This window comes from Klebsiella quasipneumoniae subsp. quasipneumoniae (assembly GCF_020525925.1).
In the GTDB taxonomy this organism is placed as follows: Bacteria; Pseudomonadota; Gammaproteobacteria; order Enterobacterales; family Enterobacteriaceae; genus Klebsiella; species Klebsiella quasipneumoniae.
Window position 1 is genome coordinate 2,884,547 of sequence record NZ_CP084876.1, and the last position, 227,648, is coordinate 3,112,194.

Annotated in this window: 210 protein-coding genes, 7 pseudogenes and 1 other annotated feature (2 of these 218 running past the window's edge); of the genes and pseudogenes, 98 read left to right on the forward strand and 119 right to left on the reverse strand. The window is 59.5% G+C overall.

What is annotated here, in order from left to right; genetic code table 11:
* On the forward strand, positions 1-1,898 hold the 3' portion of the coding sequence (tynA, locus tag LGM20_RS14065; RefSeq protein WP_044522621.1) for a primary-amine oxidase. 370 nt of this gene lie to the left of the window's left edge; only the last 1,898 of its 2,268 coding nucleotides appear in the window; its start codon lies beyond the left edge, outside the window; its stop codon occupies positions 1,896-1,898.
* 2 nt (positions 1,899-1,900) lie between these two features.
* Here the strand turns inward: tynA and LGM20_RS14070 are convergent, their stop codons facing one another.
* The 7 genes from LGM20_RS14070 to LGM20_RS14100 all read right to left on the reverse strand — a co-directional run bounded on the left by LGM20_RS14070 (position 1,901) and on the right by LGM20_RS14100 (position 8,385).
* A complete protein-coding gene (locus tag LGM20_RS14070) occupies positions 1,901-2,884 on the reverse strand; it encodes a zinc-dependent alcohol dehydrogenase family protein (protein WP_162543131.1) in 984 nt (327 codons plus the stop codon).
* A 22-nt stretch (positions 2,885-2,906) separates the two neighbouring features.
* Positions 2,907-3,725: a phytanoyl-CoA dioxygenase family protein gene (locus tag LGM20_RS14075; RefSeq protein ID WP_044522619.1), complete on the reverse strand. Its 819-nt coding sequence runs from the start codon at positions 3,723-3,725 to the stop codon at positions 2,907-2,909.
* Positions 3,726-3,749: 24 nt separating this feature from the next.
* The gene (gene argE / locus LGM20_RS14080) at positions 3,750-4,934 is read right to left on the reverse strand and encodes an acetylornithine deacetylase (protein ID WP_369818070.1); all 1,185 of its coding nucleotides are present in this window, start codon (positions 4,932-4,934) and stop codon (positions 3,750-3,752) included.
* On the reverse strand, positions 4,912-5,586 hold the full coding sequence (locus LGM20_RS14085) for a DUF1028 domain-containing protein (RefSeq protein WP_044522615.1): 675 nt from the start codon (positions 5,584-5,586) through the stop codon (positions 4,912-4,914). The genes argE and LGM20_RS14085 overlap by 23 nt, the downstream gene beginning before the upstream one ends.
* Complete coding sequence (locus LGM20_RS14090; RefSeq protein WP_044522612.1) at positions 5,583-6,017, reverse strand: RidA family protein; 435 nt, start codon at positions 6,015-6,017, stop codon at positions 5,583-5,585. Before LGM20_RS14090 ends, LGM20_RS14085 begins: the two co-directional genes overlap by 4 nt.
* Before the next feature lie 26 nt (positions 6,018-6,043).
* A complete protein-coding gene (locus LGM20_RS14095) occupies positions 6,044-7,300 on the reverse strand; it encodes a flavin-containing monooxygenase (protein WP_044522611.1) in 1,257 nt (418 codons plus the stop codon).
* A gap of 170 nt (positions 7,301-7,470) precedes the next feature.
* Entirely contained in the window at positions 7,471-8,385 is a 915-nt protein-coding gene (locus LGM20_RS14100) for a LysR substrate-binding domain-containing protein (RefSeq protein WP_044522602.1), read from the reverse strand.
* Between the two features lie 488 nt (positions 8,386-8,873).
* Here LGM20_RS14100 and LGM20_RS14105 point away from each other — a divergent pair, with 488 nt between their 5' ends.
* Genes LGM20_RS14105 through LGM20_RS14120 form a run of 4 tightly spaced genes read left to right on the forward strand, consistent with a single transcriptional unit; the run spans position 8,874 to position 12,884 of the window.
* Positions 8,874-10,394, forward strand: coding sequence for an amino acid ABC transporter permease/ATP-binding protein (locus LGM20_RS14105; protein WP_023289441.1), 1,521 nt, complete (start codon positions 8,874-8,876; stop codon positions 10,392-10,394).
* 26 nt (positions 10,395-10,420) lie between these two features.
* Entirely contained in the window at positions 10,421-11,293 is an 873-nt protein-coding gene (locus LGM20_RS14110) for a phytanoyl-CoA dioxygenase family protein (RefSeq protein ID WP_044522589.1), read from the forward strand.
* Positions 11,294-11,316: 23 nt separating this feature from the next.
* Entirely contained in the window at positions 11,317-12,147 is an 831-nt protein-coding gene (locus tag LGM20_RS14115) for an ABC transporter substrate-binding protein (protein WP_023289439.1), read from the forward strand.
* A gap of 5 nt (positions 12,148-12,152) precedes the next feature.
* Complete coding sequence (locus tag LGM20_RS14120) at positions 12,153-12,884, forward strand: class II aldolase and adducin N-terminal domain-containing protein (protein ID WP_032452631.1); 732 nt, start codon at positions 12,153-12,155, stop codon at positions 12,882-12,884.
* Between the two features lie 17 nt (positions 12,885-12,901).
* Here the strand turns inward: LGM20_RS14120 and LGM20_RS14125 are convergent, their stop codons facing one another.
* Positions 12,902-13,792, reverse strand: coding sequence for an oxidoreductase (locus LGM20_RS14125; RefSeq protein WP_044522583.1), 891 nt, complete (start codon positions 13,790-13,792; stop codon positions 12,902-12,904).
* A gap of 124 nt (positions 13,793-13,916) precedes the next feature.
* Complete coding sequence (locus LGM20_RS14130) at positions 13,917-15,416, reverse strand: aldehyde dehydrogenase family protein (protein ID WP_023289436.1); 1,500 nt, start codon at positions 15,414-15,416, stop codon at positions 13,917-13,919.
* Between the two features lie 235 nt (positions 15,417-15,651).
* Here LGM20_RS14130 and feaR point away from each other — a divergent pair, with 235 nt between their 5' ends.
* Positions 15,652-16,554 (forward strand): transcriptional regulator FeaR, encoded by a 903-nt coding sequence (gene feaR, locus LGM20_RS14135; RefSeq protein ID WP_044522582.1) that lies wholly within the window; start codon positions 15,652-15,654, stop codon positions 16,552-16,554.
* Here the strand turns inward: feaR and LGM20_RS14140 are convergent, their stop codons facing one another.
* The 3 genes from LGM20_RS14140 to LGM20_RS14150 are packed head-to-tail and all read right to left on the reverse strand — an operon-like array spanning position 16,555 to position 19,707.
* Positions 16,555-16,878, reverse strand: a complete 324-nt coding sequence (locus LGM20_RS14140) for a YdbL family probable chaperone protein (protein WP_023289434.1) — start codon at positions 16,876-16,878, stop codon at positions 16,555-16,557. It abuts the gene before it with no gap.
* 7 nt (positions 16,879-16,885) lie between these two features.
* Positions 16,886-17,071 (reverse strand): YnbE family lipoprotein, encoded by a 186-nt coding sequence (locus LGM20_RS14145; RefSeq protein ID WP_004204017.1) that lies wholly within the window; start codon positions 17,069-17,071, stop codon positions 16,886-16,888.
* Positions 17,068-19,707 carry a YdbH family protein gene (locus LGM20_RS14150; RefSeq protein WP_044522581.1) on the reverse strand — a complete coding sequence of 880 codons (2,640 nt, stop codon included), beginning with the start codon at positions 19,705-19,707 and terminating at the stop codon, positions 17,068-17,070. The genes LGM20_RS14145 and LGM20_RS14150 overlap by 4 nt, the downstream gene beginning before the upstream one ends.
* A gap of 206 nt (positions 19,708-19,913) precedes the next feature.
* On the opposite strand from LGM20_RS14150, the gene LGM20_RS14155 reads away from it, so the two are divergent.
* The 3 genes from LGM20_RS14155 to hslJ all read left to right on the forward strand — a co-directional run bounded on the left by LGM20_RS14155 (position 19,914) and on the right by hslJ (position 22,115).
* Positions 19,914-20,414 (forward strand): DedA family protein, encoded by a 501-nt coding sequence (locus LGM20_RS14155; RefSeq protein WP_023289432.1) that lies wholly within the window; start codon positions 19,914-19,916, stop codon positions 20,412-20,414.
* 147 nt (positions 20,415-20,561) lie between these two features.
* A complete protein-coding gene (locus tag LGM20_RS14160; RefSeq protein ID WP_044522578.1) occupies positions 20,562-21,551 on the forward strand; it encodes a 2-hydroxyacid dehydrogenase in 990 nt (329 codons plus the stop codon).
* A 123-nt stretch (positions 21,552-21,674) separates the two neighbouring features.
* The gene (gene hslJ / locus LGM20_RS14165) at positions 21,675-22,115 is read left to right on the forward strand and encodes a heat shock protein HslJ (protein ID WP_004204013.1); all 441 of its coding nucleotides are present in this window, start codon (positions 21,675-21,677) and stop codon (positions 22,113-22,115) included.
* A 31-nt stretch (positions 22,116-22,146) separates the two neighbouring features.
* Here the strand turns inward: hslJ and LGM20_RS14170 are convergent, their stop codons facing one another.
* Positions 22,147-22,410, reverse strand: a complete 264-nt coding sequence (locus tag LGM20_RS14170) for a putative hemolysin (RefSeq protein WP_008805145.1) — start codon at positions 22,408-22,410, stop codon at positions 22,147-22,149.
* A 361-nt stretch (positions 22,411-22,771) separates the two neighbouring features.
* On the opposite strand from LGM20_RS14170, the gene nifJ reads away from it, so the two are divergent.
* The 5 genes and pseudogenes from nifJ to LGM20_RS14195 all read left to right on the forward strand — a co-directional run.
* Positions 22,772-26,299, forward strand: coding sequence for a pyruvate:ferredoxin (flavodoxin) oxidoreductase (nifJ, locus tag LGM20_RS14175; protein ID WP_044522576.1), 3,528 nt, complete (start codon positions 22,772-22,774; stop codon positions 26,297-26,299).
* Positions 26,300-26,657: 358 nt separating this feature from the next.
* Positions 26,658-27,782 (forward strand): porin OmpK37, encoded by a 1,125-nt coding sequence (gene ompK37, locus LGM20_RS14180; protein WP_044522574.1) that lies wholly within the window; start codon positions 26,658-26,660, stop codon positions 27,780-27,782.
* A gap of 144 nt (positions 27,783-27,926) precedes the next feature.
* On the forward strand, positions 27,927-28,139 hold the full coding sequence (locus LGM20_RS14185; RefSeq protein WP_023289427.1) for a KTSC domain-containing protein: 213 nt from the start codon (positions 27,927-27,929) through the stop codon (positions 28,137-28,139).
* 81 nt (positions 28,140-28,220) lie between these two features.
* Positions 28,221-28,655, forward strand: a complete 435-nt coding sequence (gene uspF, locus LGM20_RS14190) for a universal stress protein UspF (protein WP_023289426.1) — start codon at positions 28,221-28,223, stop codon at positions 28,653-28,655.
* Positions 28,656-28,982: 327 nt separating this feature from the next.
* Positions 28,983-29,150: pseudogene (locus LGM20_RS14195) on the forward strand (SOS response-associated peptidase); the annotation flags it as partial.
* Positions 29,151-29,441: 291 nt separating this feature from the next.
* On the opposite strand, the gene LGM20_RS14200 reads toward LGM20_RS14195, so the two are convergent.
* From LGM20_RS14200 to LGM20_RS14205, 3 genes are all read right to left on the reverse strand, one after another.
* Positions 29,442-29,702: a bacteriocin immunity protein gene (locus LGM20_RS14200; protein WP_004203992.1), complete on the reverse strand. Its 261-nt coding sequence runs from the start codon at positions 29,700-29,702 to the stop codon at positions 29,442-29,444.
* Between the two features lie 205 nt (positions 29,703-29,907).
* Positions 29,908-30,000 (reverse strand): hypothetical protein, encoded by a 93-nt coding sequence (locus tag LGM20_RS26635; protein ID WP_349817320.1) that lies wholly within the window; start codon positions 29,998-30,000, stop codon positions 29,908-29,910.
* A 196-nt stretch (positions 30,001-30,196) separates the two neighbouring features.
* The gene (locus tag LGM20_RS14205) at positions 30,197-30,517 is read right to left on the reverse strand and encodes a TonB family protein (RefSeq protein WP_071996700.1); all 321 of its coding nucleotides are present in this window, start codon (positions 30,515-30,517) and stop codon (positions 30,197-30,199) included.
* 446 nt (positions 30,518-30,963) lie between these two features.
* Here LGM20_RS14205 and LGM20_RS14210 point away from each other — a divergent pair.
* Positions 30,964-31,398 (forward strand): annotated as a pseudogene (locus LGM20_RS14210) (tyrosine-type recombinase/integrase); the annotation flags it as partial.
* A gap of 48 nt (positions 31,399-31,446) precedes the next feature.
* On the forward strand, positions 31,447-32,382 hold the full coding sequence (gene ttcA, locus LGM20_RS14215) for a tRNA 2-thiocytidine(32) synthetase TtcA (RefSeq protein ID WP_023289425.1): 936 nt from the start codon (positions 31,447-31,449) through the stop codon (positions 32,380-32,382).
* Between the two features lie 45 nt (positions 32,383-32,427).
* Here ttcA and dbpA read toward each other — a convergent pair whose 3' ends face one another.
* The 3 genes from dbpA to zntB form a co-directional block, all read right to left on the reverse strand.
* Complete coding sequence (dbpA, locus tag LGM20_RS14220) at positions 32,428-33,801, reverse strand: ATP-dependent RNA helicase DbpA (RefSeq protein ID WP_044522571.1); 1,374 nt, start codon at positions 33,799-33,801, stop codon at positions 32,428-32,430.
* A gap of 14 nt (positions 33,802-33,815) precedes the next feature.
* Positions 33,816-34,010 carry a proline-rich small protein YnaL gene (ynaL, locus tag LGM20_RS26560; RefSeq protein ID WP_071592553.1) on the reverse strand — a complete coding sequence of 65 codons (195 nt, stop codon included), beginning with the start codon at positions 34,008-34,010 and terminating at the stop codon, positions 33,816-33,818.
* Between the two features lie 317 nt (positions 34,011-34,327).
* The gene (gene zntB, locus LGM20_RS14225; RefSeq protein ID WP_032436262.1) at positions 34,328-35,311 is read right to left on the reverse strand and encodes a zinc transporter ZntB; all 984 of its coding nucleotides are present in this window, start codon (positions 35,309-35,311) and stop codon (positions 34,328-34,330) included.
* A 277-nt stretch (positions 35,312-35,588) separates the two neighbouring features.
* Here zntB and LGM20_RS14230 point away from each other — a divergent pair, with 277 nt between their 5' ends.
* The 3 genes from LGM20_RS14230 to LGM20_RS14240 all read left to right on the forward strand — a co-directional run bounded on the left by LGM20_RS14230 (position 35,589) and on the right by LGM20_RS14240 (position 37,844).
* A complete protein-coding gene (locus LGM20_RS14230; protein WP_044522566.1) occupies positions 35,589-36,332 on the forward strand; it encodes a DeoR/GlpR family DNA-binding transcription regulator in 744 nt (247 codons plus the stop codon).
* A complete protein-coding gene (locus LGM20_RS14235) occupies positions 36,295-37,413 on the forward strand; it encodes an oxidoreductase (RefSeq protein WP_044522565.1) in 1,119 nt (372 codons plus the stop codon). The genes LGM20_RS14230 and LGM20_RS14235 overlap by 38 nt, the downstream gene beginning before the upstream one ends.
* A 236-nt stretch (positions 37,414-37,649) precedes the next feature.
* Positions 37,650-37,844, forward strand: a complete 195-nt coding sequence (locus LGM20_RS14240) for a hypothetical protein (protein WP_004203980.1) — start codon at positions 37,650-37,652, stop codon at positions 37,842-37,844.
* A gap of 273 nt (positions 37,845-38,117) precedes the next feature.
* Here LGM20_RS14240 and LGM20_RS14245 read toward each other — a convergent pair whose 3' ends face one another.
* On the reverse strand, positions 38,118-39,497 hold the full coding sequence (locus tag LGM20_RS14245; RefSeq protein WP_044522564.1) for an amino acid permease: 1,380 nt from the start codon (positions 39,495-39,497) through the stop codon (positions 38,118-38,120).
* Positions 39,498-39,831: 334 nt separating this feature from the next.
* Here LGM20_RS14245 and LGM20_RS14250 point away from each other — a divergent pair, with 334 nt between their 5' ends.
* The 3 genes from LGM20_RS14250 to LGM20_RS14260 all read left to right on the forward strand — a co-directional run bounded on the left by LGM20_RS14250 (position 39,832) and on the right by LGM20_RS14260 (position 42,415).
* Positions 39,832-40,311 carry an Lrp/AsnC family transcriptional regulator gene (locus LGM20_RS14250; protein ID WP_023289419.1) on the forward strand — a complete coding sequence of 160 codons (480 nt, stop codon included), beginning with the start codon at positions 39,832-39,834 and terminating at the stop codon, positions 40,309-40,311.
* A gap of 251 nt (positions 40,312-40,562) precedes the next feature.
* Positions 40,563-41,177, forward strand: coding sequence for a YitT family protein (locus LGM20_RS14255; RefSeq protein WP_004176405.1), 615 nt, complete (start codon positions 40,563-40,565; stop codon positions 41,175-41,177).
* Between the two features lie 38 nt (positions 41,178-41,215).
* Entirely contained in the window at positions 41,216-42,415 is a 1,200-nt protein-coding gene (locus tag LGM20_RS14260; RefSeq protein ID WP_023289418.1) for an amino acid aminotransferase, read from the forward strand.
* Positions 42,416-42,459: 44 nt separating this feature from the next.
* Here the strand turns inward: LGM20_RS14260 and LGM20_RS14265 are convergent, their stop codons facing one another.
* The 3 genes and pseudogenes from LGM20_RS14265 to LGM20_RS14275 form a co-directional block, all read right to left on the reverse strand.
* Positions 42,460-43,128 (reverse strand): methionine ABC transporter permease, encoded by a 669-nt coding sequence (locus tag LGM20_RS14265; RefSeq protein ID WP_044522560.1) that lies wholly within the window; start codon positions 43,126-43,128, stop codon positions 42,460-42,462.
* Positions 43,121-44,134, reverse strand: a complete 1,014-nt coding sequence (locus LGM20_RS14270) for a methionine ABC transporter ATP-binding protein (protein ID WP_044523169.1) — start codon at positions 44,132-44,134, stop codon at positions 43,121-43,123. The genes LGM20_RS14265 and LGM20_RS14270 overlap by 8 nt, the downstream gene beginning before the upstream one ends.
* Positions 44,135-44,142: 8 nt before the next feature.
* A pseudogene (locus tag LGM20_RS14275) lies at positions 44,143-44,945 on the reverse strand (MetQ/NlpA family ABC transporter substrate-binding protein).
* 220 nt (positions 44,946-45,165) lie between these two features.
* Between LGM20_RS14275 and LGM20_RS14280 the strand changes: the two are divergent.
* Positions 45,166-46,341 carry an aminotransferase class I/II-fold pyridoxal phosphate-dependent enzyme gene (locus LGM20_RS14280; protein WP_044522558.1) on the forward strand — a complete coding sequence of 392 codons (1,176 nt, stop codon included), beginning with the start codon at positions 45,166-45,168 and terminating at the stop codon, positions 46,339-46,341.
* Positions 46,342-46,360: 19 nt separating this feature from the next.
* Here LGM20_RS14280 and LGM20_RS14285 read toward each other — a convergent pair whose 3' ends face one another.
* The 3 genes from LGM20_RS14285 to LGM20_RS14295 form a co-directional block, all read right to left on the reverse strand.
* On the reverse strand, positions 46,361-46,720 hold the full coding sequence (locus LGM20_RS14285; protein WP_023289413.1) for a hypothetical protein: 360 nt from the start codon (positions 46,718-46,720) through the stop codon (positions 46,361-46,363).
* A 206-nt stretch (positions 46,721-46,926) separates the two neighbouring features.
* Positions 46,927-47,838, reverse strand: coding sequence for an NmrA/HSCARG family protein (locus LGM20_RS14290; RefSeq protein ID WP_044522556.1), 912 nt, complete (start codon positions 47,836-47,838; stop codon positions 46,927-46,929).
* Positions 47,838-48,701, reverse strand: coding sequence for an MBL fold metallo-hydrolase (locus LGM20_RS14295; protein WP_162823497.1), 864 nt, complete (start codon positions 48,699-48,701; stop codon positions 47,838-47,840). The genes LGM20_RS14290 and LGM20_RS14295 overlap by 1 nt, the downstream gene beginning before the upstream one ends.
* 87 nt (positions 48,702-48,788) lie before the next feature.
* Between LGM20_RS14295 and LGM20_RS14300 the strand changes: the two are divergent.
* Positions 48,789-49,711: pseudogene (locus LGM20_RS14300) on the forward strand (LysR family transcriptional regulator).
* Between the two features lie 21 nt (positions 49,712-49,732).
* Here the strand turns inward: LGM20_RS14300 and LGM20_RS14305 are convergent.
* Entirely contained in the window at positions 49,733-50,638 is a 906-nt protein-coding gene (locus tag LGM20_RS14305; RefSeq protein ID WP_044522554.1) for a LysR family transcriptional regulator, read from the reverse strand.
* A 138-nt stretch (positions 50,639-50,776) separates the two neighbouring features.
* Here LGM20_RS14305 and LGM20_RS14310 point away from each other — a divergent pair, with 138 nt between their 5' ends.
* On the forward strand, positions 50,777-51,706 hold the full coding sequence (locus tag LGM20_RS14310) for an aromatic alcohol reductase (RefSeq protein ID WP_044522553.1): 930 nt from the start codon (positions 50,777-50,779) through the stop codon (positions 51,704-51,706).
* A gap of 25 nt (positions 51,707-51,731) precedes the next feature.
* Positions 51,732-51,938 carry a YdgH/BhsA/McbA family protein gene (locus LGM20_RS14315; RefSeq protein ID WP_032452602.1) on the forward strand — a complete coding sequence of 69 codons (207 nt, stop codon included), beginning with the start codon at positions 51,732-51,734 and terminating at the stop codon, positions 51,936-51,938.
* 50 nt (positions 51,939-51,988) lie between these two features.
* Here the strand turns inward: LGM20_RS14315 and LGM20_RS14320 are convergent, their stop codons facing one another.
* Positions 51,989-52,867, reverse strand: coding sequence for an AraC family transcriptional regulator (locus LGM20_RS14320; protein WP_044522551.1), 879 nt, complete (start codon positions 52,865-52,867; stop codon positions 51,989-51,991).
* Positions 52,868-53,026: 159 nt separating this feature from the next.
* Here LGM20_RS14320 and LGM20_RS14325 point away from each other — a divergent pair, with 159 nt between their 5' ends.
* Positions 53,027-53,782 (forward strand): SDR family NAD(P)-dependent oxidoreductase, encoded by a 756-nt coding sequence (locus LGM20_RS14325; RefSeq protein WP_032452600.1) that lies wholly within the window; start codon positions 53,027-53,029, stop codon positions 53,780-53,782.
* A gap of 4 nt (positions 53,783-53,786) precedes the next feature.
* On the opposite strand, the gene LGM20_RS14330 is transcribed toward LGM20_RS14325, so the two are convergent.
* The 18 genes from LGM20_RS14330 to tssB form a co-directional block, all read right to left on the reverse strand.
* Positions 53,787-54,281 carry a hypothetical protein gene (locus tag LGM20_RS14330; RefSeq protein ID WP_044522550.1) on the reverse strand — a complete coding sequence of 165 codons (495 nt, stop codon included), beginning with the start codon at positions 54,279-54,281 and terminating at the stop codon, positions 53,787-53,789.
* 126 nt (positions 54,282-54,407) lie between these two features.
* Entirely contained in the window at positions 54,408-54,950 is a 543-nt protein-coding gene (gene tssJ, locus LGM20_RS14335) for a type VI secretion system lipoprotein TssJ (RefSeq protein ID WP_044522547.1), read from the reverse strand.
* Positions 54,928-56,013, reverse strand: coding sequence for a type VI secretion system baseplate subunit TssG (gene tssG, locus LGM20_RS14340; RefSeq protein ID WP_044522542.1), 1,086 nt, complete (start codon positions 56,011-56,013; stop codon positions 54,928-54,930). The genes tssJ and tssG overlap by 23 nt, the downstream gene beginning before the upstream one ends.
* The gene (gene tssF, locus LGM20_RS14345) at positions 55,977-57,731 is read right to left on the reverse strand and encodes a type VI secretion system baseplate subunit TssF (protein WP_044522537.1); all 1,755 of its coding nucleotides are present in this window, start codon (positions 57,729-57,731) and stop codon (positions 55,977-55,979) included. Before tssF ends, tssG begins: the two co-directional genes overlap by 37 nt.
* 79 nt (positions 57,732-57,810) lie before the next feature.
* Positions 57,811-59,403, reverse strand: a complete 1,593-nt coding sequence (tssA, locus tag LGM20_RS14350) for a type VI secretion system protein TssA (RefSeq protein WP_044522534.1) — start codon at positions 59,401-59,403, stop codon at positions 57,811-57,813.
* Positions 59,400-62,795 carry an ImcF-related family protein gene (locus LGM20_RS14355; RefSeq protein WP_044522533.1) on the reverse strand — a complete coding sequence of 1,132 codons (3,396 nt, stop codon included), beginning with the start codon at positions 62,793-62,795 and terminating at the stop codon, positions 59,400-59,402. The genes tssA and LGM20_RS14355 overlap by 4 nt, the downstream gene beginning before the upstream one ends.
* A complete protein-coding gene (locus LGM20_RS14360) occupies positions 62,792-64,231 on the reverse strand; it encodes a hypothetical protein (RefSeq protein ID WP_072013417.1) in 1,440 nt (479 codons plus the stop codon). The genes LGM20_RS14355 and LGM20_RS14360 overlap by 4 nt, the downstream gene beginning before the upstream one ends.
* Positions 64,231-64,494 carry a PAAR domain-containing protein gene (locus tag LGM20_RS14365; protein WP_044522532.1) on the reverse strand — a complete coding sequence of 88 codons (264 nt, stop codon included), beginning with the start codon at positions 64,492-64,494 and terminating at the stop codon, positions 64,231-64,233. The genes LGM20_RS14360 and LGM20_RS14365 overlap by 1 nt, the downstream gene beginning before the upstream one ends.
* 89 nt (positions 64,495-64,583) lie before the next feature.
* Entirely contained in the window at positions 64,584-66,518 is a 1,935-nt protein-coding gene (locus LGM20_RS14370) for a T6SS effector phospholipase Tle3 domain-containing protein (protein WP_044522529.1), read from the reverse strand.
* The gene (locus tag LGM20_RS14375; protein WP_044522526.1) at positions 66,508-67,557 is read right to left on the reverse strand and encodes a T6SS immunity protein Tli3 family protein; all 1,050 of its coding nucleotides are present in this window, start codon (positions 67,555-67,557) and stop codon (positions 66,508-66,510) included. Before LGM20_RS14375 ends, LGM20_RS14370 begins: the two co-directional genes overlap by 11 nt.
* A gap of 1 nt (position 67,558) precedes the next feature.
* Positions 67,559-70,045, reverse strand: a complete 2,487-nt coding sequence (locus LGM20_RS14380; RefSeq protein ID WP_162823502.1) for a type VI secretion system Vgr family protein — start codon at positions 70,043-70,045, stop codon at positions 67,559-67,561.
* Between the two features lies 1 nt (position 70,046).
* Entirely contained in the window at positions 70,047-72,701 is a 2,655-nt protein-coding gene (gene tssH, locus LGM20_RS14385) for a type VI secretion system ATPase TssH (protein WP_044522522.1), read from the reverse strand.
* Between the two features lie 265 nt (positions 72,702-72,966).
* Complete coding sequence (hcp, locus tag LGM20_RS14390; protein ID WP_023289393.1) at positions 72,967-73,458, reverse strand: type VI secretion system effector Hcp; 492 nt, start codon at positions 73,456-73,458, stop codon at positions 72,967-72,969.
* Between the two features lie 4 nt (positions 73,459-73,462).
* The gene (locus LGM20_RS14395; protein ID WP_044522520.1) at positions 73,463-75,169 is read right to left on the reverse strand and encodes an OmpA family protein; all 1,707 of its coding nucleotides are present in this window, start codon (positions 75,167-75,169) and stop codon (positions 73,463-73,465) included.
* Positions 75,166-75,855 carry a type VI secretion system protein TssL, short form gene (tssL, locus tag LGM20_RS14400; protein WP_044522517.1) on the reverse strand — a complete coding sequence of 230 codons (690 nt, stop codon included), beginning with the start codon at positions 75,853-75,855 and terminating at the stop codon, positions 75,166-75,168. The genes LGM20_RS14395 and tssL overlap by 4 nt, the downstream gene beginning before the upstream one ends.
* Positions 75,852-77,195, reverse strand: a complete 1,344-nt coding sequence (gene tssK / locus LGM20_RS14405; protein WP_072199075.1) for a type VI secretion system baseplate subunit TssK — start codon at positions 77,193-77,195, stop codon at positions 75,852-75,854. The genes tssL and tssK overlap by 4 nt, the downstream gene beginning before the upstream one ends.
* A gap of 9 nt (positions 77,196-77,204) precedes the next feature.
* Positions 77,205-78,749, reverse strand: coding sequence for a type VI secretion system contractile sheath large subunit (gene tssC, locus LGM20_RS14410; RefSeq protein ID WP_044522514.1), 1,545 nt, complete (start codon positions 78,747-78,749; stop codon positions 77,205-77,207).
* Positions 78,750-78,791: 42 nt separating this feature from the next.
* Positions 78,792-79,283 (reverse strand): type VI secretion system contractile sheath small subunit, encoded by a 492-nt coding sequence (tssB, locus tag LGM20_RS14415; protein WP_023289388.1) that lies wholly within the window; start codon positions 79,281-79,283, stop codon positions 78,792-78,794.
* Positions 79,284-79,881: 598 nt separating this feature from the next.
* Between tssB and LGM20_RS14420 the strand changes: the two genes are divergently transcribed.
* A complete protein-coding gene (locus tag LGM20_RS14420; RefSeq protein ID WP_023289387.1) occupies positions 79,882-80,448 on the forward strand; it encodes a DJ-1/PfpI family protein in 567 nt (188 codons plus the stop codon).
* A gap of 142 nt (positions 80,449-80,590) precedes the next feature.
* On the opposite strand, the gene LGM20_RS14425 is transcribed toward LGM20_RS14420, so the two are convergent.
* On the reverse strand, positions 80,591-81,352 hold the full coding sequence (locus LGM20_RS14425; RefSeq protein WP_032452582.1) for an SDR family NAD(P)-dependent oxidoreductase: 762 nt from the start codon (positions 81,350-81,352) through the stop codon (positions 80,591-80,593).
* Between the two features lie 108 nt (positions 81,353-81,460).
* Here LGM20_RS14425 and LGM20_RS14430 point away from each other — a divergent pair, with 108 nt between their 5' ends.
* Both LGM20_RS14430 and ymcF read left to right on the forward strand, forming a co-directional pair.
* Complete coding sequence (locus LGM20_RS14430) at positions 81,461-82,375, forward strand: LysR family transcriptional regulator (RefSeq protein ID WP_044522511.1); 915 nt, start codon at positions 81,461-81,463, stop codon at positions 82,373-82,375.
* A 302-nt stretch (positions 82,376-82,677) separates the two neighbouring features.
* Complete coding sequence (ymcF, locus tag LGM20_RS14435) at positions 82,678-82,866, forward strand: cold shock small protein YmcF (RefSeq protein ID WP_023289384.1); 189 nt, start codon at positions 82,678-82,680, stop codon at positions 82,864-82,866.
* A gap of 45 nt (positions 82,867-82,911) precedes the next feature.
* On the opposite strand, the gene LGM20_RS14440 is transcribed toward ymcF, so the two are convergent.
* The 5 genes from LGM20_RS14440 to opgC are packed head-to-tail and all read right to left on the reverse strand — an operon-like array spanning position 82,912 to position 87,077.
* A complete protein-coding gene (locus LGM20_RS14440; protein ID WP_072013416.1) occupies positions 82,912-83,379 on the reverse strand; it encodes an ATP-binding protein in 468 nt (155 codons plus the stop codon).
* Between the two features lie 19 nt (positions 83,380-83,398).
* Entirely contained in the window at positions 83,399-83,737 is a 339-nt protein-coding gene (locus LGM20_RS14445; protein WP_023289382.1) for an STAS domain-containing protein, read from the reverse strand.
* The gene (locus tag LGM20_RS14450; protein WP_044522508.1) at positions 83,727-84,941 is read right to left on the reverse strand and encodes a PP2C family protein-serine/threonine phosphatase; all 1,215 of its coding nucleotides are present in this window, start codon (positions 84,939-84,941) and stop codon (positions 83,727-83,729) included. Before LGM20_RS14450 ends, LGM20_RS14445 begins: the two co-directional genes overlap by 11 nt.
* A gap of 8 nt (positions 84,942-84,949) precedes the next feature.
* Positions 84,950-85,849 carry a hypothetical protein gene (locus LGM20_RS14455; RefSeq protein ID WP_044522506.1) on the reverse strand — a complete coding sequence of 300 codons (900 nt, stop codon included), beginning with the start codon at positions 85,847-85,849 and terminating at the stop codon, positions 84,950-84,952.
* Positions 85,850-85,859: 10 nt separating this feature from the next.
* The gene (opgC, locus tag LGM20_RS14460) at positions 85,860-87,077 is read right to left on the reverse strand and encodes an OpgC domain-containing protein (protein WP_044522503.1); all 1,218 of its coding nucleotides are present in this window, start codon (positions 87,075-87,077) and stop codon (positions 85,860-85,862) included.
* A gap of 276 nt (positions 87,078-87,353) precedes the next feature.
* Between opgC and LGM20_RS14465 the strand changes: the two genes are divergently transcribed.
* Genes LGM20_RS14465 through LGM20_RS14495 form a run of 7 tightly spaced genes read left to right on the forward strand, consistent with a single transcriptional unit; the run spans position 87,354 to position 98,734 of the window.
* Entirely contained in the window at positions 87,354-89,171 is a 1,818-nt protein-coding gene (locus LGM20_RS14465; protein ID WP_044522501.1) for a glycosyltransferase family 2 protein, read from the forward strand.
* Positions 89,168-90,499: a DUF3131 domain-containing protein gene (locus LGM20_RS14470; protein WP_044522499.1), complete on the forward strand. Its 1,332-nt coding sequence runs from the start codon at positions 89,168-89,170 to the stop codon at positions 90,497-90,499. The genes LGM20_RS14465 and LGM20_RS14470 overlap by 4 nt, the downstream gene beginning before the upstream one ends.
* The gene (locus LGM20_RS14475) at positions 90,496-92,043 is read left to right on the forward strand and encodes a DUF3131 domain-containing protein (protein WP_044522496.1); all 1,548 of its coding nucleotides are present in this window, start codon (positions 90,496-90,498) and stop codon (positions 92,041-92,043) included. Before LGM20_RS14470 ends, LGM20_RS14475 begins: the two co-directional genes overlap by 4 nt.
* Positions 92,028-93,422 (forward strand): DUF3131 domain-containing protein, encoded by a 1,395-nt coding sequence (locus tag LGM20_RS14480; protein WP_044522493.1) that lies wholly within the window; start codon positions 92,028-92,030, stop codon positions 93,420-93,422. Before LGM20_RS14475 ends, LGM20_RS14480 begins: the two co-directional genes overlap by 16 nt.
* A complete protein-coding gene (locus LGM20_RS14485) occupies positions 93,419-93,853 on the forward strand; it encodes a globin family protein (protein ID WP_023289374.1) in 435 nt (144 codons plus the stop codon). Before LGM20_RS14480 ends, LGM20_RS14485 begins: the two co-directional genes overlap by 4 nt.
* Before the next feature lie 2 nt (positions 93,854-93,855).
* Entirely contained in the window at positions 93,856-96,546 is a 2,691-nt protein-coding gene (locus LGM20_RS14490) for a hybrid sensor histidine kinase/response regulator (protein WP_044522490.1), read from the forward strand.
* Positions 96,536-98,734 (forward strand): glycoside hydrolase family 2 protein, encoded by a 2,199-nt coding sequence (locus LGM20_RS14495; protein WP_044522487.1) that lies wholly within the window; start codon positions 96,536-96,538, stop codon positions 98,732-98,734. Before LGM20_RS14490 ends, LGM20_RS14495 begins: the two co-directional genes overlap by 11 nt.
* Before the next feature lie 24 nt (positions 98,735-98,758).
* On the opposite strand, the gene LGM20_RS14500 is transcribed toward LGM20_RS14495, so the two are convergent.
* The 3 genes from LGM20_RS14500 to LGM20_RS14510 form a co-directional block, all read right to left on the reverse strand.
* On the reverse strand, positions 98,759-99,628 hold the full coding sequence (locus tag LGM20_RS14500) for an aldo/keto reductase (RefSeq protein WP_044522485.1): 870 nt from the start codon (positions 99,626-99,628) through the stop codon (positions 98,759-98,761).
* 77 nt (positions 99,629-99,705) lie between these two features.
* Positions 99,706-100,908 carry an MFS transporter gene (locus LGM20_RS14505; protein ID WP_044522483.1) on the reverse strand — a complete coding sequence of 401 codons (1,203 nt, stop codon included), beginning with the start codon at positions 100,906-100,908 and terminating at the stop codon, positions 99,706-99,708.
* A 72-nt stretch (positions 100,909-100,980) separates the two neighbouring features.
* Entirely contained in the window at positions 100,981-102,117 is a 1,137-nt protein-coding gene (locus LGM20_RS14510; protein ID WP_044522481.1) for an alpha/beta hydrolase, read from the reverse strand.
* A 172-nt stretch (positions 102,118-102,289) separates the two neighbouring features.
* On the opposite strand from LGM20_RS14510, the gene LGM20_RS14515 reads away from it, so the two are divergent.
* A complete protein-coding gene (locus LGM20_RS14515) occupies positions 102,290-103,174 on the forward strand; it encodes a LysR family transcriptional regulator (RefSeq protein ID WP_023289368.1) in 885 nt (294 codons plus the stop codon).
* A 323-nt stretch (positions 103,175-103,497) separates the two neighbouring features.
* On the forward strand, positions 103,498-103,884 hold the full coding sequence (locus tag LGM20_RS14520) for a VOC family protein (protein ID WP_032452571.1): 387 nt from the start codon (positions 103,498-103,500) through the stop codon (positions 103,882-103,884).
* Between the two features lie 167 nt (positions 103,885-104,051).
* Here the strand turns inward: LGM20_RS14520 and LGM20_RS14525 are convergent, their stop codons facing one another.
* Positions 104,052-105,668 carry a peptide ABC transporter substrate-binding protein gene (locus LGM20_RS14525; protein WP_023289366.1) on the reverse strand — a complete coding sequence of 539 codons (1,617 nt, stop codon included), beginning with the start codon at positions 105,666-105,668 and terminating at the stop codon, positions 104,052-104,054.
* Positions 105,665-105,783 (reverse strand): annotated as a pseudogene (locus tag LGM20_RS14530) (hypothetical protein). The gene LGM20_RS14525 and the pseudogene LGM20_RS14530 overlap by 4 nt, the downstream one beginning before the upstream one ends.
* 72 nt (positions 105,784-105,855) lie before the next feature.
* Here LGM20_RS14530 and mpaA point away from each other — a divergent pair.
* A complete protein-coding gene (gene mpaA / locus LGM20_RS14535) occupies positions 105,856-106,563 on the forward strand; it encodes a murein tripeptide amidase MpaA (RefSeq protein ID WP_032452569.1) in 708 nt (235 codons plus the stop codon).
* Here mpaA and ycjG read toward each other — a convergent pair.
* On the reverse strand, positions 106,560-107,525 hold the full coding sequence (ycjG, locus tag LGM20_RS14540) for an L-Ala-D/L-Glu epimerase (protein WP_044522478.1): 966 nt from the start codon (positions 107,523-107,525) through the stop codon (positions 106,560-106,562). The two genes, mpaA and ycjG, sit on opposite strands and share 4 nt — an antisense overlap.
* A gap of 102 nt (positions 107,526-107,627) precedes the next feature.
* On the opposite strand from ycjG, the gene tpx reads away from it, so the two are divergent.
* Positions 107,628-108,134: a thiol peroxidase gene (gene tpx, locus LGM20_RS14545; protein ID WP_008805229.1), complete on the forward strand. Its 507-nt coding sequence runs from the start codon at positions 107,628-107,630 to the stop codon at positions 108,132-108,134.
* A 70-nt stretch (positions 108,135-108,204) separates the two neighbouring features.
* Here the strand turns inward: tpx and LGM20_RS14550 are convergent, their stop codons facing one another.
* The 3 genes from LGM20_RS14550 to LGM20_RS14560 form a co-directional block, all read right to left on the reverse strand.
* The gene (locus LGM20_RS14550; RefSeq protein ID WP_023289363.1) at positions 108,205-109,257 is read right to left on the reverse strand and encodes an AbrB family transcriptional regulator; all 1,053 of its coding nucleotides are present in this window, start codon (positions 109,255-109,257) and stop codon (positions 108,205-108,207) included.
* A gap of 101 nt (positions 109,258-109,358) precedes the next feature.
* Positions 109,359-110,900: a transcriptional regulator TyrR gene (gene tyrR / locus LGM20_RS14555; RefSeq protein ID WP_023289362.1), complete on the reverse strand. Its 1,542-nt coding sequence runs from the start codon at positions 110,898-110,900 to the stop codon at positions 109,359-109,361.
* A 172-nt stretch (positions 110,901-111,072) separates the two neighbouring features.
* Positions 111,073-112,386, reverse strand: a complete 1,314-nt coding sequence (locus LGM20_RS14560) for a 6-phospho-beta-glucosidase (protein WP_044522475.1) — start codon at positions 112,384-112,386, stop codon at positions 111,073-111,075.
* A gap of 158 nt (positions 112,387-112,544) precedes the next feature.
* Between LGM20_RS14560 and LGM20_RS14565 the strand changes: the two genes are divergently transcribed.
* Positions 112,545-113,399 carry a LysR substrate-binding domain-containing protein gene (locus LGM20_RS14565; protein ID WP_044523164.1) on the forward strand — a complete coding sequence of 285 codons (855 nt, stop codon included), beginning with the start codon at positions 112,545-112,547 and terminating at the stop codon, positions 113,397-113,399.
* Positions 113,400-113,498: 99 nt separating this feature from the next.
* Here LGM20_RS14565 and LGM20_RS14570 read toward each other — a convergent pair whose 3' ends face one another.
* From LGM20_RS14570 to pspA, 6 genes are all read right to left on the reverse strand, one after another.
* The gene (locus LGM20_RS14570; RefSeq protein WP_023289359.1) at positions 113,499-114,560 is read right to left on the reverse strand and encodes a YcjF family protein; all 1,062 of its coding nucleotides are present in this window, start codon (positions 114,558-114,560) and stop codon (positions 113,499-113,501) included.
* The gene (locus tag LGM20_RS14575) at positions 114,557-115,954 is read right to left on the reverse strand and encodes a YcjX family GTP-binding protein (RefSeq protein ID WP_032452561.1); all 1,398 of its coding nucleotides are present in this window, start codon (positions 115,952-115,954) and stop codon (positions 114,557-114,559) included. Before LGM20_RS14575 ends, LGM20_RS14570 begins: the two co-directional genes overlap by 4 nt.
* Positions 115,955-116,056: 102 nt before the next feature.
* Positions 116,057-116,275, reverse strand: coding sequence for a phage shock protein PspD (gene pspD / locus LGM20_RS14580; RefSeq protein ID WP_002901915.1), 219 nt, complete (start codon positions 116,273-116,275; stop codon positions 116,057-116,059).
* 28 nt (positions 116,276-116,303) lie between these two features.
* Entirely contained in the window at positions 116,304-116,663 is a 360-nt protein-coding gene (gene pspC / locus LGM20_RS14585) for an envelope stress response membrane protein PspC (protein ID WP_004203911.1), read from the reverse strand.
* The gene (pspB, locus tag LGM20_RS14590) at positions 116,663-116,887 is read right to left on the reverse strand and encodes an envelope stress response membrane protein PspB (protein WP_023289357.1); all 225 of its coding nucleotides are present in this window, start codon (positions 116,885-116,887) and stop codon (positions 116,663-116,665) included. The genes pspC and pspB overlap by 1 nt, the downstream gene beginning before the upstream one ends.
* A gap of 55 nt (positions 116,888-116,942) precedes the next feature.
* On the reverse strand, positions 116,943-117,611 hold the full coding sequence (gene pspA / locus LGM20_RS14595; RefSeq protein ID WP_004203910.1) for a phage shock protein PspA: 669 nt from the start codon (positions 117,609-117,611) through the stop codon (positions 116,943-116,945).
* Between the two features lie 152 nt (positions 117,612-117,763).
* Between pspA and pspF the strand changes: the two genes are divergently transcribed.
* Complete coding sequence (pspF, locus tag LGM20_RS14600; RefSeq protein ID WP_162823499.1) at positions 117,764-118,753, forward strand: phage shock protein operon transcriptional activator; 990 nt, start codon at positions 117,764-117,766, stop codon at positions 118,751-118,753.
* On the opposite strand, the gene LGM20_RS14605 is transcribed toward pspF, so the two are convergent.
* A complete protein-coding gene (locus LGM20_RS14605; protein WP_044522471.1) occupies positions 118,744-120,084 on the reverse strand; it encodes an MFS transporter in 1,341 nt (446 codons plus the stop codon). The two genes, pspF and LGM20_RS14605, sit on opposite strands and share 10 nt — an antisense overlap.
* 25 nt (positions 120,085-120,109) lie before the next feature.
* Entirely contained in the window at positions 120,110-121,279 is a 1,170-nt protein-coding gene (locus tag LGM20_RS14610) for a M20 aminoacylase family protein (RefSeq protein WP_044522465.1), read from the reverse strand.
* Between the two features lie 171 nt (positions 121,280-121,450).
* Between LGM20_RS14610 and LGM20_RS14615 the strand changes: the two genes are divergently transcribed.
* Positions 121,451-123,772, forward strand: coding sequence for a helix-turn-helix domain-containing protein (locus LGM20_RS14615; protein ID WP_044522464.1), 2,322 nt, complete (start codon positions 121,451-121,453; stop codon positions 123,770-123,772).
* Here LGM20_RS14615 and LGM20_RS14620 read toward each other — a convergent pair.
* Positions 123,739-124,581, reverse strand: a complete 843-nt coding sequence (locus LGM20_RS14620) for a helix-turn-helix transcriptional regulator (protein ID WP_044522463.1) — start codon at positions 124,579-124,581, stop codon at positions 123,739-123,741. The two genes, LGM20_RS14615 and LGM20_RS14620, sit on opposite strands and share 34 nt — an antisense overlap.
* Before the next feature lie 107 nt (positions 124,582-124,688).
* Between LGM20_RS14620 and LGM20_RS14625 the strand changes: the two genes are divergently transcribed.
* From LGM20_RS14625 to sapF, 6 genes are all read left to right on the forward strand, one after another.
* On the forward strand, positions 124,689-125,597 hold the full coding sequence (locus LGM20_RS14625) for an SDR family oxidoreductase (RefSeq protein ID WP_072096645.1): 909 nt from the start codon (positions 124,689-124,691) through the stop codon (positions 125,595-125,597).
* 333 nt (positions 125,598-125,930) lie between these two features.
* Complete coding sequence (sapA, locus tag LGM20_RS14630) at positions 125,931-127,574, forward strand: ABC transporter substrate-binding protein SapA (RefSeq protein ID WP_044522460.1); 1,644 nt, start codon at positions 125,931-125,933, stop codon at positions 127,572-127,574.
* Positions 127,571-128,536, forward strand: a complete 966-nt coding sequence (gene sapB, locus LGM20_RS14635; protein ID WP_017900865.1) for a putrescine export ABC transporter permease SapB — start codon at positions 127,571-127,573, stop codon at positions 128,534-128,536. Before sapA ends, sapB begins: the two co-directional genes overlap by 4 nt.
* Complete coding sequence (sapC, locus tag LGM20_RS14640) at positions 128,523-129,413, forward strand: putrescine export ABC transporter permease SapC (protein WP_004151901.1); 891 nt, start codon at positions 128,523-128,525, stop codon at positions 129,411-129,413. Before sapB ends, sapC begins: the two co-directional genes overlap by 14 nt.
* Positions 129,413-130,405 carry a putrescine export ABC transporter ATP-binding protein SapD gene (gene sapD, locus LGM20_RS14645; protein ID WP_023289349.1) on the forward strand — a complete coding sequence of 331 codons (993 nt, stop codon included), beginning with the start codon at positions 129,413-129,415 and terminating at the stop codon, positions 130,403-130,405. Before sapC ends, sapD begins: the two co-directional genes overlap by 1 nt.
* A gap of 1 nt (position 130,406) precedes the next feature.
* Complete coding sequence (sapF, locus tag LGM20_RS14650; RefSeq protein WP_004203898.1) at positions 130,407-131,216, forward strand: putrescine export ABC transporter ATP-binding protein SapF; 810 nt, start codon at positions 130,407-130,409, stop codon at positions 131,214-131,216.
* Between the two features lie 29 nt (positions 131,217-131,245).
* On the opposite strand, the gene LGM20_RS14655 is transcribed toward sapF, so the two are convergent.
* Genes LGM20_RS14655 through LGM20_RS14675 form a run of 5 tightly spaced genes read right to left on the reverse strand, consistent with a single transcriptional unit; the run spans position 131,246 to position 135,855 of the window.
* On the reverse strand, positions 131,246-132,745 hold the full coding sequence (locus LGM20_RS14655; RefSeq protein WP_044522457.1) for an HAL/PAL/TAL family ammonia-lyase: 1,500 nt from the start codon (positions 132,743-132,745) through the stop codon (positions 131,246-131,248).
* Positions 132,742-133,536 (reverse strand): ABC transporter ATP-binding protein, encoded by a 795-nt coding sequence (locus tag LGM20_RS14660; protein ID WP_017900863.1) that lies wholly within the window; start codon positions 133,534-133,536, stop codon positions 132,742-132,744. The genes LGM20_RS14655 and LGM20_RS14660 overlap by 4 nt, the downstream gene beginning before the upstream one ends.
* Before the next feature lies 1 nt (position 133,537).
* On the reverse strand, positions 133,538-134,269 hold the full coding sequence (locus tag LGM20_RS14665) for an ABC transporter permease (protein WP_023289347.1): 732 nt from the start codon (positions 134,267-134,269) through the stop codon (positions 133,538-133,540).
* Between the two features lie 9 nt (positions 134,270-134,278).
* Positions 134,279-134,998 (reverse strand): ABC transporter permease, encoded by a 720-nt coding sequence (locus LGM20_RS14670; protein WP_023289346.1) that lies wholly within the window; start codon positions 134,996-134,998, stop codon positions 134,279-134,281.
* An 11-nt stretch (positions 134,999-135,009) separates the two neighbouring features.
* On the reverse strand, positions 135,010-135,855 hold the full coding sequence (locus tag LGM20_RS14675; protein ID WP_044522454.1) for a transporter substrate-binding domain-containing protein: 846 nt from the start codon (positions 135,853-135,855) through the stop codon (positions 135,010-135,012).
* A 209-nt stretch (positions 135,856-136,064) separates the two neighbouring features.
* Between LGM20_RS14675 and LGM20_RS14680 the strand changes: the two genes are divergently transcribed.
* From LGM20_RS14680 to LGM20_RS14695, 4 genes are all read left to right on the forward strand, one after another.
* Positions 136,065-136,607, forward strand: a complete 543-nt coding sequence (locus tag LGM20_RS14680) for a HutD/Ves family protein (protein WP_044522452.1) — start codon at positions 136,065-136,067, stop codon at positions 136,605-136,607.
* Positions 136,608-136,806: 199 nt separating this feature from the next.
* A complete protein-coding gene (fabI, locus tag LGM20_RS14685) occupies positions 136,807-137,595 on the forward strand; it encodes an enoyl-ACP reductase FabI (protein ID WP_023289343.1) in 789 nt (262 codons plus the stop codon).
* Between the two features lie 188 nt (positions 137,596-137,783).
* Positions 137,784-138,941: a CMD domain-containing protein gene (locus tag LGM20_RS14690; protein ID WP_044522447.1), complete on the forward strand. Its 1,158-nt coding sequence runs from the start codon at positions 137,784-137,786 to the stop codon at positions 138,939-138,941.
* 81 nt (positions 138,942-139,022) lie between these two features.
* A complete protein-coding gene (locus LGM20_RS14695; protein ID WP_044522445.1) occupies positions 139,023-140,957 on the forward strand; it encodes an exoribonuclease II in 1,935 nt (644 codons plus the stop codon).
* A 7-nt stretch (positions 140,958-140,964) separates the two neighbouring features.
* On the opposite strand, the gene LGM20_RS26485 is transcribed toward LGM20_RS14695, so the two are convergent.
* Positions 140,965-141,090 carry a hypothetical protein gene (locus tag LGM20_RS26485; RefSeq protein WP_254915175.1) on the reverse strand — a complete coding sequence of 42 codons (126 nt, stop codon included), beginning with the start codon at positions 141,088-141,090 and terminating at the stop codon, positions 140,965-140,967.
* Between the two features lie 25 nt (positions 141,091-141,115).
* Between LGM20_RS26485 and yciZ the strand changes: the two genes are divergently transcribed.
* The 3 genes from yciZ to osmB all read left to right on the forward strand — a co-directional run bounded on the left by yciZ (position 141,116) and on the right by osmB (position 142,608).
* Positions 141,116-141,295: a protein YciZ/DeoL gene (yciZ, locus tag LGM20_RS14700; RefSeq protein WP_004203883.1), complete on the forward strand. Its 180-nt coding sequence runs from the start codon at positions 141,116-141,118 to the stop codon at positions 141,293-141,295.
* A gap of 73 nt (positions 141,296-141,368) precedes the next feature.
* A complete protein-coding gene (yciT, locus tag LGM20_RS14705) occupies positions 141,369-142,118 on the forward strand; it encodes a DNA-binding transcriptional regulator YciT (protein WP_023289340.1) in 750 nt (249 codons plus the stop codon).
* Between the two features lie 271 nt (positions 142,119-142,389).
* Positions 142,390-142,608, forward strand: coding sequence for an osmotically-inducible lipoprotein OsmB (osmB, locus tag LGM20_RS14710; RefSeq protein ID WP_002901783.1), 219 nt, complete (start codon positions 142,390-142,392; stop codon positions 142,606-142,608).
* A 128-nt stretch (positions 142,609-142,736) separates the two neighbouring features.
* Here osmB and yciH read toward each other — a convergent pair whose 3' ends face one another.
* The 5 genes from yciH to pgpB form a co-directional block, all read right to left on the reverse strand.
* Positions 142,737-143,063, reverse strand: coding sequence for a stress response translation initiation inhibitor YciH (gene yciH / locus LGM20_RS14715; protein WP_044522440.1), 327 nt, complete (start codon positions 143,061-143,063; stop codon positions 142,737-142,739).
* Complete coding sequence (gene pyrF / locus LGM20_RS14720) at positions 143,063-143,800, reverse strand: orotidine-5'-phosphate decarboxylase (protein ID WP_023289339.1); 738 nt, start codon at positions 143,798-143,800, stop codon at positions 143,063-143,065. The genes yciH and pyrF overlap by 1 nt, the downstream gene beginning before the upstream one ends.
* 191 nt (positions 143,801-143,991) lie before the next feature.
* Complete coding sequence (gene lapB, locus LGM20_RS14725) at positions 143,992-145,161, reverse strand: lipopolysaccharide assembly protein LapB (RefSeq protein ID WP_004203879.1); 1,170 nt, start codon at positions 145,159-145,161, stop codon at positions 143,992-143,994.
* A 6-nt stretch (positions 145,162-145,167) separates the two neighbouring features.
* Entirely contained in the window at positions 145,168-145,476 is a 309-nt protein-coding gene (locus LGM20_RS14730) for a LapA family protein (protein ID WP_023289338.1), read from the reverse strand.
* Between the two features lie 135 nt (positions 145,477-145,611).
* Positions 145,612-146,379, reverse strand: coding sequence for a phosphatidylglycerophosphatase B (pgpB, locus tag LGM20_RS14735; protein WP_023289337.1), 768 nt, complete (start codon positions 146,377-146,379; stop codon positions 145,612-145,614).
* 163 nt (positions 146,380-146,542) lie between these two features.
* Here pgpB and ribA point away from each other — a divergent pair, with 163 nt between their 5' ends.
* Positions 146,543-147,145, forward strand: a complete 603-nt coding sequence (ribA, locus tag LGM20_RS14740) for a GTP cyclohydrolase II (RefSeq protein WP_023289336.1) — start codon at positions 146,543-146,545, stop codon at positions 147,143-147,145.
* Positions 147,146-147,192: 47 nt separating this feature from the next.
* Here ribA and acnA read toward each other — a convergent pair whose 3' ends face one another.
* From acnA to topA, 4 genes are all read right to left on the reverse strand, one after another.
* Positions 147,193-149,865, reverse strand: coding sequence for an aconitate hydratase AcnA (gene acnA, locus LGM20_RS14745; RefSeq protein ID WP_023289335.1), 2,673 nt, complete (start codon positions 149,863-149,865; stop codon positions 147,193-147,195).
* A gap of 389 nt (positions 149,866-150,254) precedes the next feature.
* Positions 150,255-150,422 (reverse strand): YmiA family putative membrane protein, encoded by a 168-nt coding sequence (locus tag LGM20_RS14750; protein ID WP_002901776.1) that lies wholly within the window; start codon positions 150,420-150,422, stop codon positions 150,255-150,257.
* 245 nt (positions 150,423-150,667) lie between these two features.
* Positions 150,668-151,642, reverse strand: a complete 975-nt coding sequence (gene cysB, locus LGM20_RS14755) for an HTH-type transcriptional regulator CysB (protein WP_004203875.1) — start codon at positions 151,640-151,642, stop codon at positions 150,668-150,670.
* Positions 151,643-151,985: 343 nt separating this feature from the next.
* On the reverse strand, positions 151,986-154,583 hold the full coding sequence (gene topA, locus LGM20_RS14760) for a type I DNA topoisomerase (protein ID WP_023289334.1): 2,598 nt from the start codon (positions 154,581-154,583) through the stop codon (positions 151,986-151,988).
* Positions 154,584-154,989: 406 nt separating this feature from the next.
* Between topA and LGM20_RS14765 the strand changes: the two genes are divergently transcribed.
* The gene (locus LGM20_RS14765; protein ID WP_002901761.1) at positions 154,990-155,241 is read left to right on the forward strand and encodes a YciN family protein; all 252 of its coding nucleotides are present in this window, start codon (positions 154,990-154,992) and stop codon (positions 155,239-155,241) included.
* A 62-nt stretch (positions 155,242-155,303) separates the two neighbouring features.
* Here LGM20_RS14765 and sohB read toward each other — a convergent pair whose 3' ends face one another.
* Complete coding sequence (gene sohB / locus LGM20_RS14770) at positions 155,304-156,350, reverse strand: protease SohB (protein WP_032429135.1); 1,047 nt, start codon at positions 156,348-156,350, stop codon at positions 155,304-155,306.
* A gap of 255 nt (positions 156,351-156,605) precedes the next feature.
* Here sohB and LGM20_RS14775 point away from each other — a divergent pair, with 255 nt between their 5' ends.
* Complete coding sequence (locus tag LGM20_RS14775) at positions 156,606-157,367, forward strand: YciK family oxidoreductase (protein WP_032452539.1); 762 nt, start codon at positions 156,606-156,608, stop codon at positions 157,365-157,367.
* Positions 157,364-157,954 carry a cob(I)yrinic acid a,c-diamide adenosyltransferase gene (gene cobO / locus LGM20_RS14780; protein WP_023289331.1) on the forward strand — a complete coding sequence of 197 codons (591 nt, stop codon included), beginning with the start codon at positions 157,364-157,366 and terminating at the stop codon, positions 157,952-157,954. The genes LGM20_RS14775 and cobO overlap by 4 nt, the downstream gene beginning before the upstream one ends.
* Before the next feature lie 60 nt (positions 157,955-158,014).
* Here the strand turns inward: cobO and rluB are convergent, their stop codons facing one another.
* The 4 genes from rluB to rnm form a co-directional block, all read right to left on the reverse strand.
* Entirely contained in the window at positions 158,015-158,917 is a 903-nt protein-coding gene (gene rluB / locus LGM20_RS14785; RefSeq protein ID WP_023289330.1) for a 23S rRNA pseudouridine(2605) synthase RluB, read from the reverse strand.
* A 380-nt stretch (positions 158,918-159,297) separates the two neighbouring features.
* Positions 159,298-159,960, reverse strand: a complete 663-nt coding sequence (locus tag LGM20_RS14790; protein ID WP_023289329.1) for a response regulator — start codon at positions 159,958-159,960, stop codon at positions 159,298-159,300.
* An 81-nt stretch (positions 159,961-160,041) separates the two neighbouring features.
* Positions 160,042-160,662 carry an L-threonylcarbamoyladenylate synthase gene (locus LGM20_RS14795; protein WP_023289328.1) on the reverse strand — a complete coding sequence of 207 codons (621 nt, stop codon included), beginning with the start codon at positions 160,660-160,662 and terminating at the stop codon, positions 160,042-160,044.
* Between the two features lie 16 nt (positions 160,663-160,678).
* Positions 160,679-161,542, reverse strand: a complete 864-nt coding sequence (gene rnm / locus LGM20_RS14800; protein WP_044522437.1) for an RNase RNM — start codon at positions 161,540-161,542, stop codon at positions 160,679-160,681.
* Positions 161,543-161,701: 159 nt separating this feature from the next.
* Positions 161,702-161,797, forward strand: a sequence feature (Trp leader region).
* A 33-nt stretch (positions 161,798-161,830) separates the two neighbouring features.
* On the opposite strand from rnm, the gene LGM20_RS14805 reads away from it, so the two are divergent.
* From LGM20_RS14805 to trpA, 5 genes are read left to right on the forward strand one after another with little or no spacing between them, the layout of a single operon-like run.
* Positions 161,831-163,393 carry an anthranilate synthase component 1 gene (locus LGM20_RS14805; RefSeq protein WP_023289326.1) on the forward strand — a complete coding sequence of 521 codons (1,563 nt, stop codon included), beginning with the start codon at positions 161,831-161,833 and terminating at the stop codon, positions 163,391-163,393.
* Positions 163,393-164,988: a bifunctional anthranilate synthase glutamate amidotransferase component TrpG/anthranilate phosphoribosyltransferase TrpD gene (gene trpD / locus LGM20_RS14810; RefSeq protein ID WP_023289325.1), complete on the forward strand. Its 1,596-nt coding sequence runs from the start codon at positions 163,393-163,395 to the stop codon at positions 164,986-164,988. Before LGM20_RS14805 ends, trpD begins: the two co-directional genes overlap by 1 nt.
* Before the next feature lie 3 nt (positions 164,989-164,991).
* Complete coding sequence (trpCF, locus tag LGM20_RS14815) at positions 164,992-166,350, forward strand: bifunctional indole-3-glycerol-phosphate synthase TrpC/phosphoribosylanthranilate isomerase TrpF (RefSeq protein WP_023289324.1); 1,359 nt, start codon at positions 164,992-164,994, stop codon at positions 166,348-166,350.
* Positions 166,351-166,359: 9 nt separating this feature from the next.
* Positions 166,360-167,553, forward strand: a complete 1,194-nt coding sequence (gene trpB / locus LGM20_RS14820; RefSeq protein WP_023289323.1) for a tryptophan synthase subunit beta — start codon at positions 166,360-166,362, stop codon at positions 167,551-167,553.
* A complete protein-coding gene (gene trpA / locus LGM20_RS14825; RefSeq protein WP_023289322.1) occupies positions 167,553-168,362 on the forward strand; it encodes a tryptophan synthase subunit alpha in 810 nt (269 codons plus the stop codon). The genes trpB and trpA overlap by 1 nt, the downstream gene beginning before the upstream one ends.
* 216 nt (positions 168,363-168,578) lie before the next feature.
* Here trpA and LGM20_RS14830 read toward each other — a convergent pair whose 3' ends face one another.
* The 3 genes from LGM20_RS14830 to LGM20_RS14840 are packed head-to-tail and all read right to left on the reverse strand — an operon-like array spanning position 168,579 to position 172,254.
* Positions 168,579-169,838, reverse strand: coding sequence for a glycerate kinase type-2 family protein (locus LGM20_RS14830; RefSeq protein ID WP_044522436.1), 1,260 nt, complete (start codon positions 169,836-169,838; stop codon positions 168,579-168,581).
* 2 nt (positions 169,839-169,840) lie between these two features.
* A complete protein-coding gene (locus LGM20_RS14835) occupies positions 169,841-170,929 on the reverse strand; it encodes a tartrate dehydrogenase (protein ID WP_004203857.1) in 1,089 nt (362 codons plus the stop codon).
* Between the two features lie 14 nt (positions 170,930-170,943).
* Positions 170,944-172,254: an MFS transporter gene (locus LGM20_RS14840; protein WP_004203856.1), complete on the reverse strand. Its 1,311-nt coding sequence runs from the start codon at positions 172,252-172,254 to the stop codon at positions 170,944-170,946.
* A 127-nt stretch (positions 172,255-172,381) separates the two neighbouring features.
* Between LGM20_RS14840 and LGM20_RS14845 the strand changes: the two genes are divergently transcribed.
* Positions 172,382-173,290 carry a LysR family transcriptional regulator gene (locus LGM20_RS14845; protein ID WP_044522435.1) on the forward strand — a complete coding sequence of 303 codons (909 nt, stop codon included), beginning with the start codon at positions 172,382-172,384 and terminating at the stop codon, positions 173,288-173,290.
* A 47-nt stretch (positions 173,291-173,337) separates the two neighbouring features.
* On the opposite strand, the pseudogene LGM20_RS14850 reads toward LGM20_RS14845, so the two are convergent.
* Positions 173,338-173,592: pseudogene (locus tag LGM20_RS14850) on the reverse strand (hypothetical protein); the annotation flags it as partial.
* A 171-nt stretch (positions 173,593-173,763) separates the two neighbouring features.
* On the opposite strand from LGM20_RS14850, the pseudogene LGM20_RS14855 reads away from it, so the two are divergent.
* The 3 genes and pseudogenes from LGM20_RS14855 to ybiX all read left to right on the forward strand — a co-directional run.
* A pseudogene (locus LGM20_RS14855) lies at positions 173,764-174,092 on the forward strand (Rossmann-fold NAD(P)-binding domain-containing protein); the annotation flags it as partial.
* A gap of 323 nt (positions 174,093-174,415) precedes the next feature.
* Positions 174,416-176,701, forward strand: a complete 2,286-nt coding sequence (locus LGM20_RS14860) for a catecholate siderophore receptor Fiu (protein ID WP_023289315.1) — start codon at positions 174,416-174,418, stop codon at positions 176,699-176,701.
* Between the two features lie 48 nt (positions 176,702-176,749).
* The gene (gene ybiX, locus LGM20_RS14865) at positions 176,750-177,427 is read left to right on the forward strand and encodes a PKHD-type hydroxylase YbiX (RefSeq protein WP_044522433.1); all 678 of its coding nucleotides are present in this window, start codon (positions 176,750-176,752) and stop codon (positions 177,425-177,427) included.
* 78 nt (positions 177,428-177,505) lie between these two features.
* Here the strand turns inward: ybiX and ompW are convergent, their stop codons facing one another.
* Complete coding sequence (gene ompW, locus LGM20_RS14870; RefSeq protein WP_023289313.1) at positions 177,506-178,144, reverse strand: outer membrane protein OmpW; 639 nt, start codon at positions 178,142-178,144, stop codon at positions 177,506-177,508.
* Positions 178,145-178,413: 269 nt separating this feature from the next.
* On the opposite strand from ompW, the gene LGM20_RS14875 reads away from it, so the two are divergent.
* The 4 genes from LGM20_RS14875 to yciA all read left to right on the forward strand — a co-directional run bounded on the left by LGM20_RS14875 (position 178,414) and on the right by yciA (position 180,696).
* A complete protein-coding gene (locus LGM20_RS14875) occupies positions 178,414-178,827 on the forward strand; it encodes a YkgJ family cysteine cluster protein (RefSeq protein WP_023289312.1) in 414 nt (137 codons plus the stop codon).
* A gap of 25 nt (positions 178,828-178,852) precedes the next feature.
* A complete protein-coding gene (locus LGM20_RS14880) occupies positions 178,853-179,596 on the forward strand; it encodes a YciC family protein (protein ID WP_023289311.1) in 744 nt (247 codons plus the stop codon).
* Positions 179,597-179,650: 54 nt separating this feature from the next.
* Positions 179,651-180,190 carry a septation protein A gene (locus tag LGM20_RS14885; RefSeq protein ID WP_004203842.1) on the forward strand — a complete coding sequence of 180 codons (540 nt, stop codon included), beginning with the start codon at positions 179,651-179,653 and terminating at the stop codon, positions 180,188-180,190.
* Positions 180,191-180,297: 107 nt separating this feature from the next.
* Positions 180,298-180,696, forward strand: a complete 399-nt coding sequence (yciA, locus tag LGM20_RS14890; RefSeq protein ID WP_002901629.1) for an acyl-CoA thioester hydrolase YciA — start codon at positions 180,298-180,300, stop codon at positions 180,694-180,696.
* A gap of 29 nt (positions 180,697-180,725) precedes the next feature.
* On the opposite strand, the gene LGM20_RS14895 is transcribed toward yciA, so the two are convergent.
* Positions 180,726-181,262: a YniB family protein gene (locus LGM20_RS14895; protein WP_023283571.1), complete on the reverse strand. Its 537-nt coding sequence runs from the start codon at positions 181,260-181,262 to the stop codon at positions 180,726-180,728.
* A 188-nt stretch (positions 181,263-181,450) separates the two neighbouring features.
* Here LGM20_RS14895 and hxpB point away from each other — a divergent pair, with 188 nt between their 5' ends.
* The 4 genes from hxpB to LGM20_RS14915 all read left to right on the forward strand — a co-directional run bounded on the left by hxpB (position 181,451) and on the right by LGM20_RS14915 (position 185,239).
* Positions 181,451-182,119 (forward strand): hexitol phosphatase HxpB, encoded by a 669-nt coding sequence (gene hxpB / locus LGM20_RS14900; RefSeq protein WP_044522429.1) that lies wholly within the window; start codon positions 181,451-181,453, stop codon positions 182,117-182,119.
* 149 nt (positions 182,120-182,268) lie between these two features.
* Positions 182,269-183,030 (forward strand): 2-dehydro-3-deoxy-D-gluconate 5-dehydrogenase KduD, encoded by a 762-nt coding sequence (gene kduD, locus LGM20_RS14905; protein WP_044522428.1) that lies wholly within the window; start codon positions 182,269-182,271, stop codon positions 183,028-183,030.
* Positions 183,031-183,121: 91 nt separating this feature from the next.
* Positions 183,122-183,712: a metal-dependent hydrolase gene (locus LGM20_RS14910; RefSeq protein ID WP_023289309.1), complete on the forward strand. Its 591-nt coding sequence runs from the start codon at positions 183,122-183,124 to the stop codon at positions 183,710-183,712.
* Positions 183,713-183,847: 135 nt separating this feature from the next.
* On the forward strand, positions 183,848-185,239 hold the full coding sequence (locus tag LGM20_RS14915; protein WP_044522426.1) for an L-cystine transporter: 1,392 nt from the start codon (positions 183,848-183,850) through the stop codon (positions 185,237-185,239).
* A gap of 57 nt (positions 185,240-185,296) precedes the next feature.
* On the opposite strand, the gene cedA is transcribed toward LGM20_RS14915, so the two are convergent.
* Positions 185,297-185,536 carry a cell division activator CedA gene (cedA, locus tag LGM20_RS14920; protein ID WP_004151919.1) on the reverse strand — a complete coding sequence of 80 codons (240 nt, stop codon included), beginning with the start codon at positions 185,534-185,536 and terminating at the stop codon, positions 185,297-185,299.
* 205 nt (positions 185,537-185,741) lie between these two features.
* Here cedA and katE point away from each other — a divergent pair, with 205 nt between their 5' ends.
* On the forward strand, positions 185,742-188,000 hold the full coding sequence (katE, locus tag LGM20_RS14925) for a catalase HPII (RefSeq protein ID WP_023289306.1): 2,259 nt from the start codon (positions 185,742-185,744) through the stop codon (positions 187,998-188,000).
* A 56-nt stretch (positions 188,001-188,056) separates the two neighbouring features.
* Here the strand turns inward: katE and chbG are convergent, their stop codons facing one another.
* The 8 genes from chbG to osmE form a co-directional block, all read right to left on the reverse strand.
* Complete coding sequence (gene chbG / locus LGM20_RS14930) at positions 188,057-188,815, reverse strand: chitin disaccharide deacetylase (RefSeq protein WP_032452530.1); 759 nt, start codon at positions 188,813-188,815, stop codon at positions 188,057-188,059.
* Between the two features lie 12 nt (positions 188,816-188,827).
* A complete protein-coding gene (locus LGM20_RS14935; RefSeq protein WP_044522424.1) occupies positions 188,828-190,174 on the reverse strand; it encodes a 6-phospho-beta-glucosidase in 1,347 nt (448 codons plus the stop codon).
* 110 nt (positions 190,175-190,284) lie between these two features.
* Positions 190,285-191,109 (reverse strand): transcriptional regulator ChbR, encoded by an 825-nt coding sequence (gene chbR, locus LGM20_RS14940; protein ID WP_004203825.1) that lies wholly within the window; start codon positions 191,107-191,109, stop codon positions 190,285-190,287.
* Between the two features lie 27 nt (positions 191,110-191,136).
* Complete coding sequence (chbA, locus tag LGM20_RS14945) at positions 191,137-191,484, reverse strand: PTS N,N'-diacetylchitobiose transporter subunit IIA (RefSeq protein WP_023289303.1); 348 nt, start codon at positions 191,482-191,484, stop codon at positions 191,137-191,139.
* A 53-nt stretch (positions 191,485-191,537) separates the two neighbouring features.
* Positions 191,538-192,896 carry a PTS N,N'-diacetylchitobiose transporter subunit IIC gene (gene chbC, locus LGM20_RS14950; RefSeq protein ID WP_004203823.1) on the reverse strand — a complete coding sequence of 453 codons (1,359 nt, stop codon included), beginning with the start codon at positions 192,894-192,896 and terminating at the stop codon, positions 191,538-191,540.
* Positions 192,897-192,907: 11 nt separating this feature from the next.
* Positions 192,908-193,024 carry a hypothetical protein gene (locus tag LGM20_RS14955; RefSeq protein WP_032429133.1) on the reverse strand — a complete coding sequence of 39 codons (117 nt, stop codon included), beginning with the start codon at positions 193,022-193,024 and terminating at the stop codon, positions 192,908-192,910.
* A 19-nt stretch (positions 193,025-193,043) separates the two neighbouring features.
* Positions 193,044-193,364 (reverse strand): PTS N,N'-diacetylchitobiose transporter subunit IIB, encoded by a 321-nt coding sequence (gene chbB, locus LGM20_RS14960; protein ID WP_002901547.1) that lies wholly within the window; start codon positions 193,362-193,364, stop codon positions 193,044-193,046.
* 278 nt (positions 193,365-193,642) lie between these two features.
* A complete protein-coding gene (gene osmE, locus LGM20_RS14965) occupies positions 193,643-193,981 on the reverse strand; it encodes an osmotically-inducible lipoprotein OsmE (protein WP_023289302.1) in 339 nt (112 codons plus the stop codon).
* 282 nt (positions 193,982-194,263) lie between these two features.
* Here osmE and nadE point away from each other — a divergent pair, with 282 nt between their 5' ends.
* A complete protein-coding gene (gene nadE / locus LGM20_RS14970; protein ID WP_023289301.1) occupies positions 194,264-195,091 on the forward strand; it encodes an ammonia-dependent NAD(+) synthetase in 828 nt (275 codons plus the stop codon).
* A gap of 99 nt (positions 195,092-195,190) precedes the next feature.
* Entirely contained in the window at positions 195,191-196,054 is an 864-nt protein-coding gene (gene cho, locus LGM20_RS14975; protein WP_044522421.1) for an excinuclease Cho, read from the forward strand.
* An 87-nt stretch (positions 196,055-196,141) separates the two neighbouring features.
* On the opposite strand, the gene spy is transcribed toward cho, so the two are convergent.
* The 6 genes from spy to astC all read right to left on the reverse strand — a co-directional run bounded on the left by spy (position 196,142) and on the right by astC (position 202,994).
* The gene (gene spy, locus LGM20_RS14980; RefSeq protein WP_072096650.1) at positions 196,142-196,627 is read right to left on the reverse strand and encodes an ATP-independent periplasmic protein-refolding chaperone Spy; all 486 of its coding nucleotides are present in this window, start codon (positions 196,625-196,627) and stop codon (positions 196,142-196,144) included.
* 343 nt (positions 196,628-196,970) lie between these two features.
* Positions 196,971-197,936 carry a succinylglutamate desuccinylase gene (gene astE, locus LGM20_RS14985; RefSeq protein ID WP_044522418.1) on the reverse strand — a complete coding sequence of 322 codons (966 nt, stop codon included), beginning with the start codon at positions 197,934-197,936 and terminating at the stop codon, positions 196,971-196,973.
* A 9-nt stretch (positions 197,937-197,945) separates the two neighbouring features.
* Positions 197,946-199,271, reverse strand: coding sequence for an N-succinylarginine dihydrolase (astB, locus tag LGM20_RS14990; RefSeq protein WP_044522417.1), 1,326 nt, complete (start codon positions 199,269-199,271; stop codon positions 197,946-197,948).
* Complete coding sequence (gene astD / locus LGM20_RS14995) at positions 199,268-200,746, reverse strand: succinylglutamate-semialdehyde dehydrogenase (protein WP_044522415.1); 1,479 nt, start codon at positions 200,744-200,746, stop codon at positions 199,268-199,270. The genes astB and astD overlap by 4 nt, the downstream gene beginning before the upstream one ends.
* Positions 200,743-201,777, reverse strand: coding sequence for an arginine N-succinyltransferase (astA, locus tag LGM20_RS15000; RefSeq protein ID WP_023289295.1), 1,035 nt, complete (start codon positions 201,775-201,777; stop codon positions 200,743-200,745). Before astA ends, astD begins: the two co-directional genes overlap by 4 nt.
* Positions 201,774-202,994, reverse strand: coding sequence for a succinylornithine/acetylornithine transaminase (gene astC, locus LGM20_RS15005; RefSeq protein ID WP_044522412.1), 1,221 nt, complete (start codon positions 202,992-202,994; stop codon positions 201,774-201,776). Before astC ends, astA begins: the two co-directional genes overlap by 4 nt.
* 438 nt (positions 202,995-203,432) lie before the next feature.
* Between astC and xthA the strand changes: the two genes are divergently transcribed.
* Positions 203,433-204,239, forward strand: a complete 807-nt coding sequence (gene xthA / locus LGM20_RS15010; RefSeq protein ID WP_023289293.1) for an exodeoxyribonuclease III — start codon at positions 203,433-203,435, stop codon at positions 204,237-204,239.
* 155 nt (positions 204,240-204,394) lie between these two features.
* On the opposite strand, the gene LGM20_RS15015 is transcribed toward xthA, so the two are convergent.
* Positions 204,395-204,538: a hypothetical protein gene (locus LGM20_RS15015; RefSeq protein WP_023289292.1), complete on the reverse strand. Its 144-nt coding sequence runs from the start codon at positions 204,536-204,538 to the stop codon at positions 204,395-204,397.
* On the opposite strand from LGM20_RS15015, the gene LGM20_RS15020 reads away from it, so the two are divergent.
* The 7 genes from LGM20_RS15020 to LGM20_RS15050 all read left to right on the forward strand — a co-directional run bounded on the left by LGM20_RS15020 (position 204,470) and on the right by LGM20_RS15050 (position 211,084).
* Positions 204,470-205,108, forward strand: coding sequence for a TVP38/TMEM64 family protein (locus LGM20_RS15020; protein WP_223822588.1), 639 nt, complete (start codon positions 204,470-204,472; stop codon positions 205,106-205,108). The two genes, LGM20_RS15015 and LGM20_RS15020, sit on opposite strands and share 69 nt — an antisense overlap.
* Positions 205,095-205,805, forward strand: a complete 711-nt coding sequence (locus LGM20_RS15025) for a TVP38/TMEM64 family protein (protein ID WP_044522410.1) — start codon at positions 205,095-205,097, stop codon at positions 205,803-205,805. The genes LGM20_RS15020 and LGM20_RS15025 overlap by 14 nt, the downstream gene beginning before the upstream one ends.
* On the forward strand, positions 205,802-206,362 hold the full coding sequence (locus tag LGM20_RS15030) for a carboxymuconolactone decarboxylase family protein (protein WP_032452523.1): 561 nt from the start codon (positions 205,802-205,804) through the stop codon (positions 206,360-206,362). The genes LGM20_RS15025 and LGM20_RS15030 overlap by 4 nt, the downstream gene beginning before the upstream one ends.
* 2 nt (positions 206,363-206,364) lie before the next feature.
* Positions 206,365-207,543 carry an ABC transporter substrate-binding protein gene (locus LGM20_RS15035; protein WP_044522407.1) on the forward strand — a complete coding sequence of 393 codons (1,179 nt, stop codon included), beginning with the start codon at positions 206,365-206,367 and terminating at the stop codon, positions 207,541-207,543.
* On the forward strand, positions 207,516-209,051 hold the full coding sequence (locus tag LGM20_RS15040) for an ABC transporter permease subunit (protein WP_044522405.1): 1,536 nt from the start codon (positions 207,516-207,518) through the stop codon (positions 209,049-209,051). The genes LGM20_RS15035 and LGM20_RS15040 overlap by 28 nt, the downstream gene beginning before the upstream one ends.
* Positions 209,051-209,683, forward strand: coding sequence for an ATP-binding cassette domain-containing protein (locus tag LGM20_RS15045; protein WP_044522403.1), 633 nt, complete (start codon positions 209,051-209,053; stop codon positions 209,681-209,683). Before LGM20_RS15040 ends, LGM20_RS15045 begins: the two co-directional genes overlap by 1 nt.
* Positions 209,684-209,776: 93 nt before the next feature.
* Positions 209,777-211,084, forward strand: coding sequence for a sulfurtransferase (locus LGM20_RS15050; RefSeq protein ID WP_044522400.1), 1,308 nt, complete (start codon positions 209,777-209,779; stop codon positions 211,082-211,084).
* 51 nt (positions 211,085-211,135) lie between these two features.
* Here the strand turns inward: LGM20_RS15050 and LGM20_RS15055 are convergent, their stop codons facing one another.
* Positions 211,136-211,750 (reverse strand): CDP-alcohol phosphatidyltransferase family protein, encoded by a 615-nt coding sequence (locus tag LGM20_RS15055; RefSeq protein WP_032452514.1) that lies wholly within the window; start codon positions 211,748-211,750, stop codon positions 211,136-211,138.
* A gap of 86 nt (positions 211,751-211,836) precedes the next feature.
* On the opposite strand from LGM20_RS15055, the gene LGM20_RS15060 reads away from it, so the two are divergent.
* On the forward strand, positions 211,837-212,247 hold the full coding sequence (locus tag LGM20_RS15060; RefSeq protein ID WP_044523153.1) for a pyrimidine (deoxy)nucleoside triphosphate diphosphatase: 411 nt from the start codon (positions 211,837-211,839) through the stop codon (positions 212,245-212,247).
* A gap of 182 nt (positions 212,248-212,429) precedes the next feature.
* On the forward strand, positions 212,430-213,773 hold the full coding sequence (gdhA, locus tag LGM20_RS15065; protein WP_004176526.1) for an NADP-specific glutamate dehydrogenase: 1,344 nt from the start codon (positions 212,430-212,432) through the stop codon (positions 213,771-213,773).
* Between the two features lie 43 nt (positions 213,774-213,816).
* Here gdhA and LGM20_RS15070 read toward each other — a convergent pair whose 3' ends face one another.
* The 3 genes from LGM20_RS15070 to selD form a co-directional block, all read right to left on the reverse strand.
* Positions 213,817-214,797, reverse strand: coding sequence for an NAD(P)H-quinone oxidoreductase (locus LGM20_RS15070; protein WP_044522397.1), 981 nt, complete (start codon positions 214,795-214,797; stop codon positions 213,817-213,819).
* Positions 214,798-214,971: 174 nt separating this feature from the next.
* Positions 214,972-216,918 (reverse strand): DNA topoisomerase III, encoded by a 1,947-nt coding sequence (locus tag LGM20_RS15075; protein WP_023289280.1) that lies wholly within the window; start codon positions 216,916-216,918, stop codon positions 214,972-214,974.
* Between the two features lie 4 nt (positions 216,919-216,922).
* Positions 216,923-217,966: a selenide, water dikinase SelD gene (gene selD, locus LGM20_RS15080; RefSeq protein WP_044522394.1), complete on the reverse strand. Its 1,044-nt coding sequence runs from the start codon at positions 217,964-217,966 to the stop codon at positions 216,923-216,925.
* A 225-nt stretch (positions 217,967-218,191) separates the two neighbouring features.
* Here selD and phoC point away from each other — a divergent pair, with 225 nt between their 5' ends.
* Positions 218,192-218,938 carry an acid phosphatase PhoC gene (gene phoC / locus LGM20_RS15085; protein ID WP_008807621.1) on the forward strand — a complete coding sequence of 249 codons (747 nt, stop codon included), beginning with the start codon at positions 218,192-218,194 and terminating at the stop codon, positions 218,936-218,938.
* A 508-nt stretch (positions 218,939-219,446) separates the two neighbouring features.
* Here the strand turns inward: phoC and LGM20_RS15090 are convergent.
* Entirely contained in the window at positions 219,447-219,998 is a 552-nt protein-coding gene (locus LGM20_RS15090; RefSeq protein ID WP_044522321.1) for an NAD(P)H nitroreductase, read from the reverse strand.
* 166 nt (positions 219,999-220,164) lie between these two features.
* Between LGM20_RS15090 and sppA the strand changes: the two genes are divergently transcribed.
* The 5 genes from sppA (at position 220,165) to yajD (ending at position 225,757) form a co-directional block, all read left to right on the forward strand.
* On the forward strand, positions 220,165-222,018 hold the full coding sequence (gene sppA / locus LGM20_RS15095; protein WP_004203792.1) for a signal peptide peptidase SppA: 1,854 nt from the start codon (positions 220,165-220,167) through the stop codon (positions 222,016-222,018).
* 138 nt (positions 222,019-222,156) lie between these two features.
* Entirely contained in the window at positions 222,157-223,176 is a 1,020-nt protein-coding gene (gene ansA / locus LGM20_RS15100; protein WP_032452508.1) for an asparaginase, read from the forward strand.
* Between the two features lie 9 nt (positions 223,177-223,185).
* Positions 223,186-223,827, forward strand: a complete 642-nt coding sequence (pncA, locus tag LGM20_RS15105; protein ID WP_044522315.1) for a bifunctional nicotinamidase/pyrazinamidase — start codon at positions 223,186-223,188, stop codon at positions 223,825-223,827.
* A 171-nt stretch (positions 223,828-223,998) separates the two neighbouring features.
* Positions 223,999-225,252 (forward strand): chitinase ChiD, encoded by a 1,254-nt coding sequence (locus LGM20_RS15110; RefSeq protein ID WP_044522312.1) that lies wholly within the window; start codon positions 223,999-224,001, stop codon positions 225,250-225,252.
* 160 nt (positions 225,253-225,412) lie between these two features.
* Positions 225,413-225,757, forward strand: a complete 345-nt coding sequence (gene yajD, locus LGM20_RS15115) for an HNH nuclease YajD (RefSeq protein WP_044522309.1) — start codon at positions 225,413-225,415, stop codon at positions 225,755-225,757.
* A gap of 94 nt (positions 225,758-225,851) precedes the next feature.
* Here the strand turns inward: yajD and LGM20_RS15120 are convergent, their stop codons facing one another.
* Both LGM20_RS15120 and msrB read right to left on the reverse strand, forming a co-directional pair.
* Positions 225,852-226,130: a YeaC family protein gene (locus tag LGM20_RS15120; RefSeq protein ID WP_004203787.1), complete on the reverse strand. Its 279-nt coding sequence runs from the start codon at positions 226,128-226,130 to the stop codon at positions 225,852-225,854.
* 43 nt (positions 226,131-226,173) lie between these two features.
* Positions 226,174-226,587 carry a peptide-methionine (R)-S-oxide reductase MsrB gene (gene msrB, locus LGM20_RS15125; protein WP_004203786.1) on the reverse strand — a complete coding sequence of 138 codons (414 nt, stop codon included), beginning with the start codon at positions 226,585-226,587 and terminating at the stop codon, positions 226,174-226,176.
* Positions 226,588-226,924: 337 nt separating this feature from the next.
* On the opposite strand from msrB, the gene gapA reads away from it, so the two are divergent.
* Positions 226,925-227,648: the 5' portion of a glyceraldehyde-3-phosphate dehydrogenase gene (gene gapA, locus LGM20_RS15130; protein WP_004203784.1), read on the forward strand. Its footprint extends 272 nt past the window's final position; the window shows 724 of its 996 coding nt (coding positions 1-724); its start codon is at positions 226,925-226,927; its stop codon lies beyond the right edge, outside the window.

The window sequence follows — 227,648 nt, forward strand, 5'->3', positions numbered from 1 at the left end:
ACCCATTAAACTCGCTCTCGGCGGCGGAAATCAGCGACGCGGTGACCATTGTCAAAGCCGCGCCGGAATTCCAGCCTAATACCCGGTTTAGCGAAATTTCCCTGCATGAGCCGGATAAAGCGGCGGTATGGGCCTTCGCCCTGCAGGGTACGCCAGTGGATGCGCCGCGCACTGCCGATGTGGTGATGCTGGATGGCAAACAGGTGATGGAGGCCGTGGTCGATCTGCAACACAAAAAAATCCTCTCATGGACGCCGATCAAAGGCGCCCACGGCATGGTGCTGCTCGATGATTTCGCCAGCGTGCAAAACATCATCAACGCCAGCAGTGAATTCGCGACGGTGCTGAAAAAGCACGGGATTACCGATCCTGGAAAAGTGGTCACCACCCCGCTCACCGTTGGCTACTTCGATGGCAAAGATGGTCTGCAGCAGGATGCGCGCCTGCTGAAGGTGGTCAGCTATCTCGATACCGGCGACGGCAACTACTGGGCGCACCCGATTGAAAACCTGGTGGCGGTGGTCGACCTGGAAGCGAAGAAAATCATCAAAATCGAGGAAGGCCCGGTGATCCCGGTGCCGATGGAACCGCGGCCGTATGATGGCCGGGACCGCAACGCCCCGGCGGTGAAACCGCTGGATATTACTGAACCGGAAGGCAAAAACTACACCATTACCGGGGATACCATTCACTGGCGGAACTGGGATTTCCACCTGCGTCTTAACTCGCGCGTCGGGCCCATCCTCTCGACGGTGACCTACAACGATAACGGCAAAAAACGCCAGGTGATGTATGAAGGTTCCCTCGGCGGGATGATCGTCCCCTACGGCGACCCGGACGTCGGCTGGTATTTCAAAGCCTATCTGGACTCCGGCGATTACGGCATGGGCACCCTGACCTCGCCGATTGTACGCGGCAAAGACGCGCCGTCGAATGCGGTGCTGCTGGATGAAACCATCGCCGACTACACCGGCGCGCCGACCACCATCCCGCACGCTGTCGCCATCTTCGAGCGCTACGCCGGGCCGGAATATAAGCACCTGGAGATGGGCAAGCCCAACGTCAGTACCGAGCGCCGGGAGCTGGTGGTGCGCTGGATCAGCACCGTCGGCAACTACGACTATATCTTTGACTGGGTATTCCACGACAACGGCACCATCGGTATCGACGCCGGCGCCACCGGGATTGAGGCGGTGAAAGGCGTGCTGGCGAAGACCATGCACGACCCCAGCGCCAAAGAGGATACCCGCTACGGAACGCTGATCGACCATAATATTGTCGGCACCACCCACCAGCATATCTATAACTTCCGCCTCGACCTCGACGTGGACGGCGAAAACAACACCCTGGTGGCGATGGACCCGGAAGTGAAGCCCAACACCGCCGGCGGCCCGCGCACCAGCACCATGCAGGTGAATCAGTACACGATCGACAGCGAACAGAAAGCGGCGCAGAAATTCGACCCGGGCACGATTCGCCTGCTGAGCAACACCAGCAAAGAGAACCGCATGGGCAACCCGGTCTCTTACCAGATCATCCCTTACGCCGGCGGCACCCATCCGGCGGCGACCGGCGCCAAATTCGCCCCGGACGAGTGGATCTACCATCGTCTGAGCTTTATGGATAAACAGCTGTGGGTGACGCGCTACCACCCGAGCGAACGCTATCCGGAAGGCAAATACCCCAACCGCTCCGCTCACGATACCGGGTTAGGCCAGTATGCGAAGGACGATGAGTCGCTGACGCACCAGGATGACGTGGTGTGGATCACCACCGGCACCACCCACGTGGCGCGGGCTGAAGAGTGGCCGATCATGCCAACCGAATGGGCGCACGCCCTGCTGAAGCCATGGAACTTCTTTGACGAAACGCCGACCCTCGGCGGGAAGAAACAGTAATCTTAACCCACGGTGAAATCGAGCAGGATTTTACCGCCTCTTCCCGGCTGGCCGGCGGCGGCAATCGCTTCCCGCCAGTCGTTCAACGCCACCCGCCGGGCCGGCGGTTGCGTGGTCGTCGGCAGCCGTTGCCAGATTTCGTCGAAAGCCGCCCGCCATGCCGCCACGCTGAGGCCAGGCAGCGCCTCCCGCAGATGAAACTTGCGCACCGCCGCGCTGGCGCGCGTCTGGATCAGCGGTCGTCCGGATAATAAGCCATAGGAGATCAGGGTCGACGACGCGGGCAGCACCGACAACAGCGTGTTCCCCAGCTCCCCGCCCACCGCGTCAAACACCAGATCGCTGTGCTGGCTGACCTTCTCCACCAGCGCCCGGTCGGCCTCGAGGATCGGATAGATCCCGGCCTGCTCCAGACGCGCCCGATGCTGCGGCGAGCGAATAATCCCGCTTACCGAACGGGCGCCCATGGCCAGCGCCCACTGCCCCAGCAGGCTGGCGCAAGAGGAGGCGGCGGCGGTCAGCACGATCTGTTTCCCGGCAACCGGCCAGCGTCTGAGCATCAGCATCGCGGTCAGCGGATTGATATACCCGCGGGCGGCCAGCAGATCGTCCACCGCCGCGGGAACCGGCACCAGCCAGGTCTCATCCAGATCGATAAACCGCTGCCAGGTGCCGCCCCCGCGCAGGGGCAGCACCCGCTGGCCCGCGGTCAGTCGGCTGCCGAACGGCGCGGCGACCACCTCGCCAAGGCCTTCGTAGCCGGGCACGGCCGGCAGTCGGGTACGGTGGCGATAGGCGCCGGTAATGGGGATCAGATCTGAGGGATTCACCGGGGCATAGCGCATCCTGACCCGCACCCGTCCGCCGGCCAGCGGCGCCAGCGGGGTGCGTTTCAGCGATAGCACCGCGGCCGGCGGCCCGTAGCGGTCATAAACAATGGCGTCATTGAACATCGACAGGCTCCAGACAACGAAAGGCGGGATCATAGCAGATCCCGTCCGCAGCCGCTTACGCCGGTGGCCAGACCTGGGGGAACAGTGGCGAATCCAGCGGGTCGCCGTCCCGCAGAGTCAGTTCGGGGAACGGCGGCGAGGTCACGCCGCCGCGGTCGGCAAACGCGGCGTCATCCCCCACCCAGCGGGCGGAGAAGACCCGTCGCGCCCGCGCCCCGGGGTTGCCGCGGGCGCCATGGACGGTGCGAAAATGGAAGGCCACCGCGTCCCCCGGCTCCAGCGCCCAGCTGACGATATCGTACTCATCCTCATGGGCGTCGATATCCGGCAGCGCGCTGAACCGGGTGTGTTCGTAGAGCTTTGTGCCATTGAAGCGGGTGGGACTGTACTCCGCCTCCCAGCGATGCGACCCGCGAATGCAGCGCAGCGAGGTGGCCTCCGCTACCGGGTCCAGCGGGATCCAGAAGCTGACGTTCTGCCGGCCGGAGACGCAATAGTACGGCTGATCATGATGCCAGGGGGTGACCGTGCTGCCTCCGGCGGGTTTGACCAGCGTATGCTCATGGAAAAATTTCGCCGTCTGCGACTGCATCAGCGCCGCGGCGATCTCCGCGGCCGCCGACTGGAAGACAAACTCGCTAAACGCCGGGATCCGCGACCAGTTACAGTAATCCTGAAAGAAAGGCGGCGAGCCATCTTTGGGGATCACCGTGCGCGCATGACCATATTCGCTGGGGCTGGCCATCAGCGCCGTGACCCCCTCGGCGAGGCGCTCAACCCAGGGGGTAAAAACGCCCTTCAGTAATACCACGCCATCCGCCTGCCAGCGGTCGACAGTCGCTTGATCGATATGGGGAGAGTGTTGATTGTGCATCGCTTGAGTTCCTGTGTGGGTGGATCAGGTAAGCGGTTCTGCGGGCTCGGCGCGCATCCAGGCGCACAGCTGGCCCAGCATCGTCATACAGCGTTCGGTCTGGTCGATGCTGACGTACTCATCGGCCTTATGGCCCTGGGCCATGCTGCCCGGCCCGCAGACCAGGGTCGCGACGCCCATCTCATCGAACAGCCCCCCTTCGGTGCCGAACGCCACGGTGGAAAACCGATCGCTGCCGCACCACTGCGCCAGCCAGCGGGCGAAGTCGGACTGCGGATCGCTGAGCAGCGGCGGGTAGTGGCTCAATAGCTGAAACTGGATGTCGCTCTCACCGCCGACCCGGCGCATCTCCGGCAGCAGCCGGCGGCGGGCGTAGGCCGCCAGCGCCTCGGTGACCGCTTCGGGACGCATCCCCGGCAGGTAGCGGATCTCAAAATCAAAGCGGCAGGACTGCGGGACGATGTTCAGCGCGGCGCCGCCCTGAATGGTGCCCACCTGCAGGGTGCTGAAGGGCGGCGAGAAGCGGCTGTCCTGCTGCCGGGCCAGACCCGCGCCCAGCCGATCCAGGCGGTTAATCAGCCTGGCCGCGTAGCGGATGGCGTTCACGCCCTGTGGGGCATAGGCCGAATGGCAGGCCTGGCCCTCGATGCAGCAGCGCATGGCCAGTTTGCCTTTATGACCGAACACCGGCTGCATCTCCGTCGGCTCGCCGATGAGGCACAGCGCCGGTTTCTCCGGCGAGGCCTGCAGAAACGCCGCCAGGCTACGCACGCCGAGACAGCCGACCTCTTCATCATAGGAGAAGGCCAGATGCAATGGCATCCGCAGCGGCGCCGCCAGAAAGTCATCCACTGCCGCCAGCACGCAGGCGAGAAAGCCCTTCATATCGGCGCTGCCGCGGCCGTAGTAGCGGCCATCGCGCTCGGTCAGGCTAAACGGCGGCACGCTCCAGTCCTGCCCGTCCACCGGGACCACGTCGGTGTGGCCCGAGAGCATCACCCCGCCGCCGCCGGACGGCCCCAGCCGGGCGTAGAGATTGGCCTTACCGCCCGACGGGTCATAAAAGCGGCGGGACGCCACGCCGCGGGCGGCGAGAAAATCGGCGATCCAGTCGATCATCGCCAGGTTCGAATGGCGGCTGGTGGTATCAAAGGCCAGCAGCGCGGCAAGGATCGCTCCCGGCGTGTTATTCATCGCCAGGCACGCCATAGGCCGGCGCCTCGCGCGGGTCGAGCGCCCGGGTAATATAGGCCTCCATTTGCGGCTCCCACGCCAGCCACAGCTGCTCAAGGGCCGCCAGCGGATCCGCCTCCGCCCAGTCAATGCGCAGGTCGACCACCGGCCACGGGTAATCATCCACCACCTTCACCGCCGCCGAGTGGACCGGGCCGGCCTCGCCCCCGGCGACGATCCCGGCGCGCAGCCCGGCCAGCAGCCGGCTGGCCAGCTCACCGGTGGCGGCCTCAAAGGCGCCCACCATCGCGGCGATCACGCCCTGACTGGCCAGCATATTGCCCGCCGCCACGCAGTTATCCCCCGCCAGGGCGCCGCCGATCCCGAGGGTGAACTCCCCGCTGAACACCGCTGTGTCGCCGTTGGCGTCAATCGCCGCGACCTGGCGATATTCGCGGAAGCGATCCTCCGCCAGAGCCTGTTTCATGGCCTGCTCAACGCTGGCCCCCGCCTCGATCGCGCTGAGGATCTGCGGCCCCAGCGACGGCAGGGTAATATTCTGGCTGGAAACCGCCCCCACGCCGGGCAGCAGCCATGGACAGCGCGACCCGACGGCCATGCTCGATGAACTAATGGCGATGCCCAACTGACCCGTTTCCGGGCAGCGGGCGGTAAGGGAGAGGGTCATTCTGTCGCCTCCCCCTGCCAGTCGTCGGGGATCACCGCCGTGACGTCAATCTCCATCAGCCACTGCGGCTGCGCCAGGGCCGACACCACCACCCCGGTGGAGATGGGGAAGACCCCTTTCAACCATTTGCCCACCTCCTGATAGACCGGCTCGCGATAGCGGGGATCGATCAGATAAGTGGTGGTCTTGACGATATGCGAGAGGTCGCTGCCGGCCTCTTTCAGCAGCTGTTCGACATTCTTCATCGCCTGCTCCGCCTGGGCCCGCGGGTCGCCGAGGCCGATCAGGTTGCCGGCGAAATCGGTGCCGACCTGGCCGCGAACGTAGACGGTATTCCCCGCCCGCACCGCCTGGCACAGATCGTTATTCAGCGCCTGGTTTGGGTAGGTCTCTTTGGTGTTAAACATGCGAATACGGGTATGGGTTGGCATCAAAGCACTCCTTCAGGAATCGGTTATCAGGACGGCTGGTAGCGCTGATACTGGCGCTGAATGGCGATCTGGTCGGCAATATATTTGGCATCGTGCCAGACGCCCCAGATAAAGGTGGACCCGCGCCGCGACAGCCACGGCAGGCCGAGGAAATAGACCCCCGGCTCCGTCGACACGCCGCGGTGATGCTGCGGCCGCTGCGCGTCATCGAAGGCGTTGACCTTCAGCCAGCGATAATCGGTGGTATACCCGGTCGCCCAGATGATGGCGCTGATCCCGGCCTCGGCCAGGTCGAGGCTAAGCAGCGGGTCGCTGACGCAGGCCGGGTCGGGCAGAAAGTCACGGGCGGAGGGCTCTTCGGGCAGATCCAAACCGTTGCGCGCGACCCAGTCGTCGGCGGCGTCGAGCAGCGCAAGATAGGAGGCATCGCCGCGGCGGATATTCTCCGCCAGGTCGGGGTGGAACAGCGCCCTGGCGCCGTCAAAGCCGCGAGTCTGCCCCACCAGGGTGACCCCCTGATGCGCCAGCTGGCGAAAATCGACGGTATGTCCGCCGCGCGCGCCGCTCACCGCGATAGTGACATGCTCTTTCCCCGGTGCATTGGCCGCGGCGTCCCACATCCCCAGCACGCCGAGCCACCAGCAAAAATCGCGCTGGCGATAGCGACGCGGCGGTCGGTCGTGCGCCCCCACCGACAGCCACACCGCGCGTCCGGCACGCTGTAGCTCATCGGCAATCTGCACGCCGGAGGATCCGGCCCCCACCACCAGCACGCCGCCCTCCGGCAGCTGCTGCGGATTAAAATAGTGCGCCGAGTGAAGCTGTTGAATAGCCTCACTCTGCGGGGCGATGGCCGGGATCGCCGGGCGCTGAAAGGGTCCGGTAGCCGCCACGATCCGCTGCGCCTCAATCACCCCCTCGGAGGTGTCGACACGAAAGCCCGGCCGCCCGGCGAGGCGTTCGGCGCTGTACACCTCCACCCCGGTACGGATCGGCGCATTGAAGCTGCGGGCATAGGCGGCAAAATAGTCCGCAACCTGCTCTTTGCCGACAAAGCTGTCCGGCGGGCAGTCAGGGAACACCATCCCCGGAAACCGATCGTGCCAGGCCGGGCCGTTGGCCACCAGCGAATCCCAGCGCCCGCTGCGCCAGGCCTGGGCAATACCCTGTTTCTCCAGCACCAGATGGGGGATATCCAGCCGGGTCAGATGCTCGCTCATGGCGACGCCCGCCTGCCCCGCGCCGACCACCAGGGTATCGATCTCGGTTATCTGTTCAGTCATTTCTCTATCCTTCAAGCACAGTTGCCGACGAGGTCGCCGGAATTGACGGCTTTCAGGTTATTTAACTGTGACGAATTGGTAAAATATTATAAAACGATCGACTGAATAGAATTTTACGAGGCTGAGTGATGACAGAAAAAATAACGCCTGCCGGATCGACAGGCATTATTTCAGCCGTGAGAGGGGGTTAATTCGATACTGCGACAATAATCCATAAACAGTTGCGTCGGCCGCGTCGGCTCATTATTAGCGAGGTGCGCCATAATTAAGGTTGAGGCGGGCATGTCGTCGGCAATATCCCGCTGCACCACCCTTTCGCCATCGTAGGTCATATCGCAGCAGGGCCGGGTGACCAGCACCGAAAAACCGAGCCCCTGGCCGACCATACAGCGCACCATTTCGATAGAGGGGGAGCTGTAAGCCACTTCCGGGTGATAGCCCTTTTCCTTAAAGATGGAGATGAAATAATTTTTACTCGGGACCGCATCGAGGAGGATCATCGGCTCGCGACTCAGCTCCTGCAGCGTCACCTGCGCCTTTTGCGCCAGCGGATGCGCGGCGGGCAGCAGCGCGTAGGGTTTATGCGGAGCATTAAGCCGCTCTTTAATGATCGAGTGGCCGAGCTCCAGATCGTAGACCAGCGCCAGGTCGAAGCGGCCACGGTGCAGGCCATGCATCAGCTCATGCTGTTCGCCGTCATACAGATGCAGCGTAATTTCCGGATAGCATTTCTTAAACCCGGCCACCAGCTTCGGCATATACAGCGGGGCCACCGACTCAAAGCAACCAATGGAGATCATGCCAGAAACCAGCTCCTTATCCGCTCGCGAATTCTGCTCAAATTCCCACGACAGGCGCAGCAGCTCCTTCGCTTTATCGTAGATCCGCCGACCGCTGGAGGTGAGCGAGACGCCCTGCGCGTGGTGGCGAATAAACAGCTGCTGGTCGAAGGTGCTCTCCAGATTCTTAATGGCAATGGAAATCGACGGCTGCGCAATGTGCAGCTGGCGGGAGGCCTCGGCGATACTCTCCGTCTCCACCACGGTGACGAAATATTTGAGCTGCTTCAGGGTAAATCGGTTCATAGCATCACCATTGATAAAATATGGTCCGGCGCACGCGGGGAATAGTTTTCCTCTAAGTCCCAAGCAATCCGCGTGCCACCCGCGAAGAATGGCGGCGCATTGCCCGCCAGGGGGCGATATTATTTTTTCTCCTCCCGCGCCGGCGCGGTTTATTTCTCCGTTTGCACCATCATGCATCACGCTGCACATTGAGCAGGCAGCGGTCGCCCCAGTTTCGCGCAAAATAACCTGTCTGCATAAAATGGCGTTATTAAATTACAGCTATTGTTTTTAAATTGTTTACGCAAAGTATCCTAATAATCACTTTAAATTCCATATCGTTAATAACGCTGTATAGTTTTTTTAAACTTAAAGACCAAAAATTTACTAATTGCCTCTGAAAGCATCCTGCCAGCATAGTGTATTCGCACGATGAACACCGGCGGCTCCCCATTAATGCACAGCCGAGCCGCTTTCATTTAGGTTAATTATGACGAGTGAAATAGCCCATGACGTTTAACTGGAACTACATGTTAAGCCTGCTCAGCGATGCCGATTTTTGGTGGGCCACCTGGACCGTCATTAAATTAAGTCTGCTGACCTGGGGCTGCAGTATTGTGCTCGGATTTATTCTGGCGCTGGCTAAACAGTCGCCGCGCGGCTGGTTATCCACCCCTGCCCGGCTGTATATCTGGTTATTTCGCAGTATGCCGCTGCTGGTCCTGCTGATTTTTGTCTACAACATGCCGCAGGCGCTGCCCTCCTTCGCGCCGGTGCTGAACGACCCCTTCTGGGCCGGCCTGCTGGCGATGGTCCTCAGCGAAGCGGCCTATATCGCCGAGATCCATCGCGGCGGGCTGCTTTCCATCCCCCGCGGGCAGAGTGAAGCCGCGCGGGCCCTGGGTTTGCGCTACGCCGGGATCCAGTGGCGGGTGATCATTCCCCAGGCGTTGCGCGTCGCCCTGCCGGCGCTGGCCAATGAGTATATCGCCATCGTGAAGCTCAGTTCGCTGGTGTCGGTGATCTCCCTGACCGAAATATTGATGGTCGGCCAGCAGCTCTACTCGCAGAACTTTCTGGTCATGGAGACCATGACCGCCGTGGCGTTTTATTACATCTTTATCGTCACGGTGTTCGATTTTCTGCTGAAACGGCTGGAGAACTACCTCGATGTCACCCGACGCGACACCGCCCGGCCGGTGGATGCCGAGATGCAGCAGTTGGCGACCGCCCGCCGCCCGGCGATGGCGCGCAGCGTCTCCCAGGGCCATGAGCCGGCGCTGCAGGCCTCTAAGCTGCATAAGGCCTACAACAACGTCGAAGTGCTGGGGGCGGTGAGCCTGCAGATCCAGCCAGGCGAAGTGGTGTCGGTCATCGGCCCGTCGGGCTCGGGAAAAACCACCCTCATTCGCCTGCTGAACGGTCTTGAGCAGATCGACAACGGCGAAATTCAGATTAACGGCCAGCCCTTTATTCATCTCGACCGCCAGGGGCAACAGAAGCCGCGCTTTATGGAGAATGCCGAACACCGTCTGAATATCGGCATGGTGTTCCAGAGCTTCAACCTGTTCCCGCATCTGACCGTGTTCGGCAATCTGCTGCTGGCCCCGCGCTATCACCATCTGGCAAGCGACGCGGAGCTGCGCCAGCACGCCTGCGAGCTGCTGCACAAGGTGGGCATGCTGGAACACGCCTGGAAGTATCCGCACCAGCTCTCCGGCGGTCAGCAGCAGCGGGTGGCAATCGCCCGCGCCCTGATGATGCGTCCGCAGATCATGCTGTTCGATGAGCCCACCTCGGCGCTGGATCCGGAAAAAGTGAATGAGGTGTTGCAGGTTATCGAATCCCTGGCCCATGAAGGCATCACGATGGTCATCGTCACCCACGAGATGAACTTCGCCTTCAAAGTGTCTGACCGGATCGTGTTTATGGAGAAAGGCCGGGTGGTGTGCGATGACACGCCGCAGGCGATGCGCAGCGGGCAACACCCGCGGGTCGAGGCCTTTCTGAAAGATGTTTCTCTGGCTTAACTATCGGGACGTGAAGAGGAAAAACTATGATTGCGCAGTGGCAAATTGAGCAGTTTCATCAGCAGGGTTATCTGGTGGTCGAAGGGGTGCTTTCCGCCGCCGACATCGCCACTCTGCAGAGCGATTTTGACGGCTGGGTCGAGGAGAGCCGCCGCCACGCGTCGGCGTGGGGGGAAACCCTCGACGGGCGGCCGCGCTTCGATATTGAGCGCGACCATGCTCCCGACCATCCGTCGCTGCGCCGGGTCGCCTCCCCGACGGAGATCTCCGAGGCGTATCGCCATACTGCACTCAACTCGCGGATGGCGACCATCGCCGCGCAGCTGATCGGCGGCAGCGGCACCCGCTTTCACCACAGCAAAATTAACTCCAAGCTGCCGCACACCGCCACCGAGGTGAAATGGCATCAGGATTTCCTCTTCACCCCGCACAGCAATGACGACATCATCACCGCCCTGCTGATGGTCAGCGAGGTGACGCCGGAGAATGGCCCGCTCAACGTGGTGCCGGGCAGCCATCAGGGGCCGCTGTGGTCCCACTGGCAGGAGGGGCGCTTCACCGGAGCGGTGGATGACGAGGTGGTGACGGCTCACTGCCAGCAGCCGCAGGCCTGTTTTGGCCCGGCGGGCTCAGTCTGCTTTATGCATACCCGCCTGCTGCACGCCTCCAGCCCCAACGAAACCGCCCTGCCGCGCACCCTGTTCATCAGCGTCTACGCCGCCGAAGATGCGCTGCCCTTCGGCGAAAACCCGCTGCCGAGCCGCCATGCCGGCCAGCTGGTGGCCGGGGAAGAGAGCGGTCTGGTGCGCAGCACCGATAACCAGCTTCGTCTGCCGCAGAAGCCGCGCGGCGCTTCGTTTTTTGTTCAGCAGGCCGGTGCCGATCGCGCCAGCATGTAATTCGCCCACACTCCGGAGGTTTTATGACACGCTTTTTCGCACCACGCCCGCTGGCTCTGCTGCTCTGCGCAGCGGGGGCTCTGACATCCCTGAACGCGCTGGCCTTCCAGCAAAGCGGCAAGATCACCGCCGGTTCGGACATGACCTTTTTCCCTTACGAGTATATGGAGAACAATAAGCCGGCGGGGTTTGATATTGAACTGCTCGACGGCCTTGCGAAGAGCATGGGCCGCGAGGCGGTGAATATCGATACCCGCTTCCCCAACCTGATCCCCGGACTGCAGGGCGGGCGCTTCGATATCACCAACTCGTCGATGTACATTACCGCCGAGCGCCTGAAGGTGATCGACATGGTGCCGTACCTGAAAAGCGGGGAAGCGATCCTCGCCCGTAAAGGGAGCGACTATCAGCCAAAGACCCCGGAAGACTTCTGCGGGCATAAAATCGGCTCGATGGGCGCCACCTCGTGGCTGGCGCAGTTGCAGAAGCTTTCCGCCGACTACTGCGTGAAGAAGGGGCTGAAGCCGATTGCGCTGAGCGTCTATACCACCGACCCGCAGACCACCCAGGCGCTGCTGTCGCGCGCAGTGGATGCGCAGATCACCGACGCCGCCGTGGCGCGCGGGGTGGTGGAAAAGCTGGGCGACCGGGTGGTGATCGCCTCTGACACCCTGATCTATCCGGTGCTGAACGGCTTTGGCGTTAAAAAAGGCAACACTGAGGTGAAAACCGCCCTTGAAGAGGCGCTGAAAAAATACAGCACGACGCCGGAATACGCCGCCCTGCTGAAGAAATATCACTTCCAGGCGCCGACGGCAGAGGATCTGCAGACCCTGATGCCAAAAGCGGAGTAATGCCCATGCGCGATACCGATGAAGAGCAGATCCGCATCGACCTGGCGGCCACCTTTCGCATCATTGCCCATCTTGGCATGCATGAGGCGGTGGCCAACCATTTCAGCGCCGCGCTCTCCGCCGACGGGAAGACGTTTTTACTGAACCCGAAGTGGAAACACTTTTCGCGCATCCGCGCCAGCGATCTGCTGGTGCTGAACGCCGATGATGAAAGCTGCGCCGCGCGCCCTGACGTCGATGCCACCGCGTGGGCTATTCACGGGCAGATCCATCAGCGGCTGCCGGACGTGCGGGTGGTGCTGCATCTGCACCCGGTGTACACCACCAGCCTCGCCTGTCTGGCGACGCCGCAGATCCTGCCCATCGACCAGAACACGGCCCGCTATTTTAACCGGGTCGCCGTCGATACGCTGTACGGCGGGATGGCGGACACCGCGGCAGAAGGGGCCCGGCTGGCGGGGCTGCTGGCGGATAAACGCCGTCTGCTGATGGGCAACCACGGGGTGCTGGTGACCGCCCCGACCATCGGCGAAGCGTTCGACGATATCTGGACCCTGGAGCGCGCCTGTCAGATCCTGATCACCGCCTGGTCAACCGGCCAGCCGCTGAAGGTGCTGTCAGACGCGGTGGCGGAAAAAACCGCCCAGGACTGGGAGAAGATTGCCGATTTCTCCCGGCAGCACTTTGCCGAGATGAAGCAGTTGATGATCGACCTCGATCCCTCCCTGGTGGACTAACCCCGCGCCAGCCCGGGTCAGCCCGGGCCATCGCTGGCCGCCGCCAGCAGCGGCACGATGATATCGCTGAGCGGCGTCGGTATGCCGTGCTGACGCCCGCGACGCTGCACCACCCCGTTACGAATATCCCACTCCAGCGGTCGGCCATGCAGGCGATCGATCAGAATAGAGGTGCTCAGGTCGGCAGGCGCCCGATGAAAACCGGCGATGATCTCCTCCGGCACGCTGTCGCTCAGGACGGCCCCTTCCGCCCGCGCCACCTGCAGGCATTCGCGCAAATAGGCCAGTCCGAGAGCGGTGATCTCCTCCCGGGCGAACATCCCGGCGCGTCGTCCGGTCAGCACCATCAGTCCGGCGACGGCGTTCTGCAGCAGTTTACGCCAGGCCACGGTGGTAAAATCGGCCGCCAGCTCCACCGCGCAGCGGGTTCCCGCCAGCGCCTGCTGCACCCGCTCCGCCCCCGGCAGGTCCGGCAGCGTCAGTCGCGGCGCGGCGCGCAGCCAGACGGAAGCATCGGCGTCGCGCTGCGCCGGAAACCAGACCACCGACGGCAGCACCGTCGCGCCGCCGGTCAAAGGGGCAAACTGCTGGCGCTGCTCGACGCCGTTTTGCAGCACGCATACCACGGTGTCCGGCGAACACAGGGCCGTCAGCCAGGGGGCGATGGCCTCCGTCTGGGTGGTCTTCACCGCGACAAACACCAGGTCGAAGGGGGCGGCTATCGCCGTCGGGTCGGTAAGCACCGGGCCGGGCACCACGATCTCACCCTCATCAGTGCGCAGCACCAGCGACGAATGGGCTGTGCGCCCGCAAACCATCGGCGCCCTCCCCACCGCAAACAGGGCGGCGGCGATAGTCGTGCCGATGGCGCCGGGACCAATTAGTGCAACCTCAGGAAATGCTGTCATGCCGAAGACCTCCTCATCATTCACCGCCCTGCGCGGGCAAAGATTGCCCTCCACAGTAGCGAGAAAGCGCGGAGGTCGGCAAGCGGGATGTCGGGAAAAGCGATGCGCCTTCCCCGACGGAGGGCTAGTAACGCACGCAGACCGATTTGGTTTCGCACCAGCCGTCGAGCCAGTCCGGGCCGAAATCGCGACCGGTACCGGACTGCTTCATGCCGCCGAACGGCAGGTTGGCGTCAATCAGGGTATGGCTGTTGACCCATACCGTCCCGGCCTGCAGGCGGTCGGTATAGTTGAGAGCCTGGGTCAGGTCGCGGGTCCAGACGCTGGCGGTCAGGCCGAAATCGCTGTCGTTGGCCAGGCGCAGCGCCTCCTCGCCGTCAGCCACCCGCACCAGGTTCACCACCGGGCCAAACACCTCCTCGCGGGTAAGGCGCAGCCCGGCGTCCGGGTTGACCACCAGCGTCGGCGGAATATAGTACCCCCCGGCATCCGGCCCGGCGCTGCCGCTGATAAGCTCCGCCTTCTGCTGGCGGGCCTCTTCGAGGTAGGCCGCCACCTTGTCGCAGTGGGCCCGGGAGACCACCGGGTTGATCTGCGCCGTCTCCTGCATCCCCGGTCCCACCTGCAGCGATTTCACCGCCTGCTCGAAACCGCTGACCAGGGTGTCAAACAGCGGCGCTTCAATGTAGATCCGCGAACTGGCGGCGCAGACCTGTCCCTGGTTGAGGAAGCTGCCGGTCATCAGCCCCTCAATGACCCACTGGGGATCGGCGTCTTTGAGCACAATCGCCGGGTTCTTGCCGCCCAGCTCCAGCGTCACGCGGGTCAGTCGGTCGGCGGCCACCCGCGCAATCTGTTTCCCGGTGGCCGTCGAGCCGGTAAAGCTCACCTTCGCCACCTGCGGATGCGAGGTCAGCGCCGCGCCGCAGCCGGCGCCGCTGCCGGTGACCACGTTGAACACCCCGTCAGGAATGCCCGCCTGGGTCGCCAGCTCCGCCACCCGCAGCAGGGTCAGCGGGGTGGTTTCCGAGGGTTTGATGACGATCGAGCAGCCCGCCGCCAGCGCCGGCATCACCTTCCACATGCCGATCATCAGCGGGAAATTCCACGGGACGATGCCCGCCACGACCCCCACCGGCTCTTTTTTGGTCCACGCCTGGTAACGGGCCCCTTGCGGGAACGGGATCGAGACGTCCAGCGTCCGGCCGCTGATTTTGGTGGTCAGCCCCGCCGTGTAGCGCATCCAGTTCAGGGTGCAGCCGACCTCGAAGGCGCGGGAGATGGCGATGGATTTACCCTGCTCAAGGGTCTCCAGCTGCGCCAGCTCCTCGCCGTGCGCCTCCACCAGATCGGCAAAGCGCAGCAGGATGCGCTCACGGTCGGCCGGGGTGCGACCGGCCCAGCGGCGATCGACGAAGGCGCGCCAGGCGGACATCACCGCCCGGTCGACATCCGCCGGGCTGGCGTCGGCGGTGGTGGCGATCGCCTGCCCGGTGGCCGGATCCCAGACGGTTAACCGGTTTTCGCTCTGCGCGGCGCAGGGAGCGCCGTCGATATACAGGCCATGCTGACGGTCTAAAAACTGCTGGACGCTGGCAAGCAGCGCTATCTGAGAGGTGGACATACCCTTTCCTTATTCTTCGCGGATAGTGCTTTCAGTCTATGTCCGGTTGGCGGCTGGCGCTTTTTTCTCTGTGACATTCGTTTGCGCCGCTGTGACAGTCGCCGCAATTCCGTCGCCTGCCCTGACAGAAATGTGCCGCAGGTAATAGTTCTTTCATATACCCGCCATCGCGCCCTTGCCTGAGGCGGCATAAATGCAACAATGCAGAAACATTATTATTACAGGAGAACGGCGAATGATGACCACGGCTGAGGGGGGGCTGGCCTACCAGCGCTGGCTGGCGACGATCAATCAGGTCTGCGGCCATTTCGCCGCCCGGCCGCTGGAGGGACGCTTTCACGGTGAGATTGACGCCCGCTACGCCGGCAGTCTCAAAGTCAGCACGGTCACCGCCGCCGGCGTCAATCTCTACCGCACGCGCAATGAGATCAAACGCGATAACGACGCCTGGTTCTATACTGTGTTTCAGCTCGCCGGCGAAGCAGTGATCGAACAGGACGATCGCCAGGTGACCCTGGCGGCGGGGGATATCACGCTGATCGACGCCGCCCGCCCGTGCTCTATCGTCTGGCAGCAGACCTCGCGTCAGGCTTCGCTGTTGCTGCCGCGCCAGCGGGTGGCGCCGACGGGCGAGATCGCCACCGCCTGCCGGCTGGACAAGTCTCTGCCGATGGTGCAGCTCAGTCAGCGACTGCTGCTGGAGAGTATGGGCGGCACGACGCTCTCCGCCAGCGAGAGTGAGGCGGCGCTGGACGCGATCGCCTGCCTGTTGCGTCCGATGCTGCGCCAGCGCGAGCCGACCCCGTCCCGGCGGGACCAGCAGTTTCAGAAGATCATTGCGTTAATCGATGCGTCCATTCAGTCGGAACACCTGCGGCCGGAGTGGCTGGCCAGCGAGACGGGAATGTCGGTGCGCAGCCTCTACCGGCTGTTTGCCGACAAAGGGCTGGTAGTGGCGCAGTATATTAAGAACCGGCGGCTGGATCTGTGCGCCCGGGCGTTACAGAACGTCCATGACGACGAAAAGCTGGCGGGGATCGGCTACCGCTGGGGCTTCAGCGACCACAGCCATTTCTCCACCGCCTTTAAGCAGCGCTTCGGCGTCTCGCCGGGCGAATACCGCAAGCGCTGCCGCTAACTATTTGCGCAGCCATTGGCCGTTCAGCCCCTGAACGTACTCGCCGGGCTGAGCGCGGGCCACCAGCTTCTGTCCGGCCATTTTCGCTACCTCATCCACCGGCAGATTGTTGTCATCCGCCAGCTGCTGGTAGCTTTCACTGCGCGCGGCGTTAATCTGCTTCACCAGCGCCAGCGTCTCTTTATCCTGACGCAGCGGCGCCAGATAGCCGTTCAGCGTCTCTCCCACCCGCCCCTGCTGGCGCGCTTCGTTCAGGGTCAACGCCAGCGCGGGCGCGCTGAGCAGAGTCAGCGCCAGCGCCGCGGTTAACAGTCGTTTTCTCATCGTCGCCTCAGAACAAATCGCTGCGGGATTTCAGCAGGTTTTCCACATCCTTATCGACCTTGATATGGATCTCATGCTCAATTTTGACATTCATATTGATGGTGATGGGCTCTTTCGACGCCGCAATTTCGATACGCGGCGTACAGCCGGCGAGCAGCATCGACGCCACTATGGCCAGTAACAGCTTCTTCATTTAGGTTCCTTACATGTCTTACCGTCCGTACAGCGCCGCACGGGCAGCGTGGCATTTTGCTCAAGCCACGCCTGTAAATTGTCGCCGAAGCGTAAACTGCGCCACAGATCGAAAATATTCTCCTCATGAGCGTAGTTTAAATGCACGGTACTGCTTTTCCCGTCCACCCGGCTGGTGCCGTTGATGGCGGCCTTAAGCGTCAGCACGCCCAGATTGTTGAGGTTAATCTGCGTCGATGAACGGGAGATCTCCATATAGCGCAGCCAGTTGATCGCCGCCCCGGCGGAGACGTTGTCCGCCACCAGCGCATCGGCGGTGTCTTTATCGAGCCGCAGCGTCATCGGTCCGTCATTGCGCAACCAGCCGTCGTGGATAATCCATTGATTGTTCTCCAGCCACAGCGGCAGCGCGCCGCTCACCGCCCCGGACATGGCGAACTGCTTCACCTTGACCGCGCTGGTCAGTTCGCTGCTGGAGATGTGCTGCAGACGGATCAGCGCCGGGTCGCGCTGCGGCATGCGCAGCTGCAGCAGGGTCAGCTTGCCGCCTAACAGGTCGACGCTGACGTCGCTAAGCTGCAGCGGATTGGCCTCGCTCCATGGCCAGGTGCCCTGCAGGTCCGCCGTCAGGTTGCGCGCGGTGACCTGGTTGACGATTTCGCCAATGCGCAGGGAGACCGGACGGCGGGTGCCCAGCTGCCAGTGGCCATCGCTGAAGCGGAACGGCAGAACGAAGTCGACGCCATTGATCTGGTTATCCGGCATCCAGGCGCTGCCGCCCTTCAGGACGCCATGACCGCCCGCCTCAAATCCCTGCCCGGCTGCCGCCGAGAAGGCCACCTGCGCATAGAGACTGCCTTCGCGCAGGTTCATCTTCCAGTCCGGCGGCACCAGCGGCTGGAATACCGTCAGCGACTGTTTAGGCCACCAGGCCTGGCCGCGCAGCCGTTCGCCATCCCAGCGCCCGGTCAACCGCACCGGGCCAATGGTATCGGCGTGCAGCGCGCCGGTGAACTGGAACCACGTCGGGTCCCGGCCGTCGAGAGCGAATTTCAGCGTCGACGCCGGGAGATAGCTGCCGCCGGAGAAGGTGGTTTTTGCCGCATCCAGCGACAGCGCGCCGGTCAGCCGCGGATGCTCAGCGTCGCGCAGCCAGCGAATCGGCTGCTCGAGGGTCAGACGCGGCGTGCTGACCCGCATCGTGCCGTACTCGAGCTTATCGAAGCCAGTGGAGAGGCTGCTCAGCGAAATGGCATTGTCCCGCCACTCACCGCTGCCCTTCACATCCCAGCGCGCCTGCATTGGCGTGAAATGCCCCTCGCCCCAGTAGCGCCACTGCCAGCGGCCGCTGTCGGGCAGAAAATCGTTCGCCAGGCCGTCCAGGTGCAACGTAAAGTCGCCCATCTGCTGCTCATGGGCGCGGAGGATCGCCTGCAGGCGGCCATCGACGCCCTGCTGGGTGACCTTCACCCCGGCCAGCGGCCAGCGGATTTCGTCAATGTTCAGCGCGTCGATCACCCGCCCGCGCGAACGCAGTAGCGCCCCGGGGTGAAACGCCAGCTGCGGGCTGACCAGCGACCCGCTGAGCTGGGCCGGCAGCGCGGCGTAAAAGATCATCTCTCCCAGCTTGGCCTCGCCGGTGAGCCGCAGCGGCAGGTCGCTGTTATCCATGCTTAACTTGCCCGGGCCGATATTCAGCACCGCGTTGCCTTTGCCGGCATGCCCCTCGGTGAGCACATTTAAGCGGCCGCTGACGATCATCTGTTCCGTGCCCTGCTGCCAGTTACCGACCGACAGCGCCACTCGGCCGCTCAGCGGATACGCCTGGTAGCGGGTGCGCCAGCGTCCGTCGCTGATGGTGATCCGTTCCGGGGTGATCTCCCACGGCAGGTCGAGAATGGGCTCCACCTCGCCGCGCGGGGTGACCAGCAGCTGGCCGCGATTATGCTGCCACGCCAGCTCGGCATCGATCCATTCTGCGGTCTGCGGAAATTCGAAGGTACCCTGCATCTGGCCATCGACCGGCAGGCCATCCGGCACCAGCGGCAGATGGAAGGTCCCCACCAGCTTCACCGGCGGCTGATCGTCAGTCAGCCGGGCGCTGAACTGGCTGACAGTGAGCGCCTGGCCGCGCAGGCGCGCCTGCAGGCTCAAATCGTTCCCGGCGAAGCCGATATCCTGCTGCGCAGGCGTCAAGGACATCACCAGCCGCCCCTGCCATTTTTCCCACGGCGACAGCCGCAGGTTCTCAATGGTTAACCAGCTGTAGGGCAGCATTGATTGCCATTCGGCGAGGGTGCGCGGCGACCCCGGCGCGGGATCGCTGGCCGGCAGTTTGCTCAGGCAGGCGCTGTTGATCTCCAGCTGGCCAATATGCAGCCGCCAGCGGCTGGGGCGCGAGAGACGGGCATCGGTCACCCGGGCGAGTTCACAGTCGCCCACCAGATAGCGCAGATCGGGGATCAGCAGGGCGGAGCGCGTAAGACGCGGGCTCTCCTGCAAAGCGATATGAGTCCCCACGGGCAGCCAGATGCCCGCCAGCGTCGGCACCCAGTGGGTCAGCGTCAACAGCAGGGTTAGCGGCAGTAACACCAGCGCTAACACCAGTGCGATGGCGGCTTTATATTTACCCTTCATGGGCAGTTAATATCCTGATTCAACATAAGTAAAAGCCGAAAGGCGCCCATTGTGACACGTTCGACCAGTGAGTGAAAGTTTGCGACCTGTTAAAGCATAGTTGCCAGCCGGTATCGCGGCGCGGCGATCGCTCGTCACTATTTAGCTTTTGTTTAAGCGCTACCTGCCACACTCCAGCCAGTTCGGTTTTGCTTGCGGGAGAGACAGTGTCGTTAATTATCTCGCTCATTGAGAGCGCACAGGGCCACTATCCATTGGTATTACTGATGGTTTTCCTGCTCACTTTCACTAAATCCTGCGCGCTGGTGTCGCTGGCGATCCCGGGCACCTCCGGCCTGCTGCTGCTGGGGACATTCGCGTCCGCCAGCCTCGGTCATTTCCTGTTAATGTGGTCCAGCGCCAGCCTCGGCGCCATCGGCGGATTCTGGCTCTCGTGGTGGTTAGGCGTTCGCTATCGTCACCGCCTCACGCAGTTGCGCTGGCTGACCGCCGAGCGGCTGGCCCGCAGCCGACTCTTTTTTCAGCGCCGCGGGCTGTGGGCGGTCTTTTTCAGTCGCTTCCTCTCACCCCTGCGCGCCACCCTGCCCCTGGTCAGCGGCGCCAGCGGCCTGCCGCTGTGGTCGTTTCAGCTGGCTAACGTTACCTCCGGTCTGCTGTGGCCGTTTCTGCTGCTCTCCCCCGGCGCTTTAAGCCTGAGTTTGTGGTGAAAAAACTTTGTCTTTCAAAGAGATTCCGCAAATCCGCGATATGCTCTAGAATTAGAATAAGCACCTGCTATTTAAACTATTTTTTAATAATTGTACGATTATTTTAAATATGCTACCGTGACGTTATAATCACTGGAGAAAAGTCTTATGAAAATCGCGGTTTACAGTACGAAGCAGTACGATAAAAAGTACCTGCAGCACGTTAATGATACCTACGGCTTTGAACTGGAATTCTTCGACTTCCTGCTGACAGAGAAAACCGCCAAAACCGCCCACGGTTGCGAAGCGGTATGCATCTTCGTCAATGACGACGGCAGCGGTCCGGTGCTGGAGGAGCTGAAGGCTCACGGTGTGAAGTATATCGCCCTGCGCTGCGCCGGGTTTAACAACGTCGACCTCGAGGCGGCGAAAGCGCTTGGCCTGCGCGTCGTGCGCGTCCCGGCCTACTCACCGGAAGCGGTCGCTGAACATGCGATCGGCATGATGATGTCGCTTAACCGCCGCATCCACCGCGCCTACCAGCGTACCCGTGATGCCAATTTCTCCCTCGAAGGCCTCACCGGTTTCACCATGTACGGCAAAACCGCCGGGGTGATCGGCACCGGGAAAATTGGCGTGGCGATGCTACGGATCCTTAAAGGCTTCGGCATGCGTCTGCTGGCTTTTGATCCGTACCCAAGCGCCGCCGCGCTGGAGCTGGGGGTGGAATATGTTGACCTGGCCACGCTGTACAAGGAGTCGGACGTGATCTCCCTGCACTGCCCGCTCACCGACGAAAACTACCATCTGCTCAATCGCGAGGCCTTCGATCAGATGAAGGACGGGGTGATGGTGATTAACACCAGCCGCGGCGCGCTGATCGATTCCCAGGCGGCCATCGATGCCCTGAAGCACCAGAAAATCGGCGCGCTGGGGCTGGACGTTTATGAGAACGAACGCGATCTGTTCTTCGAAGACAAATCCAACGACGTGATCCAGGACGACGTCTTCCGTCGCCTCTCCGCCTGCCACAACGTGCTGTTCACCGGCCATCAGGCGTTCCTCACCGCCGAGGCGCTGATCAGCATTTCGGAGACCACCCTGGGCAATCTGCAGCAGGTCGCCAACGGTGAAACCTGCCCGAACGCTATCGTCTGATTCCTTTCCCTTTTGTGCTCCTCTCCCCGGGGGGAGCACATTCAGATAATCCCCACAGATCCCCGCTGCGATACCGTTACACTGGCTTTGTTTTATTAGTAATGTGAATGTTTTGGAGTAAAAATGAACAAATTTGCGGCATTACTGGCGGCAGGGTTGCTGCTGTCCGGCTGTGTCTATAACAGTAAGGTGTCCACCGGCGCGGAACAGCTACAGCATCATCGTTTCGTGTTGACCAGCGTCAACGGCCAGGCGGTGAACGCGGGCGACCGGCCGCTGGAGCTGAGCTTCGGCGAGAAGATGGCTATTACGGGCAATATGTATGTTTCGGGCAATATGTGCAACGGCTTCAGCGGGGAAGGTAAGGTGTCGGACGGCGAGCTGAAGGTTAAATCGCTGGCGATGACCCGGATGCTGTGCCACGATGCCCAGCTCAATACCCTTGACGCGACCATTGGTAAGATGCTGCGCGAGGGCGCGCAGGTCGATCTGACGGAAAACCAGTTGACGCTGGCGACCGCCGACCAGACGCTGGTCTATAAACTCGCCGACCTGATGCACTAGCCGGCGTGGTGAACCCGCTGCGGGGCTGCCATTAATAGCCGCAGCTTCCGCCCGCCAGCGCCTGCTCGCTGCAGCGTTTACCGTTCGGCAACGCGCACATGCCGATCGCCGAACCATCGAGCTGACGAGCTACCGATAACGAGCCGCCTATCATGGCGCAGTTGGCCTGACCGGCGTCGCTCATCGCCGCCCGCATTCCTGGCGTGACGTGCGCCGCCGTGGCCTGCTGAACGGGTTCACTACTGCACGCCGACAGCAACAGCGCCGCACATCCCACTAATATCGCAGCTCGCATTTTCTCTCCCCTCGGAAACGTCTTAAAAAGCAAACCCAAGAATAATAGGCAGCGTGGCGCGCGGCGTCGAGAGGGGAAGTACGTATTTATGCGTCTCATTAACATTTTCTAGCAAATTTCTGCCTAAAGGTTGATCTCCCCCGGGTTCGCCACCGGACAATCGCTGGCCTTCACGCCCTGGAAAGCCACTTTCTCCGCGAACCGCGCAAAATATTGATCTGGTCACGGGTGGCCGCCGCATTGAGGACACAAATGCAAAAATGGCGGCATCAACGGTTTGCTAAACTACCTCTTATATAATTACAGGGCGCGTCGCGGTTTTACGCGTCCATTCTTTTGCGCAATGTAAGGGTGTCTTCCTATGATTACTATTGATGGTAATGGCGCGGTCGCTTCCGTCGCGTTTCGCACCAGTGAAGTTATCGCCATCTACCCGATCACGCCCAGTTCAACGATGGCGGAACAGGCCGACGCCTGGGCCGGCAATGGGCTGAAAAACGTCTGGGGCGATGTGCCACGCGTGGTCGAAATGCAGTCGGAGGCAGGCGCCATTGGCGCCGTACATGGCGCGCTGCAGACCGGCGCCCTCTCCACCTCCTTTACCTCATCGCAGGGCCTGCTGCTGATGATCCCCACGCTGTACAAACTGGCCGGCCAGCTGATGCCGTTTGTCCTGCACGTCGCCGCCCGCACCGTCGCCACCCACGCGCTGTCGATCTTCGGCGACCATTCCGATGTGATGGCGGTCCGCCAGACCGGGTGCGCCATGCTGTGCGCCAGCAGCGTTCAGGAAGCGCAGGATTTCGCGCTGATCTCGCATATCGCCACTCTGCAAAGCCGGGTGCCGTTTATTCATTTCTTTGATGGTTTCCGCACCTCGCACGAAATCAACAAAATCGCCCCGCTGGCGGATGACACGATTCGCGCCCTGCTGCCGCAGGAAAAAATCGCTGAGCATCGCCAGCGCGCGCTCAATCCGGAACACCCGGTGATCCGCGGGACCTCGGCCAACCCTGACACCTACTTCCAGTCGCGGGAGGCCACCAACCCGTGGTACGACGCGGTTTATGATCATGTCGAGAAAGCGATGGACGACTTCGCCGCCGCCACCGGCCGCCAGTACAAACCGTTTGAGTTTTACGGCCATCCGCAGGCGGAGCGCGTCATCGTCATTATGGGCTCGGCCATCGGCACCTGCGAAGAGGTGGTCGATGAGCTGCTGAGCCGCGGCGAGAAAGTCGGCGTACTGAAGGTCCGCCTCTATCGTCCGTTCTCCGCCGCCCACCTGCTGGCAGCGCTGCCGGAGAGCGCCCGGGCGGTGGCGGTGCTGGATCGCACCAAAGAACCTGGCGCGCACGCGGAGCCGCTGTATCTCGACGTGATGACCGCCCTGGCGGAAGCCTTTAACCGCGGCGAGCGCGAGACGCTGCCGCGGACCATCGGCGGCCGCTACGGTCTCTCTTCCAAGGAGTTCGGTCCGGAATGCGTGCTGGCGATATTCCATGAGCTGCAGGCCGCCCAGCCGAAGCCGCGCTTTACCGTCGGCATCTATGACGACGTGACCAACCTGTCGCTACCGCTGGGCGAAAATACCCTGCCGGCAGAGGCCAAGCTCGAAGCGCTGTTCTACGGCCTCGGCAGCGACGGCAGCGTGTCGGCCACCAAAAACAATATCAAAATCATCGGCAACTCCACCCCGTGGTTCTCCCAGGGGTACTTTGTCTATGACTCGAAGAAGGCGGGCGGCCTGACCGTCTCCCATCTGCGGGTCAGCGAAAAGCCGATTCGTTCTTCATATCTGATTTCGCAGGCCGATTTCGTTGGCTGCCACCAGCTGCAGTTTATCGATAAATACCAGATGGCCGAGCGGCTGAAGCCCGGCGGCATTTTCCTGCTCAACACGCCGTACAGCGCCGATGAAGTCTGGTCCCGCCTGCCGCAGGAAGTGCAGGCCACCCTGAATCAGAAAAAAGCGCGTTTTTACGTGGTCAACGCGGCGAAGATCGCCCGCGAATGTAGCCTCGGGGCGCGCATTAATACCGTGATGCAGATGGCCTTCTTCCATCTGACTCACATCCTGCCTGGCGACAGCGCGCTGGCGGAACTGCAGGCGGCCATCGCCAAAAGCTACAGCAGCAAAGGTCAGGAGCTGGTGGAACGTAACTGGCAGGCGCTGGCCCTGGCCCGCGAGTCCCTGGCGGAAGTGCCGCTGCAGCCGGTGAATGCCAGCAGTCCGAACCGCCCGCCGGTGGTCTCCGACGCCGCGCCGGATTTCGTCAAAACGGTCACCGCCGCCATGCTGGCCGGCCTCGGCGATGCGCTGCCGGTCTCCGCCCTGCCGCCGGACGGCACCTGGCCCATGGGCACCACCCGCTGGGAGAAACGCAACATCGCCGAAGAGATCCCGATCTGGAAGGAAGCGCTTTGCACCCAGTGTAACCACTGCGTTGCCGCCTGCCCGCACTCGGCAATCCGCGCCAAAGTGGTCGCGCCGGAGGACATGGAGAACGCCCCTGCCAGTCTGCACTCGCTGGACGTTAAATCCCGCGATATGCGCGGGCAGAAATACGTTCTGCAGGTCGCCCCGGAAGACTGCACCGGCTGCAACCTGTGCGTGGAAGTGTGCCCGGCAAAAGATCGCCAGAACCCGGAGATCAAGGCCATCAATATGATGTCGCGCCTGGAGCATGTGGAAGAGGAGAAAGTGAATTACGATTACTTCCTCAACCTGCCGGAAATCGACCGCAGCAAACTGGAGCGTATTGATATCCGCACTTCGCAGCTGATCAGCCCGCTGTTTGAATACTCCGGCGCCTGCTCCGGCTGTGGCGAAACGCCGTATATCAAACTGCTGACCCAGCTGTATGGCGACCGGATGCTGATTGCCAATGCCACCGGCTGCTCATCCATTTACGGCGGCAACCTGCCCTCGACCCCGTACACGACCGACGCCAACGGCCGCGGCCCGGCGTGGGCCAACTCGCTGTTTGAGGATAACGCTGAATTCGGGCTCGGCTTCCGCTTAACCGTCGACCAGCATCGCCAGCGCGTGATGCGCCTGCTGAGCGAATTCGCCGACCAGCTGCCGACAGAGCTGAACGCGGCGCTGCATGCCGAGGCGACGCCGGAAGCGCGCCGCGAACAGGTGGCGGCCCTGCGTCAGGTGCTGGCCGGCGTGCAAGGCGCTGAAGAGCTGCTGACCGATGCCGACGCGCTGGTGGAGAAATCCGTCTGGCTGATCGGCGGCGACGGCTGGGCCTACGATATCGGCTTCGGCGGTCTGGACCATGTGCTGAGCCTGACGGAAAATGTCAACATTCTGGTGCTGGATACCCAGTGTTACTCCAACACCGGCGGCCAGGCGTCAAAAGCCACCCCGCTGGGGGCGGTCACTAAGTTTGGCGAGCACGGTAAACGCAAGGCGCGCAAAGATCTTGGCGTCAGCATGATGATGTACGGTCATGTCTATGTGGCGCAGATATCGCTGGGCGCGCAGCTGAACCAGACGGTGAAAGCGATTCAGGAAGCGGAAGCCTATCCGGGGCCATCGCTGATCATCGCCTACAGTCCTTGCGAAGAGCATGGCTACGATCTGGCGCTCAGCCACGATCAGATGCGTCAGCTGACCGCTACCGGCTTCTGGCCGCTCTACCGCTTCGACCCGCGTCGGGCGGAAGAAGGCAAGATCCCACTGGCGCTGGACTCCCGCCCACCGTCAGATGCCCTGGCTGAGACGCTGCTCAATGAGCAACGCTTCCGTCGCCTGAATGCGCAGCAGCCGGAAGTGGCGGAGCAACTGTGGAAAGACGCGGCCGCCGACCTGCAGAAGCGCTACGACTTCCTCGCCCAGCTGGCGGGCAAAGCGGAGAAATCACCGAGCGAGAGCTAAGGTTATTTTCCCTCCCGCAGCCATAAAAAAAGCCCGAACATAAAGTTCGGGCTTGTCGTTTTACCGATAAACAAAATCATTCCGCAGAATGAGACGGCAAATAAAAATGCTTGGCATGACAATAAAGGCATATAACGCCCGAATAATACGCGATCAAACTGAATATGTATAATTTTTATTTTGTATATTATTTGTAGATATATTCACCATAATTATCACCATTACTTCAGAAGTATTTTATTTAGATTTTACTTATATCGTAACAATTGAGTCTTACCATATCTCAGACCGCTCCTTTAGCATGAGTTCACTTCCTTCCCGGAAGCTAGAACATAAAAACAGTTAAAGGAATTTCTTCATGAAAAGAAAAGTACTGGCCCTCGTTATTCCGGCTTTATTAGCCGCTGGCGCTGCGCACGCGGCGGAAATTTATAATAAAGACGGAAATAAATTAGATGTCTATGGCAAGGTAGACGGTCTGCACTATTTCTCCAGCGACTCGAAAAAAGACGGCGACCAAACTTACGTTCGCTTTGGCTTTAAAGGCGAAACCCAGATCAACGATATGCTCACCGGTTACGGCCAGTGGGAATACAACGTTCAGGCCAACAATACCGAAAGCGCCGGCGATCAGGCGTGGACCCGTCTGGCCTTCGCCGGTATCAAAGTGGGCGATTACGGTTCTTTCGACTACGGTCGTAACTACGGCGTGCTGTACGACGTCGAAGGCTGGACCGATATGCTGCCGGAGTTTGGCGGCGACTCTTACACCTATGCGGATAACTTTATGGCAGGCCGCGCCAACGGCGTCGCGACCTACCGCAACAGCGATTTCTTCGGTCTGGTGGATGGTCTGAACTTCGCCCTGCAGTATCAGGGTAAAAACGAAGGCCAGAACGCCCAGGATATCAACGTCGGCACCAACAACCGCAGCAGCGACAGCGATGTTCGCTTTGACAACGGCGACGGTTTCGGTCTCTCCACCTCCTATAACTTCGGCATGGGCATCAGCGCGGCTGCGGCCTATACCTCTTCTGACCGTACCAACGACCAGATGACCCAGACCAACGCCCGCGGCGATAAAGCCGAAGCCTGGACTGCCGGTCTGAAGTACGACGCCAACGATATCTACCTGGCGACCATGTACTCTGAAACCCGCAACATGACCCCGTACGGCAATGACGGCGTGGCCAACAAGACGCAAAACTTCGAAGTCACTGCTCAGTATCAGTTCGACTTCGGTCTGCGTCCGGCTATCTCCTACCTGCAGTCCAAAGGCAAAGATCTCTATAATACCGGCAGCTACGCCGATAAAGATCTGGTCAAATATATGGACGTCGGCGCCACCTATTACTTCAACCGTAATATGTCCACCTACGTTGATTACAAAATCAACCTGCTGGATGACAACGACAGCTTCTACAAAGACAACGGTATTTCTACCGACAACATCGTCGCGCTGGGCCTGGTTTACCAGTTCTGATGCGCCAGCCCGCCGGTTCCGGCGGGCTTTCTCTCTCTCTGCATCGCAGCAGCTAAAACAAAACAATATATCCCACAGCTTAAAATAGCCGTCCGCTTAGTGATATAGTCGTGCTCAGTCAGTGCCTGCCCGAGGACGTCCATCATGCATCATCACCCGGTAAAATCTTCCCGAATTATCTCTGTCGCCTATGATGACGCCTCCGCCACGCTGGAAATCTGTTTTTATCACCAGCCGCCGTTGCAATATACCGGGGTTCCACCGCGTATTTTTCGTGACTTTTTACAGGTGGTGTCAAAAGGCCGATTTTATGACGGCGTGATAAAGGGAAAATTCCCCGAACGCAAGCCACGTTAATGTCAAAGTGTGACTGCGGTCATGATACAAAACGTGCCATAATGCCGTACAATATGAGGGGATACTTAAACAGGAGGTTTTATGAGCAGAATGATTCTTGTCCCCATCGATATCTCTGATAAAGAATTTACTGAACGCATTATCAGTCACGTTGAATCGGAAGCGCGGATTGACGACGCTGAGGTCCATTTCCTCTCCGTTATCCCTTCCCTGCCTTATTATGCCTCACTGGGAATGGCCTATACCGCCGAACTGCCTGGTATGGATGAGCTGCGCGAAGGGACGGAAACGCAGCTTAAAGAGCTCGCGAAGCAGTTCTCTATCCCGGAAGATCGGAAACATTTTCACGTTGCCGAAGGGTCGCCAAAGGATAAGATCCTGGCCCTCGCCAGGTCGCTACCCGCCGACCTGGTGATCATCGCTTCGCACCGGCCGGATATTACCACCTATCTGCTGGGCTCCAACGCCGCCGCGGTGGTCCGCCACGCCGAGTGCTCGGTGCTGGTCGTTCGCTAACGCCTCAGCCCGCCGCCCGGCGGGCTTTTTATTTTTACTTCTGCCCCTGCCCGCAGCCCAAAGTGCCGGAAAGATGCTGACATTCCGCCCATGAATCCGTACCATACACGCCACGGTTGTCTGTCAGACCTCATTAATTGCTACGCGCCAGCGCGACGTTGTCCAGCGGCTGGCAGAACGCGTGCTCTTCTGATGCCACACTATGAATTGAGCCACTATTACATGCTGCAAAATCAAGAAATCAGTAAAAATGTACAACACCAATAAGTTGTGCCCCCTCCAACCAACTGAATTTATTTTATATTTACATACAGCCAGCCCCCACAGCGCCGGCCGCTAGTCCTGGCACCTGAATCCACCCGGGAATGGATGAGGCAGGCTATTCGAGGAAAAGAGGTGAATGAGATAATTGCAGATGGTGCGGTACCTGCTGATCATTTCACATGGCACCCCGTTTTCCGAGCGGTGGACAACGTTAGGAATCAGGGGGCGTAATTGATTGAGGCTATTAAAATCCAATAACCTGATAATACCCGCACTATGCTGAAAGCAGACCTTGGTGTTCTGATTGCCTTTTGCATCGGGAATGCCCTCAAAGCGCATAAGTTAAGGAAGTTGCTCAGGCTCCGACGGCATCTTTAGGGCTGGTTGATAAAAAATCAAAATTGTGAACTACTTTCACCGATAATAAATTCAACGTAATAAAAAACCGCCGGCGCGAGTTTCAATCAGAAGTCATCTATTATCACGTTAATATAGGTAAGATAACGCAACTGTACCGATCAGCTACTCTTTGAAACCAGGCTTGCCATTCCTGGCCCGCCATTCTTTCACTTCCTTAACAACCCTTTCCGGACTATCCTCTCGGCCCTTTGGAGGATAGAAAATTACATCAGAACCATCAGGGTGTTCAGTGATACGTTCAAACTCTAAAACATTTTGCACATCTTCATCTTCGGTTGTATTATCCGGATTAAATATCTTTTTCACAAAAGCTAAAAACTCAGATTCGGTGTAATCAGAAATGCTTTTTTTATTGTCCATCATTTACCACCATTGCTTAGTGAACTTCGACATGGCTTTTTGTGCATCATAACTCGCCAGTTCTCAATACCATACACATCACCGGTATTTTAATAGCTTTTGCGTGTTCTAATTCATGTTTAAGCCTTCCCCCGACATGCTCATTTTACGAATGAACGACCATGTTTCTAACTTGATACCCCCTAAGCTAGCTTGTCAAACCGCTCAGTTAGCTCAGTGGTATCAGAAACCGCCTTCCTGAAAGCTCTCCGAATGAATGAAAGTTCGAAAACTCACAGCCACGAAATTTTTCAGCAATCACACTGGGAACAGGAGAGCCTAACTCGTCTCCAGTTTTTTTTCAGCCAACCATGACTAACCTGCTCCCCTTAACCAGTGATTTTGCCAGGTAAATCTCTAGAGCTTGCCAACATAACATCACTTGGCTCGACTCCCATTGCAAGAGCATCAGGCTGCTAGATCTCTCAGTACAGAAAATCCAGGCAGGCTAGCAGTATTTACGGTTGAGATGGACGAAATCTTATTGTTCCACGCGCAATGCCTGGCTTTCCGGGCTCATACTTGCATTTTCTCATTGCTGATCTTGTTTCTCTAAAAAAGATCTCAGCACCAGTTGTCTCAACAGAAGTTACTTCCCCTTTTTCATTTACTGAGGCAGCGTAATTTACAGTGCCACTAATCCGATTAGCCATGGCAGAAACTGGATAATAAGGATTAGGGCAACTTATCCGCACAGGCACAACTTCTTCTTTATTTTCTGCAGCAAGTGCCAAGTTTGATATAAGAACAGCGCAAACCAGAAGTAATGTTTTTTTCATAATCGATACCAATTGTTGTTTTCCTTATGTCTATAGATCTCTAATACGCCTTTTTCATGCAACGCCTGAGAATGCGGCTCCACTTCTACATCCCCGCTGGTATGGAGGGGATTATATATCACAGCCGGGTTAGCTGCGCGCTTTGCGTTCTGCGGGGGATTGAGGCATCGCCATTCTTCCGCAGGGCTACTCCTTCCCTATAACGCTTCCATTCACCTATATTCCATTAAAAAATGAGGAGTTTCGACTTATCATTTAGGGTCAAGTAAAGTAAACACCTCTCTTACAGCCAGATTTCCAATCTTATGTGAGCCCCAAAACCCGGCACTGATTGCCGGGTATTTTATTGCTTCCCAGGTGCTTTTACGGTTTCTCACGCCCGGCACATCTCCGGCGAGTTACCTCTCACCAGCGCCTCAGCAAAAGGCCTCGGTATGGCATTAGCAGCAGGAAACCGGACGATACAATTGCTCGGCCCTGCCCTGGACGCGCTCAAAGCGCAGCATGAACTGACAGCTGGACATCCGGTTGCCACTATCACGTTTCACCACAGGGAATACGGCTCAAGCGAGGAACAGAATTTGCGACTTGTTTTCATGCCGCGGAGACGGAAAGGCGAGCAAAAACCCTGCTACTCGCACAGCAGCATAGGCAGCAGATGGGAAGCTGCAGTAAAACGCGCTGGCATTCGCCGCAGGAATCCGTACCATACGCGACATACTTTTGCCTGCTGGCTCCTGACGGCTGGCGCAAACCCGTCTTTTATAGCCAATCAGATGGGGCATGAAAACGCGCAAATGGTGTACGACGTTTATAGTACATGGATAGAAGAAATGAACGGCGACCAGGTTTCTATGTTGAATTCCCGGCTTGGGCTTTAACACGTTTTGCCCCCTATATGCCCCTTTAAGATTTTGAGAATGTTAATAATGCAAGAAAATCAAGAACTTACAAAGAAAGAGAAATACAACATCGATAAGCTGCAGAAACGTCTGCGCCGCAACGTCGGTGAGGCGATCGCCGACTTCAATATGATTGAAGAAGGCGACCGCATTATGGTTTGTCTGTCAGGCGGCAAGGACAGCTATACCATGCTGGAGATCCTGCGTAACCTGCAGAAAAGCGCGCCCATCTCCTTCTCGCTGGTGGCGGTGAACCTCGACCAGAAACAGCCCGGGTTCCCGGAGCATATTCTGCCGGCGTATCTTGAGCAGCTGGGCGTTGAATACAAGATTGTCGAAGAGAATACCTACGGCATCGTCAAAGAGAAGATCCCGGAAGGGAAAACCACCTGCTCGCTCTGCTCTCGCCTGCGTCGCGGCATTCTCTACCGTACCGCCAGCGAACTCGGCGCCACCAAGATTGCCCTCGGCCATCATCGCGACGACATCCTGCAGACGCTGTTCCTGAATATGTTCTACGGCGGCAAAATGAAAGGAATGCCGCCGAAGCTGATGAGCGATGACGGCAAACACATCGTCATCCGCCCGCTGGCCTACTGCCGTGAAAAAGACATCGAGCGTTTCTCCCAGGCCAAGGGCTTCCCGATCATTCCATGCAACCTGTGCGGGTCGCAGCCTAACCTGCAGCGCCAGGTGATCGCCGATATGCTTCGCGACTGGGATAAACGTTATCCGGGACGCATTGAAACCATGTTTAGCGCGATGCAGAACGTGGTGCCTTCGCACCTGAGCGACGTTAATCTGTTTGATTTTAAAGGCATCACCCACGGTTCTGAGGTGGTGGACGGCGGCGATCTGGCGTTTGATCGGGAAGAGATTCCCCTGCAGCCTGCCGGCTGGCAGCCGGAGGAAGAGGACGCCCGGTTAGATGAGCTGCGTCTGAACGTAGTGGAAGTGAAGTAACCCGAAAGCGTCTCAGGCCGCCGCCTGAGACGCGCTATTCTGCCCTTACTTCAGCAGTCGTACGCGGCAGGCTTTGCCTTTGATCTTGCCGTTTTGTAACTGCTTATACGCTTTCTGCGCCATATTCTGGCGGATCGCCACATAGACGTGGGCCGGGTGGACGGTAATTTTGCCGATATCGGCGCCATCAAACCCCATATCTCCGGTCAACGCTCCCAGCACATCCCCCGGGCGCATTTTCGCCTTTTTTCCGCCGTCGATACACAGCGTCGCCATCTCCGCCGTCAGCGGCGTAATAGCGTTGCCCGTCGGCGCCGGCAGCCAGTTAAGGGATAATTGCAGCATGTCGGCCAGAATGGTGGCGCGCTGCGCCTCTTCCGGCGCGCAGAAGCTGATAGCCAGGCCTTGTTCGCCGGCGCGGGCGGTACGGCCGATGCGGTGAACATGCACCTCCGGATCCCAGGCCAGCTCGAAGTTCACCACCAGCGCGAGAGATTTGATGTCCAGGCCGCGGGCGGCGACGTCGGTCGCCACCAGAACCCGGACGCTGCCGTTCGCGAAGCGCACCAGCGTTTGATCGCGGTCGCGCTGCTCGAGGTCACCGTGCAGCGATAATGCGCTCTGCCCGGCGGCGTTGAGCGCATCGCAGACCGCCTGGCAATCGCGCTTGGTATTGCAGAACACCACGCAGGACGCCGGCTGATGCTGGCTAAGCAGACGCTGGAGCAGCGCAATCTTGCCGTGACGGGAAACTTCAAAGAACTGCTGTTCGATAGCCGGTAGCGCATCGACGCTGTCAATCTCAATCGTTTCCGGATGACGCTGCACCCGACCGCTGATCGCCGCGATCGCCGCAGGCCAGGTGGCGGAAAACAGCAGCGTCTGCCGGTCAGCCGGCGCGAAGCGGATCACCTCGTCGATGGCGTCGCTGAAGCCCATATCGAGCATGCGGTCCGCTTCATCCATCACCAGGGTCTGCAGCGCGTCGAGAGAGACCGTCCCCTTCTGCAGATGATCGAGCAGACGGCCCGGGGTGGCGACGATAATATGCGGGGCGTGCTGCAGTGAATCGCGCTGAGCGCCAAACGGCTGCCCGCCGCAGAGCATCAAAATCTTGATGTTCGGCAGGCAGCGCGCCAGACGGCGCAGCTCGCCGGCAACCTGATCGGCCAGTTCGCGGGTCGGACACAGCACCAGCGACTGGGTCTCAAAGCGCGACGGATCGATATGCTGCAGCAGGCCCAGCCCGAAGGCGGCCGTTTTTCCGCTGCCGGTTTTTGCCTGCACGCGCACATCTTTCCCCGCGAGGATCGCCGGCAGGGCGGCGGCCTGAACCGGCGTCATCGAAAGATAACCCAGCTCGTTAAGGTTGGCTAATTGGGCGGCAGGTAAAACAGTCAGGGTAGAAAAAGCGGTCACAATGTATTCTCGTATTAAAGGACAGACGATCTGCAGGCGCGTATCCTCGCAGATCTCCGCGCCTGATGCGACAATTTAATCGGCTCTTCATCAGGCGGCGGATCGGGCTGCGGCTGCGGGCGCGGTCGCGGATCGGGTAAAGGAACCGGATCGTTCGGCTCGGGCGAGATGGGGATGGACTGGGCTGTCAGCCCTGAAGCGTAATGCATAGTGGCCTCCCGGAAAGTGATACGGGCGTACCCGCAGGCGTAAACGGCCTGAAGACCGTCGGGTGTCTTAGTAAGCGTAGAAGCTGGTCAGGAGAGCGCAAAAAAAAAGCCGACTCAACAAAGTCGGCGTCGTACGAATCAATTGTGCTATGCAGTAATTCAAAAAAGGAAGTAAGACAATATGGAGCGCAACGCCCATCGCTTGACGTTGCATTCACCTGCGAGAGAGATATTGCCCTGAATGGGTAGAGGGTTTATTGATTTCGCTCAAACATTGCCGGGTTTTCCCGGCATCGTCGCCGGCAAAAGGCGATTCTTTACAGCCATTTACTGCGATGTAACCACCACGCAACACCACCGATGACAACGACTAACATCAGGCAGAAGAGGCTAAAGCCCAGATGCCAGCTGTTACCTGGGATCCCCCCGAGGTTGACACCGAACAGGCCGGTTAAAAAGGTGCTGGGCAGAAACACCATCGCCATCAACGACATCGTATAGGTCCGCCGCGCCAGCGACTCCTGCATAATCTGGGCGATCTCATCGCTCATGATCGCCGTCCGGGCAATGCAGCTGTCGATCTCGTCCAGCCCGCGCCCCAGCCGCTCGGCGATATCCTGCATCCGCCGCCGCTGATCGTCGCTCATCCATGGCAGGCGTTCGCTGGCCAGCCGGGCGTAAACATCGCGCTGCGGCGCCATATACCGACGCATCACAATCAGCTGCTTACGCAGTAGCGCGAGAAAACCGCGCGGCGGCACCTGCTGATCGAGCAGGTCGTCTTCGAGGTCGATAATTCGGTCGTGCAGTTGTTCAATAAACTCACTGGCATGATCGGTCAGCGCGTCGCAGACTTCCACCAGCCAGCTGCCGCCATCCGTCGGCCCATTGCCCTCCTTCAGGTCGCCCAGCACATCGTCCAGCGCCAGCACTTTGCGCTGACGAGTGGAGACGATCAGCCGCTCATCCATATACAGACGCATCGCCACCAGCTGGTCTGGCCGTTCATCGGTGCTGCCGTTGATGCAGCGCAGGGTAATCAACGCCCCGTCGCCGATCCGCGTCACCCGCGGTCGGGTGCTCTCGCCCGCCAGGGCATCGCGCACGTTATTGGGCAGCAACGGGGTGGCCGCCAGCCAGTCGGCGCTGTCGCTATGGGTATAGTTGAGATGCAGCCAGCAGGGTTTCTCTTTGTCGATAATATCGTCATCGGCGAGCGGCTTCACACCCCCCTGCCCGTCGAGCACCCACGCGAAGATCGCGTCCGGTATCTGCAACTCCGAGCCTTTAATCGCGTCCACTCAACCTCCGTTAATCCATGCCTGTCGCATTGCGCGCGCTCTGTATAAGGTACGCGAAAGCGCGCTTTTTCGCTGTTTATTGCCCGGTGAAAGAGGCTAATCGCTTCATTAAAAAGCGCTTTCCCCGGGCCGCGCCCGCTTTCCTCATTTAACGTTAAAGTGTAGTGAAATCAAGTTCTTCAGGTTTTGCGCGGTTCACTGCGACCTTTTGCGGTTTATTTTGCGGTTTTTTGCTGTATTATGCCGTTTAATGCGTCAATTTGCGGAGTCTCTCGTCATGCATAAGCTCGCGCGACAAAAACACATCCTTGACCGGCTGAGTGAAACCGGTCAGCTGAGCATCAGCGAACTGGTTGATGCGCTGCAGGTGTCGGCCGATACCATACGCCGGGATCTCAGTGATCTGGAAAACCAGGGAGTACTGCAGAAAAGCCACGGCGGCGCCATCGCGCTTAACGTCCCGGCGATGACGCGCCAGGGAAGAAACGCCCTGCTCCCCGGAACGAAACAGCGTCTGGGCCAGCAGGTCGCCGCGCGCATCCCCTCCGGCTCGACGCTGTTTCTCGACGCCGGCAGCACACTGCTGGCCGTCGCTACCCAGCTGAAAGGCCCCATGACCGTGATCACCGCTTCGCTGGATAACGCCCAGCTGTTCAGCGACCGCGCCGATATCCAGCTTATCCTGCTTGGCGGCCAGTGGGACAGTGAACAGCGGCTGTTCGCCGGCAGCGCCACGCTGTCGCTGGTGGCGCGCTACCGCGCCGATATCGCGATTCTCGGCGCCTGCGCGTTGCATGCCGAACTGGGCCTGAGCGCCAGCCAGGAGGCCGATGCGGACGTAAAACGCGCCATGCTCGCCGCCAGCGCGGAACACTGGCTGGTGGCGGACCATACCAAAGTCAACCATTGCGAACCCTGGCTGGTGGCCGGTCTCAGCGACATTCACCATCTTTTCCTCGATCGTCCCTGGCCTGAGCTGGGGGATGACCCTGTCCTCTCTGTACATATTGCTGACGCTTAACAACGTGGAGAACCTGATGAGTAACAACACGATAAATATCGCCCTGATTGGCTATGGCTTCGTCGGTAAGACTTTCCACGCGCCGCTTATCCGTTCGGTGCCGGGCCTGAACCTGGCCTTCGTCGCCTCGCGCGATGAAGAGAAAGTCAAACGCGACCTGCCGGACGTCACGGTGATCGCTTCCCCGGAAGCGGCGGTCCAGCACCCGGATGTCGATCTGGTGGTTATCGCCTCCCCTAACGCCACGCACGCGCCGCTGGCCCGCCTGGCGCTGAACGCCGGCAAGCATGTGGTGGTGGACAAACCCTTTACCCTTGATATGCAGGAGGCCCGGGAGCTGATCGCCCTGGCGCAGGTGAAACAGCGGCTGCTTTCCGTCTTCCATAACCGCCGCTGGGACAGCGATTATCTCGGTATCCGTCAGGTTATTGAGCAGGGCGCCATCGGCACGGTGAAACATTTTGAGTCCCATTTCGACCGTTTCCGCCCGGAAGTCCGCGTCCGCTGGCGCGAGCAGAACGTCCCCGGCAGCGGCTTATGGTTCGATCTGGGGCCGCACCTGATCGATCAGGCGCTGCAGCTGTTTGGTCTGCCGCAGTCGGTACAGGGCAATATCGCCACCCTGCGCGACGGCGCGGAGATCAACGACTGGGCGCATGTGGTCTTAAACTACCCGGCGCATAAAGCGATCCTCCACTGCAGCATGCTGGTCGCGGGGGGCTCCTCGCGCTTCACGGTGCATGGCGATAAAGGCAGCGTTGTCAAAGCGCGGGCCGACCAGCAGGAGAGCCAACTGCTGGCGGGTGTGGTGCCGGGAAGCGCCGGCTGGGGCGAGGATGAGGATGGGCTGGTGGTCTATGACGCCTCGCTGCAGACCCAAACCCAGCCTACCCCGCCGGGCGATCAGCGCCAGTACTATATGCAGATCCGCGACGCGTTGAAGGGCCTGATCGCCAATCCGGTGCCGCCGGTGCAGGCGCTGGCGGTGATGGCCGTCCTGGAAGCGGCGGCGCGCTCTGCAGAAAGCGGCGTGGCGCAGACCCTCGACCTGACCGACGACGAGCGCAACGCGCTGCGCTAAGCCTGTCGTTACTCCGGTTATCTGCGCAGCCTGCAGGTAACCGGATCGCCACCCCGACTGCAGAAATAATCACTACCTGTCAGCAGATTATCCTTTCTTTATCCTGCGTTTTTGCCTAAAGCACCGCTGGAAATTTCAGCCAATTGGGAGGAGGATAGAGGACAGATCGATCGTGATGAGAACAAGGTTGCTGACGCTGTGGACGCGGTGACCGCAATACCGGACAGGAGAAGCTCATGTACTACACGTTAGGAGATACCACTCTCCATTTTTATCGCTATCAGTGCAAATTCTACGTCGCCCACTGGGAAGGAGGGAACGTGATGGACGAAAAATTTAAACCGTTTATCGAGCAGATCACTGAGAAGACCGGGCTGGACGCGAAGCGCGTCGAGACCGCCGCGCGCGATTATTTTACTAACGTGGATTAACAGGCAGCCTGTTGCGGTATACCCAAGGCCTGGCCGACGCGCCTGCCGTTGATCTCCCCCTTCCGCCGCCACGGCCCTCGTTCCCGCTGGCGGCTCTCCTTCCCCACCGGCGATAAACAGGATAACGACCAGCCAGAACCCCAGGCTGTCTGCCCCACGCTTTTGTCAATTTTCAGACCGATAACGTGAGATGTCATTTATCGTAATTATCTATTTTCCCGTGATTTTTTTGTCGACACAATATCGCCCTGCCGCCAGGCAGGGCGTCGGCGACTACCGCTCCTCCAGCGCCGCCACCGGCTCCGGCGCGCTTTTCCTGCGCAGCAGATAGCCTGCGGCAAGGATCAGCAGCCATACCGGGATCAGGCAGACGGAGATGCGGATGTCCGGGGTCAGATACATCACCCCGAGGATCCCGGCGAGAAACAGCAGACACAGCCAGTTTGTCAGGGGATAGGCGAAACTCTGGAAAGCCGTTACCTTACCGGCCCGCTGCATGGCGCGACGGAACTTAAGATGAGTGATGCAGATCATCGCCCAGTTGATGACCAGGGCGGCTACCACCAGGGCCATCAGCAGGGCAAAGGCTTTCCCGGGCATCACATAGTTAATCACCACGCAAAGCGCCGTGGCGACGGCGGACACCGCCAGGGCGTTCAACGGGATCCCGCGGTGGTTCACCCGCAGCAGCGCGCGCGGGGCGTTGCCCTGCTGAGCCAGGCCGAACAGCATCCGGCTGTTGCAGTAGACGCAGCTGTTGTAGACCGACAGCGCGGCGGTGAGCACCACCAGATTGAGTGCGTTGGCCACAATATTGCTGTCAATGGCGTGAAAGATCAGCACAAAGGGGCTTCCCCCTTCCACGACGTTCCGCCACGGGTAGAGTGACAGCAAGACCGCCAGCGACCCCACATAAAAAAGCAGAATACGGTAGATCACCTGGTTGGTGGCTTTGGGAATGGTTTTATGCGGTTCGTCGGCTTCCGCCGCGGTGATCCCCACCAGCTCAAGCCCGCCGAAGGAGAACATGATCACCGCCATGGCCATCACTAAGCCCGTGATACCGTTAGGGAAAAATCCCCCGTCCTGCCACAGGTTGGCCACCGTCGCCGCCGGCCCGCCGTGACCGCTAAATAACAGATAGCAGCCAAAGGCGATCATGCTGATGATGGCGGCCACTTTAACAATCGAGAACCAGAACTCCAGCTCGCCATACACTTTGACGTGCGTGAGGTTGATGGCGTTGATCGCCACGAAGAAGATTGCCGCCGACAGCCAGGTGGGTACCTCCGGCCACCAGTACTGAATATAGATGCCCACCGCCGTCAGCTCCGCCATGCTTACCAGCACGTACAACACCCAGTAATTCCAGCCGGACATAAACCCGGCGAAGGGCCCCCAGTAGCGGTTGGCGAAATGGCTGAACGACCCCGCCACCGGCTCCTCTACCACCATTTCGCCAAGCTGACGCATGATAAAGAAGGCGATAACCCCGGCGATGGCGTACCCCAGCAGGACCGAGGGGCCTGCCATACGGATCGTTTGCGCGATACCTAAAAACAGTCCGGTGCCGACCGCCCCCCCGAGGGCGATCAACTGGATATGGCGGTTTTTTAACCCGCGCTTTAACTGATGCTCTTGCTGCGTTGTCATCTCTGACCTGCCCCTGTCTGTAAAAAGTCACTTTCGCCGGTAGCAACTTTCAGGCCAGCGGATCGTCGCGGAGCGTCAGACCAAAACTAATCCATTGAATGATATTGAAATATTATTTTCCAGGTCGTTCTGAAAGCTGGTCATCGCGCCGCTGACCTGGCGCATAACGCGCGAAAATTGGCCAGATGACGCACAGATCATGAGAAAACAAGTGGCTTAATGCATGAAGCTGACCCGTTTTGGTGCATCCGGTTTGCCGCCCTCGGGTCAGGCTTCACGCCAGGCAAAAAACTGTTAGGCTGGTAGCCACTTTTACGTTCCGCTAGTGGCCACTATGTACAACATCGACGACTATGATCTGAAAATTCTTACCCTGCTGCAGGCCAATGGCCGTTTGACCAATCAGGAGCTTAGCGAGCTTATCGGCCTGTCCGCTTCCCAGTGTTCGCGCCGCCGTATCGCCCTTGAACAGGCGCAGCTTATCCTCGGCTACCATGCGCGTCTGGCGCCGGATGCCGCCGGGCAGGAGATGCTTGGCCTGATTGAGGTGCGCCTGCTGAATCACACCCCGCAATGCGTGGAGAGCTTTCATCAGATGCTCAGTGAAGTGGACGCCATTCTGGACGCCTGGAAAACCACCGGCGACGCCGATTATCTGCTGCGGGTAACGGTCCCGGACCTGCCCGGACTGAGCCATTTGATCAGCCATATTCTGGCGCAAAACAAAGGAGTGGCTCATCTGAAAACCGCCGTCGTGCTCAACCGCCTGAAGGAGAACGGCCAGCTGATGCCGGGCACGCCCTCGCTGCGCTGAACCGGAGCACAGTGCCCTGCGCTGGTGCAGATGCGGGGCCAGTCAATGCGTGACAAGCAGTAAATTCGCACAATTTACGCATTTCATAACCATTATGCGCACAACTCGTGCGATTTTCTCTTTCCGACAGAACAACAGGTTAGGCTAAACCACGGCTATTTTTTCCGCAACCAATCGCCCGGGCACGCTCCTCTGGTGCGATTTTTGCAAACAAGAGCTTATCCTTGTTAACGAAAAGATAGTGCTTATTTATGGATAACGTCCTTTCCCCTGAAAAACTGACCCACACCTGGCTGGAGGATGCCCTGGCGCTGCTGTTCGGCACGCTGATGATCTCCTTTGGCATTATCCTGTTTCGCCAGGCCGGCGCCCTGACCGGCGGGACGGCAGGCATGGCCTTTCTGATCCACTACGCCACCCACCTGCCGTTCGGCGTGGTTTTCTTCGCCATTAACCTGCCCTTCTACTGGCTCTCCGTCCGGCGGATGGGCGCCGCCTTCACGCTGAAAACCTTCTGCGCGGTCGGACTGGTGTCGCTGTTCTCCGACCTGCACGGCTACTTTATCCATGTCGATCGCCTGAACCCCTATTACGCCACCCTCTTCGGCAACATCATGGTCGGTATCGGCTTTGTGGTGCTGTTCCGCCATAAAGCAAGCCTCGGCGGCGTCAATATTCTGGCCCTCTATCTGCAGGATAAAAGCGGCATCCGCGCCGGTAAATTCCAGATGGTGGTGGACGCCTGCATCGTCACCGCCTCGCTGTGGGTGGTTAGCCTACCGATGCTGCTGGTCTCTGTCCTCGGCGCCGTGATTTTGAATTCGATTATCGCCATGAACCACCGCCCGGGACGCTACGCGGTGTAATGGCTTCACCTTTAACGGTCATTTCAGGAGTAACCACTGTGTTCCAGAACGTTGACGCCTACGCAGGCGATCCTATCCTGTCGCTGATGGAAGCCTTTCAACAGGATCCCCGGGCAGACAAAGTTAACCTTAGCATCGGGTTGTACTATAACGAGCAGGCCATCATTCCTCAGCTGGAGGCGGTCCGTCAGGCCGCTGACCGGCTGCAGAGCCAGTTGCACAAGGCCAGCCTCTATCTGCCGATGGAGGGACTGGCTCCCTATCGCCGCGCGGTCCAGACGCTGCTGTTTGGCGAACACCATCCGGCGTTGCGTGCCGGACGCATCGCCACCATCCAGACGCTGGGCGGCTCCGGCGCGCTGAAGGTGGGTGCTGATTTCCTCAAGCGCTACTTCCCCGACTCCGCGGTCTGGGTCAGCGATCCAACCTGGGAGAACCATGTGGCCATCTTTGCCGGGGCGGGTTTCGAGGTGCATACCTATCCCTGGTTCGACAGCGCCACCCGTGGGGTCAATTTCCCCGCTATGCTTGCCGCCCTCCAGCAGCTCCCGCCGCGCAGCATCGTGCTGCTCCATCCTTGCTGCCATAATCCGACGGGGGCCGATCTCGCCCCCGAGCAGTGGGATCGGGTGATTGAGGTGTTGATCGCCCGGGAGCTGATCCCGTTCCTCGATATTGCCTACCAGGGTTTTGGCCGCGGGCTGGATGAAGATGCCTATGCCATACGCGCCATCGCCAGCGCCGGACTGACGGCGCTGGTCAGCAACTCGTTCTCGAAGATTTTTTCACTGTACGGCGAGCGTGTCGGCGGCCTGTCGGTGGTCTGTGACAACGCCGATGCCGCCGGGCGCGTGCTGGGCCAGTTGAAAGCCACCGTACGCCGCAACTACTCCAGCCCGCCGGGGTTTGGCGCCCAGGTGGTGTCGCAGGTGCTCAACGATCCCGAGCTGAATGCCCTGTGGCAGGGGGAAGTGGAGGCCATGCGCACCCGCATCAGCGCCATGCGCGTCGCGCTGGTGAAGGCCCTGCAGGCAGCCCTGCCGGCGGCGGATTTTTCCTATCTGCTGACCCAGCGCGGCATGTTCAGTTACACCGGCTTTAGCGCCGATCAGGTAGACGTTCTGCGTGAAGAACATGGCATCTATCTGATTGCCAGCGGTCGCGTCTGCGTGGCCGGGCTCAACCACGGCAATATTGCGCGGGTAGCCAGCGCCTTCGCCGCGGTCTGCGCACGCTGATCCGCTTTCCCGCTGGCCGGGGCAACCCCGGCGCGGTATAGCAGTTATTCGCGACGCAGTCGGCGAGCCAGGCGGGTGCCCAGCGTCTGAATAAGCTGGACAATAACAATCAGCACCAGGGCGGTGGTGAGGGTGGCAAAGGCGTCGAAACGCTGATAGCCGTAGGTGATCGCCAGGTCGCCGATCCCGCCGCCGCCCACCGTTCCCGCCATGGCGGTCGCGCCAAGCAGACCGATGGTCGCGGTGGTAAGGGCCAGAATCAACGACGCCGCCGCCTCCGGCAGCATGAAATGCCAGACGGTCTGCAGAGGGGTCGCGCCCATGGCGTCTGCGGCCTCAAGGATCCCCTCATCCACCTCCAGCAGCGAGCTCTCCACCAGCCGGGCAATATAGGGGGCGACAAAAACGATCAGCGGCACGATGGCCCCCGCGGTGCCGATAGTCGTGCCCACCAGCAGCCTGGTGAAGGGCAGGATCACAATCAGCAAAATGATAAACGGCAGCGAGCGCAGCACGTTGATCAGCGGATTCAGCGCCTGATGCACCACCGGGTTGGCCACGATGCCGCCAGGACGGCAAACCACCAGCACAATTCCCAGCGGGACGCCGAGCAGCGCGCCAAAGCCCAGTGAGATGGCGACCATAATCAGGGTATCATGCAGCGCCAGCAGAAACTGCTCGCCGGTAATGGCGGTATCAATAAGATCAAACATGGATGATTTTCACTCCTGCGTCGGCCAGATGGGTGATGGCGCGTTCGGTTTCGTCAGGCTCGCCGAGGAGTTGCACAATCATAAATCCCAGTATCCGGCCCTGAACTTCGGACATGCTGGCAAACAGGATATTCACCTCGACAGCATACTCGCGGATCAGGCGGTTAATGATCGGCTGCCGGGCCGTCGCGCCGATAAATTCGAGGCGTAAAGCCCGGGCGCCGTTGTCGCGCTGCAGGAGCGATGCCACCCGCTGCGGCAGGCGATCGTGCACCACCGACTGCACGAAACTGGCGGTGACCGGATGCTGCGGCTGGGCAAAAAGATCGAAAACCGTCCCCTGCTCAACAATGCGCCCGGCCTGCATCACCGCCACCTTGTGACAGATTGTCTGGATCACTGACATTTCATGCGTAATCAGCACAATGGTGATGCCATAGCGGCGATTAATCTCCTGCAGCAGCAATAAGATCTGTACCGTAGTATGGGGGTCGAGCGCCGAGGTGGCTTCATCGCACAGCAGCACCGACGGGTTGGTGGCCAGCGCCCGGGCGATACCGACCCGCTGCTTTTGCCCTCCCGACAGCTCATTCGGGTAACTGTGCATTTTGTCGCTCAGGTCGACAAACGCCAGCAGCTCCGCAACCCGCGCCTGGATAAAGGCCTTGTCGCGTCCCTGCAAAATAAGCGGGATAGCGATGTTATGAAATACCGTTTTCGAATTCAGCAGATTAAAATTCTGAAAGATCATGCCGATATCTTTTTTGATCGCCTGCAGGCGCTGGCCGCTGCAGTCCTGGAGCGACTCACCGTTCAACACCACCTCGCCCTCACCCGGCATTTCCAGACGATTAATCAGCCGCAATAAGGTGCTTTTTCCTGCGCCGCTATAGCCAATAATGCCGAAAATATCGCCCCGGTCGATACTGAGATTAATATCCTGCAGGGCCAGAACCGGATGCCCTTTTCTGTTAAAGGTTTTACTGACATGGCGAAATTCTATCATCGCGTTATTCATTTTAAATAATCAGGCAGCAGGTAACCATCATACTGCGGATGGCTGAGAATATATTTTTTGAAATCGGCAGAGTGATAGCCGTCGATGATATCTTTGGCAAACTGCGCCTTCTGATTTTTACCGGCAACGGTCACAACGTTAATAAAATGGCTGGTAGCGGCCTCCAGCTTTAATGCCGAGGTAAGCGCCATGCCGCTGGAGACGGCGAAATTGCCCTGAATCAGGCCATAGTCGACGTCCGGCAGCGCGCGAACCTGCTGGGCATTGTCCATCTCCTTAAGCACGATGTTATAGGGGTTGGCAACGATGTTACGCTGCGAAAAGGTGGCGGGATCGCTGTCCGGTTTAATCTTCACCCAGCCGAGGCTTTCCAGCACCAGTACCGCGCGATATTCGTTCGACGGCTGGTTTGGCACCGACACCACCGTGCCGGCTGCCGGGGTGCCCAGGGTCGTCAGTTTGCCCCCTACAGACCCATCGGCGGCGTGGGTACCTGCACAATGCCGACGTTATCGATCCCCAGTCGCTCATTGATCGCTTTCAGGTATACCGGATGCTGCATAATATTCGCTTCGATATCGCCGCGAGCTACCGCGTCATTGACCTGAATACCGTCGCTAAAATCTTTATATTCGATTTTATATCCTTTACTCAATAAATAGGGGGCGACCCCTTTTTCAAATTGCTCTTTATACGGCCCGGGGTTAAAGCCGATGCGAATAATTTGATCGGCGGTGGCGTAAAAGGAGGAAGCGGATAACAGGGCGAGCGTCATTCCGAGCGCAACTGACTTGTTCATAAGGTATTTTCCTGGAAGGTTGGCGATATTGAGCGATTAAATCACAGCCGAAAGCGGGTTGTAAGCCAGAACGCCGGATTTCCTTTTGCTTATTCCTCATAAACTTTTGCCATCCCGACATATCCTAAAAACAATAATCCTTTGCATATATTGTTATTTAGCCAGGCGCAATAAATCCCTTAAAGATGGCAGATTATTGATAACGTAAACCGGGAAAATTATGCCTGATTTCGCTGCTTCACCGCTGGTGGACGCCCTGGAAGAGAATCTGTTCAGCCTGCTGGAAAAACTGGCCGCGGAGGTCAACACCGACGCGCTGCCGTTGATCGACCTCTCCAGCGGCAGTCCGGATCAGCCCACGCCGCCGGAAGTGATTGACTCGCTGCAGAGCGCCATTCATCGTCGTGAAAACCATGGCTACCCGTCGTTCTGGGGCAAGCCGCAGGTCCGCGAAGCGATCGCCCATTTTTATCGCCGCCAGTATGATGTGGAAATCGATCCGCACAGCGAAGTCGCGGTATTTCAGGGCTCGCATATCGGTATTGTCGGCATCCCGCGGGCACTGCTCCGTCCCGGACAATACCTCATCTCCACCGATCCCTGCTATCCCATTTACCGCTCAGCGGCGCTGCAGTCCCAGGCGGCGTTTTATGGCCTGCCGCTCAGGGCTGAGAACCACTTCCTGCCGGATTTTAACGACCTCCCCCGGGAGGTGGCTGACCAGGCCGGGCTGGTGGTGCTTAACTATCCGCATAACCCCACCGGCGCCCTCGCCACGCCGGCGCTGTTCGCCAGCGCCCTGCAGTTTGCCCGCCGTCACCAGGTGCCGATCCTGCATGATTTTGCCTATGCGGCCATCGGCAGCGCGGCCAGCGATGCGCCGCTGAGCCTTTTCTCCCAGCCCGACGCGAAAGCGTGGGGAGTGGAGACCTACACCTTCTCCAAGACCTTTAATATGGCCGGCTGGCGCTTCGGCTTCGCGGTCGGCAACGCCTCGATTATCCGGGCGTTTAAAAAACTGCACACCCACAGCTACAGCACGGTGTTTGGCGCCATTCAGGATGCAGCGATCGCCGCGCTCAGCCTGCCGGCAGAACGGATTGCGCAGCTGACGGCGGTGTATCATCAGCGCCGGGAGTGGGTTCTGCGTCGACTGGCCGCACTGCGCTGGCCGGTTCGTGCCGCACAAGGTACTTTCTTCCTCTGGCTGAGCGTGCCGCCCGGGTACCGTTCACAAGAGTTTGCCCGCCTGCTGCTGCAGGAGGCGCATATTCTGGTGGCGCCAGGCACTGGTTTTGGCGATGGGGGTGAAGGGTTTATTCGCATCAGTCTGACGGCTGGGGATGACGCGCTGAGCAAGGCGCTGGACCGTCTCGCCCGGCTGGCGCTGTTTTAGCGCCCGCCTCGCGGAGTCGTTACACCTTCAGGTAGCCCGCCATGCGTTGAATACGCGCGGCGGAATAGTCATAGCAGGCGCTGGCGGGTTTACCCAGTACGCGATATTTGGCGCCATTGTAAAAGGCGGTCTTATTCTCCTCTTCCAGAAAGCGCCGGGAGACGGTGTCGCTGAAAATACGGTCGCCATCCGACTGCGGCTGATAGCGGCTGGATTTGACGCTCTCCCACGCCACGCCGATCGGCTTATGGTCATAGCCGGTCATACAGAACAGCCGGTTGGAGGCCAGCAGATCGGCCTCGATGGTTTTAAATTCCGCCGCCGTAGCGGCGCAGGTTATGCTTAACAGGCAGGCCGAAGCCCATCGGTAAATTGTCATTATTCAGGCGATCCCAGAGAGTTTCCTCCATTCTAAGCGGCTGAAAATTCTGGACGTTCACTTTCACCTATCGTTGCCAGCAAAATCCGCAAAATAATTTACACTCAGACTCCTCGTGCGTTGTCTTAACGACCTGCAGGCCTTCCCTGCGCAGCTCATCCGCCGGGCCAGACAACGAGACGCCGGCGGGAAGGATATAGTCGTCTTTAACGATTAAACGCCCAGCGGGTCCCGCTGGTCATCGCCCGCTCGAAGGCGGGACGGCCGGGGCCCGCCAGCCAGCCGGCGAAGGTGTGCAGCTGCGGGTGCAGCTGGCGCAGGGCGTCGAGGTCGGCGTGCCCCGCCAGCCGCCCGTCGTCCACCAGCCCGGTCAGCTTGTGCAGAAAAGGGCTGGCGGCCAGCACCTCGTCGGAAAATCGCGAATAGGGGATCGGCCGTCCCGCCGCCGCGGAGAATAACGCCTCGAGCTGACGACCGGTCACGCTGTCGCTGGCGATCTCGAACGTCTTGCCGGCAAACCGCGCCGGCGCGGCAAAAATCGCTGCGACAAGCTGGCCGATATCCTCCACTGCCAGCACCTGCATCCTCCCCTCCGGCAGCATAAAAAAGTGAAAATGACCTTCATCAAGGCCAAAACCGGGCATCACCAGCAGCTCCATAAAGGTGGCGGGCCGCACGATGGTCGCCGCCAGCGGCAGGCGGCGGATATGCCGCTCAATCGCCGCTTTGGTGTCATAATGCGCTACGCCGGTCGGCGTCTCCCCCGCCGCGCTGCCGGAGCTGTACACCAGATGCTTCACCCCGCACTCGACGGCAAGGTCGGCGATGGTTATCCCGTAGCGCACCTCCTGCTCATCGGTTACCGTCCCGCCCGGTGAGCTGGGCTGCACGCTGAAGACGCCGTCGACCCCGGCCATCGCCGCCCGCATTGCCGCCCGGTCTTCAAAGGCGCCCACGACCAGCTCGGCTCCCCGCGCCGCCAGCGCGACAGCCCCGGCGGAGAAAGGATCCCTGACCAGCGCCCGCACTCGCCAGCCGCGGTGCAGCAGCGCCCGCGCCACCGAGCCGCCCTGCTGGCCGGTGGCGCCAAAAACCAATACGATTTGGGCATTATTCATCACCGTTCCCCCTCGTCAGCAGATCGTTCTCCGGCGTCTCGCCAGCGATACTCCCCTGGCCTGTCCTCCTCCAGCCAACCGCAGGAGGGTCCGGCGAAATGCCCGGTGAACCATTGGGCATGATGGCTTGCGCACCACGCCATCATCTCGCGTCGCGAGCGTTCCGCCTGCCGGGGATCGCCGCAGAACGCCGAGCTCCAGTGCGGATGGGTAAACTGGCGCGGGGAATGAAGAAGATCGCCTGAGAAACAGGCGTAGTCATCGCCAGAGGAGAGGATCAGCGCGGCATGGTCCGGACTGTGGCCGGGGGTAGGGATAAAGGCGATCCGTCCGCCGACCAGCGGCCTGGCCGCCACATCCACGGTCTCCAGCTGGCCAGCCTCGATCACCGGCAGCAGGCTGTCGAGCCACAGCGCCCGGTAGCGTTCGCTGTTCTTCACCCGCGTGAGCTCTTTTGCCGAACACAGGTAGCGCGCGTTGGGAAACAGCGGCGCCCAGCGATCGTCCCGCCAGACGGTATTCCATCCGACATGGTCGGTGTGCAGGTGGGTCAGTAGCACCAGGGTCACCTCCTCCGGGTTCACTCCCGCGGCGCGGAGATTCTCCAGATAGGGCGTGTTAAGTTGATGATAGAGCGGATTGCCGCCGCGATCCCGACCGTTGCCGGTGGCGGTATCGATAACGATCAGATCGTGGGGAGTCTGTACCACCCAGCTGTGGATCGACAGCGCGATTGGTTGATTATCGGCGTCCGCCTCCGTCGCAGGGAACGCCGCAGGATAGAGCGCCGCCGGCTGCAGGCTAATCTCGCGCTCCGGCACTTTGAATATCAGGCTGTCGCCTGTCTGGTAAGTTTGCATCACTCCCTCCGCGCGCATTGCGCTGGTTGATTTACCGGGGTGATATTCACTATGCTGCCGGGATAACCCACATTCAAATTGATTATCATAATGAAGAAAATCATTGAAAATGATTTTAGTCGTATCGATCTGAATTTGTTGACGGTCTTGATGGTGCTGTACCGCGAAGCCAGCGTTACCCGCACCGCAGAGGCGCTGCATCTTGGCCAACCCGCCATCAGCGGGGCGCTGAAACGGCTGCGCGAGATGTTTGACGATCCGCTGTTCGTGCGCAGCGCCAGAGGCATGCTGCCGACCCCGCGGGCGCAAGCGCTGATGACCGAGCTGCAGCCGCTGATGGAACACCTGCATTCGGCAATGTTTGGCGCCGGGGAGTTTTCCCCCGCCAGCGCGCAGCAGCTTTTCCGCGTCGGCCTCAGCGACTGGAGCGAACACTGGTTGATGCCGCAGCTGTTACCCGGACTGATGCAGGAGGCGCCTGGGGTGTCGCTCCAGACACTCGCCGCCGACCCCTTCCAGGTACGCCAGCTGCTGGAGGCGGATCGCATTGATGTCGCGGTGTCCCTCAACAAGCAGAGCCGCGGGGAGATCGTCAGCGAACCGGTGATGAGCATGGGGGTGACCACCCTCTGGTCGCCGCAGCAGATCCCCTGCCGCGGGCCGTTGTCGGTGGGCGATTTCGTGCCTGGGAACATGTGATGGTGGCCTATCGCGAAACCGGCCACGGGGAAATAGATCGCCAGCTCGCCAGTCAGGGACTCGCGCGGCGCGTGCGCTTCGCCACGCAGAATTTCTCCACCTTTCCCCTCCTGCTGACCACCCTGCCGCTCTTCGCCACAGTCCCCCAGGGGCTGGCGCAACGCTGGCAGGCGCAGTATGCGCTGCGCGCGGACGCCCCGCCGGTGGCCTACCCGGAATTTACCCTGTGTATACTGCGCCACAAACGCCGGGCGCAGGATCCGGCGCTGAACTGGCTGATAGCGAGGATAAAACAGGCCATGCGCGGACCATAGCGGTAGCGAATACCACCGTCATCAGGCCTCGCTGAGCGGGGGTTGCAGAACGCGCCTGCTCCAGTCGTAAAACGCGCGCACCGCCGGCAGCAGATAGCGGTTTTGCGGATAGACCAGCGACAGGGGAAGATCAGCCGCGGCCTGCTCCAGACAGGCGACCAACGCGCCGCTCTGCAGCCAGGGTTGCGCCAGATAGCTGGCGACGCGGATCAGGCCCAGCCCCTGAACGCCGGCCTGGATATAGGCATCGGTATCGTCGACCACCAGCGTCTCCTGCATGCGGATCGCGCAGTCGCCGTCATCGAGGGAGAAAAGCCAGTCGATGGTCCGCCCGGTACGGTGGTTCAGGTATCCCACCGCCCGGTGCTGGTGCAGATCGTCGATGCTTTGCGGCCGGCCGTGGGCCGCTATCCAGGCCGGCGAGGCGAGGACCATCCAGCGGTAGCGGGCCAGAGGGCGCGCCACCAGGGTGGTGGAATCTTCGATTTGCCCGGTACGGATCACGCAGTCGAATCCCTCCTGGATAATATCTTCCACGTTGTCGCTTGAGCAGAGGATCAGCTCCAGGTCGGGATACTGCTGCAGAAACTCGCCGATCCTCGGCAAAACGCAGTGCCGGGCGAGAGATTGCGGCATCCCCACCTTGAACCGCCCGGCGGGCTGCGCCGAGCGGCCGGGAAAGGAGGCTTCCATCGCCGTCATTTCGGCCAGCAGCCGTTTACACTCTTCGTAATACCGACGCCCCTCCGCCGTCACGCTGAGCTTGCGGGTGGTGCGCTGAAGAAGCTGCGCCCCAAGCCAGGCTTCCAGCTCCTTCACTACCCGCGACACCGTTGAGCGCGGCTGCCCCAGCGCCTCCGCCGCCCGGGCGAAGCTGTGGGCATCCACAACCGCAACATACAACTGCATGGCATCCAGTCTGTCCATTTGGTGCTCCCCCGACGGTTATTATCCCATTATGACGAACAGTCTAACCCGAAATCCTGTTCTTATCGAATGATGCCCCCCCCCCTACACTGAGCCTGTAGCCAGTGAATACAAGGCTTAACTGAGCAAGGAGTTAAAATGAAAACTGATGATATTAATCTTGAGGAAAAAGTATTAGTTCTGGGAGCGGGACAACTGGGGGCCGCCGTACTGGATGCGCTGGTCCCAGCGGTGATCCAGCGCCAGGGCGCGGTCTCGGTGATCGTCTCGCCGGCGGCCTGGGATGAAACCGGCCAGCTGCGTTCGGCAAGCCACCGGGCGCTGGCCGACGCCGGGGCCGCCTTTCTCGCCGTCGACATCGCCGGTAGTTCACTGGAGACCCTGACCGGCGCGTTTCGCGGGTACAGCACCGTGATTAACTGCATGGGCTTTGTCGCCGGTCCGGGGACGCAGCTGAAAATTACCCGCGCGGTGCTGGCCGCCGGAGTGCCTCGCTATTTTCCCTGGCAGTTTGGCGTCAATTATGATGTGGTCGGCAAAGGCAGCGGCCAGCCGGTCTGGGACGAGCAGTATGATGTCCGGACCCTGCTGCGCGCGCAGCAGGCCACGGAGTGGGTCATTGTCTCCACCGGCATGTTTACCAGCTTTCTCTTCGAGCCAGACTTCGATGTGGTGAATTTATCCGCCCGAACCCTTCACGCCCTTGGCAGCTGGGACACCCAGGTGACCGTCACCTCGCCAGCGGATATTGGCCGCCTGACCACCGCGATTTATCTGCATCAGCCGCGGATCGTCAACGAGGTGACGTTTGTTGCCGGCGAAACGACCTCTTACCGGCAGCTGGCGGACACCGTGGAGCGCGTGACGCAGCAGACGTTCAGCAAAGCCGTTCACACCCTGTCCGCCCTGCTGGACCAACTGCGGACAGACCCGGATAACGCCATGCTGCGCTATCGCGCCGCCTTCGCCCGGGGGGATGGCGTGTGGTGGCCGATGGGCGACACCTGGAATACCCGCCACCATCTGCCGACCCAGGACATTGCCGGCTGGCTGCAGGCCGCGCGCTGATTTTCTCTCACAGGACAGAATGACGATGAACAAGCTGATTCCACTGATCGTATTGAGTTGCCTGCTGCCGCTGGCGGTCAACGCCAGGACCCTCACCGCCACCGGCGATACCCTGGACCACGCGGAAAGCAAAATTCGCCAGCAGGCCGCCCGCGAGGGCGCAACCGCCTATCGGATCATTGAGGCGCGAATGGGTAACAAAGTGCACATCACGGCGACACTCGATAACTGAACCACCGCTATCCGGCTCAGGGAGGAGCCGCCGCCAGCCCGCGCGCCAGATCAGGCGCTCATTCTTTCCCGTCGACGGTCGCGGCCCGGCGGCGCGCCGTACAGGCGAGCGTATTCCCGGGTGAACTGCGACACGCTGATATAGCCCACTTCGCCGGCCGCCTGCGCAATGCTCATCCCTTCCGCCAGCATCAGGCGGCGGGCGTGGATCAGGCGCAACTGCTTCTGAAACTGCAGCGGCGACAAGGTGGTCATGGCGCGGAAATGACGGTGAAAGACCGAAACGCTCATCCCGGCGGCGTCGGCCAGCGCGTCGACGCTGACTGGCTGCATAAAATCCCGGCGCAGCACCGCCACCGCCCGGCGGATCCGCGCCGAATGGCTGTCTGCGACGCCCAGCGCCCGGATGGCCGCCCCGTGAACACTCTGCAACAGCCAGTAATGCAGCTCCCGCCGCAGCCCTTCGCCTAACACCGCCAGCGCCCCCGGTTGATCAAACAGTCTTGCCAGCCGGTAAGCGGCGTCCGTCACGTCGGCATTCATCGGTTCGATACCGACGCGGGGCGCCTCATCTCCCCCTGACGGTCCCACCTCCTGCAGCTCGCGCAGGATAGCCAGATCCAGCTCCAGCACCAGCGCGTAATAGGGAAAACGCTGGCTGGCCTCGGTGATCTGGCTGGTGGTGGGGACATCCGCGGCGATCACCATCGCCTCCCCCGGACCATAGTCGAAACTTGCCAGGCCGGTGGTCACGCTTTTGCGCCCCTGCAGCAGCATGGCCACCAGCGGCCTGGCGATGGCCGCCTGCAGATCGCCGGGGTGCAGGGCCCGCACCAGAGTGATGCCGGGAACCGGTGTAACCGCCACCCCGCTGCTATCGACATGAGCATCGGCATACCGGCGGCAGAGAGCGAAGAGTTCGTCGCGCATAAGATCCTTTCAGGCAAGTTTTAAAGCCTCAGTATGCGCTATTTCCCACCAGAAGAGAGGGTATTGAGAGGAATGGGCAAAAAATAACAAGGATTGGGCAACCCGGTCTGGTAGCCCCCCCCCTATTGTAAGGACTCCACACACCAGAGAGGATCGAACATGACTAAGATTGCACTTATCACTGGCGCTAACCGCGGCCTTGGCCGTCAGACCGCACTGGATATCGCCCGCCAGGGTGGGGACGTCATCGTCACCTGCCGCGGCAATATTGAACAGGCGGAAGCGGTGGTGGCCGACATTCACGCTCTCGGCCGCAAGGCCATCGCCCTGCCGCTGGATATGGCGCAGACCGCCAGCTTTCCGGCCTTCGCCGACAGCCTGCGCGCTGCGCTGGGCAGCGTCTGGGGACGGGACACCTTCGACCATCTGATCAATAACGCGGGACACGGCGAATTTGCCCCGCTGGCCGAAACGCGCGAGGCGCAGTTCGACGGGCTGTTTAACGTCCACGTTAAGGGGGTGTTTTTCCTCGTTCAAACCCTGCTGCCGCTGCTGGCTGACGGCGGACGGATCGTTAACTTCTCCTCCGGACTGACCCGCGTCTCTTATCCTGGCTTCTCCGCCTACGCCGCGGCCAAAGCGGCTGTGGAGATGCTGAGCGTATACATGGCCCGCGAGCTGGGCGGGCGCGGCATCACCGTCAATACCGTCGCCCCCGGCGCTATCGCCACCGACTTTGGCGGCGGACTGGTGCGGGACGACGCGGGGGTTAACGCGCAGTTTGCCGCGATGACGGCGCTGGGACGGGTGGGCGTTCCCGAGGATATTGGGCCGATGATCGCCAGCCTGCTGCGCGACGATAACCGCTGGGTGACCGCCCAGCGGATCGAGGTATCGGGCGGACAGACCATCTGACCAGTCAGGCCAGGCTGTCGATCGCCATAAAAAAGCGGTCTTCGGTGAGAATCTGTCGCGCCTCCGGGGGCTGGCGCGCCTGACGGACCAACCAGCCGCCGTCCGGGGCCAGGCTCAGATAAAACACCTCCCGGGAGCCCGCCCCGCCAGGTGTCTCAAGGCTCAGGGTCACGACCCCCTTTTCCACGCCATCCCACAGCTGCTGCGGCACGATATTGACGCTGCGCTCGCCGTTTTGCAGGCGGAGAGTGGGGATATCGTAGCGGCAGATGCCGCTAGTGAGGCTGTAGCCAAGGGTGCTCAGATCGTGGAGGTGGCGGGTCGAAACCACCACCTCGATGCCCGTTCCGTCAAACCACTGATTCACCTGCCGGGCGAGTGCCGCCATCTGCTGGCGAAACATCGCAATATCCGCGGCGGCCGCCCTATCGTAGGTGGTTGTCCGCGGCGGATTTTGCTGGTGCTGCAGTTTCTTAAAAAAACGCTCCCTCGCTGTCACGTTATCTCCCTGTGCTGTGATGAAACCGGTGAGGCTGGATGAGGATGGTTACCGCCAGTTCGCTGGTTAACGAAGATTACGGGCCAATCGCCACGATGGACCCGCCGCAGAAATTTGTTTTCGACATTACTTCGCCGCTTCAGGCCTGAGCCTTAGCTGGTTAGTTTCGGCGGTATAAATACGTGGCTTGTCAGGATCCAATTCCTCACGCGCCAGCACCTGCTTCCAGGTATTTCTTTCTGTATCCGGATGGCGGAACAGGCCGACAACCGCCACGAACTTCGCCTGCGTTTCCAGCGGCATATTCAGACTGGCGTCCCCTCCGGGGTTGATCACTACGTCGCGACTGGCGAGGAGATCGGCGGCGAGCAGAATATCCCCCTCCTCCAGCAGCTGCTGGTAAACCAGCCGGTCAAAGGTCCGGCGATCTTTAAGCTGATAGATGCGCACCACCACCGGTTCGGAGAGCGAGTGATTCTCTCTGGCATCGGTGTTGAGCGCTTCGCGCGCCGTAAAATCCAGATGCAGCGTATTAATTTGCTTATAAAAAACGGCGTTGAAGGCGGATTTTGTTCCCTCCGAGACGCGCTGGGTGAGCCCGCATCCGCTCAGGCAAAGCGCAAGCAGGGACAGCAGGCAGGCGGTTTTAATCAAACTTATACGTAACACGTTGGTTTCCTTGCGGTGAGGTGGCAGGCTGCAGGCCGGTATAGGCGCCCAGTTCGGTGGTAAATGTCTGCGGGATATCATCCTGACTCTCACCCTCTCCAGCGCCCAGCACGCCGTTCATACCGAGCCAGAACGGTCCGTCCCCCAGCGGCGGGACAGCCAGCAGTCGGGTCGGCGCGGTCAGGGTGACTCTGGCCCGGAATCGCCAGCCCAGATACACCCGCAGCAGGATGAGAAAGTCCCGAAACAGCGGGCCATCAGGCTTCCAGCCCTGCGCCTCCTCGGGATTATCGGTGATAAGGGCGACGAGGAGCTGGCTACTGCTGTCCATCGCTTCGTCACCCAGCGGGGTATTGCCGTCCAGTAAGAAGTCATCATCGCCGTAAAAGCCCAGCGGCTGGCTGATCGCCACCGGACGCAGGCAGTAAGGGCTCACCCTGACGGTGGTCTTCGGGGCCAGCAGCGTGACCAGCGCCTGGATCCCCTGCTGAGTTTTGCCCGGCTGACGCAGCACGCCAGTCAGCGCCAGAAAGCGCGACGCTGGCGAGGCGATATGCCGCGTCGTGCCGGGGATGCCCAGCCCCGCCAGACCCAGCAACGACTGTGACAGGCGGTCGGTACCGCCGGGCTCAAAGGTGGCGGGCCAGCAGTATTTCCGCCAGAGGCGGTAATACTGCGTGATAATCCGGTGACTGAAGATATCCAGCACCCCCTGCAGCGCTTCATGCCCTTCCCTGCGCTGGGCGATATCATCGAGCCAGGCCGTCGGGAGCGGCGAATCGACACCGTACAAGCCCATAAAGGTGGTGCGAATGACCGGCGGCCCGCTGTCATTGGCCTCATCGTATTCCACGGCTCGGAGTTCGCTGGCGGGGAATCCCATCCCCGGATGCGGATAAAAACGTACCGGATCGTCAGCCGGATGGCTGGTCGCCCCCAGCAGCGGTTTAGCGGGGTGCTGTCGTTCCAGAAGCTGACAAAAGCGGTAAAAATTGATCCGCGGCAGGTCGGCCTCCAGACGCGGCATCAGCCGGGAATGCGTCGGCTGTGCTTCTCTTCCCATTCCAGTCTTTCTCCGGTTGGTTGCAGAATGATAATCAGGCGGTTGAACAAGTAGATATCGGTGTAGAGCGCAAAGAAGCGGCTGAGCATCTCGCCAAACAGGCATATATCGCCTCGTCCGGCAAAGCCGTGGCTGTCGAGGGTGACTTCAATTTGTACGCCGCGCACCAGATGGCCCTGTGCAAAGCGCTCTGTTGCGCGGTGCTTCACGTCGAGGATGGCTTCCAGACGCCGACGATTCATCTCGCTGTCGGTCCATTCATACAGCGCCAGGGTGCCGCGCAGGACTTCAGCGTTGTCCATCAGGGAAAGAAAACTGCTGCCCAGATGGCTCAGCACCCGCCAGTGAAAACGATCCTGGGCAGGGGGATAGCACGGAAGCGTCGGCGCGCAGAGGTTACGAACCGCGACGCTGGCCGAGGTGGTTTTCATCACCGTATCGAGCACGGTGCTCTGCAGCGCACGACGCGGAAGCTGGCCGTTGGTTCCGGTGAGGGTGAGCGACAGGCTTTCATCTTCCGGTACGGTATGATTGTCAAAGGCTTCCCCGCCGACGATAAGCCAGGTGTTATGCAACCCGGAGGGGCCACGGCGCACCCGGGTATGATAGTAATAATCAGGCGCGTCATGACGCATCATGCCGCCTTTGTGACGAAAGCTTGAGAACGGCGCGTAAGCCTGTTGGCTCGAGGAGATCACGGAATCGACGGTGTAAATTTCAGTGTGACCGTCCTGCACGCGCAGTGGGCGCAGCAGGTATTCTGTCTGCAGGGAATTGATGGTCAGCGGATCGGACTCGAGCGGGAACAGGTTGATCGCCGGTACGCAGTGCAGGCGCAGCTGCTTTTCGCTGAAGCGGAAGTCATGTTCCCAGCGTTCCGCCAGCACGACGTCGATCTCAAACCACGCCATCCCGGCCGGGAAAGCCACCGTCTCCAGCCCGCGCAGGTCGATGAACATGAACTTTTCACGGAAGGTAAAATACTCCAGCAGCAGCTGGTAGCCGCGAAAACTGCGGCCATCTTCGGGCCAGAGGCCGTCATCCTCGCCAAATCCCAGCGCGCTGAAATACCCGTCCAGCGGCTTTCTGTCCTCCTCACCGGGTACGCGCAGCCACATCCTGGCCACCTTGAGGGTAAAGGCCTCGTGCATGGCGCAGGCCAGCGGCGCATCGGCGTTGCAGTAGAGCGGGATATGGCTGAGATCGATCCGGCGCCAGTCCGTCAGGCTGCTGCAGTTAAAGCGCAGCGTGATCACCGACCGGCCATCCGTATCGGTGGTCAGCTGAGCGCGCTCCAGGGACAACGGCTGCAGAGCGATCGCTTTGGTGGTGGTGTACCGACAGCGCGTGCCCTTTTCACCGATCGGCCGGGAAAGCACTTCAAAGCCTTTGGCCATCGTCATCGGCTCTTTCATTTCCTGCCAGTCGGGGGTGAATTCCACGACCGACAGGGAAGGAATGGTACGTAAATAATGTGGCCACAGCAGACTGACCACGCCTTCGGTGAGTTCGGGCAGGTCGTCATCAAGCTTCTGGCGCATGCGGCCCATCAGGAAGGCAAAACCTTCAAACAGACGCTCGACAAAGGGGTCGCGGGCGCCCGCTTTGTCAAGATTGAGCATTGCCGCCTGCTCAGGATGAGCGCGGGCAAACTCTTCACCCGCTTCCAGCAGGTAGCGCATTTCAGCGTCGTAATAACGCAGGGTTAAATCGTCCATAAGTCACCAGAAGAAGTAATAGCTTTCAGATATGCAGAAGACAGCAGATGCAAGTAATGAGGTGCGGTTGACGCGTAAATTATGCGCACAGCACCGCAGCGCGAGCGGGATCCAGAGCGATAAGCCCGGCAAGCAAAGACTCCATCTCTGGCTGCAAGCGATTTTTTTCTGCCTCACTGCGCCCGGCCTTGCCTCTTAGTAGCCGGAGTCGGCGGGCTTTGATCTCAAAGATAAGCTCCGGCGTCCATTGTTCGAGCGTCATCTCCCGGGCACGGCTGTCGAGTTCCGCCAGCAGATGCAGCGCTATTTCATTTTTTCCGTACTGCTCGCTGACCCGCGCCATCAATAAGCGCATCAGCCACCTATTGCGGCTGGTGGTATAGCCCGGTTGCGCCTGTAACCAGTTCAGCGCCGACTCAATACCTTCATCGTCCGCGCGGGCGAGCACTTCTGCCTCCAGCGACAGCACCTCATCAGTGCTGGTCGCCGCCATCACCGGCTCACCTTGCCATCCGGCCATCTCATCCAGAACATGTTCGTTAAGCCAGTTGAGCGTCACTTCATCGGCGAATGGCGTACCATCGTTAAACGCCAGGGTTTCCAGCCCCGGTAGACGAGCCAGTAGCCCTTTCATATCCCGGCACAGGATATCGGCCCGTACAGTGTCAGCATCCAGTTTCAGCAGCGCCTGCCAGGCGTACCACTGCACGTCCAGCCACAGATGATTGACGCCTTGCGCCAACAGCGTGTCCGTATGCTCCAGCAGTTCTGACCAGCTTTTCTGTAAATACAACCGCTTAAGATGGGCTTTACTCTCCGGCTTTGGAGGCAATAGCCGGGTCCGGCCGGAGGCATCCAGCGGCGGTAATTCCGTTAAAGTATCCCAACGCACACTCTTCATCAGATGATGACCTGCCAGCCATCCGCCGGGACACTCACGCAGATATTTCGCCAGCACTTTAACCTGGTCGAGCAAATCACGTCCTGACGTGACGGTATGCATTACCGGTGCGGTGTCTGCATGTTGGGGCAGCAGATCGTGTTCTTCGCGGCTGGTCTGCGGCACCAGGCTGCGGGCGCCGCCGCTTTGCACCAGTCGGTTCTCCAGGAGCTGATATAGCCCGGAAAGATCGGGACGAGAGGCCTCAGCCAATACGGCAAAAGAAGCTTCCGTCAGCAATAACGCCCCGATAATGACCTGCATAGTGGTCATGTCGACTTCCGGATAAAGAGAGAGACTGTCCGACATCCGGCGACTGCCGAGCCATTCCAGCGCCGATTTGCAGCTACGTTCACGTTGGGGATGGAGCATATCTCCAAACCGCTCAAGCATTGCCGCAAGCAGCGTAACGCCCTCGGCCAGACCGGTTTCGCCATCCTGCTGCAGACGCGCCCACACGTAAAAGGTGATCACGCGCAGATCCTTGCAGGTATGAGTCAGCAGTTTTTCTGCCAGCTGGCAAATCAGTTCGGTATCGACGCCGGAGATCTTATTGACCTCCTCGCGGATACGCTGAAAATCATCGTCATAGCCCGGATCGCTGCCGGTGGGCTGGCTATCACTGATTGGCGCAAGCCATGACTGCCAGTTTTCCTGGCGTGACCGGGCCTGCTGGCGCAGTACGCTTTCATCCAACTGACTGGCGGCAACCAGATTTTGTAAAATACTCATTTTTCCATCTCATCCATGTCACTATTCCCTACCCCCGCCGTCAGGGCCTGTGCGCTCTCAGCCGCATCGACAGTGAAAATCTGATCCGGCAGGGTCAATCCGCGCAGCGCCAGAAGCACCAGCGGGCCGCTCCCAAGCTGGGAGCGCAGTACCCACTGCAGGGTGCGGCCATCCGGAGCGGTGAAGCTCATCATCCACTGGCTGCGTTCGAGCTGCTGGCGTTTACCCTGCTCCAGCCAGCGAATAAAACCCCAGGTTCCGCTGTAGTCACCAAACAGACGCGTGCCCGCATTGACGGTGGTCCAGGTCAGCAGAGCGCCGGGTTTATACGTTTCCCCCGGCCAGCGAAAAGTCTGCCAGTCGGCCATCTGATTGAAATAGCGCAGTTTTTGGCCGTCTATCGTCAGCTGTGTCTCCACGACCTGTGCAACAGGCCTGGCCTGCAATTCGAAGCTGATGCCCTGGCTGCCATCGGTGAAAAGAATGTCGGACAGCTGGCTTAGCTGGTTGATGGCGCGCAGAAAGGCTGGATTAAAGACCAGGCCGTGACTGTTGACCTTATCCGGCACCCACTGACTACCTTCTTTATGCAGAACACCGTTCAGCTCCGTCGTAAGAAAACGTTCGATTCGCCCGCTGTCTTTGCGCACAAACTCAGCCAGCATCGGCAGAGAGGCGTCGCTTTTGCTGGCGGCAAACGGAAAGCGGCCGTCAAAAGCGGTGTGCCAGCTGGCGACTACCGATCGGCGCCATTTATCATTCAGACTGGCCGCCGACGGCAGAAGCACGGTTTCCCAGGCCTGAGTCAGCGGCTGCACAAACAGAGTGTTACCGAAGCCACTCCACTCTTCGCCAAGGCTTGCCGAAATCAGACTGCCATATTGTTGCGTGTCGGTCAGGTCGACGCTTTTCCCCTGGAAGACGGTCTGCGCCAGGGTCTGCATCATCTCCTGCGGATCGGAGGCATTCGCAACCTGCTGCAGACGCAGGCGCACGCGGGTGATGCGGGTCAGATAGGTTTGCAGGCTCAGGGTGCTGTCGGCCGACATGACGTTGTTGCCCGTGTTTTTCCCCATTAGCTGGAGCAGTGGGCCGAACGTGTCATCCAGAGGCCCCTGCGGCCCGGCTGCCGACTGGTCGATGACCGGCTTGTCTTTTCCGCCCACCAGATCTTTGGCCGATTTAATAAGGCTGTCCGACAGCCCCTCCCTTTGTTGCCCCGCCTGCCCCTGCCAGGCAAGGGTATTCATCAGGGCAATCAGCGGCGACTGGCGGACATCGCTTATCAGCGTGAGCTGGTCGGTAACATCAGCAATGGTGGTCGCCGGATTAAGTCGCAGACTGTTGAGAAAATTCAGCCAGCTGCCAGCGAAATCGGTGAAGTAGCGTCGGGTCAGACGCGCTTTCAGCGCCTCCGGCGACAGGTCTGTCGACACCGTTTTGCGCGAATCGCTCAGCACCCAGTCGATTTCCTCCCGGCGCGAGCTGGCTGCCTTATCAATGGCCTGCTGAATGCCGCCTTCCCATGCCTGGCGGGTAAACATCCCCGGGACCACTTCATCGGTGGTAAACAGGCGGCGCGCATCGGTGCCACTGGTCATGTCTTCCAGCGATACATCGGCAAAATTACGACGCACGGATTTGAGCATGTTCTCATACAAGGTGCTTTCGGCATTGCGGCGACCTATCTGCTGCAACAGAACCTGACGGCTCTGACTGACACGTTGTGCATCCGGGATGATCTTCCACTCTGGCCGCTCGGGCAGCAGGGAGAGATAAAAGGCCCACAGATCCGGCGCCAGACTTTGCCACAGTCCGGTCGAGATCCCCTTTCGCGTTGGCTGGACCGTTTTCATGGTCTGCGCGAAAAAGGCGCCATCGGCTTTATCCGGACGAGCCATCATCAGCCAGGCTTTCAGCTGGTCATAGCCCGGTTTCGCCAGCCGGGCTCGCTGGTCGCTATTGGGTGCGGAGTTGACCAGCGCGCTGAGCGCCTGCCGCAGCGCGACATTGGCCGGGTCACGTATCAGGCGGTTGTTTGCCACGCCGTACCAGGGCAGGACGGCGTCTAATAGTTGCTGATTATGGTCCAGACCAAAGCGCCGATACCAGGGCGCTCCCTTCTGCCCATCGTGCACGAGACGGCCGGCCTCATTGCGCAGGGCATGGAGGGCCGTCAGTTGATAGTCAGAAACAGAGGGGTGGGTCACCAGGTCACGGGCTTTTCCCGCTACCGAAACAATCTGGCTGTAATTAAGGGTAAAGGAGAGCAGCAGTCCCGCCGCCCACAGGCCGAGGATAGCCATCAAACCGCACGCCAGGCCCCGCTCCCACGCCATTCCCACGTGATGCCCGTGTAAACGGCGGCAGTCATCGACGATTCCCTGCCAGGTGGCGGGCAGCGTCAGGAGATGAGGCTGGCCCGCAGGCGAGGCATCAGCCTCCTGATAAGGATCTGCGCTACGAGGCGCCGGCAGGCTAAACATCAGGCCTCGCAGCGCAAACCGCTGTCGCGAGGCGGTCAGCCATGGCGCCAGCTGCCAGCGCCATTGCGCGATTCCCCCGTCGAGAAGCTGCTGCCCCAGACGCAGCAGGAAGTCGTGGCGGGTCTCCTCCGCGATCTGGCGCATCCCCTGCTCCCGCAGCGTGGGCAGCATCTGCGCAAGCTGACGGGCGACATCGTCCTCGGTAGCGCGTAACGGGAAGCTAACCCCTACCGCCTGCACCGCGCGGTCAGCCTGCGACCACTCACTGCCGCACAGTTTCCACAGCCAGACCGGAGCGGCATAGCCCAGCAGTTCGCTAATTTTTTCCAGCCCGCGCAGGTCGTTTTCGCTTATCTGCGGCGTCAGGGTGAGAGACGATGGCATCACCCGCACAATCCCGTCCAGAGGACGGCCGCGGCGCAGCTTGCGCAGCGCGGCGTATTGCTCAATGTCGGGCTCGGAGAGCAAACTGCCGCCGTAAATCAGAACGGTGCGGTTGCCCTCCAGCCAGCGCTGCTGAGGCAGACCAGGCACCAGTTGTTCGATTGCCGCCTCGTCGCCGGTGACTAAAAGCAGGCGGACTTTGCGGTGCCAAAAGAAACTATAGCGGTGCTGAAGATATTTTTTTAATTCATTGTTGTTCTCTGCCGTCACATAATATATCTCGTTGACATAGTTCTCATCATCAGGGGTAAATGGTGTTTCAATATGCCTCTCAGATAAGACGAACTGAGCTGTTATGCAGGAAATGCAAGATATTCCTATAATCGCGACTATCTTTAACCAAGTGGAATATCCCTCAATATCAGCAGGGGTTTTATTTATCTGAGAAATTAATAAAACAATCAGGAGCAAGATAACCAAAATCAGGAGGCCGAAACCTACCAATCGTATATTTTTTCTCATTCCAACCTTTCCTTTTTGGGCTGTCTGACAGCCTTAACAAAACGAGGATACAGCAGTTTTGAAATTACATTGCGCGTAAGAATGGCTATAAAAGAAAAAGATACTACAAGAAGAAATGAAAATATCATCATGCCAGACCATGAAAATGCAATCGAGGGTGAGCAATTTGCTATCAAACCGAAAATACTAACGCTAAACAACAACGCCATCATAACTGTTCCAGCAGGAAATGGGGATAAATAAAATTCTCTTAATTGGGGAGAAATCACCGGACAACTCTTTCCTATTGTCACAGCCCAACCCTCATTCTCATTTTCGCACAAAAGTAAATGAGTTGCCGGGCCATAACGTGTCATTTCGCAAGCTGACGCAATCATCAGCCATCCAGCAAGCCTTTTATAAACACCAAATTCCTTGTCAAAATCAATTACCCCCCCAGCTCCGATATTATCAACCAGTGGTAATGGTAGTGTATTTAAAACTCTACCCAATTCTTGTTGGGCCGTAATGTTTAATCCACTATGCCAGACTAAATATCTTTGATCTGATGGTTGTTGCCCCATATCATGCCACTCAATTAATTCATTCTCCATGGCACTACCACGAAGGGGCATTGCATGGAAAATTTTGGGGATAAAGTTATATTCACCTTGCTTAACTAAAGATGATGGTTTAAGCAGTAAAATGCTTGCAAACTCTGGTAATGACTCATTAGGCTGCCGATAATGCATCGCCAGCACCAGAATGTTGCCGCATGTAGTAGATACACACTGGTTCCAGTCTTTAAAGGCGAACTCTTTCGGGAGCACCAATGTATAAGGTAAACCAGAGAGTTTTTCGCTATCCCAGAGTCGTCGAAATGCCCGCTGTTCCGCTTCTTTTTCGCTAGAAGAGGTAAGTAATATCACCGTTAAATTACCCAAATGCTTATCAAGAAGCCTCTGTGGGATACTGACAAACAGTAATCGACATAGTTGTTCAAAACGCGAAATACCCGGCGTTAGTGGCTCGTCAGGAAGCAGTGTCAGCGGCGGTTCTTCATCAATGCCTTCCGACGATACACCAGCGATTTTAGGGAGCAATTGAGAGTTGGCTGGTATTATACAATGGAAGCTTACAAAGTGGTGCTTGTGTGCTCTTCTGAACCACAGAAGATTCGTATTATGTCTCCAGGAATTCCAGCGCCATACAGCAAAAGCTTGAACCTCCCACCAGAACGTGTAGAAGGTAACTACAGTAAAACATCCGATAGTAGTTTGTAGTATCATTGGCAGCCAATAACCGCTACTAAAAGAAAGAAATCTGTTTTCCGGAGAGTCCAATACTGCAATAATTAGCGACAGTACAAAACCTAATAAAACAATTAAGAGGCATAACCAAGGCGACCACTGTTGGGCGCTGTTTTTCTTTGGAATAACCGGTAGAGACCATCCCATTATCCGATCTCCATATCCTGTAAACTGGCAATAACCACAGCTCCGCACTGTGTTTTACAATGGTGGATAACAACTCCACGGCCGTTTTCTTCATAGGCAGAAAAATCACACTCAATGATGTTATTTGTACCGTGATACGGGCAGGATACAGTATCGTTCAGGAGGGCAACATTTTTTCCCGATATCTCAAAACTGGACGAGGCTGAAGTTACTATACCACCATGTGAAGTAGCATCCCCTATAACAACGATATATTTACCCACTTGCCATTCCTTTGGTTAAAATTAAGACCTTAAATATTTATTTTGATATTCATCATGTTTATTAAACTGAATGGCTTATTAACACTTGTTTATGCCTTATTGACAGACCTGTACATGGGTAATTTATATTTCTCCTTATTAAATTTATCAGTAATAGTTTCACGACTAATTATATCAGGCTCAGGCACATTGTCAGTTTTTCCGCTGAAGAGATAAGGATCCTCACCTTGTGTCCAATCCGCTTTTCGCCGTAAATCAGCCATAAATTCTTTATCCCAGGTTGCATCGCAATATCCTATTGGCAAATCATATGCCACCACCTGAGACATGAAATCAGCACGCATTGGAAGAGTACTATGATCCGTAGGCTGAGAAACATAAGTTCTTATGCGAAGATCCTTTTCTTCAAATGTCTCCTTACGGTTCACAGGTACCAATCGGGGCTCAGATTCAGTACCCACATTTTTAAATCCAGTCACAATGTCCTGATTAGGATATAGGTTGATATAGTTGTCATAGGTATTGTCGTTTTTTCGTTTTTTATCCAGATTAAATTCCCCCCAACCATCTATCTGTCTGTCATCGTGTTCAGCTCCAACGCGTGATGCATCAAAACCAGCTAATTTTGCAGCATCTATAGGTTCAGGTACCTTTTCGGCATTAATAAAAACCGTTTGCCCTTCTGGAGGATCCGGATAGGTGAAGCTGCTGCTTTGATACTTGTCGCCTTTATCATCCCAGAACGGTTTACCATCCGGCAATTTTGCAAAAGGTGTTGCGGGATTTGGGGCTTCGCCACATGGGGTACTGCGAGCCAGCATTCGCTGAAATAAATATCCCTGATGCTTTTTCAGCAGAGGATGAGGCTGTCCCTGAGAATTGTTGGGTAATCCCTGCCAGCCAATTGAGCGTAGCGGGCGTGACCCCATAACACGGTCATGAGGACAAAAGTAAATATAGGTGCGGCCGTGGTTATCTCGTTCGGCAAGACTGCTGCCACTTTCACTGGCAAGAGTGACATCAGGTCGCCAATTCTTTTTATCCGCTGTCTGGCCTACGCAAAGTCCTTCATATCCAAGTGATGACAGGTGATTTTTTCTGGAAGCCACCTTGTCAACAATGGCAGATAAGGTGCTTTGTCTCCCTTCAGGAGAGATGCATTCCTCTGCTGGAAGCGAAGCGCCATTAAGATCGTTATGATCCAGTGCATAGGGTGAGTTAAGTACAAATAATGCATCAGGTGCATTCTTCGCTAGCGCTACCGCTGCCATTGCAACCATGGTTCCCTGACTGTGAGAAATAATGGTTACTGTATCTTTGGGATATTTATTACGAATACTGTCAACCAAGTCTGCAAGGCGTTTTGCTGCATGGGCATAGTATTTTCGCGGTGGGGCATTGGTTAACAGGCGATCTTTGTCTTCATTAAACCACTGGACTTTGATACCTGCGACTCTCTCTTTAAACCCTTTTTCACTCCATAAAGAGTGCAGATTATTTGTGCCGTTCTGGAATGGCCCGCCGCCCCAGAAAAATGGGCTCTGCGCCATAATATTTTCCTGAGGTAGGCCTTGTCTTTTTAACTGATGGTAATCAACGCCTTTTCTATTGGCTAGCGGTATAACATATTTATCTTCATTACCTTTAGGTGAAGCATACCCCCAGTAAAAGCGAATGACTGGAGATTTATTTTTATCAACTTCAGGTAAATCTCGGGATACCAGAGGTTCAGAATCTATTTTCTCGTCAGAAAGATATTTGTTGGCCACCAATTCATAATCTGTCTCGTTTAATCCAAGCCTCTTATTCAGCCCTTCGCAAAGTTTCTCTTCCGCAATTGAAAACCATTCTCCTGTCGAGTTAACACCATGTACAAGGATAATAATACCTGGCAAATGTGGAGGTAAATCACACCCGCCTCTGATTTGGCAATTTTTATGAGAGGGGAATGAACGCCAGGAAGGATGCCCATTATCATCAAATTTACATTCAAGTTCCCGGACAGGTTCAGGGTTAGTGTTCATTTTTCTCTACCTTCTTTTTTCCACTTGATTCAAGTGTATACGTGATGGTTTTAGCTTCAATACTTTTATCACACAGATATTTAGCATCAATACTTTTTGTGGAAAGTTTCGGGAACTCAACCCTGTGACTATAAACCTCATCCTCAATCCTGATTCGAATATCTGATAATTCATTTGCCATTAAATTACTTTCCTCATGATTTTTCGGAGGTGTTAATGTTCTGATATAGTCGAATATACGAAACTTTGGCCCATAATCGTCTGCATAGGGCATTTTTTTTCTTATCAGTTCTTCTTTTACTAACTCATGAACTTTTTTCTGCCAGTCATCATAAATACTGATTAAATTGCCGTCTGAAAATCTTAATTTATTTACTGATCGAAGATCGCGAAGACCTATAGGGTGAGAATATACATTCTCTATTTGAGACTCATCCCTTAAGTAAACCCCATCATTAGCTACTACTACCTTAAGCTTATTGAAACGCTCAGGGGTGCTGTATTCTTCAGCTACAATTTTATATATAAATGTTTTCCCATAGTCGGCTGAAAAGAAGAAAAATACAGGACAACCTGTTGTGGAATTACCGCCACCACAATATTGTCTGGTAGATGCGCCGGGAAATGCCAGATAACCATTATCCGCCCCATTTATAATAGAGCCTCTATAAGCTGCTAAGTTATTCCCCCGGCGATATGCGAAATCATAAAAATCGTCATCCCATCCCAGCTGGGTTTTTATTCCCCGCAGAGAGTCATTGTAATAAACCTGTCCACCCTCATCACAGGATATATAGTTTTCCAGGGTCAGGTATCGATTTTTATCTATGCGATAAATAATTTGAGCCGGTGCATCTGTTTCAACTTTTCGTGACTCTTCTAGCTTTTGAGAACCGCTCATTCCTCCCAGCCCCACCCCAAAGCTTGCCCCCATACTGGCTCCTGCCAGGAACTGTAACCCTTTATAAATGGCATACAGGAGTACACCAATAATGGCTATAATTGTGAGGACTTTCTTGTCTGACTGATTCCATCTCATCTTAATTCGCCTTAACTAAGCTGATAATCATATTATCGATAACATCAGATGAATTGAGTGATGTTGCGCCAGAAGCATCTGTAACACCGGAAACAACTGAACCATCTGGCATGGTAATTTTGTACGCTCTCCCTGGCAGTGGTTCTTTAGTCAGCGCATTTCTGATTATAAATTTTTCATCAAATGTTGAGGGTTCAAACGACCTCATAACACCCTGCATACTGCCAGCGCCTGCTTTCTTTATCCCCGAATTCTTAATCAGCAGTTTGCCCGATCCGCCAATTTCAACATTCCCACCAGTGATTTTGATATAGCCGCCACCGCATATCAGCGTCAGTTCATCCTGTGCTGTAATGACCATTTTTCTGCCACTTGAAATATGCGTATCCTCCGTCGACCAGGTAGTGATATTCCCTCCCTGAGCCTGAATATCAATATCATTTTGCGAGCTGAATAGTTTGACACCTCCATGACTATACAGACTCAGTTGCTTACCTACCGCCATGGTAAAGTCCTTATGTGCACCAACATCGAGCTGTTTACCTGCAGTAAGAGTCAGGTTATCGCTGGCCGAAAACTGCATATCTTCACCGCTCACAAGGGCAATTCCATTCGGCGCACTGCCAAGGATCACCTCCCCATGCAGTTGTTCAATTTTCTGCTTCAGGAGTTTTTGCTGACGACTGACATCAGCAGCCAGGGCCTGAGCCTGAAGTGCGCTGGCGGCAAGGGATTCCATCTCCAGTAATGCCGCTGAAAGCCGGGCAAGGGCCGGCTCCATATCCAGCGCCTGCCCCTGGGCCTGCGCCTGTCCGTCCGCGCTGATAAAAATACCCTTCTGCGCCTTGATGGCCCCCCAGCTGTCGGTTCTCAGCTCAAAGCCTTCGCCGCGCGGCTGCCTGTCGCTGTTCACCAGGTGCCCCAGATTCAGCTGGCTCTTGCCGCCATACTCCGTCGACACCTTGATATGCTCTTTCCCACGCTCATCGTCGAGGCGGATTTTGTTGTTGGCCGGGGTGCGCAGGACGTTACGTTTGTCATTGCGGATGGTGACGTGGTCGCCGTGCGCCGAATCGTGGAGCACGCCGGCGATATACGGCCGGTCCGGGTTACCGTCCTCAAAGCCAATCGCCACCTCCGTCCCCGCCAGCAGCGGCAGGTGCAAGCCGTAAGTGTCTCCGGCATACGGCCGCGACTGGCGGACCCACAGGCTCTCGAACCCGGTTTCCCAGCGCGCCCGGTCAAACAGCATATTCACCCGGTAGCGCCCGTGTTTGTCGATATGCCCGTAGGTGTCGTTTTCCCGGGTGCTGGTCACGCGGGCCGGCAGCGTCCCGGCCATCACCGGGCGCGCGCCGGGCTCGGGCCGGTAGCCGACGTCCGGGCTGTCCGGTATGCCGGCAAACTCCACCGTAAAGTCGGCATCGCGCCGGGCGTGGCTGTGCATCGCCGTGATAAGCACGCCATCAGCAAACTCTCCAGCCACCTCCTCTCCGCCGGTCACCTTCAGCACCTGGCCCGGGCAGAGCGTCGGGCAGCTGGTGGTGCCCTGCATCCGGGTCTGGCCGTTCAGATAACGCTCATGGCGAAGCCGGGCGTAAAACGCCCCGGTCTCCGGCGCCGGATGGCGGTCATGGACATTCCCGGCGGTCAGGTAGTTATCTCCCCAGTGGTAAGCCTCACCAAAGGTAGTCGTCTCCCCGCGGGTGACATCCACCTGCGCGTTCATGTCGGCCGTCGCCTCGCGGTAGTTGTAGTCGCGGGTACTGACCTGCTGCTCCACGACGCGGTGGCGGCATGCCATCTCCCACACCGCGTCCACCCCCGCCGACTGCTGCCCTGACGGCGGGACCGAAGGCAACGTCAGTCCCTTCTCATAGCCCTGCTGACTGTCGCAGAACTCAGCGACGTCGATGTGCAGCCGCGTGTCGGCGGTAAAGCGAAACCAGATCCCCACCTCACCCAGCAGCCGGGTGATAAAGCGCAGGTCATCCTCGCCGTACTGCATCACCTGCTCGCGGCGCGGATACGTTTTTGTCAGCGAGAACAGAAAATCCTGACCGCGCAGGCCGTGGCGCTCGCGGAGGATTTTTTCCACAATCTGCGGAACGGACTGGTCCTGATAAATGGCGTTCTGGTGCGAGCGGTTAAGCAGCGCCAGGCGCGGCTGGAGGGTCAGCGCGTAGTGCGTTTCATCCCTGGAGGTGCCGAGCCGTTCGAACCCCGTCACCACGCCCTGGATCACCCGCACGGGTTGCTGAACATTGATGCCGAAGCCCTGAGCTACCGGCGCCTGCAGCGTGAGGGAGGCTGCCTTCATCAGCATCATCTCTTTTCTGATGGAATGGTCTGCGCTGGTGAATTCGATACGATAGCGGAACGGCTGGCTCAGGGCTTCATCGCCCTCAAACGCCAGCACATCAAGCCCGGCTTCACATCCCTTCACCGAAAGCAGATGGTGGTTGTGGCTGAACAACAACGATTTCACGCTACTCATCGGCGATTGCCCCCTCGTCAAACGCCATCACGATGCCTTCTTCTTCGTGATACCCCAGCGTCACATGGTTCGGTTTATTCCCCGCCGCCATATGGCTCAATAGCTGCTGACTCAGCGCCGGCAGGATCTGCTGATTGAGCAGAATGTCGACGTTGCGGGCGCCGGTGTCCGGCAGCAGGCAGGCCTCGGTCAGCGCGTCGAACAGGCTCTCGCTGAGGGTGGTGGTCATCCCGTAATGGCAAGCCAGACGCTGACTCACCTGCCCGAGCTTCATGCCGACAATGGCGCGCAGCGCTGCCGCCGGCAGCGGACGGTAAATCACCGTCTGGAAGCGGGCCAGCAGCGCAGGCTGGAAGTGACCGCGCAGCACCGGGCGCAGCAGCTCGTGCAGGTCTGATTCGCTGGCTTCAGGCTGTTCACCCAGCATCTGCATTAGCAGGTCACTGCCAAGGTTGGCGGTCATCAGGATCACGGTGTTGCGGAAGTCGATTTCACGCCCCTCGCCGTCGCGCATTACCCCCCGGTCGAAGACCTGGTAGAACAGGTTCATCACATCGCGATGGGCCTTCTCCACCTCATCGAGCAGCACCACGCTGTAGGGGCGTTTGCGCACCGCCTCGGTCAGGATCCCGCCCTGGCCGTAGCCGACGTAGCCCGGCGGAGAACCCTTCAGCTGGCTGACGGTGTGCGGTTCCTGGTACTCGGAGAGATTGATGGTGATCAGCGCTTTCTCGCCGCCGAACAGCGCATCGGCGAGGGCGAGCGCCGTTTCCGTTTTGCCGGTGCCGCTCGGCCCGACCAGCAGGAACACCCCCTGCGGACCGTTCTCCGGCGTCAGGCCGGTTTTCGCGGCGCGCAGGCGCCGGGCAATGGCGCTCAGGGCCGACTCCTGGCCAACCACCCGTTTGCCGAGGCTCTGTTCCAGGCTCAGCAGCTCCGTCTGCTCATCCTTCATTAGCGAGGAGAGCGGCACGCCGGTCCAGTCGGCAATCACCGTCGCCACGGTGCGGACGTCGACGTCCAGCCCGAGCAGCGGATTGCCGTGCTGGGCGGCAGTAAGCGCGTTTTGCAGGTCGTTGATTTCCCCCTGGCGGGAGATATCGCGACGACATGCCCGCAGCGCCTCCGTCAGCTGCAGCTCCTGACCATATTGGATTTCGAGGGTATCCAGCGCCAGGATAAGGCGGTTCTCCTCCTGCTCAATGAACGCCAGCCGTTCGCCGTGGGCGCTGTTGCCCAGCGCGATATCCTCCAGCAGCGCCTGCTTCTCCATCGCCAGCGCGGTGAGCTGCGCCTTCAGGCGGGTCAGCGGCTCTGGCACGGTATCAAGGCTCATGCGCAGGCGTGCGGAGGCGGTGTCGAGTAAATCCACCGCCTTGTCCGGCAGCTGGCGGCCGGTGAGATAGCGTCGTGACAGCGTCACGGCGGCACGCACCGCGTCATCCGTGATATGCACCCCGTGGTGGTGGGCATACCGGGGCTTCAGGCCGCGCAGCATCAGGCAGGCGGTGTCGTCGTCCGGCTCATCCACCTTGACCATCTGAAAGCGGCGCTCCAGCGCGGCATCGCGCTCGAAGTACTGCTTGTATTCATGCCAGGTGGTGGCGGCGATGGTCCGTAGTTCCCCCCGGGCCAGCGCCGGCTTCAACAGGTTGGCGGCATCCGCCCCGCCGGCCTGATTGCCCGCGCCGATAATCGTGTGCGCCTCGTCGATAAACAGCAGCACCGGCCCAGGCGACTGCTGCACCGCCTCAATGATATTTTTCAGACGCTGCTCGAACTCGCCTTTGACCCCGGCGCCGGCCTGCAGCAATCCGAGGTCCAGGGTGCGCACCGACACCGGCTTCAGCGCGTCGGGGACGTTGCCTTCAGCAATGCGCAGCGCCAGGCCTTCCACAAGGGCGGTCTTGCCCACGCCCGGTTCACCGACGAGGATCGGGTTGTTTTTACGACGCCGGGAGAGAATATCCACCATCTGGCGGATTTCCGTATCACGTCCGAACACCGGGTCAATCTGCCCGTCTCTGGCTTTGGCAGTGACGTCGAGAGTAAATTTGTCGAGGGCGTTCTGCAGCGCCGGGTTGGGCCCATCCGCGTTCGGTACCCCGTCCGCAGGACGCCCCACAAACTCCACGTCCCCGCCATGACGCTGCGCCAGCGCCGCCTCCTGCTGCGCTTGCGGACGTTCGTCGGACTGGGTATCCAGCAGGGGGCGCAGGCGTTCCAGCTGGCTCTGGCCCAGGGTTAACAGCGGCCACAGGCCATCGCACTGGATCAGATTCTGTTTTGCTACCAGCGCCATCAACAGGTGAACACTGCGGATCTGCGCTTCGCCGCTGAGCGAGGCAATCAGCCAGGCCTCCTGCATCAGCTTCAGAATAGCGCCAGATAGCTGAGGACGATGACGTACCGAGCGCGGCTGTTTATCCAGCCAGCTAAGCAGATCCTGCCATAGCGCATCCATATCCCATTCGTAGCGCCGCGCCAGCACCGTCAGATCGCCTTCCCCCTGTTCCAGCAGCTTGAGCAGCCAGTGCTCGGGCAGGATCTCAGCGTGCGCCCGGGACTGGCACAGCGAGGCCGCCCCCTCCATCGCGCGGGCACAGCAGGGATTAAGACGGCGTAACAGGCTGGCTGGATTTTCCATGAGATCCTCTCTTTATTGGTTCCGGACACGCTACCGCCCGTCGCTGTTCCCCAACAGGAACCCATAGCGCACAGGGTCAGGCAGGCAGATTGTGTTTTTCTTTGCTGAGTACCCGCATCTCAGGCATTCAGCAAAAAACGGCGGACAGAGAAACGCTGTCCGCATCAGGCGATGGCCCTCCTTACTCCCCGGTCGCATAAATTACGATGCGACCGGGGTGAGCGAACGCCGCCAACGCGCCTCCGGCGCGAAGAATGACGGGCAATTACGCGGTAGCGCGTTCGTTCCAGCTATCGGAATGAATGATGTTGCCGTCTTTATAGGTCCAGATGATCTTCTCGTAGCGCAGCTCGATCTGTTCCAGATGGTTGTGCTTCTCGTAGGCAGGGTCTTTGATGTCGTGCATCAGGGGATTCACTTTCACCACCTTGACGTTCTCAAGCGTGGTGTTGAAATACTCCACTTCCTGGCCAGCATCGTTGATCCGGTACCACTTGAACTCGGCGGATTTCAGAGTCTGACCGGTGGTCACCGCCTTGTACAGGTAGGGGCTGGAGGAGTCGATCTCCTTGGTGAACAGGAAAGGCGTATGGATCCGCGTGCCGGTCAGTTTGCCGGTGTTGTTATCGGTCGGGATGTACAGGTTATGCTCCTGGGCCACCACTTCGATACTGCCTTCACGATCCTGAACGTCGACAGACCCTTTAATGTCCGCGCCGCCGTCGTCTTTCAGCCAAAGATAAACAGGAATTGCCATGGAATTACTCTCCATTGTGTAGTGAAGCGCCATCATCCTGGGATGACGCAGAGGGTTTGTCCGGTAACCGGCAGGCGTCGACCTGCGGCACCAGACTGATTTCGACACGTCGGTTCAGCGCCCGGCCTTCCGGCGTGTCGTTTGTTGCAATTGGGCGGCTTTCGCCATAGCCCTGAACGGCAAAGCAGCTGTCCGGCACGTCGCCGGTATCGCGCATCCAGTCGCGGACCGATTCCGCGCGTTTCAGCGACAATAGCTGGTTGGCTTTTTCATCACCGACGCTGTCGGTGTGGCCGGCCACCACGATAAGCCACCCGGGCCTGGCCTTAATGTCCACCAGCGAGTGGACCAGCTGCTTTGTCGAACCGGGTTTCAGTACCCATTTCCCGGTATCGAACAGCGACATGCTGTCAAGGCGGATGACGTGCGGCGCGACGCGCTGCACCGGCCTGGGGGGCGGTGGCGGCGGCACGTAGCGGCGAATAGCCTCCAGCAACGGCAGGCGAATCCGCTCCCCGCGATATAAGCCAAGACTCAGGCGCAGCGGGACGCCGTTACGCGCCCAGCTATCCAGCAGCGCGGCATCTTCACGCAGCACCCTGACGGCGCTGGCTTTTGCCCCATAATCATCCATCGCGATCCGCTCATAACGGGCAATATCAACGCCCACGCGCTGCAGCAGTTGTCGATTGTTCCAGCCACTGCTGAGCAGCGCGGCGACAGCCGCAAGAGTGAAAACAGCGAGCGCCGCGCGCCAGGCCCTGCCCCATGGCGTAAGCCCCCGTCCCGCCGGTAACTGCAACAGGATGAAATCCGGCAAAGATGACGCATCCGGGGTGTCGGTCTCGCCTGGCTGCCAGCCAGCTACCCGCGTCAGGCCGGTATGCCGGGATAACCACCTCGTCCATGCCGACGACGCCAGGCTCCCGGCATGGGTGGGTCCGATCCCCCAAAGTACGGCCGCTGGGGTCAGGGGTGGCAGGTCGGCATTCTCCTCCGTTAACACGGCAAGGACGTGCCGTTCGAACCAGCCCATCAGGCTGTTCATTAACACCTGCTGCTGCAGCGCCGCCGCACCGCCGACGCTCAACCAGGTCGACACAGAACAGGGGGCGCAGGAGGGCTGCCAGACTTTCACCGCCTCACCCGGGAACGCCGCCTGCCAGAGCAGACTAGGGCTCATCGCGCTGCCCACCTGCCCCTGCAGCGCCAGCGGTACGGCATACCCCGTCTGCTGCCGCAATTGGCTGAGTTGCCAGCGCAGGGCCAGCAGGGCGCTGGTCAGCGCGTCGCTTTGCGCGTGCCGCTGCGGGCAGACGCAGAGCAGCACCGACAGCTGAGGCCCCCACTCCGGTCGCTGGCTCAATATCTGGCGCGCGACCTGCGGCAGCTCCTCCGTTTTTTCCACCCGGATCCAGCAGCCCTGTTTGACGACCCGCACCGGGGACGGCTGCGGCCAGACACACGGCAGATCGCCGCAAACGAGGACTACCGGCTGGCGATAAGCGATCGTCGGAAGTTCGTGCAGGGTTGACGAGACGTGACGTTCGGCACCACGACGGGCAATACGCCAGATCGCGATAATCAGGGCCAGCGTGACCAGCAGAATGAGCCACGCCCCCCAGCGGGGAACCGGCAAAAATAGCAGGCACACCAGCGCGCTCAGCAAGCCTGCCCACAGCGCCAGCCCGCGCTGCTGGGCGCGGCTCATTTCACCTCCCCCGGCAGCAGGGTCAGCAGCAGATGATCGAGCCAGTGGTTCAATCCCCACCACAGAGCCACGATCACCGCCACGCTCAGCCCTGCACGTACCGGCCAGGAGGCCAACCAGCCGCTTATCCCCAGTCCGGCGCGGCTCTCTATCAGCACCGGAGCGCCCTGCGGACAACGGAAAGGCGGGACATGTTCACTGAGCGCGTTGACCAGCTTCAGGCGCTCCGGGTCGTGGAGGGAGCGAAAGCTGCCAACAAAACCCAGCAGCATCACCCGCTGAAAACAGGTGACCACAGCCAGGTCGGGCGTCGGATCATGCAGAACCTCGCGCATCCGCTCGCACAGGGTGTCGCCGGCGTCCATGGTGCCGAGAAAATGCCCCTGCAGCGGAATGTCATACCACTGCAGGCAGGCATCATCTTCCACGCCGCGCCCTTTCACGACTTCATCGAGCAGCGCACACTGGGCGGTGAGAATATGCTGACAGCTGACGTCATCAAGCCCGCTCGCCTTCAGCTCAGTTTGCACGCGCTCGACATCAGCAATACACCGCTGCCATAGCGTGTACCCCTCCTCATCGCGGAACTGCGGGCCATGGCGCAGGCTGATAACCTGCAGCCAGGTGTTTTGCAGCAGCGCATCGATATCAATGGACGCGGCGTTGCCGCGTTGACGTTCATTCACGTTCGTAGCACCGCAAAAAGTTCAAGTTCAGGCTCGCCAAGCATCCCCGGGACGTAGAACATACAGGTACCGCTCTGCAGCATTTCCGTCGCCAGAGGATGGGACACATCGAGGCTGAAATACTGGTTTTCCAGACGCAGCGGGATCGCCGCCGGCACATGACGCAATGGCGTCAGGGGCACCCCTGTCCGCGAGGAGTTGACGATGGCTTTGACATGATCCGGACTGCCCACTTTGCACTGCCGCGGAAACTGTTCCTGCAGCTGAGCGACCGGTACCGACGAACGAACCGACAGATAGTAATCCGCCCCTTCCCGCAGCCGGGCATCGTGCAGACGCGCCTGCCAGAAGTGCAGCCGGGCATCATGCTCCAGGGCAATCGCTACCACCCGCGACGGCAGGCTCGCCTCCAGCAGGTCGCTGAGTAAATCAAACAGCGGCGGAAAAACCGCGTTCAGCTGGTCATGTTGATAGATCGGGACGGCATTCGCCTGATGGGTCAGCGAAAAGGTCAGCAGGCTGCCAGCCAGGCGCGCCAGCTCCGGATAGAGGCGTTCCGGCGGGCTTTGCCGGTAACGCAGAAAATACCCCAGCACCGGCTCAGCGCTGTTCAGCGCGTTCAGCAACCAGAACAGAGAGACATCGGCCACGGCAAAATCAGCCATCCGTTCATTGCTCTCGCGACGCATGGCCATCAGGCGCGTCAGACGAGCCCGGAGCTGAGTAAGCAGCAGTTCAAGCTGCGTCGCCAGCCAGCGGCTGCCCTGAATCTGCAGCAGCGGCGGGAGAAACGTCTCGTCGATGAGCCAGGCCCCCTGCGAATCCCGCAGCAGGCGTACCACCGGACAGGTCAGGTAATCGCTGTTATCCTGATGGGCGAAGCGGAGGGATAGCTCCGGCTGCATGACGGCAATCTGCCGGGTATCATCCCCGAACTGGTTGCGGACATCGCGCCAGCGCTGCCGGAAGCGCACCGGCCTGTCGGCCACATCATCAGGCTTCAGGCAGTTGCCGCCATTGGCCTTCATCAGAGGCAGCGCCAGCATCACCAGTCCCGTGCGAGATTCGCCCTCCAGCGACAAAGCCGGCGGCAGCGCATCGGCATTGTCCGTATCAATCATCGTGCCATCCTGGAACCGGACCTGCAGCCTGTGAGCCTGCAGGCGGCCCAGTTTGAGCATCTCTGGTTCGAAGGTCGCCTCAACCACTCCCCAGGGGTGGTTGAGGCCCATCCGGGCAATCGCTTCCGCAGCCCAGGCGGCATACGCAGCCTGCTGTTGAAAATGCTGGGGCGACACCATAATGCCCCGGCCCCATAACGGACGTTCGGTTTTCATCATCGTCCGACCCTACGCCTTCGCCTTCGGCATCTGGCTGACCAGCGACAGATTGACGTCCAGCCCCTCGACCTGGAAGTGCGGCACGGCGTACAGCTTCACGCGGAAGAAGCCCGGGTTGTCCTCGATATCTTCCACCACCACGCTGGCATCGCGCAGCGGATGGGAGGCCTGCAGCTCGTCGCCCGGATCGGTCATTTCAGTGACCAGGCTCCGCACCCAGGTGTTCAGCTCCAGCTCCAGCAGACGCCGGTCCTTGGTGGTGCCGATATTCTCGCGCTGGATCATCTTCAGGTAGTGCGCGATGCGCGACAGCAGGAAGATATAAGGCAGACGCGCGTTGATGCGGCTGTTGGCGGTAGCGTCGGCGGTATCGTACAGCGCCGGTTTTTGCGCGGAGTTGGCCGAGAAGAAGCAGGCGTAATCGCGATTTTTGTAGTACGACAGTGGAATGAAGCCCAGGCTGGCGAACTCAAACTCCCGCGTTTCCGGGATCATCACCTCGGAAGGGATCTTCACCTGATTGCCGGTGCCCAGATCGTACAGATGGATGGGCAGATCTTTCACCGCGCCGCCGGCCTGCGGGCCGCGGATCTGCACGCACCAGCCGTTATTGACAAAGCTCTTCACCATATTGGAGGCGAAAGAGAACGCCGCGCTGGTCCAGAGATACTTTTCGTGGTCCGGCCCCTTCACCTGCTCGACATAGTTAAAGCTGCGCACCGGCACGGTGTCCGGACCATACGGCAGACGACCCAGCACGCGCGGCATCACCAGGCCGATGTAGCGGGCGTCGTCGGTTTCCCGAAACGCTTTCCAGCGAATATATTCCGCACGTTCGAAGTAGTTACCGATATCTTTGATGGCGGCGACCTCTTCCATGGTCTCTTTCAGGAAGAAAGCCGGGCCGACGGCGCCGATAAACGGCATGTGGGCGGCAGCGGAAACCCGGGAGATATTGCGCAACAGCGCCACGTCCTGCGCGCTGGCGTCGAACTCATAGGCCGAGATCAGCGAGCCGATCGGCTCGCCGCCGGGGGTGTCGTACTCCGCGGTGTAGGTGTGCCAGTAAAGGCCGCTCTGAATCAGCTCCGGCGCATCCTCAAAGTCCTGACGCAGATCGTCCTTTGAGACGTCGAGGATCTCCGTTTTCACGTTCTGGCGGTAGTCGGTGTTGTCCACCAGCTGTTTGAGGCCGCGCCAAAGGGATTCGACCTGCTGAAACTCCGGATGGTGCATCACTGCGTCCAGCTGGCGGCTTATCTGGAAATCCAGTTCAGCGATATGGTGGTCAATCAGCGTTTTATCGAGCTTTTCCACCCGCTGGCCGGACTGGCGGATGCGCTCCATAAACACCTGCATCGCCGCGGTCAGACGCTCCGCCGCCGGTGCCTCGGAGAGCGCGGCATCGTCCAGAAAGTCGTTGATGTCCCCGAGGCGAGCGGCCGGGGCGAGATTGATTTTTTCAAACAGCGACGCGTAAACGCCCTCGCTCGCCGTGTTTTCCTGCAGCGCGGTTTGCCCCTGAACAGGGCTGTTTTCTGTGGTAACAGACATTAGCATTTTCCCGGTTATTCCATTAACAGACTTGCCCCGCCATTATTTCGGAGCAAGCGCACTCATTTCGTCGCGTAATTCCTGTGACAGCGCCGGATCTTTCAGAATTGCCTCAAGCTCTTTTCTGAAAGTGGCGTTATCGAGCAGATTGGATTTGAGATCGCGTAATAAATTACGCATCGCCAGCATGGCGCGGAGTTGTGGAATTTGCCGGGCAATCTGCTCCGGTTCAAAATCGTTGATATCGGTAAAACGCAGCCTGACGTTCTCCTCTTCGCCATTGCCAGCCAGCGTATTCGGCACCGAGAGATTCACCTCCGGGCTAAATTCCGAAAGTACGCTGTTAAAGTTATTTTTATTGACGTTAATTTTTTCTCTTTCCGATAATGGCCGGTTTTCTTTACCGTGACTAAAATCGCCAATGGTAAGCAGCTTTAATGGCAGCTCAACCTTTTTTTGCACGCCGCCGGTGTGGAGAGATAATTTAAGATTAATGCGAGCCTTAGGCACTTCATTCTGGAACGTATCAGCCATAGCAGTTCCTTTCCTCAGGGAATAATTATTGAAGAGTTGACGGTAAAAGCCTGAGGATAATAAAACAGAAATAGATTATCGATCAACTTAACAAGAAGATTTATTGAATATACTCACAAGGTGAATGATTTCATTTTCTCTTAGCACCAAAATAAATATTTAATAAATAAATACAAAACCTAAAACAATAATAAAAATAAATTACATCCCAAAGAAAATATAAGAATAAACATAGCGATAACAGCACCTGGAATTAAATCATCCCCTCGCAACGCAATTTATCGTCACCCGCGCGGCAAAACATTCAAGAGCAACCTTTTTCTCAGCAACTGGTTTGCGCTAACCGGCCAGCGAACGTGGCGAGGAATGACCGCGGACCCAGCGATATGTTCCTCCGCAGACAGTCGTCAGTGGCTGAAGAGCCTATTTTCTGGGCGACTGACCACAGCGCGATGGCGAAAAAAGTTGTCGTTACCAAAAAAATATGAACCCGGTTACAAGATGCGCACGCCACCGTCTTCGGCATCCTGAGGAGGTCGCATTCTGCGGATCGCCAGGCTATATCTATGACACCTTTCTCCCACAACGAGTAAAAATAATGAGCAAGAAGATCCTGATGCTGGTCGGCGATTACGCCGAAGATTACGAAACGATGGTCCCTTTTCAGGCACTGCAGATGATTGGCCACCAGGTCGATGCCGTCTGCCCGGATAAAGCCGCCGGCGACTATGTGATGACGGCGATCCATGATTTTGACGGAGCCCAGACCTACAGCGAAAAGCCGGGGCACCGCTTCACCCTGAACGCCGATTTTGCCGCGGTGAAGGCCGAGGATTACGACGCGCTACTGATCCCCGGCGGCCGCGCGCCAGAGTATCTGCGTCTGAACGAACAGGTCATTAAACTGGTCCAGGCGTTCGACGCCGCGCGTAAACCTATCGCCGCCGTCTGCCACGGGCCACAGCTGCTGGCCGCCGCCGGGATTCTGCAGGGGCGGACCTGCAGCGCCTATCCGGCCTGCGCCCCGGAGGTGCGCCTGAGCGGCGGGCATTATGCCGATATCGGTATCGATCAGGCGCATGTTGACGGCAATCTGGTCACCGCCCCCGCCTGGCCGGCACACCCGCAGTGGCTGGCGAAATTCGCCGCCCTGCTGGCGGAGTAACGCATTTTCTCTGACTAAGTGAACGACTATCGCCGCGCTGACGCTCTCTTTGTTACCGGCCCGGCGGTTTTCGAACGGCCGTTTCCGCTGCCGCCAAACCTGATTCAGCTCAGCGAAACGCTGGCCGGATTGTCTCCTCGCCTCAGATGCGCATTCCCCCGGAAACTTCAATGCGCTGGGCATTAACCCAGCGATGATCATCGGATAACAGCGAGGCGATCATCGGCCCGATATCCTCTGGCACCCCCGGTCGGCCAAGCGCCGTCATGTTCGCCACCGCCTGAGCGACCTGCGGGTTATCCCGCACCACCCCGCCGCTGAAATCCGTGGCGATGGCGCCCGGCGCCACGCAGTTCACCGTGATCCCGCGGCCGCCCAGCTCAAACGCCATATAACGGGTCAGGGTTTCCACCGCAGACTTCATGACTGCATAGGGCGCCCGATTCGCCATCACGATACGGGTCAGTCCGGACGAGATATTCACAATTCGCCCGCCATCGGCCAGCAGCGGCAATAATTTTTGGCTGAGGAAAAAAACACCCTTCACATGGATGCGATAAAGCGCATCGAGCTCCGCTTCGGTAGCGTTCAGAAACCCCATGCCGCTGGCATTGCCGGCATTATTGACCAGGTAATGAAACCGATCGGCCCCCAGCTCCGCCAGGGCCGCCTGAAAGGTGCTGACAAACCCGTCAAAGGTGTCGGTTTCGCCGGCGCTGAAGGGCAGCGCGATCGCCCGCGAGCCCTGGGCTTCAACCCACGCGACCACATCGGTCGCCTCGGCGAAATGCGCGTTGTAGGTCAATACCACATTCACGCCGCGCTGAGCCAGCGCTTCAACGGTCGCGCGGCCCAGGCCACGGCTGCCGCCTGTCACCAGGGCGATTTTTGCGCTATTGTTCATGTTTCCCCCTTTTATCTCTGCTGAAAACATGAGCGATTATAGGCCTCTGAATGCCGACGATAAGACCGCATGGTACGACAGGATTGTTTTGCCAGCTGGAACAATGTCATGGATAAACTGGATACCCTGACCCTGTTCGTGCGTATCGTCGAACGGGGTTCGTTCAGCGCTGCCGCCGCGGATCTGGGTTTTTCCCGGCCGGTGGCGACCGCGGCCATTAAGGCGCTGGAGGCCAGCCTTGGGGCGCGCCTGCTGCAGCGCACCACCCGGCACGTGCAGCCGACGGCGGAGGGGTCGCTGTATTATCAGCGCTGCGTCTCCATCCTGGCGGCCCTGGAGGAGGCCAACCGCAGCGCCGGAGGGAGCATCTCCGGCACCCTTCGGGTGGACGTGGCGGGCAATCTGGCGCGAACCCTGCTGCTGCCCGCGCTACCGCAGTTTCTCGCCCGCTATCCGGCCATTACCTTGCAGATTGGCGAAAGCGAGCGCGACGTCGATCTGGTCCGCGAAGGGGTAGATTGCGTCATTCGCGGCGGCCATCTTCCCGATAGCGAGATGATTTGCCGGCCGCTCGCCATGCTGCAGGAGATCACCTGCGCCAGCCCGGCCTACCTCGCCCGGTACGGTACCCCGCATACGATTGACGGGCTGGCGGGACACGTGACGATCGGTTTTGTTTCATCGCGCACGCACCGTACCTTGCCGCTCAGTTTTACCCTGGATGGCCGCCAGACCGAGGTCAGTTTGCCCTGTCGGCTGCTGACTTCCGATGCCGACGTCGGCGCCGAAGCGGCCAGACTGGGCTTTGGCCTGTATCAGGCACCCTTGTCCCGCCTTGAGGCCGATCTGGCATCCGGTGGGTTAACGGAGGTGCTGGCTGATTTTCGCCCTGCGCCGCTGCCGCTCTCCCTGCTCTATCCCAGCAGCCGGCAGCTCTCTGCCCGGGTACAGGTATTTATCGACTGGGTGACGGCGCTGATGAAGGCGCCCCTTCCGCAGCAGGCATCCGGAAGGCTAAAATAACGTTTGCTATTATTTGCGGCTCGTGCGTTAATCATTAAGTCGATTTACCAGACGAAAAATTATTATCGAAGCACGTGTTCTCATCTCCAGGCGTTATCCCTGATACCACCTTCCTTTGAGCAGTCCCGTTAGTATTTTGCTTTTTCTGTAAACAGGCCCTGTCAGACCCCTGTTGGCTCGTTAAAAAAGCCCTCCGTCTGACCCAATACCCGGCTTACCACTAACAAAAATCAGCCGCGTTAATTTCCCTGAAAACGACCATTGTCTTTTCAACAGAACATTACCCATACAAGGTTTACATTATGATTGAACATATCCATTTTAGATGCCCATGCTGCCATGGCTCCCAGTACAGAACGTCCCAGTTTGACGTGACGGAAAAAAATCCCTTTGGTGCGAAATGCATTTTCTGCAAATCGGCCATGATGACCTTAGATACTATTCGCCCTTATCACCTGGGCGCGCTGTCCACCGCTCAGGCACAGCCATAAGACGATGAAGCGGGTGAACGCGGGCGGGAAAATCCCCCCGGTGATTCACTTGGGGGCAACCTCTGGTCCTTCACCTGACGCACCGTCGGTGGAATGGCGAAGGCCGGCATCCGGCAACGCTTTTATCAGGGTCGTCACATTCTCCCCGGCGCGGGTTTCCACATTAAAATAGTCCACCGCGCGCAGAATGAGCCGCAAACCTCTGCCGCTTTCCGCTAACGGATCGACATCGAAGCGCTCATCGCTACGCGCCAGCGCCAGGCGCTCTGCCGGAAAGACCTCTCCTGCATCAATAAAGCGCAGCGTCACCCGGTCCTCCGCTGCGATAAATTCGACACGAAAAACGCGTTGCCGATCCTCATGCAGCGCATAGCGAATGATATTGGTGGCCGTCTCACAGGCGGCAAGATCGAGCGCGAAGCGCCACTCCTCCCCGACGGACAGCGGCGTCATTTGTTGAGTCAGCCACGCCGCCAGCGGTGAAAGCGAGCTGAGTTGGGCAGGAAACAGCATGACGTTATTCACGGGCGCATCACGGATTGAACTGCGCAAGGGCTGAAGTGCGATCCTCGCAAATACGAAAAATACGATCCATCCTGGTCAGGGTAAACATATTGCGGATGCCGGGGTTCAGCGCGCACAGTGTCATTTCTCCTTTACCATTCATCATTTTCATCAGGGAAACCAGCGTTCCCAAACCGCTGCTGTCTATAAAATCGATTTTACTGAAATCAACAATCAGATCGGTGCGATCTTCGCCTATCTCCTGGGCGATTGCCGCTTTAAAGGCTACCGCGACGGACGCATCCAGCCGACGCACCGCCGGCGTCAGGATCGTCACCGAGGCCTGCCGTTCGGTTTCAATTTTCATCACTGTCCCCTGTACGTTCAATAATCAAGAGTGAAACATCATCGGCCATCGCCTGAGTCTCCTGCCCGTCGCCACTGCGCCAGCGGATCAGGTGCCGGGCAAACCCCGGCAGCAGCGCGGGCAGCGGCTGCGTCACGCTGTCCTGCAGCCACGCTTGTAAACGCGCCTCGCCAAACTGTTCACCGCTCCGGTTTTCACATTCGGTGATGCCGTCGCTGAACAGGCACAGCCGCTCTCCCGGCGCCAGTGAGAAACTGACATCTGCCCACGAGAGATGGTCTATCAACCCCACCGGCGCCCCGCCGCTGCCGACCGGACGGACGGCTGCGTCCGGGCTCACGATAAAAGGCGTGGGATGCCCGGCCTGACAGAGTTTGCCCGCGCCGGTCTTCAGGTCAATGACGCCATAGATCAGGGTGAAATAGCTGACAATCTCTGTTTCGTCACTGCAAAAACGACCATTAAGGATCGCCACCACTTCAGCAGGCGACGCCGGCTGGTTGTCTGCCGTAAAAAGAAAGCGCTCAACGGCCCTGCCATGCAGAAACTGGCGGGCGACGGCGAGCGACATCATCGCCGCCCCCACGCCGTGTCCGGAGACATCCACGCAGTAAAATCCGAGCCGATCGCCCAACGGGAAGACGTTAAAAATATCTCCCGACACCCAGGCCGAGGGCAGGAAAATCCAGTCGGAGAAAAATCCCTGATGACGCAGCTGATGAGCCGGGAGAACCGACTGCTGAATGCGCGCCGCCAGCTCCAGATCCTGTTCAATCTGTCGCAGCGCTTCGCTCAGCCGCGCATTGCGCGCGGCGAGGTCAGCCTCAAGGGAGAGGATCCGCGACCCGGCGTGCAGCCGCGCCCGCAGTTCGCTCTGCTCTACCGGTTTGCTGAGAAAATCATCGGCCCCGGCCTCAAACCCCTGCGTTAAATCGCCAGGGTCTTCGCGGGCGGTAAGCAATATCAGATAAACGTAGTGACCAAACTGGCGACGGCGAACTTCCCGGCACATCGTCAGGCCATTCATCTCTGGCATCTCCCAGTCGCTTATCACCAGGCTGACGGGCTGGTTTTCGAGGATCGCCAGCGCAGCGACGCCGTTTTCCGCCTCACTGACGATATAGCCCCACTGCGTCAACATCCGGCTTAGCAGCCGACGATAAACCAGCGAATCTTCAACAATCAGGACGTGCTGTGCCGACATCGCGCCTCCTAAATCGGCAAGAACCAGATAAGGCTGATCGTGCCTTCACGAAACTTGCCGCTGCCGCTGTCGTGCCCCGGATAGCGGGTACCGGCATAGTTGGCATACTGCACAGAGAACGATCCTGGCGTATAGCCCGCGTAGCCGAAACTGTAACTGTAGTCGCCATTCCACGGCTGCTGCTGGCTACTGTCCGGATACCAGAACGCGGTAGCGCGCACAAAAAAATGCTGCTTAAAGGTATATCCGCAGCCGCCGAGCAGCACATTTTTGTTTTTGCGGATGTCATCGCTCTCCAGATCGTAATAGCGCGGCACCCAGCTGTAGCCTACCTGGCAGATAATGGCATCGCCTTTGTTAATCAATAGCGCATGCTCCATGGGCTTCGGCAGCGAAAATTTATACGCCAGGGTAATCGCCCCCTGCTCAAAATAGGTGTGACGCTTGCTGCCCGAGGTCCAGAAGTGGTTATCGCCATAGTTACTGTAAACCAGGCTGACGGTGTTGGCATGCCAGTCGTCGTAGCCAAAACTATAGCGAAAATCGGCGGTATAGCGGCTGGTATCGGTCACCGGTAAACGGGATGTCACGTTGGCGAACCAGAAGCTGTAAGGCGAGTATTGCAGGCTGAGGTTCAGCGTCTGATTATATTTTTTCTTCTGTTCTGCGCTGTCTGAGCTGTTGGGGACGGTCATCCACTGCTCTTTTAAACCCGAACTAAAGCTCAGCGCTCCGGAAAACACCTTGTCATTCCCGGAAAAAAGCCGTCCCCAGCGGCTGGTAAACACCCCGGCCTGCACCGGTTCACCATTTTTATCACGCAGCGGTTGTGCGTCGTTCTTCTCTGCTCCTTCGGCACCTGCGATGGCGCACCATAGCGCACAGGCCAGCATATATTTCTCCCGCATTTGCCCTTCCTTAGTTAGGTATCCAGCGTGCGGCGACGCGGTATTTGGCCATCAGCCACAGTACGCCCAGCGCGGCGGCATGGATCAAGGTGTTCATTATCCACGCCTGGCGCCACAGATCGAAGGTGACCAACTGGCTTACGGCGAGCACGATGTAAACATGCAAAATAAAGGTGTAGAGCGAACGCTGCCCGAGCGGGATCAGGAACCAGCCTGCCAGCCAGTTCAGGGGGCGCCAGCACCGGGTCAACAGCAGATAAATAGTGACCATCAGACTGATATCATTAAGGATCCGTACCGGCCCGAGGCCGTTTTTCGCCGCCCAGGTATGGTAAAAGGCGTTAAATTCCGCCGGTGGGATCACGTGCATCAGCAGCGCGGGCGGCATAAAAGGATTGGTATGATTCTGGGCGACAAACGCAAGGATAAGCGCGATGCACACCAGCGCCGCGACGGCGACTTTGCCGGGCGGCGTGCGGGCGAAAGAGATCAGTTCCGCTTTGTACCAGCCGCAGCACATTCCCAGCACAAAGATAAATTGCCAGGCCATCAGGGGAAAGGCGAATTCAAATTCGCAGGGCGTCACCCGTACCGGCCAGCGTTGCCAGCAGCCGTAGATCAGCAGCGAGACGCCCAGTAATGGGTAGACGTGACCCTTTTGCAGCATGCCGAGAAACAGCGGGCTGAGCAATAACAAAAAAATATAGAGACCGAGGATCTGCGTCTGATGCGGGCCAATCTGCAGATAGAGGATAATGTTAAACCACGTCTCTTTTATTTGTGGGGTTAGCGGATAAAGCGACCAACTGGTCCCGGAAAAGCGGTCGGTAAAATGAGTGACTTCATAGACATTAATATGAGGTAAATATCTCAGCAAAAGAAAAGAGACAATAATAATAATATTAACCTGATATATTTTCCAGGCGCGAAGATAAAGCCCCCAGCTCACCGTCACTAATACTGCCTTTTGTAATCTGACACGATTTAGCATCCCTAACATGAAGCCGGACAGGATCACAAAGCCCTCGGCACCGGTGGTCAAACCAAATCGTTCCCAGCTGAAAATATTAAATATCGACATCACTTCCGTATGCGCCACCACCATCATCACGAGAGCAATACCGCGCATAAAGTCGATACGCAGGTCGCGATCCCCGGTCAGAGAGTAACGCCAGGCCGTTGATTTATAAGTTTCTTTTTGCGAAATCGCTGAAACAACCTGGCTCATGAGGGATCCCGTCGTCTACCCTGCAACATTTATTACAAATTATTTAGATAGTGTAGAATGCGCTATCTTGCAATGCTCATTTTATAAATTCCGCCTGCGTACATCACACTATGTTAAGTCATCCCGGTGACTATCATTTCGCGCTGTTGAAATTTTTACGCCACCATCTACACTCACTTTACTGTTATTTATAAGCCCCTGTGCGTTCTGCAGAACGCCGCCAATCAATAACAGACCAGTCATTCAAACTCAGCGCGGAATCAGGATATCCTTGCTATGGATTTTTATTTTTCCCGTTTTGAACATCGTCGACCGCCTGAGCCGCTCAGCACCCCGCGCTGGGTGAGGATGATCTGGCAGGTATTAGCCGTGGCCGCCCTGGTTCTCGGCGCCAATTATATTTACTGGCGCTGGACCGCGTCTTTAAATACCGACGCCCTATGGTATGCCGTTCCGCTGGCGCTGGCGGAAACCCTGGCGTGGATTGGCACAGTCCTGTTCACCATAAATTTATGGCAGGAAAAAGATCCTCCGCCAGGCGTCCCCCCGACGGAGATTAACGACTGTCTGCGAGCGGATGAAGCGGTGGAGTCGAGGCCGATTAAAGTCGATCTGTTTATCGCCACCTATTCCGAAGACGTGGAGCTGGTCAGGCTGTCGATCCGTGACGCCATGCGGATGACCTATCCCGGTCCGCTCGACTATAAGGTGCATGTTCTTGACGACGGGCGTCGCCCGGAGATGAAGGCGGTCTGCGAGCAGGAGGGGGCGAACTATATCACCCGTCAGAGCAATATCGGCTATAAGGCCGGAAACCTGCGCAACGGGCTGGAACATACCGATGGCGACTTTCTGATCATCTGTGATGCCGATACCCGCGTTTTCCCGACCCTGCTGAGCAATACGCTCGGCTATTTTCGCGATCCGGACGTCGCCTGGGTGCAGACCCCGCAATGGTTTTTCGATCTCCCGGAGGGGGAGGATCTGGCGCGCTGGCTGCGGCGTAAAGCGGGCGGCGCAGGCTACGGCGTGGGCTGGCTGGCGCAGAAAATCGTCGGTCCGGTGACCATTGGTCGCGATCCGTTTTTCAACGATCCGCGCATGTTTTACGACGTGATTTTACGGCGCCGCAACTGGGCTAATGCCGCATTCTGCTGTGGCGCCGCCTCCGTTCACCGGCGGGAAGCGGTGATGCAGGCCGCGCTGCGCAGCTACGTCTGGAGCGTTGACGCCGAGATCGCGCGTCATACGCGGGATATTCGCGACCCGGCAACGCGGGAAGCGCTGCAGGAGGCCATGCGCCCCCACGTGGCCTACGATACTGAACTGACGCCCTATAAGTTCCACGTCTCGGAAGATATTTATACCTCCATCCTGCTGCACGGCGACGCTGCCCGCCGCTGGCGCTCGGTAATGCACCCGCGGATCGAGTCGAAAATGCTCTCGCCGCAGGATATGCTGACATGGATGATCCAGCGCTTTAAGTACGCTGCCGGTTCGCTGGATATCCTGTTCCATGACAACATCTTCAGCCGCCGCCGCTTTAAACTCTCGCTGCCGCAAACGCTGATGTATGCGACCACCTTCTGGTCCTATCTGGCCTGCGTATGGAATACCGTGTTCCTGATTTCGCCCATTATCTATCTCTTCACCGGCATTCCCCCGGTGTCGGCGTGGTCTACCCCTTTCTATCTGCACTTTTTACCCTTTTTTATTGTCTCCGAACTGGCCTTTATGTTCGGCACCTGGGGCATTTCGGCCTGGGACGGCCGGGCCTCTTACCTCTCCTTTTTCTCGATGAATCTGCGGGCGCTAAACACCGTTTTGCGCGGGGAGCAGATCAAATTTCACGTCACGCCAAAAGAGCGACAGACGGGCCGTTTTCTCTATCTCGTCAAGCCGCAAATTGCCATCGTTGTACTCACCCTTACGGGGCTGCTATGGGGCGGCATTCAGGTGGCGCGCGGGCAGGTTGACGACCCCTCCGGGTACGTCATCAACATTTTCTGGGGCGCGGTGAATATTGCCGCCATGCTGCCGCTGATCTTCGCCGCCATATGGACGCCCCCCGAAGAGCAGGAGGCAAGTCGATGAGGATCCGCGACGCCCTGCTCCCCGCCCGCAGCTACCTCACCATCCTCATTGGCTTCCTGCTGGGTTTTGCGATTGTCGTGTGGGTGGAAAAACAGATGCCCGCGCGCGTCGAGAGCAGCGGTGGGATGACGTTGAGCCAGGATTTTCCGCCGCTCCCTGCCCCGCGCGAGCTGACCTTTGACGAGGCGATCTGGGCGCGAGTGGCCTGGCAGTATTATGTGAATAATACTCAGCCAAACGGTCTGGCCAACGCGCACGATGGCGAACCCTGGCTTAGCCTGTGGAGCGTCGGCAGCTATCTTTTCGCCGTGGTCGCCGCAGAGCAGCTGCATATTGTGACCGCCGCCGAAGGTGATGAGCGCCTTGCCGCCGCCCTGTTTACGCTCGGTCAACTGCCCCTCAACGCCCAGGGATTGCCCGCCGCTCAGTACCATGCCGACACGCTGCAGATCCTCGGCAGCCCGGACTCCTCCGCCATCGGTATGGGACGCCTGCTCACCGCCCTGCAAACGCTGCTCTGGCGCTATCCTCAGCACGCCGCCGCGGTGCGGGATCTGTTTAATCAGTGGCGGGTCGGCGCGCTCATCAGCAACAGCCCCGCCAGCCAGGCCGCGGCGCCGCTGCACCACTGGGCGCTGGCGGCGGATGAACCGCGGGACAGCTTTGGCTACCGGCTGTACGCCAGCCATACGCTGCGGCTGATCGACAGCGCCGCGGGGCTGGCGGTGACCAACCCGCCGCAGGGGCAGCAGATGATCGATATCGACGGCATCATGGTGCCCGACGAGGGGCTGCGCACGCCCTGGGGTCGGCAGCCTTCGCTGATCAGCCTGCCGTACCTGCTCACCGGGCTTGAGCTGGGCTTTGACGCGCAGAGCGCGGAGATCGCCTGGCGCATCATGCAAATCCAGCAGCGCCGTCATAGCCTGAGGGTCAGCAAGCCGCCGATCAGCACCGACTACGCCGAGCCCGCGCCGGATTATGCCAGCGCGCTGGCGGACCGGCAGCCGCAGAGCGCCTTCGCCCCGCGCAGCGCCGCCCCGGAGCAATCGGCGATCACCTCCACCCGCACCGCCTTTGCCTGGTACGCCCTGTTCCGTAATAGCTGGAGCGAAGCGCTGCGCCAGCAGGTCCAGACGCTGCAGGTCCCGGGCAGGGGCTGGCAGCGCGGGTTAAACCTCAACCGCAGCGTCAACGACGTTATTGACGGCGATACCAACGCGATCGTGCTGGAAAGCCTGGCCTACATTTCCCGGGGGCAGATGCTGTGTCTGGCCTGCCTGAGCCCTGCCCCTCTCCCCTCGTCCTCAGCAGGAGCAACGCCATGAAGCTGATCTATTTATCCCGTTTTCCCCTGCTGGCCGGACTCATGGCGCTGTGGCTCTCGCTCTCCGGCGCGCAGGCCGCGACCGGTCTGCCGGCTACGGAATACGCCCCGCGCAGCGGGGAGCTGACGCCGAGGGAGATGACTATCGCCAGAAACGCCTGGCAATATTTCGTCGCCAACTTTCAGCCCACCACCGGGCTGGTCAATGCGGTGAACAAATACCCCTCCACCACCATGTGGGACAGCGCCTCCTATCTGGCCGCGATGACCGCGGCCCGTGAGCTGGGGATTATTGATAAGGCGGAGTTCGACCGTCGGATGCTGAAGTTTCTCGCCACGCTGAATAAGCTCGATTTATTCCGTAACGAATTGCCCAACAAAGCCTATAACACCGTGAGTGGACAGAAGGTGAACTACCAGAACAAGCCGGGCGAAATCGGCTATTCGGCGCTGGATATCGGCAGAATGCTGATCTGGCTGAAGGTGATCAAGGAGCGCTATCCGGAATACAGCAACAGCATCGATAACGTGGTGCTGGGGTGGGATTTCAGCCATGTGGTCGATCCCTGCGGCACGCTGTACGGGGCGTATCTGGAAAACGGCCAGCCAAAATACGTTCAGGAAGGCCGCCTGGGCTACGAGGAGTACGGCGCGGCGGGCTTTCAGCTGTGGGGATTTAACACCTGTCAGGCCAGCCGGCCGCAGCCCTACGAGCTGGCGGAGATTTACTGCGTGCTGGTCCCCTATGATTCGCGCGACCCGCGGCAAACCAGCCAGCATAACTATGTGGTCAGTGAATCTTACGTGCTGTATGGCATGGAGTTTGGCTTTGATAATCCTGCTGATCGGAACAACAGCCCGCGCGAGTACTCCCATCCATGGATGAAAAACTTTGCCGACCGGGTCTATCAGGCCCAGGAGAATCGCTACGCCATCACCGGGATCCTCACCGCCCGCTCCGAGCATCAGCTCGATAAATCCCCGTACTTTGTCTATGACACGGTGTTCAGCGATGGTTTTAACTGGAACACCATAACCGACAAAGGCCAGTTCGTACCGAACAGCGCCGCCGTGTCGCTCAAAGCGGCGATGGGGATGTGGGTGCTGTGGAACTCGCCCTATACCGATCGTCTGCTGGACGCCATTGAAAACGCGAACGAAGCGGGTAAAGGCTATTACGAGGGGCTGTATGAGAACGGCGACGGGCCAATCAATGAATTTACCGCCAACAATAACGGCATCATGCTGGAAGCGCTGCTGTTTAAAAAAGAGGGCAAACTGCTGCAGTTTTCCAGCGACAATCCGAAAAACCGCAATTTCGCCCCGTCGCTGTGGGACAAGAAGCTGGTGGATCTCTTTGAACCGAATAACGGCCCGCGCAATCGCCCGTTCCTGAGCAACACCCCGGCCGTCAAAACATGGTGCGAGCAGACCGGGACCACGCAGCGCACCCAACCCGCCTGCCAGGCCTGCCAGTGCGCCGCCTGCAAGGCTGACGAGCCCGTTAAACTTCCGCCGGTGACCGCGCAATGCTTAAAACCCTAGCCCGCTGTCTGGCCGTCGCCGTCGTCCTGCTGCTTATCGCCCTGGCGCTGTTTGGTCGCGAAGGCGCGGGGTGGCGCTGGCTGACTAAAGGCGGCTGGCACACCACCGCCCGTATCAGCAGCCTGACGCCGCAGGAGCGGACGTGGGCGCAGATCGCCTGGCGGTACGTTGAGAACAATACCCAGCCGCAAACCGGGCTCGTCAACGGCAGCGACAAACAGCCCCGCGCGACGCTATGGCAGATGGGCGACACCCTTATCGCCCTGCTCGCCGCCAGAGAGCTGGGGCTGGTAAAGGAAGCGGAATTCGACGCCCGCCTGACGCCCCTGCTCGGCACCCTCAATCGACTGACGCTGACCGACGGCGGTTCGCCGGGCAGGCTATACTCCACTCAGACGGCGACCCCTGTCGACTTCAGCGGCAAACCGGCGGGGAGCGGCTGGTCAGCGAAAGATATGGCGCGACTGATGCTCGCCCTGCGGCTCACCGCCGAACGCGCGCCGCAGTATGGCGAGTACATTGATAAAATTATCCTGCGCTGGAACTTCTGTCCGGTGATCGATAAAGACGGTGAGCTGTGGTCCGCCTCACTGCAGAGCGGGCAGCGGACGATCCGCGAGGAGCTCCGGCTGGGAGACAGTGAATACGCCGCCAGCGCGTTCCGCCTGTGGGGATTTCCGGCCGGCAAGGCTCTCTCACCCCCGGCGCGCCATGTGATTATTTATCAGCGCCGCCTCGCCGTTGACGACCGCGACCCGCGAACCACCTGGCAACCCGTGGTGCTCTCCACTCTGCCCGCCATGCTGCCGGGACTGGAGTTCGGCTGGAAGCCGCCTGGCGTGTCGGAAGAGGTACAAAAAGCTATGCGCGCCCGGGCGGAAGGGATATGGCTCAGCCAGAAAACGCGCTGGACGCAGGATAAGGTGCTCACCGCCCGGGCCGATTTTTCGCTTACCCAGGCGCCCTGGCACGTGGAAGACACCGTCTGGGGAAATGGCTACGCCTGGAATACGCTCGGGGACGACGGGAAATACTACCCCCGGCTGGCGCAGGTGACCACTAAAGCGGTCTTTGTCCTGTGGACGCTGTGGGAAACCGAGTATACCGATGCGCTGATGGCGGTCACTACCCATCTTAACGACCCGCAGCGCGGCTGGTATGAAGGTCGGGTCGAGGCCACCGGCGACGTCAACGCCACCCTCACCCTCTCCACCAACGCCATGGTGCTGGAGGCGCTGTTTTACAAACACAACGCCGGGCCGTTGTTCAAAAACGGCCTCGCGGATGACAACAGCTATTTTGCCCGCCGCGCGACGGACGAATTTAACCCGCCCCGCCGCTGCCTGCCGGGCGAACGGGTCATGAGGAGCGCACCATGAAGTTTTATCGCGATCTCTTTGAAGCCAGCCTGAATCGCGTCGTACCGGAGCACGACAAACAGCGCTTCTTCGAAGCCTTCTACACTACTTTTATCCATATGTCTGCGGAAACCGAGCAGCACTTCTCACAACGCTCTGGCGAAGAAGGCCAGCAGATGATCTTTAAAAGCTTTTTCGCCATGCTGGCGGTCAACGGCGACCTCTTTGTACCCGATTTCCTGGAACGGCTGGCGCGGGCGCAGAGCGAGGAAGGCCTGCGTCTGCCGCCGCGTTTTTTTGCCCTCTGGCGGGAAGCGATGCTCAAAACCGTCCGCGCCAGCGATCCGCTGTGCGATGAGGAGATCCTCACCGCATGGGCAATGGCCATCGCCCCTGGGCTTGAGTATCTGCGCCGCCAGGCGGAGCTCCACTATCAAACCGCTGGCCAGTAATCATGCATGCCGCTAACCGTACCGACCTCAATCTCCTGCCCTCGGCGGTGATGATCTACGATGAGCGTGAACGACTGCAGGCCTGGAATGATAAGGTGGCGCTGTTTTATCCAACGATCGCGCCCTGGCTCGCCGTCGGCGCCTCTCTTGAGAGCCTGGCGGAGAAGTTTATCGATGCCGGATATAACATCGACCCTGGCCGGCAACAGACGCTGCGCGAGGCGATAATCCGCAACTGCCGCCAGACGAACCACTGCGAGGTCCGTCAGTCGGGCAACCGCCGGATTTACGTTCAGCATCAGCGGCTGGCGGATGGCGGGATTGTCAGCCTGCATACCGACATCACCGAGCTTGACGAGGCCCGACGCTCGCGTCACCAGCTTCATGACGACTTTTTATTCACCGCGGAGTCGATCCAGATCGGCATCTGGGACTGGCAGGTCTCCGGCGACAGCCTGCAGGTCAATGACACTCTGCTGGCGATGGTCGGCCAGTCACGGGCGCAGTGGCGCTTTCCACTGCGTTTTATGCTCAATCTGGTCCACGAGGACGATCGCGCCACCCTGCAGCAGGCGATGATCGCCTCGCAAAACGAGCATATGCCGGTTTTTGAATGTGAGCTTCGCGTCCAGCACCCCACGCAGGGCTGGCGCTGGATGCTGCTCTCGGGGCAGATCGTCACCCTCAATATGCAGCAGCAGGCAGAGCGGGTGATCGGCACCTTGCAGGATATTACCCGGCGCAAAGCCGCAGAGCTGCTGGCCATTGAGGCGGCGAAGGAAGCCCGCGAGGCGAACGAAGCGAAAAGCGCCTTCCTCGCCAATATGAGCCACGAAATCCGCACCCCGATGAACGGCATTCTCGGCATGACGCAGCTCTGCCTCGACACGCCGCTGACCGCGGAGCAGCGGGAGTACCTTTCGCTGGTGATGAGCTCAGCCCAGTCGCTGCTGCACATTATTAACGACATTCTTGATTTCTCACGCATTGAGTCGGGCAAGATGCAGGTGGACGAAGAGCCGCTGGAGATCCGCCCCTTTGTTCAGTCGCTGATCCGCCCGCATATGCCTGCCGCCAGCGAAAAGGGCATTGAGCTGCTGGTGGATATCTCCCCAGCGGTGCCCGAGGTGCTGATCGTCGATGGCCCCCGGCTGCGGCAAATCCTGACCAACCTGTTGGGTAATGCGCTGAAGTTCACGCATCAGGGGGAGGTTCTGCTGGCGATAGCGCCGGCCGGCGACGAAAACCGCTGGCGCTTTCGCATTCGCGATACCGGCATCGGCATCGCCGCGGAGAAGCAAAAGGCGATCTTCGAGGCTTTCAGCCAGGCCGATAGCTCCACCACCCGCCGCTACGGCGGCACCGGTCTGGGGTTAACCATTTCGGCCCGCCTGGTCAGCCTGATGGGCGGCGAGCTGACGGTGGAGAGCCAGCCCGGGGCGGGCAGCGAATTTGCCTTCACCCTGCCGCTGGCAGCGCTGCACGCCGCCGCCGACAGCGCCCCGCTGGGCCACTTTAACCACCAGCGGGTGCTGGTGGTTGACGACAACAGCACCAACCTGCGCCTGCTCGACGCCATGCTTCGCCAGATGGGGCTGATGCCAAGCTGCGTGGACAACGCCGGCGAGGCGCTACGCCGGGCCGCCGAAGGGCCGCCCTGGCCGCTGATCCTGCTGGACGCACAGATGCCGGATATGGACGGCGTATCCCTGGCGCTGGAGCTTTCCGCCCTGCCCGAGGCCCGGCAAAGCCAGATTATTATGCTCAGCTCCATGAGCCGCCATTTTGACGCCAATATGCTCAAGCGCATCGGCATTGCCCATTATCTGCATAAACCGGTGGCGCAGCGCGAACTGCATCAGGTTATCGCCGGCATTCTGGTTCCCACGCCGGTGGTGGCGACAGCGCCAGCCCCCATTGCGGAACCGGTCAGAGAGCAGGCCGGGCTGCATATCCTGCTGGCCGAGGACAATCTGGTTAATCAGAAGGTCGCCAGACGGCTGCTGGAACAGCTTGGCCACCGCTGCGAGGTGGTGAACAACGGCCGGGAGGCGCTGGCGCGCTGGCGCGCCGACTGCTGGGATCTCCTGCTGATCGATCTGCAAATGCCGGAGATGGACGGTGAAACCGCCATCCGCCTGCTGCGTGAAGAGACGCAGGCGCTCGGCCGGGAGCACCAGCCCGCGATGGCTATGACCGCCCACGCGATGCAGGGCGATAGAGAGCGCTGTCTGGCGATGGGCTTTGACGGCTATATCGCCAAACCGGTGAGCCAGGAGGCGCTACGGGAGGCCATCGCCCGCGTCGGCGCGGCGGAAGATAGCGGTCCGAAGGAAGAGGAAGGCCTGCCGGACGAGGCCCGCCTGCTGAAACAGTGCGCCGGCGATCCTGAGCTGGTCGAGGAGCTGCTGGGGCTCTTCGCTGCTGGGCTTGACGCTGCCGCCGCCGCCCTTACCCACGCCATTAACGCTAATGACCGGGAGACGTGGCGTCGCGCCGCCCACAAACTGCGCGGCGAGGCGGCCACCCTTGGCTTTCAGCGCCTTTCCGGGGTGCTCCAGCAACTGGAGAGCCAGGCAGCCTCGCCCGACCAGAGCGTGCCGGGCGACCTGCAAAACACGCTGGCCGAGGCGATCGCGGGTTGCCGCCTGTGGCTGCGCCGCAGAATGCAGGAGGCTCCCCGTGATCGCTAGACGTCTTCTGCTGCTGGTGGTTTGCCTGCCGCTGGCGCACGCCGGCTCAGCGCCGGTGACCTGGTCACTGGCCGGACAATGGCGGGTGCATGACGCCAACGACAGCGCCTTCGACGGCGCGCAGGCTTCGGATGGCGACTGGCGCACGCTGCGGGTACCGGCAAACTGGTACAGCGCCGGATACGATCATCAGGGCGCCCTGTGGTATCGCCATCAGTTTACCCTGCATGGCCTGACGCCGGACGCCATGGCCACCCTGGTGTTTGACGGCGTCGATTACTTTGCCGAGGTGGCGCTCAACGGCAAGACGCTGGCCCGGCACGAAGGGTATTTTCAGCGCTTCCCGGTGGACATCACCGGGGTCGTTCGCCGCCATAATCAGCTCGCCGTGCGGGTCGACAGCCCCTATGAAGACCCGCAAACGATCTGGCCGCTGCACAAAACGCTGATGAAAGGGATCCTGAACCAGCACGATACCCGCCCGGGCGGCGCCTGGTCGGTTCAGGGGCAGGATGCCAATTCCGGGGGGATCTGGGCGCCGGTGAAGCTCCATCTGAGCCGCGGCGTCACCCTCGACGAGGTGATCCTGCGTCCGGACTGGCGACAGGGGCTGGAGCAGCCCATTCTGCGTGCCGAAATCCGCTATCGCGCCGTGACCCCCGGCCCCGTCACGCTGCGCCTGACGGCCACCCCGGACAATTTTTCCGGCCCGCGTTTTCAACAGGCCTTCGCGGTCACCCTGGAGAACACAGCAGGCGTCCTGCGCGTCTCGCTGCCCATGCCCTCGGCAAAGCTCTGGTGGCCCGTGGGTGCTGGCAAACCTAACCTCTACCGGGTGCGCGCCACCCTCGCGGATAACCGGGGGATCATGGATTCCGCCGTCACCCGCACCGGATTACGTAAGGTGGAAGCGCTGGCGGACAATCAGGGCTGGCGCATCAATGACAAACGGCTGTTCATCAAGGGCAGCAACTATATTGGCTCGCCGTGGCTGAGCACCATGACGCGGAAAAAATATCGCCGGGATTTCAGGCTAGTCACGGCCATGAACGCCAACGCCATCCGCGTTCATGGCCACGTGGCGGGCCGTGCGCTGTATGAGGTGGCCGATGAGATGGGGCTGATGATCTGGCAGGATGTTCCGCTGCAGTGGGGTTATGATGACAGCGTCGCCTTTGCCGATAACGCGGTGCGCCAGACCCGGGCGATGATGGACCAGTTCGGTAATTCGCCGGCGATTATTGTCTGGGGCGGTCACAACGAGCCGCCGTGGAACTCGCCGTGGATGGAGAAACGCTTCCCCGACTGGCGTAAAACCTTAAACCAGACCCTGACGCAGCGGGTGGGCGATGCGCTGGCGGAAGATACCTCCCGCATCGTGCATCGCTTTTCCGCTGTTGAAGAGCACTACTGGGCGGGCTGGTATTTCGGCACCCTGCGCGACCTGCTCTCCCCGGCGAAAACCGGGATTATTTCCGAGTTTGGCGCCCAGGCGCTGCCCCGCCTCTCCACCCTGAAGACCATTATCCCGGCCCGTCTGCTGTGGCCGAAAACCACCGCCGCCGACGACCCCGGCTGGGTGCGATGGAAGTACCATAATTTTCAGCCTTTCCAGACCTTTAAATTTGCCGGTATTCCACGAGGCAACACTATTCAGGAGATGATTGAAAACACCCAGGCGTATCAGGCCAGGCTGGTGGCGCTGGCAGCGGAGAGCTATCGCCGCCAACGTTATCAGCCGGTGACCGCCCTGTTCCACTTTATGTTTGTCGAGACATGGCCCTCCATCAACTGGGGGGTGGTGGATTATCTGCGCCAGCCGAAGGCGGGTTACTATGCCCTGCAGCGCGCCTATCAGCCGATCCTGCCATCCATCGAGCCGGTGACCGCCAGCTGGCGTCAGGGCAGCCCGGCGACGGTGCGCCTGTGGGCGATTAACGATACCTGGACGACCTGCGAGGATTGTCGCCTGACCTGGCAGGTCAGGCAAAATGGCCAGATGCTCGCTCAGGGGGAAACCACCCGGACCCTGCCGCCGGACGCCGGCCAGATGATCAGGGAGCTGACCGTCACCCCCGCCGGCCCGCAGCCCGTGACGGTCGACTACCGCATCGACAACCGTCGCGGCACACGCGTGGGCGCTAACCAGCATACCGAACCCGTCGCCGCGGCGCAGGCAGCTAAATGAAGCAGGCTTCACGCTGAGCCACGATCAGTCGTGGATTTTCACCCCCAGACAGCCGCGAACGAATTCAGGGTTAAAGTGTTTCACTGCTTCGCCAACGTAACCTAAATCCAGATCGCTAATTTGCGCCATTTCGCGCGCGGTGAGCGAGAAATCCCAGATGGCAAAGTTCTCTTCAATACGCTCCTGGCGGGTGGATTTAGGAATGACCGTGACGCCTCGCTGCACGTTCCAGCGCAGGACCACCTGAGCAACGGTTTTTTGGTGGGCATCGGCAATCTCCTGCAGCATAGCCTCTTCATACGGATTATGTCTGCCACCGCCTAACGGCGCCCAGGCTTCCGGCTGAACGTGATAGTGCATCATGGTTTCCAGCGCCGCGGGCTGCGCGAAATAAGGATGTAGTTCGACCTGATTCACCATCGGCCTGATTCTGACGGTTTCGCAGAAGTTAGCTAACACATGGGCATAGAAATTGGACACGCCGATCGCTTTGAGGGTACCGGCTTCATAAGCCTCCTCCAGCGCGCGCCAGGCGCTGAAATAATCGCCCATCGCCTGATGCAACAGATATAGATCGAAGTATTCCAGCCCGGATTTTTTTAAGGACGCGGCAATCCCGGCTTTCGCCATTCCGGCGTTGGCCATGTCCTGAACCCACAGTTTGGAGGTAATAAATAGCGCCTCGCGGGTACACAGACCTTCGGCGATGGCTTCGCGAACGGCCTCCCCCACCGCATCTTCATTATCGTAGACGGCGGCGGTATCGACGAGGCGGTAGCCGGTGCGAATGGCGTTCAGCACCGACCGCTTACACTCTGCTTTATCGGTTACCTTAAAAACGCCAAAACCCAGCATCGGCATTTTACGGTTGTTACTTAATACGCAATATTCCATGGTCAGCCCTCATCTTGTTTAACCATCATGGTAGGCCATAAACGTCGCCGTGATTACCCTGTCATTTGTGATTTGACTTATGCATCCAGCTCATTAATCGGCGTGCGCTGAGATGAGCTGATTTTGGCAGAGAGCAGAAAAGTCGCCCCTGCCGCCGCCAGCAGTAACAGACCGCTCAGTGCAAAATTGCTGCGCCATCCCAGACTATCAAACACCAGGCCGCCTGCCGTTGACCCGAGGGCAATCGATAGCTGGATCACGGCGACCATCAGACCACCGCCCGCCTCCGCATCCTCGGGCAGCGTCCGCGCAATCCACATCCACCAGCCGGTGGGTGCGGCCGTCGCCAGCAGGCCCCACAGGCTTAACAGTACGGCGACTGATCCCGGGTGGCGTCCGGCCAGCAGAAGCGTTCCGGCAATCGCGGCCATGACCAAAGGGATAGCCACCAGCGTCGGATAAAACCGGGCGTTCAGCGCGCTCGAAATAAGCAGCGTGCCGACAAAACCGGCGGTACCCATCGCCAGCAATATCAGGGACAGACCAGAGGAACTGACTCGGGTCACGGTCTCCAGAAACGGTCGCACATAGGTAAATAAGGTAAACTGCCCCATAAAAAACAGCCCGCAGGCCAGCAATCCAAGGAATACCGTCGAGCGGCGGAACAGACCCAGCACGGTTCCCTGCGGCTGTGGTGCGCGCTGGCTTTTCATCGACGGCAGGCTAACGCATTGCCAGACGAAGGCCACCATCGCCAGCGGGACGAGACATAAAAAGGCGCCGCGCCAGCCGACGGTGGCCCCCAGGTAGCTGCCCAGCGGCGCTGCCACAACGGTGGCCAGCGCGTTGCCGCCGTTAAAGGTGGCCAATGCGCGGGGGACCTGACGTTGCGGCACCAGGCGAATGGCCGTTGCGGCCGACATAGACCAGAAGCCGCCGATGACGATCCCAATGAGCGCCCTGCCCAGCATATAAACTGGATAGCTGGACGCCAGGGCAATCATCATTCCCGAGACCGCCATCAGCGCCGTGAGCGCTAACAGAAGGTATTTACGATCCCGTGCTCCCGCAAGGCGAGAAATGCTCAGGCTGGTCAGCACCGCCAGCGCGCCTGAAATGGCAATGCCCTGACCGGCTAATCCCTCGGTGACGCCTAAATCGCCAGCGATGGGCGTTAACAGGCTGACCGGCATAAATTCTGAGGCAATGAGTACAAATACGCAGAGCGTCATCGCCAGGACGCCGCTCCAGTGTGCCCGGGTGTGACTTAATGCAAACATTGTTTATCTCCGACAATACAAAGCCGCCCGCAGGCGCGTGGCGGCTTTGGGGATGTCTCCGGCACCGGAGATCTATTTCAGGTTGGTTTTAAAGAACTGCTCAAACTGACTAAAGGGAATTTTGCCTGCGGCGTTGTCATAAAGATCGACATGGTTTGCGCCAGGGACAATCACCAGTTCTTTCTCGTTGCTGCCAATAGCCTTATAGGCAGCTTCGGCAAAATAGCGAGAATGGGCTTTTTCGCCAGTCACGATAAGCGTCGGAATAGTCACTTCGCCGGCATAATTCAGCAGCGGCATATTCATAAACGACAGCGGCATCGTCGCATTCCTTGCCCCGGTTGAATTAACCGAACGCGGATGGAAACCACGCGGCATACGGTAATAATCGAAGAACTCTTTCAGGACCGGGTTGGGATTGACGGGCAAGGTTTCCGGCAAAATACGATCGGCAGCGCTGACGTTGCCTTTATCATCAACATAAATGTCATGCCCGCCGGGGGCGAAAGTGCCGTTTGCCGCATCCTTCCAGCGCTGCGCGTTCAGGTACTGCAGTACCGCTCGGCGGTCGGCTGTCGTGTAGCGGTCTTTGCCATCGCCGACTCCATGCCCCATCGCGCGGCTCATGTCATACATGACGCTGGTCGCCACCGCTTTGACGCGCGTATCCATCGCCGCGTCGTTTAAGGCCATACCGCCCCATCCGCAAATGCCGAGCAAACCGATACGGTGGCGATCCACCTCTTTTTGCAGGCCCAGAAAGTCCACCGCGGCACTGAAATCCTCGGTATTGATGTCCGGCGAAGCCACGTTACGTGGGTAGCCACCGCTTTCACCCGTATAGGATGGGTCAAACGCCAGGGTGACAAACCCTTGTTCAGCCAGCGTCTGTGCATACAGGCCGCTGGATTGCTCTTTTACCGCGCCGAAAGGACCGCTAACGGCAATGGCGGCCAGTTTGCGGTCGCCGCGATCCTTCGGCAAATAGAGGTCCCCGACCAGGGTGATCCCGTAGCGGTTGGTAAAGGTCACCTTACGGTGATCCACTTTCGTGCTCTCAGCAAACGTTTTATCCCATTTTTCGCCCAGGGAAACGGGCGCGTTCGGATTGGTCGTATCTGCATAACTCATCGTTGTGACTCCACTTAATGAGACGCACAGCAGCATGGCGGGTATCGCGGCTGTCAGTTTTTGGGTGAAAGCAGTCATCAAATTCCCCTTCATTAAACGTGATAGAGACGGTTTTCATACGGACAACGCTGCTGTGCTTTGTTGTCATGCGCCCATTATAGTTAGCAGGATTAGTGCTGATTAGAGGGTGAAAAATGCTAGAATTAATATCATATTGTTATAAATAACAGACGACAGTAGAGAGGGACCGATGGCAAAACGGGAAAACTATAACGATCTTTATCTGTTTATGCAGGTGGTGCGGGAAGGCAGTTTTACCGCCGCAGCGCAACGACTTGGCCTGGCGCAGTCCGGGATCAGCCGTGCGGTTCGTGAACTTGAAGAGCGCCTGGGCGTTCAGCTTCTGGTGCGCACCACCCGCCGTTTGTCGCTCACTCAGGCGGGTGAACAGCTCTATCACAATGTCGAATCCGGTTTCGACGCCTTAGATATGGGACTCGCCACGCTGGCCCACTATCGTCAAACGCCCTCCGGTACGGTACGCATCAATGCCAGCCAGCATGCCATTGATAAAGTCCTGCTGCCGAAGCTGGCAGTATTTAAACAACGCTATCCCGATATCAGACTGGAACTGATCAGCGAAAGCCGGTTTGTCGATATTATTGCGGAGCGATTCGATGCGGGCGTACGTCTGGGCCCGGAAGTCGGAAGCGGCATGATTGCGGTGCGCATTTCGCCCGATATGGAGATGGCGGTGGTGGGTACACCGGAACATTTTCGACGCTACGGCTTTCCACAAACGCCCGCCGATTTAGTCGTCCACCCCTGCATCGCTTATCAGTTTGGCGACGGCAGCCTTTACGCCTGGGAACTTAACGTGGATGGCAAAAAAATCACTCATCCGCCGCAGGGACAGTGGGCTTTCGCCGATAGCTATATGGAAGCCAAAGCGGCCAGGCTCGGTCTGGGGCTGGCCTATGTCCCGGAAGAACTGATTACCGACGATCTAGCGCAGGGCACGCTTATCCGGGTGCTCCAACGTTATAGCCAGCGTCTGGAAGGTTCATTTCTCTATTACCCGCACCGCAATGTGTCGCCCGCGCTGAGAGCGGTTATTGATACATTGCGAATGTAGCAGAGGTTGCCTGCGCGTAGCAGGTATCGGTTGGCGGAGGGGGCTGAGCTCAGAGCTTTCGCTTAATTCCGAACTATGCAAATTGTCATGCAAGGCGGAAATGATCTTATATCAGTATTAATTTTGCGACTTGCCTATTTGATTATAAAGTTATAATACAGCACCGCTTCGTAACAAGTTAAACAACGCATATTTCCCTGCTGCGCAAACCCTTTTTCTTCGCCTACCCACGCCTGTTCTTGAAATACCTCTAAAACGCTTAAGCATTGCATTCCACCTCAGGACTGCCAGGCTATCGCTACGTCAATGGCAAAGGAGGCGTAATGAAAGTCCTCAATATTCTGATCCGTCGATGCGTGCTGCTGAGCTGTTATGAAGAAACCGTTTCGTTCTATGAAAACCTCATCGCGCAGAAGGCGAGGTTGCGCTTCGACTATCCCGAATACGACCTCAAACTGGCGCAGGTGGGTTCGGTGCTTTTAATCGGCGGAACCGAGAAAAGCCTGGCGCCTTTTCGCGCTACCGAGGCCACTTTCCTGGTCAACGACATTTCCGCCTGGGAGAAACATCTGCCTTCCACCGGAGCAACGATTATCAACCCGGTGAAGATCGTGCCAACCGGCTGGAACATGCTGGTTCAGCATCCGGATGGTATGATTGCCGAATACGTTGAGCATCATGACAAAAACCCAGCGGATGAGATCTTCTGATGCTTCGCTTTTAGAGGGTTAGACCTGGTTTCAGTCGGCCATACTACCAGAAAAGTGATGCTTTCTACTGTGGCGGGAGAAGGTGAGCAGGAGAAACTGGCGCCGTAATCCGCGCCAGCTCCGGGTTCAGCAATGGCTACCTGCCCTGAGCAGGAGGCCAGTACGCATCAGTGTTTAACGATATACATGGTACGGCTATAGGCCACATCTTCCGGGTTGGTGATCGGGTAGCCTTTCAGCCACGGCTTAATCAGCCGACCGTTGGTGTACTGGTAGATCGGCGCAATCGGCGCTTTGACCATAATGATCTTCTCCGCCGCGTTGTAATCGTCGTTACGCGCTTTGGCTGAATTTTCCACCGCCGCCTGGGCGAGGATTTTGTCGTATGCCGGATCGTTAAAGCGGGAGATATTTCCGCTGTGGGTGGAGGTCAGCAGCGACAGGAAGGTGGACGGCTCGTTGTAATCCCCTACCCACGAGGCGCGGATCACATCGAAATTGCCGGTGTTGCGGCTGTCGATATAGGTTTTCCACTCCTGATTCTGCAGCTTCACTTCCACGCCGAGGTTCTTCTTCCACATCGACGCCACCGCGATGGCAATCTTCTGGTGGTTCTCAGAGGTGTTATACAGCAGCGTCAGCTTCAGCGGGCGATTCGGGCCATAGCCGGCGGCAGCCAGCAGGGCTTTCGCCTGAGCGTTAAGCTCGGCCTGACTCATGCTCTCAAACTGCGACGGCTGCGGCGTGAAGCCCGCCGTTACGTCCGGGGTAAAGCGCCAGGCCGGTTTTTCCCCGGTCCCCAGCACCTTCTCCGCCATCACCCGGCGATCGATGGTCATACTCAGCGCCAGTCGCACCCGCTCGTCCGCCGTCGGCCCTTTTTGGGTATTAAAGGCGTAATAGTAGGTGCCCAGCTGCGGTGGGGTATACACCTGCCCCGGAATATCCTTCAGCAGCTTCTGATACATATTTTTCGGGAAAGATTCGGTGATATCGATATCGCCGGCCAGATAGCGTTTGGTGGCGGCGGACTCCTGGTTGATCGGCACAAAGGTGACCTGCTGGATCACCGTTTTGGCGTTATCCCAGTAGTGGGTGTTGGGCACCACTACCAGCTTTTCATTCACGACGCGATCTTTCAGAACATAGGCGCCATTGCCCACCAGGCTGCCGGGCCGCGTCCAGTTTGCCCCGCTGTCGACGTTCGCCTTTTGTACCGGGTAGAAGGCAAAGCTGGCGGTCAGGTTGCTGAACCACGGCAGCGGCTTATCCAGCTGCACCCGCAGGGTGTGGGCGTCGACGGCGGTGACCCCCAGGGTCTCCGGCGCGGCTTTGCCGTCAATGATGTTCTGCGCGTTGGCGATCCCCGCCAGCGCGGCAAACCAGGCGAACGGCGAGGTGGTTTTCGGGTCCACCAGACGCCGCCAGCTATAGACGAAGTCCTCAGCGGTGACAGGCGTGCCATCGGACCAGCGGGCGTTATCGCGCAGGGTAAAGGTCCAGACGCGGTTATCGTTGCTCTGCCAGCGGGTCGCCACGCCCGGGATCAGGTTGCCTTTCGCATCCTGATTGACTAAACCTTCAAACAGATCGCGGATCACCTGGATTTCCGGCAGGCCCACCGCTTTAGCGGGATCTAACGAGGCGGGTTCATCTTTGATATGGCGCACTAACAGCTGGTTTTCCGCCAGTACCGTGCCCGGCGGTACGTCCGCCGCCCAGGCCAGAGAAGATACGCTGGCTAACCACAGCGCGCCGCATGTCAAAGCGACAGGATACTTCATAAGATCCCCTTTAAAATGAGAAAAAAACACCGCCAACAGAGCGATAATTATTTGTTTCATCACCTGAAATTGCAAACAACATATGATAGAAAATTGATGTGCCGTCGGATTTCACGCCTCAGGGAATGGGTTTGATTCCAGCACGCTTTTCGCCAACACTACATAATAACGACACACAGGAAGCCCTATGTCTATTTCACGTCCTCGCCCGCAGCGCGGCGACTTTCCGCCGGGGACCCGGCAGTACGGCAGCTCGGAACTGGGCGCGCCGCTGCTGTGGTTTCCTGCGCCGATGGCCGACAGCCGCAGCGGCCTGATTATTGCCGGCACCCACGGCGATGAGAATTCGTCGATTGTGACCCTCTCCTGCGCCCTGCGCACCCTGAAGCCGGAGCTGCGCCGCCATCACGTGGTGCTGACGGTCAATCCTGACGGCTGTCAGCTCGGGCTGCGCGCCAACGCCCGCGGCGTTGACCTCAACCGTAACTTTCCGGCCGCTAACTGGAGACAAGGGGAAACGGTGTACCGCTGGAACAGCGCGGCGACGGAACGAGACGTGGTGTTATTGACCGGCGAACAGCCGGGCTCGGAGCGAGAGACCCAGGCCCTGTGTCAGTTGATCCATCAGATCCATCCGGCGTGGGTGGTCTCCTTTCACGATCCGCTGGCCTGCATCGAAGACCCGGGACACAGCCCGCTGGGACACTGGCTGGCCGACGCCTTCTCACTACCGCTGGTAGGCAGCGTGGGCTACGACACCCCAGGTTCCTTTGGCAGCTGGTGTGCTGATATCGGACTCCCCTGCATCACCGCTGAGTTCCCGCCGGTCTCCGCCGACGAGGCAACCGAGCGTTACCTGCCGGCGATGACCGACCTGCTGCGCTGGCAGGCTTAAAGATGAAGCACGCCGGTGCTGAACCGCAGCGCCGGCTCGACGTCCACCGCCAGCCATGTCGGGCCGTCGAGGTCGGCGAAGCGCGCCAGCGGCGCCAGGGGTAGCGCGGCGGCGATCCCGCGCGAGGTGCAGAGCATACAGCCCAGCATCCGTCCAAAGCCCTGTCGTTCTGCCTCCTCGGCGAGGGCCAGCGCTTCGGTCAGGCCGCCCGTTTTGTCCAGTTTGATATTGACCATCTCATAGCGTCCGCGCAGCCTGGGCAGGCTCTCCCGGGTATGGCAGCTCTCGTCGGCGCAAATTGGCAGCGGATGGACGAAATTTTCCAGCGCCGCATCGGCGTCGGCAGGGAGCGGCTGCTCAAGCATCGCCACGCCGAGGTCCGCCAGCAGCTGGCAGCGCGCCGCCAGCCCCTCGCTGTGCCAGGATTCATTGGCGTCGACAATAAGCGTAGCCTCCGGCGCCGCCTGACGGATAGCGATTAACCGCTCGCTGATCAGCCGGTCGTCGAGCTTCACCTTCAACAGCTGAGCGCCCTTCTGCCACAGCGCCGCGGCGCTGGCCGCCATCTGATCCGCCGTGCCAATGACCACCGTCTGGGCGGTGATCACCCGGTTTGGCAACGTCACCCCCAGCAGCTGGGGCAAGGTTTTGCCTTCGCGCCGCGCCTGCAGATCCCACAGGGAGCAGTCAATGGCATTGCGCGCGGCGCCTGCCGGTAGCAGCCGCTGCAGCTGTTCGCGGGTAAGTCCCGCCTCCAGCTGCTCGCCGATCGCCATCACCTGGGCCATGACCGAAGCGATGCTCTCGCCATAGCGGGGATACGGGGTGCATTCCCCCACCCCTTTCACACCGTCCTCTTCCAGTTCCACCACCACCACTTTTGCCTCGCTGCGGCTACCGCGGGCGATCACAAAGGGGGTGTGGAGCGGCCAGGCTTCCTCATACACTCGCACGTTGCGCATTCCCTTGTCCTCTCTGGTAAATGTTAAATAGGGTTTGCCGTGTAGCTGGCGGATGTCATACACTACTCGCGACGTTAACTATATGTAAACAGGAAGATAACCATGTCACAAACCGTGCATTTCCAGGGCAACCCCGTTTCTGTTCAGGGCACCATTCCGCAGGCAGGCGCTAAAGCGCAGCCGTTTACGCTGGTCGCCAAAGATCTCTCTGACGTCGCGCTGAGCCAGTACGCCGGCAAACGTAAAGTACTGAATATTTTCCCGAGCATTGATACCGGCGTGTGCGCCGCATCAGTGCGTAAATTCAACCAGCTGGCCGCTGAACTGGACAACACCGTGGTGCTGTGCATTTCCGCTGACCTGCCGTTCGCCCAGTCCCGCTTCTGCGGCGCGGAAGGCCTGAGCAACGTGGTGACCCTTTCCACGCTGCGCGGCGCCTCGTTCCTCGCTGACTACGGCGTCGCCATCGCCGCCGGTCCGCTGGCGGGCCTGGCCGCTCGCGCGGTGGTCGTTATCGATGAAAACGATCAGGTTGTCTACAGCCAGCTGGTGAACGAAATCACCGAAGAGCCGGACTACGACGCCGCGCTGGCCGCCCTGAAAGCCTGATAACAGACTGCCCGGGGGCATCGCGCCTGCGGACATGCTATGTACTCAGCCCTCGCTCTGCGGGGGCTTTTTATTGCCGCGGCGCATAGCGGGAAATAGCCCGCGCCATCGCCGGGCCGGTCAGCAGGATGGTAAACAGCCGCAGCGTCTGTAGCGCCATAATAAACGACATATCCGCCCGGGTGCCGGCGGCGATAATCGCCACCGTGTCGAGTCCGCCAGGGCTGGTGGCCAGATAGGCGGTCATGAAATCCATCTGCAGAATGTGGGTCAGGCCGAGGGCCATCAGGGCGCACATCAGGATTAGCCCAAGAATGGAGGCGATAATCTGCGGCAGCGTCTTCAGGGCCAACAGAAAAACCGCCTTGTTAAACTGCAGTCCCACCGTCCAGCCCAGCACCGCGTAGGCCATCGCCAGCAGCCACTCCGGCAGCTCCAGCATCACCCAGCCGCCCCCCTGGGCCAGCGCGCCGAGCAGCATCGGCAGCAGCATGGCGCCGGAAGGAATGCGCAGCCGCACGCCCAGCCAGCAGCCCGCCGCTGTCAGCAGCAGCGTTAAAGGGAAATGAAGGGTCAACGGTGGAAACCAGACGATAGCCTGGCTCATTGTTTGCGCCTCGTTGCCCAGGGCATAGCGCACCACCAGCGCCGCCGCGCCGACGACAAACAGCACTCGCAGATACTGCATCAGCGCCACCAGGCGTACATCAGCCCCGTACTCCTGAGCCATCACCACCATTGCCGACGCCCCGCCGGGAGAGCTTCCCCAGGCGCCGGTGGCGCCCGGCAGCGCGCTGTAGCGGACCAGCAACCAGCCGGTGAGGCCGCTGATCGCCAGGGTCGTTAACAGGATCGCCAGCACCAGCGCCCAGTTGTTGAACAGCACGCCAAAAACGGAGGGGTTAATGGCGCGGGCGATCATACAGCCGACGATAGCCTGCGCCGCCAGATAACAGGCGCGGGGGATCCTCAGCTTCACCCCGCGCAGGCTCAAAATGAGACCGGCAATCAGCGGCCCCAGCAGCAGCGCTGCCGGCAGATGAATGCGTAACAGCAGCGAGGAAAAGAGAATTGAGAGCAGCAGCAATGTCAGCCATTGCCCGATCGCGCGACGCGACGCCAATATGCACCACCCCGGAAAAAGGATTAAAAAACCAGTATATACAGGTTTGGCCCGCTTTGCAGGCCGGGATACCGGCGACGAGCGTCGCCGGCGTTCAGCGATTATTCGTCGCCCTTTTTCTGACTCAAACCATATTCGCGCAGTTTATTGGCGATGGCGGTATGCGACACCCCCAGCCGCTTCGCCAGCTTACGGGTGCTGGGGTAGCTGCGATAGAGCTGGGTCAATACCGAGCGCTCAAAGCGGCGGGTAATGTCGTCCAGCGATCCTTCCATGGCCTCCTCGCCCACCGGCAGCGAGGCGACGTCGTGGTCCGGCAGCAAAATGTCCTGCGGACGCAGCTCGAATCCTTCCAGCTGGGTTAGCGCGCGATAAACGGCATTCTTCAGCTGGCGGACGTTGCCGGGCCAGCTGTAGCGGGTAAGTACCGTACTGAGATCGGCGGAGAGCTTCGGTCGGGGGATCCCCTGCTCATCGGCAAAGCGCGCCACGAACAGCTCCGTCAGCGGCATAATGTCCTGCGGGCAGTCGCGCAGCGGCGGCAGATACAGCGTCAGGACATTGAGGCGATAGTAAAGATCTTCCCGGAACAGCCCTTTCTGCACCAGCTCGACCAGGTTTTTCTGCGTCGCGCAGATCACCCGCACATCAACGTGCACTTCATGATCCTCGCCAACGCGGCGGAAGGTGCCGTCGTTGAGGAAGCGCAGCAGCTTGGTCTGCATTCGCGGCGACATCTCGCCAATTTCATCCAGCAGCACCGAGCCGCCGTTAGCTTGCTCAAAGAAGCCTTTTTTGCCCTGCAGCGCGTCACCGAACAGCTCGCTCTCAACGGCGTCCTCAGGAATGGAGCCGCAGTTGAGCGCCAGATAGGGTTTGCCCGCCCGCGGACTGGCCAGATGGCAGGCGTGCGCCAGCAGATCTTTACCCGTGCCGGTGTCGCCGACAATCAGCAGCGGCGCGCTGAGCATCGCCAGCTTACGCGCTTGCTCCACCACGTGGCGCATTTTCGGCCCCACCGCGAGGATCTGGCTGAAGGCGCTGGTGTCCTGGCTGGTCATGGTCTGCAGCTGGCGTCCCATGCGCACGGTTGAGCGCAGCATCGCCACGGCGCCGGTCAGCACTCGCTCGTTATGCTCCCCTTCCAGATAAACCGGGGTCACTTCCAGCAGGTAGTTCTGCCCATTCACCACCACATGCTCCGCCAGCGTCTCCTGCGGGCTGCTTTCCAGCCAGCGCTGGACGTTAAAATCGTCGATCAGTTGCGCCACCGGATGGTTGCGCAGCTTCGCCTGGCTTTGGCCAAACAGCAGGCAGCTGGCGGGGTTGGCCAGTTCGACCCTGCCTTTGGTATCCAGCGACAGCACCGGCTCCGGCATCGCCACCAGCAGCGCGCTCAGCGCCAGATGTTCACGCTCGGATGGCATCCACGGCACGGTGCGCACGTCTGTCACGCCGGCGATACGGCGGATCTCCGCCATCAGGCTGCTGAAGGTGGCGAACTCCAGTTCGGCAAAATTGAGGTAGATACGGCCAATAGGGTCAATATCGATACCACGCAGATCAATGCCGCGCAGCACCAGCAAATCGAGCAATTCACGAGTCAGACCGAGGCGGTCTTCACAAAAGACTTCAAGACGCATGGGAGTGTTCACCCTAAAAGTGCCAATGACCGGAGAATAATAGGCCAGGAATGGACTTTCGGGAAGCTAACTGTCAACAATTATTGACAGCATGGCGGAAAAATGGGCGTTGCGCCGTAAAGTCAGGCGGTCAGTGGTCAATTAACCGGCCATCCGGCCGGTTAATGGGGGGTTAAGCATGGAAGGCAGGCAGCCACTGGCGGTTATGGGCGATCACTTCATCCAACGCTTGTTCGAGCTTCTCGCCGCTGACAATCAGCGGATTCAGCACCAGCGCGCGCCACGCCGTATGGCGGTTGCCGGTGATGGCGGCCTCGATGGTCAGCTGTTCGAAAGATTTCATCAGCTGCAGCAAACGCAGGGTATCGTCAGGGAACGGCGCCACGTTGAGGGGCAGCGGACCGGAAGCGGTGATCAGCGCGCTGACCTCCACCGCACAGTCATCCGGCAGGCCATTGATGGCGCCGTTGTTGCGCGTGTTGACGTGCATGATAATGCGCTTGTCATTGTAGATGGCATTCATCAGCTCGCAGGCCGCCTCGGAATAGTACTGACCGCCACGGCCCTCCAGCGCCTTCGGTTTAACCGCGAGGTGCGGGTCGCTGTACTGTTCAAACAAGGTTTTTTCCAGTTGCTTAACCACTTCGCCACGGGTCCCTTCGCCGCCCGCCTCCGCCAGCTCCTGACGCAGCAGATCGTCCTTCATGTAGTAATAACGCAGATAGGCGCAGGGGATCATGCCTAAGCCCTGCAGGAGATGCGACGGCCAACGGAACGGCGGAATGTTGCGCGGCACCAGCGGATCCCGACCGGCATTGATCTCGGCGATGACCTCCGGCAGCCATTCTTTTCCTTTGTGCAGGATCTGGCGCACGAAGATAAAGTGGTTCAGGCCGGCGACCTGCATCACTACCTCCTTTTCGTCAGCGCATTGCAGCAGGGTGGTCACCCCTTTTTGCATAATCACCGGCACATTACACAGGCCGACGGCTTTGATGCGACTGTGGCGCAGGATCGCTTCGGTCACCATCCCCGACGGGTTGGTAAAGTTCAGCAGCCAGGCGTCAGGGCAGAGTCGTTCCATATCGGCAGCAATCGCCAGGGCGATGGGAATGGTACGGCAGGCATTGGCGAAGCCCCCAAGGCCGTTGGTCTCCTGGCCGATCAGGCCATACTTGAGGGAAATACGTTCATCGCTGATGCGGGCGTCAAGGCAGCCGGCGCGAAACTGCGAGCAGACGAAATCGGCATCGCGCAGGGCGCTCTCCCGATCCAGGGTAGCCACCACCTCGATGATCAGCCCGGCTTTGGCGATCATTCGCCGCGCCAGTCCGGCGATGATCTCGACTTTCTCTCTGCCCTCTTCAATGTCCACCAACCATAGCGAAGCGACCGGCATCTCGTGATAGCGGTTAAGCAAACCTTCAATCAGTTCCGGGGTGTAGCTGGAGCCGCCGCCAATCACCACAATTTTGAGTCCTGACATGGTATACCTCGGTTTAGTTACGATATAACTATTTAAAACCGGCCAAACTGGCGTAACAAACGAATTAAATCGGCCTATGCATGAAGCAAATTAATGCATAAGGGAGACAACCTGTGCTTGAACAACAAAGCATCCTTGCGCTGCTGCAGACCTTTGAGGTGACCGCCCGCCATTTGAGTTTTACCCTCGCCGCGCATGAAATGAACCTGACCCAGGGGGCGGTCAGCCATCGGATCCGCAAGCTGGAGATGCATATCGGATTTCGCCTGTTTATTCGCATGACGCGTAAACTGGCGCTGACGGAGGAAGGCAAACGCCTGCTGACGACGTTGAGCCATTCGCTGCGGGCGATTAACGATGAAATTGAGGATATTCGCGAACAGGATCTGCGCGGCACGCTGCATATTGGTATTGCGCCGACCCTGGCCCATCTTTGGCTGATGCCGCGCCTGCCCCGCTTCCAGGCCCAGTGGCCGGGACTAAATCTACAGTTTCGCGTCCGCGCCGGGGTGATGGATTTTAACGAGGAGCGGGTGGACCTCGCGATTTATTACGGCGCCACGCGCTATCCCGATCTTCATCAACAACGGTTGATGGCGGAAAGTTTGCTGCCGGTCTGCTCTCCGGAGTATCGCCGGCAGTATCGCCCGCTGAGCGGCGGTGACGCGGCGGCGATCGTCTGGATCCATGCCTGCGAATCCACCGACGTGCAGGATCAGTTTGCCGAATGGCGCCTGTGGTGCCAGCAAAGCGGACAGGCGTTACCCTTTGACGGCCGGTATTACGCGGTGAACAACCACTCGCTGGCCATTGAGATGGCGCTGAATGGACTCGGGGTCGTGATGGGGCGTAAAACGCTGATCCAGCCGCTGCTCGCCACCGGGAGACTGGTAGCCTTGTCCGAAGACGAGGCGGAATCTCCCTTTGGCTATGATCTGATTTGTCCGCAGGAGAACCGCTCGCGCCCGCGCTTTCGCGCCTTCAGCGAGTGGCTGGCGGCGGAATGCGTATGACCGGACATTGCCCGCGGCGCGGCAGGTGCGCAAGCCTGGACTCGACCTCGCAGGCCGGGCAAGGCCAAACCGCCGCCCGGCGATGTCTCTGAGCGGAGGTTACTTCTCCGGACTGGTTTTGCTTTTCTGCAGGGTCTCTTTCAGCTGGCCAATCAGCTCGCGACGAAAATCGCCGAGCCGCGGTTTATCATCGGCGATCCACGGCAGCGGGCGGCACAGCTCCATCGCCTTGATACCAAGGCGGGCGGTAAGCAGACCGGCGCCGATGCCCTGCGCGGCGCGCGCCGACAGCCGGGCCGCCAGATCCTGCGACATCCAGTCCATGCCCACCTCGCGCACCAGTTCGCTGGCGCCGGCGAAAGCGATATTCAGCAGCACCAGGCGAAACAGACGCAGGCGGCTGTAATACCCCAGCTCAATGCCGTACAGGGTGGCAATTCGGTTGATCAGCCGCAGATTGCGCCAGGCGATAAACGCCATATCCACCAGCGCCAGCGGACTGACGGCGATCATCAGCGTCGACTCCGCCGCCGAGCGGCTGATTTCCCGCCGCGCCTGGGCATCGAGCACCGGCTGCACCAGCTGGGCATAGAGGCTGACCACTTCCCGGTCGCTTTGCGTTTCGTGGATGGCGGCATACCAGCGCTGCAGCGCCGGATGCGACTGATCCAGACCCGCCTGCTGCGCCAGCTTCTCACAAAAGGATTTCGCTTTGCCGACCGCGTGACTGTGCAGCATATCGCGGGCTTCATCGCGTTCGTGGGCGCGCTGGCGCAGTCGCCACAGGCGGCGCCACTCGGTGGCCACCGATCCGACGCCGGCGCCGACGATCAGCGCCCCGGCAGCGCAGCCGCCCAGCGCAATCCAGTCCTGCGTCTGCCAGGCGTTGGCGGTCCACTGTACCCCTTGCGCCACGACGCTGACGCCGAAGATCGCCAGGCCAGCGCTGACCATCCGCCGCCACAGACTGCGTTTCGGCCGCAGCACCGATTCCACCACCGCCTCTGCCGCCCCCTCTTCCTCTTCGCCGGTCACCAGAAGCGCCGGCGCGAAGTTGTCGGCTTCCCGTCGGTCAAAGGCGCGGGCGCTTTTCAGCGGCGGCGTTTTTTCCGCCTGCAGCGGGCCATCAAAATCAATCCGCGGTTTTAACGGTTCGCTCATCGCAGTTTATCTCCAATCAAAAATTCCAGCGCCGCGTCGAGGCGAATGTGCGGCAAGGGCCGATCGACATCCATGACCTGCGGACGAAAGTTTTCAAACTGAAATCCCTGCTGCTGCCAGAAGGCCTGCCCCGGCAGGCGCGCCGGCACCTCGCCGGGATAGATGGTCAACGGCTGGCCGTCGCTCAGCCGATTGCCGCGCAGGGCGGGGATTTTCTCGCCGTTCAGCTCAATCAGCCCGCTCTGGGTCGCCTGAATGGACGCCAGCCCCAGGCAATCCATACTGATCCCCTCGAAGGCGGCATTCTGCCACGCGTCCTGGATCAGCTGCTGCAGGAGCGACACCATATTGCTGTGCTGATCCACCGTGACGTGGTCGGCTTTGGTGGCGGCGAACAGCAGCTTGTCGATGACCGGCGAAAACAGCCGGCGGAACAGGGTGCGCTGCCCATAATGGAAGCTTTGCATCAGCTGGGTCAGCGCCAGGCGCATATCGTTAAACGCCTGCGGCCCGCTGTTCAGCGGCTGCAGGCAGTCCACCAGCACAATCTGCCGGTCGAAGCGCAGGAAGTGCTCTTTGTAGAACCCCTTCACCACCTTTTCGCAGTAGTACTTGTAGCGTTCGCGCAGCATGCCGGCGTTGCTGTGTTTATCGGCCTGCGCCAGCTTAGCTTCGCCGACGGCATCGACGTCAGGCCATGGGAAAAACTGTAGCGCCGGCGCGCCGGCCATTTCGCCGGGCAGGACAAAGCGTCCGGGCTGGATAAAGTGCAGCCCTTCACGCTTACAGGCGTGCAGATAATCCGTCCAGGCGGCGGCGATCTCGGCCAGCCGGGCCTCGTCGGCAGGGGCCAGCGGATCCAGCCCGGCGCACAACTGCCGCCAGCGGGTCGACCACTCCGCACGCTGTCCCTGCAGGAGTCCGGTCATCTGCCGCGACCAGCTCAGATAATCCTGCGCCAGCATCGGCAGATCGAGCAGCCATTCGCCCGGGTAGTCGACGATCTCCAGATACAGCGTGGAGGTGTCTTTAAAATGGCGCAGCAGGGAGTCGTTGGAACGGTAGCGCAGCGCGAGACGGATCTCGCTAACGCCGCGCGTCGGGGTTGGCCACATGGGGGGCTGGCCGTACAGCTGTGCCAGCCCTTCATCGTAGGTGAATCGCGGAATGCCGAAGTCCCTCTGCGGTACGCGCTTGACGCCGAGCAGTCGCTCTTCGCGCGCGGCGCTCAGCAGCGGCAGGCGGGCGCCGGTATGAATATTCAGCAGTTGGTTGACCAGCGCGGTGATAAACGCCGTTTTGCCGCTGCGGCTCAGGCCGGTCACCGCCAGCCGTAAATGCCGGTCAACCCCGCGGTTGACCAGCGCATTCAATTCAGTTTTCAGTCGCTTCATCGCCAGTCCGTTATGCCCTGAAGGTGTGTCTCGTCATCATAAGCTATCTGCCGGGGATAAGCAGGAGAACGTGAATCCTTTTGCGCCTTCCCCACGGCGGCGTTATTTCATCCCGCGCGTGACGCGGTTGGCCAGCCGGCTGAGCAGCGGCTCCAGCGCCACCGCCAGCAGCATTTTCAGCGGCCGTCGCGCGACCGATTTGACCGCCCAGCCGGCAACGCCCGCCGGGCCATAACGCAGCGCGGTCAGCAGCGCCAGCTTACCGACGATTTTCAGGCCGGGCTTAACCTGCTGCCCGGCGCGTTGCCATTTGCTATTCATGCGTTGCCTCACTCGTTAACAACAGGATTTACAGCTGACGAAAGCGGCTGCGCAGCGTGAAGGTGTCGGAGGTGACGTACCGTTCCATCTCACGCAGACGCTGTTCGCCGGAGGCCAGTTCGGCATCCACGGCGGCCAGCAGATCGCCATTGCTCGGCGCTTTGTGGCCGTAAAGCTCACTGTCCGGCATCGGGTCCAGGGCGAAGGTCAGAATGATGTAGGCCACCAGGACGAAGAAAAAGAGGCCAAAAATCATCGCCAGCACGGTAATCAGGCGCACCAGCTTCACCGGGACATCAAGATGCTGAGCAATACCCGCGCAGACGCCCTTGACCATCCCGCGCTGCGGGATACGCCACAGTTTTTTATTCAGATCCAGTCCAGCCATTATTTATCTCTCCAGTTCGGATGTTCGGCATCCAGGATCGCTTCCAGCGCCTGAATGCGCTCGCGCATCCGCTTCGCGTCATCGGTCAACTGCAGCAGCCGTTGCTGCTCATTTTGCGTCAGCGTCCCGTTGGCGCCGCGATTGTTGTAGTGCAGCCACAGCCAGACCGGCAGAACAAACAGCACAAACAGCGTCAACGGAATGGCGAGAAAAAGCATGCTCATGTGTACTCCTTACAGGGGGTGAGCCGCGGCGCAACGCCGCGCCGCGCAATCGTACTTACTGGTTGGACTGATTCATTTTGGCTTTCAACGCCGCCAGCTGCTCGCTGATTTCATCGTCCGCTTTCAGTTCGGCAAACTGCTGATCCAGCGTCTGCTGCTTGCCAAAGCGGTGACTCTCCGCTTCCGCTTCCATCTGATCGATGCGACGTTCAAAGGATTCAAAGCGCGCCATCGCCTCATCCAGTTTACCGCTGTCCAGCTGGCGACGCACATCGCGGGACGAACTCGCCGCCTGATGACGCAGCGCCAGCGCCTGCTGACGGGCGCGGGTTTCGCTGAGTTTGTTCTCCAGCTCGCCAATCTCTTTCTTCATGCGCGCCAGCGTTTCATCCACCAGCTGCACTTCGTGGTCCAGCTGAGCAATAAGGTCGGTCAGCTTCTGTTTTTCGATCAGCGCCGCCCGGGCCAGATCCTCTTTCTCTTTGCGCAGGGCCAGCTCGGCCTTTTCCTGCCATTCCGCCTGCTGGGCGACCGCCTGCTCAATACGACGGGTCAGCTGTTTCTTTTCCGCCAGCGCGCGGGCCGACGTGGAACGTACCTCAACCAGCGTGTCTTCCATCTCCTGGATCATCAGACGCACCAGCTTTTGCGGGTCCTCGGCTTTCTCCAGCAGGGAGTTGATGTTGGCGTTCACGATGTCGGCAAAACGAGAAAAAATACCCATAATTTCAGTCCTCATAGTTCTGGTTGCAGGCATTCACCTGTGGCTTAGCTAATACAAATTGCGTGCCAACTTTTTATCTTATTGATTTTAAACAGAGTGGTTGCGAAACAGGCAGGGCATTGCTACAGTCACCTGGTTAATCACACTACTTAATGGCGAAATTCATCATGGCGCAGTACAAGGATAATTTGCTGGGCGAGGCCAACAGCTTTCTCGAGGTGCTGGAACAGGTTTCCCGGCTGGCTCCGCTGGACAAACCGGTGCTGGTCATCGGCGAGCGCGGTACCGGGAAAGAGCTTATCGCCAACCGTCTGCACTACCTCTCCGCCCGCTGGCAGGGGCCGTTTATCTCGCTGAACTGCGCGGCGCTGAATGACAATCTGCTCGATTCGGAGCTGTTTGGCCACGAAGCCGGGGCCTTCACCGGCGCCAGCAAGCGCCATCCCGGACGCTTCGAGCGTGCCGACGGCGGGACGCTGTTTCTCGATGAGCTGGCGACGGCCCCGATGCTGGTGCAGGAGAAGCTGTTAAGAGTGATTGAATATGGCGAACTGGAGCGCGTGGGCGGCAGCCAGCCGCTGCAGGTCAACGTCCGGCTGGTGTGCGCCACCAACGCCGACCTGCCGCGGATGGTGGAGGAAGGCCATTTCCGCGCCGACCTGCTCGACCGTCTGGCCTTCGACGTGGTGCAGCTCCCGCCGCTGCGCGAACGGCAGAGCGACATCATGCTGCTCGCCAACCAGTTTGCCATTCAGATGTGCCGCGAGCTCGGTCTGCCGCTGTTTCCCGGCTTCAGCGAACGAGCCACCGCCACGCTGCTCGGCTACCGCTGGCCGGGAAATATTCGTGAACTGAAGAACGTCGTCGAGCGCTCGGTCTATCGCCACGGCGACAGCGAGCATGAACTGGACGCCATTATCCTCAACCCTTTCCGTCAGACCGCCGCCTCCGTGCCGGAGGCCGCGTCCGGGGACGAACTGCCCGCCCTGCCGCTGGATCTCCGCGATTTTCAGCTACAGCAGGAAAAACGCCTGCTGCAGCGGAGTCTGGAGCAGGCGAAGTATCATCAGAAGCAGGCGGCGGAGCTGTTGGGGTTAACCTATCATCAGCTCCGCGCGCTGCTGAAAAAGCATCAGCTATGAGAGGCGCGCGGCAGCAGCAGCGCGCTCACCGCCATCGCCCCCAGGCATAAGGCGGCGTTGAACCACAGGGCATACTGGGCGGCATGGGCCATACCGAGCGGCAAAAACAGCGCGAAAAGTGACGCCGTCACGGCAATCCCCATCGCCCCGCCCAGCGAGCTGCCCATCTTGTAGATCCCCGAGGCGACGCCAATTTTGTTCTCCGGCGCGTTGGCCACCGCCGTATCCGTTGACGGCGTGGCGTAGCAGCCCAGCCCGAGGCCGAACAGCACATTGCTGCCGAACACCACGCCGATATAGAGCGCCTTATCGAGAAAGGTGCAGGATATCAGGCCGATGGCGATGGCGGTCAGCACCGGGCCGGCCATCATCGCCAGGACGGTCACCAGATAGCCGAGGGTCATCATTCCACTCTCCAGCGGCGTCAGGTGGTGCCCCTGCTGCAGCCAGATGCTGGCGATCATCATGGTGCCAATCGCCCCGTTGAGCAGAAAGTTCGACAGCACCGCCGCGCCGTACGCCCGGTTGCGAAACAGCGCAAAATCGATCAGCGCCGCCTCGCCTTTGCGCAGCCCGCTGCGAATAAACACCGCGCCAGCGATCAGCGCCCCCGCCAGCATGCTCAACGACAGCGGACTGCTCCAGCCCCAGCCGTGGCCTTTGCTGATAAACAGATTCACCAGCACCAGCCCGGCGATAAGGCTCAGCAGGCCGCCAACGTCCAGCTTCTGCTGGCTGGCGCTGGCGCTGCGGCTCTCCGGCGTGCCGCGCAGTAACGCCAGCGCCGCCAGGGCAACGGCGATGGAAAAGACAAAGATCCAGCGCCAGCCCAGGCCGGTGGCGATAGCTCCGCCGACGAAGGAGCACAGGCCGCTGCCGCCCCACGAGCCGATGACCCAGAAGCTGACCGCCCGCTGACGCGCGCGCCCCTGGTACCAGGTCTTAATCAGCGCCAGCGTCGCCGGCATAATGCACGCCGCCGACAGCCCCTGCAGCACCCGGCCGGCGAGGAACAGCCCCGGCCCCTGGGCCAGTACCAACATGGCGCTGCCGACGATGCTCAGCCCCAGCCCGAGGGTGGTCATTCGCATGCGGCCAAACTTGTCCGCCAGGCCGCCGCTGGCCACCACGAAACAGCCGCTGAACAGCGCGCTGAGGCTGACGGCCAGGGTTAAGGTCTCAAGAGAAATATCAAGACTGCTTTTCATCGCCGGCACGACGTTAATCACCGACTGGGCAAACAGCCAGAAGGTTAAAACGCTCAGCACAATCCCCACCAGCAGACGATCGCTGCCGACATAGGGGGTGTCGCTTACGGTGACAGTGCTCATTGCATGGCCCTCCCGTTTCCGGTGATTAACGCAGATAGTGTTCCGTCAGGCCGCACCACAGCGCCGCGCCGCTAAGCAACAGCGCGTCGTTGAAGTCATAGCCCGGGTTATGCACCATGCAGCGATCCGGCTCGTCGCCAGCGCCGATAGTGAAATAACTGCCGTGGGGGTGCTGCTCCAGCATGAAGGCGAAATCTTCACTGCCCATAAACGGCTTCACCTCGCCCACCTGCTCTGCGCCAAACAGCGCTGTGGCCACCTCCCGCACCATGGCGTTGGCCGCCGGATCGTTACGTAATACCGGGCTGCCGTTGACGTGGGTCAGCGTAGCCGTGGCGTTAAAGCTCTCCGCCTGAGCCACGGCAATATCATGGATCCGCTGCAGCACGGTCTCGCGTACCTGCTCATTGAGGGTGCGCACCGTGAGCTTCATCAACACATGATCGTTAATGATATTGGGCGCATGTCCGGCCTGGATGCTGCCGACGGTCACGACCGCTGGCTCAAACGGGGTGATATTGCGCGAGACGATGGACTGCAGCGCGAGGGTAATATGGCAGGCCACCAGCGTGGCATCCACCGTATGCTCCGGTACCGCGCCGTGGCCGCCAACGCCCTTCACTTCAATATACAGCGTATCGGAGGAGGCCATCATCGCCCCGTCGCGCAGACCAATTTTACCCAGCGGCTGACCCGGCATATTGTGCAGGCCGAAGATGGCGTCGCAGGGGAACTGGTCAAACAGACCGTCCTCGACCATCACCCGCCCGCCGTACAGCAACTCTTCCGCGGGCTGGAAAATCAGCTGCAGCGTCCCGTTAAACTGGCGGGTGCGCGCCAGATATTCAGCCGCGTAGAGCAGCGTGGTGGTGTGCCCGTCATGGCCGCAGCCGTGAAAGCGCCCGTCAACCTGGCTTGCCCACGGCTTCCCGCTCCGCTCCTGCATCGGCAAGGCATCCATATCCGCCCGCAGGCCGAGGCGTTTTTCCCCGTGGCCGACGCGCAGCGTACCCACCACCCCGGTGCCCGCCAGGCCGCGATGAACCTCGTATCCCCATTCGCCAAGCAGTCGGGCGACCTCGCTGCTGGTCTGATGCTCTTCAAAGCCGATCTCCGGCTGCTGGTGGAACCGGCGACGTAAGGCAATAAATTGCGCCTCGTTGACCTGCAAGGCTTCAAGCAACGGATGTGTCATTTTTGTTATTCCTGTGTTGTGTTTGCACGACACTTTCGAGTTTATGCGGGTGAAACAGCTTTCAGGCGCGCTTTTTTGTTTTATATTGACGAGAAATGAATGAGTGTTTTTCATACATATCGGTTATGACAAAAAACAACCGGTTGCTTTTTGTCTACAGAGGAGAACCATGTGGAGCAGCATTCAGGCGACTTTAGCGTCACCGTGCGCGATGTGCGTCAGCTAAGCCAGCCGGAGAGCGATCTGCTGACGCTGCTGTGGGTGCTGGAGGGGAGCGTAAATCTGGCGGAGGCGGAAGGCGCGCCGCAGCAGCTTGCCGTCGACGGGCTGGCGATCGTTAACCGCAACCGTCGCTGGAGCCTGCGCAGCGCCGGGGGCAACGCGGTGATGATCCTCACCCTCTCCGCCAGCTGGCTGGCCCGCCTCGACAACGCCTTTTTTGCCGTCGACTACCAGATATCGCCGCGCACCCGCGATGCCGATGACGGCCTGCGCCGCCTGATGCGCCAGCTGCTGGTGAGCGGCCTGGTCAATCATCCCGGCCATTACCGGCTGGAGACCAACCGTTGGCTGAGTGAGATAGCGCTGCTGCTGGCCACGCGCTTCAGCCAGCCCATCGCCTTCACGCCACGGCGCGATGCTGAAAAATGGAGCCGGAGGATAGCCAGCGTAGTGGCGCGGATCGACGCCAACTATCAGCGCCGTCTCTCTTTACAGGAGGTGGCGGCCGCCGAGTTTGTCTCCGAGGCCTGGCTGTCACGCCTGTTTCACAAGGAGGTTGGCGTCAGTTTTGTCCAGTACCTCACTGCGCTGCGCCTGCGCCACGCCGCCGATCAGCTGTTAACCACCCGCAAACCCGTTCAGCAAATTGCCCGCGAGCAGGGGTTCGCCAGCACGCGGATGATGAGCGACCTGTTTAAGCGCCACCATGGGGTGACGCCGCGCCAGTATCGCGAGCGGTCCCCCCGGGAGCCGGGCCGACCGCGCCCGCCGCAGGGCGATCGCTGGCAGCCGGTGGCCGTGGACCGGCTCTACGCCCGCCTTAATGAGCCGGAACAACGCGACCGGGAGAGTCAGCCGCTGTTGATCAATCCGCCGCAAACCCGGGAGATCAACCTGCACCAGCGACCGGCGCGCGCCGCGGTGCTGCGCCATACCCGGATGGTGGTGACCGTGCGCGAGCTGGACGATCTGCTGCGGGAGGACGTGCGCCGCGAACTGGAGCAGTTGCACCGCGCCCTGCCGGTGTATGCCATCGATATCAACGATGCCTTTCTCAGCAGCCGCCTGTTCGGCACTGGCTGGGACGATCCGCAGATGGCTGGCTACGCCTGCTGGTACAACCTGCAGCAGATCTTCAGCTGGCTGGCGGCGATGGGCTGGCAGGTGATCCTGCATACCGGGGTCACCACCCGCAGCGATCTGCTGCAGCGCTTCCTACAACTCGCCGCCAACCATTTTCCACCGACGACGCTCAGCAGCTGGCGCTTTGTCTGGCACTGGTCGCCGCAGGCCAGCGAAGCGGCCCGCCAGGCGGCCTGGCGGCAGCAGCGCGAGGTTCTTCACCGTCTGCTGCCGCAGCCGCAGCTGGGGATCTGGCACCGCTTTGCCGCCAGCGCGCCCGGGGACGATCCGCTGTTCCACTCGCCGCTGCTGGCGGAAGCCGATTTTCTCGCCTGCCAGGCGGATGCCAACGAACGGCTGGATCTGGCTCAGGCGGACAGCAGCAGTCTGGCCTCCAGCGAGCACTATCCGGCACATAAGCTGCGACAGATCCACAGCGCCCTGCGTCAACGGCAGCTTAACCTGCCGCTATGGCTGCTCTCGTGGAATACGCTGACCGGCGATACGCGGGACACCAACGGGCGCTTTTTTCGCGGCGCGCTGTTGATGGATAATCTGCTGGGGGTCGCGGACCAGGTCTGGCTGGCGGGCTTCTGGTTAAACTCCGGCCTCCAGGGCGAAGCCCGCGCCAACGGCAAGCTGGATACCTCCAGCCTGGCGCTGCACTATCTGCACGGGCTGCCACGCCCGGTTTACTGGGTGCTGTGGCTCTGGCGACGGCTGCGCGGCGAGATCCTGTTTCACGACAAAAACCTGCTGCTGCTCCATCACCAGGGGCACTACCAGCTGCTGCTGCGCAATACGGTGGTCTACAACCCCTGGCTCTCCAGCGAAGCGGCTTTTATTCAACGCTTCAGCCAGCCGTACAATGTGCGGCTGCAGGGGCTAAAGGGCCGCTGGCGCATCAAACAGCACCTCTTCGATCAGCACCACGGCGCGCTGTTCCCGCTGGTGGACGCCTTTCGCAGCCGCAGCGGCCCCGACGCCGAAGATTATCAGTGGCTGATGCATCAGGCCCGTCCGGCGCTCAGCGTGGAGGAAGCCCGACTCGACGGCCACTGGCTGCGGGTCGACTCGCTGGAGAGCAACGCCCTGGCCCTGTACGAATTTACCCCTCAGTACTCCCCCGATGAGGATCCCGACGCCTGAAGCAGGCCGTGAATTTTGCGCTGGCTCTCCGTCGTCGCCGGGTTGAAAACCAGCAGCGACAGATCGGGGCGGCCCTCCACGGCAAAAGAGGTGAACTCCAGATCGAGCGGGCCCATCTGCGGGTGGTGAATGCGCTTATAGCCCTCGCCGTGGCCGGCGACGTCGTGGCTTTGCCAGAAACGGGCGAACTCGACACTCTGCTGGCTGAGCTCCGCGATCAGCTGGTCAGTTTCCGTCGTGGCGCCCATCCGCGTGACGTCGGCGCGAAAGGCATTAACGATAAGCTGCCCCACCGTCTGCCAGTCCTCCAGGGTGCAGCGGGCCTCAGGCCGGGTAAACAGGCGGCGCAGCACGTTGCGCTCCGCCAGCGGCAGCTGGCCGTAGTCGGTCAGCACCCTGGCCGCCGCCGCGTTCCAGGCGATCACGTCCCAGCTGGCGGTACGGATAATCGCCGGAATGGCGAAGGCATCGAGCACCCGCTGCAGCCGCGGCGTCATATCATCTGTGATCGTCAAACGGGTCTGCGGCGGATGGCCGAAGGCGAGTATAAACAGATGTTCGCGCTCCGGGGTGGTCAGCCGCAGACCGCGGGCGATCCGCTCCAGCACCTCGCGGGAAGGCGCCCCGCCGCGCCCCTGTTCAAGCCAGGTATACCAGGTCGGGCTGATGCTGGCGAGCTGGGCGACCTCTTCACGGCGCAGGCCCGGCGTGCGCCGGCGTCCCGCCGGGAAGCCAAACGTTGCCGGGTCGAGACGCTGGCGCCTGGCGCGGAGAAAATCACCTAAAGCATGATTGTCAGAAGTGTTCATCATCTGCCTGTAAGTCTGCCTGTTAGAATTTATACCCCGATAATGTCTCTACTTTTATAGTATGACATCGCGGGTAGGATACGCCTGATAACCCGTTCAGGAGGTTCATAATGCGTATATTTCTTACCGGCGCGAGCGGATTTATCGGCTCGCGTATTCTTCCGGCGCTGCAGGCGTCGGGCCATCAGGTTATCGGCCTCGTGCGCAGCGACGCCACGGCGCAGGCCCTGGAAGCGGCAGGGGTCGAGGTGCGCCGCGGCACGCTGGACGCCCCCGATTCGCTGCTGGCGGGCGTCGAGAGCGCCGACGCGGTGATCCATACCGCTTTCGACCACGACTTCAGCCGCTTTGCCGCCAACTGCGAGAAAGACCGCCAGGCGATCCTCACCATGGGCCAGGCGCTGCGGGGCAGCGCGCGGCCGCTGGTCATCACCTCCGGCACGCTGATGGGCGACGACGGGAGCGGCGCCCCGGCCCGCGAGTCGTGCTTTAACGCCGCGCACCCCAGCCCGCGGACCGCCTCAGAACTTGCCGGCCAGCAGCTGCTGGAGGCGGGAGTGGACGTCCGGGTCGTTCGCCTGCCGCAGGTGCATGACACCGTGCGCCAGGGGCTGCTGACCAGCTATATCGAACGCGCGGTCGCCAGCGGCGCGGTGGCCTTGCGCGGCGAGGGGAACCACCGCTGGTCCGCCGCTCATGTCGATGACGTCGCGCGCCTGTACGTCAGCGCACTGCTGCAGGGCGCTGCGGGCGAGCGCTACCATGCGGTGGCTGAAGAGGGGATCGCATTACGGGAGATTGCCGCAGTCATCGCCCGGGGCTTAAATCTGCCGCTGACCCAGCTGGATGAAGCCCAGGCTGACGCCTGGTTCGGCTGGTTTGCCCCCTTTACCGCCCTTGACCTGCGCGCCAGCTCGGCATGGACTCGCGAGCGATTGCAGTGGCAGCCGGTCGGCCCCGGGCTGCTGGAGGATTTACGGAATATGGATTATCAAAAAGTGACGTTGTCACGATAAGCAAATACGTTCCCCCCTGTATGACATCCGACGGGTAGGGTTACCCGCCCGTCGGACCCTCTGCTTTCTCCCCGCTATACTGAATTTATCCCCGGCGTTAGCGTCGCTTCCACCGTCTGGTCAACCGCGGCCAAACAGAGCTGACTGGCGATATCGGCGATAAAAAGTTACCATGTTTCATTATACAGACTCGGTTCCGCGACTATTTTAATCAATTGACTGAATACTATACGCACCCGGTAACCGCATTATCCCTCAGGCTTGTTGAAGGCGGTGGTGAATGTCTATGAATCTTAATAAGATAGAGTTCAACTCTATAATCAAACAGAAAATATGCGCCTGAAATTGTCATCTCTCCTGGCAGCGGTTTCCCTGCTGTGTGGGCAGGCTTTTGCCGCCCCTGCGCTCCCCGACCGCGCCGATATTCGCGACAGCGGTTTCGTCTATTGCGTCAGCGGCCAGGTTAATACCTTTAATCCGCAGAAAGTGAGCAGCGGCCTGATCGTCGATACGCTGGCCGCGCAGATCTACGATCGCCTGCTTGACGTCGACCCTTATACCTATCGGCTGGTCCCCGAGCTGGCGGAGAGCTGGGAAGTCCTCGATAACGGCGCCACCTACCGCTTTCACCTGCGCCGCCACGTCCCGTTTCAACGCACGGCATGGTTCTCCCCGACGCGGGATTTCAACGCCGATGACGTGATTTTCACCTTTGGCCGCATTTTTAACCGCGATCACCCCTGGCACAACGTCAACGGCAGCAGCTTCCCCTACTTCGACAGCCTGCAGTTTGCTGACAGCGTGGAGAGCGTCCGCAAGCTCGATAATCAGACCGTGGAGTTTCGCCTCAAGCGGCCGGATGCATCATTCCTCTGGCATCTGGCCACCCACTATGCGTCGATTACCTCCGCCGAATATGCCGCCCGCTTAACGCAGGACGATCGTCAGGAACAGCTCGATCGCCAGCCGGTGGGCACCGGCCCGTTCCAGCTGTCTGAGTACCGCTCCGGGCAGTATGTTCGCCTGCAGCGCCACCCCGGCTACTGGCGCGGCAAGCCGTTGATGCCGCAGGTGGTGGTTGACCTCGGCTCCGGTGGAATCGGCCGCCTGTCGAAACTGCTGACCGGCGAATGCGACGTGCTGGCCTGGCCGGCCGCCAGCCAGTTGACGATCCTGCGTGACGACCCGCGCCTGCGCCTGACGCTGCGTCCGGGGATGAACATTGCCTGGCTGGCCTTCAACACCGCCAAGCCGCCGCTGGACAACCCGGAGGTGCGCCACGCGCTGGCGCTGGCCATTAACAACCAGCGCCTGATGCAGTCTATCTACTATGGCACCGCGGAGACGGCGGCGTCGATGCTGCCGCGCGCCTCGTGGGCCTACGATAACGACGCTAAGATTACCGAATATAATCCCCAGGAGGCCCGCACCCGCCTGAAGGCCCTGGGGCTGGAAAATCTGACCCTCAAGCTGTGGGTTCCCACCAGCTCGCAGGCGTGGAACCCCAGTCCGTTGAAAACAGCAGAGCTGATCCAGGCGGATATGGCGCAGATTGGCGTCAAGGTGATCATCATGCCGGTGGAGGGGCGCTTCCAGGAGGCGCGGCTGATGGACATGAACCATGACCTGACGCTCTCCGGCTGGGCGACGGACAGTAACGATCCGGACAGCTTCTTCCGACCGCTGCTGAGCTGCGCGGCGATCGCCTCGCAAACCAACTTCGCCCACTGGTGTAACCGGGAATTTGATGACGTGCTGCAAAAAGCGCTGCTCTCGCAGCAGCTCTCCTCGCGGATGGACGCTTACAAAGAGGCCCAGCGCATCCTCGCTCGTGAACTGCCGGTCCTGCCGCTGGCCTCATCGCTGCGGTTGCAGGCCTATCGCTATGATATGAAAGGCCTGGTGCTTAGCCCCTTCGGTAACGCTTCGTTCGCTGGCGTATCGCGGGAGAAAACCGAAGAGGTGAAAAAACCATGATTATTTTTACCCTGCGCCGTCTGCTGCTGTTGCTGGTCACCCTCTTTTTTCTGACCTTTGTCGGCTTCAGCCTGAGCTACTTCACTCCCCATGCCCCGCTGCAGGGCGCGACCCTGTGGAATGCATGGCTGTTCTGGTTTGAAGGGGTGCTGCACTGGGATTTTGGCGTCTCCAGCATTAACGGCCAGCTGATTTCCGAGCAGCTGCGCGAGGTGTTCCCGGCGACCATGGAGCTGTGCATCCTCGCCTTCGGCTTTGCCCTGCTGATTGGCATTCCGGTGGGGATGATCGCCGGCGTGATGCGCAACAAATGGCCCGATACCCTGATCAGCGCCGTCGCGCTGGTCGGTTTCTCGATCCCGGTCTTCTGGCTGGCGCTGCTCCTGACCCTCTTCTTCTCCCTGACCCTCGGCTGGCTTCCGGTCTCCGGCCGCTTCGACCTGCTGTATGAGGTGAAAAACGTCACCGGTTTCGCGCTGATTGACGCCTGGCTTTCGGACTCGCCGTGGCGCCATGAGATGATCGTCAGCGCCGCCCGGCATATGGTGCTGCCGGTGCTGACCCTGGCGGTAGCCCCCACTACCGAAGTGATCCGCCTGATGCGCATCAGCACCAGCGAGGTCTATGACACCAACTACGTCAAGGCGGCCGCCACCCGCGGCGTCTCGCGACGCAAAATTTTACTGCGCCACGTGCTGCACAACGCCCTGCCGCCGGTGATCCCGCGCCTCGGCCTGCAGTTTTCCACCATGCTCACCCTGGCGATGATCACGGAGATGGTATTCAGCTGGCCAGGGCTGGGCCGGTGGCTTATCAACGCCATTCGTCAGCAGGACTACGCGGCGATCTCCGCCGGAGTGATGGTGATTGGCGCGCTGGTGATTATTGTCAACGTGATTTCCGATATTCTCGGTGCCATGGCTAACCCACTGAAACATAAGGAATGGTATGCCCTACGATAGCGTTTATCTGGAAAAGCGTCCGCCCGGCGCGCTGCGCACCGTATGGCGTAAATTCTATGGCGACACCACGGCGATGATCGGCCTGTACGGCTGCGCGGGGCTGCTGCTGCTTTGCGTCTTCGGCGGCTGGTTCGCCCCCTACGGCATCGACCAGCAGTTCCTCGGCTACCAGCTGCTGCCGCCATCGTGGTCGCGCTATGGGGAAGTCTCTTTCTTCCTCGGAACCGATGACCTGGGGCGCGATGTGCTCAGCCGACTGCTGAGCGGCGCGGCGCCGACCGTCGGCGGCGCTTTTGTCGTCACCCTCGGCGCCACGCTGTTTGGCCTGGTGCTGGGCGTCATTGCCGGATCGACCCACGGCCTGCGCTCGGCGGTGATGAACCATATCCTCGATACCCTGCTCTCCATCCCCTCGCTGCTGTTGGCGATCATCGTCGTCGCCTTTGCCGGGCCGCACCTCAGCCATGCGATGTTTGCCGTCTGGCTGGCGTTGCTGCCGCGCATGGTGCGCTCCGTCTACAGCATGGTCCACGATGAGCTGGAGAAAGAGTACATCATCGCCGCCCGCCTCGACGGGGCGTCGACGCTGAATATTCTGCTGTTCGCCATCCTGCCCAATATCGCCTCCGGCCTGGTGACCGAGATCACCCGCGCCCTGTCGATGGCTATTCTGGATATCGCCGCGCTGGGCTTTCTTGACCTCGGCGCTCAGCTGCCTTCGCCGGAATGGGGAGCGATGCTGGGCGATGCGCTGGAGCTTATCTATGTTGCGCCGTGGACCGTGATGCTGCCCGGGGCCGCGATTATGCTCAGCGTACTGCTGGTCAACCTGCTGGGCGACGGTATTCGCCGGGCGATCATTGCCGGGGTAGAATAATGCCGTTACTCGATATTCGTCACTTAACCATCGAATTTAAAACCAACGAAGGCTGGGTAAAAGCCGTCGACCGCGTCAGCCTGACCCTGACCGAAGGCGAAATCCGTGGCCTGGTGGGGGAATCCGGCTCCGGGAAGAGCCTGATCGCCAAAGCTATCTGCGGCGTGACAAAAGACAACTGGCGGGTCACGGCCGACCGCATGCGTTTCGACGACATCGATCTGCTGCGGCTGTCGAACCGCGAGCGCCGGAAACTGATCGGCCACAACGTGTCGATGATATTCCAGGAGCCCCAGTCGTGCCTCGACCCCTCTGAGCGCATCGGCCAGCAGCTGATCCAGAGTATCCCTGGCTGGACCTACAAGGGCCGCTGGTGGCAGCGGCTGGGCTGGCGTAAACGTCGGGCCATCGAGCTGTTGCACCGCGTCGGGATTAAAGATCACAAAGACGCCATGCGCAGCTTCCCCTATCAGCTGACCGAAGGCGAGTGCCAGAAGGTGATGATTGCCATCGCCCTGGCCAACCAGCCGCGCCTGCTGATCGCCGATGAACCGACTAACGCTATGGAGCCCACGACGCAGGCGCAGATTATCCGCCTGCTGACGCGGCTCAACCAGAACAACAACACCACCATTTTGCTGATCAGCCACGATCTGCAGATGCTCAGCAAATGGGCGGATAAAATCAACGTCATGTACTGCGGGCAGACGGTGGAGAGCGGGCCCAGCGAAGAGCTGATCACCCTGCCGCATCACCCCTACACCCAAGCGTTAATCCGCGCGATCCCGGATTTTGGCAGCGCCATGCCGCATAAAAGCCGTCTCAACACCCTGCCGGGGGCGATACCGCTGCTGGAGCAGCTGCCCATCGGCTGTCGGCTGGGGCCGCGCTGCCCGTACGCCCAGCGCGAGTGTATTGAAACCCCGCGTCTTACCGGGGCGCGCAATCACCTGTACGCCTGTCATTTCCCGCTGAACATGGAGAAAGAGTGAAATGGTCGAAACATTGCTGGAAGTGCGCCAACTCAGTAAGACCTTTCGCTATCGCACCGGCTGGTTTCACCGCCAGACGGTGGAGGCGGTTAAGCCGCTAAGTTTTACCCTGCGCGAACGGCAGACGCTGGCGATTATCGGCGAGAATGGCTCCGGAAAATCCACCCTCGCGAAGATGCTGGCGGGCATGGTGGAGCCCACCAGCGGCGAGGTGCTGATCGATGACCATCCGCTGACCTTCGGGGATTACTCCTACCGCAGCCAGAAGATTCGCATGATCTTTCAGGATCCGTCGACGTCGCTAAACCCGCGCCAGCGTATCTCGCAGATCCTCGATTTTCCGCTGCGGCTGAATACCGACCTCGACGCCGAAGCGCGGCAGAAACAGATCATCGACACCCTGCGCATGGTCGGCCTGCTGCCGGACCACGTCAGCTACTATCCCCATATGCTGGCCCCGGGTCAGAAGCAGCGTCTTGGCCTCGCCCGGGCGCTGATCCTGCGCCCGAAGGTCATCGTCTGCGATGAGGCGCTGGCCTCGCTGGATATGTCGATGCGTTCCCAGCTCATCAACCTGATGCTGGAGCTGCAGGAGAAACAGGGCATCTCTTACATCTATGTCACCCAGCACCTGGGAATGATGAAGCACATCAGCGATCAGGTGCTGGTGATGCATAACGGGGAAGTGGTTGAGCGCGGCAGCACCGCCGATGTGCTGGCCTCACCGTTGCACGACCTGACCCGACGCCTGATCGCCGGCCACTTCGGTGAGGCTCTCACCGCCGACGCCTGGCGCAAAGACGGCAAATAGTGCCGTCTCATTCACCTCGCCCGCAGACCTCACGCCGGCGCGTGGCCAGCGGTTCGCTTAAGGATGGCCACCGCGCTGGCGATGTCCGGCGCCAGCCAGCGATCGTCCTCCCAGCCAGGCACGCTTTCGCGCAGCAGGTCTCGCGCCCGGCGCGTGCCCGCCGCCAGCTTCTTCGGCTCGTGAAAATCGAGCCCCTGGGCGGCGAGTAAATATTCGATGCCCAGGATCTGATAGAGGTTGCCCAGCAGGCGCTGCAGTTTCAGCGCTGCGCCGGTGCCCAGGCTTAAATGATCCTCCTGCAGACCCGAGGTAACAAAATTATCCAGCACCGCCGGCTGCGCCAGCTGCTTGTTTTCCGCGCACAACGACGCGGCGACGTACTGGGCAATCATCATGCCTGAATTCACGCCCGGTCGGGCGACCAGGAACGCCGGCAACCCGCTCACCAGAGGATTCACCAGCCGGTCAAGGCGTCGTTCAGCGATGGCGCCCAGCTCAGCCATGGCAATGGCCAGCAAATCGCAGGCCATCGCCACCGATTCGCCGTGCGGATGCGCCTGGGAGACCACCCGCCACTGCTCAACGGTTCCCAGGATCAGCGGATTATCAGTACAGGCGTTGAGTTCGATATTTATCTGCGTCTGCGCGTGGCTAAACTGATCGCGGCAGGCGCCATGCACCTGAGGCATCGAGCGAAGGCTTAGCGCATCCTGGGTGCGAAGTCCTTCACTTTCGGCCAGCAGACGGCTGTCCGCCAGTAGCTCACGCAGCCGCTGGCCGCTGGTCTGGATCCCGGGGCTGGCTTTCAGCGCCAGGATCTCGGCATCGAATGCCACAAGCTGGCCGCGCAGCGCTTCAAAGCTCATCGCGCCGGTGACATCGGCCCAGTTCATTAAGCGCTCGGCGTCGTCTAACGCCAGACAGGCCAGACCGGTCATGCACGGCGTACCGTTGACCAGGCTCAGCCCCTCTTTCGCTCCCGGCGCGATGGGCTGCAGATCTAGCTGCGACAGGACCTCTGCCGCTGACCACGTTCGCCCCTGCCAGAGCACATCGCCAACCCCCATCAGGGCCAGGCCAATGTGCGCCATATGCGTTAAATAGCCAACTGACCCCTGGGAGGGCACCTGAGGGGTGACGCCATGCTGCAAAAACGCCAACAGCTGCTGCACTATCCCGGCGGAGATCCCGGATTTACCGTGGCTGAAATTGGCCACCGCGGCGCACATAATTGCCCGGGTTGGGGCGACCTCCAGCAACGGTCCCACCCCGCAGGCGTGGCTGAGCAACGTATTGCGCGACAGCTGGTGTAGCTGCGCTTCCGGCAGCGTAATATTGCACAGCGCCCCCAGCCCGGTGTTGATCCCATAGGCTACCTCGCCGGCTTTAACGATATGCTGGACAATCGCCCGCCCTTGCGCGATACGCGACCAGGCGCTGTCGCTGAGGCTCAAGGTCGCCTCGCCCCGCGCAACGCAAGCCACCTCCTGCCAGCGTATCGGCGCATCGCCCCACTGGATCATTTTCATACGACCTGTCCTGGCTGTTGGTGGCTGGAGATAAATTGCTTGAAGCGCGCGGACCCCTGGCTGCCAAACAGCGCCTCTGGCGCACCGTCGCAGTCAATCGTCCCCTGGTGCATAAAGACCACCCGGTTGGAAACATGGCGGGCGAATCCCAGCTCGTGGGTGACCACCAGCATCGTCCGTCCCTCCTCCGCCAGGCTGCGCATCACCTTTAGCACCTCGCCGACCAGTTCGGGATCCAGCGCTGAGGTCGGTTCATCAAAGAGCATGACGTCCGGCTCCATGGCCAGCGCGCGGGCTATCGCCACGCGCTGCTGCTGGCCGCCGGAGAGCTGCGCAGGATAGAAATCCTTTCGGTTCAACATCCCCACTCGCTCCAGCAACTGCTCAGCCTGTTCAATGCAGGTTCGTTTGTCCCGTTTGAGCACATAATGCGGCCCCTCGATGACATTCTGCAGAACCGTCATATGCGACCAGAGGTTAAAACTTTGGAAGACCATCCCCAGCCGCGAGCGCAGGCGCTCTATCTGCCGGGGGTTCGCCGCCAGCCGATGCCCGCGGGCATGATGCTTCATTTCAATCGTCTCGCCGCCGACGCTGACCACTCCGGCATCGGGCGTTTCCAGCAGGTTAATGCAGCGCAGCAGCGTACTTTTACCGGAGCCGCTGGCCCCGAGGATCGAAATGACATCGCCCTGCTGCGCCTGGATGGTGATCCCCTTCAGGACATCCAGGGAGCCAAAGGACTTATGAATATCGCTGACCGATAAGGTCACCGGACGTGAATCGAGCATCTTACTCTCCTTTGGTTATCGGCTTGAGCGACACGGTCGCCGGATTTTGCCGGGTATGCGGGGTTAAACGCCGTTCAAGCAGGGCGTACAGCTGCACAATGATGAAATTGAGCAGCAGGTAGATGGCCGCCGCGCAGAGGAATACCTCCATCGTCCGGTAGGTACGCTGAATAATCTGTTGGGCCACCCCCGTGACGTCCCAGACGGTCACCAGGCTTGCCAGCGCCGTCGACTTGACCAATAAAATGGCCTCCGTGGAGTAGGCTGGCAGCGCATAGCGCAGCATCACCGGGGCAATGATCCGCCGCAGCAGCAGCCAGCGCGACATACCGCAAGCCTGGCCGGCTTCAATCTGGCCCGGCGGTATCGCCAGCAACCCGCCGCGCAGAATTTCCGCGGTATAGGCCGCCGTACAGAGCGCCAGCGCAAGAACGGCGCAGATAAAGGGTTCGCGCAGCAGCGGCCACAGGAAACTGTGGCGGATCACCCCAAACTGACCCAGCCCGTAATAAATGAGAAACAACTGGATCAGCAATGGCGAACCGCGAAAGATCAGGATATAGCCTTTGGCGAAACCGCTTGCCAGCGGCCAGCGGCTCATTCGCAGCGCCAGAACGCCAAGAGCCAACACGCCGCCGAGCAAAAAAGAGCAGATAAAGAGCCCCAGCGTCACCGGCAGCGCCGCGCCGAGCTTCAACAACGTCTCACCGAGAAAGGCAAAATCGATAATCATATGGGCTCCTTACGCCTGCGCGGCGCTGCGACGCAGCCAGGCGCGGTTCAGACGGCTCTCCGCCCGGGTAAACGCGCGGTTAGAGAGCAGCGTCAGGATCAAATAGCAGCCGCCGCCGATGAGATAGAACAGGAAATAATCGCGGGTAGAGCCAGCGGCAATCTGGCTGGCGCGCATCAGTTCAACCATCCCGGTCACCGATACCAGCGCCGAGTCTTTGAGGCTCATTTGCCAGACGTTGGACAAACCCGGCAGCGAATAACGGACAATCTGCGGCAACAGGATGCGCTGCAGGATCCGCCAGCGCGGCATGCCAATGGCGGAAGCCGCCTCCACTTCACCGGGCATCAGCGCCAGACGAGCAGCACGGTAGACTTCCGCCTGATACGAGGAGGAGATCAAGCCAATCGCCAGAGCGCCAATCAGAAATGGCGGAACCTCAATAAAGCCGTCTGCGCCAAACAGACGCCCCAGCCATGAAATCATCCCTGAGCCGCCAAAATAAAACAGATAGATCACCAGTAATTCAGGGATACCGCGGAATACCACCGACCAGGCGGCGCCGAACCAGCGCGCTGGCGCGTGGCGGGACAGCTTCGCGGCGGCGATAACGCCGCCCACCCCCGCACCGACGGCCAGCGCCGCGAGCGACAGCAGCAACGTAGTCAGCGTTGCGCTGAGGATCAGCGTCCCCCACCCGTTTTCACCCAAACTCAGAAGATTTAACATGGTTGCCTCGCTCAGGGAGTCACGTCGCTTTTAAACCATTTCTCACTCAGTTTTTTTACCGTCCCATCGGTCAGCGCCGCCTGAATGGCGCTATCCAGTTTCGCTTTGAGTTCGGTATCGGCGAGGCGCACGCCCATCGCCTCACCGCCTCCCCAGATTGGGCCGCTCATCAGCGGACCGCTCAATGCCAGATTGCTATTCTCCGGGCGCGACAGGGTGGTGTTGGCAAAGGTAATATCATCAAACACCGCGTCGATGCGCTCAGCCTGCAGGTCGAGGATCGCATCCGCTGAGTTGTTATATTCCCGGACGTCAGCGATATCCTTGAAATACTTATCAATAAACGGGGTGTACACGGTGCCGGACGCGATGCCGATGGTTTTCCCTTTCAACGCCGCGCGCAGAGGCGCAATCGCCGCCTGAATCTCTTTCTCATCATCATGAAGCTTAACCGTCGGAGACGGAGGGAGCAGCGACCCTTTTACCGCAATGAAAGAGGCCGGCGTGGCTGCGTATGCCTGGGTAAACGCCACGACCTTCGAGCGCTCTGGGGTGACGACGATAGCATCCATGATCACGTCATATTTTCCGGCGTTAAGTCCGGCAATCATGCCATCCCAGTTCTGCACCACCAGTTTGCATTCGATCTGCATCCGCTGGCATAAATTCGCCATAAGCTCGGGCTCGAAACCGCTGAGTTTCCCGCCGGGAAGCGTCAGATTCCAGGGTTCATAGCCGCCTTCCGTAGCGATGGTGATCGATTTCCACTCTTTAGCGTATGTTGAGCCACCAGACAGCAGTAGCCCCGAAAACAGGGTGACCAGGCAGGCCTGGCGGAAAGTAATACGCTGTTGCATTTTCATTCTCCCGATCGCGTTTTGTCATGATGGCTCTGGTCAAGGCGATAAGATAATTCGCAGATGACTGCTCATGTATATACAAGCATTGACAAACCCGCACACGCGCTCAATGATGGATTTGTGAGCCCTGTTGTAAATAATTTGTAAGAGCTTTGAGACAAGCGTGTAACAAATACTATCCACTTCCGACTTCCGCCGAGCAAACTATGATCACCTATTTTGATTACGCTACCTTGCCCGTCACACCATGGAAGAACGGCGCCGGCGCCACCCGGGAAATTATCGCCATTCCTTCCGTAGATGCGCCTTTTCTCTGGCGCGCGAGCATTGCCACCCTGCAGGCCGATGGCCCATTCTCCCCTTTTCCCGGCGTCGACCGGACGATCGTCCTGCTGGCGGGGCAACCGCTACGGCTGCGCGGGGAGGAGATCGACCATCCGCTGGCGCGCTGGCAGCCGTGGGCGTTTCCCGGCGAATGGGCGCTGTCCAGCGTCGGGATCGTTGAGCCTGGACTGGACTTCAATGTCATGACCCAGCGCGGGCGAGCCCTCGCGCAGGTTGAAGTGGTGAGCGACAGGCAGCGACCGGCCACTAACGGGGTTGCTTATGTACTGCAGGGTGAATGGGATCTGGCCGGACGGCGCTGCGCCGTCGGCAGCGGGCTCTGCTGGCACGGCGACGCTCCGGGCGAGTTGCGGCCTCTCAGCGCCGATGGGCGTCTGCTGCTGGCGGCGATTGCGCTCAAATAGTCAGCAGAGAAAAATGGTATACTTGAGCCATCGCGATCGGCTTTTACCCCGCGCGGCGCGGGCCGGCTGAAAAATATCGTGACACAAGGGGTCGTCAGTGGGATATAATTCCCGGCTAAATTTGAGTTATTTTGAAATAACAATGTTAACGTTATGATTGTTAAAGTAAAAATAAGCAATAACGATAAGGATTAAAGCTATGGGTTTTCTTTCCGGTAAGCGCATTTTGATCACTGGCGTCGCCAGCAAACTGTCCATCGCCTACGGTATTGCGCAGGCAATGCACCGCGAAGGCGCGGAACTGGCATTCACCTATCAGAATGAAAAACTGAAAGGTCGCGTTGAAGAGTTTGCTGCCGCGCTGGGTTCTGACATTGTGCTGCCGTGCGACGTTGCTGAAGATGAGAGCATCACCGCGCTGTTCACCGAGCTGGAAAAAGTCTGGCCAAAATTCGATGGTTTCGTCCACTCTATCGGTTATGCCCCGGCTGACCAGTTAGACGGCGACTACGTCAACGCGGTCACCCGCGAAGGTTTCAAAATCGCGCACGACATCAGCGCCTACAGCTTCGTGGCGATGGCTAAAGCCTGCCGCACGATGCTGAACCCGGATTCTGCTCTGCTGACGCTCTCCTACCTGGGCGCCGAGCGCGCGATCCCGAACTACAACGTGATGGGTCTGGCGAAAGCCTCTCTGGAAGCGAACGTGCGCTATATGGCGAACGCGATGGGTCCGGAAGGCGTTCGCGTCAACGCTATCTCCGCCGGTCCGATCCGTACCCTGGCCGCGTCCGGTATCAAAGATTTCCGTAAAATGCTGGCGCACTGCGAAGCGGTCACCCCGATCCGTCGCACCGTCACCATTGAAGACGTGGGTAACAGCGCAGCCTTCCTGTGCTCCAACCTGTCTGCGGGTATCTCCGGTGAAGTCGTTCACGTTGATGGCGGGTTCAGTATCGCCGCTATGAACGAGCTGGAACTGAAATAAGTTCCTTCCCCTCCTCGCCCCGGTGAGGAGGGTTTTCCCTTCCCAGGCCTTGCGCTCTCCCTGTTATTCCAATCGGCTATTTGATAGCACGTATCAATATTTTCTCCTGCTTCCGGGTTACGCCAGGATAGTTCTGCATAAACGATCCGCGGAACGGCGGTTCGCCACATACCGAACAAGGAAAGCCCATGGAGCCACGCCGCGTGAATGGCAAAAACCACTGGTATCACGAAACCCAGTCAACAATCTGCCCGGTGGATGTCCTGCCGCTCGTCCCTGAAGCCGCCCATGTTGAAGACCGCTTTTTGCTGGACCTGACGCTGCCGGACGCCTGGCTACACGCCCACACAGGCTGGCTACGCCCCGCGCGCCAGCTCGCCGAGCGGCTGTTTCCCGACCAGGTGGCGGTAAGCCGCCTGCAAACCTTTACCGCCTACGATCGCCTGAGCACTGCGCTCACCGTCGCCCAGGTCTACGGCGTCCAGCGGCTGTGTAACCACTATGCCGCCCGCCTGGCGCCCCTGCCGGGGCCCGACTCTTCGCGCGAGAGCAACCGTCGTCTGGCGCAGATCACCCAATACGCTCGTCAGCTCGCCGGTTCCCCCTCCGTCATTAACGCCCTTTCCCGCAGCCAGCTGGACGAAGTGGGCCTGACCAGCCGGGATATTATCCTGATCAACCAGATTATCGGTTTCGTCGGCTTCCAGGCGCGGGCGATTGCCGTGCTGCAGGCGGCGCAGGGCTTCCCGGTGCGCTGGATCCCCGGCATGCCGCAGCAAGAGGAGGCGCCCCCCGGCCTGTTCGCCATCCCGCCGGGAGAGTGGCAAACCGACATTGAAGATCCCGATCTGCAGTATGCCGATGACGAGCGCCAGCGGCGCATCGCCAGCTGGCAGTCGCTGCCCGGCCTGGGCCCGCTGGCTCCGCTGCTGGCCTGCGACCCGCAGTTGATGGCGCCGCTGGAGACGCTGTTACGCCAGCTCAGCGGCAACGATACCTTTGGCCCGCAGGTCGCCTTACTCACCGCGCGCACCAATGGCAGCGCCACCTGTTTTGACGCCTGGCTCCCCCACTGGCATGGTGAAGAAGCGTTCGCCAGCCATTTACGGGAGGGCGATCAGGCTCTCCATCACTGGCTTGGGCAGCATCCTCAGTCGCGCGCGCTCGTTACCGCGGTACAGTTGTTAACCCGCTCCCCGGACCGGTTTAGCGCCGCCCAGTTAACACCCCTCGGCGAATATGGACTCTCAGCGGAACAAGCGATCGATCTGTTAACCTGGAGCGGGCTGTGCGGCTGGATGAATCGTCTGAAAATCGCCCTCGGCAATGTGCGTCAGCAGACGTAAATTGCTGAAACAGCGCTTGCTGCGACAGGCATAATCGCGTAAAAATGTCAGCCGCTCTTTTAGCCACGAAAATACCTAATTATGTTTCAGGATAACCCGCTGCTAGCGCAGCTTAAACAGCAACTGCATTCCCAAACGCCGCGCGCGGAAGGGGTCGTTAAGGGCACGGAAAAGGGCTTTGGCTTCCTCGAAGTGGACGCTCAGAAGAGCTACTTCATTCCGCCGCCGCAGATGAAAAAAGTGATGCATGGCGACCGTATCGTTGCGGTGATCCATTCTGAAAAAGAACGCGAAAGCGCCGAGCCGGAATCGCTGGTTGAGCCTTTCCTGACCCGTTTCGTCGGTAAAATCCAGAAAAAAGACGATCGCCTCGCTATCGTTCCTGACCATCCGCTGCTGAAAGACGCCATTCCCTGCCGCGCCGCCCGTGGCGTTGAGCATGATTTCAAACAGGGTGACTGGGCCGTCGCTGAAATGCGCCGTCATCCGTTAAAAGGCGACCGCGGATTTTACGCGGAGCTGACCCAGTTCATCACCTTCAGCGACGACCACTTCGTCCCGTGGTGGGTGACGCTGGCGCGCCATAATCTGGAAAAAGAGGCACCGGACGGCGTCGCCACCGAGATGCTTGACGAAGGGCTGACACGCCGCGATTTGACCGCCCTCGACTTCGTCACCATTGACAGCGCCAGCACCGAAGATATGGACGATGCGCTGTATGTCGAATCTGGCGCCGACGGCAAACTGTTGCTGACGGTGGCGATCGCTGACCCGACCGCATGGATTGCCGAAGGCAGCAAGCTGGACAACGCCGCAAAAGTACGCGCCTTTACCAACTATCTGCCGGGCTTCAACATCCCGATGCTGCCGCGCGAACTGTCAGACGACCTGTGTTCCCTGCGTGCCGATGAAGTGCGCCCGGTGCTGGCCTGCCGGATGACCCTGGCGGCCGATGGCACCATTGAAGACAACATCGAGTTCTTTGCCGCCACCATCGAATCGAAAGCCAAGCTGGCCTATGACGACGTCTCTGACTGGCTGGAAGGCCGCGGCAGCTGGCAGCCGGGCAGCGAGGCGATCGCGCAGCAAATTACGCTGCTGAAGGACGTGTGTCAGCGTCGCAGCGAATGGCGTCAGACCCACGCGCTGGTGTTTAAAGACCGCCCGGATTACCGTTTCGTCCTCGGCGAAAAAGGCGAAGTGCTGGACATCGTCGCGGAACCGCGTCGTATTGCCAACCGTATTGTCGAAGAGTCGATGATCGCCGCCAACATCTGTGCCGCCCGCATTCTGCGCGACAAGCTCGGCTTCGGCGTTTATAACGTCCACACCGGCTTCGACCCGGCGAATACCGAACAGCTGGCTGCCCTGCTGAAGACCCACGACGTACACGTTGATCCGACGGAAGTGCTCACCCTGGAAGGTTTCTGCAAGCTGCGCCGCGAACTGGACGCCCAGCCGACCGGTTTCCTCGACAGCCGCATACGTCGTTTCCAGTCGTTTGCTGAAATCAGCACCGAGCCGGGCCCGCACTTTGGTCTCGGTCTTGAGGCCTACGCCACCTGGACCTCGCCGATCCGTAAGTATGGCGACATGATCAACCACCGTCTGCTTAAGGCCATCATCAAAGGCGAAACCATTGCGCGCCCGCAGGATGAAGCCACCGTGCAGATGGCGGAGCGCCGTCGTCTCAACCGCATGGCCGAACGCGATGTCGCCGACTGGCTGTATGCCCGTTTCCTCAACGATAAAGCCGGCACCGATACCCGCTTTGCGGCGGAGATCATCGACATCAGCCGCGGCGGGATGCGCGTGCGTCTGGTGGACAATGGCGCGGTCGCCTTTATTCCGGCCCCGTTCCTTCACGCCGTGCGCGACGAACTGGTCTGCAGCCAGGAAAACGGCACCGTGCAGATCAAGGGAGAAGTGGTCTACAAAGTGACCGATGTTATCGATGTCACTATCGCTGAAGTCCGCATGGAAACTCGTAGCATCATTGCTCGTCCGGCTGCCTGACGTCTCATCACAGCGGTTCCTCCGGGAACCGCTCCTTCTTTCCTCCCTGTCCCGCCATTTCCGTCGCGCCGATTAAGGTTGTGCGTTTTTTTCGCTTCTCTTTTTCACCCATTTTTAGCATCATTGATTTCATTCGTTTTTGTTACCAGGATAATGCCATGTCAGATGTGAATGCCCACCTGCTCGCCCAACGTATCGATACCGTGCTGGATATTCTGGTTGCCGGTGATTACCACTCTGCGATCCATAATCTGGAGATCCTCAAAGCGGAGCTGCTGGCGCTGGCGGCAGACGACGCCGAGCAAAACAAACCACCCAAAGCGCCCTGGGAAATCTGATTATCGCCCACATGCCGCAACCGGCGATGCTGACCGGTTGCTCGCCGTATAGCCCCCTAACAGTGATGTTGCTATGAACGCCCGACAACAAAGTATTTTGCAAGTGGTCATCGATAAAGGCCGCATGAGCGTCGCCGATCTGGCGAAGATGACCGGAGTTTCAGAGGTCACCATCCGTCAGGATCTGAACCTGTTGGAGAAGCAGAGCTATCTGCGCCGTACCCATGGCTACGCCGTCCCACTGGACAGTGAAGATGTCGAAACCCGCATGATGACCCATTTCGCCATTAAGCGTGAACTGGCCAGCCGCGCCGCGGCGCTGGTGAATGCCGGCGAAACGGTATTTATCGAAAACGGCAGCAGCAACGCCCTGCTGGCGCGCACCCTGGCCGAACGCGGCGATATCACCATCATCACCGTCAGCAGCTATATCGCCCATCTGCTGAAAGAGACGCCGGGAGAGGTGATCCTGCTGGGCGGGATTTACCAGAAACGCAGTGAAAGTATGGTTGGCCCACTGACCCGCCAGTTCATCCAGCAGGTGCATTTCAGTAAAGCCTTTATCGGGATCGATGGCTGGCAGGCGGAAACCGGCTTTACCGGTCGCGATATGATGCGTGCGGACGTGGTTAACGCCGTTCTGGAGAAGCACTGCGAAGCGATTATCCTCAGCGATAGCTCAAAATTCAGCGCGGTGCACCCCTATCCGCTTGGGCCAGCCGGCCGCTTCAATCGTGTTATCACCGACGATCGTCTGCCGAACGACTGCCGTGAGCAGTTGCTGCGCAGCGGCCTGACTGTGGATATTGTACCCTACGTCTGATGTGTCTCCGCCCCGTCCCAGCCAAGCGTCGGACGGGCGCGTTAACGCTCTGAGAGTATTCCGAGCCGGTAATTAAGACTTTTTACCTGACGCTAAATTTTAAAAAAAGTAAAATTATTATTAGCGATATAACAGGAAGTGACTATCACCTGCGTGATTTTCGTGATACCTGCGCACCCTAACTTCATGGAATTGCCCTAAAGCTGCTTTATCAGGCTATGCTTACAGGAGCGCTGTAATCCATGAATAGATTATTCAGGAGAAAAAAATGATGACTTCAACGAGCAAAAAAATGGCTGCTGTTGTTCTGGCTGTCACTGTAGCAATGTCTCTGAGCGCTTGCTCTAACATGTCTAAACGCGATCGTAACACTGCTATCGGCGCAGGTGCCGGCGCCATCGGCGGTGCGGTGTTAACTGACGGTAGCGCACTCGGTACCCTGGGTGGCGCAGCAGTCGGTGGTATTATTGGTCACCAGGTCGGCAAATAATATATTTATCTGACGAAATAAAAGAATAATTCACACGAATTGACTTACGCACGTTAAAACATTCAAGGCCGCGGCATTCACCGCGGCCTTGTTATTTCACCAGGCCATAATTAGGGTTGAAATAACAATTAGCCGCCGGCTAACTTCACCTTCATCCCTTTCGCCTCGATCAGCGACTTCAGTAAATCCCGTTTGTCGCCCTGGATCTCGATCACGCCATCTTTCACCGCGCCGCCGCAGCCGCATTTCTTCTTCAGCTCTGCCGCCAGCGCAGTGAGCGCCGCATCGTCGGCATCAATTCCGCTAATCAGACAGACGCCTTTGCCCTTGCGGCCGCTGGTCTGGCGCTGGATCCGCACAATACCGTCGCCTTTCGGGCGCACCGGCGCCGGTTTCGCCTCGTCGATACGCCCGGTTTCGGTGGAGTAGACCAGACGGCTGTTGGAATCGCTCATTATGCCCCCTTGCGCAGAGAATCGTTGATCGCCCGCAGCGTCGCGGCTGGATCGGTCGACTGGGTAACCGGGCGGCCAATAACCATATAGTCCACCCCTGCCGCCTGAGCCTGCTCGGGAGTCATGATCCGCCGCTGATCGCCAGCGTCGCTGCCCTGCGGACGGATACCCGGGGTGACCAGCTTGAACGCCTGCCCCAGCTCTTGCTTAAAGCGTACCGCCTCCTGAGCTGAACACACCACCCCGTCGAGGCCGCAGCGTTGGGTCAGCGCCGCCAGCTTCGCCGCGTAGTCAGCCGGGGATAAGGTAATGCCCAGATCCTGCAGGTCGCTGGACTCCATGCTGGTGAGGACGGTGACGGCGATGAGCAGCGGCGCGTCTTGACCAAAGGGCAGCAGCGCTTCGCGTGCCGCGGTCATCATCCGCGCGCCGCCGGAGGCATGGACATTCACCATCCATACGCCAAGCTCGGCAGCGGCCGCCACCGCGCGGGCGGTAGTGTTGGGAATATCGTGAAACTTAAGGTCCAGGAACACCTCAAACCCACGCTGATGCAGATCGCGGACAAACTGCGGTCCCAGCAGGGTGAACATCTCTTTGCCCACCTTCAGGCGGCAGTCGCGCGGGTCGATGCGGTCGACAAATGCCAGCGCTTTATCGCGATTATCATAGTCGAGCGCAACCACAACGGGAGAGGAAGTGACAGCGCGGGAAGATGGGATAGCTGTTGACGTCATGACCAGACCTTAGTGTTGATGGGCGCCAGAGGGCGCAAAAAAGGTAAACGGGCAGCATTCTACCTGTGAAGCTAACAAAATAACAGGCTGCTGTTTTGCCCTGCGCGGCCGATGGCGATGCCGGGGCTGCAGGCGGTGACGGGAAAGAAATGATAAGTATGTTGTAACTAAATCGTCTGTTTTTTTTGACCTTACTGGCCGTCGAGGCCGCGAATAGGTTTGATGGTCGCCCAGGAGCGGCAGGAAGGACAATGCCAGTAGAGAGTATGAGCGGTAAAGCCGCATTTCTGACAACGGTAGCGCGGTTTGCTGCGCACCTGTTCGCCGACCATGTTTCGCAGCACCCCAAGGCTTTCTTTCGCCCGCCCTTCTTCCGCTTCGTTGAGATGGTAGTCCATCAGCTTATGGAAAACGCGCATGGTCGGGTGGCGCTCAAGCTGCCGGGTCACGTAGTTTTGCGCCGCTTCGACCCCTTCCCGCTGCTCAAGGATCTGCGCCAGCATCAGTTCGGCGGTCGCCCCGGCGTTCTCCTCCACACAGCGGCGCAGGAAAACTTCCCATTCATCGGCTTTGCCGAGCTGCTGGTAGCAGGTCTGCAGCATCTCCAGCGTCTCACCCACCAGCTCTTTATCCTGATCGATAACTCGCTCGAGGCTCTCCACCGCTTTGGCGTAGTCGCCCTTCTCCATCCACACCCGGCCCATCATGATCGAAACCCGGGCGCTGTTGCGGTCCGCGGCAGCGCCTTTCTTCAACAGCGCCATCGCCTTATCCAGATCGTTGGCCGCCATCTGCTGCAGGGCCAGTTCGCACCAAAAGTTGGCGATTTCGCCACGATGCTTCTCTTTCCCCAGCTTCACCAGTCGTTCAGCCACCTCGATAGCCGACTGCCAGTCGCTGGTCGCCTGGTAGATCTGCAGCAGCTGCTGCAGCGCGCCGAGGCGAAAATCGGTCTCATCCACCAGCTGTTTGAACATATCTTCCGCGCGGTCATACAGCCCGGCGGCCATATAGTCGCGCCCCAGCTGTTGCACCGCCAGCAGGCGCTGGTCGTAGGTGAGCGACGCGCTTTCCATCAGACTCTGGTGAATACGGATCGCGCGGTCGACCTCGCCGCGCGAGCGGAACAGGTTGCCGAGGGTCAGGTGGGCCTCAACCGTGCCGGTATCCTCTTTCAGCATATCAAGGAACAGATCGACGGCTTTATCCTGCTGGTTGCTAAGCAGAAAGTTTACCCCCGCCACGTAATCCCGTGACAGGCGGCTCGCGTCGTCCTGTTTGGACTGTTGTGCACTTCTGCGCCCCATGTACCAGCCGTAGGCGGCGGCAACGGGTAAAAGCAGAAACAACAACTCCAGCATAAGAGGTTATTCCTTCACCGCAGGCACGCCTGCCTCGACAGCCGCCGGGCTGACAGGAGCAATCTGGTGCTCAAGGCGCTTAATTTTCCGCTCCGCGCGCGCCAGCGAGACGCGCACCCGCAGCCAGAACAGGCCGCAGATCAGCCAGCCGATGGCAAAGCCCGCAGCGAACAGCACCGCCAGCAGCGTCGAAATGCGGAATTCACCCTGAGCGAGCAAATAGTTGAAAGTGACCTGTTGGTCATTCTGCGCCCCCAGCGTCACTGAAATGACGAAGATTGCTAACACCAGTAAGAAAATGAGTAAATATTTCACATGACTTCCCGTTCTGTGGGTTGCGCGTAAAAAGCCCGCTTTCAGCCCTATAAAGTATCATTTTCGCCGCAGCGGTGGAACGAAAAAGCACGGCAACTCGACAGGATATGCGGTCGGATGCCGCTAAAATCAACATTATTCCGCTTCAGGCATCCGTTTTTTAATATCCTGCGCCTCTTCCCCCGGCGGCGAGAGCGGCCCGCAAAGACGCTGCGTCAGCCAGCAGGCCACCGTGACCAGCAGCCAGGAGATCAGCGTAGCGACGATGAGATCCAGCGGCCAGTGCATACCGAGCGCCAGGCGACTCCCCATCACCGCCGTCGCCCACGCCAGCAGCACCGCGATCGTGCCCCAGCGCCGACGCGGCCACAGCAGCCCGGCAGCGAGCAGCGCCCAGCTGGCGGCGAACATCGTATGGCCTGACGGGAATGCAAACCCGGTCTCTTTCTGCCAGTGTTTGCGTAAAAACGGCGGGATGTCCTGCGCCTGCGCCAGCTGCTCATGCACCAGTTTAGCGCGTTCTTTGCGCTTTAACGCGTAGAATTGCGTCACCGGCACCTGCCTGGCGTTTTCCAGCCAGATGACAAACGGTCTCGGCTCCTGAACCCGCGCCTTGACCCAGGATTTGGTCCCCTGTCCCACCAGGATGGCGGCGGCAAGAATGAGGAACAGGATCAGCGCCGCGCGCAGGCGAAAGCGCAGGCACCAGAGAAACCAGGCGCACAGCACAACATGGGTGATAATTCCCCACGGCTGGGTCACCGTTTCCGTCACCCACCAGAGGCTTTTCAGCCATACCACCGGCAGTCCTGGCTGCCACAGCCAACCAGACAGCCAGACCGTGAGGGGCATGACCAGCAGCAGCGCCGCCGCGAGAGCGGTTCGTCGGGCAATCAACAGCATTTTCTCTCCTTCTCCTTGTAGATGAACATCATAGCGGAAAGTAGATCGTTTGTGCGCTTTCCGCGCGGCTAACCGTTCGTGATTAGGAGAACGTCCCGGCGTTGTGGCAAAATAGCGGTAAACAGAAAGCACATTCAGGTGCTGACAGAATCTGGAGAATCACATGCAGCTTAAACGTGTGGCAGAAGCCAAACTGCCAACCCCCTGGGGCGATTTCCTGATGGTGGGTTTTGAAGAACTGGCAACCGGACAGGATCATGTCGCGCTGGTATACGGCGATATTTCAGGGCAGTCGCCGGTGCTCGCCCGCGTCCATTCAGAATGTCTGACGGGCGATGCCCTGTTTAGCCTGCGCTGTGATTGCGGCTTTCAGCTGGAGGCGGCCCTGTCGCATATCGCCGAAGAAGGCCGGGGGATCCTGCTCTATCATCGTCAGGAAGGTCGCAACATTGGTTTATTGAATAAGATCCGCGCCTACGCGCTGCAGGATCAGGGTTATGACACTGTCGAAGCGAACCATCAGCTAGGCTTCGCCGCCGATGAACGCGACTTCACCCTGTGCGCCGATATGTTCAAGCTGCTCAACGTTGAGCAAGTGCGGTTGTTAACCAACAACCCGAAAAAAGTGGAAATCCTCAGCGAAGCCGGGATTAACATTGTGGAGCGCGTTCCGCTGATCGTCGGGCGCAACCCGAAAAACGCCCACTATCTGGACACCAAAGCCGCCAAGATGGGCCATCTGCTGAACAGCAAGCCGGCGGAATAATACCGGCGGCAGCGTAAAGAGAGGGCCAGCGATGCTGGCCCTTCGTTTTACAGCATATTGCGGATAACGTAGTGCAAAATGCCATCGTTGCGGTAGTAGGTGAGTTCGGTCGCCGTGTCGATACGACACCGGCAGGCGATCACCTCCTGCGAGCCGTCAGCGCGGGTGAGGGTCACTGGCACCGTGGCGCCGGGCTGCAGCGACTGCAGGTTACTGACATCAATCCGCTCTTCGCCGGTCAACTGTAGCGTTTTACGGGTGACGCCCTGCGGGAACTCCAGCGGCAGAATCCCCATCCCGATCAGGTTGGAGCGGTGGATACGTTCGAAGGACTCGGCGATGACCACCCGGATCCCCAGCAGGCGCGGCCCCTTCGCCGCCCAGTCGCGACTGGAACCTGAGCCATACTCCTTACCAGCAATCACCGCCAGCGGTATGCCCTCAGCTTTATATAGCATCGCTGCATCGTAGATTGCCACCGGTTCGCGGTCCGGCAGATGGCGGGTCATGCCCCCTTCCACCCCCGGCACCATTTCGTTGCGGATGCGGATATTGGCGAAGGTGCCGCGCATCATCACCTCATGGTTACCGCGACGGGAGCCGTAGGAGTTAAAGTCGCGCCGGGCAACCCCATGCTCCTGCAGATAGCGGCCTGCCGGACTATCGGCTTTGATGCTTCCCGCCGGCGAAATGTGGTCAGTGGTCACTGAATCGCCCAGCATGGCGAGGATCCGCGCGCCGTGAATATCCTCCACCGGCAGCGGCTCAATGCCCATCTCGTCAAAGAACGGCGACAGGCGAATATAGGTCGAATCTTCCTGCCAGTCGTAGGTATCTGACGCCTCCACCTTGATCGCCTTCCACTCTTCTGTCCCGGAAAACACTTCCGCGTACTCTTTGCGGAACATCTCCGTGGAGACCTGTTCCACTGCGCGGGCAATCTCCTCCCCGCTCGGCCAGATATCTCTCAGATAGACCGGCTCGCCGTCGCTGCCCTGCCCCAGCGGCTCGCGGGTAAGATCGATGTTCATGTTCCCGGCCAGCGCGTAAGCGACCACCAGCGGCGGCGAGGCCAGCCAGTTGGTTTTCACCAGCGGGTGGATACGCCCTTCGAAGTTACGGTTACCGGAGAGCACCGCCCCGACGGTGAGGTCGCCCTTTTTGATTGCTTCTTCAATAGGTTCCGGCAGCGGGCCGGAGTTACCGATACAGGTGGTACAGCCATACCCCACCAGATTGAAGCCGAGCTGGTCGAGGTAAGGCGTCAGGCCGGCATGGGCCAGATAATCCGACACCACTTTCGAGCCCGGGGCCAGAGAAGCTTTCACCCACGGCTGCGGCTGCAGTCCGCGTTCGACGGCTTTTTTCGCCAGCAGGCCGGCGGCCATCAGCACGCTGGGGTTGGAGGTGTTGGTACAGGACGTGATCGCCGCAATGGCCACAGCGCCATCCGGCAGCGAATAGTGATGCCCGTTCAGCGTATACGCCACCGGCTGGCGCTGACGCTGAAGGTGGTTAACCTCCAGCTCGCCGCTGGCGGCAAAGGCTTTCGGCACATCGCCGAGCGCCACGCGATCCTGCGGCCGCTTCGGCCCGGCGAGGCTTGCTTCAACGCTGCCCATATCCAGCGCCAGGGTACTGGTAAAGACCGGCTCATCGCCCGGCTGGCGCCACATGCCCTGCGCTTTGGCATAGGCTTCCACCAGCGCCACCTGTTCTTCGCTACGTCCGCTGAGGCGCATATAGCTGAGCGTCACGTCATCGATCGGGAAGAAACCGCAGGTGGCGCCATACTCTGGCGCCATATTGGCGATGGTGGCGCGGTCGGCCAGGGGCAAGGTATCCAGACCGTCACCGTAGAACTCAACAAATTTTCCGACAACGCCGTGCTGGCGCAGCATCTGGGTGACCGTCAGGACCAGGTCAGTAGCGGTAATGCCTTCGCGCAATTTGCCGCTGAGCTTAAAGCCTACCACATCGGGGATCAGCATCGACACCGGCTGGCCAAGCATGGCGGCTTCCGCTTCAATCCCGCCCACGCCCCAGCCCAGCACGCCGAGCCCGTTAATCATGGTGGTATGGGAGTCGGTACCCACCAGGGTATCCGGCCACGCCATCCACTTCCCATTCACCTCTTCGCTCCACACCGCCCGTCCGAGATATTCCAGGTTGACCTGGTGGCAAATCCCGGTGCCCGGCGGCACCACGCTGAAGCGGCTGAAGGCCTGCTGCCCCCAGCGCAGAAAAGCGTAGCGTTCGTGGTTACGTTCCATTTCCAGGCGGACGTTGTCTTCAAAGGCTTCGTCATCGCCGAAGCGGTCGACCGTCACCGAGTGGTCGATTACCAGGTCGACCGGCGACAGCGGGTTCACCTTCGCGGTATCGCCGCCCAGGCGTTTCACCGCCTCGCGCATGGCGGCCAGATCCACCACCGCCGGTACGCCGGTAAAGTCCTGCATCAGGACGCGGGCCGGACGATAAGCAATCTCCCTGTCGGCATGGGCCTGCTGCAGCCAACCGGCAAGGGCGCGAATATCTTCTTCAGTCACCGAGTCACCGTCCTGCCAGCGCAACAGGTTCTCCATCAGCACCTTCAGCGACTTGGGCAGTCGACTGAGATCGCCCAGCTGCTTCTCCGCCAGCGGCAGACTGTAGTAATGCCAGGTTTTCGCGTTAACCTGCAGCGTATCCTTACTGGCTTCTCGTAGGGTTGACGACATAGCTCCTCCTTTATCTCAGGGATGGCATACCCCGATTCTCCTCAGGGTCTCCATTAAAGATAACACATGCTGGGCATAACACTTTGATAACAACCCAAATTGCTAAATCTGATGTGACGGAGAGGGGTTAAAAGGGAATTATCTACGCGCAGAGGAAATAGCACCAAAATAGTGCAGAGAGGTCTTTTAAGCGATATTGTATTAGTACACGAGGACAAAAAAAGAGCTAATCATTACCTGCTGGCCGATTAGCTCTTGTGATTGATTTCAGGTTGGATGAATCCCGCGGCAAAATATATTCTCCCTGTATTGCCGGTCACTGATTTTATATTACAGTTTCCTTTCACTGTCATAAAAATGACATGTATCTACAACGATGACCTACAGCTTTAGCTGACAATCCAGATGTTGCAGATGGTGAGCGCGATGATGCTCCAGAACATCGCCAGCCCTACCAACACTACGCCCCATACGCGACTACGCAGAACGGGATCGATTTCGGTTTTGTCATTTTCGTATGACATCGCCAGTTTCATGTAATCGATATTACTTATCATATTGTCACCACCAATTGCTCAAATCATCAGGTACAGATAAATCTTAATTATGGATAAACGATTAATCCAGTGAATTTAGGCCTGATGGAATATATTTGACCGGTTATTTGATCGCGACGGGCATTATGAAAAACGCGTTATCAGAAATTCTTAATTTTGTGATTGGTTCGAGGTTTAAGTTGTTAAATAAGGGCCATGATAGTTAATGGCACTCCTTACACGGAATGCCATTATTTTTAACGTGGTTATTTTTCCGGAAGTTTTATATCTTTGAACATCGCTTCAATATCTTCATTCGACCGTAGCGCCACTGCGGTATCCACAACATCCCGAGTCAGATGGGGTGCAAAACGTTGAATAAAATCATACATGTAGCTTCGTAAGAAGGTGCTACGGCGGAAGCCTATTTTAGTGGTGCTGTGGCTGAAAATACCGTTGGCATCCAGCTTCACCAGGTCCGGATCGGAGACCGGATCTACCGCCATGCTGGCAATCACCCCAACCCCCAGCCCCAGGCGAACATAGGTTTTAATGACGTCGGCATCGGTAGCGGTAAAGACAATGCGCGGCGTCAGGCCCGCACGGTTAAACGCGGTGTCCAGTTCGGAGCGGCCCGTGAAGCCAAAGGTATAGGTCACCAGCGGGTACTGCGCCAGCTCTTCTATTGATACCGAGCCCCTGGAGGCCAGAGGATGCTCCGGCGTCACCACGATCGACCGGTTCCAGTGATAGCATGGCAGCATCACCAGGTCGTCATACAGATGCAGCGCTTCGGTAGCAATGGCGAAGTCGGCGTTGCCTTTCGACACGGCTTCGGCGATCTGGGTTGGCGAACCCTGATGCATATGGAGCGACACCCGCGGATAGCGTTCAATAAAGCCCTTGATCACCCCGGGCAACGCATAGCGCGCCTGGGTATGGGTGGTCGCCACGTACAGCGATCCTTTGTCCGGCCAGGTATGCTCCCCGGCGACAGATTTGATGGCATCGACTTTCGACAACACCTCGCGGGCAATACGGATGATCTCCTGCCCGGCAGGCGTCACCTGAGTCAAATGCTTGCCGCTGCGGGCAAAGATTTGGATGCCCAGCTCGTCTTCCAGCATACGCACCTGCTTACTGATGCCTGGCTGAGAGGTATAAAGCCCTTCGGCGGTGGATGAAACATTCAGGTTATGGTTAACCACCTCAACGATGTAGCGAAGCTGTTGTAGTTTCATGCTGATATCCGTTTGCGCGTAAAATGAAGCCGCTTAATACACTTTACGTTCAGGCAACTTGTCGCCGGTGAAGGCCAGGCCTCCCGGCAGTTGACCATAGTGGCGCCGCAACGCATCCTGAAAGCGATGATGTATAAGACGTTTTAATAATAAAAAAGGCATTAACTATAACCACTATATCATTTATATCAACACTGTATAGACGGTAACGAAAAATAATATAGGTGGTTATAAGAGGGTGAAAAGCGCGGAGAGAAAGGAAAACGACACGGCAGAGGCATCCATGGCCCCTGCCGGCCGCCAGAGCAGGAAAAGCGCCCTTTTCCTGCCTGATAATGGTCAGTTACTTTTTAGCTTCCGTCCATTTACCGTCGATAAAGAAGGCAGACCAGCCGGTCGCTTTGCCCTCTTTTTCGGACGCTACGTACTGTTGCTTCGTTTTACGGCTAAAGCGCACCAGCGTCTTATTGCCTTCCGGATCCTGCTGCGGCGCATCGGCGAGATAACGCAGTTTTTCCGGCAGACGATCGCGGAAGCGGTACAGCTCTTCCACCAGCGGCGCGCGCGTTTCCCGTGATTTCGGGAAGGTGTTGGCCGCCAGGAAGACGCCCGCGGCCCCGTCACGCAGTACGAAATAGGCGTCAGACTTCTCACACGGCAGCTCCGGCAGCGGCACCGGATCTTCCTTCGGCGGCGCCACTTCCCCATTGCGCAGGATCTTACGCGTATTCTTACACTCGTCGTTGGTACAAGCCATGTACTTCCCAAAACGCCCCATCTTCAGGTGCATCTCGGAGCCGCACTTCTCGCACTCCACTACCGGACCGTCATAGCCCTTGATGCGGAACTCACCCTCTTCAATCTCATAGCCATCGCAGGTCGGGTTGTTACCGCAGACGTGCAGTTTACGCTTAGGATCGATAAGGTAGCTGTCCATCGCCGTACCGCACTTCTGGCAGCGGCGTTTGGCGCGCAGCGCGTTAGTTTCGGCGTCATCGCCTTCCAGCACGTTGAGGACTTCGTTTTCCGGCACCAGGTTAATGGTGGTTTTGCAGCGCTCTTTCGGCGACAGGGCATAGCCCGAACAACCGAGGAAAACGCCGGTGCTGGCGGTACGGATACCCATTTTACGGCCGCAGGTCGGGCAGTCGATGCTGGTAAGCACCATCGGGTTCGGCTGCATGCCGCCCTCTTCCGGATCTTTCTCCGCCGTCTCCAGCTGGGTGGTAAAATCGCCGAAGAAGTGGTTCAGCACCTCTTTCCACTCGGCCTGGTGGTTAGCCACCTGATCGAGACGATCTTCCATCTGCGCGGTGAAGTCGTAGTTCATCAGATCGCGGAAGTTCTCTTCCAGTCGGTCGGTGACGATCTCGCCCATTTTCTCCGCGTAGAAACGACGGTTTTCCACTCGCACGTAACCACGATCCTGAATGGTGGAGATAATCGAAGCATAGGTCGACGGACGGCCGATGCCGCGTTTTTCCAGCTCTTTAACCAGCGAGGCTTCGCTGAAGCGCGCCGGCGGCTTGGTAAAGTGCTGCGCAGGCGTCAGCTCGACCAGGCTCAGCTGGTCGCCCTGTTTGACCAGCGGCAGGGTCCGGTCTTCATCGCCCTTGCGCAGGGCCGGCATCACTTTGGTCCAGCCGTCGAAGCGTAAGGTACGACCGCGCGCTTTCAGTTTGAAATCGCCCGCCGCCACGGTCAGCGTCGTGGAGTCGTACTGCGCCGGCGTCATCTGACAGGCGACAAACTGGCGCCAGATCAGCTGATACAGTTTCTGCGCATCCGCTTCCATATCTTTCAGCGTTTCCGCCAGCACGTTCACATCAGACGGACGAATCGCTTCGTGCGCTTCTTGTGAATTTTCTTTGCTGGCATACTGATTCGCGCTTTCCGGCAAATATTTTTTACCAAACTTATCGCTGATATAACCGCGAACCATGTTCAGCGCGTCCTGACTCAGGTTGGTGGAGTCGGTACGCATATAGGTGATGTGACCCGCCTCATAGAGACGTTGAGCCATCATCATGGTCTTTTTCACGCCGAAGCCGAGACGGGTGCTGGCCGCCTGCTGCAGGGTGGAGGTGATGAACGGTGCGCCCGGCTTACTGCTGGTCGGCTTGTCTTCCCGCTCCAGTACGCTGTAGCTGGCTTTTTCCAGCAGCGATACCGCCGCCATCGTCTCATCACGGCTGACCGGACGGAATGGCTTATCATCCTTATGGGTCACCTGCAGCGGCAGCGCGTCGCCGCCCGGCGTGGTGGTACTGGCATCAACTTCCCAGTACTCTTCCGGGACGAACGCTTTGATTTCACGCTCACGCTCCACCACCAGGCGGACCGCGACGGACTGCACGCGCCCGGCAGAAAGACCACGGGCGATTTTTTTCCACAGCAGCGGCGAAACCATATAACCCACCACGCGGTCCATAAAGCGACGCGCCTGCTGGGCGTTAACCCGATCGATATTCAGCTCGCCCGGCTTTTCGAAAGCCTGACGAATGGCGTTTTTGGTGATCTCATTGAACACCACGCGGCTGTAACGCTGCTCATCGCCGCCGATGACTTCCCGCAGGTGCCAGGCAATGGCTTCCCCTTCGCGGTCAAGGTCGGTTGCGAGATAGATGTGGTCAGCTTTTTCCGCCAACTGTTTGAGTTCGGAAACTACCTTTTCTTTACCCGGAAGTACTTCATAATGCGCATTCCAGTCATGCCATGGGTCCACGCCCATGCGGTTAACCAGAGCACCACGTTCGTCCTTTTTAGGCTTTTTAGCCCCTTTGGTGGCGGTAGAGTCGGTGCTCTTTTTGGAAGCTGATCCACTGGTCGGCAAATCGCGGATATGACCGACGCTGGATTTCACCACGTAGTCATTACCCAGATACTTATTGATCGTTTTGGCTTTTGCCGGGGACTCAACGATAACGAGAGCTTTACCCATATTCACCTTTACCTAATTTGATTCATCCAGGAATACATCGCACATTCATACACCCTCCACTGGCGACTGCCTCATATGTTGCGGCACCGTCGGTGAATATCAACCCAGAACACCTGTTTCAACTCCGTAAAACCAGGCGCTTGAGTTTGCTGACCTTTTTTCGTCAGGTGACATAGCACGAAGAATTTTTGGCCGAATGTCAAGCAAATCTGTTGCCAGATCGCCGAAAGCGTCACACTGTACCTGATAAAATTCGTTACGCAACTTTATTAGCATGCAAAAGCGAATCACGCCAGTAAACGGCTGTTTCTCCACTGGTTACGATTACCCCTGTTTTGTCCATGGAAAATTTGCCCCGCGCCGCCGCGCGGCGTAAACTACGCCAGGAGAAAAAGAGGAGTCCGTTATGCAAGGTACAACCCAACCAATCGATCGCCAGACGCTGCTCGAAAAAGCCAACAAACTTATTCGCGAACATGAGGATACGTTAGCCGGTATCGAAGCCACCGACGTCGTTCAGCGCAACAATGTCCTGGTGTTTAGCGGTGAGTTTTATCTTGATGAGCAGGGTCTGCCGACGCCAAAGAGTACAGCGGTATTTAATATGTTTAAGTACCTCGCCCATGAGCTGTCGGACAAATATCACCTTGTCGATTAAGACCGGCGTAGATTAAGACCGCTCTAAACGAGAACGCGAGGCAGAGCCTCGCGTTTTATCATCTACATCAGCGGCTTCTGTCCGCGCTGCCACCAGCGCAGCAGCAGTCGATCGGCACTCTCCGCCGCGCTACCGGTGAAGCGATCGAGCATTTTCTTACGCTGTTGATAACGCACCCCGATCACCTCGTGGCTTTCCATTAATCCCAGCAGCAGCTCATCGCTGGTTTCAACCGCATCCACCAGCCCTTTTTCCAGCGCCTGTACCCCGTACCAGTGCTCGCCAGTGGCCACCTGCTCAATATCAAGGCCCGGGCGCATCCGATGGACGAAATCCTTGAACAAATGGTGCGTCTCATTGAGATCCTCGCGGAACTTGCGCCGTCCTTCTTCAGTGTTTTCACCCAGCATAGTGAGCGTTCGTTTGTACTGTCCGGCGGTGTGCAGTTCGATATCAATATCTTTGTTCTTCAGGAAACGGTGCAGGTTTGGGATCTGCGCCACCACGCCAATAGAGCCGAGGATCGCAAACGGCGCCGAGACAATTTTGTTCGCCACGCAGGCCATCATATAGCCGCCGCTGGCCGCCACTTTATCGACCGCCACCGTCAGCGGGATCTGTTTGTCACGCAAGCGCTGCAGCTGAGAGGCAGCCAGCCCGTAGCCGTGCACCACCCCGCCGGGGCTTTCCAGACGAATCACCACCTGATCGCGCGCTTTCGCCGCGGCCAGCACCGCGGTGATCTCTTCGCGCAGGCTGGTGACCTCATGGGCATCCATGCTGCCTTTGAAATCCAGCACCCAGGCGCGCGGCTTGCCTTCCGGCTCCACGTTACCCAGCTTCGCCCGCGCTTTCGCCGCCTTCGCCTCTTGCTTTTGCTTTTTCTTCTGCGACTTATGCCACTGCTTCTGCTGCGGGCCATCCAGCAGGGCCACCGCCAGCGACTCCTTCATCTCTTTATAATGCTCGCTAAGATTCGTCACCCGCAGCTCGCCGCGCTGCTTCTTGCGCTGGGCCAGGTTGACGATAATAGCGGCAATCACCGCGATAGCGACGACAACGGTCGCGATCTTGGCTAAAAATAAGCCATATTGAGCAAGTAATTCCACGTTTTCACCTTGTGTAAAGCACTGACGTTGCTGCACAGTGTACATCAGCCCCTGGCGAGAAGTCTTTGTGCTTTGTGTCCTCTGCGCAGCGGATTCCGTTTTTTTTCAGCGAGGCTGAAATCGTTGCAAGATATTAATTTTGTGAATACTTTCCGCTTCGCCGATTGCAATGGCGGGCGCTTTCAGGCATAACAGCGCAAAAGTGAGATACCAAAGATGAAGCGCGATCGAGAGCCGATCGCCAAAGGAGTCGCCGTGCATTATCAACCGCAACGCCACTTGCTGAAAGATCGCATCATTCTGGTCACCGGGGCCAGCGACGGAATTGGCCGTGAAGCGGCCCTGACCTACGCCCGCTACAGCGCCAGCGTGATTCTGCTTGGCCGCAACGACGAAAAACTGCGCGCCGTCGCCCAGGAGATTGAACGCGAGGGCGGTATTTCCCCCCGCTGGTTTACTCTCGACCTGCTAACCTGCACGCCGCAGGCGTGTCAGCAGCTGGCGCAGCAGATCAGCATGCACTATCCCCGCCTTGACGGCGTGCTGCACAATGCTGGCCTGCTCGGCGATATCTGCCCGATGGATGAGCAGAAACCGGAGGTCTGGCAGCAGGTGATGCAGGTGAACGTCAATGGCACCTTTATGCTGACCCAGGCGCTTCTTCCTTTATTACTCCGTTCTGAATCAGGTTCGCTGGTCTTTACCTCATCCAGCGTCGGTCGTCAGGGTCGCGCCAACTGGGGCGCCTATGCCGTCTCCAAATTCGCTACCGAGGGGATGATGCAGGTTCTGGCCGACGAGTACCAAAGCCGCCACCTGCGCGTGAACTGCATCAACCCTGGCGGTACCCGCACCGGCATGCGCGCCAGCGCGTTTCCGACGGAAGATCCGCTGAAACTGAAAACCCCCGCTGACATTATGCCCGTCTATCTGTGGCTGATGGGCGACGACAGTCGTCGCAAGACGGGAATGACCTTCGACGCCCAACCGGGGCGTAAACCAGGAATTGCCCAATGAGTGATGAACGCTACCGCGAACGCCAGCAGCGGCTGAAAGATAAAGTTGACGCCCGGGTGGCGGCGGCCCAGGACGAACGCGGCATTGTGATGGTCTTTACCGGCAACGGCAAAGGCAAAACCACCGCCGCCTTTGGCACCGCGACCCGCGCCGTCGGCCACGGCAAAAAAGTCGGCGTGATCCAGTTTATTAAGGGGACCTGGCCTAACGGCGAGCGTAATCTGCTGGAGCCACACGGCGTCGAATTCCAGGTAATGGCGACAGGCTTTACCTGGAACACCCAGGACCGCGACAGCGACACCGCCGCCTGTCTGGCGGTCTGGGAGCATGCCCGCCGTATGCTTGCCGACGACCAGCTCGATCTGGTGCTGCTGGACGAACTGACCTACATGGTGGCCTACGATTACCTGCCGCTGGAGGCGGTGCTGAGCGCCCTACGTGAGCGTCCTGCCCACCAGTCGGTGATCATCACCGGCCGCGGCTGTCATCGCGATATTATTGAACTTGCGGATACCGTCAGCGAGCTGCGCCCGGTGAAACATGCTTTTGATGCCGGCATTAAAGCACAGATGGGGATTGACTACTGAGGGCCGGATACGGCGAAAGGAAGTCCGCGTTCCGGCGCAAAACCACCGGAACGCGCAACATTAACCGTTGGTCTTATTGCGGGTACTGGAACGGCGGTTGCTGTTATTACCCTGGCGCGGGTTAGCGCTGCTCTGGCTGTGGCGCTTCACCGCCCGGCGGATCTGATTGGCTTTCAACCGGCGACGATCTTTTTCAACGGCGACCTTAGAGCTGGTTTCCGGAGTGAGTTCCACCAGCTCGCGCAGGTAGTTGGTCTGCGCCAGGTCCAGCTCGGTATAGCCGCCGCGCGGCAGGCCTTTCGGCAGCAAAATATCGCCGTAGCGCACGCGGATCAGGCGGCTGACCTGCACGCCGACCGCTTCCCACAGGCGACGCACTTCGCGGTTACGCCCTTCGGTCAGGGTGACGTTGTACCACTGGTTAATCCCTTCACCGCCGGTGAATTTAATGGTTTTAAACGCCGCCGGACCATCTTCTAGCTGCACGCCGCGAGACAGCTGACGCAGCTTATCTTCATCCACCTGGCCGAAAACGCGAACGGCGTACTCACGCTCGACTTCACGGCTCGGGTGCATCAGACGGTTTGCCAGTTCGCCGTCGGTGGTGAACAGCAGCAGGCCGCAGGTGTTGACGTCCAGACGACCAACGGCAATCCAGCGCGCGCCGCGCAGTTTAGGCAGACGATCGAACACCGTCGGGCGCCCTTCCGGATCGTTACGGGTGCACAGTTCGCCTTCCGGCTTGTAGTAAGCCAGCACGCGGCAGATCTGCTCGGCGGACTCTTTCACCGAGATCAGATGGCCATCGATACGAATTTTTAAACCGGGGACGATTTCCACACGGTCGCCGAGGGTGGCGATTTTGCCATCGACGCTGACGCGGCCAGCTTCGATTTTCGCTTCAATTTCACGGCGGGAGCCGTGGCCGGCGCGGGCCAGCACTTTTTGCAGTTTCTCGCTCATTGAGCTTCCTTAAGGTGTCGCCTTCCCAGGCGTCTGGTATGCTTTATGAAACAATGAGGCCTTTATCAACAACTCATTGTTAGGTATATACTTTTTACGTAAAGTCTCGCTGGCATGCGCAAAACATTCACCGCGAGCCCGTAATCGTGGCCGAACATACTACACTAACTTCGTCGGGAAAGCTTCTGTTCGCCGCATTGCGCCTTGAGTATGGAACAGATTTTGCGCGGACGCTTAGATTTGCGAGCAGCCTGAACCTATAAAGACCTGGTGGGTCATTGATTATCAATCCGGGAAAGGAAATTTACAGATAACCCGCCTCCAGCGTGGATTGAGCAAGGGGTGGAATGCAGAAGCCATCCTCTGGATTTGATGGATAATTATTTTTTTAACGCCCCCATGACCAGGCGAAATAATTCCGGCGGATTATTGGTCGCGTCTAAAGCGCCATGCTGTTTTGCTTGTTCCTTATGCTGAGCAGCATTGGAGCTCGCATAGATAATGTATGGAATGTCTTTGCCCTTTCTTCTTAGCTCATCCAGGAGAGTATATCCCGCACGATCATCCCCAGGCCTCTTCATATCGGAAATAATCACATCAAACGACTGATTTTTTAGTCTTTCGAGAGCCTCGTCGGTAGATACTACATTAACAAACCTTATGCCCAGAGCTTCCATGGACTGACGTTCAAAGCGATTACCATTGGGTCTGTCATCAACCCACAAGATGACGGCATCACCCGCTCTTCGCAATACTCTCGGCGTTACAGCCTGAGTCACTACGTTGACGTCATCCAGAACGCTTTGCTCTACATTACCCTCGCCTTTAGCAATGGTACCTTTGCTGGCCAATGCAGCGGCAAGATTGGCACTAGACTCAGCCCCTTTATTGAAGGTCTCGACTTCAAAGCCGGGACCTTTAATGGAAAGGCGGCTGAGGTTTTCAAGAAACCGGTTGATTGCAGTTCCAAATCGACATAGAAAAAACAGAACAATAGCGGGCCAAATAACAACATTGATTAACGATATCAGCTCATGAAGCATAACCAGGTTCTCCCATGAGTCTTTCAGGAGCCAGACAGGCTCCTGACCTTCGAGCGTTGCTTCAGCCCACTTTTCGTCAGATTACAGAAACGGCCTCACGTCGCCGACGCCTTCGCGCAGAACCACCGGAGCGTCTTCAGTGAGATCGATAACCGTGGTCGGCTGCTGTCCAAGGAAGCCGCCGTGGATAATGAGGTCCACGACTTTCTCCAGACGATCTTTGATCTCTTCCGGGTCGGATTCGGTAAAGTCGCTGCCGGGCAGCATCAGCGAGGTGGAGAGCATCGGTTCGCCTAAGGTCTCAAGCAACGCCTGAGCGATGGGATTGGACGGGACGCGCATACCAATGGTTTTACGCTTCTCCTGCAGCAGCCGGCGCGGCACCTCTTTCGTTCCTTTGAGGATAAAAGTGTAGTTGCCCGGCGTATTGTTTTTCATCAGGCGAAACGCCACGTTGTCCACAAAGGCGTAGGTTGACAGTTCGGACAGGTCGCGGCACATCAGGGTGAAGTTGTGTCCGTCCGGCAGCTGACGGATGCGGCAGATCCGCTCCATCGCGCCCTTGTCTTCAATTTTGCAGCCCAGCGCGTAGCCGGAGTCAGTAGGATAAACGATCACCCCGCCCTTACGCACAATCTCCACCGCCTGGTTAATCAACCGCGCCTGCGGGTTATCCGGATGGATATAAAAAAACTGGCTCATACTTCCCTCTCAATTTTTATTCGGCGGCCGCTTCCCAGCTGTGCCAGACGCCTTCGACGCCGGCAGGGAGCCAGAGCTTACGGCCAAGCTCGATCCACGCGCAGGGTTGATGGAAATCGGATCCCTGCGACGCCAGAAGACCAAACTGCACGGCCAGGGCGGCCAGTTGAGCGCGTTCGTGGGGCGCCTGCTGGCACTGGGCCACTTCCATGGCATCACCGCCCTGCTCGCTAAAGTGGGCCAACAGCCGCTTCAGCCACTTGGCGGAAAGATCGTAACGTCCGGGATGGGCTATCACCGCCTTGCCGCCAGAATGATGAATGACATCAATTGCTTGTTTTATTGTACACCACTGCGGCGGCACGTAACCGGTTTTCCCGCGGGCAAGGTATTTTTTGAAGACCTCCGCCATGTTCTTCGCGTGGCCGGCCTCCACCAGAAAACGGGCAAAATGGCCGCGGGTGACGGCGCCACCGTCCGCCAGCCGCAGCGCCCCTTCCCAGGCGCCGGGGATGCGCGCCTTCTCCAGACGCTCGGCTATCATCTGGCCGCGCTGCTGGCGCCGCGCTTTCTGCTCCTCCAGCAGGGCGGTCATCGCCGGGTGCGCAATTTCAATATTGAGACCCACAATATGAATCTCGTGATTCTCCCAGAGGGTGGAAATCTCGACGCCGTTCACCAGGTTCAAGGGTAATCCGGCGCGGGCAATCTCTTCCCGGGCCCCCGGGATAGCCGCCACGCTGTCATGGTCGGTGATCGCCAGCGTGCCAACGCGCATCTCATGGGCGCGATGGACCAGTTCCTGCGGAGTCAGCCGCCCGTCAGAGGCGGTGGTATGGCTGTGCAGATCGTAAATCACTGCGTATTGGCTGTCGCTCAAAAGGACTCCTGCTGGACATCAACGTAAATAAGCGCATTATCATACCGACAGGCAGAGAAAATCTGCAAACAAGGGTTGACTTTATTCCATCGAACTAGTTAACTAGTACGCAAGTTCACATGAAGGGGTATCACGATGAAAATGCACTTTATCACTCTGCACAGCTGGTGGCGCACCTCCTGATAACGGGCGGCGTGATCGCGTTTTGCATTCAGCATACAGATACCCGGCCCGCCAATGAGCGGGCTTTTTATTGGACAAAAATAATACGAACAGGCGAGAACAATAATGCAAACATCCAAACCGGCACTCGAGCTTCTCACCAGCGACGCCATCTACCGGGAGAACCCGACGGCGTTATTCCACCAACTGTGCGGCGCCCGTCCGGCCACCCTGTTGCTGGAATCGGCTGACATCGACAGCAAAGATGACTTAAAAAGCCTGCTGCTGGTAGACAGCGCGCTGCGTATCACTGCCCTCGGTGACACTGTCACCATTCAGGCCCTCTCCGCCAACGGCGCCGCGCTGCTGGAGCTGCTGGACGGCGCGCTGCCCTCCGGGATCGCCAATCAGCGCCAGCCCAATGGCCGCATTCTGACCTTCCCGGCGGTCAGCTCCCTGCTCGATGAAGACGCCCGCCTCTGCTCGCTGTCAGTGTTTGACGCCTTCCGTCTCCTGCAGGAGCTGGTGACCGTCCCGGCCAACGAGCGTGAAGCGATGTTCTTCGGCGGCCTGTTCGCCTATGACCTGGTGGCCGGCTTTGAAGATCTGCCGCCGCTGCAGAGCGACACCGCCTGCCCGGACTACTGTTTCTATCTCGCGGAGACCCTGCTGGTCATCGATCATCAGACCAAGCATACCCGCATCCAGGCGAGCCTGTTCACGCCGCTGGAGAGTGAAAAACAGCGCCTGGAGCAGCGCCTGAGCCAGCTGCGCCAGCAGCTGAACGAGCCGCCGCTGCCGCTGCCGGTCACCACCGTGGCCGAAATGCGCTGCGACGTTGACCAGAGCGATGAAGAGTACGGCGCGGTGGTGCGCAAAATGCAGCGCGCGATCCGCGCCGGGGAAATCTTCCAGGTAGTCCCTTCCCGCCGCTTCTCGCTGCCCTGTCCGTCGCCGCTGGCCGCCTATGATGTGCTGAAGAAGAGCAACCCCAGCCCGTATATGTTCTTTATGCAGGACAACGATTTTACCCTGTTCGGCGCCTCGCCGGAGAGCTCGCTGAAGTACGATGCCGTCAGCCGTCAGATTGAGATCTACCCCATCGCCGGCACCCGGCCGCGCGGCCGCCGCGCCGACGGTTCGCTGGATCGCGATCTCGACAGCCGTATCGAACTGGAAATGCGCACCGATCACAAAGAGCTTTCCGAGCACCTGATGCTGGTGGACCTGGCGCGCAACGATCTGGCCCGCATCTGCACCCCGGGCAGCCGCTATGTCGCCGATTTAACCAAGGTTGACCGTTACTCCTTTGTCATGCATCTGGTCTCCCGGGTGGTGGGTGAACTGCGTCAGGATCTTGATGTGCTGCACGCCTACCGCGCCTGCATGAACATGGGCACTCTCAGCGGCGCGCCGAAGGTTCGCGCCATGCAGTTGATTGCCGCCGCCGAAGGTAAACGACGCGGCAGCTACGGCGGCGCGGTGGGCTATTTCACCGCCCACGGCGACCTCGACACCTGCATCGTCATCCGTTCCGCCTACGTGCAGGAGGGTATCGCTACCGTCCAGGCCGGAGCCGGCATTGTGCTCGACTCGGTTCCCCAGTCGGAAGCGGATGAGACCCGAAATAAAGCCCGCGCGGTGCTGCGCGCCATTGCCCAGGCCCATCACGCGAAGGAGATTTTCTGATGGCTGACATTCTGCTGCTCGATAATATCGATTCTTTCACCTATAACCTGGCAGACCAGCTGCGCGCCAACGGCCATAACGTGGTGATTTACCGTAACTCCGTTCCGGCGCAGGCGCTGATTGAGCGTCTGGGCACCATGGACAACCCGGTGCTGATGCTCTCCCCTGGCCCGGGTACGCCAAGCGAAGCCGGCTGCATGCCGGAATTGCTGACCCGCATGCGGGGCAAGCTGCCGATCATCGGCATCTGCCTCGGCCACCAGGCCATTGTCGAAGCCTACGGCGGCTATGTCGGCCAGGCGGGCGAGATCCTCCATGGCAAAGCCTCCAGCATTGAGCACGACGGCCAGGCGATGTTTGCCGGTCTGGCTAACCCGCTGCCGGTGGCGCGCTACCACTCGCTGGTCGGCAGCAATATTCCCGCCGGGCTGACGATTAACGCCAATTTCAACGGCATGGTGATGGCGGTGCGTCACGATGCGGACCGGGTGTGCGGCTTCCAGTTCCACCCGGAATCGATCCTCACCACCCAGGGCGCGCGACTGCTGGAGCAGACTCTGGCCTGGGCGCTGCAGAAGCTGGAGCATACCAACACCCTCCAGCCGATCCTCGAGAAACTGTACCAGGCGGAAACCCTGAGCCAGCAGGAGAGCCACCAGCTGTTCTCCGCCGTGGTGCGCGGCGAAGTGAAGCCTGAACAGCTGGCCGCCGCGCTGGTCAGCATGAAAGTGCGCGGCGAGCAGCCGCAGGAAATTGCCGGCGCCGCCACCGCGCTACTGGAAAACGCCGCGCCGTTCCCGCGCCCGGACTACCTGTTTGCCGACATCGTCGGCACCGGTGGCGACGGCAGCAACAGCATTAATATCTCCACCGCCAGCGCGTTTGTCGCCGCCGCCTGTGGATTAAAAGTGGCGAAGCACGGCAACCGCAGCGTCTCCAGTAAATCAGGCTCTTCCGACCTGCTGGCGGCCTTCGGCATTAATCTCGATATGAACGCCGATAAATCCCGCGCGGCGCTCGATGAGCTGGGCGTCTGCTTCCTGTTCGCGCCCAAGTATCACACCGGTTTCCGCCACGCGATGCCGGTCCGTCAGCAGTTGAAGACCCGTACCCTGTTTAATGTGCTGGGACCGCTGATCAACCCGGCGCATCCGCCGCTGGCGCTGATTGGCGTCTACAGCCCGGAGCTGGTGTTGCCGATTGCGGAAACCCTGCGCGTACTCGGTTATCAGCGCGCGGCCGTGGTGCACAGCGGCGGGATGGATGAAGTCTCGCTGCATGCGCCCACGGTGGTCGCCGAGCTGCATGCCGGAGAAATCAAAAGCTATCAGTTGACCGCCGACGACTTCGGCCTGACGCCTTACCATCAGGCGCAGCTGGCGGGCGGTACGCCGGAAGAAAACCGTGACATTCTGACGCGCTTGCTACAAGGTAAAGGTGAAGCCGCTCACGAAGCCGCCGTCGCCGCCAACGTCGCCATGTTGATGCGTTTACACGGGCATGAAGATCTGAAAGCTAACGCTCAGCAGGTACTGGATGTGCTGCACAGCGGCGCGGCCTATGACAGAGTGACCGCCTTAGCGGCAAGAGGGTAAAGAATGCAGACCGTTTTAGCAAAAATCGTTGCCGACAAAGCGATTTGGGTGGAAGCCCGCAAACAACAACAACCGTTAGCCAGTTTTCAGAATGAGGTCGTCCCGACGCAGCGCAATTTCTATGACGCGCTGGCCGGCACCCGCACCGCGTTTATTCTCGAGTGCAAAAAGGCCTCGCCGTCGAAGGGGTTGATTCGCGAAGATTTCGATCCGGCGGCGATCGCCAGCATCTACAAACACTACGCCTCGGCGATCTCGGTGCTGTGTGATGAGAAATATTTCCAGGGCAGCTTCGATTTTCTGCCGATCGTCAGCAAGGTCGCGCCGCAGCCGATCCTGTGTAAGGACTTCACCATCGACCCTTACCAGATCTACCTGGCGCGCTACTATCAGGCCGACGCCTGCCTGCTGATGCTCTCGGTGCTCGACGATGAACAATATCGTCAGCTCTCCGCGGTGGCTCACAGCCTGAATATGGGCGTGCTGACCGAAGTCAGCAATGAAGAGGAGCTGGAGCGCGCCATCGCTCTGAAGGCGAAGGTGGTGGGCATTAACAACCGCGACCTGCGCGATATGTCGATTGACCTTAACCGCACCCGTCAGCTGGCGGCGCGTCTCGGCCCGGATGTCACGGTGATCAGCGAATCCGGCATCCATACCTATGCCGAAGTGCGTGAGCTGAGCCACTTCGCCAACGGCTTCCTGATCGGCTCCGCCCTGATGGAGCAGGCGGATCTGGAAGCGGCCGTCAAACGCGTGCTGCTCGGCGAGAACAAAGTGTGCGGCCTGACGCGCCCACAGGATGCCCAGGTGGCCTGGGAGTCCGGCGCCATCTACGGTGGCCTGATCTTCGTCCCGACCTCACCGCGGGCGGTAAATGACGCCCAGGCCAAAGCGGTGATCGCCGCCGCGCCGCTGCAGTACGTCGGCGTCTTCCGCAATGCGCCGCTGGACGAGGTGGTCGCCCGCGCCCAGGCCCTGGGGCTGGCCGCCGTGCAGCTGCACGGTGATGAAGACCAGGCTTATATCGACGCGCTGCGCGACGCCCTCGCGGATAACGTCCGCATCTGGAAAGCGTTGAGCGTTGGTGAAACTTTGCCGGCCCGTACACTCCGCCATGTCGATAAGTATCTGCTCGACAACGGCCAGGGCGGCAGCGGCCAGCGTTTTGACTGGAGCCTGCTGCAGGGCCAGGATCTGCGCAACGTTATGCTGGCCGGCGGCCTCGGCGCCGATAACTGTGTGGAAGCGGCCAAAAGCGGCTGTGCCGGACTCGATTTCAATTCAGGCGTAGAGTCGCAACCCGGGATTAAAGACGCCAGCAAGCTGGCCTCCGTTTTCCAGACGCTGCGCGCATATTAAGGAGCAATAATGAGCACTTTACTGAACCCCTACTTCGGCGAATTCGGCGGCATGTATGTGCCGCAGATCCTGATGCCCGCCCTGCGCCAGCTGGAAGAAGCCTTTGTCAGCGCGCAGAAGGACCCGGCCTTTCAGGCGGAATTCACCGACCTGCTGAAAAACTACGCCGGTCGTCCGACGGCCCTGACCAAATGCCGGAACCTGACCGAAGGGACCCGCACCACCCTGTACCTGAAACGCGAAGATCTGCTGCACGGCGGCGCGCACAAAACCAACCAGGTACTGGGCCAGGCTCTGCTGGCCAAACGGATGGGCAAAACCGAAATTATCGCCGAGACCGGCGCCGGCCAGCACGGCGTCGCCTCAGCGCTGGCCAGCGCCCTGCTCGGCCTGAAATGCCGTATCTACATGGGCGCTAAGGACGTCGAGCGCCAGTCGCCGAACGTCTTCCGTATGCGCCTGATGGGCGCCGAAGTGATCCCGGTGCACAGCGGCTCCGCCACGCTGAAAGATGCCTGTAACGAGGCGCTGCGCGACTGGTCCGGCAGCTACGAGAAGGCGCACTATATGCTGGGCACCGCCGCCGGTCCGCACCCGTTCCCAACCATCGTGCGTGAATTCCAGCGCATGATTGGCGAAGAGACCAAAGCGCAGATCCTCGAAAAAGAGGGACGCCTGCCGGACGCGGTGATCGCCTGCGTCGGCGGCGGATCAAACGCCATCGGCATGTTCGCTGATTTTATCGAGGAAACCCATGTCGGCCTGATCGGCGTGGAGCCTGCCGGGCACGGTATCGAAAGCGGGGAGCACGGCGCGCCGCTGAAGCATGGTCGCGTTGGGATCTACTTCGGCATGAAGTCGCCGATGATGCAAACCGCCGACGGCCAGATCGAGGAATCTTACTCCATTTCCGCCGGGCTGGACTTCCCGTCCGTTGGGCCGCAGCACGCGTATCTGAACAGCACCGGGCGCGCCGACTATGTGTCGATCACCGACGACGAAGCGCTGGACGCGTTCAAAGCGCTCTCCCGCCACGAAGGGATCATCCCGGCGCTGGAGTCCTCGCACGCCCTGGCCCACGCGCTGAAGATGATGCGCGAAAACCCGGAAAAAGAGCAGCTGCTGGTGGTTAACCTCTCCGGCCGCGGCGATAAAGACATTTTCACCGTACACGACATCCTGAAAGCGCGAGGGGAAATCTGATGGAACGCTATGAGACGCTGTTTGCCCAACTAAAAAACCGCCAGGAAGGCGCCTTCGTCCCCTTTGTGACCCTTGGCGATCCGGGACCGGAGCAGTCGCTGAAAATTATCGATGCGCTGATCGAAGGCGGCGCCGATGCCCTTGAGCTGGGGATCCCCTTCTCCGACCCGCTGGCGGACGGCCCGACCATCCAGGGCGCGGCCCTGCGCGCCTTCGCCGCGGGGGTGACCCCGGCGCAGTGCTTTGAGATGCTGGCGGCGATCCGCCAGAAGCATCCGACGATCCCAATCGGCCTGCTGATGTACGCCAACCTCGTCTTCAGCCCGGGTATCGATGAGTTCTATGCCCAGTGCGCCCGCGTCGGCGTCGACTCGGTGCTGGTCGCCGACGTGCCGGTGGAAGAGTCCGCCCCGTTCCGCCAGGCGGCGATGCGCCATAACATCGCGCCGATTTTCATCTGCCCGCCCAATGCGGATGACGATTTACTGCGCCAGATTGCCTCATATGGCCGCGGCTACACCTATCTGCTGTCGCGCGCCGGGGTGACGGGTGCGGAAAATCGCGCTGCGCTGCCGCTGCACCATCTGGTGGAGAAGCTGGCGGAATATCACGCCGCGCCGCCGCTGCAGGGCTTTGGCATCTCCGCGCCGGAGCAGGTGAGCGCCGCCATTGACGCCGGCGCCGCCGGGGCGATCTCCGGTTCCGCCATCGTCAAAATCATCGAACGCCATCTTGATGAGCCGCAGGCCATGCTCGACGAGCTGAAAGCCTTCGTCCAGAGCCTGAAGGCGGCGACCAAAACCGCCTGACCGTCAGCCGCCTGGCCTTGCGCCGGGCGGCGATTTCCTCGCGTTCTCTCCCCCTCCACGTCATCTTGCACGCCTGCACATCAGACTGAACGATGATCGACACCTTGACGCCAGGCGATGCGCTTTAACGTGGAAATTGATGGCGGGCGGATACCGAAGATTTGCACCATGTTGAAAGTAAAAATATCGCTCTCCCTGGTACAGGAGAGCGATAGGTCAGGCAATCAATATTGCCCGAATATCGTTTATGTTGGTTAGCGTTGGGCCGGTCATTACCAGGTCATCGAGCGCATGAAAATAGCTATAGCTATCGTGTGCATCAAGATAACTAGCCGCATTTAGACCACCCATTATGCCGCGTGTTAGCGTGTCCGGGAATACCAGCGCACCTGCTGCATCTTCCGTTCCGTCGATACCATCACTGTCGCCGGCGATTGCCCATATACCGCTTTCTCCCTGCAACGCACAGGCCAGACTGAGCGCAAATTCAGTATTACGACCCCCTTTCCCGTGCTGACCCTGACTTACCGTCACGGTGGTTTCGCCCCCCGACAATAGCACTGCCGGACCGGAAACCGGATGACCATATTGCTTCACGGATTTAGCAATCCCGGCCATAACAATGGCCACTTCACGACTTTCGCCTTCTAACGCATCGCCGAGAATAAGCGGCGTCAGTCCGTGTCTGCACGCAGCCAGCGCGGCAGCCTGCAAAGCCAGCTGCGGCGTGGCAATGAGTTTTACTTCGCTGTTCACTGCGCTTTCAACCGGGCCTGCCGGCTGGCTTAGCAGTTTATGAACAGGTTCCGGGGTCTGAATACCGTAGCGCTGAAGTACCCGAAGCGCATCAAGCGGCGTGCTGTCATCGGCGACAGTAGGACCTGATGCCACATCTGCCGGGTTATCCCCCGGCACATCGCTGATAATCAGTGACACAATACGGGCCGGTTGCGCCATTCTTGCCAGCTTGCCGCCTTTCACCGCGGAGAGATGACGACGTACCAGATTCATCTCTTTGATATTGGCACCGCTGTGCAGTAGCGCGCGGGTAATGGCCTGCTTATCTTTCAATATTAATCCTGGTGCGGGCAGCGCCATCAACGCCGAACCGCCACCGGAAATGAGCGCCAGCACCAGGTCATCAGAGGTCAATCCGCGCAGCGCTTCCACAATCAGCATGGCGGCAACTTCGCTCATCGAATCCGATACCGGATGAGCAGCCTCGATAATCCGGATGCGACCAGCAGGCACCGCGTAACCGTAACGCGTCACCACCACGCCAGACACATCCACATCCGGCCAGGCTGCATCCACAGCCGCTGCCATTGCCGCCGAGGCTTTACCGGCACCGATTACCACGCAGCGGCCACGCGGTTTTTCCGGCAGGTTAGACAGAATCGCAGGCCCGGCTCGGGCGCTGTCGACAGCATGCTGAAAAATATCCTGCAGGATCTCTGCAGGCTGTTCATTTATCATGGTTATACGGTCTCGGCGATATTTGCTCTGGCTTCAATAAATTCCACTACAGCGCGGGTGACGTCCGCGGTACTGGCCGTTCCACCGACATCTGGCGTCAGAATGCCTTTCTCACAAACATATTCGATACTTTCCATAATCATCGCCGCGGCGTTACGCTCTCCCAGATGTTCAAGCATCTGTACCGCAGTCCAGAAGGTTGCTATCGGGTTAGCAATGCCTTTGCCGGTGATATCAAAAGCTGAACCATGGATAGGTTCGAACATGGAAGGGAAGCGGCGTTCCGGATCAATATTGGCGGTCGGCGCTACGCCCAGACTGCCCGCCAGCGCGCCGGCCAGATCGGAAAGGATATCGGCATGCAAATTGGTGGCAACGATGGTATCCAGGGTCTGGGGATGCAGCGTCATGCGGTGCGTCATCGCATCGACCAGCATCTTGTCCCACTGCACATCCGGGAATTCCTGCGCCACCTCGGCGGCAATCTCATCCCACATCACCATTCCGTGGCGCTGGGCGTTGGATTTAGTCACCACGGTCAGCAGTTTACGTGGACGAGACTGCGCCAGTCTGAAGGCATAGCGCATAATGCGAGTAACCCCGACGCGGGTGAAGATGGCCACCTCGGTGCCGACTTCTTCCGGTAAGCCACGGTGTGCACGGCCGCCGTTACCGGAATACTCACCTTCGGAGTTTTCGCGCACAATCACCCAGTCAAGATCGCCGGGCCCGCGGTTGCGCAGCGGTGAGGTGACACCCGGCAGGATTTTGGTTGGACGCACGTTGGCGTACTGGTCAAACCCCTGGCAAATTGGCAGGCGCAGACCCCAGAGTGTGATGTGGTCAGGGACATCCGGTGCGCCCACCGCGCCGAAGTAAATGGCATCAAATTTTTTTAGTGTGTTCAGCCCTTCTTCCGGCATCATCACGCCATGTTTTTTGTAATAGTCCGACCCCCAGTCAAAGGTCTCCACATCAAACTTCAGCTGCGGATCGTGGCGTGTCAGTGCATGCAGCACTTCAACACCTGCCGAGATGACTTCAGGACCAATACCGTCGGCAGGTATGGCGGCAATTTTATAGTTACGCATAGTAAATTCTCCGGTTAATGAGTATGAGGATGAGTGAGTTCTGCCGTTTGCGGTTTACCCGCCCTGGCAGAAAGGATCAGGACAATGAGGGCCGAAATAGCCAGCAATCCGGCGACAAAGTACAGGCCCCAGGTGTAGCTACCGGTCTGCTCGCGGATCACGCCAATCATCATCGGGCCGACAAAGCCGCCCAGATTGCCGATGGAGTTAATCGTGGCAATACCCGCGGCCGCAGCCGGGCCGCTGAGGAACACAGTAGGCATACTCCAAAGGGGCGGTTTCGAGGCGCTGATGCCTGCGGTGACCAGGGTTAAGGCAACAATCACGGTAAACAGTGTGCTGACGTTACCGGCGTAAATCAGACCGGCTGCTGCCAGCAGGCAGGCACCAATCACATGCCAGCTGCGCTCTCTGGTGCGGTCAGAATGCCGCGCCCACAGGATCATGGCGATGACGCCGATGACCGCCGGGAAGGCGTTGAGGAAGCCAATCTCCAGTGAGGTAGCACCGAAGCTGCGGATGATTTGCGGGGACCAGATGCCAAGTGTGTACAAGCCGGCAGAAGTACCGAAATAGACCAGCGCCAGAGCCAGTACCCGCTTATCCGCCAGTCCTTTCCATGCGCTGCTGTGGTTCTGTTTTGCCGCCCGGGCCAGCTCCTCGGCCTGCATGGTGTTTTCCAGCCATGCACGCTCTTCGTCAGTCAGCCATTTGGCTTTGGCCGGACGATCGGTAAGAAAGAACAGAACCACAACGCCGAGTATCAGCGCTGGCAAGGCTTCCAGCACAAACATCCACTGCCAGCCGGCGTAGCCGAGAAAGCCATGCATCTCCAGCAGGGCGGCAGAAACAGGCGATCCCAATGCTGTAGAGAGCGGGGCTGCGGCCATAAAGATGGCGGTAACCTGCGCGCGTCTGGCTGCCGGGAACCAATAACTGAGATAAAGGATAATTCCCGGGAAGAAACCGGCTTCCGCTACACCGAGTAGAAAACGCAGAATGTAGAAGCTCGTCGTACCCTGCACAAAAGCCATGCAGCCAGAGACCAGGCCCCAGGTGATCATGACGCGGGCAATCCAGATGCGGGCGCCTACTTTATGGAGAATTAAGTTTGACGGCACCTCAAACAGAAAGTACCCCAGGAAGAAGATGCCGGCGCCCAGCCCAAAAACGGTGGGTGAAAAACCCAGATCCTGATTCATGGTCAGGGCGGCAAAGCCAATGTTGACACGGTCGAGGAAGGCAATGAAGTACAGCAGCATGATGAAAGGAATAATGCGCAGGGTAACCTTGCGCATCACCTTCTTTTCGAGGTCGTTTTTCATGACGGATGCTCCATAGTGATGTAGGGTTGTTATCGTTTTGTAATAAACCCAGTATGAAGTTTTGAACCGCTTTATCATCGGCATGGCTTTATATAAATAATTTGCATAATCAGGTTTTGGTGAAAAAATGGATATAAATCAGCTACGTTGCTTTGTGGTATTGGGTGATGAGCTTCACTTCGGCCGTGCTGCCCGTAAACTTGAAATGATGCCTGCGTCACTGAGTCGCTTCATAAAACTGCTGGAAGATGATTTGGGGATAAGACTACTGAATCGATCGACCCGCAATGTGTCGCTAACGCCTGAAGGTGCCGCCTTTTTAAATGAGGCCAAAACGGTCATTGCTGATTTCGATGCGCTACGGCAGCGATTCCGGAAAAATAGCCTGTTGCAGAAAAGGACGTTGCGGATCGGAGCTATCGATAGCGCAGCCAAAGGATTACTTCCTGAACTGCTTAATCTTTTCGTCAGGCGTTTTCCGGAGGCAGACATTCATCTTACGGAAGATAAATCTCACAAACTTATCCCCCGACTCATTTCAGGATGGCTGGATGTGGTCTTTGTACGTCCGCCGGAACATATTGATGCCACGCTGACAACACGTTTTATCGCCAATGAAACCTGCGTGCTCGCCGTGCCCGCTAACCACCGCCTGGTCAGTTATGACGAAGTCAGTATCGATGACTTCCGACACGAGCCGGTTATCGTGCCGGAAAGAGGCACCCGGCGTCACAGCCATGACCTGACAATGAATATTTTCAAGGAGGGTGGCAGCATGCCTGTCATCGCGCAGTATGCCGAAGAGAAGCAGACTATCCTGAGTTTTGTTGCCGCTGGACTGGGCATCGCTCTGGTGCCTGCGTCATATAAAGATATGAATGCGGACGGCGTGAAATACCTTAAGCTCGCGCCCAAAAAACATATCGAAGGCCTTCCCCTCAGCGCGATGTGGCATCAGGGAAATAACACTATCTATGTGCGATCTCTACTGGAGATACTTTCCGACAACATCGACGAGCTGACCCGTGATTTGTGACGGAAAAAGATGATTGTTTCGCCGGGGCGGCAACACGCGAGAATTTAGTTCGGTTGCTTACAGGCGAGCCCCTGGGCTTCCAGTTTCTTCACCGGGCGCCTGACGGTGGTGTAATCGCACCCTAAATGATCTGCCAGCTCCCCCCCATGACGCCCTACCGCCACCAGCAGAGGAAACAGCATCTGTACCAACTGGACGCCGGCCGCCTGGAGGATCTGCTCATCGCGCACCGGCTGGTTCATCACGCTGATGATATCCAGCAGCGCACGGTCTTTACCCTTGGATAAAAATCGCTTCCGCACAAAAGATGGGGTTGATATCTTAAATGAGAAATATTATCTTTCTCATTACTGAATAGTTGAGTAAATAACTCAGGTATTCAGTACGACATTGCTCACATTGCTTCCAGTATTTTTGCCCGCACTTGTGCGGGCTTTTTTTTACTCACAACACACCTCACGCACCAGCTGCCGCAGCCGGCGGTCAAGCCGCAGGGGCTGCTGGGTGTGATGTCCTCCGGCCAGGGCAGTCTGACGAACAATCTCGGCGGCCAGCGGGAGCTCTACCGCGGAAGTAAAGCCGCGCTGAATATGTTCATGCGCAGCTTCGCCGCTCGCCCCACCTCGGCCTGCCACCCGCTGGTAGTGATGGCTCCGGGATGGATCCGCACCGAGCTCGGCGGGGCCGACGCCCCCTGACCATCGAAGAGACCATCCCATGCCTGGTGAACGTCCTGCTCGACAAGCAGCGGCGCCCGGGACTGGAGTTTCCGGATTACCAGGGCCGCACGGTGCCCTGGTAAGCCCGCCGGGACGCCTGCCTCCGGGCGTCCTCCGGCGCCCGCCCGGCGTCATTGATCCCAGGACACCACGCCATGTACCGCTTTGTCCCGCCGCCTTTGCCGAGCTAATCCGCCTTTTTTGTTCAAAATTTATGAAATTTGTAAACGGTGGTGAAGAAATCAGTTTAAACGTCAACTTTTCTGTGTAAATATTAAGGCGAATGATAACTATTCTTTTTATCATTTATAGAGTCACGCCGGGTCAGCGCAAGCCAGACGACGAATAACGTCGCTTTTGCGCGGCGTGATATGTGCAAATAACAAAAAATAAGCCTGCATTTATCATGGAAAAAAACGCTTCTCTGCCGTTTGGCAGTTTCAACTCATTGGCATTGTTTACGGGTCTGTGTCTGGGGGCCGCGCCGGCAACCGGCATGGCAGCGGAAAAATCAGTCAAAAATAATGAAGAGACGCTGGTGGTGGAAGCCGCCCCGCCTTCGCTTTATTCTCCCGGGGCCTCCGCCGATCCCAAGTTTAATAAACCGCTGGTGGATACCACTCGCACCATCACCGTGATCCCCGAACAGGTCATTAAAGATCAGGGCGTCACCAACCTGACTGACGCCCTCAAGAACGTCCCTGGCGTCGGGGCGTTTTACGCCGGGGAGAATGGCAGCTCAACCACCGGGGACGCCATCTTTATGCGCGGCGTGGACACCTCCAACAGTATTTATGTGGACGGCATTCGCGATATCGGCAGCGTGACGCGGGATACCTTCAATACCCAGCAGGTGGAAGTCATCAAAGGGCCCGCCGGCACAGACTATGGCCGCAGCGCCCCCTCCGGCTCGATCAATATGATCAGCAAACAGCCGCGTCTTGACTCCGGGATCGACGGTTCGGCCAGCATCGGCAGCGCCTGGTCGCGCCGGGGTACCCTTGATCTTAACCAGGCCTTCGGCGACAACGCCGCGTTTCGCCTCAACCTGATGGGCGAAAAAACCCACGACGCCGGCCGGGATAAGATTGAGAACGAGCGCTATGGCATCGCTCCGTCGCTGGCCTTTGGCCTCGATACGCCAACCCGTCTGTATCTGAACTATCTCCACGTCCGGCAGAACAACACCCCGGATGGCGGGATCCCCACCGTCGGCCTGCCGGGCTATTCGGCGCCTTCGCCGAAGTATGCCGCGCTCAATTCCGCCGGTAAGGTCAATACCAGCAATTTCTATGGCACCGACTCCGATTACGATAAATCCACCACCGACAGCGGCACCCTGCGCTTCGAACACGATCTGACGGACAATACCACCGTGCGCAATACCACCCGCTGGTCGCGGGTGAAGCAGGAGTATCTCCTGACTGCGGTGATGGGCGGCGCGAGCAATATCACCGCCCCCGACATCAATGACGTCAACACCTGGAGCTGGTCACGGCTGGTTAATACCAAAGATGTCAGCAACCGCATTCTGACCAACCAGACCAATATCACCTCGACCTTCAATACCGGCTCGATAGGCCATGACGTCAGCGCCGGCGTGGAGTTTACCCGGGAAAACCAGACCAACTATGGCGTCAACGCCCTGACCGCCCCGGCGGTGAATCTCTATCATCCGGTGAGCAGCCTGTCGATTGGCGGGCTGGACAGAAACGGGGCGAACGCCAACGGCCAGACCGATACCTTCGGCATTTATGCCTTCGATACGCTGGCGCTGACCGATCGGGTTGAGGTCAACGGTGGGCTGCGTCTCGACAGTTACCATACCAAATATGACAGCGCCACCGCCTGCGGCGGCAGCGGACGCGGGGCTGTCGCCTGCCCGCCAGGACAGTCGACCGGCAGCCCGGTCACCACTGTCGATACCGCCAAATCCGGTAACCTGGTTAACTGGAAGGCCGGAGCGCTGTATCGCTTAACCGAGCAGGGCAATATCTACGTCAACTATGCCATCTCGCAGCAACCGCCGGGGGGCAGCAGCTTCGCGCTCGCCGCCAGCGGCAGCGGCAACAGCGCCAACCGGACCGACTTTAAACCGCAGAAGGCGAAATCCAGCGAACTGGGCACCAAGTGGCAGATCCTCGACAAGCGCCTGCTGCTCAGCGCGGCGTTATTCCGTACCGATATTGAAAACGAAGTGGCCGCTAACGATGACGGAACCTGGTCGCAATACGGCAAAAAGCGCGTGGAGGGGTATGAGCTCTCCGCGACCGGGAACCTGACACCTGACTGGACGATCATCGCCGGCTACACCCAGCAGCATGCCAAGGTGACAGAGGGGCAGAATGTGGCGCAGGATGGCTCTTCCGCGCTGGCCTACACCCCGAAACATGCCTTTACGCTGTGGACGCAGTATCAGGCCACCAGCGATTTGTCCGTCGGCGGCGGCGTGCGCTATGTCGGAAGCCTGCGCCGGGGCAGCGATGGCGCGGTGGGTACCCCGGATCATACCGAGGGCTACTGGGTCGCCGACGCCAAACTGGGCTATCGGGTCAACAGCAACCTCGATCTGCAGCTCAATATGTACAACCTGTTTGATACCGATTACGTGGCTTCGATCAACAAGAGCGGCTATCGCTATCATCCGGGCGAACCCCGTACCTTTATGCTGACGGCGAACGTCCATTTCTGAGTCTGTACGTGGGGCCATCGCGCCCCACCTTTTTGAGAGGACACCGCAATGATGTATCACATTCCTGACGTGCTAACGGCGGACCAGGTGGCTGAATATGCCCGCCTGCTGGCGCAGGCCGAATGGGTTGACGGGCGGGTTACCGTCGGCAGCCAGGGGGCGACCGTCAAGCAAAACCAGCAGATCGATACCCGCACGCCGCTGTACGCCCGTCTGCAGGCCGCCGTACTCGACGCGCTGCGCGGCCATCCGCAGTTTTTTTCCGCCGCGCTGCCGCGGACGATTTCCGCACCGTTGTTTAATCGCTACGGGCCGGGGGAGACCTATGGCTTTCATGTCGATGGCGCGGTGCGTCAGAACGGCGAAGCGGGCTGGATGCGGACCGATTTATCGGCGACGCTGTTTCTCTGCGAACCGGAAAGCTATGAGGGAGGCGAACTGGTCATTGAAGACACCTATGGCCAGCATCGGGTGAAGCTCCCGGCCGGGCATCTGGTGCTCTATCCCGCCAGCAGCCTGCACTGCGTCACCCCGGTCACCCGCGGCGTACGCCAGGCCTCTTTCCTGTGGATCCAGTCGATGGTCCGCGACGATAAGCAGCGCGCGATGCTCTACGACCTGGACCGGACGATTCAGTCGCTCAAAACTCGCTATGGCGACGGAGAAGAGGTGCTCTCCCTGCTCAATATGTATCACAACCTGCTGCGCCAGTGGACGGAAGTGTGATCCGCAGGCGAAGGGGTATCGCAGGGAGGAGTGAGGAGGCAACAAACTGGCCGTCCGCTGGCCAGTTTGCAGCAGGCGTTAGAACCGATAGCCTGCGGAGAACATAAACACCCACGGATCCAGGCGGGTGCTGACTTTCTGGTCCACGCCGCCGGCTTTGAATTTCACATCGGTATCGATATCCATGTACCACACCGACATATTCAGCAGCCAGTCACGGTTAATCAGGTAATCGAGGCCGACCTGCCCTGCCGCGCCCCAGGAGTCCTTCAGGCTCAGATCGGAAAGCCCGGCCGCCTTGCCGTTATCGTTAAAGTCTTCATTAAAGAAGGTGGTGTAGTTAATCCCCGCTCCCACGTACGGGCGCACCTTGCTTTGCGCATCGCCAAAGTACCACTGCGCCATCAGGGTGGGTGGCAACTGATGGACGGTGGCGATGGTGCCGGTTGGCCCGGTACCAACCTTATGGCGGAACGGCGTTGCCGCCAGCAGTTCCACGCCGATGTTATCGGTCGCCATATAGGTAAAGGTTAAACCCAGCTGAGTGTTGTTACTGACGTTGAAACCGCCAAGGCTGCCTAACACATTGTCAGAGCCCTCCGTCGGTCGGACGGTGGCGGTCCCGGCGCGAATGAAAAATTCACCCGCTTCATGCGCCCAGACGCTGCCGGTGGAAAGAGTGCTTAGAATTAATGCCGCCGCTGCTAACTTCTTCATATCCACTTCCTCATTATGGTTTTTCAGCGCGGCCAAATATACCTATAACGAGTTACGTTTGATCTGTTTTAGATCACACTAAAACCTTAGATTTAACATTTATTGATCCAGATTAATTTTTGATACCGATCGCAATACGCTGAATCCTTCACACATCAATTTTCACTTTTCGCGAAAAAAATTATTTCTGCCCCTCTTGCCGCCGCTGAGGCGGCTGGATAAGTTAACTGCCGACAATCTGTGTTGATGCGTTTTTTTCAGGTGTAATTATGAGTGAAATCAACCCGTGCATGACGTGCGGTGCCTGTTGTGCGTATTTTCGTGTCTCTTTCTACTGGGCGGAAGCCGACGACGCGGGTGGCCTGGTGCCCTCCGCGCTGACCGAGCCGCTAACCCCTTTCCTGCGCTGCATGAGCGGCACCAATCAACGCCAGGGCCGCTGCGCGGCGCTATCGGGCGAGATCGGCGACGCCGTCCACTGCACTATCTATGAAAACCGTCCCTCGCCATGTCGCGAATTCGCCATGTCCGGGGAAGATGGCGAGGAAAACGACGCCTGCAACCGGGCGCGAGCGCGCTATGGCCTGCCGCCATTGCGGCCTCTTTACAAAGATATACCTGCCCTGACCGGCGCAGAGAGTGCTACGACGGAACGATTTGCGGTACAATCGCCGGCTAGTTAACACCTGCGACACTCAAGGAGAATGCATGTCTATCACGGCGAAGTCCGTCTACCGTGACACCGGGAATTTTTTTCGTAATCAGTTCATTACCATTTTGCTGATTGCGCTGTTGTGCGCGTTCATTACGGTAGTACTTGGCCATGCCTTTTCACCCAGCGACGAGCAGCTGTCGATACTCAGCGAAGGCGATAACCTCGCCGGTAGCGCAGGCCTGTTCGAGCTGGTGCAGAATATGACGCCGGAGCAGCAGCAGGTTCTGCTGCGCGCCTCGGCGGCATCGACCTTCTCGGGTCTGGTGGGCAATGCGATCCTCGCCGGCGGCGTCCTGCTGCTCATCCAGCTGGTCTCTGCCGGTCATCGCGTCAGCGCTCTGCGCGCTATCGGCGCCTCGGCGCCGGTGCTGCCGAAGCTGCTGCTATTGATCCTCTTCACCACCTTCCTGGTGCAGATGGGGATGATGTTAGTGCTGGTGCCCGGCGTCCTGTTGGCCATTGTGCTGGCCTTTGCGCCGATCATGCTGGTGCAGGACAAAATGGGCATCCTCAGCGCCATGCGCAGCAGCATGCGTCTGGCCTGGGCCAATTTGCGGCTGGTGGCGCCGGCCATTATCGGCTGGCTGGTGGCGAAAACCCTGCTGCTGCTGTTCGCTTCCAGCTTTGCCGTGCTGACGCCGAACGTCGGCGCGGTGGTCATCAACACCATCAGCAACCTGATTTCCGCTCTGTTGCTGATCTATTTATTCCGCGTGTATATGCTTATCCGTAGCTAATTTTAACCTGGACCGGGAAATTTCCCGGTCCGTCCTGACAGACGGGATCGATGTATGAAGCAGTTTCTGGATTTTTTACCGCTGGTGGTCTTCTTCGCCTTCTACAAGCTTTACGATATCTACGCCGCTACCACGGCGCTGATTGTGGCGACCGCCATCGTGCTGATCTACAGCTGGGTGCGCTACCGTAAAATCGAAAAAATGGCGCTGATCACCTTCGTGCTGGTGGCCGTCTTCGGCGGATTAACGCTCTTCTTCCACAATGATGAGTTTATTAAATGGAAGGTGACGGTGATCTATGCGCTGTTCGCCGGCGCGCTGCTGTTCAGCCAGTGGGTAATGAAAAAGCCGCTTATCCAGCGCATGCTGGGTAAAGAGCTGACCCTGCCGCAGCAGGTCTGGTCGCGTCTAAACCTGGCGTGGGCGGCGTTTTTTATCCTCTGTGGGCTGGCTAATATCTATATCGCCTTCTGGTTACCGCAGAATATCTGGGTTAACTTTAAGGTCTTCGGCTTAACCGCCCTCACGCTGGTCTTTACCCTGCTGAGCGGGATCTACATCTACCGTCATATGCCGCAGGACGACCACCACTAATTCCCCGGCAGCCTGCGCCCGCCTCCGCGGGCGCTATCCCCTATTCTCTCTCCGCCGTTTTCATAGTAGCATCCCGCTGATCGTCTTTGACCACAACAGAGTAGAGCATGACAACAACAGATCTCGCCCCGAAGGGCGAAATGGTTTTACGCACCCTGGCAATGCCGGCGGATACTAATGCCAACGGGGATATTTTTGGCGGCTGGCTGATGTCGCAGATGGATATCGGCGGCGCCATTATGGCCAAAGAGATCGCCCAGGGTCGCGTGGTGACCGTGCGCGTGGATGGGATGACCTTTTTACGCCCGGTGGCCGTGGGCGACGTGGTGTGCTGCTATGCCCGCTGTGTGAAGCGCGGCAATACCTCGGTAACCATCAACATCGAAGTGTGGGTGAAAAAAGTCTCTTCAGAACCGATTGGCCAGCGCTACAAGGCGACGGAAGCGCTGTTTATCTACGTTGCCGTCGATAATCAGGGTAAACCACGCCCTCTGCCGGCGGAATAAGATGGCGCCCGGCTAACCGGGCACCTGGCTTAGAGAAAGCCCAGCAGCGAGAAGAAGAAGTAGCCGATGACAATTACGATCACCGGCAGCACGTACAGCGGGAAATACTGCACCAGGATCGTATGTCGCGGTACCACAATGCGTTCGGCGAGCTGCTCGCGAGTTAACCCTTCCGCGCCTTTCGCCTGCTCGAGGATCAGCTGATCCTCAATCCCCTCGCGGAGAAATTTCGCCTGCCGCGCCATCCGCGCGCCGGAGGCCTGCAGCGCCATACCGACGAACACCAGAATGAAGATAATCCAGAAGCCGATGTTCAGACTGTGGTGAAAATCCGGCAGCGGTGAGTTGTACCAGAAAAAGTTCAGGAACGGTGTGTTAAAGCGCATCATCTCAATCATGACGTGCGCAAAATCCATCATTACCGCGTCAATGCCGGGTTTCTTTTCACTGTGCTCATACATAAATTTGAGGACAGAAATCAGCGTCGACAGCACGGCGGGAATAAAGATGACCCATCCCAAAATACGTTTGATGACCGCAATGCGTCCAGCTTGTTGGTACGTCATGAGTTCCCCTTGTTAAAGACGCGTTAGTGGTTCGCCTGCCACCCGTGGCGTGGCGCAGGCGCTCCTCGCTTACCCGAATGTGTCGGGTATAAGTCTATCTTCCACGGCGAATTTCGCCCAATAACGCGCGGTATGATATACCATGAATGCCGATTCGTTTATCTGATTACGCAACAGGAGAAGGACATATGTCAGCGAAGCGCCGCGTTGAGGCTGCGATTTTTGATATGGACGGGTTGCTGATTGACTCTGAGCCGCTTTGGGATCAGGCGGAGGTCGAAGTCATGGAGAGCCTGGGGGTGGATACCCGCCGCCGCGATGAACTGCCCGACCTGCTGGGTCTGCGAATCGACCTGGTGGTGGATCTGTGGTACGCGCAGCAGCCGTGGCGCGGCGTGGACCGCGCGGAAGCCACCGCGCGCATTATCCGTCGCGCCATCGAACTGGTGGAAGCCTCACGTCCGCTGCTGCCGGGGGTGCGCGAGGCCGTGGCCCTGTGTAAAGCCCAGGGGTTAAAGGTTGGGCTGGCCTCAGCCTCGCCGCTGGTGATGCTGGAGAAAGTGCTCAATATGTTCGAGCTGCGCGATCAGTTTGATGCCCTCGCCTCGGCGGAGCATCTGCCCTGGAGCAAACCGCACCCGCAGGTGTATCTCAACTGCGCCGCCGCCCTCGGGGTCGACCCACAGCGCTGCGTCGCGCTGGAGGACTCGGTCAACGGCATGATCGCCAGCAAAGCTGCGCGCATGCGCGCTATCGTGGTGCCGGAAGCGGAGAACAGCCGCGACCCGCGCTTTGTGCTGGCGGACGTCAAGCTGCCGTCACTGCAGGCCCTGACCGTCGAGGCGCTGCTCGGGTAAGGCCGCTGGCGGCTGACGCGATCGCCGTCACGCCGCCGGCAACAAAATCAAAACACCGTTTCATTTTAATTGTAATTTTGTTTTCCTGCCTCTATGCTGGGCACAGGTGGCGTCATCGTACGCCTGAAGATCAGCACGCAGAGGTGAATATGGTACTGAACGCCTTCGACCTGACGGGTAAGGTCGCCATCGTGACCGGTTGCGATACCGGCCTGGGACAGGGAATGACGCTGGGCCTGGCGCAGGCCGGATGCGATATCGTCGGCATCAATCGCAAAATCCCCCACGACACGGCCGCGCAGGTTGAGGCGCTGGGCCGCCGCTTTCATGCCATTCAGGCGGATCTCAGCCATCAGGATGATATGACCGTTCTGGTCGACCAGGCGGTGGCGACGATGGGCCGGGTCGATATTCTGGTTAACAACGCCGGGATTATCCGCCGCCATGACGCCCTGACCTTCACGGAAAGCGACTGGGACGCGGTCATCGATCTGAATTTGAAAGCGGTTTTCTTCCTCTGCCAGGCGGTCGCCAGGCAGTTCATTCGCCAGGGTGAAGGCGGGAAAATTATTAACATCGCCTCGATGCTCTCGTTTCAGGGCGGGATCCGCGTCCCCTCTTATACCGCCTCGAAAAGCGGCGTGCTGGGTCTGACCCGCCTGCTGGCCAACGAATGGGCTGGCCAGGGTATCAACGTCAACGCCATTGCGCCCGGGTATATGGCCACTAATAACACCCAGGCGCTGCGCGAAGATGAAGAGCGTAACCAGGCAATCCTTGAGCGTATCCCCGCCGGTCGCTGGGGGGTGCCGGGTGACCTGCAGGGGCCGGCGGTGTTTCTCGCCTCGTCCGCCGCCGACTATATTCATGGCTATACCCTGGCCGTCGACGGCGGATGGCTGGCGCGCTGAGAATTTGTGACAAAGAGTTACACCGTCACCTCTTCCGTGCACTGTATAAAAACCCTATACTGTATGAATCGACAGTTTAGGGTGTGTTATCATGACGGCGGAAGGCCATCTCTTCTTTTCAATCGCCTGCGCAGTATTTGCCAAAAACGCAGAGTTAACGCCGGTGCTGGCGCAGGGCGACTGGTGGCATATTGTGCCCTCCGCGGTCTTGACCTGCCTGCTGCCGGACATCGATCACCCAAAGTCGTTTCTTGGCCAGCGGCTGAGCTGGATCTCCAGGCCCGTGGCGCGGGCCTTTGGCCACCGCGGCTTCACCCACAGCCTGCTGGCGGTGTTTGGCGCGCTGACGCTATTCTACCTCAAGGTGCCTGACAGCTGGATTGTCCCGGCGGACGCCCTCCAGGGCCTGGTGCTGGGCTATCTCAGCCACATTCTCGCCGATATGCTCACCCCCGCCGGAGTGCCGCTGCTATGGCCCTGTCGCTGGCGCTTCCGGCTGCCGATCCTTGCGCCGCGCAAAGGCAACCAGCTGGAGCGCGCCTTATGCATGGCGCTGTTCGTCTATGCCGTCTGGATGCCGCAGACGCTGGCGGACAACAGCGCGATACGCTGGTCTTCCGGGGTGATTAATTCCCTGCAGATCACCTTCAATCGCTTCATAAGTCACCAGAGTGGGCGATAAACCGGCAGAAAACGCCATTTGGTTATAACCCATTCCATTTGAATATAAGTCCTTGATAACGCCTTCTGCTAACCTTGCGGTCATAAGAGCTGGTTATCCACCAGCCCAGGTTATAAAAATATCAGGAGAACGGGGATGAACTTTCCATTAATAGCGAACGTAGTCGTGTTCGCCGTATTGCTGTTTGCGCTGGGGCAAACTCGCCATAAACAGTGGAGCCTGGCCAGGAAGGTCCTGGTCGGCCTGGCGATTGGCGTGATCTTCGGTCTGGCGCTACAGCTGATCTATGGGTCTGACAGCCAGGTGCTGAAAGACTCCATCCAGTGGTTCAATATCGTCGGCAACGGTTATGTCCAGCTGCTGCAAATGATCGTTATGCCGCTGGTCTTCGCGTCAATCCTTAGCGCCGTGGCCCGCCTGCACAATGCCTCGCAGCTGGGGAAAATCAGTTTCCTGAGCATCGGTACTCTGCTGTTCACCACCCTGATCGCCGCCCTGGTTGGCGTGCTGGTGACCAACATGTTCGGCCTCACCGCCGAGGGGCAGGTCCAGGGCAGCGCGGAGACCGCCCGTCTGAACGCCATTCAGAGCAACTATGTGGGTAAAGTGGCCGATCTCAGCGTCCCGCAGCTGATCCTCTCCTTCGTGCCGAAGAACCCGTTTGCTGACCTCACCGGGGCTAACCCGACCTCGATCATCAGCATCGTCATTTTCTCGGCCTTCCTCGGCGTCGCAGCCCTGAAGCTGCTGAAAGAGGATGTGGAAAAAGGCCAGCGCGTACTGACCGCCATCGATACCCTGCAGGGCTGGGTGATGAAGCTGGTTCGTCTGGTGATGCAGCTGACCCCTTACGGCGTGCTGGCGCTGATGACCAAAGTGGTTGCCGGGTCGAATCTACAGGATATCATCAAGCTTGGCGGCTTCGTGGTGGCCTCGTACATCGCGCTGGGCATCATGTTTGTCGTTCACGGCCTGCTGCTGGCGATTAACGGCATCAGCCCGCTGAAGTACTTCCGTAAAGTCTGGCCGGTGATCACCTTCGCCTTCACCAGCCGCTCCAGCGCCGCCTCCATTCCGCTGAACGTGGAAGCGCAGACCCGTCGTCTCGGCGTACCGGAGTCGATTGCCAGCTTCTCCGCCTCCTTTGGCGCCACCATTGGTCAGAACGGCTGCGCCGGTATCTACCCGGCCATGTTGGCGGTGATGGTCGCACCGACCGTAGGCATCAACCCGCTGGATCCGATGTGGATTGCCACCCTTGTGGGCATCGTCACCGTCAGCTCGGCGGGCGTCGCCGGGGTGGGCGGCGGGGCCACCTTCGCCGCGCTGATCGTCCTGCCGGCGATGGGCCTGCCGGTGACCCTCGTGGCGCTGCTGATCTCCGTCGAACCCCTGATCGATATGGGGCGTACCGCGCTGAACGTTAACGGCTCCATGACCGCCGGGACGCTGACCAGCCAGTGGCTGCGCCAGACCGACAAGTCGATTTTCGATAGCGAAGAAGAGGCCGAACTGGCGCATCGCTAAACGGTAAGCACAAAAAAACCGCTGATAATCAGCGGTTTTTTTATTTCTGCAGCAGATTCAGGCTTCAATCTCACCTTCCTGACGCACCTGGTTAGCCCAGCGCTGCGCCGACTCCGGCACGCTGAACGCCGGTGAACGGCGGAAATGCTCCCCCATCAGCAGAAAGGCGACATACTTCCCGCGCAAAATCCAGACATCGCGAAAATGGTCCATTTTCACGGCATGTTCCGGGGGCGCAGGCTCCACGCGCGGCACGTAGCTAATGACAGGGCGATTTTGTTGGCGCAATGGTTTCATAACAAATGGATTCACTAAGCAAAGCGGGAAACAGAAACCTCTATCATAGCCGATCGTGGCCCCGTTCGTCGCCCCCCTGCCGCCGATGCGCATTTTAGGATAACTCCCTGCCCCCTCGCCGGGCGCAGCCAGCGTAATGTTCTATAGTTAGAAGGGTTTTGGTTTATCAACGACCACTTTTAGCAATGAAAGCAGGAGACGAGCAATGTCTGATAAGCACCCAAACCCGCACCACCAGCAGGCACCGGTTCACGGCAGCGAGGAAGCGCAGCCGGGTCTCGACTCGCTGGCGCCGGATGATCGGGAGTGGCGCCCCACGCCGAAACCCACCGCCCCTGGCGCTGAACCGACCGCCCCTGGCAGCCTGAAAGCGCCTGATACCCACAGCAGCAAACTTGACGCCCTGGAGCCGCAGCGCAAAGGCGGAGAAGACTATCCGCTGACCACCAACCAGGGCGTGCGCATTGCCGACGATCAGAACTCGCTGCGCGCCGGCGCCCGCGGCCCAACGCTGCTGGAAGATTTCATTCTGCGGGAGAAGATCACCCACTTCGACCATGAGCGAATTCCGGAGCGTATCGTACATGCCCGCGGCTCAGCGGCCCACGGTTACTTCCAGCCCTACAAAAGTCTGACAGCGTTGACCAAAGCCGATTTTCTCTCGGCAGCCGATAAAATCACCCCGGTCTTTGTGCGCTTCTCCACCGTGCAGGGCGGCGCGGGGTCGGCGGACACCGTTCGCGATATTCGCGGCTTCGCCACCAAGTTTTACACCGACGAGGGGATTTTTGACCTCGTCGGCAACAACACCCCGGTCTTCTTCATTCAGGACGCGCTGAAGTTTCCCGACTTTGTTCACGCCGTGAAGCCTGAGCCCCACTGGGCCATCCCCCAGGGACAAAGCGCTCACGACACCTTCTGGGACTACGTTTCCCTGCAGCCGGAAACGCTGCACAACGTGATGTGGGCGATGTCCGATCGCGGCATCCCGCGCAGCTATCGCACCATGGAAGGCTTCGGGATCCACACCTTCCGCCTGATCAATGCCGAGGGCAAAGCCACCTTTGTTCGCTTCCACTGGAAACCGGTCGCCGGCAAGGCGTCGCTGGTGTGGGATGAAGCGCAGAAGCTGACCGGCCGTGACCCCGATTTTCATCGCCGCGATCTGTGGGAGGCCATTGAAGCCGGGGACTACCCGGAATTTGAGCTCGGGCTGCAGCTGATCCCCGAGGAAAACGAATTTGATTTTGACTTCGACCTGTTAGATCCCACCAAGCTGATCCCTGAGGCGCTGGTGCCGGTGCAACGGGTCGGCAAAATGGTCCTCAACCGCAACCCGGACAACTTCTTTGCCGAGAACGAACAGGCGGCCTTCCATCCCGGGCATATCGTACCGGGCATCGATTTCAGCAACGATCCGCTGCTGCAGGGGCGTCTCTTTTCCTACACCGATACGCAGATTAGCCGCCTCGGCGGACCGAATTTCCATGAAATCCCGATCAACCGGCCAACCTGCCCGTACCACAACTTCCAGCGCGACGGTATGCACCGGATGGAGATTGACACCAACCCGGCCAACTACGAACCCAACTCGATCAACGACAACTGGCCGCGCGAGACGCCGCCAGCCGCCAAACGCGGCGGTTTCGAGTCCCTTGCCGAGCGCGTCGACGGTGAGAAGATCCGCCAGCGCAGCCCTTCATTCGGCGAATATTACGCCCAGCCGCGTCTGTTCTGGCTGAGCCAGACGCCGATTGAGCAGCAGCATATTATCGATGGCTTCAGCTTCGAGCTCAGCAAAGTGGTCCGCACCTGGATCCGCGAGCGGGTGGTCGATCACCTGGCCCATATTGATACCCGGCTGGCGGAAGCGGTCGGGGCGAATTTAGGTATTGAACTGAGCGATGAGCAGCGCAGCCTCACTCTGCCCTCCCCGGTCAACGGCGTGGAGAAAGATCCCACCCTCAGCCTCTATGCGGACGCCGAAGGGGATGTGAAAGGTCGCGTGGTGGCGGTGCTGCTCAATGAGCGTACCTCGGCGCAGGACCTGGTCCATCTCCTGCAGGCGCTACAGGCCCAGGGCGTGCACAGTAAACTGCTCTATTCGCGGATGGGCGAGGTCATCGCCGACGATGGTTCTCCCGTGCCGATCGCCGGCACCTTCGCCGGTTCCCCATCGCTGACGGTGGATGCCGTGGTGGTGCCCGGCGGCGACCTCAGCGCCCTGAGCCAGAGCGGCGATGCGCGCTACTACCTGCTGGAGGCCTATAAGCACCTGAAGCCGATCCTGCTGGCAGGCGATGCGCGGCAGTTAACGTCGGTTCTCCAGGTCCCGGCCCAGGGCGAAGAGGGCGTCATCGTTACCGATGCTCTCGACACCCCGGCGGCAGATAAACTGCTCGCCCTGATGACGGCCCACCGGGTGTGGTCGAGAAGCCCGAAAATCGCCGCTATTCCGGCGTAGCAAAAAGCCCGGCACGGTGTGCCGGGCTTGACTCACTTTCCTTTCCCCCGTCGGGCTTACACGTCGCGGTAGGTTCCCAGGCGATAACCCCGGTCGGCCACCGCCGCTTTCAGCGAGGCAGAGGTCAGCACATCAAGCTCGCCCAGCCGCGGGTAGCAGTAGGCGCTGCCCATGATGGTCTGGTCGACAAAGGCCGGATGACACATCACCTCCAGGGAGCGCTCCTCGCGGGCGATTGAGGCGTCCAGCGTCTGCAGGAACAGCGCCTCAGAGACGGCTTCCCCATAAAACTCGCTGCTGAAGCCTGCGCTGCTGCGCGCCGCCTGCTGATCGAGACCGCTCTGCGCCGCCACCTGGCGATCGATGCGCAACGCGATGCCCTTGTCGCGGGCAAAAGCGGCGACGATGGGATAGATCGGGGCGATCATATGCACATGGTGATGGCTGTCGAGATGCGTCGGCTCATGGCCGAAGAGATCGATAAAACGACGGTACTGACACGCCAGCTCATGGGCAATCTCCTCCAGCGGCAGGGTATCTTCTTCCGCCTGCTGCCAGATCCATTTGCCCAGCCGGCCGTCGCGGGTTAACCCCGGCATGGCCGACAGCGGTTCGCCCAGCGTCAGCACAAAGTGCATCCCGACCGCCAGCTCCGGCGTACTGCGGCTCAGCTGGGCGGCGTGGTCAATAGCCGCGCCGTTGACCAGCGCCGTAGTCGATGTCACCACGCCGTTGCGGCAGGCTTCGATAATGCCGTAGTTCTGCCCTTTACTGAGGCCGAAGTCGTCGGCGTTGACGATCAATACGCGTTCCATTTGCCGCTCCCGTTACGCTTTCAGTTTTTCGATCGTCGCCGCAAAGTTCGGCAGCCATTTTTCATGAGCCAGAATCATCTCCCGCGCCAGCTGCTCGGCGTCACGATCGGAATGGATCAGCGGGCTTAAGTTCAGCGCCAGCAGCACGTCGTTCAGCTCGCCGCTGATCGCCGCCTGGCTGGCCGCCACTTCAAACCCTTTGATGGTGTAGATAAGCCCCAGCACCTTCTCGTCGAAATGGGTGATGCGCGGCGTCGGCTTCGCGCCATCGCGACCTAAGGTGCAGCTCATCTCGACCGCCCAGTCCGCCGGGATATTATCGATATGGCCATGATGCGGGATATTCACATAGTGCTCAGTCTGCTTGTCGTTATAGATAGCGTTGATCACTTCGCAAGCGGCATCGGAGTAATAGGCGCCGCCGCGCTGCTCCAGCTCCTTCGGCTTGACCTTGAGATCCGGATTTTTATACAGCTCGAACAGCTGCTTCTCCACCTTCTGCACCACCTGGGCGCGCGCGCCGCCCTTATAGTACTCGCCCATCTCAATCGCCAGCATCTCTTTTGGCTTAAAGTAATAGAGCAGATAGGAGCATGGGATCAGGCGCAGGGAGCGGATCAGCCCCTCGCTAAACGGCAGGTCGAAGATATTTTTTACCGAGTTCGCGGTCAGGCGGCCGGAGGCAACGCCGTCCAGCAGTTCATCGAAGCGCGAGACGCCGTTAACCAGCACATCGCGGACGAACACCAGGTGGTTCAGACCGAACAGGTCGATGTTCAGCTCATCGCTCGGGCTGAGCTGCAGCACGTCGGTGATGAACATCTTCATGCCGATGGGAATGTTGCACACGCCGATAAAGCGTTTGAAACTGGTGTGGCGATAGACCGCCTCGGTGACCATGCCCGCCGGGTTGGTGAAGTTAATGATCCATGCGTCCGGGCAGATCTCCTGCACATCTTTCACGATGTCGAAAATCACCGGGATGGTGCGCAGCCCTTTAAACAGCCCGCCCGCCCCGTTGGTCTCCTGGCCAAGATAGCCGTGGCTCAGCGGGATGCGCTCATCTTTTTCACGCGCCTTCAGCTGCCCCACCCGCAGCTGGGTGGTAACGAAATCCGCGCCCTGCAGCGCCTCGCGGCGGTTCAGCGTTTTATAAACCTTCATCGGCACGCCGGCTTTTTCCACCATCCGCTCGCACAGCGCATGGATAATATCGAGCTTCTCCTGGCCCTCTTCCACATCCACCAGCCACAGCTCTGTCACCGGCAGTTCATGATAACGTTTCAGAAAACCTTCCAGTAATTCCGGGGTATAGCTGCTACCGCCGCCAATGGTGACGACTTTTAATTTCTGGCTCATTTTTTTCTCCCTTAGGCGCTGCGCCTGGGCGCAGGCCGCTCTCCGCATAAATGCGGACAGTTAACTTAAATTAGTTACGGTGTAAGCCGGGCGGCTAATACCGCGCGGGTTTAATTAATACTGGTCAAATGTTTGCGATAACTGCTCGGCGTAAACGAGGTCAGCTTTTTAAAGGTTTTAATAAACAGGCTCGGGCTGCTGTACCCTGATTCATAGGCAATATCCGTCACCGAATAGTTGGTAATTTCCAGCTGCTTTTTGGCAAAGTTGATACGGATATCGTTAATTATCTGCATCGGCGTTTTACCATAATAGCGCTGGGTCGCCCGGGTTAAATACTCCTGCGTTTTGCCCGATAGCCGAACCATATTCTCGAGGGCGCTCTCGCCAAACTCCAGTTTATCGTGCATGGCCTCAACGGTATTTTTTAACCATTGTGGGACGACGTCTGCAACCGGCTCTTCGCGATAGTGACGTAAACGGTTAATGACATAAAAGGAGACCAGCTCGATAAATTCGTCAAATTCCGTTTCGCGAAAATTGAGTGAGGCGATGACCGACTCAATATAGCCGAGAAAAGCGCTCTGCACGGCATAGACCTGCGACGCCACCAGGCCAAACGGCAGCAGCGGCAGATAGTGTTTCTCAAAGAAGCGCCTGCTGATGCCGACGTTAAGGATGCGCGTCGCACCAAATTCGTAGAAGCTCTGGTGGTGCGAGCCCATCGGGATAAAGACAAAATCCCCGCGCTCCAGCAACACCCGTTTGCCATTGATCTCCTGGTAATAGCGCCCGGTTAATACGACGGTAAATTCGTAGTAATCATGCTGGTGGAGCCCGCTCACGCTTTCCGTTTTGTTATAGATGACCACATGAAAGTTCTTCCCGTTGAACAACTGCTGTTCTCTGGCGGTACTGATCTCGGTGGTCATCATCCTGGGCTGCCTCATCGTCGTGATGGCCTATTGTACCTTCTCGTGCAGCTCAATCAATTCCGCAACCAGCTCGCGAGCCAGCATGGAGGTCATCAGGTGATCCTGAGCATGCACCAGCACCAGGCTGACCTTCATTTTCCCTTCGCCCTCGTCGCTTTCGATAAGCTGGGTCTGCACGCGATGCGCCTCGCTCAGCGCCTGACGCGACTGCTCCATCATCGATTTCGCCGCGGCAAAATCCCCCTGCTTGGCCTGTTTTAGCGCGGCATAGGCCAGGCTACGGGCTTGTCCGGAGTTGATAATCAGCCCCATCACCACCTCTTCGAGGTCGTTTTCCGGGGTCTCTACCGCGTCGATGTTGTCCAGATCAAACATAATATTTCCCTCATTTCTCAGGCGGTACGGGACGCTGCCCGTACCGCGCGGTATCAGAATTTCAGTGCGTTGGCGATGTCTTCTTCGCTCTCTTCCTGCTCGATGACGGTCTGCGCTTTATTCGACAGCACCACAAACGGCAGGTAGACCAGGGTGGAGACGCCAAGGTTGAACAGGGCGACCAGCAGAGCGGCGACGCTGCCGTTACTGTTGAAGAACGCCCCCAGGCCAGTTGGCATGGTCCACGGCGCCAGGTTGGTCACCGGTGGGATAATCCCCAGGCTGTAGGCCGCGAGAGTAATGGCCGCCAGAATCGGCTGGACCAGCACGAACGGGATGAACATGACCGGGTTCATGATGATCGGCAGGCCAAACAGAATCGGTTCGTTAATCTGGAAGATGCCTGACGGCAGCGCCAGCTTCGCAACCTGACGATGGTCAGCGCGACGGGAAGCGATAAAGATGGCGATGATCAGACCCAGCGTCGCCCCGGAACCCCCCAGCAGGATGTAGGAGTCGAGCATCGGCTTGGCCCAGAAGTGGAACTGTTTACCCGCTTCGATCGCCGCATCAACCGATCCGTACTGGTTGTACAGCGCGATGTTTTCCAGCGCCCACGGCGTCATGATGCCGTTATCCAGCGCGGTCAGCGCCAGCGAACCGTGCACCCCGAAGAACCACAGCAGGGAGTTAAAGATGACGTATGCCCAGCCGACCACGCTGCCCATCGCCGCCAGCGGCGTAGAGATGGAGTCCATGATGATCTGGTGGAAGTTGCTGCCGTAGCTCGACAGGGCCCACGAGATAATGCCGAAGATGGAGAGGATCAAGAAGCCAGGGATCAGCGCGGAGAAAGAGCGCGATACCGACCCCGGCACGCTGTCCGGCAGTCTGATCACCCAGTTGCGACGGATCACGAAGGTGAACAGCTCCGCGACGACCAGACCGATAATCATGCCGGAGATGATGTTCTGCCCGCCCAGCCAGTTGGCGCCGACGGCATAGGCTTCGCCCACGCTATACGGGGTCACGGTCATGAAGGCCGCGACCGCCAACAGGCCTGCGGCCATCGGGTCGACTTTGCGCTCTTCCGCCAGCGCGGAGCCAATAAAGAATGGCGCCATCAGCGACATAATGCCGAGGGTGCCGTTATAGACGTTACCGCCGATAGCCTTAAAACCGTTTAAGGTTTCAATGGTGGAGGCATCCAGGCGAATGCCCATGGAATAAAAGAAAGAGCCTTCGCCGAAGCTCAGAAAAACGTTGTTAATTAATACAAACATGGCCCCGGCGAGGGTCAACGGCATTAATTTAATGAATCCATTTTTAATCGCATTAATATGCGGCTGCTTTCCTATTTTCACTGCAAAAGGAAGGAGTACCTTTTCAAGCGAGTCGATCACTTTACTCATAGTCAATACCCTTAAAAGCCGCAATAAACTATTACGGCGATGATGTATGAAATTACTCTTTGACGGGAAAATAAACTCTTTATTCTTTGACGTCCGGCAACGGGATGCCGCCAGGCGTCAAAATATATCGAGTTTTAAAATTTAAAATTATTGTGCTGCAGCTTTCTTAATGGCCGCGACGGCGGCTTTCAATACCCCTAAACCATCCACCTTGCCATACAGAAGAGAATCGATGACTTCTACCGGTTTATTCGGCAGCAGGCGCTGAATTTCCGGTAACATATACGCAATTTGTGGCCCTAATAATACAACGTCGGCTTCCGGTCCCTTTTCACCCGCGAGAGTCTCAGGATAGGCTTCAATAATGACCGGGACTTCGTATTTTTCCGCCTGCGCCCGCATTTTGGAGACCAGCAGTGACGTGGACATGCCTGCCGAGCAGAACAGATAAATGTGTTTCTTTTCCATGAACGCTTCCTCAATGTGTGAGACCAGGGCCTTCAGTAACCGCTGAGAGCCGGTAAGACTGGTAACATCCGGTTAATTCTGTTTATGGGTTGAGTATACGGCAACCTGAGCCGTCGTGATAATTCCCTGTTGAACAGAATTGTCTCTCATTGACCTCCGGTTTTGACTACCCTCACATTTTCATCCAAATAATTCGCGCAATTAAATAAGCATCAGGACTCACAAAAAAGCCCGACCAGTGGTCGGGCTTACGTACAACTCAGTCAACAGTAGGGCGCTTACTTAGCGTTGCGCGGATCCGTATCATACTCAGCGCAGGTCTGGTAGCCGGAGTTCATCACGTGCCCCGTTTCGTCGAGGGCCACAAAGTAGGTCTCCACTTTACCATCTCGTTGACCGAGGATATAGGTCTGGCAGGTGCCGCGGGCATGGACCATCGTCACTTCCGTTGAAGGTTTGCCAGCGATCTGCATCACCTGCTCACGCGACATTCCTTTCTTCACATCTTTCACCACCGGCTGGGTAAACTGGTCTTTGGTACGATCGTAAGCGGTACAGCCCGCGAGTAAGGTTAACGCGACGGTGACGCCCAGTATTCCTGCTAAGCTTTTGTTCATTTTGGTTCCTCTCTTCCACTGTGTAACGATAAGCCTGGAATAAATAGTGTTATTTTTCAAGCCGAACAGCGAAATCATGTCTGATTGTGTTATTGCGTAAACAGGATTGACGCTCCGCCGACGACCGGCGCTTTCTCCTGCGCGCGGGCATCTATAATGAAATCCTATGTCATTGATTGCCTTCTTTTCCGGCAGTCAAAACCCCGGTCCTTGTCGTTTCAGCGGCAAAGAGGTAGCTTTAAGCCAACAGGTTGCCAAACAGATTCACTTTCGGAGGGCGCGATGACGCTACAACAAGAGATTATTCAGGCGCTGGGCGCGAAGCCGCAGATTGATGCCGCAGGCGAGATCCGCCGCAGCGTCGATTTCCTGAAATCCTATCTGCAGACTTACCCTTTTATTAAATCGCTGGTGCTGGGTATCAGCGGCGGCCAGGACTCGACCCTGACGGGGAAACTGTGCCAGATGGCGATCAATGAACTGCGCGCCGAAACTGGCGACAGCAGCCTGCAGTTTATCGCCGTCCGTTTACCCTACGGCGTGCAGGCGGATGAGCAGGACTGCCAGGATGCCATCGCCTTTATTCAGCCTGACCGCGTGTTGACGGTGAATATCAAAGCCTCGGTGCTGGCAAGCGAACAGGCCCTGCGCGAAGCGGGGATCGAACTGAGCGACTTCGTTCGCGGCAACGAAAAAGCCCGTGAGCGCATGAAAGCCCAATACAGCATCGCCGGGATGACCAAAGGGGTGGTGGTCGGCACCGACCATGCGGCGGAAGCGATTACCGGCTTCTTCACTAAATATGGCGACGGCGGCACCGACATCAACCCGATCTTCCGCCTGAACAAACGTCAGGGCAAACAGCTGCTGGCCCATCTCGGCTGCCCGGAACATCTGTATAAGAAGCTGCCGACCGCCGATCTGGAAGACGATCGCCCCTCCCTGCCGGATGAAGTGGCGCTGGGGGTCACCTATGAGAATATCGACGACTATCTGGAAGGCAAAACGCTGGACCCCAGCATCGCCAAAACGATCGAAGGCTGGTATCTGAAAACCGAACACAAGCGTCGGCCGCCCATCACCGTCTTTGACGATTTCTGGAAAAAATAGTCCCTCCCCCGCCCCGGCCCGCGCCGGGGTTATTTTTTGCGCTTTTCGCCGCAAAAACCGCCTGCTATACTGGATAGATAGACAGTATCAGGAGTTATTGTGGCCAGAAAGCAATCTGCCCCGCGTCTGGAGTTTGAGGCGGCGGCGATCTATGAATATCCCGAACACCTTCGGCCGTGGCTGGAGGCGCTGCCGAAGCTGCCGGGCGTCTATCAGTTTCACGGCGACAGCGACACGATGCCGCTCTATATCGGCAAGAGCGTTAACCTGCGCAGCCGGGTGCTCTCCCACCTGCGCACGCCTGAAGAGGCCGCGATGCTGCGTCAGTCCCGGCGTATTACCTGGCAGCGCACCGCTGGCGAGCTGGGGGCGCTGCTGCTGGAGGCGCAGTTAATTAAAGAGCAGCAGCCGCTGTTTAACAAGCGGCTACGGCGTAACAAGCAACTCTGCGCCTGGCTGCTTGCGGACGACCGGCCGCAGATTGTCTATGCCCGCGAGGTTGATTTCTCTCATCAGCAGCATCTCTATGGTCTGTTCGCCAACCGGCGGGCGGCGCTGCAGATGCTGCAGAGCCTCGCTGACGAACAGCGCCTCTGTTATGGCCTGCTCGGTCTGGAGCCGCTCAGCCGCGGCCGCGCCTGCTTTCGATCCGCGCTGGGCCGCTGCGCCGGCGCCTGCTGTGGAAAGGAGAGCGTGGAGGCGCACCGCCAGCGTCTGCTGGCGCAGATGAGCAAGCTGCAGCTGGTGTGCTGGCCTTGGGCAGGACCGGTGGCGCTGGAGGAGCGCGGCCCTGATATGACGCAGTATCATGTCATTCATAACTGGCTGTGGCTGGGGGCCGTCGACTCGCTCGACCAGGCCGCTGAGCTCACTCGCCTGCCCGCCGGATTCGACCAGGATGGTTACAAAATTCTCTGTAAGCCTCTGCTCAGCGGCAACTACCCGCTGCACCCGCTTAGCTGAGAAGCCAGAAAGAAAAAACCGCCGGCCCTGCCCAACGCCTGATGGCATTATTGGGCAAGACCGGCGGTCTTGATTCAGTACGCTACATTATTCAGCGGGTGCAGGCATTTTACCTGCCGGCGCGTTGCGTTCTGTCAGATGCTTCTCAAAATTAGCATTGAACTGTTTTTTCTGCTCTGGGGTCAGAATATTGTAGATCTTGTTCTGCGTTTCCAGGCGGGACAGCGCCATCGCTTTATGCTGCGCCTCCATCTTATCGATCTGCGCTTCCGCTTTCGCCTTGTCGAAGGTATCGCTGGCGATCAGCTCGTGCATCGCGCGGCGTTCGTCAAGGGACGGACGCTTCATGTTTTCGCGCTGGCTCTTCATGATGTCGCGGATCTGCTGCTTCTGCGCATCGGTCAGGTTGAGGCCTTTAAACATCATGTCATGCTGACCCGGGCCGCCTTTATGATGCATCATCATCGGCTTGCTGTCGCTCGGCGCGGTGGTGGTATCGGCGGCGTGAGCCAGGTTAGCCGCGCCCAGAGCCAGAGTAGAGGCAACAAACAGTGCAGTGAGTTTCTTCATCATTCAATCCTTACTTTACGTTATTCTTACGGCGCGTTGCCGTGTTGACGAGATTAACTTTACGACGTTAATCGTCAATTAGTCAGAGCAAGAGTAAAACAATGAAAGTGTAAAAAACAGTTTCTCACCAATTATGGAGAAAATAAGGAATTTGAACGAGGAATTGCAATAAAAAATAAATAACCTACTGTTTTGCAGAGAAATTATGGAGAGTATAAAGGAGGAGAGATTAAAAACAAAGCATTTTACCAGGAATAATCTGCAAATTTACACTGGCGCACGAAAAAATAAGAAGATGTAAAACGACGCGCGAAATTAAGCAGGCCGCCCGGCGGACGGCTTGCCCTCAGGATAATTTTTCCAGCATCAGGCCAGCGCGCAGCCCCCTCGCCACCGCCGGATTGGGAAACAGAACATACTCCGGCTCAGCCCCCACCACATACCGCATCTCCCCCTCCTCCGCCAGCAGCGTGCCTGGGGCGAAGGGGGTGAAGTTCAGCGTCCGATCCGCCATATGCAGACGGAAATCATCGCTATGGCGGGTGATCTGCTGCACCACCCGGTAGCGCAACGGCGCCGGGGCGTCGGCAATGGCCAGATCCCCCACCAGCAGCCGGGAGATAGCCCCCTCGGCGGCGGCAAACTGCGTCAGATCGTTTTCCCCCAACGGCAGCGCTTTGCCCAGCTCAAGGGTGCAGGCCAGCGCCGCGAACCGCTCGCAGCTGAAGTGGGTGAAGGTCCCGCCTGGCTGGCGATGAAACACCAACGCCTCCAGCCCGGCGCCGCCCAGCCAGTGAAGATAATCCTCCTCCCAGGGCGTATCGCGGGCCGGGAGCACCCCGAAGCGCGGATGCAGCGACCCGCGGATCGCGGTATGCAGATCGAGGTGCCAGCGCGGACCATCGTGGTCGCGATAGAAGCGGCCCACCGCCTGCTCCAGCCGCTGCGCCCGCTGCGTCTCCTCGCTGGCCGGGAATTGCCGCCAGCGCTCGCCAAACATCCGGTTCATATCGCTGTGCAGATAGCGTTTATTCGCCCGCAGCGCCGGCGGGTTACCGACGATCACCAGCAGCCGCCAGCGCAGGGGGAGTTCCTCCCGAACCAGCCGCTGCACCAGCCGGTCGACAATCTCCACCGGCGCCGTTTCGTTGCCATGGATGGCGCAGGAGAGCACCAGCCCCCGCTCGCAGCGCGCATGCGGCGTCAGCTCAAGGATCCCCTCTCCAAGCCAGTGCCAGCGAAAATGGGCCGTCTCGCCGTGAAAGTGATGGGGCAAACGCCCCGCCAGGGTTAATGCCAGAAAGTGTTCCACCGCGCCCCCTTATTGCTGAAATGGATAAACCGAACCGAGCTGCAGGATCTGGGTCAACCGATCCAGCGCGTCGCGCCCTTCCCGCAGCAGCTGGGGGTCGGCGAGGTCGGCCTGGGTGAGACGATCGCGATAGTAGCGATCCACCCAATCATTGAGGGTGGCAAACAGCGTATCGTTCATCAGGACGTGCGGATTGACCGCCTGATACTCCTCGGCCGTCAACACTACCCGCAGGCGCAGGCACGCCGGACCGCCGCCGTTGGCCATACTCTCGCGCAGATCAAACACCTGCAGCGCGGCGATGGGGTTATCCCCGGCCAGCAGCTCATTGAGATAGTTCCACACGCCCGGATGCGCCTGGGCTTCCTGGGGCAGGATCAGCGCCATGCTGCCGTCCGCCCGGCTCAACAGTTGGCTGTTGAACAGATAGGTGGCAACCGCCTCTTCCACCGTGACCCGGCTGGCGGGAACCACCAGCGGGGTGAAGCCCGGCACCTGCTGCGCCAGCTGCTGCAAAACCGCGTTCTGGTCGGCAAAGGCCTGCTCATGGCAGAACAGGACCTGACGATTGCTCACCGCGATGACATCGTTATGAAAAACCCCCATGTCGATCGCCGCCGGATGCTGGCGGGCGAAGATCAGCTGGCGGGGATTGACCTGATTAAGGCGCGCCACCGCCTGGCTGGCCTCAAGGGTTTGCCGCGCCGGATAGCGACGCGGCGCCTCTTCGCTTCCCCGGCGGCGGCCATAGACAAAGAGCTGAACGCCGGGGGCGCCATATTCCCCGCCGAGACGGTTATGATTCGCCGCCCCTTCGTCGCCAAACCATGCCGAGGCAGGCAGCGCCGGATGGATGGCAAATCGCGTGCGGTCCGGGAAGATCGCCTGCAGCAACGCTCCGGTGGTGGGGGCTTCGCTGGCGCGGTGGAATTTATCCTGCAGATTCGCCACCGTCAGGTGTACCAGGCCATCCAGCGAATCGGCGGAGGGACAGACCGTCGCGGCGTTGGCCACCCACATCGCCGAGGCCGAACTCACCGCAGACAGCAGATCCGGATCCTGCTGAGCCGCGCGAGCCACCACCTGTTCATCGCTGCCGCTAAAGCCCAGCTGACGCAGAAGCGGCACGTTGGGCCGCTCCTGAGGGGGGATCACCGCCTGCGGATAGCCGGCGTCGGCGAGGGCTTTCATTTTTTTTAGCCCCTGCTTTGCCGCCAGCTGCGGGTTCGACACCCGAAAGCGGTGCCGGGTGGAGGCCTCATTGCCAAAGGAGAGCCCGGCGTAGTGATGGGTCAGTCCGGGCAGACCGTCAAAGTTGACTTCGCGGGCGGTCATGACGCCTCCCCGGCCCGAAAGTCGAGCCCCGGATTGAGACTGGCGGGCAGCGTCAGGGTCGGCGATTCGAGACTGGCCATCGGCCAGGCGCAATAATCGGCGGCATACCAGGCCCCGGGGCGATGATTGCCAGAGGCCCCGGTGCCGCCGAACGGCGCGGTACTCGCCGCCCCGGTCAGCGGTTTGTTCCAATTGACTATCCCGGCCCGCGCCTCGAGCAGCAGCCGATCGAACTTCTCCCGTTCCGGGGAAATTAACCCGCAGGAGAGCCCGAAGCGGGTGGCATTGGCCAGGGCAATCGCCTCCTCGAAAGTGTCGTAGCGCCAGACGCCAAGCAGCGGGCCGAACACCTCTTCATCCTCGACCTGGGCCACGTCGCTCATGTCGACAATCCCCGGCGTCAGCAGCGACGTCCCGGCCTGCAATAAGCGCGGCTCCAGTAGGGTGACTGCGCCTGCGGCGACCCGCTGCAGCCAGGCCTGATGCACTTTCTGCGCGGCCTGTTCAGAGATAAGCCCGCCGAGAAACGGCTGCGGCTCAGCGTCCCATGCCGCGGGGATCAGCCGTTGGCTCACCGTCACCAGCCTGGAGAGGAAAGCATCTCCCGCCTCTCCGCGCCGGACCAGCAGACGCCGGGCGCAGGTGCAGCGCTGGCCGGCGGTAATAAAGGCGGACTGGATGGTCAGATGCACCGCGGCATCGACGTCCCGCGGATCGTCGACGATCAGCGGGTTATTGCCGCCCATCTCCAGCGCGAGGATCTTCTGCGGCTGTCCGGCCAGCTGGCGATGCAGATGAAAACCGGTGGTCGAGCTGCCGGTAAACAGCAGCCCGTCGATATCCGCCTGGCCGCTGAGCGCCTCGCCGGTTTCCCGACCGCCCTGCAGCAGGTTGAGCACCCCGGCGGGCAGGCCGGCCTGCTCCCACAGCTTCACCACCGCTTCGCCACTGTGCGGGGTGAGTTCGCTGGGTTTAAACACCACGGTATTGCCCGCCAGCAGCGCTGGCACGATATGCCCGTTCGGCAGATGGCCGGGAAAGTTATAGGGGCCAAAGACCGCCAGCACGCCATGCGGCCGGTGACGCAGCGTCGCGGCGCCATCGGGCAGATCGCTGTGCTGTTCGCCGGTGCGGGTGTGGTACGCCTTCACCGAGATCGCCACCTTGTTGATCATCGCCGTCACTTCCCCGGCCGCCTCCCAGCGCGGCTTTCCGGTCTCGGCGCCGATAATCGCCGTCAGCTCCGCCTTGCTGGCCTCCAGCAACGCGGCAAACTTTTCGACGATGACCTGGCGGTCGGCAAACGGCAGCCGCGCCCAGGCCGGGAACGCCTGGCGGGCAGCCGCCACCGCCTCGGCGACCTGCCCGGCGTCCGCCGCTTCTCCCTGCCAGACAACCTTCAGGTTGACCGGATCCTGTTTGCTGAAGCGCGGCCCATCGCCGGGCCGCCACTCGCCGTTAATCCACAGACTCATGCGGTTTTCTCCTCAGGGATCAGGCGCACCATGCGCACCTGGTCGCCGGCATGACACTTCAGCATATCCAGCTCGCGGGCGCTGAGGGTCAGGGTGTCACCATCCGGGTCGGCATGCACCAGCAGAGCGCGGAACTGGTGGTACTGTTCGTTCGCCACCAGGCACAGCGGTCCGTCGCCGGGCGGCGTTTCGCCGGCCTCGGTGGTCACCAGACGGCTTTTGCGGATCGCCCGCACCCGGTCAATATCGCACTCCAGGGTCGGGCCGCCGTCGAAAATATCGATGTAGTTCAGGTAGCGGAATCCCTCTTTCTCCAGCACCGTCCGGGCCGGGGCGGTCTGCGGGTGGACCTTGCCGATCACCGCCTGCGCCTCGGGGGTGAGGAAATCGATATACAGCGGGTGCTTGGGCATCAGGGCGGCAATGAAAGCCTTCTGTCCTGTGCCGCACAGGTAGTCGGCGCGGGAAAACTCCATGGCGAAAAAGCGTTTGCCCAGGCTCTCCCAGAACGGGGAATAGCCGTGCTCGTCAATCACCCCGCGCATCTCGGCAACCACCTTCTCATTAAAGCGCTCGCGAAAGGCGGCCATAAATAAGAAGCGCGATTTCGACAGCAGATAGCCATTGCCCTCTTTGCGCCACTGCGGGTCGAGGAACAGGGTACACAGCTCGCTGCTGCCGGTGTGGTCGTTACTGAGAAACAGCGTCGGCAGCGCCTGATAGACGTTAAGCTCCTTCGAGGCATGGACCTGGGTGCCGACCCGGTAGTTGTACCAGGGATCGTTGAGCCCCACCGCCACCTCTATCGCGCAGATGCCCACCACTGCGCCGCTCTCGCTCTCTTCCAGCACAAAGACATAGCCCTGCTCGCTTTTCGGCAGCTCGCCGCGCCAGGTTTGCTGTGAGCGGGCGATCCGCGCCGCGAGGGTGGCTTCATCCACCGGCAGCGAGGTCAGCCCGCCGCCGGTCTCCGCCGCCAGCTTCAGCAGCCCGGGCAGATCGCCCGGCTCCACCGGTCGAATAACCATCATGATGAAACTCCCGCCAGGAATCGCGCGCAGGTCCGCTCGACGCGATCCAGCCCGCTGTTCACCTCTTCTTCACTGACGTTCAGCGCCGGCGCGAAACGCACCACGTTGGCGCCGGCGATCAGGATCATCACACCCTCTTCCGCCGCCAGGTTGCTGAGGGTTTTCGCCTTCCCGGCCCAGGCGTCGTTCAGCACGCAGCCGATCAGCAGCCCCAGGCCGCGGATCTCCTTGAACAGACCATAGCGGGCGTTGATCGCCTGCAGGCGTTCGCAAAACCACTGATGGCGCTGTCTGACGCCGGAGAGCACTTCCGGGGTATTGACGATCGACAGCAGCTCGCCGGCCACCGCCCCCGCCAGCGGGTTACCGCCGTAGGTGGTGCCGTGGGTGCCGACGGTCATCACGCTGGCGCAGGCCTCTGTCGCCAGCAGCGCGCCGATGGGGAAGCCGCCGCCCAGCGCTTTGGCGGTGGTCAGCACATCGGGGGTCACGCCGTAGTGCATATAGGCATACAGTTCGCCGGTGCGCCCGACCCCGGTCTGCACTTCATCGAAAATCAGCAGGGCGTTGTGCTGGTCGCAAAGCTGGCGCAGGCCGCGTAAAAACTCGACGCTGGCCGGCACCACGCCGCCTTCGCCCTGCACCGGCTCGACGATCACCGCGCAGGTTTGGTCATTGATTAAGGCCTTTGCCGACGCGAGATCGTTAAACACCGCATGCTGGATCTGCGGCGGCAGCGGGGCAAAATCCCGGGAGTAGGCCGGCTGACCGCCTGCCGAAACGGTGAACAGCGTCCGCCCGTGGAAGGCGTTCTGGAAGGCGACAATGCCGCTTTTCTCGCTGCCAAAGCGATCGTGGGCATATTTACGCGCCAGCTTGAGCGCCGCCTCATTGGCCTCGGCCCCGGAGTTACAGAAGAAGACCCGGTCGGCGAAGGTGGCATCGATAAGCATTTTGGCCAGACGCAGGATCGGCTCATTGGTATAGCCATTGCCGGTATGCCAGAACTTGCCAGCCTGATCGGTGAGGGCCTGCACCAGCCGCGGATGCGCATGCCCCAGCGCGTTCACGGCGATGCCTCCGGCAAAATCGATATACTCTTTGCCCTGCTGATCCCACAGCCGCGACCCGGCGCCCCGCACCGGAATAAAAGCCGCTGGCGCGTAGACCGGCATCATCCATTCATCAAAGTGGTTACGCGTAATTGACTGAGACATATCGACCTCTTCCGGTAAATTAAAAGTAGCAATAATGTTAATAAATATGAGTTATTACGCTGTAAATGTAGATTGCACGGTTCGTGCCAGCCAGCGATAAAAATGCATAAACCGGATGAGATAACGAAATATCAATGAGTTACAACCTGGCGCTATTCACATAAAATGCATAATTAGTGAATAAGTATCCGATAAAGGGGGATGAACAGTGATTAAAGAAGATAAGTTATGCAAAGGTAAGATATAATTCTGTAATTGTGATCTTCTGCGAAATTTATCGTAGCTATTTGCCCTTTTTTGGCGCGACGTGCCCGCAAAAGGGGCACCCACGGCACGCTCATGCGCAGCGATTGGCAGAATGACGCATCGGATGGCAGCCAGCCTGGCGAATTTCTGCTACCATCCCTGCACTATTCACCTTGCACAGTGGCAGCGACTATGAAATTTGTCTCTTTTAATATCAACGGCCTGCGCGCCCGCCCACACCAACTGGCCGCCATCGTCGAAAAGCACCAGCCGGACGTGATTGGCCTGCAGGAAACCAAAGTTCACGACGATATGTTCCCTCTCGAAGAGGTCGCCAGACTCGGCTATAACGTCTTTTATCACGGCCAGAAAGGCCATTATGGCGTCGCTCTGCTGACCAAAGAGACGCCGATTGCCGTCCGCCGCGGTTTCCCGGACGATGGCGAAGAGGCTCAGCGCCGCATCATCATGGCCGAGATCCCGTCGCCGTTCGGTAACGTTACGGTGATTAATGGTTATTTCCCGCAAGGTGAAAGCCGCGATCATGAGACCAAATTCCCGGCCAAAGCGGCGTTCTATCAGAATCTGCAGAACTATCTGGAGACCGAGCTCAATAAAGAGAATCCGGTGCTGATCATGGGCGATATGAACATCAGCCCTACCGATCTCGACATCGGTATCGGTGAAGAGAACCGCAAACGCTGGCTGCGCACCGGCAAATGTTCCTTCCTGCCGGAAGAGCGGGAATGGATGGACCGCCTGCTGGGCTGGGGCCTGGTGGATACCTGGCGTCAGGCTAACCCGGACAATCAGGAGCACTTCTCGTGGTTTGATTACCGTTCCAAAGGCTTCGACGATAACCGCGGGCTGCGCATCGACCTGCTGCTGGCCAGCCAGCCTCTGGCCCAGCGCTGCGTGGAGACCGGAATCGATTATGAGATCCGCGGAATGGAAAAACCGTCCGACCACGCGCCGGTGTGGGCCACCTTCCGGCCGTAAGCCACGTCCTGACCTGCCTCCCGCCGCGCGGGGGGCAGAATTTCCTGAGCAAAATCAACAAAGCGACGGTAAACCATTGTGGCCGTCGTCTGAACAGGATACTGTCGCGCGCACTTTTTAATGTCCACTGCGTCCAGGCTGTACAGGAGACCCCTTCATGAAAAAGAAGCCATCATCCGGCCATTGGTAAAGGGCTGGGACTCATCGCGCTGGCGGCCACGCTGGCCGTTATCAGCCACCGCGTCGGTCTCCACGATCTGCTGACTCACCTGCATCTGCTGCAGGAGACCCTGCGCCATCAGGGCGCCTGGGGCTATCTGGTCTATGCAGCGCTGTTTATCATTGCCACCCTGTGCCTGATCCCCGGCAGCCTGCTGGTGATCGCCGGCGGAATACTCTTCGGCCCGCTGACCGGCTCTCTGCTCTCGTTTGCCGCCGCCACTGTCGCCTCTTCGCTGTCGTTTTTGATCGCCCGCTGGCTTGGGCGCGATCTGCTGCAGCGCTATGTGGGCCATACCGCCGTCTTCCAGGCCATTGAGCGCGGTATCGCCCGCAGCGGCAGCGATTTTCTGATCCTCACCCGCCTGGTGCCGCTCTTTCCCTACAACATTCAGAATTACGCCTACGGCCTGACGGCGATCCCCTTCTGGCCTTTTACCCTGATCTCCGCCGTGACCACCCTGCCGGGCCTGGTGATCTATTCGGTGATGGCCAGCGAACTGGCTCGCGAGGGGGCGACCTTCGCCTTCGCGCTCAAGCTGAGCCTCGCTGGTGGGCTGCTGTTTGCCCTGGTGCAGATGGGCAAACGGTTTGCCCGCGCCCGCCGTGTGGCAACGCCCGGCGAGGAGGTGCGCCATGACCCGACCTGATCGCCGTCACCTGCGCCGCGCCCGGCTGGCCCTCGCCGTGGTGGCCGTTGCCGCTCTGGCCGCCTGGCTGTGGTTCCCCGGCGGGCGAGCCTTTCTGCAGCACAGCCTGACGGCGCTAGCGTCGCTGGATCCCCAGCATGTTAAAGACTTTATCGCCGCCTGGGGGGCGCAGGCGGCGCTGGTCTCTTTTGCGCTGATGATCCTCCAGGCGATCGTCGCCCCGCTGCCGGCCTTCCTGATCACCCTGGCGAACGCCGCGCTGTTCGGCGCCTTCTGGGGCGGCGCGCTGTCGTGGTTCAGCGCCATGGTCGGCGCCGGGCTCTGTTTCTGCATCGCCAGAGCGCTGGGGCGCGAGGTGGTGGAGAAACTCACCGGCCGCACGGTGCTGCGCAGCGTCGACGGCTATTTTGCCCGCTTTGGCCCGCAGACGATCCTGGTCTGTCGCCTGCTGCCGTTTGTCCCTTTTGATCCGGTCAGCTATGCCGCCGGACTGACTTCGCTGCGCTTCTGGCCCTTTATGCTGGCCACCGGCCTGGGACAGCTGCCGGCGACCATCGTCTATTCCTGGGCCGGGAGCCTGCTGACCGGAGGCGCCTTCTGGCTGGCCACTGGCCTTTCGCTGCTTTTTGCCCTGGCGGTGGTCATCTCCATCGCCAAAAATATTTACCGTGAACGTCATAAGAGATCGTCGCCATGAGCTTACCCCCGCTGGATACTGTCCCCCTGATCCTTCGTCCGCAGGCCTGGCTGCACCGTCGTCATTACGGCCAGGTGCTGAGCCCCATTCGCTGGTGGGGACGGATCCCGTGGCTGTTTTACCTGGTCTCGCTGTTCGTGGGCTATATTGAACGCCGCCGCTCGCCGCTGGATCCGGTGCTGCGCTCGCTGGTCAGCGCCCGCATCGCCCAGCTGTGCCACTGCGAATTCTGCATCGATATCACCAGCATGACCCTCGCGGCGCGGAGCGGAGGTCGCGACAAACTGCTGGCGGTCGCCGACTGGCGCAACAGTACGCTGTTTAGCGAGCAAGAGCGTCTGGCGCTGACCTATGCCGAAGCCGCCAGTCAGACGCCGCCGGAGGTGGATGATGCCCTGCGCAGCGCGATGGCGGCGCATTTTGACGCCCGGGCGCTCACCGAGCTGACCGCCCTGATTGGCCTGCAAAATTTATCAGCGCGGTTCAACGCCGCGATGGCGATCCCGGCCCAGGGGCTGTGCAAGATACCCCCCTCTTCCCCGCATAATAAGGAGTAACGATGCGCCGTTTGCGTGATTTCAGCCTCTGTCTGTACCTGCTGCTGCTCTGGCCGCTGGTGGTGAATGCCGACGACAGCTGGCGGCAGACCCAGACGGAAGCCCGTGGCCAGACCGTCTGGTTTAACGCCTGGGGCGGCGACCCGGCCGTTAACCGCTATCTGACGTGGGTCAGCGAGGAGGTCAAACGACACTACGCGATCGACCTGCGTATTGTCCCCATCGCCGACGCCGCCGATGCGGTGAAACGCATCCAGACTGAGGCGCAGGCTGGCCGTCGCCGCGGCGGTTCGGTGGATTTGCTGTGGATCAACGGCGAAAACTTTCACACCCTAAAACAGGCCAACCTGCTGCTCACCGGCTGGGCCGAATCGCTGCCCAACTGGCGCTATGTCGATCGGCAAAAGCCGGTTCAGGAAGATTTTTCTGTCGCCACCGAGGGCGCCGAGTCGCCGTGGGGCAGCGCCCAGCTGACGTTTATCGCCCGCCGCGAACAAACCCCGCAGCCTCCCACCAGCCCGCAGGCGCTGCTGGCCTTCGCCAGAGCCCATCCGGGCAGCGTAACCTACCCGCGGCCACCGGACTTCACCGGTACCGCCCTGCTGGAGCAGCTGCTGATCGCCCTCACCGACCAGCCTGCCGCCCTGCGCCAGCCGCCGCAGACGGCGACTTTCGCGGCGGTCACCGCCCCGCTGTGGCGCTATCTCGATGCGCTGCACCCTACGCTGTGGCGGGCGGGCAAGGATTTCCCGGCGTCGCCGGCGCGGATGGACGCCATGCTCAACCAGGGCACCCTCCGCCTGTCGCTGACGTTTAATCCGCTCCATGCCCGGCAGAAGGCCGCCAGCGGGGAGTTACCGGCGGACAGCTACAGCTTCGGCTTTACCGGAGGGACCCTTGGCAACGTCCATTTCGTGACTATCCCGGCCAACGCGCGCGCCGTCGCCGCCGCCAAAGTGGTGGCCAATTTCCTGCTCTCCCCTGAGGCGCAATTGCGCAAGGCGGATGCCGCCGTCTGGGGCGATCCAAGCGTTCTGGACCCGCAGCGTCTACCTGACAAGCAGCGACAGGCGCTGGCGGCCACCCTGCCGCAGGATCTGCCGCCGGTGCTTGCCGAGCCGCACGCGGCATGGGTTGACGCACTGGAGCAGGAATGGCTGCGCCGCTACGGTACCCACTGATCCTGCTGGCCTGGGGGACGATGGCGGCAATCTATCTGCCCTTATTCCCCGCCGCCGCAGGGCTGGTGTGGCCGGCGCTCTCCCCGGTCCACTGGCGGGCGCTGTTCGCCGACCCGCAGCTGGGCCAGGCGCTGGCCGCCACCCTTGTTTCCACGCTGCTGTCCGTCGGCGGCGCGTTACTGATCGCCCTGACCATCGTCGCCGCCCTCTGGCCTTCGGCCCGCTGGCGGCGACTGGCTTCCCGCCTGCCCTTGCTGCTGGCGGTGCCCCATCTAGCCCTGGCGACGGCGGCGCTGCTGCTGTTCGCCGAAGGCGGCTGGATCTGGCAGCGGCTGCCGTTTTTGACGCCGCCGGTCGACCGGTACGGCATCGGGCTTGGCCTGACGATGGCTCTGAAAGAGAGCGCCTTTGTGCTGTGGGTGATCTACGGCCTGCTGGGGGAGGCGCGCCTCGCCGACCAGGCGACAGCGCTAAAGAGCCTCGGCTACGGCCGCTGGCAGTGCCTGCGCTGGTTGGTGCTGCCTGGGCTGCTGCCCGCCCTCGGCATGGTGCTGTTGGCCGCCGCGGCCTGGAGCCTGTCGACGGTAGACGTCGCCCTGGTGCTGGGGCCCGGCAATCCGCCCACCCTCGCCGTGCTGGCGTGGCAGTGGTTAAGCCAGGGCGATGACCTGCAGCAGGCGAAAGGGGCGCTGGCCAGCCTGCTGCTGCTGGCGATCCTCGGCGGGCTGGCGCTGGTCGCCTGGGGCGGATGGCGGCTACAGCGTCGACGTCTGCCCGATCTGCGCGGCGTTCGGCATCCCCATCCCCACGCCCTGCCCGGCCGCCTGCTGGCGAGTGCCCTGCCGCTGAGCGGCCTGCTGTGCGCGCTATTGCTGGCGGGGCTGGCGCGCTCGGCGCCGCCGCAGACCGAGGCATTGATTAACAGCCTTGGTCTGGCGCTGGCGGCCTGCGCCCTCGGCGCGGCCGTCTGCCTGCTGTGGCTGGCCTGCGGCCCGGCGCGGGGAGATGGCTGGGTCTGGCTGCCGCTGGTGCTGCCGGCCCTGCCGCTGGCCGACGGCCAGTACCGGCTGGCGCTGTACGCCTGGCTAGACGGCGAATGGTGGACCGTCCTGTGGGGCCATCTGCTGTGGGTGGTGCCGTGGATGCTGTTTATTTTGCGCCCGGCCTGGCGCCAGCGCGATCCGCGGATGGCGGTGATCGCCCGCACGCTCGGCTGGGATCCCACGCGTATTTTCTGGCTGCTGACCCTGCCCTCGCTGACCCGCCCGCTGCTAACCGCCCTGGCGGTGGGTTTCTCGGTAAGCATTGCGCAGTATCTGCCAACGCTATGGCTGGGGGCAGGCCGTATCCCGACGCTTACCAGCCAGGCGGTGGCGCTCAGCAGCGGCGGCGAGGCGCAGACGCTCGCCGCCCAGGCGCTGTGGCAATTACTGCTGCCGGCGGTATGCTTTACCCTGACGGCCCTGCTGGCCTGGCTGGCGGGCCGCTATCGACGAGGACTTCGCTAGTGCTAACCGTAAACCATCTGACCCTGAGCGTGAAACGTCAGCCGCTGCTGCGGGAGGTCGCCTTCTCGGTGTCCCCGGGTGAAGTGCTGACGCTGATGGGCCCTTCCGGCAGCGGAAAATCGACGCTGTTTGCATGGATGATTGGCGCTCTGGCCGGCGACTTCCGCGCCGAGGGCGAGCTGTGGCTCAACGATCGGCGCTGCGATACGCTGCCGACGGAGCGCCGGCGCATCGGCATCCTGTTTCAGGACCCGTTGCTGTTCGACCATTTCAGCGTCGGGCAAAATTTACAGCTGGCGCTACCGGAAAGCGTGCGCGGCGAGGCGCGAAAAGCCGCGGTGGAGCAGGCGCTCAGTCGCGCCGGGCTGCATGGCTTCGCCGCGCGCGACCCGGCCACGCTCTCCGGCGGACAGCGGGCGCGGGTGAGTCTGCTGCGCGCCCTGCTGGCGCGCCCCGAGGCGCTGCTGCTGGATGAGCCCTTCAGCCGCCTGGATGCCACCCTGCGCGCCGCGTTCCGCCGCTGGGTATTTGAGGAACTGGCCCGCCAGGCCATTCCGGCGATCCTGGTGACCCACGATCGCGAGGACTGTCCGCCGACGGGGCGGTGCCTGGCGATGGAGCGCTGGCAATGAAGCGCAATAGCGTGCAAACCTGCGTTACCGCAAAGAAATCAACGCCTGGCAAGCGGAGAATACGCCCTCCACTTTTTACCGTCGGGCATTTCGATGAAACGTGTTTCTCAATTGACCGCACTCGCCCTGCTCATGGGGCTTGCTGCTACCACCACCTGCGCCGCTGAAACCATGCCAGCGCTCACCCTCTCCCACCTGCAACAGCAGCACGGCGTGGCCATCGACACCCGCCTGAGCGCTTATTACAACGGCTGGCCGCAGCACGTCAACGGCCCGGAAGGGCATGAGCCGCAGGCGCTTAACCTTTCCGCCCGCTGGCTCGGCGCCATGAGCGACGAGCAGCTCCACAGCTGGGCTAAACAGCACCAGCTCCAGCCCGATACCCCCATCGCGCTGTACGGCAGTCCTGAGGATAACGCCAGCGTCGCGGCGCGACTGAAACAAGCGGGCTTCACCCGGCTCAACGTCCTGAGCGACGCTCTGAGCCAGGGCGACCGTCTGCAAAAGCTGCCGCACTTTGAACAGCTGGTCTACCCGCAGTGGCTGCACGATCTGCAGCAAGGGAAAAGCGTGGCTGCCGCCCCGGCCGGCGACTGGAAGGTGTTTGAGGCCGCCTGGGGAGCGCCGAAGCTCTATCTGCTGAGCCATATCCCGGGTGCGGGCTATATCGACACCAATGAGGTGGAGAGCGAACCCCTTTGGAATAAAGTGTCCGATGCGCAGCTGAAGGCGATGCTGGCGAAGCACGGCATCCGCCATGACACCACGGTGATCCTCTACGGTCGCGACGTCTACGCCGCGGCGCGGGTGGCGCAGATCATGCTGTACGCCGGCGTCAAAGACGTGCGCCTGCTGGACGGCGGCTGGCAGACCTGGTCCGACGCCGGTCTGCCTGTGGCGCGCGGCATGCCGCCGACGCCGCAGCCGGCACCGGATTTTGGCGCGCCGATCCCCGGCCAGCCGCAGCTGATGCTGGATACCGGGCAGGCCCGCGGTCTGCTGCACCGCCAGGACGCCTCGCTGGTCAGCGTCCGCTCGTGGCCGGAGTTTATCGGCACCACCAGCGGCTACAGCTATATCAAACCGAAGGGCGACATCGCCGGCGCCCGCTGGGGCCATGCCGGAAGCGACTCCACGCACATGGAAGACTTCCATAACCCGGACGGCACCATGCGCAGCGCCGACGATATCGCCGCCCTGTGGCGCCAGTGGAACATCCTGCCTGACCAGCAGGTGGCGTTCTATTGCGGAACCGGCTGGCGGGCCTCGGAAACCTTCATGTATGCCCGGGCCATGGGCTGGCCGCACGTCGCCGTCTATGACGGCGGCTGGTACGAATGGAGCAGCAACCCGCACAATCCGGTCGCCCGCGGAGAACGCGGCCCGGAAAGCAGCCAGTAACGCGTCCCACCCGCGCGCGTCGCCCCCTGCCGGCGACGCGCGATTTTCCGCTCACGCCACCCGCTTTAAGGTCCGGTAGCCGCTGGCGATACGCGTCGCCGTCGTCAGCCAGCATAGCGCGCCAAACAGCCACGCCAGCCAGGCGAAATGCGCCGGAAACAAGCAGCTGAGGACAAACAGCAGGATAGTCTCCGTCCCCTCCGTCAGCCCCCCGAGATAGTGCAGCGATTTATGGGCATAGCCGGGATTGGCGATCTGGTGCTTTGCCGCCAGCGCGGCAAAGGCGAGAAAGCTGCTGCCGGTGCCGATAAAGGCAAACAGCAGCCAGCCCCCCGCCAGGGCGTTATTCTGCGGATCCGCCAGGATAAAACCGAACGGCACCAGGGCATAGAAGAGAAAATCCAAAGAGATATCGAGAAAACCGCCGGCGTCGCTAAGCCCGCGCCGCCGCGCCAGGGCGCCGTCCAGGCCGTCCAGCAGGCGGTTGAGAAGAATGGCCGCCAGCGCCGCGCCATACCATCCTAATGCCAGAAATGGCAGAGCCAGCGCACCGATGGCAAAACCGAGCAGCGTCAGCCCGTCTGGCGAAATACCCGGGCGGTCAAGCGCGCCGGCGGCAGCGTTAAGCAGAGGTTTGAGGCGAGGATGCAAGTGGCTATCAAGCACGGGGGTCTCCAGCAGAGTTGGCGGTTGTCAGTAAAGGTCTATGGCGGTGATAATAGGCCAGTTTGGTCTTATTAACGTTGATGCTTATGCTAAAAATGATTGAAGTTGTCGCCGCCATTATTGAACAGGATGGCAAAATTCTGCTGGCGCAGCGCCCGCCCCACGCCGACCAGCCGGGAATGTGGGAATTCGCCGGCGGCAAAGTGGAGCCGGGCGAAAGCCAGCCGCAGGCGCTGGCCCGGGAGCTGCGGGAGGAGATGGGCATCATCGCCCACCCGGCATGCTATATCGCCAGCCATCAGCGAGAAGTCTCCGGTCGCCAGATCCATCTGCACGCCTGGTGGGTACCGAACTTTCAGGGCGTGCCGCTGGCCCACTATCACAGCCAGCTGCGCTGGTGCCTTCCTGCCGACGCCTTAACCCTCGATCTCGCCCCGGCCGATATCCCCCTCCTGCACGCCTTTATCGCCCAGCGCCCGTCCCTTTCTCCCCGCTGATCCGCTCGCCGCCTCGTCATCGTTTTTAGTTATGACGGGCGGGCAATTATAAATTTTGCTGACGGCTTAATTTTTCCTTGCTTGCCTAAGGATTAGCGGTGTTATAGTCGGAAAATCGGTTTTTTCAAGGACCGAATCATAATAAATACACGCAACCACAACCATAAGGGGAACTTATATCTATGGATCAGACGTGCACTCTGGAAGGCTTTCTCACCCGCGTTCAACAGCGCGATCCTCATCAAACCGAATTTGCTCAAGCCGTCCGGGAGGTCATGACCACCCTGTGGCCTTTCCTTGAGGAAAATCCGCGCTATCGTCAGCTTGCTTTGCTGGAACGTCTGGTGGAACCGGAGCGCGTGATCCAGTTCCGCGTGGTGTGGGTGGACGACCGCAATCAGGTCCAGGTCAACCGCGCGTGGCGCGTGCAGTTCAACTCGGCCATCGGCCCGTATAAGGGCGGGATGCGCTTCCATCCGTCGGTGAATCTGTCGATTCTCAAATTCCTTGGCTTCGAGCAGACCTTCAAAAACGCCCTGACCACCCTACCGATGGGCGGCGGGAAAGGCGGCAGCGATTTCGATCCTAAAGGCAAGAGCGATGGCGAAGTGATGCGCTTCTGCCAGGCGCTGATGACCGAGCTCTATCGCCATCTTGGCCCGGATACCGACGTACCGGCGGGCGATATCGGCGTCGGCGGCCGCGAGGTCGGCTTTATGGCCGGCATGATGCGCAAACTCTCTAACAACAGCGCCTGCGTCTTCACCGGTAAAGGCCTCTCCTTCGGCGGCAGCCTGATCCGTCCGGAAGCCACCGGTTACGGCCTGATCTACTTCACCGAAGCAATGCTCAAACGTCACGGCCTCGGCTTCGAAGGCGCTCGCGTGGCGGTCTCCGGCTCCGGCAACGTCGCGCAATACGCCATTGAGAAAGCGATGGAGCTTGGCGCGCGGGTGGTCACCGCCTCCGACTCCAACGGCACCGTCGTTGACGAGGCGGGCTTCACCAAAGAAAAACTGGCCCGCCTGATCGACATCAAAGAGCGTGCCCACGGCCGGGTGGCCGACTACGCCCGCGAGTTTGGCCTCACCTATCTCGAAGGCCAGCAGCCATGGTCAGTGCCGGTGGATATCGCCCTGCCTTGCGCCACTCAGAACGAACTGGACGTCGATGCCGCCCGCCAGCTGATTGCCAACGGCGTGAAGGCCGTGGCGGAAGGCGCCAACATGCCGACCACCATCGCCGCGACCGATCTGTTCCTTGAAGCTGGCGTGCTGTTTGCCCCGGGCAAAGCGGCCAACGCCGGCGGCGTGGCGACGTCCGGTCTGGAGATGGCGCAGAACGCCGCGCGCATGGGCTGGAAAGCGGAAAAAGTGGATGCCCGCCTGCATCACATTATGCTGGATATCCACCACGCCTGCGTGCAGTACGGCGGTGAAGCGAAGCAGACCAACTACGTGCGCGGCGCCAATATCGCCGGTTTCGTGAAGGTGGCGGATGCCATGCTCGCCCAGGGCGTGATTTAACCTCCCCTGACGCCCTCCCGGCGGCTGCCCGCCGGGAGGCGTCTCACGACGTCATCGTGATCACCACTTTCCCCAGATGTTGACCACTGTCCAGACAGGCATGCGCCTCGGCAATCTCCGCCATCGGGTAGCTGGCATAGATCATTGGCTTGCATTTCCCTGCCTCAAACAGCGGCCAGACGTGGCGCCGCAGCGCCTCGGCAATCTCCTGTTTCTCCGCCGCCGTCCGGCCGCGCATGGTGGAGCCGGTGACGGTGGCCCGCTTGAGCATCAGGGTCTGAATATCCACCTCATGAGCGATTCGCCCGCCCATAAAGCCGATGATCACCAGCCGTCCATCCTTTTTCAGTAGCCCCAGGTTGCGGTTAAAGTAAGGGCCGCCCACGATATCCAGAATGACATCCACCCCTTCATCGTTGGTCAGTTGGTGAATTTTCTCTGCGAAATCTTCGGTTTTGTAGTTGATCGCCGTGGCGTAGGGTCGCAGCGCGGCAATTTTTTCGTCCTGGCCGACGGTGGCATAGACGCTCATCCCCAGCGCGTGACACAGCAGGACCGCGGTGGTGCCAATCCCGCTGGCGCCGCCGTGGATCAGAATGCTCTCGCCGGACTGCAGCTTACCGAGCAGGAAAACGTTCGCCCACACCGTGAAGAAGGTTTCCGGAATGGCGGCCGCTTCGCTAAAGCTGAGGCCCGCCGGGATCGGCAGCGTCTGGCCTGCCGGGACGGCGCAGTATTCGGCATACCCGCCGCCGTTGGTCAGCGCGCAGACGCGATCCCCGGGGGCAACGGTTGTGACCTGCGCGCCGACCTTCACGACCACGCCCGCCACCTCGAGGCCGGGCACGGGGGTGACGCCCTCAGGCATGGGATACAGCCCCTGGCGCTGCAGAATATCCGGCCGGTTGACGCCCGCCGCTTTCACTTCGATGAGCACCTCATGCTCCCCGACGGTAGGGATCTCACCTTCGCGGATCTGCAATACTTCCGGGCCGCCCGGTTGGCTGATAGCGATATATTTCACGGGTCCTCCTTATCGCCTGGGAGAGAAATGAGCAACGGCATCGGGAAGGGCAATGGGCATCCCTGTTCTGAGGGGGTCGTCAACCCCTTCCCGGCTGTTTAGTGTAGACCATTGACCTGGCGGGGGGAGAAACGGCGGCCGCGGGGAAACGCATCCTCGCGGCCGCCGGGCGGGTTATTGCGGCGGCGGCGCGGCATCGTCTGCCGCTTTTTTGCCTTTCGCTTTGCCTTTGCCCTTACTGAAGGATTTTTTCGCCCCGCCAGGCGCCACCAGACCGCGGAACTGGCGCACCGGCGTGCTGCGCGCCTGCTCGATCAGCTGATACAGCGTCCCCACCAGCGGCTGCATAAAGTCCTGATAGCGGCACTGTTTCTCGCTGATTTGCGTCAATACCGACTCCCAGTGGGCGGTCATGTCCGGTCGCCCGGCCATCTCCGGCAGGGAATGAATCAGCGCCCTTCCGGCCTCCGAGGAGTGAATATAACGCCCCTTTTTGCTCAGGAAACCGCGCTTAAACAGCAGTTCGATAATCCCGGCGCGGGTCGCTTCGGTGCCGAGGCCGTCGGTGGCGCGGAGGATCTTCTTCAGATCTTTATCCTGCACGAAGCGGGCAATCCCGGTCATCGCCGACAGCAGCGTGGCGTCGGTAAAGTGGCGCGGCGGCTGCGTCTGGCGCTCCACCACCTCGCCCCTCTCGCACAGCAGTTCATCGCCTTTGGCCACCACCGGCAGCGGCGTGCCGTCGTTCTCTTCATCGCGCTCTTTGCTGCCAAGCAGCGTCCTCCAGCCCGCCTCGGCCAGAAAACGCGCTTTGGCGACAAATTTGCCGTTGGCGATCTCAAGGTCAATCTGGCATTTACGGAACACCGCGTCAGGGCAGAACTGCATCAGATACTGCCGGGCGATCAGGGTGTAGACCTTCGCTTCGTTATCGGTGAGTTTGACCTGGCTGCTGCGGGCGGTCGGGATAATCGCATGGTGCGCGTCGACCTTTTTATCATCCCAGCAGCGGTTGCGGATCTCCGGATCCACCACCGGCTGCGGCAGCAGATCCGCCGCATGGACGGCAATCGCATTCAGCACCGCATGGCGGCCGGCGAAATGCTCTTCCGGCAGGTAGCGGCTGTCCGAACGCGGATAGGTGATGAGCTTGTGGGTTTCATACAGCTTCTGGCAGATATCCAGCACGTTTTGCGCGCTGAAGCCGAAACGTTTGGCCGCTTCAATCTGCAGCGCCGACAGCGAAAACGGCAGCGGCGCGGGTTCGGAATCGCGCTTATCGTTATAGCCGGTCACCAGCGCCGGCTGGCCTTCGATACGCTTAACCACGTGCTCGGCCAGCGGACGATGCAGCAGGCGCCCTTCTTCATCCTGGTAAGGTTCGCAGGCTTCGCTCGGCACCCAGGTCGCGACAAAGCGCTCCTCCTGCGGCGTGACGATATGCGCTTTGACGTCGAAGAAATCTTTGGCGACGAAGTTTTCAATCTCTTCATCGCGGCGCACCACCAGGCCGAGCACCGGGGTCTGCACCCGCCCCACGGAGAGCACCCCCTGATAGCCGGCGTTGCGCCCCAGCAGAGTATAGGCCCGGGTCATATTGATGCCGTACAGCCAGTCGGCGCGCGCCCGCGCCAGCGCCGACACGCAAAGCGGCACAAACTCGCTGTTGGCGCGCAGGCGGTTGATCGCCCGCTCCACCGCCTGCGGGTTGAGATCGTTTATCAGACAGCGCTGCACCTGCTGGCGCTTCTCCGGCGCCAGCTGCAGGTAGTCGAGGACCTCGTCCACCAGCAGTTGCCCCTCACGGTCGGGGTCGCCAGCGTGGATAACCTCCTCGGCGTCGCCGAGCAGGCGCTTGATCACATTCAGCTGTTTGGTGACCGAAGGTTTAGGCTGCAGCTGCCATTTCTCCGGCACAATCGGCAGGTCGGTGAGATTCCAGCGGGCATAGCGGCTGTCATAGACGTCCGGCTGCGCCTGCTCCAGCAGGTGACCGATACACCAGGTGACCACCTGCCCGTTGCCGCACTCAATATAGCCATCGCCTTTGCGGTGCGGTTTAGGCAACACATCGGCGATAGCCCGACCGAGACTCGGTTTTTCTGCAATAAACAACCGCATCGAATCAACGGATCTCGATCATCGGTCGTCCGCCACGGGCGGTCACCAGCTCGCCGATGGCGGCCAGCTTAATACCGAACTCCGCCGCGGCGGCCTGGACTTCCGCCTCCGCCTCCGGGGTCACCGCCAGCAGCAGACCGCCTGAGGTCTGTGGGTCGCACAGCAGATCGCGCCACGCCGTCGGCATCTCGCCCATCAAATGGCCGTAGCTGGCAAAGTTGCGCCCGGTGCCGCCCGGCACCGCGCCGGCGGCGATATACTCCTCCACCCCCGGCAGTTTCGGGATATCGGCATAGCGCAGTTGCGCCTGCACGCCGGCCCCGCGGCACACCTCGCTGAGGTGGCCGAGCAGGCCAAAGCCGGTGACGTCGGTCATCGCCTTCACCCCGTCGATAGCGGCAAACGCGGCGCCGGCGAGGTTCATCTGGCACATGGTCTCCGTCGCCAGCCCCTGATGCTCTGGCTTGAGCAGCGATTTTTTCTCCGCGGTGGTCAGCACGCCGATCCCCAGCGGTTTGGTGAGATACAGTTTGCAGCCCGCCTGCGCGGTGCTGTTTTTCTTGATGCGCTCGGTGGGCACCACGCCGGTGACCGCCAGACCAAAGATCGGCTCAGGAGCGTCAATGGAGTGGCCGCCCGCCAGCGCGATCCCGGCCTGCTGGCAGGCAAAGCGCCCGCCCTCCACCACGTCGCGGGCGATTTCCGGCGCCAGGGTGTTGATCGGCCAGCCGAGAATGGCAATCGCCATAATCGGTTTCCCGCCCATGGCGAAAATATCGCTGATGGCGTTGGTGGCGGCAATGCGGCCAAAGTCGAACGGATTATCGACAATCGGCATAAAGAAGTCGGTGGTGCTGACGATTGACGTGCCATTACCAAGATCGTAAACGGCGGCATCATCGCTGGTTTCGTTGCCGACAAGCAGGTTCGGGTCGACAAACTTCGCCTGCTCGCTATGCAGGATGGTTTCCAGCACTTTCGGGGAAATTTTACAACCACAACCGGCTCCGTGGCTGTATTGCGTTAAACGAATGGCTTGCTCGCTCATGGACATCTCCTGTCATTGCAATCCCGCTATGTTAGCGCCCAAACGTCAGAGTGGTAAGTACGACAGTCTGAAATCGCGTATGGTTGCTCATTAAGCAGACAAAAAGCCGTTTTTGCGAGACGCGGCAATTTTTTCCCGACCATTTTCACTTTTACTTAAAGATGACAGAAATGTGACAACCCAGGACTGTCTTCTCTGGAATGATTATGACGTAAGGAAATTCTAATGAAAAAGCGTGTTCTTGCCCTTTGCCTGGCCAGTTTCTTCTCCGTTAACGCCTTCGCGCTGGTTCCCCCCGGTAACGATGTCACCACCAAGCCCGATCTCTACTATCTGACCAATGCCCAGGCCATCGACAGCCTGGCGCTGTTGCCGCCGCCGCCGGCGGTGGGCAGTATCGCGTTCTTAAACGATCAGGCGATGTATGAGCAGGGGCGCCTGCTGCGCAACACCGAGCGCGGGAAGCTGGCGGCAGAAGATGCCAACCTCAGCGCGGGCGGCGTGGCTAACGCTTTCTCCAGCGCCTTTGGCTCGCCGATCACCGAAAAGGACGCGCCGCAGCTCCATAAGCTGCTGACCAATATGATTGAAGACGCCGGCGATCTGGCGACCCGCGGCGCGAAAGAGAAGTATATGCGCATTCGCCCGTTTGCCTTCTACGGTGTCTCCACCTGCAACACCACCGAGCAGGACAAGCTGTCGAAAAACGGCTCTTACCCATCCGGGCATACCTCCATCGGCTGGGCCACCGCCCTGGTGCTGGCAGAGATCAACCCGCAGCGGCAGAACGAAATTTTGAAGCGCGGCTATGAGCTCGGCGAGAGCCGGGTGATCTGCGGCTATCACTGGCAGAGCGATGTCGATGCGGCGCGCATCGTCGGCTCCGCGGTGGTCGCCACGCTGCACACCAACCCGGCCTTCCAGCAGCAGTTGCAGAAAGCCAAAGACGAATTCGCCAAAACGCAGAAGTAACGTCATCGCCGTTGAACTCCGGGATACGGCGCCTGGCGCGCCTTGTCCGGGCTACCTTTGGGGCTGCAGGCCGGGTCAGGCGCACGCCGCCGCCCGGCATAGATGCGGCTCCGAGCCTGCTGCCATCGCCCGGCGGCGCTATGCTTGCGCGGGCCTACATTGAGGGGTAACCGTCTGATACAGGGATGGTTATGTAGGCCGGGTAAGGCGCAGCCGCCGCCCGGCGAAATAACGGCGCAATCGTAAATTTCCCTGCTCGCGCTGCGCTTAGCAGGGCTACCACTCCTGTGTTATGTCCGGGCAGATGGCGCTCCCGATATATCCTCTGCGTTATGTCTGGCATGGCGCAGGGAGCGCACAGGGGGCGGCCAGTCGCCGCCGCCCCCTGTACCCCCGGGCTCCGGCCAGCACCGGCAGTTTCAGCAACAATGGTGAATAAATTAACGACAGGTCGTACGAATGTAGGCCGGGTAAGGCGCAGCCGCCACCCGGCGTAACACGCGCTGACTCAGAATCGCGTCACAAACGGCGCGGTATCCGGCAGGGCAATGGTGGTTGAGGCTTTCAGCTGCGGCGTGCCCAGATAGAGGAAGCCGACGATTTTATCCTGCTCGCGGCACCCGAAGCCGGCCCGCACCACCGGGCTCTCGGTCAATGCTCCGCTGCGCCAGATGCCGTTGAATCCCTGGGCCAGGGCCGCCATCTGCATCGCCATCACCGCGCAGCCAGCGGACATCTCCTGCTCCCAGCGCGGCACCTTCGGGTGGTCTTCACAGCGCGCCACTACGGTAATGATCAGCGGCGCGCGAAACGGCGCATTGCGGGCTTTCTCTATGCCCTTCTCATCCTGGCCGGCCTCCCGGGCCCCCTTTTCCAGCAGCTGACTAAAGCGTTCGCGGCCGTCATCGGCGATAATGTAAAAGCGCCACGGCTGCAGGGTGCCATGATCCGGGGCGCGCAGCCCGGCGCGCAAAATGTTTTCCAGCTGTTCGCCGGCCGGGGCCGGTTCCGCCAGGCGGGAAGCGCTGCGGCGATTAAGCAGTAGGTCGAGAGCATCCATCTGTATAACTCCTGTGATGTCATTTTTCATAAAATTAACATGCACAAGGATTTTGTTACAGCGCGGTCGGTGATTCCTGCTGACAACCGACGGCTCACTCTTTAGGATAGCCAGACGCGGCGGCCCCTGCGGCCTGCCCATTTTTAGATAACGTTAGGGAGAATACATGCGAACCCTTTGGCGACTGATTGCCAGCTTTTTTAAATGGACGTGGCGGATACTCAACTTTATTCGCAAACTGGCCCTCAATGCGATCTTCCTGGTGCTGGTGCTGGTGTGTATCGGCATCTGGAGCCAGTTCAGCAGCACCACCAGCGAACATGCCGCGCGCGGCGCGCTGCTGCTGGATATTACCGGCGTGGTGGTGGATAAACCGTCCGCCAGCAGCAAGCTCGGCGTAATTGGCCGCCAGCTGTTTGGCGCCAGCTCGGACCGTCTGCAGGAGAATTCTCTGTTCGATATCGTGCAGACCATCCGTCAGGCGAAGGATGACCGTAATATCACCGGTATTGTGCTGGATCTGAAAAACTTCGTCGGCGGCGATCAGCCCTCCATGCAGTACATCGGTAAAGCGCTGCGCGAATTCCGCGACAGCGGCAAACCGGTGTATGCCGTCGGCAGCAGCTACAGCCAGGGCCAGTACTACCTGGCGAGCTTTGCCAACAAAATCTGGCTCTCTCCGCAGGGCGAGGTGGACCTGCACGGCTTCGCCACCAACGGGCTGTACTACAAGTCGCTGCTGGATAAGCTGAAAGTCTCCACCCATGTCTTCCGCGTCGGCACCTATAAATCCGCCGTCGAGCCTTTCATTCGCGATGACATGTCCCCTGCCGCCCGCGAAGCGGACAGCCGCTGGATTGGCGAACTGTGGCAGAACTACCTCAACACCATCGCCGCCAACCGGCAGATCACCGCCCAGCAGCTCTTCCCGGGCGCCCAGGGCATTATCGATGGCCTGCGTAAGGTGGGCGGCGATACGGCGAAATATGCGCTGGACAATAAGCTGGTGGATGAGCTGGCGACCTCCACGGAAGTGGAAAAGGCGCTGACCAAACAGTTTGGCTGGAGCAAAGCGGATAACAATTACCGGGCGATCAGCTATTACGACTACAACGTGAAAACACCGTCTGACCAGGGTTCCGCCATCGCGGTGATCTTCGCCAACGGCGCCATCATGGACGGCGAGGAGACCCCGGGCAACGTCGGCGGCGACACCACCGCCGCGCAAATTCGCGATGCGCGCCTCGACCCGAAAATTAAGGCCATCGTCCTGCGCGTCAACAGCCCGGGCGGCAGCGTGACCGCCTCGGAAATCATTCGCGAAGAGCTGGCGGCAGCCAAAGCCGCGGGTAAACCGGTGGTCGTTTCAATGGGCGGCATGGCGGCCTCCGGCGGCTACTGGATCTCCACGCCGGCGGACTACATTGTCGCGAACCCAAGCACCCTCACTGGCTCCATCGGCATCTTTGGGGTGATCAACACCGTGGAAAACACCCTTGGGTCGATTGGCGTCCATACCGACGGCGTCGCCACGTCGCCGCTGGCGGATATCTCCAGCACCAAAGCGCTGCCGCCGGAAGTGCAGCAGCTGATGCAGTTGAGCATTGAGAACGGCTATCAACGCTTTATCACCCTGGTGGCTAACGCGCGTAAGAGCACGCCGGAGAAAATCGACCAGATTGCCCAGGGCCACGTCTGGACCGGGGAAGATGCCAAAGCCAACGGTCTTGTCGACAGCCTCGGCGACTTCGACGACGCGGTGGCCAAGGCCGCCGAGCTGGCGAAGCTGAAAACCTGGCACCTCAACTACTATCAGGAAGAGCCCACCTTCTTCTCGATGGTGCTGGACAGCCTGACCGGTTCGGTACGCGCCTCGCTGCCGGCCGCCATTCAGGCCTGGCTGCCTGCGCCGGTGGCCGCGGCAGCCGAGACGGTGAAAGCCGAAAGCGACAAGCTGGCGGCGTTTAACGACCCGCAGAACCGCTATGCCTTCTGCCTGACCTGCGCCAACATCCGTTAATACGCAGCGGCTGCCCCGTCTCCCGGGGCAGCCTTTTTTCCGCACCTGCCAGCGCCGCCACAAAGCGAGCGGCCAACACTGTATTTTTTCCTCCGTCTCTTTATACTGCGCCTGTCTACGACCAACCTAAGCGATGCTATGCAAAAAAAATCGATTTACGTTGCCTACACCGGTGGGACCATCGGTATGCAGCGCTCTGAACACGGCTATGTACCCGTTTCCGGCCATCTCCAGCGTCAACTGGCGCTGATGCCTGAGTTCCATCGCCCGGAGATGCCGGACTTCACGATCCATGAATACCATCCGCTGATGGATTCATCCGATATGACCCCTGAGGACTGGCAGCACATCGCCGACGATATCCGCAGCCATTACGAGGAGTATGATGGCTTTGTGATCCTCCACGGTACCGACACCATGGCGTTTACCGCCTCTGCGCTGTCGTTCATGCTGGAAAACCTCGGCAAACCGGTGATTGTGACAGGGTCACAAATCCCGCTGGCCGAGCTGCGCTCCGACGGCCAGATCAACCTGCTCAATGCCCTGTACGTCGCCGCCAACTATCCGATTAACGAAGTGGCGCTGTTCTTCAACAATCGGCTGTTCCGCGGCAACCGTACCACTAAAGCCCATGCCGACGGCTTTGACGCCTTCGCCTCGCCAAACCTCGCGCCGCTGCTGGAGGCCGGGATCCATATCCGCCGTCTCGGTACCCCGCCGGCGCCGCAGGGCTGCGGAGAGCTTATCGTGCACCCCATCACCCCGCAGCCGATTGGCGTGGTGACGATTTACCCCGGCATCTCCGCCGACGTGGTGCGTAATTTCCTGCGCCAGCCGGTGAAAGCGCTGATCCTCCGCTCCTACGGCGTCGGCAATGCGCCGCAGAATGGCGAGTTTATTCAGGTGCTGGCGGAAGCCAGCCAGCGCGGCATTGTGGTGGTCAACTTGACGCAGTGTATGTCCGGTAAAGTGAACATGGGCGGCTATGCCACCGGCAATGCCCTCGCCCAGGCGGGAGTCATCAGTGGTTTCGATATGACGGTGGAAGCGACGCTGACCAAGCTACACTATCTGCTGAGCCAGCAGCTGGACGTTGACGCCATTCGCGCGGCGATGCAGCAGAATCTGCGTGGCGAACTGACCCCTGACGAAGCTTAAGGAGGACGTATGGCGCATCGAGCGCTGTTACTGGTTGATTTGCAGAACGACTTCTGCGCCGGCGGCGCGCTGGCGGTTCCCGAAGGCGACAGCACCGTCGAGGTGGCCAATGCGCTTATCGACTGGAGTCTGGCGCGCGGCGAGCCCATCGTCGCCAGCCAGGACTGGCATCCCGCGGATCATGGCAGCTTCGCCAGCCAGCACCAGGTGGAACCCTACACCGTGGGCGACCTGGATGGCCTGGCGCAAACTTTCTGGCCGGATCACTGCGTTCAGCACAGCGAAGGCGCGGCGCTGCATCCCCTGCTCAAGCAGCAGGCCATCGCCGCCGTGTTCCACAAAGGGCAAAACCGGGACATTGACAGCTACAGCGCTTTTTTTGACAACGGTCACCGGCAGAAAACTGAACTGGACGGCTGGCTTCGTGGTCAGGGGATCGTGGAGCTGACCGTTCTCGGCCTCGCCACCGATTACTGCGTTAAGTTCACCGTGCTGGATGCCCTGGCGCTGGGCTACACGGTCAACGTCATCACCGACGGCTGCCGCGGGGTGAATCTTCAGCCGCAGGACACCAGCCAGGCGTTTATGGAGATGGCCGCCGCAGGCGCCACGCTCTATACCCTCGACGACTGGCGGGAAACCCACGCCTGATCCCTTCCCCGGCGCGCCCGCGCCGGGGCTTCTTCTGCCGCTTCGTTATCGTCCATAAATTGAACTCTCTCGCAGTTTCAACAGGTTATTGCTGGTAGTCTGGCAAGGCTGTTTTTTCGCCACGCCATTTTCGTGGCGCGGTTATTTTTTTTATGTCAAAGAGGAACCACTATGAAACGTTTGCCCTTGCTGGCAGCCTTGCCCCTGCTTTGCGCTTCCGCGCTCTCTGCCCAACCGCTGATGTCCGTCGGCTATTTCAACGGCGGCGGCGACGTCACTGCCGGGCCGGGCGGGGATATCGACAAGCTGGACGTCCGGCAGATCACCCATCTCAACTACTCGTTTGGCCTTATCTATAACGATGAAAAAGACGAGACCAACACAGCCCTGAAGGATCCTGCTCATCTGCACGAGATCTGGCTGTCGCCGAAGGTGCAGGCGGATCTGCAAAAGCTCCCGGCCCTGCGTAAACAGAACCCGGACCTCAAAGTCCTGCTGTCGGTCGGCGGCTGGGGAGCGCGCGGTTTCTCCGGCGCGGCGGCAAGCAAAGAAACCCGGAAGGTGTTTATTCAGTCTGCGCAGGAAATTGTTGAAAAATATGGTCTGGATGGGATTGACCTCGACTGGGAGTTTCCTGTCAACGGCGCCTGGGGGCTGGTTGCCAGTCAACCGGCCGATCGCGATAACTTTACCGCGCTGTTAAAAGAGCTGCGCGCAGCGTTTGGTACCAGGAAACTGGTCACTATCGCCGTGGGCGCCAACGCCGAAAGCCCGAAAAGCTGGGTGGACGTTAAAGCGATTGCATCATCGCTCGACTACATCAACCTGATGACCTACGACATGGCCTACGGCACGCAGTACTTCAACTCGAACCTGTATGACTCCAGCCACTGGCCGACGGTCGCCGCGGCGGATAAATACAGCGCCGATTTTGTGGTCAACAATTACCTGGCCGCCGGGCTTAAACCCAGCCAGATGAACCTCGGGATTGGTTTTTATGGCCGGGTGCCGAAACGGGCGGTCGAGCCGGGGATTGACTGGAGTAAAGCGGATGCGCAAAAGAACCCGGTCACCCAACCCTATTTTGGTCCACAGCAGATCGCGCTGTTTGCCTCGCTGGGCTATGACCTGAGCAAAGACACTTACGTGAAATACAATGATATCGTGGGCAAATTGCTCAACGATCCGCAGAAACGCTTTACCGAGCACTGGGACGATGAGGCGAAAGTCCCGTGGCTGTCGGTGCAGTCCGCGGAGGGCAAGCCGCTGTTCGCCCTCTCCTATGAGAACCCGCGCTCGGTGGCCATTAAAGCGGACTACATCAAGGCGAAAGGCCTCGCCGGAGCGATGTTCTGGGAGTATGGCGCCGATGACCAGAACCAGCTGGCCCGCCAGCTGGCGGAATCGCTGGGGATCAAACACTAATCGCGGCTGTTCCGCCGCATCGCCGCCGCCGGGCGGCGTGACGCAGGCAGCATCGCCGGCAATGCAGGTATATCGCGCCGCCCGGGATAGGTTATGATGCCTGTTATCTGCTGCGCCAGGGGCTGGCGCAGCTTAACCGTTTGACAGGAGGCAGGGGGCCATGGCCTATATCCCCAAAAATTACGCACGTCTGGAAGTGGGTTACCGCGAAAAGGCGCTCAAGCTCTTTCCCTGGGTATGCGGACGCTGCTCACGGGAGTTTGTCTACTCCAATCTGCGCGAGCTGACGGTGCACCATATCGATCACGACCACTCCAATAACCCGGAAGATGGCAGCAACTGGGAGATGTTGTGCCTTTACTGTCACGATCACGAACACTCCAAGTACACCGAAGCCGATCAGTATGGCTCCACGGTGGTAGCGGGCGAAGATGCGCAAAAGAGCGTCGGCGAGGCCACCTACAACCCGTTTGCCGACCTGAAAGCGATGATGGATAAAAAGTAAGCGAAGCGACTGGCCGCCGGGCGCGGTCGTTGACGCTACCCTTGTCCGGCGCCGGATCACCGGACGCCGGAACGTCTCCCCGCCGGCCGGCGGTTTATTGCAACTTCACGGTGGCGATCGGCTTCGGCACGATGCCGAAATCTTCCTTCAGCTGCTGTTTGCTCTTCATCACCATCTGCCCGCGGGTGTCGATGGTCATATGCTGGGCGTCGGTGTTATACCGGGCCTGCCACAGCATCACCAGCTGCAGGCTGTTTTCCTTCTGCTCCGGCGTCAGCGCCACGCCATCCGGCCATTTTCCCAGCTCTACCGCCGTCGCCAGACGCTGATACACTTCCGGGGTCATGCTGTCGATAATTTGCTCAATGTCCATCTTCCGCTCACCTCCACCTGGAATAATTTGCTGAATCGTTTCTTCAACCCTTGATCTGCTCGCCGTTCTGCTCATCGGTGAAGCTGAGCGACGCCGAATTGACACAATAGCGCTCGCCGGTCGGCTGCGGGCCATCCGGAAACACGTGACCGAGATGGGCATCACAATTTCCGCAGCGGATCTCAATGCGCTGCATGCCGTGGGAGCTGTCGTCCAGATAGCGAATGGCCTCTTCGCTTACCGGCTCGTAGAAGCTCGGCCAGCCGCAGCCGGAGTCGTATTTGGTCTGGGAGTTGAACAGCGGCGCATCGCACACCAGGCAGTGATACACGCCATTTTTCTTGTTGTGCAGCAGCCGTCCGGTGAAAGGCGGTTCGGTGCCATGATGTTGGGTCACGTAAAACTGCATTTCGCTCAAGCCGTTTTTCAGCTCTTCCGGGGAGGGTTTATTTGCCATGGGCTTACATCTCGCTTTGCAATGGACAACTTTCGCCCCAATTCTAACAAAACATTAACAATGAAGCGTACACTTTTGTTCTAAACTTATCCGGTGCCCACAGGCAGCCAGATAATTGTGACTTAAATCACGTTTTTATCTTAAATGCCCTTTAAAATTCCGCGCGCAGCCCCCATATGGAATTGGGCTCAAAGGGAGAGTGAGGCAAATCAATCGCGCAAGGTGTGCTCAGGATTGATTTGTCGCAATGATTGACACGATTCCGCTTGACGCTGCGTAAGGTTTTTGTAATTTTACAGGCAACCTTTTATTCACTAACAAATAGCTGGTGGAATATATGACTATCAAAGTAGGTATCAACGGTTTTGGCCGTATCGGTCGCATTGTTTTCCGTGCTGCTCAGAAACGTTCTGACATCGAGATCGTTGCAATCAACGACCTGTTAGACGCAGAGTACATGGCTTACATGCTGAAGTATGACTCCACTCACGGTCGTTTCGACGGCACCGTTGAAGTGAAAGACGGTCATCTGGTCGTTAACGGTAAAAAAATCCGTGTTACCGCTGAACGTGACCCGGCTAACCTGAAGTGGGACGAAGTTGGTGTTGACGTTGTTGCTGAAGCAACCGGTATCTTCCTGACCGACGAAACCGCTCGTAAACACATCACCGCTGGCGCGAAAAAAGTCGTTCTGACTGGCCCGTCCAAAGACAACACCCCGATGTTCGTTCGCGGCGCTAACTTCGACACTTACGCTGGCCAGGACATCGTTTCCAACGCATCCTGCACCACCAACTGCCTGGCACCGCTGGCTAAAGTCATCAACGACAACTTCGGTATCGTTGAAGGCCTGATGACCACCGTCCACGCAACCACCGCTACTCAGAAAACCGTTGATGGCCCGTCTCACAAAGACTGGCGCGGCGGCCGCGGCGCAGCTCAGAACATCATCCCGTCCTCTACCGGCGCTGCTAAAGCAGTAGGTAAAGTACTGCCAGAACTGAACGGCAAACTGACCGGTATGGCGTTCCGCGTTCCGACTCCGAACGTATCCGTTGTTG

What these genes read in the sequence shown, in the direction of transcription:
- LGM20_RS14070 (WP_162543131.1), bottom strand. Translation starts at nt 2,884, where the DNA reads ATGATCCCGCCTTTCGTTGTCTGGAGCCTGTCGATGTTCAATGACGCC.
- LGM20_RS14075 (WP_044522619.1), bottom strand. Translation starts at nt 3,725, where the DNA reads ATGCACAATCAACACTCTCCCCATATCGATCAAGCGACTGTCGACCGC.
- argE (WP_369818070.1), bottom strand. Translation starts at nt 4,934, where the DNA reads ATGGCGTGCCTGGCGATGAATAACACGCCGGGAGCGATCCTTGCCGCG.
- LGM20_RS14085 (WP_044522615.1), bottom strand. Translation starts at nt 5,586, where the DNA reads ATGACCCTCTCCCTTACCGCCCGCTGCCCGGAAACGGGTCAGTTGGGC.
- LGM20_RS14090 (WP_044522612.1), bottom strand. Translation starts at nt 6,017, where the DNA reads ATGCCAACCCATACCCGTATTCGCATGTTTAACACCAAAGAGACCTAC.
- LGM20_RS14095 (WP_044522611.1), bottom strand. Translation starts at nt 7,300, where the DNA reads ATGACTGAACAGATAACCGAGATCGATACCCTGGTGGTCGGCGCGGGG.
- LGM20_RS14100 (WP_044522602.1), bottom strand. Translation starts at nt 8,385, where the DNA reads ATGAACCGATTTACCCTGAAGCAGCTCAAATATTTCGTCACCGTGGTG.
- LGM20_RS14105 (WP_023289441.1), top strand. Translation starts at nt 8,874, where the DNA reads ATGACGTTTAACTGGAACTACATGTTAAGCCTGCTCAGCGATGCCGAT.
- LGM20_RS14110 (WP_044522589.1), top strand. Translation starts at nt 10,421, where the DNA reads ATGATTGCGCAGTGGCAAATTGAGCAGTTTCATCAGCAGGGTTATCTG.
- LGM20_RS14115 (WP_023289439.1), top strand. Translation starts at nt 11,317, where the DNA reads ATGACACGCTTTTTCGCACCACGCCCGCTGGCTCTGCTGCTCTGCGCA.
- LGM20_RS14120 (WP_032452631.1), top strand. Translation starts at nt 12,153, where the DNA reads ATGCGCGATACCGATGAAGAGCAGATCCGCATCGACCTGGCGGCCACC.
- LGM20_RS14125 (WP_044522583.1), bottom strand. Translation starts at nt 13,792, where the DNA reads ATGACAGCATTTCCTGAGGTTGCACTAATTGGTCCCGGCGCCATCGGC.
- LGM20_RS14130 (WP_023289436.1), bottom strand. Translation starts at nt 15,416, where the DNA reads ATGTCCACCTCTCAGATAGCGCTGCTTGCCAGCGTCCAGCAGTTTTTA.
- feaR (WP_044522582.1), top strand. Translation starts at nt 15,652, where the DNA reads ATGATGACCACGGCTGAGGGGGGGCTGGCCTACCAGCGCTGGCTGGCG.
- LGM20_RS14140 (WP_023289434.1), bottom strand. Translation starts at nt 16,878, where the DNA reads ATGAGAAAACGACTGTTAACCGCGGCGCTGGCGCTGACTCTGCTCAGC.
- LGM20_RS14145 (WP_004204017.1), bottom strand. Translation starts at nt 17,071, where the DNA reads ATGAAGAAGCTGTTACTGGCCATAGTGGCGTCGATGCTGCTCGCCGGC.
- LGM20_RS14150 (WP_044522581.1), bottom strand. Translation starts at nt 19,707, where the DNA reads ATGAAGGGTAAATATAAAGCCGCCATCGCACTGGTGTTAGCGCTGGTG.
- LGM20_RS14160 (WP_044522578.1), top strand. Translation starts at nt 20,562, where the DNA reads ATGAAAATCGCGGTTTACAGTACGAAGCAGTACGATAAAAAGTACCTG.
- hslJ (WP_004204013.1), top strand. Translation starts at nt 21,675, where the DNA reads ATGAACAAATTTGCGGCATTACTGGCGGCAGGGTTGCTGCTGTCCGGC.
- LGM20_RS14170 (WP_008805145.1), bottom strand. Translation starts at nt 22,410, where the DNA reads ATGCGAGCTGCGATATTAGTGGGATGTGCGGCGCTGTTGCTGTCGGCG.
- nifJ (WP_044522576.1), top strand. Translation starts at nt 22,772, where the DNA reads ATGATTACTATTGATGGTAATGGCGCGGTCGCTTCCGTCGCGTTTCGC.
- ompK37 (WP_044522574.1), top strand. Translation starts at nt 26,658, where the DNA reads ATGAAAAGAAAAGTACTGGCCCTCGTTATTCCGGCTTTATTAGCCGCT.
- LGM20_RS14185 (WP_023289427.1), top strand. Translation starts at nt 27,927, where the DNA reads ATGCATCATCACCCGGTAAAATCTTCCCGAATTATCTCTGTCGCCTAT.
- uspF (WP_023289426.1), top strand. Translation starts at nt 28,221, where the DNA reads ATGAGCAGAATGATTCTTGTCCCCATCGATATCTCTGATAAAGAATTT.
- LGM20_RS14200 (WP_004203992.1), bottom strand. Translation starts at nt 29,702, where the DNA reads ATGATGGACAATAAAAAAAGCATTTCTGATTACACCGAATCTGAGTTT.
- LGM20_RS14205 (WP_071996700.1), bottom strand. Translation starts at nt 30,517, where the DNA reads ATGAAAAAAACATTACTTCTGGTTTGCGCTGTTCTTATATCAAACTTG.
- ttcA (WP_023289425.1), top strand. Translation starts at nt 31,447, where the DNA reads ATGCAAGAAAATCAAGAACTTACAAAGAAAGAGAAATACAACATCGAT.
- ynaL (WP_071592553.1), bottom strand. Translation starts at nt 34,010, where the DNA reads ATGCATTACGCTTCAGGGCTGACAGCCCAGTCCATCCCCATCTCGCCC.
- LGM20_RS14230 (WP_044522566.1), top strand. Translation starts at nt 35,589, where the DNA reads ATGCATAAGCTCGCGCGACAAAAACACATCCTTGACCGGCTGAGTGAA.
- LGM20_RS14235 (WP_044522565.1), top strand. Translation starts at nt 36,295, where the DNA reads ATGACCCTGTCCTCTCTGTACATATTGCTGACGCTTAACAACGTGGAG.
- LGM20_RS14240 (WP_004203980.1), top strand. Translation starts at nt 37,650, where the DNA reads ATGTACTACACGTTAGGAGATACCACTCTCCATTTTTATCGCTATCAG.
- LGM20_RS14245 (WP_044522564.1), bottom strand. Translation starts at nt 39,497, where the DNA reads ATGACAACGCAGCAAGAGCATCAGTTAAAGCGCGGGTTAAAAAACCGC.
- LGM20_RS14250 (WP_023289419.1), top strand. Translation starts at nt 39,832, where the DNA reads ATGTACAACATCGACGACTATGATCTGAAAATTCTTACCCTGCTGCAG.
- LGM20_RS14255 (WP_004176405.1), top strand. Translation starts at nt 40,563, where the DNA reads ATGGATAACGTCCTTTCCCCTGAAAAACTGACCCACACCTGGCTGGAG.
- LGM20_RS14265 (WP_044522560.1), bottom strand. Translation starts at nt 43,128, where the DNA reads ATGTTTGATCTTATTGATACCGCCATTACCGGCGAGCAGTTTCTGCTG.
- LGM20_RS14270 (WP_044523169.1), bottom strand. Translation starts at nt 44,134, where the DNA reads ATGATAGAATTTCGCCATGTCAGTAAAACCTTTAACAGAAAAGGGCAT.
- LGM20_RS14280 (WP_044522558.1), top strand. Translation starts at nt 45,166, where the DNA reads ATGCCTGATTTCGCTGCTTCACCGCTGGTGGACGCCCTGGAAGAGAAT.
- LGM20_RS14285 (WP_023289413.1), bottom strand. Translation starts at nt 46,720, where the DNA reads ATGACAATTTACCGATGGGCTTCGGCCTGCCTGTTAAGCATAACCTGC.
- LGM20_RS14290 (WP_044522556.1), bottom strand. Translation starts at nt 47,838, where the DNA reads ATGAATAATGCCCAAATCGTATTGGTTTTTGGCGCCACCGGCCAGCAG.
- LGM20_RS14305 (WP_044522554.1), bottom strand. Translation starts at nt 50,638, where the DNA reads ATGGACAGACTGGATGCCATGCAGTTGTATGTTGCGGTTGTGGATGCC.
- LGM20_RS14310 (WP_044522553.1), top strand. Translation starts at nt 50,777, where the DNA reads ATGAAAACTGATGATATTAATCTTGAGGAAAAAGTATTAGTTCTGGGA.
- LGM20_RS14315 (WP_032452602.1), top strand. Translation starts at nt 51,732, where the DNA reads ATGAACAAGCTGATTCCACTGATCGTATTGAGTTGCCTGCTGCCGCTG.
- LGM20_RS14320 (WP_044522551.1), bottom strand. Translation starts at nt 52,867, where the DNA reads ATGCGCGACGAACTCTTCGCTCTCTGCCGCCGGTATGCCGATGCTCAT.
- LGM20_RS14325 (WP_032452600.1), top strand. Translation starts at nt 53,027, where the DNA reads ATGACTAAGATTGCACTTATCACTGGCGCTAACCGCGGCCTTGGCCGT.
- tssG (WP_044522542.1), bottom strand. Translation starts at nt 56,013, where the DNA reads ATGGGAAGAGAAGCACAGCCGACGCATTCCCGGCTGATGCCGCGTCTG.
- tssF (WP_044522537.1), bottom strand. Translation starts at nt 57,731, where the DNA reads ATGGACGATTTAACCCTGCGTTATTACGACGCTGAAATGCGCTACCTG.
- tssA (WP_044522534.1), bottom strand. Translation starts at nt 59,403, where the DNA reads ATGAGTATTTTACAAAATCTGGTTGCCGCCAGTCAGTTGGATGAAAGC.
- LGM20_RS14355 (WP_044522533.1), bottom strand. Translation starts at nt 62,795, where the DNA reads ATGAGAAAAAATATACGATTGGTAGGTTTCGGCCTCCTGATTTTGGTT.
- LGM20_RS14360 (WP_072013417.1), bottom strand. Translation starts at nt 64,231, where the DNA reads ATGGGATGGTCTCTACCGGTTATTCCAAAGAAAAACAGCGCCCAACAG.
- LGM20_RS14370 (WP_044522529.1), bottom strand. Translation starts at nt 66,518, where the DNA reads ATGAACACTAACCCTGAACCTGTCCGGGAACTTGAATGTAAATTTGAT.
- LGM20_RS14375 (WP_044522526.1), bottom strand. Translation starts at nt 67,557, where the DNA reads ATGAGATGGAATCAGTCAGACAAGAAAGTCCTCACAATTATAGCCATT.
- tssH (WP_044522522.1), bottom strand. Translation starts at nt 72,701, where the DNA reads ATGGAAAATCCAGCCAGCCTGTTACGCCGTCTTAATCCCTGCTGTGCC.
- hcp (WP_023289393.1), bottom strand. Translation starts at nt 73,458, where the DNA reads ATGGCAATTCCTGTTTATCTTTGGCTGAAAGACGACGGCGGCGCGGAC.
- LGM20_RS14395 (WP_044522520.1), bottom strand. Translation starts at nt 75,169, where the DNA reads ATGAGCCGCGCCCAGCAGCGCGGGCTGGCGCTGTGGGCAGGCTTGCTG.
- tssK (WP_072199075.1), bottom strand. Translation starts at nt 77,195, where the DNA reads ATGATGAAAACCGAACGTCCGTTATGGGGCCGGGGCATTATGGTGTCG.
- tssC (WP_044522514.1), bottom strand. Translation starts at nt 78,749, where the DNA reads ATGTCTGTTACCACAGAAAACAGCCCTGTTCAGGGGCAAACCGCGCTG.
- tssB (WP_023289388.1), bottom strand. Translation starts at nt 79,283, where the DNA reads ATGGCTGATACGTTCCAGAATGAAGTGCCTAAGGCTCGCATTAATCTT.
- LGM20_RS14420 (WP_023289387.1), top strand. Translation starts at nt 79,882, where the DNA reads ATGAGCAAGAAGATCCTGATGCTGGTCGGCGATTACGCCGAAGATTAC.
- LGM20_RS14425 (WP_032452582.1), bottom strand. Translation starts at nt 81,352, where the DNA reads ATGAACAATAGCGCAAAAATCGCCCTGGTGACAGGCGGCAGCCGTGGC.
- LGM20_RS14430 (WP_044522511.1), top strand. Translation starts at nt 81,461, where the DNA reads ATGGATAAACTGGATACCCTGACCCTGTTCGTGCGTATCGTCGAACGG.
- ymcF (WP_023289384.1), top strand. Translation starts at nt 82,678, where the DNA reads ATGATTGAACATATCCATTTTAGATGCCCATGCTGCCATGGCTCCCAG.
- LGM20_RS14440 (WP_072013416.1), bottom strand. Translation starts at nt 83,379, where the DNA reads ATGCTGTTTCCTGCCCAACTCAGCTCGCTTTCACCGCTGGCGGCGTGG.
- LGM20_RS14445 (WP_023289382.1), bottom strand. Translation starts at nt 83,737, where the DNA reads ATGAAAATTGAAACCGAACGGCAGGCCTCGGTGACGATCCTGACGCCG.
- LGM20_RS14450 (WP_044522508.1), bottom strand. Translation starts at nt 84,941, where the DNA reads ATGTCGGCACAGCACGTCCTGATTGTTGAAGATTCGCTGGTTTATCGT.
- LGM20_RS14455 (WP_044522506.1), bottom strand. Translation starts at nt 85,849, where the DNA reads ATGCGGGAGAAATATATGCTGGCCTGTGCGCTATGGTGCGCCATCGCA.
- opgC (WP_044522503.1), bottom strand. Translation starts at nt 87,077, where the DNA reads ATGAGCCAGGTTGTTTCAGCGATTTCGCAAAAAGAAACTTATAAATCA.
- LGM20_RS14465 (WP_044522501.1), top strand. Translation starts at nt 87,354, where the DNA reads ATGGATTTTTATTTTTCCCGTTTTGAACATCGTCGACCGCCTGAGCCG.
- LGM20_RS14470 (WP_044522499.1), top strand. Translation starts at nt 89,168, where the DNA reads ATGAGGATCCGCGACGCCCTGCTCCCCGCCCGCAGCTACCTCACCATC.
- LGM20_RS14475 (WP_044522496.1), top strand. Translation starts at nt 90,496, where the DNA reads ATGAAGCTGATCTATTTATCCCGTTTTCCCCTGCTGGCCGGACTCATG.
- LGM20_RS14480 (WP_044522493.1), top strand. Translation starts at nt 92,028, where the DNA reads ATGCTTAAAACCCTAGCCCGCTGTCTGGCCGTCGCCGTCGTCCTGCTG.
- LGM20_RS14485 (WP_023289374.1), top strand. Translation starts at nt 93,419, where the DNA reads ATGAAGTTTTATCGCGATCTCTTTGAAGCCAGCCTGAATCGCGTCGTA.
- LGM20_RS14490 (WP_044522490.1), top strand. Translation starts at nt 93,856, where the DNA reads ATGCATGCCGCTAACCGTACCGACCTCAATCTCCTGCCCTCGGCGGTG.
- LGM20_RS14500 (WP_044522485.1), bottom strand. Translation starts at nt 99,628, where the DNA reads ATGGAATATTGCGTATTAAGTAACAACCGTAAAATGCCGATGCTGGGT.
- LGM20_RS14505 (WP_044522483.1), bottom strand. Translation starts at nt 100,908, where the DNA reads ATGTTTGCATTAAGTCACACCCGGGCACACTGGAGCGGCGTCCTGGCG.
- LGM20_RS14510 (WP_044522481.1), bottom strand. Translation starts at nt 102,117, where the DNA reads ATGACTGCTTTCACCCAAAAACTGACAGCCGCGATACCCGCCATGCTG.
- LGM20_RS14515 (WP_023289368.1), top strand. Translation starts at nt 102,290, where the DNA reads ATGGCAAAACGGGAAAACTATAACGATCTTTATCTGTTTATGCAGGTG.
- LGM20_RS14520 (WP_032452571.1), top strand. Translation starts at nt 103,498, where the DNA reads ATGAAAGTCCTCAATATTCTGATCCGTCGATGCGTGCTGCTGAGCTGT.
- LGM20_RS14525 (WP_023289366.1), bottom strand. Translation starts at nt 105,668, where the DNA reads ATGAAGTATCCTGTCGCTTTGACATGCGGCGCGCTGTGGTTAGCCAGC.
- mpaA (WP_032452569.1), top strand. Translation starts at nt 105,856, where the DNA reads ATGTCTATTTCACGTCCTCGCCCGCAGCGCGGCGACTTTCCGCCGGGG.
- ycjG (WP_044522478.1), bottom strand. Translation starts at nt 107,525, where the DNA reads ATGCGCAACGTGCGAGTGTATGAGGAAGCCTGGCCGCTCCACACCCCC.
- tpx (WP_008805229.1), top strand. Translation starts at nt 107,628, where the DNA reads ATGTCACAAACCGTGCATTTCCAGGGCAACCCCGTTTCTGTTCAGGGC.
- tyrR (WP_023289362.1), bottom strand. Translation starts at nt 110,900, where the DNA reads ATGCGTCTTGAAGTCTTTTGTGAAGACCGCCTCGGTCTGACTCGTGAA.
- LGM20_RS14560 (WP_044522475.1), bottom strand. Translation starts at nt 112,386, where the DNA reads ATGTCAGGACTCAAAATTGTGGTGATTGGCGGCGGCTCCAGCTACACC.
- LGM20_RS14570 (WP_023289359.1), bottom strand. Translation starts at nt 114,560, where the DNA reads ATGAGCGAACCGTTAAAACCGCGGATTGATTTTGATGGCCCGCTGCAG.
- LGM20_RS14575 (WP_032452561.1), bottom strand. Translation starts at nt 115,954, where the DNA reads ATGAAGCGACTGAAAACTGAATTGAATGCGCTGGTCAACCGCGGGGTT.
- pspD (WP_002901915.1), bottom strand. Translation starts at nt 116,275, where the DNA reads ATGAATAGCAAATGGCAACGCGCCGGGCAGCAGGTTAAGCCCGGCCTG.
- pspC (WP_004203911.1), bottom strand. Translation starts at nt 116,663, where the DNA reads ATGGCTGGACTGGATCTGAATAAAAAACTGTGGCGTATCCCGCAGCGC.
- pspB (WP_023289357.1), bottom strand. Translation starts at nt 116,887, where the DNA reads ATGAGCATGCTTTTTCTCGCCATTCCGTTGACGCTGTTTGTGCTGTTT.
- pspA (WP_004203910.1), bottom strand. Translation starts at nt 117,611, where the DNA reads ATGGGTATTTTTTCTCGTTTTGCCGACATCGTGAACGCCAACATCAAC.
- pspF (WP_162823499.1), top strand. Translation starts at nt 117,764, where the DNA reads ATGGCGAAATTCATCATGGCGCAGTACAAGGATAATTTGCTGGGCGAG.
- LGM20_RS14605 (WP_044522471.1), bottom strand. Translation starts at nt 120,084, where the DNA reads ATGAGCACTGTCACCGTAAGCGACACCCCCTATGTCGGCAGCGATCGT.
- LGM20_RS14610 (WP_044522465.1), bottom strand. Translation starts at nt 121,279, where the DNA reads ATGACACATCCGTTGCTTGAAGCCTTGCAGGTCAACGAGGCGCAATTT.
- LGM20_RS14620 (WP_044522463.1), bottom strand. Translation starts at nt 124,581, where the DNA reads ATGAACACTTCTGACAATCATGCTTTAGGTGATTTTCTCCGCGCCAGG.
- sapA (WP_044522460.1), top strand. Translation starts at nt 125,931, where the DNA reads ATGCGCCTGAAATTGTCATCTCTCCTGGCAGCGGTTTCCCTGCTGTGT.
- sapB (WP_017900865.1), top strand. Translation starts at nt 127,571, where the DNA reads ATGATTATTTTTACCCTGCGCCGTCTGCTGCTGTTGCTGGTCACCCTC.
- sapC (WP_004151901.1), top strand. Translation starts at nt 128,523, where the DNA reads ATGCCCTACGATAGCGTTTATCTGGAAAAGCGTCCGCCCGGCGCGCTG.
- sapD (WP_023289349.1), top strand. Translation starts at nt 129,413, where the DNA reads ATGCCGTTACTCGATATTCGTCACTTAACCATCGAATTTAAAACCAAC.
- sapF (WP_004203898.1), top strand. Translation starts at nt 130,407, where the DNA reads ATGGTCGAAACATTGCTGGAAGTGCGCCAACTCAGTAAGACCTTTCGC.
- LGM20_RS14655 (WP_044522457.1), bottom strand. Translation starts at nt 132,745, where the DNA reads ATGAAAATGATCCAGTGGGGCGATGCGCCGATACGCTGGCAGGAGGTG.
- LGM20_RS14660 (WP_017900863.1), bottom strand. Translation starts at nt 133,536, where the DNA reads ATGCTCGATTCACGTCCGGTGACCTTATCGGTCAGCGATATTCATAAG.
- LGM20_RS14665 (WP_023289347.1), bottom strand. Translation starts at nt 134,269, where the DNA reads ATGATTATCGATTTTGCCTTTCTCGGTGAGACGTTGTTGAAGCTCGGC.
- LGM20_RS14670 (WP_023289346.1), bottom strand. Translation starts at nt 134,998, where the DNA reads ATGTTAAATCTTCTGAGTTTGGGTGAAAACGGGTGGGGGACGCTGATC.
- LGM20_RS14675 (WP_044522454.1), bottom strand. Translation starts at nt 135,855, where the DNA reads ATGCAACAGCGTATTACTTTCCGCCAGGCCTGCCTGGTCACCCTGTTT.
- LGM20_RS14680 (WP_044522452.1), top strand. Translation starts at nt 136,065, where the DNA reads ATGATCACCTATTTTGATTACGCTACCTTGCCCGTCACACCATGGAAG.
- fabI (WP_023289343.1), top strand. Translation starts at nt 136,807, where the DNA reads ATGGGTTTTCTTTCCGGTAAGCGCATTTTGATCACTGGCGTCGCCAGC.
- LGM20_RS14690 (WP_044522447.1), top strand. Translation starts at nt 137,784, where the DNA reads ATGGAGCCACGCCGCGTGAATGGCAAAAACCACTGGTATCACGAAACC.
- LGM20_RS14695 (WP_044522445.1), top strand. Translation starts at nt 139,023, where the DNA reads ATGTTTCAGGATAACCCGCTGCTAGCGCAGCTTAAACAGCAACTGCAT.
- LGM20_RS26485 (WP_254915175.1), bottom strand. Translation starts at nt 141,090, where the DNA reads ATGAAATCAATGATGCTAAAAATGGGTGAAAAAGAGAAGCGAAAAAAA.
- yciZ (WP_004203883.1), top strand. Translation starts at nt 141,116, where the DNA reads ATGTCAGATGTGAATGCCCACCTGCTCGCCCAACGTATCGATACCGTG.
- yciT (WP_023289340.1), top strand. Translation starts at nt 141,369, where the DNA reads ATGAACGCCCGACAACAAAGTATTTTGCAAGTGGTCATCGATAAAGGC.
- osmB (WP_002901783.1), top strand. Translation starts at nt 142,390, where the DNA reads ATGACTTCAACGAGCAAAAAAATGGCTGCTGTTGTTCTGGCTGTCACT.
- yciH (WP_044522440.1), bottom strand. Translation starts at nt 143,063, where the DNA reads ATGAGCGATTCCAACAGCCGTCTGGTCTACTCCACCGAAACCGGGCGT.
- pyrF (WP_023289339.1), bottom strand. Translation starts at nt 143,800, where the DNA reads ATGACGTCAACAGCTATCCCATCTTCCCGCGCTGTCACTTCCTCTCCC.
- lapB (WP_004203879.1), bottom strand. Translation starts at nt 145,161, where the DNA reads ATGCTGGAGTTGTTGTTTCTGCTTTTACCCGTTGCCGCCGCCTACGGC.
- pgpB (WP_023289337.1), bottom strand. Translation starts at nt 146,379, where the DNA reads ATGCTGTTGATTGCCCGACGAACCGCTCTCGCGGCGGCGCTGCTGCTG.
- ribA (WP_023289336.1), top strand. Translation starts at nt 146,543, where the DNA reads ATGCAGCTTAAACGTGTGGCAGAAGCCAAACTGCCAACCCCCTGGGGC.
- acnA (WP_023289335.1), bottom strand. Translation starts at nt 149,865, where the DNA reads ATGTCGTCAACCCTACGAGAAGCCAGTAAGGATACGCTGCAGGTTAAC.
- LGM20_RS14750 (WP_002901776.1), bottom strand. Translation starts at nt 150,422, where the DNA reads ATGATAAGTAATATCGATTACATGAAACTGGCGATGTCATACGAAAAT.
- cysB (WP_004203875.1), bottom strand. Translation starts at nt 151,642, where the DNA reads ATGAAACTACAACAGCTTCGCTACATCGTTGAGGTGGTTAACCATAAC.
- topA (WP_023289334.1), bottom strand. Translation starts at nt 154,583, where the DNA reads ATGGGTAAAGCTCTCGTTATCGTTGAGTCCCCGGCAAAAGCCAAAACG.
- LGM20_RS14765 (WP_002901761.1), top strand. Translation starts at nt 154,990, where the DNA reads ATGCAAGGTACAACCCAACCAATCGATCGCCAGACGCTGCTCGAAAAA.
- cobO (WP_023289331.1), top strand. Translation starts at nt 157,364, where the DNA reads ATGAGTGATGAACGCTACCGCGAACGCCAGCAGCGGCTGAAAGATAAA.
- rluB (WP_023289330.1), bottom strand. Translation starts at nt 158,917, where the DNA reads ATGAGCGAGAAACTGCAAAAAGTGCTGGCCCGCGCCGGCCACGGCTCC.
- LGM20_RS14790 (WP_023289329.1), bottom strand. Translation starts at nt 159,960, where the DNA reads ATGCTTCATGAGCTGATATCGTTAATCAATGTTGTTATTTGGCCCGCT.
- LGM20_RS14795 (WP_023289328.1), bottom strand. Translation starts at nt 160,662, where the DNA reads ATGAGCCAGTTTTTTTATATCCATCCGGATAACCCGCAGGCGCGGTTG.
- LGM20_RS14805 (WP_023289326.1), top strand. Translation starts at nt 161,831, where the DNA reads ATGCAAACATCCAAACCGGCACTCGAGCTTCTCACCAGCGACGCCATC.
- trpD (WP_023289325.1), top strand. Translation starts at nt 163,393, where the DNA reads ATGGCTGACATTCTGCTGCTCGATAATATCGATTCTTTCACCTATAAC.
- trpCF (WP_023289324.1), top strand. Translation starts at nt 164,992, where the DNA reads ATGCAGACCGTTTTAGCAAAAATCGTTGCCGACAAAGCGATTTGGGTG.
- trpB (WP_023289323.1), top strand. Translation starts at nt 166,360, where the DNA reads ATGAGCACTTTACTGAACCCCTACTTCGGCGAATTCGGCGGCATGTAT.
- trpA (WP_023289322.1), top strand. Translation starts at nt 167,553, where the DNA reads ATGGAACGCTATGAGACGCTGTTTGCCCAACTAAAAAACCGCCAGGAA.
- LGM20_RS14830 (WP_044522436.1), bottom strand. Translation starts at nt 169,838, where the DNA reads ATGATAAATGAACAGCCTGCAGAGATCCTGCAGGATATTTTTCAGCAT.
- LGM20_RS14835 (WP_004203857.1), bottom strand. Translation starts at nt 170,929, where the DNA reads ATGCGTAACTATAAAATTGCCGCCATACCTGCCGACGGTATTGGTCCT.
- LGM20_RS14840 (WP_004203856.1), bottom strand. Translation starts at nt 172,254, where the DNA reads ATGAAAAACGACCTCGAAAAGAAGGTGATGCGCAAGGTTACCCTGCGC.
- LGM20_RS14845 (WP_044522435.1), top strand. Translation starts at nt 172,382, where the DNA reads ATGGATATAAATCAGCTACGTTGCTTTGTGGTATTGGGTGATGAGCTT.
- LGM20_RS14860 (WP_023289315.1), top strand. Translation starts at nt 174,416, where the DNA reads ATGGAAAAAAACGCTTCTCTGCCGTTTGGCAGTTTCAACTCATTGGCA.
- ybiX (WP_044522433.1), top strand. Translation starts at nt 176,750, where the DNA reads ATGATGTATCACATTCCTGACGTGCTAACGGCGGACCAGGTGGCTGAA.
- ompW (WP_023289313.1), bottom strand. Translation starts at nt 178,144, where the DNA reads ATGAAGAAGTTAGCAGCGGCGGCATTAATTCTAAGCACTCTTTCCACC.
- LGM20_RS14875 (WP_023289312.1), top strand. Translation starts at nt 178,414, where the DNA reads ATGAGTGAAATCAACCCGTGCATGACGTGCGGTGCCTGTTGTGCGTAT.
- LGM20_RS14880 (WP_023289311.1), top strand. Translation starts at nt 178,853, where the DNA reads ATGTCTATCACGGCGAAGTCCGTCTACCGTGACACCGGGAATTTTTTT.
- LGM20_RS14885 (WP_004203842.1), top strand. Translation starts at nt 179,651, where the DNA reads ATGAAGCAGTTTCTGGATTTTTTACCGCTGGTGGTCTTCTTCGCCTTC.
- yciA (WP_002901629.1), top strand. Translation starts at nt 180,298, where the DNA reads ATGACAACAACAGATCTCGCCCCGAAGGGCGAAATGGTTTTACGCACC.
- LGM20_RS14895 (WP_023283571.1), bottom strand. Translation starts at nt 181,262, where the DNA reads ATGACGTACCAACAAGCTGGACGCATTGCGGTCATCAAACGTATTTTG.
- hxpB (WP_044522429.1), top strand. Translation starts at nt 181,451, where the DNA reads ATGTCAGCGAAGCGCCGCGTTGAGGCTGCGATTTTTGATATGGACGGG.
- kduD (WP_044522428.1), top strand. Translation starts at nt 182,269, where the DNA reads ATGGTACTGAACGCCTTCGACCTGACGGGTAAGGTCGCCATCGTGACC.
- LGM20_RS14910 (WP_023289309.1), top strand. Translation starts at nt 183,122, where the DNA reads ATGACGGCGGAAGGCCATCTCTTCTTTTCAATCGCCTGCGCAGTATTT.
- LGM20_RS14915 (WP_044522426.1), top strand. Translation starts at nt 183,848, where the DNA reads ATGAACTTTCCATTAATAGCGAACGTAGTCGTGTTCGCCGTATTGCTG.
- cedA (WP_004151919.1), bottom strand. Translation starts at nt 185,536, where the DNA reads ATGAAACCATTGCGCCAACAAAATCGCCCTGTCATTAGCTACGTGCCG.
- katE (WP_023289306.1), top strand. Translation starts at nt 185,742, where the DNA reads ATGTCTGATAAGCACCCAAACCCGCACCACCAGCAGGCACCGGTTCAC.
- chbG (WP_032452530.1), bottom strand. Translation starts at nt 188,815, where the DNA reads ATGGAACGCGTATTGATCGTCAACGCCGACGACTTCGGCCTCAGTAAA.
- LGM20_RS14935 (WP_044522424.1), bottom strand. Translation starts at nt 190,174, where the DNA reads ATGAGCCAGAAATTAAAAGTCGTCACCATTGGCGGCGGTAGCAGCTAT.
- chbR (WP_004203825.1), bottom strand. Translation starts at nt 191,109, where the DNA reads ATGATGACCACCGAGATCAGTACCGCCAGAGAACAGCAGTTGTTCAAC.
- chbA (WP_023289303.1), bottom strand. Translation starts at nt 191,484, where the DNA reads ATGTTTGATCTGGACAACATCGACGCGGTAGAGACCCCGGAAAACGAC.
- chbC (WP_004203823.1), bottom strand. Translation starts at nt 192,896, where the DNA reads ATGAGTAAAGTGATCGACTCGCTTGAAAAGGTACTCCTTCCTTTTGCA.
- chbB (WP_002901547.1), bottom strand. Translation starts at nt 193,364, where the DNA reads ATGGAAAAGAAACACATTTATCTGTTCTGCTCGGCAGGCATGTCCACG.
- osmE (WP_023289302.1), bottom strand. Translation starts at nt 193,981, where the DNA reads ATGAACAAAAGCTTAGCAGGAATACTGGGCGTCACCGTCGCGTTAACC.
- nadE (WP_023289301.1), top strand. Translation starts at nt 194,264, where the DNA reads ATGACGCTACAACAAGAGATTATTCAGGCGCTGGGCGCGAAGCCGCAG.
- spy (WP_072096650.1), bottom strand. Translation starts at nt 196,627, where the DNA reads ATGATGAAGAAACTCACTGCACTGTTTGTTGCCTCTACTCTGGCTCTG.
- astB (WP_044522417.1), bottom strand. Translation starts at nt 199,271, where the DNA reads ATGACCGCCCGCGAAGTCAACTTTGACGGTCTGCCCGGACTGACCCAT.
- astD (WP_044522415.1), bottom strand. Translation starts at nt 200,746, where the DNA reads ATGAGTCTGTGGATTAACGGCGAGTGGCGGCCCGGCGATGGGCCGCGC.
- astA (WP_023289295.1), bottom strand. Translation starts at nt 201,777, where the DNA reads ATGATGGTTATTCGACCGGTGGAGCCGGGCGATCTGCCCGGGCTGCTG.
- astC (WP_044522412.1), bottom strand. Translation starts at nt 202,994, where the DNA reads ATGTCTCAGTCAATTACGCGTAACCACTTTGATGAATGGATGATGCCG.
- xthA (WP_023289293.1), top strand. Translation starts at nt 203,433, where the DNA reads ATGAAATTTGTCTCTTTTAATATCAACGGCCTGCGCGCCCGCCCACAC.
- LGM20_RS15015 (WP_023289292.1), bottom strand. Translation starts at nt 204,538, where the DNA reads ATGGCGCAGGGTCTCCTGCAGCAGATGCAGGTGAGTCAGCAGATCGTG.
- LGM20_RS15025 (WP_044522410.1), top strand. Translation starts at nt 205,095, where the DNA reads ATGACCCGACCTGATCGCCGTCACCTGCGCCGCGCCCGGCTGGCCCTC.
- LGM20_RS15030 (WP_032452523.1), top strand. Translation starts at nt 205,802, where the DNA reads ATGAGCTTACCCCCGCTGGATACTGTCCCCCTGATCCTTCGTCCGCAG.
- LGM20_RS15035 (WP_044522407.1), top strand. Translation starts at nt 206,365, where the DNA reads ATGCGCCGTTTGCGTGATTTCAGCCTCTGTCTGTACCTGCTGCTGCTC.
- LGM20_RS15040 (WP_044522405.1), top strand. Translation starts at nt 207,516, where the DNA reads ATGGCTGCGCCGCTACGGTACCCACTGATCCTGCTGGCCTGGGGGACG.
- LGM20_RS15050 (WP_044522400.1), top strand. Translation starts at nt 209,777, where the DNA reads ATGAAACGTGTTTCTCAATTGACCGCACTCGCCCTGCTCATGGGGCTT.
- LGM20_RS15060 (WP_044523153.1), top strand. Translation starts at nt 211,837, where the DNA reads ATGCTAAAAATGATTGAAGTTGTCGCCGCCATTATTGAACAGGATGGC.
- gdhA (WP_004176526.1), top strand. Translation starts at nt 212,430, where the DNA reads ATGGATCAGACGTGCACTCTGGAAGGCTTTCTCACCCGCGTTCAACAG.
- LGM20_RS15075 (WP_023289280.1), bottom strand. Translation starts at nt 216,918, where the DNA reads ATGCGGTTGTTTATTGCAGAAAAACCGAGTCTCGGTCGGGCTATCGCC.
- selD (WP_044522394.1), bottom strand. Translation starts at nt 217,966, where the DNA reads ATGAGCGAGCAAGCCATTCGTTTAACGCAATACAGCCACGGAGCCGGT.
- phoC (WP_008807621.1), top strand. Translation starts at nt 218,192, where the DNA reads ATGAAAAAGCGTGTTCTTGCCCTTTGCCTGGCCAGTTTCTTCTCCGTT.
- LGM20_RS15090 (WP_044522321.1), bottom strand. Translation starts at nt 219,998, where the DNA reads ATGGATGCTCTCGACCTACTGCTTAATCGCCGCAGCGCTTCCCGCCTG.
- sppA (WP_004203792.1), top strand. Translation starts at nt 220,165, where the DNA reads ATGCGAACCCTTTGGCGACTGATTGCCAGCTTTTTTAAATGGACGTGG.
- ansA (WP_032452508.1), top strand. Translation starts at nt 222,157, where the DNA reads ATGCAAAAAAAATCGATTTACGTTGCCTACACCGGTGGGACCATCGGT.
- pncA (WP_044522315.1), top strand. Translation starts at nt 223,186, where the DNA reads ATGGCGCATCGAGCGCTGTTACTGGTTGATTTGCAGAACGACTTCTGC.
- LGM20_RS15110 (WP_044522312.1), top strand. Translation starts at nt 223,999, where the DNA reads ATGAAACGTTTGCCCTTGCTGGCAGCCTTGCCCCTGCTTTGCGCTTCC.
- yajD (WP_044522309.1), top strand. Translation starts at nt 225,413, where the DNA reads ATGGCCTATATCCCCAAAAATTACGCACGTCTGGAAGTGGGTTACCGC.
- LGM20_RS15120 (WP_004203787.1), bottom strand. Translation starts at nt 226,130, where the DNA reads ATGGACATTGAGCAAATTATCGACAGCATGACCCCGGAAGTGTATCAG.
- msrB (WP_004203786.1), bottom strand. Translation starts at nt 226,587, where the DNA reads ATGGCAAATAAACCCTCCCCGGAAGAGCTGAAAAACGGCTTGAGCGAA.